The sequence below is a fragment of the Actinoallomurus purpureus genome (assembly GCF_024055795.1).
GTDB lineage: Bacteria > Actinomycetota > Actinomycetes > Streptosporangiales > Streptosporangiaceae > Actinoallomurus > Actinoallomurus purpureus.
Genome location: NZ_JAMXMY010000012.1, coordinates 57,672 through 272,134 on the forward strand (window position 1 = coordinate 57,672; position 214,463 = coordinate 272,134).

The 214,463-nt window shown below is 71.3% G+C and carries 206 protein-coding genes, 1 tRNA gene, 1 rRNA gene and 1 riboswitch (1 of these 209 only partly in view); of the genes, 77 read left to right on the top strand and 131 right to left on the bottom strand.

Going from position 1 to position 214,463, the window contains the following annotated elements; translation table 11 throughout:
• Positions 1 to 748 carry the 3' portion of a DUF3866 family protein gene (locus NE236_RS22555; protein ID WP_252844051.1) on the top strand. Its footprint begins 323 nt before the window's first position, so the window shows 748 of its 1,071 coding nt (coding positions 324–1,071); its start codon lies off the left edge, out of view; the stop codon is at positions 746 to 748.
• A gap of 331 nt (positions 749 to 1,079) precedes the next feature.
• On the opposite strand, the gene NE236_RS22560 is transcribed toward NE236_RS22555, so the two are convergent.
• From NE236_RS22560 to NE236_RS22600, 9 genes are all read right to left on the bottom strand, one after another.
• Positions 1,080 to 1,403 carry a hypothetical protein gene (locus tag NE236_RS22560; protein WP_252844052.1) on the bottom strand — a complete coding sequence of 108 codons (324 nt, stop codon included), beginning with the start codon at positions 1,401 to 1,403 and terminating at the stop codon, positions 1,080 to 1,082.
• A 101-nt stretch (positions 1,404 to 1,504) separates the two neighbouring features.
• On the bottom strand, positions 1,505 to 1,969 hold the full coding sequence (locus NE236_RS22565; protein WP_252844053.1) for a DUF3291 domain-containing protein: 465 nt from the start codon (positions 1,967 to 1,969) through the stop codon (positions 1,505 to 1,507).
• Positions 1,970 to 2,002: 33 nt separating this feature from the next.
• Positions 2,003 to 2,800 carry a helix-turn-helix transcriptional regulator gene (locus tag NE236_RS22570; protein ID WP_252844054.1) on the bottom strand — a complete coding sequence of 266 codons (798 nt, stop codon included), beginning with the start codon at positions 2,798 to 2,800 and terminating at the stop codon, positions 2,003 to 2,005.
• A gap of 28 nt (positions 2,801 to 2,828) precedes the next feature.
• Positions 2,829 to 3,737, bottom strand: a complete 909-nt coding sequence (locus NE236_RS22575) for an FKBP-type peptidyl-prolyl cis-trans isomerase (protein WP_252844055.1) — start codon at positions 3,735 to 3,737, stop codon at positions 2,829 to 2,831.
• A 25-nt stretch (positions 3,738 to 3,762) separates the two neighbouring features.
• The gene (locus NE236_RS22580; protein WP_252844056.1) at positions 3,763 to 5,157 is read right to left on the bottom strand and encodes an FKBP-type peptidyl-prolyl cis-trans isomerase; all 1,395 of its coding nucleotides are present in this window, start codon (positions 5,155 to 5,157) and stop codon (positions 3,763 to 3,765) included.
• 86 nt (positions 5,158 to 5,243) lie between these two features.
• The gene (gene pafA, locus NE236_RS22585; RefSeq protein ID WP_252844057.1) at positions 5,244 to 6,602 is read right to left on the bottom strand and encodes a Pup--protein ligase; all 1,359 of its coding nucleotides are present in this window, start codon (positions 6,600 to 6,602) and stop codon (positions 5,244 to 5,246) included.
• Positions 6,603 to 6,866: 264 nt separating this feature from the next.
• Entirely contained in the window at positions 6,867 to 7,619 is a 753-nt protein-coding gene (gene prcA / locus NE236_RS22590) for a proteasome subunit alpha (protein ID WP_252844262.1), read from the bottom strand.
• A 49-nt stretch (positions 7,620 to 7,668) separates the two neighbouring features.
• Complete coding sequence (prcB, locus tag NE236_RS22595; RefSeq protein WP_252844263.1) at positions 7,669 to 8,472, bottom strand: proteasome subunit beta; 804 nt, start codon at positions 8,470 to 8,472, stop codon at positions 7,669 to 7,671.
• A 168-nt stretch (positions 8,473 to 8,640) separates the two neighbouring features.
• A complete protein-coding gene (locus NE236_RS22600; protein ID WP_252844058.1) occupies positions 8,641 to 9,123 on the bottom strand; it encodes an endonuclease VII domain-containing protein in 483 nt (160 codons plus the stop codon).
• 18 nt (positions 9,124 to 9,141) lie between these two features.
• On the opposite strand from NE236_RS22600, the gene NE236_RS22605 reads away from it, so the two are divergent.
• Positions 9,142 to 9,444: a hypothetical protein gene (locus tag NE236_RS22605; RefSeq protein WP_252844059.1), complete on the top strand. Its 303-nt coding sequence runs from the start codon at positions 9,142 to 9,144 to the stop codon at positions 9,442 to 9,444.
• 51 nt (positions 9,445 to 9,495) lie between these two features.
• Here NE236_RS22605 and NE236_RS22610 read toward each other — a convergent pair whose 3' ends face one another.
• The 5 genes from NE236_RS22610 to NE236_RS22630 all read right to left on the bottom strand — a co-directional run bounded on the left by NE236_RS22610 (position 9,496) and on the right by NE236_RS22630 (position 15,882).
• On the bottom strand, positions 9,496 to 9,705 hold the full coding sequence (locus tag NE236_RS22610; protein WP_252844060.1) for a ubiquitin-like protein Pup: 210 nt from the start codon (positions 9,703 to 9,705) through the stop codon (positions 9,496 to 9,498).
• A gap of 234 nt (positions 9,706 to 9,939) precedes the next feature.
• Positions 9,940 to 11,454, bottom strand: a complete 1,515-nt coding sequence (gene dop / locus NE236_RS22615; protein WP_252844061.1) for a depupylase/deamidase Dop — start codon at positions 11,452 to 11,454, stop codon at positions 9,940 to 9,942.
• Between the two features lie 344 nt (positions 11,455 to 11,798).
• Complete coding sequence (gene arc, locus NE236_RS22620; RefSeq protein ID WP_252844062.1) at positions 11,799 to 13,571, bottom strand: proteasome ATPase; 1,773 nt, start codon at positions 13,569 to 13,571, stop codon at positions 11,799 to 11,801.
• Between the two features lie 238 nt (positions 13,572 to 13,809).
• Positions 13,810 to 14,742: a tRNA (adenine-N1)-methyltransferase gene (locus NE236_RS22625; protein WP_252844063.1), complete on the bottom strand. Its 933-nt coding sequence runs from the start codon at positions 14,740 to 14,742 to the stop codon at positions 13,810 to 13,812.
• A 9-nt stretch (positions 14,743 to 14,751) separates the two neighbouring features.
• A complete protein-coding gene (locus NE236_RS22630) occupies positions 14,752 to 15,882 on the bottom strand; it encodes a site-2 protease family protein (protein WP_308209140.1) in 1,131 nt (376 codons plus the stop codon).
• A 96-nt stretch (positions 15,883 to 15,978) separates the two neighbouring features.
• Here NE236_RS22630 and NE236_RS22635 point away from each other — a divergent pair, with 96 nt between their 5' ends.
• The 5 genes from NE236_RS22635 to NE236_RS22655 all read left to right on the top strand — a co-directional run bounded on the left by NE236_RS22635 (position 15,979) and on the right by NE236_RS22655 (position 22,396).
• Complete coding sequence (locus NE236_RS22635; protein ID WP_252844064.1) at positions 15,979 to 16,878, top strand: RecB family exonuclease; 900 nt, start codon at positions 15,979 to 15,981, stop codon at positions 16,876 to 16,878.
• A gap of 113 nt (positions 16,879 to 16,991) precedes the next feature.
• Positions 16,992 to 18,179: a sensor histidine kinase gene (locus NE236_RS22640; protein WP_252844065.1), complete on the top strand. Its 1,188-nt coding sequence runs from the start codon at positions 16,992 to 16,994 to the stop codon at positions 18,177 to 18,179.
• Positions 18,180 to 18,857 carry a response regulator gene (locus tag NE236_RS22645; protein WP_252844066.1) on the top strand — a complete coding sequence of 226 codons (678 nt, stop codon included), beginning with the start codon at positions 18,180 to 18,182 and terminating at the stop codon, positions 18,855 to 18,857.
• A gap of 222 nt (positions 18,858 to 19,079) precedes the next feature.
• Entirely contained in the window at positions 19,080 to 19,895 is an 816-nt protein-coding gene (locus NE236_RS22650; RefSeq protein ID WP_372494417.1) for an ABC transporter ATP-binding protein, read from the top strand.
• Complete coding sequence (locus NE236_RS22655; RefSeq protein ID WP_252844067.1) at positions 19,895 to 22,396, top strand: ABC transporter permease; 2,502 nt, start codon at positions 19,895 to 19,897, stop codon at positions 22,394 to 22,396. Before NE236_RS22650 ends, NE236_RS22655 begins: the two co-directional genes overlap by 1 nt.
• 76 nt (positions 22,397 to 22,472) lie before the next feature.
• Here NE236_RS22655 and NE236_RS22660 read toward each other — a convergent pair whose 3' ends face one another.
• The 9 genes from NE236_RS22660 to NE236_RS22700 all read right to left on the bottom strand — a co-directional run bounded on the left by NE236_RS22660 (position 22,473) and on the right by NE236_RS22700 (position 32,413).
• Positions 22,473 to 24,176 (bottom strand): ABC transporter substrate-binding protein, encoded by a 1,704-nt coding sequence (locus tag NE236_RS22660; protein WP_252844068.1) that lies wholly within the window; start codon positions 24,174 to 24,176, stop codon positions 22,473 to 22,475.
• A gap of 103 nt (positions 24,177 to 24,279) precedes the next feature.
• On the bottom strand, positions 24,280 to 24,594 hold the full coding sequence (locus tag NE236_RS22665; RefSeq protein WP_252844069.1) for a hypothetical protein: 315 nt from the start codon (positions 24,592 to 24,594) through the stop codon (positions 24,280 to 24,282).
• A 139-nt stretch (positions 24,595 to 24,733) separates the two neighbouring features.
• The gene (locus NE236_RS22670) at positions 24,734 to 25,834 is read right to left on the bottom strand and encodes an ABC transporter ATP-binding protein (protein WP_308209141.1); all 1,101 of its coding nucleotides are present in this window, start codon (positions 25,832 to 25,834) and stop codon (positions 24,734 to 24,736) included.
• Positions 25,835 to 25,919: 85 nt separating this feature from the next.
• Entirely contained in the window at positions 25,920 to 26,981 is a 1,062-nt protein-coding gene (locus tag NE236_RS22675; RefSeq protein ID WP_252844070.1) for an ABC transporter ATP-binding protein, read from the bottom strand.
• Positions 26,978 to 27,991 carry an ABC transporter permease gene (locus NE236_RS22680; protein ID WP_252844071.1) on the bottom strand — a complete coding sequence of 338 codons (1,014 nt, stop codon included), beginning with the start codon at positions 27,989 to 27,991 and terminating at the stop codon, positions 26,978 to 26,980. The genes NE236_RS22675 and NE236_RS22680 overlap by 4 nt, the downstream gene beginning before the upstream one ends.
• Positions 27,992 to 28,070: 79 nt before the next feature.
• On the bottom strand, positions 28,071 to 29,822 hold the full coding sequence (locus NE236_RS22685) for an ABC transporter substrate-binding protein (protein WP_252844072.1): 1,752 nt from the start codon (positions 29,820 to 29,822) through the stop codon (positions 28,071 to 28,073).
• 47 nt (positions 29,823 to 29,869) lie between these two features.
• Entirely contained in the window at positions 29,870 to 30,868 is a 999-nt protein-coding gene (locus NE236_RS22690) for an ABC transporter permease (protein WP_252844073.1), read from the bottom strand.
• A gap of 254 nt (positions 30,869 to 31,122) precedes the next feature.
• Positions 31,123 to 31,575: a hypothetical protein gene (locus NE236_RS22695; RefSeq protein WP_252844074.1), complete on the bottom strand. Its 453-nt coding sequence runs from the start codon at positions 31,573 to 31,575 to the stop codon at positions 31,123 to 31,125.
• A gap of 187 nt (positions 31,576 to 31,762) precedes the next feature.
• The gene (locus NE236_RS22700) at positions 31,763 to 32,413 is read right to left on the bottom strand and encodes an HAD family hydrolase (RefSeq protein WP_252844075.1); all 651 of its coding nucleotides are present in this window, start codon (positions 32,411 to 32,413) and stop codon (positions 31,763 to 31,765) included.
• A 274-nt stretch (positions 32,414 to 32,687) separates the two neighbouring features.
• Between NE236_RS22700 and NE236_RS22705 the strand changes: the two genes are divergently transcribed.
• From NE236_RS22705 to NE236_RS22725, 5 genes are all read left to right on the top strand, one after another.
• Positions 32,688 to 32,852 (top strand): hypothetical protein, encoded by a 165-nt coding sequence (locus NE236_RS22705; RefSeq protein WP_252844076.1) that lies wholly within the window; start codon positions 32,688 to 32,690, stop codon positions 32,850 to 32,852.
• A 61-nt stretch (positions 32,853 to 32,913) separates the two neighbouring features.
• Complete coding sequence (locus NE236_RS22710) at positions 32,914 to 33,420, top strand: MauE/DoxX family redox-associated membrane protein (RefSeq protein WP_252844077.1); 507 nt, start codon at positions 32,914 to 32,916, stop codon at positions 33,418 to 33,420.
• Positions 33,420 to 33,923, top strand: coding sequence for a TlpA disulfide reductase family protein (locus NE236_RS22715; RefSeq protein ID WP_252844078.1), 504 nt, complete (start codon positions 33,420 to 33,422; stop codon positions 33,921 to 33,923). Before NE236_RS22710 ends, NE236_RS22715 begins: the two co-directional genes overlap by 1 nt.
• Before the next feature lie 34 nt (positions 33,924 to 33,957).
• Positions 33,958 to 35,793, top strand: a complete 1,836-nt coding sequence (locus NE236_RS22720) for an ABC transporter ATP-binding protein (RefSeq protein WP_252844079.1) — start codon at positions 33,958 to 33,960, stop codon at positions 35,791 to 35,793.
• Positions 35,790 to 36,293, top strand: coding sequence for a S26 family signal peptidase (locus tag NE236_RS22725; RefSeq protein ID WP_252844080.1), 504 nt, complete (start codon positions 35,790 to 35,792; stop codon positions 36,291 to 36,293). Before NE236_RS22720 ends, NE236_RS22725 begins: the two co-directional genes overlap by 4 nt.
• Before the next feature lie 94 nt (positions 36,294 to 36,387).
• Here NE236_RS22725 and metH read toward each other — a convergent pair whose 3' ends face one another.
• Positions 36,388 to 39,861 (bottom strand): methionine synthase, encoded by a 3,474-nt coding sequence (gene metH / locus NE236_RS22730; RefSeq protein ID WP_252844081.1) that lies wholly within the window; start codon positions 39,859 to 39,861, stop codon positions 36,388 to 36,390.
• A 296-nt stretch (positions 39,862 to 40,157) separates the two neighbouring features.
• Between metH and NE236_RS22735 the strand changes: the two genes are divergently transcribed.
• Positions 40,158 to 40,616: a universal stress protein gene (locus tag NE236_RS22735; protein ID WP_252844082.1), complete on the top strand. Its 459-nt coding sequence runs from the start codon at positions 40,158 to 40,160 to the stop codon at positions 40,614 to 40,616.
• 100 nt (positions 40,617 to 40,716) lie between these two features.
• A complete protein-coding gene (locus NE236_RS22740; protein ID WP_252844083.1) occupies positions 40,717 to 41,565 on the top strand; it encodes a PAC2 family protein in 849 nt (282 codons plus the stop codon).
• Positions 41,566 to 41,626: 61 nt separating this feature from the next.
• Here the strand turns inward: NE236_RS22740 and mshC are convergent, their stop codons facing one another.
• Positions 41,627 to 42,889, bottom strand: coding sequence for a cysteine--1-D-myo-inosityl 2-amino-2-deoxy-alpha-D-glucopyranoside ligase (gene mshC / locus NE236_RS22745; RefSeq protein WP_252844267.1), 1,263 nt, complete (start codon positions 42,887 to 42,889; stop codon positions 41,627 to 41,629).
• Between the two features lie 264 nt (positions 42,890 to 43,153).
• Here mshC and NE236_RS22750 point away from each other — a divergent pair, with 264 nt between their 5' ends.
• Positions 43,154 to 44,056 (top strand): alpha/beta hydrolase, encoded by a 903-nt coding sequence (locus NE236_RS22750; RefSeq protein WP_252844084.1) that lies wholly within the window; start codon positions 43,154 to 43,156, stop codon positions 44,054 to 44,056.
• Between the two features lie 9 nt (positions 44,057 to 44,065).
• On the opposite strand, the gene NE236_RS22755 is transcribed toward NE236_RS22750, so the two are convergent.
• Genes NE236_RS22755 through NE236_RS22765 form a run of 3 tightly spaced genes read right to left on the bottom strand, consistent with a single transcriptional unit; the run spans position 44,066 to position 46,082 of the window.
• Positions 44,066 to 44,830, bottom strand: coding sequence for an SCO1664 family protein (locus tag NE236_RS22755; RefSeq protein ID WP_252844085.1), 765 nt, complete (start codon positions 44,828 to 44,830; stop codon positions 44,066 to 44,068).
• A gap of 27 nt (positions 44,831 to 44,857) precedes the next feature.
• Positions 44,858 to 45,409 (bottom strand): DUF3090 domain-containing protein, encoded by a 552-nt coding sequence (locus NE236_RS22760; protein ID WP_252844086.1) that lies wholly within the window; start codon positions 45,407 to 45,409, stop codon positions 44,858 to 44,860.
• Between the two features lie 10 nt (positions 45,410 to 45,419).
• On the bottom strand, positions 45,420 to 46,082 hold the full coding sequence (locus NE236_RS22765) for a histidine phosphatase family protein (protein WP_252844087.1): 663 nt from the start codon (positions 46,080 to 46,082) through the stop codon (positions 45,420 to 45,422).
• 103 nt (positions 46,083 to 46,185) lie between these two features.
• Between NE236_RS22765 and corA the strand changes: the two genes are divergently transcribed.
• Positions 46,186 to 47,157: a magnesium/cobalt transporter CorA gene (corA, locus tag NE236_RS22770; protein ID WP_252844088.1), complete on the top strand. Its 972-nt coding sequence runs from the start codon at positions 46,186 to 46,188 to the stop codon at positions 47,155 to 47,157.
• A gap of 6 nt (positions 47,158 to 47,163) precedes the next feature.
• Here corA and NE236_RS22775 read toward each other — a convergent pair whose 3' ends face one another.
• Complete coding sequence (locus NE236_RS22775; RefSeq protein ID WP_252844089.1) at positions 47,164 to 47,982, bottom strand: undecaprenyl-diphosphate phosphatase; 819 nt, start codon at positions 47,980 to 47,982, stop codon at positions 47,164 to 47,166.
• Positions 47,983 to 48,262: 280 nt separating this feature from the next.
• Between NE236_RS22775 and NE236_RS22780 the strand changes: the two genes are divergently transcribed.
• Entirely contained in the window at positions 48,263 to 49,201 is a 939-nt protein-coding gene (locus tag NE236_RS22780; protein WP_252844090.1) for an aldo/keto reductase, read from the top strand.
• Positions 49,202 to 49,205: 4 nt separating this feature from the next.
• On the opposite strand, the gene NE236_RS22785 is transcribed toward NE236_RS22780, so the two are convergent.
• On the bottom strand, positions 49,206 to 49,922 hold the full coding sequence (locus tag NE236_RS22785) for a hypothetical protein (RefSeq protein WP_252844091.1): 717 nt from the start codon (positions 49,920 to 49,922) through the stop codon (positions 49,206 to 49,208).
• A gap of 266 nt (positions 49,923 to 50,188) precedes the next feature.
• Between NE236_RS22785 and NE236_RS22790 the strand changes: the two genes are divergently transcribed.
• From NE236_RS22790 to NE236_RS22800, 3 genes are all read left to right on the top strand, one after another.
• Positions 50,189 to 51,793, top strand: coding sequence for a helix-hairpin-helix domain-containing protein (locus NE236_RS22790; protein WP_252844092.1), 1,605 nt, complete (start codon positions 50,189 to 50,191; stop codon positions 51,791 to 51,793).
• An 84-nt stretch (positions 51,794 to 51,877) separates the two neighbouring features.
• The gene (locus NE236_RS22795) at positions 51,878 to 52,531 is read left to right on the top strand and encodes a hypothetical protein (RefSeq protein ID WP_252844093.1); all 654 of its coding nucleotides are present in this window, start codon (positions 51,878 to 51,880) and stop codon (positions 52,529 to 52,531) included.
• A gap of 142 nt (positions 52,532 to 52,673) precedes the next feature.
• Entirely contained in the window at positions 52,674 to 53,972 is a 1,299-nt protein-coding gene (locus NE236_RS22800; RefSeq protein WP_252844094.1) for an MFS transporter, read from the top strand.
• 16 nt (positions 53,973 to 53,988) lie between these two features.
• Here the strand turns inward: NE236_RS22800 and fabI are convergent, their stop codons facing one another.
• A complete protein-coding gene (fabI, locus tag NE236_RS22805; RefSeq protein ID WP_252844095.1) occupies positions 53,989 to 54,753 on the bottom strand; it encodes an enoyl-ACP reductase FabI in 765 nt (254 codons plus the stop codon).
• Positions 54,754 to 54,866: 113 nt separating this feature from the next.
• Positions 54,867 to 55,571: a beta-ketoacyl-ACP reductase gene (locus tag NE236_RS22810; RefSeq protein ID WP_252844096.1), complete on the bottom strand. Its 705-nt coding sequence runs from the start codon at positions 55,569 to 55,571 to the stop codon at positions 54,867 to 54,869.
• Between the two features lie 115 nt (positions 55,572 to 55,686).
• Here NE236_RS22810 and NE236_RS22815 point away from each other — a divergent pair, with 115 nt between their 5' ends.
• On the top strand, positions 55,687 to 57,186 hold the full coding sequence (locus NE236_RS22815; RefSeq protein ID WP_252844097.1) for a TldD/PmbA family protein: 1,500 nt from the start codon (positions 55,687 to 55,689) through the stop codon (positions 57,184 to 57,186).
• Positions 57,183 to 58,574: a metallopeptidase TldD-related protein gene (locus NE236_RS22820; RefSeq protein WP_252844098.1), complete on the top strand. Its 1,392-nt coding sequence runs from the start codon at positions 57,183 to 57,185 to the stop codon at positions 58,572 to 58,574. The genes NE236_RS22815 and NE236_RS22820 overlap by 4 nt, the downstream gene beginning before the upstream one ends.
• 193 nt (positions 58,575 to 58,767) lie before the next feature.
• Here NE236_RS22820 and NE236_RS22825 read toward each other — a convergent pair whose 3' ends face one another.
• Positions 58,768 to 58,980: a dodecin gene (locus NE236_RS22825; RefSeq protein WP_252844099.1), complete on the bottom strand. Its 213-nt coding sequence runs from the start codon at positions 58,978 to 58,980 to the stop codon at positions 58,768 to 58,770.
• Between the two features lie 90 nt (positions 58,981 to 59,070).
• On the opposite strand from NE236_RS22825, the gene NE236_RS22830 reads away from it, so the two are divergent.
• Both NE236_RS22830 and NE236_RS22835 read left to right on the top strand, forming a co-directional pair.
• The gene (locus NE236_RS22830; protein ID WP_252844100.1) at positions 59,071 to 60,153 is read left to right on the top strand and encodes an alpha-hydroxy acid oxidase; all 1,083 of its coding nucleotides are present in this window, start codon (positions 59,071 to 59,073) and stop codon (positions 60,151 to 60,153) included.
• A gap of 7 nt (positions 60,154 to 60,160) precedes the next feature.
• Positions 60,161 to 60,475, top strand: a complete 315-nt coding sequence (locus tag NE236_RS22835; RefSeq protein WP_252844101.1) for a DUF3099 domain-containing protein — start codon at positions 60,161 to 60,163, stop codon at positions 60,473 to 60,475.
• 255 nt (positions 60,476 to 60,730) lie between these two features.
• Here NE236_RS22835 and NE236_RS22840 read toward each other — a convergent pair whose 3' ends face one another.
• Both NE236_RS22840 and NE236_RS22845 read right to left on the bottom strand, forming a co-directional pair.
• Positions 60,731 to 61,567: an ABC transporter permease gene (locus NE236_RS22840; protein WP_252844102.1), complete on the bottom strand. Its 837-nt coding sequence runs from the start codon at positions 61,565 to 61,567 to the stop codon at positions 60,731 to 60,733.
• A complete protein-coding gene (locus NE236_RS22845) occupies positions 61,564 to 62,496 on the bottom strand; it encodes an ABC transporter ATP-binding protein (RefSeq protein ID WP_252844103.1) in 933 nt (310 codons plus the stop codon). Before NE236_RS22845 ends, NE236_RS22840 begins: the two co-directional genes overlap by 4 nt.
• Before the next feature lie 163 nt (positions 62,497 to 62,659).
• Between NE236_RS22845 and NE236_RS22850 the strand changes: the two genes are divergently transcribed.
• The 3 genes from NE236_RS22850 to NE236_RS22860 all read left to right on the top strand — a co-directional run bounded on the left by NE236_RS22850 (position 62,660) and on the right by NE236_RS22860 (position 64,284).
• Entirely contained in the window at positions 62,660 to 63,064 is a 405-nt protein-coding gene (locus tag NE236_RS22850; protein ID WP_252844104.1) for a cation diffusion facilitator family transporter, read from the top strand.
• Between the two features lie 81 nt (positions 63,065 to 63,145).
• On the top strand, positions 63,146 to 63,352 hold the full coding sequence (locus NE236_RS22855; protein ID WP_252844105.1) for a hypothetical protein: 207 nt from the start codon (positions 63,146 to 63,148) through the stop codon (positions 63,350 to 63,352).
• A gap of 278 nt (positions 63,353 to 63,630) precedes the next feature.
• Positions 63,631 to 64,284 carry a DUF1275 family protein gene (locus NE236_RS22860; protein ID WP_252844106.1) on the top strand — a complete coding sequence of 218 codons (654 nt, stop codon included), beginning with the start codon at positions 63,631 to 63,633 and terminating at the stop codon, positions 64,282 to 64,284.
• Positions 64,285 to 64,305: 21 nt separating this feature from the next.
• On the opposite strand, the gene NE236_RS22865 is transcribed toward NE236_RS22860, so the two are convergent.
• Genes NE236_RS22865 through moaA form a run of 4 tightly spaced genes read right to left on the bottom strand, consistent with a single transcriptional unit; the run spans position 64,306 to position 66,408 of the window.
• Positions 64,306 to 64,536 carry a DUF6457 domain-containing protein gene (locus tag NE236_RS22865; protein WP_252844107.1) on the bottom strand — a complete coding sequence of 77 codons (231 nt, stop codon included), beginning with the start codon at positions 64,534 to 64,536 and terminating at the stop codon, positions 64,306 to 64,308.
• Positions 64,529 to 65,113: a molybdenum cofactor guanylyltransferase gene (gene mobA / locus NE236_RS22870; RefSeq protein ID WP_252844108.1), complete on the bottom strand. Its 585-nt coding sequence runs from the start codon at positions 65,111 to 65,113 to the stop codon at positions 64,529 to 64,531. The genes NE236_RS22865 and mobA overlap by 8 nt, the downstream gene beginning before the upstream one ends.
• Positions 65,100 to 65,408 carry a DUF3467 domain-containing protein gene (locus NE236_RS22875; RefSeq protein ID WP_252844109.1) on the bottom strand — a complete coding sequence of 103 codons (309 nt, stop codon included), beginning with the start codon at positions 65,406 to 65,408 and terminating at the stop codon, positions 65,100 to 65,102. Before NE236_RS22875 ends, mobA begins: the two co-directional genes overlap by 14 nt.
• Before the next feature lie 10 nt (positions 65,409 to 65,418).
• Complete coding sequence (gene moaA / locus NE236_RS22880) at positions 65,419 to 66,408, bottom strand: GTP 3',8-cyclase MoaA (RefSeq protein WP_252844110.1); 990 nt, start codon at positions 66,406 to 66,408, stop codon at positions 65,419 to 65,421.
• Between the two features lie 219 nt (positions 66,409 to 66,627).
• Here moaA and NE236_RS22885 point away from each other — a divergent pair, with 219 nt between their 5' ends.
• Entirely contained in the window at positions 66,628 to 67,119 is a 492-nt protein-coding gene (locus NE236_RS22885; RefSeq protein WP_252844111.1) for a hypothetical protein, read from the top strand.
• 239 nt (positions 67,120 to 67,358) lie between these two features.
• Here NE236_RS22885 and NE236_RS22890 read toward each other — a convergent pair whose 3' ends face one another.
• The 4 genes from NE236_RS22890 to NE236_RS22905 all read right to left on the bottom strand — a co-directional run bounded on the left by NE236_RS22890 (position 67,359) and on the right by NE236_RS22905 (position 72,218).
• Entirely contained in the window at positions 67,359 to 68,549 is a 1,191-nt protein-coding gene (locus NE236_RS22890; protein WP_252844112.1) for an RtcB family protein, read from the bottom strand.
• A gap of 100 nt (positions 68,550 to 68,649) precedes the next feature.
• Positions 68,650 to 70,380, bottom strand: coding sequence for a selenocysteine-specific translation elongation factor (selB, locus tag NE236_RS44580; protein ID WP_252844113.1), 1,731 nt, complete (start codon positions 70,378 to 70,380; stop codon positions 68,650 to 68,652).
• Positions 70,371 to 71,675, bottom strand: a complete 1,305-nt coding sequence (selA, locus tag NE236_RS22900) for an L-seryl-tRNA(Sec) selenium transferase (RefSeq protein ID WP_252844114.1) — start codon at positions 71,673 to 71,675, stop codon at positions 70,371 to 70,373. The genes selB and selA overlap by 10 nt, the downstream gene beginning before the upstream one ends.
• A 54-nt stretch (positions 71,676 to 71,729) precedes the next feature.
• Positions 71,730 to 72,218, bottom strand: coding sequence for a MarR family winged helix-turn-helix transcriptional regulator (locus tag NE236_RS22905; RefSeq protein ID WP_252844115.1), 489 nt, complete (start codon positions 72,216 to 72,218; stop codon positions 71,730 to 71,732).
• 77 nt (positions 72,219 to 72,295) lie between these two features.
• On the opposite strand from NE236_RS22905, the gene NE236_RS22910 reads away from it, so the two are divergent.
• Positions 72,296 to 73,744, top strand: a complete 1,449-nt coding sequence (locus NE236_RS22910; protein ID WP_252844116.1) for an MFS transporter — start codon at positions 72,296 to 72,298, stop codon at positions 73,742 to 73,744.
• Positions 73,745 to 73,872: 128 nt separating this feature from the next.
• Here NE236_RS22910 and NE236_RS22915 read toward each other — a convergent pair whose 3' ends face one another.
• The 4 genes from NE236_RS22915 to NE236_RS22930 all read right to left on the bottom strand — a co-directional run bounded on the left by NE236_RS22915 (position 73,873) and on the right by NE236_RS22930 (position 76,814).
• Positions 73,873 to 74,007 carry a DUF397 domain-containing protein gene (locus tag NE236_RS22915; RefSeq protein WP_252844117.1) on the bottom strand — a complete coding sequence of 45 codons (135 nt, stop codon included), beginning with the start codon at positions 74,005 to 74,007 and terminating at the stop codon, positions 73,873 to 73,875.
• An 18-nt stretch (positions 74,008 to 74,025) separates the two neighbouring features.
• On the bottom strand, positions 74,026 to 74,901 hold the full coding sequence (locus NE236_RS22920) for a helix-turn-helix domain-containing protein (RefSeq protein WP_252844118.1): 876 nt from the start codon (positions 74,899 to 74,901) through the stop codon (positions 74,026 to 74,028).
• Between the two features lie 360 nt (positions 74,902 to 75,261).
• Entirely contained in the window at positions 75,262 to 75,861 is a 600-nt protein-coding gene (locus NE236_RS22925; protein WP_252844119.1) for a DJ-1/PfpI family protein, read from the bottom strand.
• Positions 75,858 to 76,814, bottom strand: coding sequence for a GlxA family transcriptional regulator (locus tag NE236_RS22930; RefSeq protein WP_252844120.1), 957 nt, complete (start codon positions 76,812 to 76,814; stop codon positions 75,858 to 75,860). The genes NE236_RS22925 and NE236_RS22930 overlap by 4 nt, the downstream gene beginning before the upstream one ends.
• Positions 76,815 to 76,840: 26 nt before the next feature.
• On the opposite strand from NE236_RS22930, the gene NE236_RS22935 reads away from it, so the two are divergent.
• Positions 76,841 to 77,173, top strand: coding sequence for a mycothiol transferase (locus tag NE236_RS22935; protein WP_252844121.1), 333 nt, complete (start codon positions 76,841 to 76,843; stop codon positions 77,171 to 77,173).
• Here NE236_RS22935 and NE236_RS22940 read toward each other — a convergent pair whose 3' ends face one another.
• Positions 77,174 to 78,157 carry a hypothetical protein gene (locus tag NE236_RS22940; protein ID WP_252844122.1) on the bottom strand — a complete coding sequence of 328 codons (984 nt, stop codon included), beginning with the start codon at positions 78,155 to 78,157 and terminating at the stop codon, positions 77,174 to 77,176.
• Positions 78,158 to 78,253: 96 nt separating this feature from the next.
• Positions 78,254 to 78,649 carry a MarR family winged helix-turn-helix transcriptional regulator gene (locus tag NE236_RS22945; protein ID WP_252844123.1) on the bottom strand — a complete coding sequence of 132 codons (396 nt, stop codon included), beginning with the start codon at positions 78,647 to 78,649 and terminating at the stop codon, positions 78,254 to 78,256.
• A gap of 86 nt (positions 78,650 to 78,735) precedes the next feature.
• On the opposite strand from NE236_RS22945, the gene NE236_RS22950 reads away from it, so the two are divergent.
• Positions 78,736 to 80,196, top strand: coding sequence for an MFS transporter (locus NE236_RS22950; RefSeq protein ID WP_252844124.1), 1,461 nt, complete (start codon positions 78,736 to 78,738; stop codon positions 80,194 to 80,196).
• A 169-nt stretch (positions 80,197 to 80,365) separates the two neighbouring features.
• Here the strand turns inward: NE236_RS22950 and NE236_RS22955 are convergent, their stop codons facing one another.
• The gene (locus NE236_RS22955; protein ID WP_252844125.1) at positions 80,366 to 81,121 is read right to left on the bottom strand and encodes a protein phosphatase 2C domain-containing protein; all 756 of its coding nucleotides are present in this window, start codon (positions 81,119 to 81,121) and stop codon (positions 80,366 to 80,368) included.
• A gap of 309 nt (positions 81,122 to 81,430) precedes the next feature.
• Here NE236_RS22955 and NE236_RS22960 point away from each other — a divergent pair, with 309 nt between their 5' ends.
• Together NE236_RS22960 and NE236_RS22965 are read left to right on the top strand one after the other, a co-directional pair.
• Entirely contained in the window at positions 81,431 to 81,697 is a 267-nt protein-coding gene (locus NE236_RS22960) for a hypothetical protein (protein ID WP_252844126.1), read from the top strand.
• Positions 81,698 to 81,735: 38 nt separating this feature from the next.
• Positions 81,736 to 82,707 (top strand): aldo/keto reductase, encoded by a 972-nt coding sequence (locus tag NE236_RS22965; RefSeq protein ID WP_252844127.1) that lies wholly within the window; start codon positions 81,736 to 81,738, stop codon positions 82,705 to 82,707.
• 61 nt (positions 82,708 to 82,768) lie between these two features.
• Here the strand turns inward: NE236_RS22965 and NE236_RS22970 are convergent.
• The 3 genes from NE236_RS22970 to NE236_RS22980 all read right to left on the bottom strand — a co-directional run bounded on the left by NE236_RS22970 (position 82,769) and on the right by NE236_RS22980 (position 83,907).
• Positions 82,769 to 82,864 (bottom strand) — tRNA-Sec (locus tag NE236_RS22970).
• 14 nt (positions 82,865 to 82,878) lie between these two features.
• Positions 82,879 to 83,583 carry a YidC/Oxa1 family membrane protein insertase gene (locus tag NE236_RS22975; protein ID WP_252844128.1) on the bottom strand — a complete coding sequence of 235 codons (705 nt, stop codon included), beginning with the start codon at positions 83,581 to 83,583 and terminating at the stop codon, positions 82,879 to 82,881.
• A gap of 57 nt (positions 83,584 to 83,640) precedes the next feature.
• Positions 83,641 to 83,907 carry a DUF6412 domain-containing protein gene (locus NE236_RS22980; RefSeq protein WP_252844129.1) on the bottom strand — a complete coding sequence of 89 codons (267 nt, stop codon included), beginning with the start codon at positions 83,905 to 83,907 and terminating at the stop codon, positions 83,641 to 83,643.
• A gap of 72 nt (positions 83,908 to 83,979) precedes the next feature.
• On the opposite strand from NE236_RS22980, the gene selD reads away from it, so the two are divergent.
• The 3 genes from selD to NE236_RS22995 all read left to right on the top strand — a co-directional run bounded on the left by selD (position 83,980) and on the right by NE236_RS22995 (position 86,618).
• Entirely contained in the window at positions 83,980 to 84,987 is a 1,008-nt protein-coding gene (gene selD / locus NE236_RS22985) for a selenide, water dikinase SelD (RefSeq protein ID WP_252844130.1), read from the top strand.
• 71 nt (positions 84,988 to 85,058) lie between these two features.
• Positions 85,059 to 85,700 carry a trimeric intracellular cation channel family protein gene (locus tag NE236_RS22990; RefSeq protein WP_252844131.1) on the top strand — a complete coding sequence of 214 codons (642 nt, stop codon included), beginning with the start codon at positions 85,059 to 85,061 and terminating at the stop codon, positions 85,698 to 85,700.
• Between the two features lie 150 nt (positions 85,701 to 85,850).
• The gene (locus NE236_RS22995) at positions 85,851 to 86,618 is read left to right on the top strand and encodes an LppU/SCO3897 family protein (protein ID WP_252844132.1); all 768 of its coding nucleotides are present in this window, start codon (positions 85,851 to 85,853) and stop codon (positions 86,616 to 86,618) included.
• Positions 86,619 to 86,640: 22 nt separating this feature from the next.
• On the opposite strand, the gene nrfD is transcribed toward NE236_RS22995, so the two are convergent.
• From nrfD to fdnG, 3 genes are read right to left on the bottom strand one after another with little or no spacing between them, the layout of a single operon-like run.
• Positions 86,641 to 87,597 carry an NrfD/PsrC family molybdoenzyme membrane anchor subunit gene (gene nrfD, locus NE236_RS23000; protein WP_252844133.1) on the bottom strand — a complete coding sequence of 319 codons (957 nt, stop codon included), beginning with the start codon at positions 87,595 to 87,597 and terminating at the stop codon, positions 86,641 to 86,643.
• Positions 87,597 to 88,433, bottom strand: coding sequence for a 4Fe-4S dicluster domain-containing protein (locus NE236_RS23005; RefSeq protein ID WP_252844134.1), 837 nt, complete (start codon positions 88,431 to 88,433; stop codon positions 87,597 to 87,599). Before NE236_RS23005 ends, nrfD begins: the two co-directional genes overlap by 1 nt.
• A 2-nt stretch (positions 88,434 to 88,435) precedes the next feature.
• Positions 88,436 to 91,516, bottom strand: coding sequence for a formate dehydrogenase-N subunit alpha (gene fdnG / locus NE236_RS23010; protein ID WP_252844135.1), 3,081 nt, complete (start codon positions 91,514 to 91,516; stop codon positions 88,436 to 88,438).
• 146 nt (positions 91,517 to 91,662) lie between these two features.
• On the opposite strand from fdnG, the gene fdhD reads away from it, so the two are divergent.
• Both fdhD and NE236_RS23020 read left to right on the top strand, forming a co-directional pair.
• Complete coding sequence (gene fdhD / locus NE236_RS23015) at positions 91,663 to 92,472, top strand: formate dehydrogenase accessory sulfurtransferase FdhD (RefSeq protein ID WP_252844136.1); 810 nt, start codon at positions 91,663 to 91,665, stop codon at positions 92,470 to 92,472.
• Between the two features lie 22 nt (positions 92,473 to 92,494).
• The gene (locus NE236_RS23020; RefSeq protein WP_252844137.1) at positions 92,495 to 93,388 is read left to right on the top strand and encodes an alpha/beta fold hydrolase; all 894 of its coding nucleotides are present in this window, start codon (positions 92,495 to 92,497) and stop codon (positions 93,386 to 93,388) included.
• A gap of 240 nt (positions 93,389 to 93,628) precedes the next feature.
• Here NE236_RS23020 and yczR read toward each other — a convergent pair whose 3' ends face one another.
• Positions 93,629 to 95,047 carry a MocR-like transcription factor YczR gene (gene yczR / locus NE236_RS23025; RefSeq protein ID WP_252844138.1) on the bottom strand — a complete coding sequence of 473 codons (1,419 nt, stop codon included), beginning with the start codon at positions 95,045 to 95,047 and terminating at the stop codon, positions 93,629 to 93,631.
• A 142-nt stretch (positions 95,048 to 95,189) separates the two neighbouring features.
• On the opposite strand from yczR, the gene yczE reads away from it, so the two are divergent.
• The 5 genes from yczE to NE236_RS23050 all read left to right on the top strand — a co-directional run bounded on the left by yczE (position 95,190) and on the right by NE236_RS23050 (position 100,831).
• Complete coding sequence (yczE, locus tag NE236_RS23030; protein ID WP_308209142.1) at positions 95,190 to 95,834, top strand: membrane protein YczE; 645 nt, start codon at positions 95,190 to 95,192, stop codon at positions 95,832 to 95,834.
• A 37-nt stretch (positions 95,835 to 95,871) separates the two neighbouring features.
• The gene (locus NE236_RS23035) at positions 95,872 to 96,066 is read left to right on the top strand and encodes a hypothetical protein (RefSeq protein ID WP_252844139.1); all 195 of its coding nucleotides are present in this window, start codon (positions 95,872 to 95,874) and stop codon (positions 96,064 to 96,066) included.
• A 93-nt stretch (positions 96,067 to 96,159) separates the two neighbouring features.
• Positions 96,160 to 97,389, top strand: coding sequence for a DUF3500 domain-containing protein (locus tag NE236_RS23040; protein ID WP_252844140.1), 1,230 nt, complete (start codon positions 96,160 to 96,162; stop codon positions 97,387 to 97,389).
• 116 nt (positions 97,390 to 97,505) lie between these two features.
• Positions 97,506 to 98,858 (top strand): nickel/cobalt transporter, encoded by a 1,353-nt coding sequence (locus NE236_RS44585; protein WP_252844141.1) that lies wholly within the window; start codon positions 97,506 to 97,508, stop codon positions 98,856 to 98,858.
• A 173-nt stretch (positions 98,859 to 99,031) separates the two neighbouring features.
• Positions 99,032 to 100,831 (top strand): glycoside hydrolase family 15 protein, encoded by a 1,800-nt coding sequence (locus NE236_RS23050; protein ID WP_252844142.1) that lies wholly within the window; start codon positions 99,032 to 99,034, stop codon positions 100,829 to 100,831.
• An 84-nt stretch (positions 100,832 to 100,915) separates the two neighbouring features.
• On the opposite strand, the gene NE236_RS23055 is transcribed toward NE236_RS23050, so the two are convergent.
• The 3 genes from NE236_RS23055 to NE236_RS23065 all read right to left on the bottom strand — a co-directional run bounded on the left by NE236_RS23055 (position 100,916) and on the right by NE236_RS23065 (position 103,221).
• The gene (locus NE236_RS23055; protein ID WP_252844143.1) at positions 100,916 to 101,779 is read right to left on the bottom strand and encodes a hypothetical protein; all 864 of its coding nucleotides are present in this window, start codon (positions 101,777 to 101,779) and stop codon (positions 100,916 to 100,918) included.
• Complete coding sequence (locus NE236_RS23060; RefSeq protein WP_252844144.1) at positions 101,776 to 102,732, bottom strand: S66 peptidase family protein; 957 nt, start codon at positions 102,730 to 102,732, stop codon at positions 101,776 to 101,778. Before NE236_RS23060 ends, NE236_RS23055 begins: the two co-directional genes overlap by 4 nt.
• A gap of 222 nt (positions 102,733 to 102,954) precedes the next feature.
• Entirely contained in the window at positions 102,955 to 103,221 is a 267-nt protein-coding gene (locus NE236_RS23065; protein WP_252844145.1) for a winged helix DNA-binding protein, read from the bottom strand.
• 68 nt (positions 103,222 to 103,289) lie between these two features.
• Here NE236_RS23065 and NE236_RS23070 point away from each other — a divergent pair, with 68 nt between their 5' ends.
• The 3 genes from NE236_RS23070 (at position 103,290) to NE236_RS23080 (ending at position 106,417) form a co-directional block, all read left to right on the top strand.
• Positions 103,290 to 104,045 carry an SDR family NAD(P)-dependent oxidoreductase gene (locus NE236_RS23070; protein WP_252844146.1) on the top strand — a complete coding sequence of 252 codons (756 nt, stop codon included), beginning with the start codon at positions 103,290 to 103,292 and terminating at the stop codon, positions 104,043 to 104,045.
• A gap of 169 nt (positions 104,046 to 104,214) precedes the next feature.
• A complete protein-coding gene (locus NE236_RS23075) occupies positions 104,215 to 105,336 on the top strand; it encodes a glycoside hydrolase family 3 N-terminal domain-containing protein (RefSeq protein ID WP_252844148.1) in 1,122 nt (373 codons plus the stop codon).
• A 178-nt stretch (positions 105,337 to 105,514) separates the two neighbouring features.
• Complete coding sequence (locus tag NE236_RS23080) at positions 105,515 to 106,417, top strand: sulfotransferase family protein (RefSeq protein ID WP_252844149.1); 903 nt, start codon at positions 105,515 to 105,517, stop codon at positions 106,415 to 106,417.
• Positions 106,418 to 106,793: 376 nt separating this feature from the next.
• Here the strand turns inward: NE236_RS23080 and NE236_RS23085 are convergent, their stop codons facing one another.
• The 8 genes from NE236_RS23085 to NE236_RS23120 form a co-directional block, all read right to left on the bottom strand.
• Complete coding sequence (locus tag NE236_RS23085; RefSeq protein WP_252844150.1) at positions 106,794 to 107,216, bottom strand: hypothetical protein; 423 nt, start codon at positions 107,214 to 107,216, stop codon at positions 106,794 to 106,796.
• Positions 107,217 to 107,241: 25 nt separating this feature from the next.
• On the bottom strand, positions 107,242 to 107,769 hold the full coding sequence (locus tag NE236_RS23090; RefSeq protein ID WP_252844151.1) for a hypothetical protein: 528 nt from the start codon (positions 107,767 to 107,769) through the stop codon (positions 107,242 to 107,244).
• Between the two features lie 155 nt (positions 107,770 to 107,924).
• Positions 107,925 to 108,104, bottom strand: a complete 180-nt coding sequence (locus tag NE236_RS23095; protein WP_252844152.1) for a hypothetical protein — start codon at positions 108,102 to 108,104, stop codon at positions 107,925 to 107,927.
• 135 nt (positions 108,105 to 108,239) lie between these two features.
• The gene (locus NE236_RS23100) at positions 108,240 to 110,198 is read right to left on the bottom strand and encodes an ABC transporter ATP-binding protein (RefSeq protein WP_252844269.1); all 1,959 of its coding nucleotides are present in this window, start codon (positions 110,196 to 110,198) and stop codon (positions 108,240 to 108,242) included.
• Positions 110,199 to 110,566: 368 nt separating this feature from the next.
• Positions 110,567 to 111,625 (bottom strand): biotin synthase BioB, encoded by a 1,059-nt coding sequence (gene bioB, locus NE236_RS23105; protein ID WP_252844153.1) that lies wholly within the window; start codon positions 111,623 to 111,625, stop codon positions 110,567 to 110,569.
• Positions 111,626 to 111,727: 102 nt separating this feature from the next.
• Positions 111,728 to 112,513, bottom strand: coding sequence for an enoyl-CoA hydratase/isomerase family protein (locus NE236_RS23110; protein ID WP_252844154.1), 786 nt, complete (start codon positions 112,511 to 112,513; stop codon positions 111,728 to 111,730).
• Between the two features lie 120 nt (positions 112,514 to 112,633).
• Complete coding sequence (locus NE236_RS23115) at positions 112,634 to 112,846, bottom strand: helix-turn-helix domain-containing protein (protein WP_141961196.1); 213 nt, start codon at positions 112,844 to 112,846, stop codon at positions 112,634 to 112,636.
• 126 nt (positions 112,847 to 112,972) lie between these two features.
• A complete protein-coding gene (locus tag NE236_RS23120) occupies positions 112,973 to 114,571 on the bottom strand; it encodes an ABC-F family ATP-binding cassette domain-containing protein (RefSeq protein WP_252844155.1) in 1,599 nt (532 codons plus the stop codon).
• Positions 114,572 to 114,850: 279 nt separating this feature from the next.
• Between NE236_RS23120 and NE236_RS23130 the strand changes: the two genes are divergently transcribed.
• The 4 genes from NE236_RS23130 (at position 114,851) to NE236_RS23145 (ending at position 118,310) form a co-directional block, all read left to right on the top strand.
• Entirely contained in the window at positions 114,851 to 115,090 is a 240-nt protein-coding gene (locus NE236_RS23130; protein WP_289850755.1) for a hypothetical protein, read from the top strand.
• Positions 115,091 to 115,475: 385 nt separating this feature from the next.
• Entirely contained in the window at positions 115,476 to 116,525 is a 1,050-nt protein-coding gene (locus tag NE236_RS23135) for a DUF2330 domain-containing protein (RefSeq protein ID WP_252844157.1), read from the top strand.
• 64 nt (positions 116,526 to 116,589) lie between these two features.
• A complete protein-coding gene (locus tag NE236_RS23140) occupies positions 116,590 to 116,985 on the top strand; it encodes an ABC transporter permease (RefSeq protein WP_252844160.1) in 396 nt (131 codons plus the stop codon).
• A gap of 185 nt (positions 116,986 to 117,170) precedes the next feature.
• Positions 117,171 to 118,310, top strand: a complete 1,140-nt coding sequence (locus NE236_RS23145; RefSeq protein WP_252844161.1) for an EAL domain-containing protein — start codon at positions 117,171 to 117,173, stop codon at positions 118,308 to 118,310.
• Here NE236_RS23145 and NE236_RS23150 read toward each other — a convergent pair.
• The 3 genes from NE236_RS23150 to NE236_RS23160 all read right to left on the bottom strand — a co-directional run bounded on the left by NE236_RS23150 (position 118,304) and on the right by NE236_RS23160 (position 120,778).
• A complete protein-coding gene (locus tag NE236_RS23150; RefSeq protein ID WP_252844162.1) occupies positions 118,304 to 119,527 on the bottom strand; it encodes an alpha/beta hydrolase in 1,224 nt (407 codons plus the stop codon). The genes NE236_RS23145 and NE236_RS23150 overlap by 7 nt on opposite strands.
• Before the next feature lie 151 nt (positions 119,528 to 119,678).
• Entirely contained in the window at positions 119,679 to 120,161 is a 483-nt protein-coding gene (locus tag NE236_RS23155) for an SRPBCC family protein (RefSeq protein ID WP_252844163.1), read from the bottom strand.
• Between the two features lie 32 nt (positions 120,162 to 120,193).
• Complete coding sequence (locus NE236_RS23160; RefSeq protein ID WP_252844164.1) at positions 120,194 to 120,778, bottom strand: HD domain-containing protein; 585 nt, start codon at positions 120,776 to 120,778, stop codon at positions 120,194 to 120,196.
• A 98-nt stretch (positions 120,779 to 120,876) separates the two neighbouring features.
• Between NE236_RS23160 and NE236_RS23165 the strand changes: the two genes are divergently transcribed.
• A complete protein-coding gene (locus NE236_RS23165) occupies positions 120,877 to 121,386 on the top strand; it encodes a hypothetical protein (protein WP_252844165.1) in 510 nt (169 codons plus the stop codon).
• A 9-nt stretch (positions 121,387 to 121,395) separates the two neighbouring features.
• Here the strand turns inward: NE236_RS23165 and NE236_RS23170 are convergent, their stop codons facing one another.
• From NE236_RS23170 to argF, 10 genes are all read right to left on the bottom strand, one after another.
• Positions 121,396 to 121,716, bottom strand: a complete 321-nt coding sequence (locus tag NE236_RS23170) for a metal-sulfur cluster assembly factor (protein ID WP_252844166.1) — start codon at positions 121,714 to 121,716, stop codon at positions 121,396 to 121,398.
• Entirely contained in the window at positions 121,713 to 122,159 is a 447-nt protein-coding gene (gene sufU, locus NE236_RS23175) for a Fe-S cluster assembly sulfur transfer protein SufU (protein ID WP_252844167.1), read from the bottom strand. The genes NE236_RS23170 and sufU overlap by 4 nt, the downstream gene beginning before the upstream one ends.
• Before the next feature lie 37 nt (positions 122,160 to 122,196).
• A complete protein-coding gene (locus NE236_RS23180; RefSeq protein WP_252844270.1) occupies positions 122,197 to 123,471 on the bottom strand; it encodes a cysteine desulfurase in 1,275 nt (424 codons plus the stop codon).
• Between the two features lie 2 nt (positions 123,472 to 123,473).
• Positions 123,474 to 124,223, bottom strand: a complete 750-nt coding sequence (gene sufC, locus NE236_RS23185) for a Fe-S cluster assembly ATPase SufC (protein WP_252844168.1) — start codon at positions 124,221 to 124,223, stop codon at positions 123,474 to 123,476.
• Between the two features lie 5 nt (positions 124,224 to 124,228).
• Entirely contained in the window at positions 124,229 to 124,543 is a 315-nt protein-coding gene (locus NE236_RS23190; RefSeq protein WP_252844169.1) for a non-heme iron oxygenase ferredoxin subunit, read from the bottom strand.
• Positions 124,540 to 125,655, bottom strand: coding sequence for a Fe-S cluster assembly protein SufD (sufD, locus tag NE236_RS23195; RefSeq protein WP_252844170.1), 1,116 nt, complete (start codon positions 125,653 to 125,655; stop codon positions 124,540 to 124,542). Before sufD ends, NE236_RS23190 begins: the two co-directional genes overlap by 4 nt.
• Before the next feature lies 1 nt (position 125,656).
• A complete protein-coding gene (sufB, locus tag NE236_RS23200; protein ID WP_252844171.1) occupies positions 125,657 to 127,069 on the bottom strand; it encodes a Fe-S cluster assembly protein SufB in 1,413 nt (470 codons plus the stop codon).
• Positions 127,066 to 127,824 carry a helix-turn-helix transcriptional regulator gene (locus tag NE236_RS23205; RefSeq protein WP_372494420.1) on the bottom strand — a complete coding sequence of 253 codons (759 nt, stop codon included), beginning with the start codon at positions 127,822 to 127,824 and terminating at the stop codon, positions 127,066 to 127,068. The genes sufB and NE236_RS23205 overlap by 4 nt, the downstream gene beginning before the upstream one ends.
• Positions 127,825 to 128,121: 297 nt before the next feature.
• Positions 128,122 to 129,378: an epoxide hydrolase family protein gene (locus NE236_RS23210; protein WP_252844173.1), complete on the bottom strand. Its 1,257-nt coding sequence runs from the start codon at positions 129,376 to 129,378 to the stop codon at positions 128,122 to 128,124.
• Between the two features lie 69 nt (positions 129,379 to 129,447).
• Positions 129,448 to 130,458 carry an ornithine carbamoyltransferase gene (gene argF, locus NE236_RS23215; RefSeq protein WP_443612860.1) on the bottom strand — a complete coding sequence of 337 codons (1,011 nt, stop codon included), beginning with the start codon at positions 130,456 to 130,458 and terminating at the stop codon, positions 129,448 to 129,450.
• 99 nt (positions 130,459 to 130,557) lie between these two features.
• Between argF and NE236_RS23220 the strand changes: the two genes are divergently transcribed.
• From NE236_RS23220 to NE236_RS23235, 4 genes are all read left to right on the top strand, one after another.
• Entirely contained in the window at positions 130,558 to 131,469 is a 912-nt protein-coding gene (locus NE236_RS23220) for an ABC transporter ATP-binding protein (RefSeq protein ID WP_252844175.1), read from the top strand.
• Positions 131,470 to 131,516: 47 nt separating this feature from the next.
• Entirely contained in the window at positions 131,517 to 132,233 is a 717-nt protein-coding gene (locus NE236_RS23225; protein ID WP_252844273.1) for an ABC transporter permease, read from the top strand.
• A gap of 3 nt (positions 132,234 to 132,236) precedes the next feature.
• Positions 132,237 to 133,178, top strand: a complete 942-nt coding sequence (locus NE236_RS23230) for an EamA family transporter (protein WP_252844176.1) — start codon at positions 132,237 to 132,239, stop codon at positions 133,176 to 133,178.
• 111 nt (positions 133,179 to 133,289) lie between these two features.
• Positions 133,290 to 134,288, top strand: coding sequence for a COX15/CtaA family protein (locus NE236_RS23235; protein WP_372494421.1), 999 nt, complete (start codon positions 133,290 to 133,292; stop codon positions 134,286 to 134,288).
• 150 nt (positions 134,289 to 134,438) lie between these two features.
• On the opposite strand, the gene NE236_RS23240 is transcribed toward NE236_RS23235, so the two are convergent.
• The 7 genes from NE236_RS23240 to NE236_RS23270 all read right to left on the bottom strand — a co-directional run bounded on the left by NE236_RS23240 (position 134,439) and on the right by NE236_RS23270 (position 141,572).
• The gene (locus NE236_RS23240) at positions 134,439 to 135,506 is read right to left on the bottom strand and encodes an alpha/beta hydrolase (protein WP_252844184.1); all 1,068 of its coding nucleotides are present in this window, start codon (positions 135,504 to 135,506) and stop codon (positions 134,439 to 134,441) included.
• Between the two features lie 205 nt (positions 135,507 to 135,711).
• The gene (locus NE236_RS23245) at positions 135,712 to 136,071 is read right to left on the bottom strand and encodes a hypothetical protein (RefSeq protein WP_252844186.1); all 360 of its coding nucleotides are present in this window, start codon (positions 136,069 to 136,071) and stop codon (positions 135,712 to 135,714) included.
• A gap of 13 nt (positions 136,072 to 136,084) precedes the next feature.
• The gene (locus NE236_RS44590; protein WP_252844187.1) at positions 136,085 to 137,185 is read right to left on the bottom strand and encodes a GNAT family N-acetyltransferase; all 1,101 of its coding nucleotides are present in this window, start codon (positions 137,183 to 137,185) and stop codon (positions 136,085 to 136,087) included.
• Between the two features lie 191 nt (positions 137,186 to 137,376).
• On the bottom strand, positions 137,377 to 139,089 hold the full coding sequence (gene polX, locus NE236_RS23255; protein WP_252844189.1) for a DNA polymerase/3'-5' exonuclease PolX: 1,713 nt from the start codon (positions 139,087 to 139,089) through the stop codon (positions 137,377 to 137,379).
• Positions 139,090 to 139,147: 58 nt separating this feature from the next.
• Positions 139,148 to 140,350: a globin domain-containing protein gene (locus tag NE236_RS23260; protein ID WP_252844191.1), complete on the bottom strand. Its 1,203-nt coding sequence runs from the start codon at positions 140,348 to 140,350 to the stop codon at positions 139,148 to 139,150.
• A 73-nt stretch (positions 140,351 to 140,423) separates the two neighbouring features.
• Complete coding sequence (locus tag NE236_RS23265; protein WP_252844194.1) at positions 140,424 to 140,867, bottom strand: RrF2 family transcriptional regulator; 444 nt, start codon at positions 140,865 to 140,867, stop codon at positions 140,424 to 140,426.
• Positions 140,868 to 140,954: 87 nt separating this feature from the next.
• Positions 140,955 to 141,572: a GntR family transcriptional regulator gene (locus tag NE236_RS23270; protein WP_252844196.1), complete on the bottom strand. Its 618-nt coding sequence runs from the start codon at positions 141,570 to 141,572 to the stop codon at positions 140,955 to 140,957.
• A gap of 141 nt (positions 141,573 to 141,713) precedes the next feature.
• On the opposite strand from NE236_RS23270, the gene pdhA reads away from it, so the two are divergent.
• From pdhA to NE236_RS23285, 3 genes are read left to right on the top strand one after another with little or no spacing between them, the layout of a single operon-like run.
• Positions 141,714 to 142,772, top strand: coding sequence for a pyruvate dehydrogenase (acetyl-transferring) E1 component subunit alpha (gene pdhA / locus NE236_RS23275; protein WP_252844197.1), 1,059 nt, complete (start codon positions 141,714 to 141,716; stop codon positions 142,770 to 142,772).
• Between the two features lie 10 nt (positions 142,773 to 142,782).
• Positions 142,783 to 143,769 carry an alpha-ketoacid dehydrogenase subunit beta gene (locus tag NE236_RS23280; RefSeq protein WP_252844198.1) on the top strand — a complete coding sequence of 329 codons (987 nt, stop codon included), beginning with the start codon at positions 142,783 to 142,785 and terminating at the stop codon, positions 143,767 to 143,769.
• Between the two features lie 8 nt (positions 143,770 to 143,777).
• Entirely contained in the window at positions 143,778 to 145,073 is a 1,296-nt protein-coding gene (locus NE236_RS23285) for a dihydrolipoamide acetyltransferase family protein (RefSeq protein ID WP_252844200.1), read from the top strand.
• A gap of 133 nt (positions 145,074 to 145,206) precedes the next feature.
• Here NE236_RS23285 and NE236_RS23290 read toward each other — a convergent pair whose 3' ends face one another.
• From NE236_RS23290 to NE236_RS23305, 4 genes are all read right to left on the bottom strand, one after another.
• The gene (locus tag NE236_RS23290; RefSeq protein ID WP_252844201.1) at positions 145,207 to 145,713 is read right to left on the bottom strand and encodes a pyridoxamine 5'-phosphate oxidase family protein; all 507 of its coding nucleotides are present in this window, start codon (positions 145,711 to 145,713) and stop codon (positions 145,207 to 145,209) included.
• 204 nt (positions 145,714 to 145,917) lie between these two features.
• Positions 145,918 to 147,015 (bottom strand): glycosyltransferase family 4 protein, encoded by a 1,098-nt coding sequence (locus NE236_RS23295; protein WP_252844203.1) that lies wholly within the window; start codon positions 147,013 to 147,015, stop codon positions 145,918 to 145,920.
• Positions 147,016 to 147,019: 4 nt separating this feature from the next.
• On the bottom strand, positions 147,020 to 147,871 hold the full coding sequence (locus NE236_RS23300; protein WP_252844204.1) for a hypothetical protein: 852 nt from the start codon (positions 147,869 to 147,871) through the stop codon (positions 147,020 to 147,022).
• Positions 147,868 to 148,779 (bottom strand): ABC transporter ATP-binding protein, encoded by a 912-nt coding sequence (locus tag NE236_RS23305; protein WP_252844205.1) that lies wholly within the window; start codon positions 148,777 to 148,779, stop codon positions 147,868 to 147,870. Before NE236_RS23305 ends, NE236_RS23300 begins: the two co-directional genes overlap by 4 nt.
• Before the next feature lie 134 nt (positions 148,780 to 148,913).
• Between NE236_RS23305 and NE236_RS23310 the strand changes: the two genes are divergently transcribed.
• From NE236_RS23310 to NE236_RS23330, 5 genes are all read left to right on the top strand, one after another.
• Positions 148,914 to 150,107: a sensor histidine kinase gene (locus NE236_RS23310; RefSeq protein ID WP_252844207.1), complete on the top strand. Its 1,194-nt coding sequence runs from the start codon at positions 148,914 to 148,916 to the stop codon at positions 150,105 to 150,107.
• Entirely contained in the window at positions 150,104 to 151,237 is a 1,134-nt protein-coding gene (locus tag NE236_RS23315; RefSeq protein ID WP_252844209.1) for a sensor histidine kinase, read from the top strand. The genes NE236_RS23310 and NE236_RS23315 overlap by 4 nt, the downstream gene beginning before the upstream one ends.
• The gene (locus NE236_RS23320) at positions 151,234 to 151,890 is read left to right on the top strand and encodes a response regulator (protein ID WP_252844211.1); all 657 of its coding nucleotides are present in this window, start codon (positions 151,234 to 151,236) and stop codon (positions 151,888 to 151,890) included. Before NE236_RS23315 ends, NE236_RS23320 begins: the two co-directional genes overlap by 4 nt.
• A gap of 154 nt (positions 151,891 to 152,044) precedes the next feature.
• Positions 152,045 to 153,649, top strand: a complete 1,605-nt coding sequence (locus NE236_RS23325) for an FAD-dependent oxidoreductase (RefSeq protein ID WP_308209147.1) — start codon at positions 152,045 to 152,047, stop codon at positions 153,647 to 153,649.
• A gap of 23 nt (positions 153,650 to 153,672) precedes the next feature.
• Positions 153,673 to 154,899 carry a cytochrome P450 gene (locus tag NE236_RS23330; protein WP_252844212.1) on the top strand — a complete coding sequence of 409 codons (1,227 nt, stop codon included), beginning with the start codon at positions 153,673 to 153,675 and terminating at the stop codon, positions 154,897 to 154,899.
• Between the two features lie 163 nt (positions 154,900 to 155,062).
• Here the strand turns inward: NE236_RS23330 and NE236_RS23335 are convergent, their stop codons facing one another.
• Entirely contained in the window at positions 155,063 to 158,350 is a 3,288-nt protein-coding gene (locus NE236_RS23335) for a GH92 family glycosyl hydrolase (RefSeq protein WP_252844213.1), read from the bottom strand.
• A 369-nt stretch (positions 158,351 to 158,719) separates the two neighbouring features.
• On the opposite strand from NE236_RS23335, the gene NE236_RS23340 reads away from it, so the two are divergent.
• Positions 158,720 to 159,187, top strand: coding sequence for a DUF2871 domain-containing protein (locus tag NE236_RS23340; protein WP_252844215.1), 468 nt, complete (start codon positions 158,720 to 158,722; stop codon positions 159,185 to 159,187).
• Positions 159,188 to 159,212: 25 nt separating this feature from the next.
• Here the strand turns inward: NE236_RS23340 and NE236_RS23345 are convergent, their stop codons facing one another.
• Both NE236_RS23345 and NE236_RS23350 read right to left on the bottom strand, forming a co-directional pair.
• Positions 159,213 to 160,679, bottom strand: coding sequence for a PrsW family intramembrane metalloprotease (locus tag NE236_RS23345; protein WP_252844216.1), 1,467 nt, complete (start codon positions 160,677 to 160,679; stop codon positions 159,213 to 159,215).
• Positions 160,680 to 160,695: 16 nt separating this feature from the next.
• The gene (locus tag NE236_RS23350) at positions 160,696 to 161,640 is read right to left on the bottom strand and encodes a heme o synthase (RefSeq protein ID WP_372494423.1); all 945 of its coding nucleotides are present in this window, start codon (positions 161,638 to 161,640) and stop codon (positions 160,696 to 160,698) included.
• A gap of 442 nt (positions 161,641 to 162,082) precedes the next feature.
• Between NE236_RS23350 and tkt the strand changes: the two genes are divergently transcribed.
• The 6 genes from tkt (at position 162,083) to pgl (ending at position 170,697) form a co-directional block, all read left to right on the top strand.
• The gene (tkt, locus tag NE236_RS23355; protein ID WP_289850792.1) at positions 162,083 to 164,125 is read left to right on the top strand and encodes a transketolase; all 2,043 of its coding nucleotides are present in this window, start codon (positions 162,083 to 162,085) and stop codon (positions 164,123 to 164,125) included.
• Positions 164,126 to 164,133: 8 nt separating this feature from the next.
• Positions 164,134 to 165,231: a transaldolase gene (gene tal / locus NE236_RS23360; protein WP_252844219.1), complete on the top strand. Its 1,098-nt coding sequence runs from the start codon at positions 164,134 to 164,136 to the stop codon at positions 165,229 to 165,231.
• Between the two features lie 155 nt (positions 165,232 to 165,386).
• Positions 165,387 to 167,009, top strand: a complete 1,623-nt coding sequence (locus NE236_RS23365) for a glucose-6-phosphate isomerase (RefSeq protein ID WP_252844220.1) — start codon at positions 165,387 to 165,389, stop codon at positions 167,007 to 167,009.
• 393 nt (positions 167,010 to 167,402) lie between these two features.
• Positions 167,403 to 168,938 carry a glucose-6-phosphate dehydrogenase gene (gene zwf / locus NE236_RS23370; RefSeq protein ID WP_252844221.1) on the top strand — a complete coding sequence of 512 codons (1,536 nt, stop codon included), beginning with the start codon at positions 167,403 to 167,405 and terminating at the stop codon, positions 168,936 to 168,938.
• On the top strand, positions 168,938 to 169,927 hold the full coding sequence (locus NE236_RS23375; protein WP_252844222.1) for a glucose-6-phosphate dehydrogenase assembly protein OpcA: 990 nt from the start codon (positions 168,938 to 168,940) through the stop codon (positions 169,925 to 169,927). Before zwf ends, NE236_RS23375 begins: the two co-directional genes overlap by 1 nt.
• Complete coding sequence (pgl, locus tag NE236_RS23380) at positions 169,924 to 170,697, top strand: 6-phosphogluconolactonase (RefSeq protein WP_252844223.1); 774 nt, start codon at positions 169,924 to 169,926, stop codon at positions 170,695 to 170,697. Before NE236_RS23375 ends, pgl begins: the two co-directional genes overlap by 4 nt.
• A 24-nt stretch (positions 170,698 to 170,721) precedes the next feature.
• On the opposite strand, the gene NE236_RS23385 is transcribed toward pgl, so the two are convergent.
• The gene (locus NE236_RS23385) at positions 170,722 to 171,486 is read right to left on the bottom strand and encodes a class I SAM-dependent methyltransferase (protein ID WP_252844224.1); all 765 of its coding nucleotides are present in this window, start codon (positions 171,484 to 171,486) and stop codon (positions 170,722 to 170,724) included.
• A 126-nt stretch (positions 171,487 to 171,612) separates the two neighbouring features.
• Between NE236_RS23385 and NE236_RS23390 the strand changes: the two genes are divergently transcribed.
• Positions 171,613 to 172,299, top strand: a complete 687-nt coding sequence (locus NE236_RS23390) for a (2Fe-2S)-binding protein (RefSeq protein ID WP_252844225.1) — start codon at positions 171,613 to 171,615, stop codon at positions 172,297 to 172,299.
• Between the two features lie 18 nt (positions 172,300 to 172,317).
• Here NE236_RS23390 and NE236_RS23395 read toward each other — a convergent pair whose 3' ends face one another.
• Positions 172,318 to 172,824, bottom strand: coding sequence for a hypothetical protein (locus tag NE236_RS23395; RefSeq protein WP_252844226.1), 507 nt, complete (start codon positions 172,822 to 172,824; stop codon positions 172,318 to 172,320).
• A 36-nt stretch (positions 172,825 to 172,860) separates the two neighbouring features.
• Here NE236_RS23395 and NE236_RS45130 point away from each other — a divergent pair, with 36 nt between their 5' ends.
• The gene (locus tag NE236_RS45130) at positions 172,861 to 173,001 is read left to right on the top strand and encodes a zinc ribbon domain-containing protein (protein WP_372494426.1); all 141 of its coding nucleotides are present in this window, start codon (positions 172,861 to 172,863) and stop codon (positions 172,999 to 173,001) included.
• Here NE236_RS45130 and NE236_RS23400 read toward each other — a convergent pair.
• From NE236_RS23400 to NE236_RS23485, 18 genes are all read right to left on the bottom strand, one after another.
• On the bottom strand, positions 172,998 to 174,710 hold the full coding sequence (locus NE236_RS23400) for an amidase (protein WP_289850758.1): 1,713 nt from the start codon (positions 174,708 to 174,710) through the stop codon (positions 172,998 to 173,000). The two genes, NE236_RS45130 and NE236_RS23400, sit on opposite strands and share 4 nt — an antisense overlap.
• Before the next feature lie 91 nt (positions 174,711 to 174,801).
• Complete coding sequence (locus NE236_RS23405) at positions 174,802 to 175,089, bottom strand: acyl-CoA dehydrogenase family protein (RefSeq protein ID WP_252844227.1); 288 nt, start codon at positions 175,087 to 175,089, stop codon at positions 174,802 to 174,804.
• Positions 175,090 to 175,682: 593 nt separating this feature from the next.
• On the bottom strand, positions 175,683 to 176,279 hold the full coding sequence (locus tag NE236_RS23410; RefSeq protein ID WP_252844228.1) for a ClpP family protease: 597 nt from the start codon (positions 176,277 to 176,279) through the stop codon (positions 175,683 to 175,685).
• Between the two features lie 50 nt (positions 176,280 to 176,329).
• Positions 176,330 to 177,397, bottom strand: coding sequence for a GNAT family N-acetyltransferase (locus tag NE236_RS23415; protein ID WP_252844229.1), 1,068 nt, complete (start codon positions 177,395 to 177,397; stop codon positions 176,330 to 176,332).
• Positions 177,398 to 177,551: 154 nt separating this feature from the next.
• Positions 177,552 to 178,817: a serine hydroxymethyltransferase gene (gene glyA / locus NE236_RS23420; RefSeq protein WP_252844230.1), complete on the bottom strand. Its 1,266-nt coding sequence runs from the start codon at positions 178,815 to 178,817 to the stop codon at positions 177,552 to 177,554.
• Between the two features lie 23 nt (positions 178,818 to 178,840).
• A riboswitch (ZMP/ZTP riboswitch) is annotated at positions 178,841 to 178,924 on the bottom strand.
• A gap of 118 nt (positions 178,925 to 179,042) precedes the next feature.
• The gene (locus NE236_RS23425) at positions 179,043 to 179,414 is read right to left on the bottom strand and encodes an RNA polymerase-binding protein RbpA (RefSeq protein WP_308209143.1); all 372 of its coding nucleotides are present in this window, start codon (positions 179,412 to 179,414) and stop codon (positions 179,043 to 179,045) included.
• A 73-nt stretch (positions 179,415 to 179,487) separates the two neighbouring features.
• Positions 179,488 to 179,730 carry a preprotein translocase subunit SecG gene (gene secG, locus NE236_RS23430; RefSeq protein ID WP_252844231.1) on the bottom strand — a complete coding sequence of 81 codons (243 nt, stop codon included), beginning with the start codon at positions 179,728 to 179,730 and terminating at the stop codon, positions 179,488 to 179,490.
• A gap of 128 nt (positions 179,731 to 179,858) precedes the next feature.
• The gene (gene tpiA, locus NE236_RS23435) at positions 179,859 to 180,659 is read right to left on the bottom strand and encodes a triose-phosphate isomerase (RefSeq protein WP_308209144.1); all 801 of its coding nucleotides are present in this window, start codon (positions 180,657 to 180,659) and stop codon (positions 179,859 to 179,861) included.
• A gap of 2 nt (positions 180,660 to 180,661) precedes the next feature.
• Positions 180,662 to 181,852: a phosphoglycerate kinase gene (locus NE236_RS23440; RefSeq protein ID WP_289850797.1), complete on the bottom strand. Its 1,191-nt coding sequence runs from the start codon at positions 181,850 to 181,852 to the stop codon at positions 180,662 to 180,664.
• 142 nt (positions 181,853 to 181,994) lie between these two features.
• On the bottom strand, positions 181,995 to 182,999 hold the full coding sequence (gene gap / locus NE236_RS23445) for a type I glyceraldehyde-3-phosphate dehydrogenase (protein ID WP_252844233.1): 1,005 nt from the start codon (positions 182,997 to 182,999) through the stop codon (positions 181,995 to 181,997).
• Positions 183,000 to 183,378: 379 nt separating this feature from the next.
• Positions 183,379 to 184,359, bottom strand: coding sequence for a DNA-binding protein WhiA (gene whiA, locus NE236_RS23450; protein ID WP_252844234.1), 981 nt, complete (start codon positions 184,357 to 184,359; stop codon positions 183,379 to 183,381).
• A gap of 33 nt (positions 184,360 to 184,392) precedes the next feature.
• On the bottom strand, positions 184,393 to 185,370 hold the full coding sequence (locus NE236_RS23455; RefSeq protein ID WP_252844235.1) for a gluconeogenesis factor YvcK family protein: 978 nt from the start codon (positions 185,368 to 185,370) through the stop codon (positions 184,393 to 184,395).
• A gap of 6 nt (positions 185,371 to 185,376) precedes the next feature.
• Complete coding sequence (gene rapZ / locus NE236_RS23460; RefSeq protein ID WP_308209145.1) at positions 185,377 to 186,279, bottom strand: RNase adapter RapZ; 903 nt, start codon at positions 186,277 to 186,279, stop codon at positions 185,377 to 185,379.
• Positions 186,276 to 188,237, bottom strand: coding sequence for an excinuclease ABC subunit UvrC (gene uvrC, locus NE236_RS23465; RefSeq protein ID WP_252844236.1), 1,962 nt, complete (start codon positions 188,235 to 188,237; stop codon positions 186,276 to 186,278). Before uvrC ends, rapZ begins: the two co-directional genes overlap by 4 nt.
• 347 nt (positions 188,238 to 188,584) lie before the next feature.
• Positions 188,585 to 189,043 carry a Rieske (2Fe-2S) protein gene (locus tag NE236_RS23470; protein ID WP_252844237.1) on the bottom strand — a complete coding sequence of 153 codons (459 nt, stop codon included), beginning with the start codon at positions 189,041 to 189,043 and terminating at the stop codon, positions 188,585 to 188,587.
• Between the two features lie 65 nt (positions 189,044 to 189,108).
• On the bottom strand, positions 189,109 to 189,528 hold the full coding sequence (locus NE236_RS23475; protein ID WP_252844238.1) for a Rieske (2Fe-2S) protein: 420 nt from the start codon (positions 189,526 to 189,528) through the stop codon (positions 189,109 to 189,111).
• 176 nt (positions 189,529 to 189,704) lie between these two features.
• On the bottom strand, positions 189,705 to 192,545 hold the full coding sequence (gene uvrA / locus NE236_RS23480) for an excinuclease ABC subunit UvrA (RefSeq protein ID WP_252844239.1): 2,841 nt from the start codon (positions 192,543 to 192,545) through the stop codon (positions 189,705 to 189,707).
• A 180-nt stretch (positions 192,546 to 192,725) separates the two neighbouring features.
• Positions 192,726 to 193,544 (bottom strand): MBL fold metallo-hydrolase, encoded by an 819-nt coding sequence (locus tag NE236_RS23485; RefSeq protein ID WP_252844240.1) that lies wholly within the window; start codon positions 193,542 to 193,544, stop codon positions 192,726 to 192,728.
• A gap of 233 nt (positions 193,545 to 193,777) precedes the next feature.
• Between NE236_RS23485 and NE236_RS23490 the strand changes: the two genes are divergently transcribed.
• Complete coding sequence (locus NE236_RS23490; RefSeq protein ID WP_252844241.1) at positions 193,778 to 194,431, top strand: MBL fold metallo-hydrolase; 654 nt, start codon at positions 193,778 to 193,780, stop codon at positions 194,429 to 194,431.
• Between the two features lie 209 nt (positions 194,432 to 194,640).
• Entirely contained in the window at positions 194,641 to 195,096 is a 456-nt protein-coding gene (locus NE236_RS23495; RefSeq protein ID WP_252844242.1) for a MarR family winged helix-turn-helix transcriptional regulator, read from the top strand.
• A 65-nt stretch (positions 195,097 to 195,161) separates the two neighbouring features.
• On the opposite strand, the gene NE236_RS23500 is transcribed toward NE236_RS23495, so the two are convergent.
• The 11 genes from NE236_RS23500 to NE236_RS23550 form a co-directional block, all read right to left on the bottom strand.
• On the bottom strand, positions 195,162 to 195,656 hold the full coding sequence (locus tag NE236_RS23500) for a hypothetical protein (protein ID WP_252844243.1): 495 nt from the start codon (positions 195,654 to 195,656) through the stop codon (positions 195,162 to 195,164).
• Positions 195,657 to 195,751: 95 nt separating this feature from the next.
• The gene (locus NE236_RS23505; protein WP_308209146.1) at positions 195,752 to 196,945 is read right to left on the bottom strand and encodes a TerC family protein; all 1,194 of its coding nucleotides are present in this window, start codon (positions 196,943 to 196,945) and stop codon (positions 195,752 to 195,754) included.
• A 189-nt stretch (positions 196,946 to 197,134) separates the two neighbouring features.
• The gene (locus NE236_RS23510) at positions 197,135 to 198,268 is read right to left on the bottom strand and encodes a glycosyltransferase family 4 protein (protein WP_252844244.1); all 1,134 of its coding nucleotides are present in this window, start codon (positions 198,266 to 198,268) and stop codon (positions 197,135 to 197,137) included.
• Complete coding sequence (gene murJ, locus NE236_RS23515) at positions 198,268 to 199,917, bottom strand: murein biosynthesis integral membrane protein MurJ (RefSeq protein WP_252844245.1); 1,650 nt, start codon at positions 199,915 to 199,917, stop codon at positions 198,268 to 198,270. The genes NE236_RS23510 and murJ overlap by 1 nt, the downstream gene beginning before the upstream one ends.
• Positions 199,914 to 200,810, bottom strand: coding sequence for a hypothetical protein (locus NE236_RS23520; protein ID WP_252844246.1), 897 nt, complete (start codon positions 200,808 to 200,810; stop codon positions 199,914 to 199,916). Before NE236_RS23520 ends, murJ begins: the two co-directional genes overlap by 4 nt.
• A 6-nt stretch (positions 200,811 to 200,816) precedes the next feature.
• On the bottom strand, positions 200,817 to 201,797 hold the full coding sequence (locus NE236_RS23525; RefSeq protein WP_252844247.1) for a copper transporter: 981 nt from the start codon (positions 201,795 to 201,797) through the stop codon (positions 200,817 to 200,819).
• Positions 201,794 to 203,026 (bottom strand): putative cytokinetic ring protein SteA, encoded by a 1,233-nt coding sequence (gene steA, locus NE236_RS23530; RefSeq protein WP_252844248.1) that lies wholly within the window; start codon positions 203,024 to 203,026, stop codon positions 201,794 to 201,796. Before steA ends, NE236_RS23525 begins: the two co-directional genes overlap by 4 nt.
• 105 nt (positions 203,027 to 203,131) lie before the next feature.
• Positions 203,132 to 204,829 (bottom strand): DNA repair protein RecN, encoded by a 1,698-nt coding sequence (gene recN / locus NE236_RS23535; RefSeq protein WP_252844280.1) that lies wholly within the window; start codon positions 204,827 to 204,829, stop codon positions 203,132 to 203,134.
• 510 nt (positions 204,830 to 205,339) lie between these two features.
• Positions 205,340 to 206,239 (bottom strand): NAD kinase, encoded by a 900-nt coding sequence (locus tag NE236_RS23540; protein ID WP_252844249.1) that lies wholly within the window; start codon positions 206,237 to 206,239, stop codon positions 205,340 to 205,342.
• Positions 206,236 to 207,051 (bottom strand): TlyA family RNA methyltransferase, encoded by an 816-nt coding sequence (locus NE236_RS23545; protein ID WP_252844250.1) that lies wholly within the window; start codon positions 207,049 to 207,051, stop codon positions 206,236 to 206,238. Before NE236_RS23545 ends, NE236_RS23540 begins: the two co-directional genes overlap by 4 nt.
• Before the next feature lie 34 nt (positions 207,052 to 207,085).
• Positions 207,086 to 207,253 carry a hypothetical protein gene (locus NE236_RS23550; RefSeq protein WP_252844251.1) on the bottom strand — a complete coding sequence of 56 codons (168 nt, stop codon included), beginning with the start codon at positions 207,251 to 207,253 and terminating at the stop codon, positions 207,086 to 207,088.
• A gap of 104 nt (positions 207,254 to 207,357) precedes the next feature.
• Here NE236_RS23550 and NE236_RS23555 point away from each other — a divergent pair, with 104 nt between their 5' ends.
• Positions 207,358 to 207,699, top strand: coding sequence for an SCP2 sterol-binding domain-containing protein (locus NE236_RS23555; RefSeq protein WP_252844252.1), 342 nt, complete (start codon positions 207,358 to 207,360; stop codon positions 207,697 to 207,699).
• Between the two features lie 187 nt (positions 207,700 to 207,886).
• Here NE236_RS23555 and NE236_RS23560 read toward each other — a convergent pair whose 3' ends face one another.
• Positions 207,887 to 208,867 carry an HAD-IIA family hydrolase gene (locus tag NE236_RS23560; protein WP_252844253.1) on the bottom strand — a complete coding sequence of 327 codons (981 nt, stop codon included), beginning with the start codon at positions 208,865 to 208,867 and terminating at the stop codon, positions 207,887 to 207,889.
• 1 nt (position 208,868) lies between these two features.
• Positions 208,869 to 209,222, bottom strand: coding sequence for a tetratricopeptide repeat protein (locus NE236_RS23565; protein WP_252844254.1), 354 nt, complete (start codon positions 209,220 to 209,222; stop codon positions 208,869 to 208,871).
• Between the two features lie 109 nt (positions 209,223 to 209,331).
• On the opposite strand from NE236_RS23565, the gene NE236_RS23570 reads away from it, so the two are divergent.
• On the top strand, positions 209,332 to 210,585 hold the full coding sequence (locus tag NE236_RS23570; protein ID WP_252844255.1) for a DUF1015 family protein: 1,254 nt from the start codon (positions 209,332 to 209,334) through the stop codon (positions 210,583 to 210,585).
• A gap of 64 nt (positions 210,586 to 210,649) precedes the next feature.
• Here the strand turns inward: NE236_RS23570 and NE236_RS23575 are convergent, their stop codons facing one another.
• On the bottom strand, positions 210,650 to 211,147 hold the full coding sequence (locus NE236_RS23575) for a single-stranded DNA-binding protein (RefSeq protein WP_252844256.1): 498 nt from the start codon (positions 211,145 to 211,147) through the stop codon (positions 210,650 to 210,652).
• Positions 211,148 to 211,265: 118 nt separating this feature from the next.
• Between NE236_RS23575 and NE236_RS23580 the strand changes: the two genes are divergently transcribed.
• On the top strand, positions 211,266 to 212,192 hold the full coding sequence (locus NE236_RS23580) for an MBL fold metallo-hydrolase (protein ID WP_252844257.1): 927 nt from the start codon (positions 211,266 to 211,268) through the stop codon (positions 212,190 to 212,192).
• Between the two features lie 156 nt (positions 212,193 to 212,348).
• Here the strand turns inward: NE236_RS23580 and NE236_RS23585 are convergent, their stop codons facing one another.
• Together NE236_RS23585 and rrf are read right to left on the bottom strand one after the other, a co-directional pair.
• Complete coding sequence (locus tag NE236_RS23585; protein WP_252844258.1) at positions 212,349 to 213,005, bottom strand: hypothetical protein; 657 nt, start codon at positions 213,003 to 213,005, stop codon at positions 212,349 to 212,351.
• Positions 213,006 to 214,342: 1,337 nt separating this feature from the next.
• A 5S ribosomal RNA gene (gene rrf, locus NE236_RS23590) occupies positions 214,343 to 214,459 on the bottom strand.
• Positions 214,460 to 214,463 lie beyond the last annotated feature (4 nt).

Here is a 214,463-nt window from a genome sequence, read left to right on the forward strand (position 1 = left end):
CCACGAGGTGCTGCGCGCCGCCGAGTCGATCGACGGCATGCCGGTCGTCGTCGCCGACCTGCACTCGGCGCTCCCGGCGATCATCGCCGGGCTGCACCTGGACCGCCCCGGCACCCGCGTCGTCTACGTCATGCCGGACGGCGGAGCGCTTCCCGCGTGGTTCTCCCGTACGATCGCGGCGCTGCGCGAGGCCGGCGCGCTGGCCGCCACGGTGACGGTCGGGCAGGCGTTCGGCGGTGACCTGGAGGCGGTCACCCTGCACACCGGCCTGCTCGCCGCGCGCCTGGTGCTCGACGCCGAGGTCGCGATCGTGGCGCAGGGCCCCGGAAACCTCGGCACGGGCACCCGCTGGGGGTTCTCGGGCGTGTCGGCGGGCGAGGCGGTGAACGCCGCGGCCGTCCTCGAGGGCCGCCCCGTGGCGTCCCTGCGGGTCAGCGAGGCCGACGCCCGCGAGCGCCACCGCGGGATCTCCCACCACAGCCTGACCGCCTACGGCCGCGTCGCCCTGGCGCGGGCGCAGGTGGTGGTGCCGGACCTGCCGGGCGCCTTCGGCGACAGGGTCCGGGCCGAGGCCGAGCCGCTGGGCGAGCGGCATGAGCTCGTCAGCGTGCCCGTGGACGGCCTGGAGGAGGCGGTCCGCGACTCGCCGGTGCGGGTCTCGACGATGGGCCGGGGGCTGGACGAGGATCTCGCGGGCTTCCTGGCGGTCGCGGCCGCCGGCCGTCACGTCGCGAATCTTCTAAGCTGACGCCTTTACGGCATAGATCGATAGTCGAGAATTCACCAAGCCATCCAGAAATGCCCCTCTCGTTACCATTTGCTTGTTTTACCGCGAGCGCGCCCGAGGATCCTGGAAGCGGAAGGCCCACCGAATCGCCGCAAGTAGGACTATTCACGCGGCCTTCCGTCTTTCCGGCCACGAGGAGAACAACGTGCTCAGCAGGACAAGCGCCTCTGTCGGCCTGGCCGCGATCGCCGTCACGGCCGGCACGCTCTTCACCACCCCGCCCGCATCCGCTCAGAGCACCCCGGCGGCGCACGTCAGCGCCGTCTCGGTCCAGGCGAGCGCGAGCGCACCGCTAAGCGACGGCTGGTGGCGACACCACCGCCACTTCCGGCATCATCGCTTCCATCACTTCCGGCACCATCACCACTTCCGGCACCATCACCGCCACTTCCGGCACCACCGCTTCTTCCCGCGCCATCGCTTCTTCCGCGCCGGCGACTTCGACTCCCGGCACTTCGGCGGCTTCCACGAAAGCCACGCGGGCTTCCACAACTTTGACCATTTCGGGGGGAATTTCAACCGGAACGTCAATGTCGTGAGCAGCGGCATCGGGGTCAGCAGCAGGAGTAGCAGCTTTGGGTTCGGTGGCAGGAGCGGCAGCTTCGGGTTCGGACACTGAACGGGAAACGAGACGTGAAGACGCCGGAGCCGTCGCTCCGGCGTCTCGCCATCTCCGGCCCGTTACGGATGGCCGGGCCGCCGCCTTTACGTTGTAGATCAACTGCGGACGAGCTCCCCACCCGCGTCGTACACCTCCCGGAACGTGAACGCCTCCGGCCCCGGACCGTCGCGCCGCACCCGCCCCAGACGCTCCCGCGCCTCCTCCACCGACGGAATCCGCCCCGCCGGCACCCACCACATCACGGTCTCCGGCTCCGCCATGCGCAGGAGCCATTCGCGGCGACGGCGCAGCAGGTCCAGATGGGCCGACCGGTAGACGAAGTCCCACAGCGCCTCGCGCGACTCCCAGACCGACATGTTGATGATCACGTCATCGCCGTACGGGCGGATGCCGGTCGCGTCGTCGGCCGCTCCGTCGGCCAGCCGCCAGACGAAACCGGGCGCGGAGTCGGCCAGGGCGTTGATGGGCTCGAAGAGGGCCAGGAACTCGGCCATCGACGGGGCGTCGAGGGGCTCACGGAGGCGGGCGACGTTGAACTCTGCCAGGTGGTGGTCCGTCATGGCCGCCAGCAGACCATCACCCGAACCTCTATGTCAACTATGATTATTTTTAGAATCCAGCACCACACAGCACTCCCCGGGCCGCGGATCCATGCGCGCCGTCATCCCGGTCGCCTCCAGGCCGTCGAGCAGCCCCTCCAGCAGCGCCAGGTTCATGCCGCAGACCAGGGGCGGGAACTCGACCGCCAGCGCGTGGAAGGGACAGTTGCGCAGCCGCAGCCCGGTGCCCTCGCGGTACGGCTCGTACCCACGGGCCGCCAGCGCCGCCTCCACCCGGCCGCCCACCGCGACGCCGTCCACATTCGGGCCTCCGCCGGGAGCCTCTGCCGGCCCCGCGTCCCCGCCCTCGCCCGGTCCCGCGCCCGGTCCCGCGCCCGGTCCCGCGCCCGGCCCCGCGCCCGTGCCTTCGGCCCCGCGCCGTGGGTCCTCGCCCGGCCCCGCGGCGGCGCCGGCCGACCGGCCGCGAGCCCGTGCCAGCCGCTCCAGGATCTCCTCGCCGCCGACCTCCGCGACGACCTCCGCGAGGAGCTCGGCCAGCGCCCGGTAGTCGCGTGGCGGCACGCTCACCACCCGCTCCGCCGCCGAACGCCGGTAAAGCTTCGCGGGCCGGCCCGCGCCCGGACCGGTGCGCCCCGCGGGCCGCCGGAACACCGTGTCCAGCAGGCCGGCGTCGGTCAGCCGGTCGAGGTGGAAGGCGGCCAGGGTGCGCTGGATCCCGGCGGCCTCCGCGGCCTCCGCCCGGCCCACCTCGTGATCCTGCGCGGCCACGTACTCATAAAGCCGCCGGCGTACCGGGTCCTGCAGGGCCGCGATGGCCTCGACGTCGTCCACGTCCCGAGTCTAGGGACGGCTGGACGGGTCAGTAGGCGGCGAGGACGTCGATGACGAAGGCGAGGGTGTCGCCCTTCTTGATCCCGGAGGCGGCGTGTCCCTTCGCGCCGTAACCGTCCTTCGGCGGGACGATGACGAGCACCCGGCTGCCGACCCGCTGTCCGACCACGGCCCGATCCCAGCCGTTGATCATCTGGCCGGCTCCAGCCACCACCGAGTCCGGAAGTCCCCGGGCTCGCGTCGACTCGAAGACGTTACCCGTCCGCCAGACCTGCCCCAGGTCGTGGAAGACGACCAGCTGGTGCGCCTGGACCGGCGGCCCGCTCCCCTGGATGATCGTCTTGACCCGCAGCCGCCCCGGAGGCGCCGCGGACGGGATCTTCATCGTCGGCGCGGACCCGGCGGTGACCTGCGGGAGTGCCGGGTCGTTCTGCGGCTGCGGCTGTCCCTGCGCGCTCCCGGCGTTGTGATACGTCGCGATCACATCGAGAACGAAGACCATGGAGTCGCCGGCGCCGATCTGCCACGGCGCGTACCCGTTCGCCCCGTAGCCCTGACCCGGCGGGATGACGGCCAGCACGCGGCCCCCCGGACGCTGGCCCTCGAGGGCCCTGTTCAGGCCCGTGACCAGGCGGCCGTAGGGGAACATCGCCGGCCGCCCGGCGTCGAAGCTGCTGGCGACCAGCTTGTGGTCACCACCGTTCCAGCGGTACCCCACGTAGTTGGCGACCACGAGGTCACCGTCCGTCACCTTCGCGCCCCTGCCCTTGTGCAGCGTCTCGACCTTCAGCTTCCCCGAGGGAGCCGACGCCGGGATCGTCACCGTGGGCTGACGGCCCACGACACCCGCGACCTTCAGACCGTCGGGCAGGCCGCCCCCGCCGCACGCCGTGACGGCGACGAGGGGAAGCACGGCCAGCGCGGCGACGCGCCGCATGCGCAGACCTCCGAACACCGGGCGATCAGTAGGAGCCGAGGACGTCGACGACGAACACCAGGGTGTCGGTCCCCTTGATGCCCCCCTGCGAGGAGCCCTTCGAGCCGTACCCGTCCTTCGGCGGCACCACGAGCAGGACCCGGCTGCCGGCCTTCAGGCCGACCAGGCCCGTGTCCCAGCCCGGGATGACCTGCTTGACGCCGATCGGGAACGACGCGGGGGTGCCGCGCTTCCACGAGGAGTCGAAGACCGTCCCGTTTCGCCACAGCACGCCGTGGTACTGCGCGATCAGCGTCTGCCCCTTCGTCACCACCGGGCCGTTGCCCTGGATCAGGGTCTTGACCTGAAGGGTGTCTGGGGCGTCCGTGGACGGGATCTTGACCGTCGGCGCCACACCCGCCGCGCCGGTCACCGCCGGAAGCTTGGGATCGTCGACCTTCTGGGGTGTGCCCTGCGCCGAGGCGGTCTTGCCGTAGGCGTTGATCACATCGACCGTCACGACGAAGTCGTCGGTCTTGGCGAGCTGCAGCGACTGACCGATCTGGTCGCCGACCTCCCCGTACGGCAGGGTCATCACCAGACGCGTGCCCGCCTTACGCCCGACCAGCGCCTTGTCGAGCGCCGGCAGGCCCGTCAGCTGGCCCGCCTGCCCGATGATCGGCTGCTTCTTCGTATAGGTGTTCAGCAGCTCCTTACCGCCGCCCTTGGCGCCCCACTTGTAGGCGACCAGCTGGGCGACGACGAGGTCACCGTTCGCCACGGCGTTGCCGGAACCCTGGACGACCTCCTTGACCTGCCTCTTGACGCTCGGCTTGGACTTGGGCACCGAGATCGACGGCGCCTTGCCGAACGCGCCCTTGACCTTCACCGACGGCGGCGGGAGGGTCTCGTACCAGACCGCCGCGCTGGTCGCCAGCGCGACGACCACCACGGCGGCCGTCGTGAACACGATCCTGCGGCGCTTCGCCTGGGCGCGGGTGCCCGAGCGAGGGGCGCCACGGCCCTTGGCGCCCAGCGCGTGCGGCGTGAAGTCGGTGCGCGTGATCTCCTGCGCCGCGGGGATCTTCAGCTTGATCGGATCCGGATGGGCGAACCGGCTCTTCGGGTCCTCGGACGACGTGTCATCGGACCCGGAGTCGGCGGCGGTCGCGTCGGCGGCCTCGGAGCCGGGGTCGGCGGTGGCCCCGTCGGTGTCCCCGGCCGTCGCCTCCTCAGCCCCGTCCTCGCGCTCGCTCACTCCATCCTTCGGCTCCTCGGTCTCGGCCCGCTCGTCCTCGGCCCGCCGCGCGTCCTCCGTCTCGGGCCGCTCGGCGGCTCCGGGCTCGCCGCCCGCCGGAGCGTCCGACGCCGAGGCGTCCCGCTCCTCGGCGTCCTGCGGCTCGTCCGTCCGCGCCTGCGCGCGGCCTTTGACTTCAGACATCTTCTCCACCGTTCCGCGGGTCGACGACTATCGCGACAAGGCCCCCACCCTGCCAGCGGGCATCTAAAGGTAGCGTGAGATCGCCGCTACATTCCCGCGATCAGCTTGTCGACGCGATCATCGACCGACCGGAACGGGTCCTTACACAGGACGGTCCGCTGTGCCTGATCGTTCAGTTTCAGATGCACCCAGTCGACCGTGAAGTCACGCCGCTTCTCCTGCGCCTTGCGGATGAACTCCCCGCGCAGCCGGGCCCGCGTCGTCTGCGGTGGCACCGACTTGGCCTGGAAGATGTCCAGGTCCCGGGCCACCCGCTCGACGGCACCCTTGCGCTCCAGCAGGTAGTACAGGCCACGCCCCCGGTGCACGTCGTGGTAGGCGAGGTCGAGCTGGGCCACCCGCGGAGAGCTCAGCGGCAGATCGTACTTGCGCCGATACCGCTCGATCAGCTGGTACTTCGTCACCCAGTCGATCTCACGGGCCACCAGGTCCAGATCGCCCGTCTCCACCGCGCGTACGGTCCGCTCCCACAGGTCGAGCACCCGCAGCACCACCGGATCCGCGCCACGCCGGTCGATGAACTCCCGAGCCTTGTCGAGGTACTCCTTCTGGATCTCCAGCGAGCTGGCCTCCCGGCCGTTGGCCAGGCGCACCTTGCGCCGCCCGGTCATGTCGTGGCTGACCTCGCGGATCGCCCGGATGGGGTTCTCCAGGGTCAGGTCCCGCATGACGACGCCGGCCTCGACCATGCGCAGCACCAGGTCGGTCGCACCGACCTTGAGCAGCATCGTCGTCTCACTCATGTTCGAGTCGCCGACGATGACGTGCAGCCGGCGGAACCGCTCGGCGTCCGCGTGCGGCTCGTCCCGGGTGTTGATGATGGGCCGCGAGCGCGTCGTCGCGGACGACACGCCCTCCCAGATGTGCTCGGCGCGCTGACTCACGCAGTACACCGCGCCGCGGGGGGTCTGCAGCACCTTGCCGGCACCGCAGATGATCTGACGGGTGACGAGGAACGGGATCAGCACGTCGGCCAGCCGGCCGAACTCGCCGTGCCGCCCGACGAGGTAGTTCTCGTGGCATCCGTAGGAGTTGCCGGCCGAGTCGGTGTTGTTCTTGAACAGGTAGATGTCACCCGCGATGCCCTCCTCACGGAGGCGCCGCTCGGCGTCGACCAGAAGACCCTCCAGGATCCGCTCCCCCGCCTTGTCGTGCACGACGAGCTCGTCGACGCTGTCACACTCGGGCGTCGCGTACTCAGGATGACTGCCGACATCGAGGTACAGCCGTGCCCCGTTGCGCAGGAACACGTTGCTGCTACGGCCCCACGACACGACCCTGCGGAACAGGTAGCGCGCCACCTCGTCGGGTGACAACCGCCGCTGCCCGCGGAAGGTGCACGTAACGCCGTACTCGTTCTCCAACCCGAAGATGCGCCTATCCACATCCGCAAGGCTATGCGTCCGGAGGCCGCCGATGGTAGAGATCGCGAGCGGGTATGCGGGGATGTGCCGCGCGGCCCCTCCCCGTCGCAGGCTCCGCCGGGCCCGCGACGACGCGCTGTGGGGGTCCGGCAGAGGGCCGACAGGCCGGTGACCAGGTAGATCGGAGGTCGGCGACGCGAGACGGCCGACTGCCTTTACATTGTAGATCACAAAGATGCGTCCGCCCGCCGCGCCCGGCGAGGACGCGACGGGCGGACGCCGAGGTCACTCCGCGGCGGTGTCCTCCACGCCCGACTCGCCCGACTCGCCCGACTCGCCCGACACACCGTCGGAGTCGGCCTCCTCCAGGAGCGCCCGGATGCGCGCCGCCGGCAACCGCCGGAACAACCGGTGCGTCCGGTTACGGTCCAGCACCGCGACCTCCAGCTGCTCGGCCGCCAGATGCCGGTCGGCGTCCTGCCGCTCCAGGGCGGTCACCCCCAGCCGCAGCGCCCGCACCAGCGTGAGCCCCTCCTCGAAGTGCTCCTGCAATGCCGCCGCGACCTGGTCGGCCTGACCGCCCATCGCGACATAACCGTGCTCGTCGGCGACCGACCCGTCGAACGTCAGCCGGTAGATCTGGTCCGAGGCGGCGTCCTCGCCCAGCTCGGCGACGACGATCTCCACCTCGTACGGCTTGTTCATCTCCGTGAACACCGTGCCCAGCGTCGTCGCGTAGGCGTTCGCCAGGCCCCGCGCGGTGACGTCACGGCGGTCGTACATGTACCCGTTGACGTCGGCGTAGCGCACGCCCGCCTGACGGAGATTCTCGAACTCGTTGTACTTGCCGACCGCGGCGAACGCCATCCGGTCGTAAATCTCGCTGATCTTGTGCAGCGCACGGGACGGATTGTCGGCCACGAACAGGATGCCGTCGTCGTACTGCAGCACGACGACGCTGCGGCCGCGCGCGATGCCCTTACGCGCGTAGTCGGCCTTGTCCTTCATCTGCTGTTCGGGCGACACGTAGAACGGCATGGACACCGGTGGCGTTCCTTACTACTCGTTCACTTCTCGATCGCGGACGTTACAGCAGCGGAGCCGACGGCCCGCCGGGCGAGCGCATCCGCCCGTCGACGATGCTCTCCGCCAGACCACCGACCTCATCGTCCGGCAGCCGCCGGTACCCGTCGGCGGTGACCGCGGCGACCACCGGGAAGATACGGCGGGTCAGATCGGGACCGCCGGTCGCCGAGTCGTCGTCCGCCGCGTCGTACAGCGCCTGGAGGGACGCGATCACCGCCTCGCGCTCCTCCAGATCCGACCGGAACAACTTCTTCAGCGCGCCCCTGGCGAACACCGACCCCGAGCCGATGCTGTAGAAGTCGTGCTCCTCATAACGCCCGCCGGCCGGGTCATAGCTGAAGATCCGCCCGCGGTTCTCGTCCTCGTCATAGCCGGCGAACAGCGGGACCACCACCAGGCCCTGCAGGGCCATGCCCAGGTTGCCGCGCACCATCGTGGCAAGCCGGTTGGCCTTGCCCTCCAGGGAGAGGGTGCGGCCCTCCATCTTCTCGTAGTGCTCCAGCTCGACCTGGAACAGGCGCACCACCTCGATGCCGATGCCCGCGGTGCCCGCGATCGCGACGGCGGAGTACTCGTCGGCGCGGAACACCTTCTCGATGTCCCGCTGGGCGATGACGTTGCCCGCGGTGGCCCGCCGGTCGCCCGCCATCACCACGCCGCCCGGGAACGTGATCGCGACGATGGTCGTGCCGTGCGGGATCTGGTCCCCGGCCGACACACCCGCCGGAAGCTCGCGGCTCCCCGGAAGCATCCCGGGCGAGTACGACGACAGGAACTCGGTGAACGACGGGGGGCCCTGGCTCATGAACGCGCCCGGCAGACGCCCCGGCGCGGAACCTTGCGACGTCACACGACTCCTTCCAAAGGCAGCGGATGCGATGCGCCTCCGCAACTCAGACCCTACTGTCACTGCGACGTCAGGCGCATACCGCGTGATCCCTGCCCTCGTCCGCCCACGGCGAACCCGACTCCGTCAGTCAGCGGACGTCAGGGCGTACTCCGGCGGCCCCAGCGGCTCCCGGGGCAACGCGTCCAGATCGGGAAACCCCGGATCGCTCAGATCGAGCACCCGAAACCGCAACTCCGCCGGCTCCGCGCCAGCGACCATCACATCGGTCTCCCAGGGGTCCTCGGAGGCACCTCGGATCTGAGCGTCGAGCACTGCGAAATCCCTATCCGGCCAGTCGTCCCCCACAGGCCAGCGGGATCGCCGGACCTCTGCGACCTCAAGCGTCCCATCGCTCCTAGGCCGGAAGCCCAGGAGCCCTCCCGTGAGGTACTCGATCGCGCGCCTCAGTACCCATGGGTCGTCTTTGAACTGCCCTAGAGCAACATTGCAGTTGAAACAGAGGATTCCGCGCCGCTCACCGGTGACGTGGTCGTGGTCCACATGCTCTGCCGCCGCCTTCATGCAGATCAGACAGACGCCGCCTTGCTCCGAGATCAGGCGCTGCACGTCTTCAGAAGTCAGGCGATGCGTCTTTTTGAGATAGTCACGAGCGCTCCGAGCATTCTTGCACTCACGACAATAAGAGTTATAGCCATCGCGGCTACGCTTGTTCCGCCCCCACTCATCCAGAGGCCTGACCTTCTCGCAGCCGGGACACCACTTGTGGCCCTCCGGTGCCTCGACTCGCTCTCGAACTGTCTTGCCCTGGCGCTCTCGCCGCTTCCGATATGCCTCCTTCTCCCGCCGCGAGACGCAGTCGCGACAGTAAAAGCCGAGACCGTCGGGACGCTTGACATTACGCCGGAACTCCGACGCAGGCTTTTCTAACCCACAGTCCGGGCACACCTTGACGGCGGAGATAAATTCGGACATATCCTATTATTCGCCGCCCTTCTGTACGTACGACCGAACGAACTCTTCTGCGTTCTCTTCTAGCACTTCGTCGATTTCGTCCAGAATTGCGTCGACGTCGTCGGTGAGTTTCTCCTGGCGTTCCTGGACGTCTTCGCTGGGCGCGGCCTGGGTCTCGTCGACCTCTTCCTCGCGCCGGGTCGTCTGCTTCTGCCCGCCGGTGTCCCTCGTTGCCATGGGTGATCCTCCCGTTCGTGCCGAGACCTTGACTCTATCGCCGCCCGCCGACATGGAGTGGATCACTCACCGTGTGCCACGCCGATCGACGGTTGGTCTCTGACGCCGTTATCGCCAGTAGCGATCTCCGCGAAACGGTCATAACCGTCACAACTGTGCAGCGATCACAGCCGCCACCCGCCTTCGCGTCCGCCCGTACGCCGACCGGGAAGGGCGTACGGGCAGGCGCGCGCGTCACTCGCCGGTGAGGACGGCGACCAGGTCGGAGGCGGTGCGGCAGCGGTCCAGGAGCGTGCCGACGTGTGCCTTGGTGCCGCGCAGCGGCTCCAGCGTCGGGACCCGCTGCAGCGACTCGCGACCGGGTACGTCGAAGATGACCGAGTCCCAGGACGCGGCCGCCACGGAGTCGGCGTACTGCCGGAGGCACCGGCCGCGGAAGTACGCGCGGGTGTCCTCCGGGGGGTTCTCGATCGCCGCGTCGACCTCGGCGTCCGTGACGATCCGCTCCATGCGCCCGCGGGCGGCGAGGCGGTTGTACAGGCCGCGTTCGGGGCGGACGTCGGAGTACTGCAGGTCGACGAGCTGCAGCCGCGGGTGGGACCAGTCGAGCCCGTCGCGGGTGCGGTAACCCTCGAGCAGTTCGAGCTTGGCCACCCAGTCGAGCTCGTGCGACAGCTGCATCGGGTCGTCGCCGAGCCGCTGCAGGACGGACTCCCAGCGGTCGAGGATGTCGGTGGTCAGGTCGTCGACGTCGCCGCCGAAGCGGTCCTCGACGTACTTGCGGGACTGCTCGAGGTACTCCATCTGGAGCTGGACGGCGGTCATCTTGCGGCCGTCACGCAGGGTGAGCAGGTGCTTGCAGGCGGGGTCGTGAGAGATCGCCCGCAGGGTGGCGACCGGCATGTCGACCGACAGGTCGACGGTGAGGAAGCCGTCCTCGATCATGGCGAGGACCAGGCCGGTGGTGCCGAGCTTGAGGTAGGTCGAGACCTCGCTCATGTTCGCGTCGCCGATGATCACGTGCAGGCGGCGGTATTTCTCCGGGTCGGCGTGCGGCTCGTCACGGGTGTTGATGATGGGGCGCTTGAGGGTGGTCTCGAGGCCGACCTCGACCTCGAAGAAGTCGGCCCGCTGGCTGATCTGGAAGCCGTCCCCGCGGCCGTCCACGCCGATGCCGACGCGGCCGGCGCCGCAGACCACCTGCCGGGTGACGAAGAACGGCGTGAGGTGCCGGACGATGTCGGAGAACGGGGTCTCCCGGCGCATGAGGTAGTTCTCGTGGCAGCCGTAGGAGGCACCCTTGTTGTCGGTGTTGTTCTTGTAGAGCTGGATGGGGTGGGTGCCCGGCACCCGGGCGGCGCGGGCGGCGGCGTCGGCCATGACGCGCTCTCCGGCCTTGTCCCAGATGACGGCGTCCCGGGGGTTGGTGCACTCGGGCGTGGAGTACTCCGGGTGGGCATGGTCGACGTAGAGGCGGGCCCCGTTGGTCAGGATGACGTTGGCCAGTCCCAGGTCCTCGTCGGTCAGCTGGGTGGGGTCCGCGACCTCGCGTGCCAGGTCGAAGCCACGGGCGTCGCGCAGGGGGTTCTCCTCCTCGAAGTCCCACCGTGCCCGCCTGGCCTTCGCCGCCGATGCCGCGAGGTAGGCGTTGACGACCTGCGAGGAGGTCACCATCGCGTTGGCACCTGGCTGACCGGGCACGGATATGCCGTACTCGGTCTCGATCCCCATCACCCGCCGGACGCTCATAGGTCTGAGCCTAATGCGCGATTGCCGTGGTCCAGTGCGGCGCGGCGGGATCGTGATGCGAAACCGGTCGTGGGAGGAGGGGTCGGACCTGCCCGCTCGCGGCCTTCAGGGGGCCGCCAGGGCGATTTCCGGCCAAGATCAGGGAGTGTCCGTCCTGGTGAGGCGCCGGCGGGTCGTACGGCCGCTCAGAGCCGTGTCCACCGAGACGTCCGGGCCACCGCGGCGACCGCGACCGGGCGGGCCGCTGCGGGCCGCGGGACGATCCGGGGCGGGCCGTAGGGCGTCGGAAAGCCGCGTGGCGGCCGGAACGAGGTGTTCCGGCCGCCACGCGTTCCTGTGCTGGGTCAGAGGTACTGCCCGGTGTTCGCGACGGTGTCGATCGAACGCCCGGCCTCCGTGCCCTGCTTTCCGGAGACGAGGGTGCGGATGTAGACGATCCGCTCGCCCTTCTTTCCGGAGATGCGGGCCCAGTCGTCGGGGTTGGTGGTGTTGGGCAGGTCCTCGTTCTCGCTGAACTCATCGACGCAGGCGGCGAGAAGGTGAGTGACCCTCAGGCCTTTCTGCCCGCTTTCGAGGAAGTCCTTGATGGCCATCTTCTTGGCCCGGTCGACGATGTTCTGGATCATCGCGCCGGAGTTGAAGTCCTTGAAGTACAGGACCTCCTTGTCGCCGTTGGCGTAGGTGACCTCGAGGAAGCGGTTCTCCTCGGTCTCGCTGTACATCCTCTCGACGACGCGCTGGATCATCGCGTCGACGGTGGCGTCGGGTGAGCTGCCGTGCTCCTTCAGGTCGTCGGGATGGAGCGGCAGGCCCGTGAGGATGTACTTGGAGAAGATGTCCTTGGCGGCTTCGGCGTCCGGACGCTCGATCTTGATCTTCACGTCGAGCCGTCCGGGGCGGAGGATCGCCGGGTCGATCATGTCCTCCCGGTTGGAGGCACCGATGACGATGACGTTCTCCAGCCCCTCGACGCCGTCGATCTCCGACAGGAGCTGGGGGACGATGGTGTTCTCGACGTCGGATGAGACACCGGATCCGCGGGTGCGGAAGATGGAGTCCATCTCGTCGAAGAACACGATCACGGGGGTACCCGCGGAGGCCTTCTCGCGGGCCCGCTGGAAGACGAGGCGGATGTGCCGCTCCGTCTCGCCGACGTACTTGTTTAGCAGTTCGGGGCCCTTGATGTTGAGGAAGAAGCTCTTCCCCTCGGCTCCGGTCTTCTCGGCGACCTGTTTGGCGAGGGAGTTGGCGACCGCCTTGGCGATGAGGGTCTTGCCGCAGCCGGGTGGGCCGTACAGCAGGACGCCCTTCGGGGGGCGGAGCTGGTGCTCGCGGAACAGGTCGGCGTGGAGGTAGGGCAGCTCGATGGCGTCGCGGATCTGCTCGATCTGCGGTCCGAGCCCGCCGATCTCATGGTACGAGATGTCGGGGACCTCTTCGAGGACGAGCTCCTCGACCTCCGCCTTGTGGATCTTCTCGTAGGCGTATCCGGATCGGGTGTCGAGCATGAGCGAGTCGCCGGCGCGCAGGGGTACTCCGCGCAGGGGCTCGGCCAGCTTGACGATGCGTTCTTCGTCGGCGTGGGCGATCACGAGGGCGCGTTCGCCGTCTTCGAAGGCCTCCTTCAGCATGACGACCTCGCCCTGGGTCTCGAATTCGAGGGCGGCGACGACATTGAGCGCCTCGTTGAGCATGACCTCCTGGCCACGCTGCAACTCGTCGATCTCAATGCCCGGACTGACGTTCACCCGTAGCTTGCGGCCACCGGTGAAGATGTCGACCGTGCCGTCCTCGCGCGCGGCGAGGAACGTTCCGAAGGCCGACGGCGGCTGCGCGAGCCGGTCGACCTCCTCCTTGAGGGCGATGATCTGCTCTCGGGCTTCCTTGAGGGTCGCCACGAGACGTTCGTTCTGGCCCGTTACCGCGGCCAGACTTGCCTGCGCCTCGTGAAGGCGCTCTTCGAGTACACGAACTTGTCGGGGGGACTCCGCGAGCTTGCGGCGCAGCACGGAGATCTCCTCCTCCAGGAAGGAGACCTGCGTCTGGAGGTCGCGGACCTCCTTTTCGTGCTGCGCCTTACGCGCCCCGGCATCGTCACGAGCGGCCACGCTCGTCACCTCCTCAGGCAGAGACGACGACCTACCTGAAACCCTACCTATCCCGAGCGCCTCCGTAACCTGGCGCGGGGGTACTCGTGTCGTGGCGCGGGAACGATGTTCTAGATGAAGCGGCTGGTCCGTTGGAGGGAGGACCTCCCGCGAAAGCCCCCCGTCTGCGAGAAAAAGATCGCTTCGGGGGCCTGGCGGCGCAAGTCCTCGCGTCCGGACAGGGCCGTTCAGGGTGGAGAGATTCTCGTCACTCTCCGGACAGGTCGGGTTCGGCGGCCGGTTGCCGGGGCGTGGTGTCGGTGTTCTCGCCGTAGGCGCCCTTGGCGGGGCGGCGCCGGCGGGCCGGGGGGCGTACGCCGTCGGCGAGGCGCCGGGCGGTGGCGAGGAAGCCGGTGTGGCCGACCATGCGGTGGTCGGGGCGTACGGCGAGGCCTTCGACGTGCCAGGAGCGGACGAGGGTCTCGAAGGCGTACGGCTCGGCGAAGGAGCCGTGTTCGCGGAGGGCCTCGACGACGCGGGACAGCTGGGTGGTGGTGGCGACGTAGGCGCAGACCATCCCGCCGGGGACGAGGGCCTTGGCGACGGCGTCGAGGCATTCCCAGGGGGCGAGCATGTCGAGGACGACGCGGTCGACGTCGGTGTCGGTGAGGGCGTCCTCGAGGGAGCCGACGGTGAGGCGCCAGGCGGGGTGCGGGCCGCCGAAGTAGCCCTCGACGTTGGCGCGGGCTACTTCGGCGAAGTCCTCGCGGCGTTCGTAAGAGGAGACGATGCCGTGTTCGCCGACGGCGCGCAGGAGCCAGCAGCTGAGGGCGCCGGAGCCGGCGCCGGCCTCGACGACGCGCGCGCCGGGGAAGATGTCGGCGGCGGCGAGGATCTGGGCGGCGTCCTTGGGGTAGACGACGGCGGCGCCGCGCGGCATGCGGAGGGTGTGGTCGGCGAGGAGGGGCCGGAAGGCGAGGTATTCGGTGCCGCCGGACGAGCGGAAGACGCTGCCTTCGGGGCTGCCGATGATCTCGTCGTGCGGGATGGAGCCCTTGTGGCTGTGGTAGAGCTTCCCGGGCTGGAGGGTGATGGTGTTGATGCGGCCCTTGGGGTCGGTGAGCTGAACCCGGTCGCCGGGACGGAACGGCCCGTGAGGGGCCTTGGGCATGCGGGAACCGGCGGTGGAGGGTTCGGTCATGTTCTAAGGCTACGGCCTCGCGACGGTACGGCCGACGTCCTCGACGGCGAGCACGCCGTACATCTCCCCGGAGGGTTCGATGAGGAGGTACTCGGTGGCGGGGGCGCGCTGGATGGCGGCGAGGAGGTCCTCGCCGGCGATGTCGGCGGGCAGGATGAGGCCGGGGTCGAGGGCGCGGGTGAGGGTGGCGGCGTCGACCCAGGGGCGGCGTTGCTCGGGGGTGGCGTTGACGGCGCTTTCGCTGACGATGCCGATGGGGTCGCCCTCGTGTCCGACGACGACGATGGCGCCGGCGCGGGCTTCGCGGGCACGGCGGATCGCCTCGGCGAGGGGCAGGTCCTGGGGGACGCGGACGGCCCGCCGGGCGAGGGCGCGGGCGTTCAGCAGGGGGATGCGCTCGCGCAGGTCGGCCACGCGGATGGCCTCGCTGGCGCCCATCCAGATGAAGGAGGCGACGAGCGCGCCCCACAGCACGGTGAGCCAGTGGTTGCCGCCGGTGACCGACATCGCGGCGCTGAGGGCGAGGACGGCGATGGCGACGGCGCGGCCGATCCAGCCGGCCGTGACGGTGGCGGCGCGCTGGCGTCCGGTGATCTTCCACACGCCGGCGCGGACGATGCGGCCGCCGTCGAGGGGCAGTCCGGGCAGAAGGTTGAAGACGCCGACGATGAGGTTGGCGACGGTGAGCGCCTCGACGAGGAGCTCGGCGACCGGTGGCAGGCCCACGAAGTGGAGGACGGCGTATCCGCCGGCGGCCAGGGCGAGGGACAGGGCGGGACCGGCGGCGGCGACGGCGAACTCGCGGCCGGGCGTGCGCGGCTCGCGTTCGATCTCGGAGACGCCGCCGAGGATGTGCAGGGTGATGGCGCGCACGGGCAGGCCGAATCCGCGGGCGACGACGGAGTGGCTGAGCTCGTGGACGAGGACGGAGGCGTACAGCAGCACGGCGTAGGTGAGGGCGACGAGGTAGCTCTCGGGTCGGCCGACGATGCGGAGGGCGGTGGGTTCGAACATGACCGTGATGATGATCGCGACGATGAACCAGGTCGGCGAGACGTACACCGGAATGCCGAACGGCCGTCCCATGAGGATGCCCGGGCGGCGTGGAGGGCCGCCGTCGCGGGGGGTGCTGTCTGCCACGCCCGGAATGCTACGCGGCCGGTCGTCAAGGGGACCTAAGGGCGCGTGGCGGGTTCTGGCGCGATTCTGTCGCAGGTCTCCCCTAGGGTTGCGGGCATGACGGCCATCGAGACCGGCGCGGCCTCCCCTGGCGGCGCCAGCGTGATCGGCACGTTGTCCCCCTCGCGGGCGGGCGATTTCATGACGTGCCCGTTGCTGTACCGCTTCCGGGTGATCGACCGGATCCCGGAGCGGCCGAGTCCGGCGGCCGTGCGCGGCACTCTGGTCCACGCGGTGCTGGAGCGGTTGTTCGACATTCCGGCGGCGCGGCGCACGCCGGCGGCGGCGCTGGAGCTACTGGCGCCGGAGTGGGATCGGCTGCTGGCCGAGGAGCCGGAGCTGGCGACCCTGTTCGACGGCGAGGACGTCGAGGGGGCCCGCGCGGAGTGGCTGGCCGAGGCGCGCGCGATGGTCGAGCGCTACTTCGCGCTGGAGGATCCGCGGCGGCTGGAGCCGGCGAGTCGTGAGCTGTACGTGGAGACGGTCCTGGATTCGGGGCTGCAGCTGCGCGGTTACATCGACCGGCTGGACGTCGCCCCGACCGGTGACGTGCGGGTCGTCGACTACAAGACGGGCCGGGCGCCGAGCGCGGACTTCGAGGCCCGGGCGTTGTTCCAGATGAAGTTCTACGCGCTGGTGCTGTGGCGGCTGCACGGCACGGTGCCCCGGTTGCTGCAGCTGATGTATCTGGGCAACGGCGAGATCCTGCGGTACGCCCCGGACGAGGCCGACCTGCGGGCCACCGAGCGGAAGGTCGACGCGCTGTGGCAGGCCATCCGGCGCGCGATGGAGACCGGTGAGTGGCGGCCGCGCAAGAGCCGGCTGTGCGACTGGTGCGACCATCAGGCGCGCTGTCCCTCGTTCGGGGGTGAGCCGCCGCCGTTGCCGGTGGTGGCCGCCGGGGCGGGGGCTCCGCGGGACGAGGTGTCTCCGCGGGATCCGCGCGACGACGTGTGAGCGCGGCGTCGCGCCGGGGCGGCTCCCCGGGCCGGTGACCTCATCCCGCAGGAGGAGACGCGATACGCGCGCAGGAGGGGACCACATCCGGTCACACGCCCTAACGTGTGGGTGTGTCCGAGCTCATCCGTGGTCGACGCGCGTGGCTGGAGGCGCATCCGATCGCGGCGGATGCGCTCGCCTCCGCCGTGCTGGCGGCGGCCTATCTGGTCACCGTGCTGGTGCAGGGGGAGGACGGCGCCTCGGGGAGGCGGCCGGAGGCGTTCTGCGTCCTGCTCGGCGCCGTGACCCTGGCGTCGCTCACGGTGCGCCGGCGGCTGCCGGTCGTGGTGCTGGCGTTCTCGGCAGCCGTGTGCGTGACGCTGACGGCGATGGGGTACGAGGTGTCGGCGCCCGCCGTGGCCCTGCTCATCGCCACGTACACGGTCGCGGCGCACCGGGGGCTGGCGACGAGCCTGCCCGTCGGCACGGTGACGCTGGTGGTGTTCATCGGGCTGCTGATCGCGGTGAGAGCCGACTTCTGGCAGGCGGTGAGCAACACGTTCCTGTTCGTGGGCGTGTGGTGGCTGGGGCGGAGCCTCCGGCTGCGCCGGGCGTACCTGAACGAGCTGGAGGCGCGGGCGCGGCGTCTGGAGCGGGCGCGGGCGGCCGACGCGCGGGCGGCGCGCACGGAGGAGCGTTCGCGCATCGCGCGGGAGCTGCACGACGTGGTGGCCCACCATGTCAGCGTGATGACCGTGCAGGCGGGCGCGGCGCGGCGCATCCTCGAACGCGACCCGCAGGCCGTGCGGGACGCGTTGACGACCATCGAGCAGATGGGGCGTACGGCGCTGGGCGAGATGCGGCGGCTGGTGGGGGTCTTGCGGACCGAGGCGGAGCCGGCGCGTGGTGAGCTGTCGCCGCAGCCGGGGGTGAGCGACGTGGGCGAGCTGGTGGATCATCTGCGGGAGACGGGTCTGCAGGTGCAGCTGTGGATCGAGGGTGAGGGCCGGTCGCTGTCGCCGGGCGTCGACCTGGCGGCGTTCCGGCTGATCCAGGAGGCGCTGACCAACACCCTGAAGCACGCGGGTCCGCAGGCGCGGGCGTGGGTGCGGATCCACTACACGGACCGGCAGCTCACGGTGGAGGTCGAGGACGACGGCCGGGGGCTGGCGGCCGGGCTCGGGCAGGCCAACGGAGGCCGTGGGCATGGGCTGGTGGGCATGCGCGAGCGCGTCGCCCTCTATGGTGGCGATCTGCGGATCGGGCCGCGTTCCGGCGGTGGTTTCGAGGTCCGCGCCCGTTTCCCGTTGGAGGTCTAGGTGACGATCAGGGTGCTCCTCGTCGACGATCAGCCGCTGCTGCGCGCGGGCTTCCGGCTCATCCTGGAGGGCGAGCCGGATATCGCGGTGGTGGGCGACGCCGGCGACGGCGCCCAGGCCGTGGAGCTCACGCGGACCCTGTTGCCGGAGGTGGTCCTGATGGACATCCGGATGCCGGGTGTGGACGGGATCGAGGCGACGCGCCGGATCGTCCGGGAGGGTGCGGCGACGCACGATCCGCGGGTGCTGATCCTCACGACGTTCGACCTGGACGAGTACGTCGTCGAGGCGGTGCGGGCGGGGGCGAGCGGCTTCCTGCTGAAGGACGCGCCGCCGGAGGATCTGGTGGCCGCGATCCGGATCGTGGCGGCCGGCGACGCGATCGTCGCGCCGAGCGTGACGCGGCGGCTGCTGGACAAGTTCGCGACGCGGTTGCCGGCCGTGCGGGAGACGGCACCGCCGCGGGGGCTGCGGATGCTCACCGAGCGGGAGCTGGAGGTGCTGCGGCATGTGGCCCGTGGCCTGTCCAACGCGGAGATCGCGGCGGAGCTCGTCGTCAGCGAGACGACGGTGAAGACGCACGTGGGCAACCTCCTGGCCAAGCTCGGGCTGCGTGACCGCGTGCAGGCGGCCGTCTTCGCCTACGAGACCGGCCTCACCCAGCCGGGCCAGGGTTAGGGGCTGTTTCATAAGCCCGCTGTCCGGCTGCTACGAACGGGGCTCATGAAACAGCCCCTGACGAACGCCGAGCCGCCGGGCTCCGAGCGCCGTGGACGGTCGTCCTCCCGCAGGAGGAGACGGTCCGGGCGCTCCGTCCGGAGGTGGAACCCGGCTCCGTCCGCTGGACCGACGAAACCGCTCGCGCCCCGTCCTAATCTCATCGAGAGACAACCCCCCGACATGCGAGCAGGAGCTTCATCCGTGACCGATATCCCCTCCCCCGTGGCCGGCGGTCCGCCCGGTCCCGTCCTCGCCGCGCCGGCCGCGCGTGCCGATCGGATCGTCAAGGAGTACGGCCGGGGAGACACGAAGGTCGTCGCGCTGAACGAGGTGTCGGTGGATCTCCCCGCCGGCCGGTTCACCGCGATCATGGGGCCCTCGGGTTCGGGGAAGTCGACGCTCATGCACTGCATGGCGGCCCTGGACTCGGTGGACTCCGGGCGGGTGTTCATTGGCGACGTGGACCTGACCCGGCTGGACGACAAGCGGCTGACCCGGCTGCGGCGTGACCGGATCGGCTTCGTCTTCCAGGCGTTCAACCTGGTGCCGACGCTGACGGCGCTGGAGAACATCACGCTGCCGCTCGACATCGCCGGTCGCAAGCCGGACCAGGCGTGGCTCGACACGGTCATCGACACGATCGGGCTGCGTGACCGGCTGACGCACCGGCCCGGCGAGCTGTCCGGCGGCCAGCAGCAGCGGGTGGCGTGCGCCCGCGCGCTGGTCGGCCGTCCGGAGATCATCTTCGCGGACGAGCCGACCGGCAACCTCGACTCCCGGTCGGGCACCGAGGTGCTGTCGTTCCTGCGCAACGCGGTGCGGGAGATGGGTCAGACGGTCGTCATGGTGACGCATGACCCGGTGGCCGCGGCCTATTCGGACCTGGTACTCTTCCTCGCCGACGGGCGGCTGGTGGATGAGATGTCGGATCCGACGGCCGAGAAGGTGCTGGAGCGCATGAAGGGCTTCGAGCTGCCGGGGGTCGGCGTCCGGTGATGCTCAAGGTGACCGTGCGCAACCTGGTCGCGCACAAGGTGCGCCTGGCGCTGACGGCGTTCGCGGTCGTGCTCGGGGTGGCGTTCGTCGCCGGCACCCTGGTGTTCACCGACACGATGAGCCGCCAGTTCGACCAGCTGTTCTCCAAGACCGGCAAGGACGTCGCGGTGCAGGTCCGCCCGAAGAAGGTCGTCGAGGCCGAGGAGGGCGCCGCGGCGCCGACGGTTCCCGCGTCCCTGCTCCCGGCCATCGGCAGGGTGCCCGGGGTGGCGCGGGTGCACGGCGGGGTGGGCGGCTTCGCCGCCGTGGTCGGCAAGAACGGCAAGGTGGTCGGGGGATCCGGTGCGCCGCAGCTGGGCGTCGACTGGAACCCGGCCGACAAGGACTTCCCGATGAAGGCCGGGCGCGGTCCGGTCGGCCCGGGCGAGGTCGCCATCGACGACAGGACGGCGGCGAAGAGCGGCCTGAGGGTCGGGGATCGGACGCGGATCGTCGTCCAGGGGCCGCCTCAGACCGTCACGGTCGTCGGGATCGTCGACTCCGGCAACCTCATGGGCGCGACGATCACGGCGTTCGACCAGCGCACCGCGCAGCGGCTGCTGCTGAAGCCGGGCCGGTTCAGCGACATCACGGTCGCGGCGCGGAAGGGCGTCTCCGAGACGGCGCTGCGCGATCGGATCCAGCGGGTGCTGCCGTCGTCGGACTATGAGGCGATCACCGGCACGAAGATGCGCGACGAGAACAAGAGCGAGGTCGGGCGCATCATGTCGTTCATCCGGACGTTCCTGCTCGTGTTCGCGGTGATCTCGATCTTCGTCGGTGCGTTCATCATCTTCAACACGTTCTCGATGCTGGTGGCCCAGCGGTCCCGGGAGCTGGCGCTGCTGCGCGCGGTCGGTGCCTCGCGCAGGCAGGTCACCCGCGCGGTCCTCGGCGAGGCGATCGGCGTGGGCTTCGTCGGCTCGACCGTGGGCCTGGGCGCGGGCGTGGGGCTCGCGCTGCTGCTGCGGCAACTGTTCAACGCGATCGGAGCCGAGTTCGACGGCGGCCTGACCTTCACCTACAAGCCGGTGCTCTGGTCGTACGCCGTCGGCATGGTCGTGACGGTCGTGGCGGCCTACTTCCCCGCCCGCCGGGCGGCGAAGATCCCGCCGGTCGCCGCCATGCGCGACGACGTCGCCATGCCGCAGCGGTCACTGCGGATCCGCGTGGTGATCGGGTCGCTGGTGACGGCGGCTGGGGCGGTGCTGGCCGGGCTGGGGCTCGGCGGGTCGGGGCTCGCGTGGCTGGGCATCGGCCTGGGACTGGTGTTCCTGGGCGTGGCGATGCTCGCGCCGGTGATCGCCCGTCCGGTCGTGAAGGTGCTCGGCGCGGCCTACCCGCGCGTGTTCCGCACGCCGGGTCGCCTGGCGAAGCAGAACGCCCTGCGCAACCCGCGCCGTACGGCGGCCACCGCGTCCGCGTTGATGATCGGGCTGGCCCTGGTGAGCGGGATCAACGTGATGAGCGCGTCGGCGAAGGCGTCGATCTCCCGTCAGGTCGACAAGAGCTTCGCCGCCGACTACATCGTCTCCGCCACGGCGCGGGTGTTCAGCCCGGCCGAGCCGGCCCAGGCGGTGCGGGCCGTGCCCGGGGTCGAGCAGGTCACGGCGCTGTACTCCGGCCGGTTCACGGTGGGGTCGAAGGCGGAGACGTTCGCGGCGACCGAGCGGCCCGACGACCTGAAGCGGGCGGCGCGGCTGTCGCTGGTGTCCGGTTCGGCGGAGCTCGGCGGTGACGGCCTGCTGGTGGACGAGCCGACCGCCGCCTCCGCTCATCTGCAGGTGGGGTCGACGATCGGCGTGCGCTTCCCCGACGGCAAGACCGCGTCGGTGCGGGTCGCGGGTGTCTACGCCAAGAACCCGCTGGTCGGCTCCCGGGTGCTGGCCCTGCCGGCCTACCTGGCGCACACGGACCGCCCGACCGGCAACGGCCTGATGATCAATGTGACGAAGTCGGACGCGGCCACGAAGAGGGGCATCGAGAAGGCGCTGAGCGCCTACCCCGACCTGAAGGTGCAGGACCAGTCGGACGTGAAGAAGAGCGTCCAGCAGGGCGTGGACCAGTTCGTGACGCTGCTGACGGTGCTGCTGGCCCTGTCGATCGTCATCGCCGCGCTGGGGATCATCAACACCCTCGCCCTGTCGGTGATCGAGCGGACTCGGGAGATCGGGCTGCTGCGGGCGATCGGCACGAGCCGCCGGCAGACGCGCCGGATGATCCGCCTGGAGTCGGTGCTGATCGCGCTGTTCGGCGCGGTGCTCGGCATCGGCATCGGCGTGGTCTTCGGGATCGGCGTCCAGCGGGCCGTCAGCGACCAGGGCGTGAACGTCCTGAGCGTGCCGGTTCCCACTCTCGTGGGCTACGTCGTGCTGGCGGCGGTCATCGGGGTCCTCGCGGCGCTCTGGCCCGCCTGGCGGGCCTCCCGCATGGACGTGCTGAAGGCGATCGCCTTCGAGTGACCCGCGCCGGGCGCCTCCCGGTGCCGGCCCCGTACGACGCGGGCCGTTCCCCTGACCGTCGGCGCCGCGCGTCCGGTCAGGGGGACGCCGGCGTCCGGCGGCCGAGCGCGGCGTAGTCGTACATCCCGTAGGCGGGATGGACGTAGGCGCCGGCGAGCGTGTCCGGGCGGTACAGCACGGTCCTCTCCGCCAGGAGGGGCACGAAGGCGCCCGTCTCCATGACGGCCCGGTCGGCCTCGGCCGACAGGTCCGCCCGGCGGCGCGGGTCAGGGGTCCTGGCGCCCTCGGCGAGGAGCCGGTCGACCCGCGGGTCTCTCAGCTCCATCGGGTTCGCGTTGTTCGTCTTGGCGGCGGGACCGGTCAGGGGCCGCAGGAAGGCCGGCCCCGTGGGCCGGTCCGCGGCCCAGTCGCCGATCAGGACGCCCAGGCCGTGACGGTGGACGTAGGCGGGGGAACCGGCCGTGCTCCCCCACTGGAACGCCGACAGGGTGGTGACCTGGGTGCCGATCCCGGCGTCCGCCAGGGCCTGGCGGACGGCCCGGGCGGCGGCGACGTCGTCCGGGCGGTCCCCGCGTACGGCGATGCCCGTGGTGAACCCGCCGGGGCGGCCGCACGCCCGCAGTTCTGCCCGCGCCCGCGCGAGGTCGCGCGGGTACCGGTCGAACGGCCGGTACCCAGTGGCCGTGGGCGGCAGGACGTTCGTGGCCGGGGTACCCGCGGTGGGTCCGCCGTAGGCGCGCTGGATCGCCGTGCGATCGACGGCGTACTGGACGGCGCGGCGGCAGTGGACGTCGTCGAGGGGGGCGACGCCGGTCGACAGCGCGGCGTAGCGCACCAGCCCGGTGGGCGGATCGTCCGCCCGGGCCCTCAGGGCGGGCGCGGCGAGGATCGCGTCGCGGGTGGCGGGCTGGACTCCGGCGCCGGCCAGGTCGGCGTCGAGCGTGCCGGCGCGCAGCCGGGCGTCGATGTCGGCGGCGGCGACCCTCTCGGTCACCTCGATGCGGTCGGGCAGCGCCGCGCGGTTTGGGTCGTCGCGCCAGCGCGGGTTTCGCACGAGGGTGAACCCCGTGCCGACGTCGTGCCGCGCGAAGCGGTACGGCCCGGTCGACAGCGGATGCTTCTCGTAGGCGAGCCGGGTGTCCTTCACCCGGGGCACGGGCGCGGTCTGCGGGCTCGCCGCGAGATGGTCGAAGTCGAAATCTGCTCGCTTCAGGTGGAACACGACCGTACGGTCGTCGGGCGTCGTGACGCCGGTGAAGTGGTCGAGGTCGGGGTCGAGGTACGGGCCCCAGTAGGTGCCGGTGAGGGCGTCCCGCAGGCCGCGGGGCCCGTGGGTGAGCTGGGCGGTGTAGCCGCTGCGCGCGACGGCGTACTTGACGTCGCGGGCCCGGACGGGGGTCCCGTCCTCGTAGGTGATCCCCCGGCGCAGCCGGTACGTCCAGGTCCGGCCGCCGTCGCCCGGCCGGCCGAGCCCCTCGGCCAGGTCCGGGACCAGGCGCAGGCCGGCCGCTCCGGGCGCCGCCGCGTAGGTGACGAGGGAGCGCGCGTACAGGCGGGCGAGGTCGGCCTCGTAGGTCAGGCCGACGTCGCCGGGGTCGAGGGAGACCGGGGCGTCGGTGACGGCCAGGCGCAGGGTGCCGCCGCGGGCCGTGGAGGGGTGCACGACCCGGGACGACGCCTGGTCGAACGACGTGTCGGGGCGCGCGGTGGTCCGCCCACCGCCGCAGGCGGTGACCCCGAGCACGAGGAGGGCGGCGCACGCCGCGAATCTGCCTCTCACGGGTAAATCATTGCAACGAGTGCATGTTTGCACCAAGCGCACGGCATGAGATCTCCGCCACCCGAGGACGGCCCCGCACTCGCCATCGCCTTCCCATGCGCGCTTACCTTTCGAGAACAACCGGCAGAACCACGAAACCGTAGAGCAGGATCGCGGGCAGCAGCCCCGCCAGGACTATGAGGACCACGTCGTACGGGCACCCCTCCGGTTTCGTCGCGCTCTGCGGCGCAGAAGGGCGACAGCGGGCGGTGTCGGCGCGGGTGTGCGCGGCGTCGGTCGTGACCGGCACCCCCGGCGGGTGTCCCCCACCCGGCACGGCGAACCGCTGCCCGACCGGATCCCGGGAGGCGCCCGGCAAGAAGCCGCCGGTTTGGGCGAACGCGAAGCAGCGTCGCCGTGCCGTAGCCACTCGTTCCACCGCTCGGTCGTCGTGACGAGCACGCCGAGGCCCGGTTCGACCCAGAAGGCGCGGTGCCGGCGTAGTACCGCGTCGCGCACGCCCGCCCCTCGCGGTCAGCAGCGCAGGGGACGGGTGTGGGGACGGCCGAGGCGTTCTGTCAGCCGCTCTGTTCGGTCAGGCCGGCCTCCTCGGCCGCCTTGGTGACCTTCGCGCCCGCGCCCTCGGGGGCGTTCTCCGGGAAGTGGCAGGCGACGCGGTGGCCGGGAATGACCTCGACCAGCGGTGGTTCGACCGTGCCGCAGATCTCCTGGGCCTTCCAGCAGCGGGTGTGGAACCGGCAGGCCGGCGGCGGGTTCAGCGGGCTGGGCACGTCGCCCTGCAGCCGGACGCGCTCGCGGCCCTTGCGCTTGGCCGGGTCCGGGATCGGGACCGCCGACAGCAGCGCCACGGTGTAGGGGTGCATCGGGCTGTTGTACAGGCCCTCGCCGTCGGCCAGTTCGACCATCTTGCCGAGGTACATCACACCGACCCGGTCGGCGATGTGGCGCACCACCGACAGGTCGTGGGCGATGACGACGTAGGTGAGGTTGAACTCCTCCTGCAGGTCCTCCAGGAGGTTGACCACCTGGGCCTGGATGGAGACGTCGAGCGCGGAGACCGGCTCGTCCGCGACGATCAGCTTGGGCCGCATCGCCAGGGTACGGGCGATGCCGATGCGCTGACGCTGGCCGCCGGAGAACTCGTGCGGGTAGCGGTTGTAGTGCTCGGGGTTGAGCCCGACGACCTCGAGCAGGTCCTGGACGGCCCGCTTGACGCCGTGCTCGGTCTCGATGCCCTGCAGCCGGAACGGCGCCCCGATGATCGTGCCGACGGTCTTGCGGGGGTTCAGCGAGGAGTACGGATCCTGGAAGATCATCTGAAGGTCGCGCCGCAGCGGCCGCATCTTGGCCTGCGACACGTGGGTGATGTCCTGGCCCTCGAAGATGATCTGGCCGTCCGACGGCTCCAGCAGCCGGGTGATCATCCGGCCGGTGGTGGTCTTGCCGCAGCCGGACTCCCCCACGAGGCCGAGCGTCTCGCCCATGCGCACCGTGAAGTCGACGCCGTCGACCGCCTTGACCGCGCCGACCTGGCGTTTGACGATCGCGCCTCGGGTGACCGGGAAGTGCTTGCGCAGCCCGCGGACCTCCAGCAGCGCGTCGTCGCCGTCACCGGCCGGCCGCTGGTCCGCCACGACCTCGCTGTCGGGTGTAGTCACTGTCTCTCCAGTTCGCTCCGGCCGTCCGGCCGGTGCCGTCCATCGACCGCCGGGGCGGCGTGCCCGTCGCCCACGGTCTCCTCGATCAAAGCCTCGGCCGGATCTCTTCGGTCCAGATACGGTGCCGGTCCTCCCTGCCGAGGTGGCAGGCGACCCGGTGACCCGGCGCGATCTCGCGCAGCTCCGGCCGCTCGGTCTCGCTGCGGCCGTCGTTGAGCTCCGCGTACGCGCAGCGGGGGCTGAACGCGCAGCCGACCGGGACGTTGATGAGGCTGGGCGGGGAGCCCTTGATCGGTATGAGGCGCTCGGACCGGTCGCGGTCCAGGCGCGGCATCGAGCCGAGCAGTCCCCAGGTGTAGGGGTGTTCGGGCCGGTGGAAGACGTCCTCGGCGGAGCCGTACTCCACGCACCGGCCGCCGTACATCACGAGGATGTCGTCGGACAGCTCCGCGACCACGCCCAGGTCGTGCGTGATCATGATGACGGCGGAGTCGAACTCCTCCTGCAGGTCGCGGATCAGGTCGAGGATCTGCGCCTGCACCGTGACGTCGAGCGCCGTGGTGGGCTCGTCGGCGATGAGTAGCTCGGGGTCGCAGGACAGCGCCATGGCGATCATGGCGCGCTGCCGCATGCCGCCGGAGAACTGGTGCGGGTAGTCGTCGACGCGCCGGTCCGGCTGCGGGATGCCGACCCGGCCCAGCATGTCGATCGCGTGCTTGCGCGCGACGTCCTTGCTGACGTTGTTGTGGATCCGGTACGCCTCGATGATCTGGGCGCCGATCGTGTAGAGCGGGTGCATCGACGACAGCGGGTCCTGGAAGATCATCGACATCTTCCGGCCGCGCATCCGGCGCACCTGCTCCGGGGAGGAGCCGACGACCTCCTGGCCGTCCACCCAGATCTCGCCGGAGACCTTGGCGTTCCGGCGGTTGTGCAGGCCGAGCAGGCCGAGACTCGTGACGCTCTTGCCCGAGCCGGACTCACCGACGATGCCGAGCGTGCGCCCGCGTTCGAGCGTGAACGACAGCCCGTCGACGGACTTGACCAGCCCGTCGTCGGTCGGGAAGTGGATGCGCAGATCCCGGACGTCCAGGAAGGCCCTCGGCGCCGGGTCCGCGACCGGTTCCGCCGTCTGGTCCTGGGTCACGACAGCCTCACCCTCGGGTCGATCACCGCGTACAGGATGTCCACGATGAGGTTGGCCAGCACGATGAAGAACGCACCGAGCATCACCACGCCGAGCACGCGCGGAAGGTCGTTGTTGTTGATCGATTCGATGGCGAACTTGCCCAGCCCCGGCAGGGAGAAGGTGCTCTCGGTGAGCACCGCGCCACCGAGCAGCATGCCCAGGTCCAGACCGAAGATGGTCAGCACCGGGGTGAGCGTAGCCCGCAGCGCGTGCCGGACGATCACGGTGCGCTCGGGCAGGCCCTTGGCGCGCGCCGTCCGGATGTAGTCCTCCCCCATGGTCTCCAGCATGCCCGCCCGGGTGAGCCGGGCGTACAGCGCCGCCTGCAGGAACGCGAGGGTGACCCACGGCAGGACCATGGCCGACGCCCACTGGATCGGATTCTGGGTGAAACCGACGTACGTTCCGGCGTCGGGGAACCAGCCGAGCTTGTCGCGGAAGATGGCCAGCGACAGCAGGCCGGTGAAGAAGATCGGCAGCGAGACGCCCGCCAGCGCCAGGCCCATCGAGAGGCGGTCGACGGCCGTGCCCCGCTTCAGCGCGGACACGACGCCCGCCGAGACCCCGAACAGCAGCCAGATGATCGCCGCGCCGGCCGCGAGCCAGAGGGTGACCGGGGCCCGGTCGAGCAGGTCCGGCCAGACCGGCGTCTGGTTGATGAAGGAGTAGCCGAAGCACGGCGGCCCGCAGTAGACCTTCGACGGCCCGAAGTCATAGTGGGAGCCGACGACGATGCCCTTGACGAAGTCCCAGTACTGGATCGCCAGCGGCTTGTTCAGCCCGAGCCGTACCTCGACCTCGTGGATCGCCTGCGGACCGGCGCTCTTGCCGACGTACCGGGATGCGAGGTCCGCGGTGGTGGCCCCGGTCAGCCTCGGCACGAGGAAGAAGATCGCGAACGTCACCATGCTCACGATGACGAGCAGTGCGATGGCGGCGATCAGACGCCGGATGAGGAATGTGACCACAGTGCCCGGCCACGGTGGCCGACGGGCGCGTCGCCCGCCGGCCACCGACGGCCTTCACCTGCCTTCTAGGAATGAGGAGTTACTTCACGCCCATCTGGACGAAGTCGTACTCGCCGTTGAGGCCCTGGTTGATGTATGTGTTCTTCGCGCTCGGCGGCCGGTACATCAGGCCCTTGACGTTGAGGAACGGCACGATGTAGGCGTCGTCCATGACCTTGGCGTCGATCTGGGCCCACAGGTCGTTCCGGGCGGTCTCGTCGGCGGTGACCACGGCCTTGTCGAGCGTCTTGTCGACCTCAGGGTCCTTGACGCCGAGGTTGGTGTTGCCGGCGTCACGGATGACGCGGCTGTCGACGATCTGGGACAGGTAGCCGAAGCCCTCCGGCCAGTCCGCGGCCCACGCCATCATCATCAGGCCGAGGCCGTTCTTCTTCACGTACTCCGGCTTGCCGGCGTACAGCTTGAAGTAGTCGCCCTGGGGGTACTTCTTGATCTCGACCTGAACGCCGATCTTCGCGAGGCTCTGCTGCATCGCGAGCGCGGCGTTGACCTCCTTGGTCCGCTCGGTCCGGGCGCTGATCACCGTCTTGAAGCCGTTGGGCTTGCCGCAGGCCGCGAGCTCCTGCTTGGCCTTGGCGATGTCGCCGTGGTTCCCCGGGCCGGACGGGTAGGGGTTCATGTCCTTGCTGCCCGGGAGCACCGGCATGATCAGGTGGGTGGCGATGTCGCCGCCCGACAGCGGGCCGCCGAAGGCGGTCTGCATGGCCTGCTTGTCGGCGACATACTCGACCGCCCGGCGGCAGTGGACATTGTCGAACGGCGCGACGTCACCGGAGATGGCGACGTACCAGAGGCGGGCCGTCGGAGCGGCGTCGGCGTTCTGCTTCAGCCGCGGCTGCGTCTGGATCCTGCCGGCGGCGGCGGCCTGCACGCCGGTGCTCTGCACGTCGCTCTGCAGGGACCCGTTGATGAGACGGTTGTCGACGTCGTCGGCGTTGATGCCGAGCTGGACCTCGACCCGGTCGGGCAGCTGCTTGCGGTTCGGGTCGGTGCTCGGGTCCCAGTTGGTGTTGCGGACCAGCGCGATCGACTTGCCCGGCGTGTAGCTCTCGAACTTGTACGGGCCGGTCGCGACGACGTGCTGCTTGTAGTTCGCGCCCGTGTCCTTGGCCGGCGGCACCGGCATCGTGGACGGCAGCATCGCGAAGTAGTCGAACGCGCCGAACGGCTTCTTCAGGTGGAAGACGATCGTCGAGTCGTCCGGCGTCTCCACGGCCTTCAGGCCGAGCTTGCCCGGGGTCTTGTCGTTGTAGGGCGAGGTGTAGCCCTGCAGGTCGAGGTAGTCGTTGAAGTAGGTCGGACCGTTCGGGAAGGTCTTCTTGTCCAGCGACCGCTCGATGTCGTACTTGATGTCCTGGGCCTTGACCGGCGTGCCGTCCTCGTACTTGACGCCCGGCTTGAGCTTGTAGGTCCAGGTCTTCAGGTCGGCGCTGTGCTGTCCCGGGCCCTGCGCGAGGTCGGGGGTCAGCTCCAGGCCGGACTTGCCCGGCGAGGGCTTGAACATCATCAGCGTCCGCCCGTAGAACCTGGCGAAGTTCCACGAGAACGCGTAGTAAGTGTCGGCCGGGTCGACGTTGTCCCAGTCACCCGCGTTGGCCAGGTGCAGCGTGCCGCCGGTCTTGGTCGAGGGGTTCACGACCCGCGTCAGGCCGGCGTTGAACGAGCCGTCACCGCCGCTGTTGCCGCTCGAACCACCGCTCCCGCCGCCGCAGGCGGCCAGGGCGAGGGTCGCCGCGAGCCCCGTCGCGACGAGAGGGATTGATCTCCTCATTTGGCTACGTTCCTCCTTGTGGGACGTTTCTTGGGGAAAGCGAGTGGTCAGCGGGTCCGCGGATCCAGAGCGTCGCGGAGGCCGTCGCCGAACAGGTTGAACGCGAGCACCGTCACGAAGATCGCCACACCGGGTACGATCATGAACCAGGGGTCGAGCGAGTAGATCGGGACCGCCTGGGAGAGCATGCCGCCCCAGGTCGGGGTCGGTTCGCTGACTCCCACGCCGAGGTACGACAGCGCCGCCTCGAACAGGATGTTCGTCGGGATCAGCAGCGTGGAGTACACCAGGATCGGGGCGAGGAGGTTCGGCAGCAGCTCGCGGAACAGGATGTACGGGGCGCGTGCTCCCATCGCCCGCGCGGCGTCCACGAACTCCCGCTCGCGCAGCGACAGGGTCTGGCCCCGGATGATCCGGCCGATGTAAGCCCAGTTGAAGAAGCCGATGATGAAGACCAGCAGGCCGATGCGCAGACCGTTGCCGGACAGCCCGAACGCCTTGCCCTGCACGACGCCGCCGAGCGCGATCGCGAACAGCAGGATCGGGAAGGCCAGGAAGACGTCCATCGCCCGGGCGATCAGCGTGTCGACCCAGCCGCCGAAGTAGCCGGCGACCATGCCGAGGACCGTGCCGATCACGACGGAGAGGAGCGTCGCCAGGAACGCGATGAGCAGGGAGATGCGCGCTCCGTAGACGATGCGGCTGAAGATGTCCCGGCCGTTGGTCGGCTCGATGCCGAGCGGGAAGTCGGCGCTGACCCCCGAGTGCCACGGGCCGTGCAGCGGGCGCTGGAGGTTCGGGTCGATCAGGTCCTGGTGGAACTGGCTCGGCGGGTGCCCGAACCAGGCGGTCAGCAGCGGGGCCAGGATCGCCATGAGGATCAGCAGGATCACGACGACGCCGCCGGTCATCGCGAGCTTGTCGCGCCGCAGGCGCATCAGCGCGATCTGGCCGAGGGAACGGCCCTCGATCTTGCGCACGCCGTCGAGGACGGCATCGGGCCTGGCCTCGAGCTCCGACCCGGTGACCTCGATCGGTGCGGTCACGACAGGTACCTCCCACGTTCGGCCGCGTTGTTCATCGAAGGACCGTCCCGGAGCCGTTCTGTGGACTCCGGCCGTTTCGGTCCGTCGGAGAGGGAACTTATCCTCCCCAAGATGACTCTCACGCTCGCGAGCAGCCTGGCGCTAGTACCCGTGTCTCGATTGTGATCTCGTCGTCATCAAGGGCAGACGTGATCTCGTAAGTTGTGAACCGGCGAACGCGGAGCGTCACACTCCGCGCATGTCTTCGCAGGTCATCAGCTGATACCGCGGTTCTTCAGGATCTGCTCGATCTCCGCCAGGTCCGGGTCGGCGGCCGGTCCGCGGCGTTCGAGTTCGCCCTTCGGGGCGGCGCCCTTGGGCGCGCTCTTCGGTGCGCTCTTCGGTGCGCTCTTCGGTGCGCTCTCGGGCTCGCGCTTGCGGCGCGGTCCGCCCTCCACGGCGGTGCCCCGGCGCAGCATGGCGCCCGAGGCGATGTAGAGGAGCGCGCCGAGCCCGAACAGGGCCACGCCGGCCCACTTGACGGGGCTGAACGCCAGGTCTGCCAGGAACTTGGTCAGTCCGGTGAGATAGGCGCCCATCGGCACCATGGACCAGGCGGTGCCCCGCATGCCCGAGGCGAGCCCGCGCCTGCGGTAGGCCGCCCAGCTCCCCAGCAGGCCCAGCACCGTGGCCGCCATGCTGATCGTGAACAGAAGGACATCGCTCATTGACGCACCTCACCCCCGGCCCGGCTGAATCGCCGGCCCTTCCGACGCGGACGGACATCGCCGGATCGGCCGGGTCGTCGCCGGACCCTTGTCGTGACGTTTCCATCCTGACACGTCATGACGCGTCCGGCGCTCCTCCTCCGGGACCGTTCCGGGTACTCCCCGGGCACGACCCCGGGGTTCCCCCTCAGACCAGGGCGCGCAGGCGGTCCAGGTCGACCTCGCGCAGGGACTCCACGACCGTACGGCGCGGGGCCTCGTCGATCGGCACGACGCTGGGGACGGCGACGACGTGACAGCCGGCGGCGGCGCCGCTGGCGGCTCCGTTGAGCGAGTCCTCCAGGGCGACGCAGCGGCGCGGGTCGACGTCCAGCAGGCGGGTCGCCGCGAGGTACGGCTCCGGGTGCGGCTTCGTGCGGTTCACCTCGTCCCCGGCGACGGTCACGGTGAAGCTGTCGCGTCCGATGCCGTCGAGGGCGTGCTCCATCAGCACCCGGTGGGTGGAGGAGACCAGGGCGGACGGCAGGCCGGCGACCCGGACCTCGTCGAGCAGTTCCCGGGCGCCCGGCATCATGGGGACGTCGGCGCGCAGCCGTCCGGCCATCGCGTCGAGGAGCCTGCGGCCGACCTCCTCAGGGGCGACGGGGGCGCCCGTCAGGTCGAGCATGTAGTCGACCGTACGGTCGAGCGAGCCGCCGACCAGGAACTCCTGGTGCTCCGGTCCCCACGCGCCGCCGAGCCAGGCCATCACCTCGGCCTCGGCCTCCAGCCAGAGCCGCTCGGAGTCGAGCAGCAACCCGTCCATGTCGAACAGGACAGCCTGCAGCACCCGCACCATCTCCTCACACCCCCCGAAATGGGACAACGAAGCCTATGTCACGCCCCCGGTGGCCGCCACCGGGCGACGTGGCGCTCGAACGCCCGCCCCGGCGCGCCCCAAGGCGGCTTCCGGGCTATTTCAGGACGGGCCTCGAACCGGCTCTGAACAGGATGACCTGGGAGAGATGATCATTTTCGCAGGTTGCGGGCCCGGCCTTGTGTCATAATCCCGTCGGTCCGATGATCATGCCCACTGCCAGGCACGGCCGTCACGGCCGGGAGAGGAGACACGTATGACCCGTCTCATCGATCGCCTGCTGGCGCGCGTGGCCCCAAAGGCCACCGCGTCCGCCGGCTGCATAACTTCCTACTACTGCTCCGGTGGCTTGAAGTACCGCAAGGTTTGCTGCGACGGCCAATGCCGCCACTACGTCGTCGGCGCCTGCGGATCGCCGTGAGGTCCCCCGCGGGCGGCGCCGCGATGTCGCCGCCCGCGACGGCGTTCTGTGAGGAGTGCGTATGGAACTCGTACGGATCGGGTGCGCCTGCCTGATCGGGCTGGTCTTCGCCGTGTCGGCCACCTCCAAACTCCGCGACTTCGACGGCTTCGCCAGGTCCGTTCCCGCGCTGGTGCCGGCGTGGCCCGGCCGCGCCCGGCTCCTGGCGACCACCACGACCGCACTCGAGGCACTGGTGCCTCCGCTGCTGATCGCACCGCCCACCGCCGCATACGGCTTCGGTCTCGCCGCCGCGCTGCTGGCCGCCTTCACCACGGCCGTCGCGACCTCGATACGGCGCGGACGCCGCGCCACCTGCCGCTGCTTCGGCCCGTCCAGCGTTCCGCTCGGCACACGCCATCTCGTCCGCAACGGAGCACTGCTCACCTGTGCCGCGCTCGGCGGCCTGTCCCCCGGCGGCCTGCCGCCCGCGGGCGGGATCGCGGTGGCCGCCGCGGCCGGGCTGGTCGGAGCGGTGCTGATCGTCGCCCTCGATGACATCGTCGACCTGTTCGTGAGGACCCCCTGATGCCCTACCTTGCCGCCGCCGTCGTCCTCATCGGCCTGCTGTGCGTGCTGAACCTCATCCTCACGCTCGGCCTGATCCGCAGGCTCCGGGGGCACGGTGCGGCGCAGCCGCAGCACGCCGGGCCGCCGACGGTGCTGAAACCCGGCTCCCGGATCGGTGACTTCGCCACCACGACCACCGAAGGTGAGCCGGTCTCGCACGAGGACCTCATCGGGCTGGTCGGCTTCTTCTCCGCCGGCTGCGAGCCGTGCCACGACCTGGCTCCGCGCTTCGCGCGGCTCGCGACGGGGCTCCCCCGGCTCGCGGTGGTGACCGGTGACGACCCTGAGCTGGTCACGGTCCTGTCGCCGGCGGCCCGCGTCGTCGTCGAGGACTACGACGGCGTCGTGAGCTGTGCCTTCCAGAACACCTGGACGCCGGCGCTGTACCTCATCGACGCCGAGCAGCGGGTGGTGGCCACGGGCGGACGCTTGGAGGACCTGCCCGTCGAATCCCCGGCATGAGAACACCGAACGCGGGGCCGGGTGGGCGGCGCCGATGAGACGGCGTGCCCGTGTACGGGAACTGGCCGTCGCCGCAGCCGAGGCGACCGCGCTCACCTGGCGGTCGGCACCCGGCGGCGTGTCCGGTTACCTCCTGATCACCCTGGCCGAGGCCGCCACGCCGATCGCGACCGCCTGGCTGACGAAGACTGTGGTCGACCGGCTGACGACGTCCCAGGGCCCGGTCGCGGGCCCGGCCGCCGCGCTGGTGGCGACCGGACTGGCCGCCGCGGCCCTCCCCGGGATCGGCAGGTACCTGCGCGACCAGACCGGCCGGGTCGCCGGAGTCCGGGCGACCGACCGGCTGTTCGCCGCAACCGAACGCCAGGTCGGTTTGCGGCGGTTCGAAGATCCGGTCTTCCTGGACCGGCTGCGCCTGGCGCAGGAGGCGACCGCCAGTGCCGGGTACCTGGTCGACGCCGTCTGCGGCACCGCGCGCGGCGCGCTGTCCCTCATCGGCTTCCTCACGTCGCTGCTGGTCATCAGCCCGTTGATGACGGCGCTGGTTCTGCTGGCCGCCGCGCCGGCGCTGATCGCCGAACTCCTGCTGTCGCGGAGCCGGGCTGCCATGCAGTGGGCGACCGAGCAGACCCATCGCCGCGAGTTCTTCTACAGCCGCCTGCTGACCGACGTGGAGGCGGCCACCGAGATCCGCCTGTTCGGCATCGGCGCTTTCCTGCGCGCCCGGATGATGGCCGAACGTGAACGCGGCAACGCGGCCGAACGGCGGATGGACCGGCGTGAGCTGGCCGTCCAGGGCGGCCTGACCGCACTGAGCGCGGCGGTGGCGGGCGGCGGCCTGTGGTGGGCGATCACGGCGGCGCGGCACGGCACGCTCGGCGTCGGCGACGTCACCATGTTCCTCGCCGCGGTCGGCGGCGTGCAGACCGCCCTCGATACGCTGACGGCCTCCATCGCCACCGCCCATGGCCGCCTGCTGGTGTTCACCCACTACGTCGCGGTGACCCGGGCGGAACCGGACCTGCCCAGCGTCGCCACGGGGAACGCTCCGGAGCTGCGGCGGGGCGTCGAGTTCCGCGACGTGTGGTTCCGCTACAGCGACGACCACCCCTGGGTCCTGCGCGGCGTCGACCTGACGATCCCGCACGGCCGGGCCGTCGCGCTTGTCGGCCTGAACGGCGCGGGCAAGAGCACGCTGGTCAAGCTGCTGTGCCGGATGTACGACCCGACCCACGGGCGGATCCTGTGGGACGGTGTGGACCTGCGGGACATCCCGCCCCCCGCGCTGCGCGAGCGCATCAGCGCGGTGTTCCAGGACCACATGAACTACGACATGACCGCGCGGGAGAACATCGCGGTCGGCGACATCAGGACGCTCGACCGGCCGGAGGCCATCAGGCGGGCGGCCGCCCGCGCGGGCGTCCATGACAGGCTCGCCGGTCTTCCCCACGGCTATGACACCCTGCTGACCCGGATGTTCTTCTCCGAGGCCGACAAGGAGGACCCCGAGACCGGGGTCGTGCTGTCCGGTGGTCAGTGGCAGCGCCTCGCGCTGGCCCGGGCCTTCGTCCGCGACGGCCGGGATCTGATGATCCTCGACGAGCCCAGCTCCGGCCTCGACCCGGTGGCCGAGCATGAGGTCCATGCCCAGATGCGCCTCTACCGGGCCGGTCGTACCAGCCTGCTGATCTCACATCGGCTCAGCGCCGTACGGGAGGCCGACCTCATCGCGATTCTCGACGGCGGGCGCGTCGTCGAACTCGGCACACACGAGACGCTGATGGCGGCGGGCGGCCACTACGCCCGGTTGTTCCGGCTGCAGGCGGCCGGATACCGGGAGGCCCCTCACCCCTCGGAGCACATCGGATGACGTCGCTCGCGGCAGCCGTGGGCGGCCTGCTGGTGGTGGCCGGCGTCCTGGCCGGATGGGTGCGCCGGCGCTACTTGGTCACCACGGTCGACGGACCCAGCATGGAGCCCACGCTCTACTCCGGCGACCGGCTGCTGGTCCGCCGGACCCGGCGCGTGCATGTGGGCCAGATCGTGGTGGTCCGGATCCGGCCGCCGACACTGGACGCGCCACCGCCGGATGTGGACCGCGCCCCAGCCGACGAGGAGCCGGCGGCACCGGTCGTGCGGGAGCATCCGGACGGGCTCCTGTACATCAAACGGGCGATCGCGGTGGCCGGTGACCCCGTGCCGGTGGACCGGGTGCCGTGCCTTCGGGAGACCCGGGAAACGACCGTGCCGCCGGGTGCCGTGGTCGTGCTGGGCGACAACGCGGCCAAGAGCTGGGACTCCCGCGACTACGGGTTCGTCCGCGCCGAGCAGTTCGTCGGCGTGGCGGTCCGCCGGCTCCCCGCGGGCTGACCCCGCCTCCGGATCGCGCAGTTGGCCGCCGAGGCCGTGCGCCGCCTCCCCACAGGATGACGGCGCCTTCCGCGTCGGCCGGGCGGGCGCCGGGTCAGGTGTTGAAGTACTTCGCCTCCGGGTGGTGCACGACGATCGCGTCGGTGGACTGCTCGGGGACGAGCTGGAACTCCTCCGACAGCGTCACGCCGACGCGGTCCGGGCGCAGCAGTTCGACGATCTTGGCGCGGTCCTCGAGGTTCGGGCAGGCACCGTAGCCGAGGGAGAACCGCGCGCCCCGGTAGCCGAGCTTGAAGAACGCGTCGAGGTCGTCGGGGTCCTCGCCGCCGAACCCCAGCTCCGCGCGGACGCGCGTGTGCCAGTATTCGGCGAGCGCCTCGGCGAGCTGCACCGACAGGCCGTGCAGCTCAAGGTAGTCCCGGTAGGAGTTCTTCTCGAACAGCTCCTGCGTCACCTCACTGATCTTCGAGCCGACCGTCACGAGCTGGAAGCCGATCACGTCGGTCTCGCCGGCCTCGCGGGGCCGGAAGAAGTCGGCGAGGCACAGGTGCCTGTCGCGCCGCTGCCGGGGGAAGGTGAAGCGGGTGCGCTCGGAGCCGTCCTCGTGGAGCACGACGACGTCGTCGCCCTCGCTGACGCACGGGAAGTGGCCGTAGACGATGCCGGCCTCGACGAGCCCGTCGGTCTGGACGCGGTCCAGCCACATCCGCAGCCGCGGCCGTCCCTCGGTCTCGACGAGCTCCTCGTACGAGGGGCCGTCGCCGCCGCGTGCGGCCCGCAGACCCCACTGGCCCATGAAGGTGGCCCGCTCGTCGAGGAAGGCGGCGTAGTCGGCCATCGGCACGCCCTTGACGACCCGGTCGCCCCAGAACGGCGGGTCGGGGATCTTGTTGTCGGTGGCCACGTCGGAACGCTTCGGCATGTCCTCCGGCTCGGTCACCTGGAGCTTCGCGCCGCCCGCGACCCGGCGCCGGCGCAGCGGCGGCAGCGTGGCACCGGCCTCACCCCGCTTGACCGCCATCATCGCGTCCATGAGGCGCAGCCCTTCGAAGGCGTCGCGCGCGTAGCGGACCTCGCCGTCGAACAGCTCGGCGAGGTCCTGCTCGACGTACGCGCGGGTCAGCGCGGCGCCGCCGAGCAGCACGGGCCAGCGCTCGGCCAGCCTGCGGGAGTTCAGCTCCTCGAGGTTCTCCTTCATGATCACGGTGGACTTCACCAGGAGACCGGACATGCCGATCACGTCGGCCCGGTGCTCCTTGGCCGCGTCGAGGATCGCCGACATGGGCTGTTTGATGCCGAGGTTGATCACCTCGTAGCCGTTGTTGGACAGGATGATGTCGACGAGGTTCTTGCCGATGTCGTGGACGTCGCCCCTGACGGTGGCCAGCACGATGCGGCCCTTGCCGCCCTCGTCGGTCTTGTCCATGTGCGGCTCGAGGTAGGCCACCGCGGTCTTCATCACCTCGGCGGACTGCAGCACGAAGGGCAGCTGCATCTCCCCGGAGCCGAACAGCTCGCCGACGGTCTTCATGCCGTCGAGCAGCACGTCGTTGACGATCTCCAGGGCGGGCCGCTGGGCGAGGGCCTCGTCCAGGTCGGCGCTCAGGCCGTCGAGCTCGCCGTCGATGATGCGGCGCTTCAGCCGCTCCCACAGGGGCAGGCCGGCCAGCTCGGCGGCCCGGTCGGCGCGCATCGCGGCGGCGTCGACGCCCTCGAACAGCTCCAGGAACCGCTGGAGCGGGTCGTAGCCGTCCCGGCGCCGGTCGTAGACGAGATCGAGCGCGACCTGGCGCTGGTCGTCGGGGATGCGCGCCATCGGCAGGATCTTGGAGGCGTGCACGATCGCGGAGTCCAGGCCGGCGTTGACGCACTCGTTGAGGAAGACGGAGTTGAGCACGATGCGGGCGGCCGGGTTGAGCCCGAACGAGACGTTGGACAGGCCGAGGGTGGTCTGGACCTTCGGGTGGCGCCGCTTGATCTCGCGGATCGCGTCGATCGTCTCGACGGCGTCGCGCCGCGACTCCTCCTGACCGGTGCCGATCGTGAAGGTCAGGCAGTCGATGATGATGTCCTCGACCCGCATGCCCCAGGTGGTCGTCAGGTCCTCGATCAGCCGGTCGGCGACCCGCGCCTTCCACTCCGCCGTACGGGCCTGGCCGTCCTCGTCGATGGTCAGGGCGATGACCGCCGCGCCGTGCTCCTTGACGACCGGCATGAGCCGGGCCGTACGGGACTGCGGGCCGTCGCCGTCCTCATAGTTGACGGAGTTGATCACGGCTCGGCCGCCGAGCATCTCCAGACCGGCCTGGATCACCGGCGGCTCCGTCGAGTCCAGCACGATCGGCAGGGTGGAGGCCGTGGCGAACCGGAAGGCCAGCTCCTTCATGTCGGCGACGCCGTCGCGGCCGACGTAGTCGACGCACAGGTCGAGCAGGTGGGCGCCGTCGCGGGCCTGGTCACGGGCGATCTTGACGCAGTCGTCCCAGCGGGCCTCCAGCATCGCCTCGCGGAACGCCTTGGACCCGTTGGCGTTGGTGCGCTCGCCGATCGCCAGGTAGGAGGTGTCCTGCCGGAACGGCACGTGCTGGTACAGCGAGGCGGCACCGGCCTCCGGCCGCGGCCTGCGGGCGGCGACCTCGCGTCCCCGGACGCGCTCCACGACGTGGCGCAGGTGCTCGGGGGTGGTGCCGCAGCAGCCGCCGACCAGCGACAGGCCGAACTCCCGGGTGAAGGTGTCGTGCGCGTCGGCGAGCTCGTCCGGCGTCAGCGGGTAGAACGCGCCGTCGGCGGTCAGCTCCGGCAGCCCGGCGTTGGGCATGCAGGACAGCGCGGTCGTGGCGTGCCGGGCCAGATAGCGCAGATGCTCGCTCATCTCCGCCGGGCCCGTCGCGCAGTTGAGGCCGATGACGTCGAGCCCGAGCGGCTCCAGGGCGGTGAGGGCGGCGCCGATCTCCGAACCGAGCAGCATCGCGCCGTTCTGCTCGATGGTGACCTGCGCGATGCGGACCGTGGCGGTGCCGGCCTTGGCGACCGCCCGTTCGGCGCCGATGACGGCCGCCTTCGCCTGCAGCAGGTCCTGGCAGGTCTCGATGATGAGCGCGTGCGCGCCGCCGGCGATGAGGCCGGCGGCGTTGCGCTCGTACGCGTCGCGCAGCTCGGCGAACGGCACGTGGCCGAGCGTGGGCAGCTTCGTGCCCGGCCCCATCGAGCCCAGCACCCAGCGCGGCCGGTCGGGCGTCGACAGCTCCGCGGCGGCCTCGCAGGCGATCCGCGCCCCCGCCTCCGACAGCTCCTCGATCCGCTCGGTGATGTCGTACTCGCCGAGGTTGCCGAGGTTGGCGCCGAAGGTGTTGGTCTCGACGCAGTCGACACCGGCGGCGAGGTACTCCTCGTGCACCCGGCGCACGATGTCCGGGCGGGTCACGTTGAGGATCTCGTTACAGCCCTCGTGACCCTCGAAGTCCTCGAGGCTCGGACCGGCCGCCTGAAGCATCGTCCCCATGCCTCCGTCGGCCACGATGACACGTTCGCGTAGGGCCTGGCGCAGGGTCTCTGGCGTCGCGCTCATGGCCCCATAGCCTATCGGCGGCCATCCGAGCCCCGTTCGTACGCGCCTCAGCTCCGGGGCCCGTCCGTGCCGCTCCGAGCCCCGACGTACCAGGCCCCGGCCGCTGAGCCCCGCCCGCCGGCACCGCTCCCGGCCGGGATCCGGGCCCCTCGGCCGCGAACGTGATCGACGTCTCGGCCCGCGTGCGTTCCGTAACCGTTACGGTCAAGGCGCGTTGTGCCTTAGCGGCATCACATGCCGGTTCTGATCGTCGATCGCCAGCACCTGCCTGGTCTGGTCTCCACCAAGGAGGACCCGTGGGTTCGTACAGCACCGTCCTCGTCGGCACCGACGGCTCCACGTCCTCTTTCCGGGCGGTCGAGGCCGCCGCACGGATCGCGGCCGACGCCGGGGCCACGCTCATCCTCGTCTGCGCCTACCACCCGATGCCCGCCCGCGAGCGTCAGCACGCCGCCGACCGGCTGGGCGACCTCGCCTACAAGATCGAGGGCTCCACGCCCGCCGCCGACGCGCTGCGCGCCGCCCGTGAGCGGGCGGTGGCGGCGGGGGCCCGCGACATCGACGAGGTCCCGGTCGAGGGCGACGCCGTCGACTCCCTGGTCGAGCTCGCCACGGACCGCCGCGCCGACCTCCTCGTCGTCGGCAACCGGGGGCTGAACAGGCTGGCGGGCCGGCTGCTCGGTTCGGTGCCGGCGAACCTGTCCCACCGCTCCCCCTGCGACGTCCTGATCGTCCGCACCACCGACGGCCGGTGACCGCGGCCTCGGTTTCGCTGTGATCTCAAGGGGACGCCCGGGGGCGTACAGGACATAGGCTGGAGATGTCGTTTATGAGACGTCGGTTGGGAGGCAGCGCGTGGTCGAGCTCGACGATGTGCCCGAGCTCGTCGACCCGGTAGTGATCGCCGCCTTCGAGGGGTGGAACGACGCCGGTGAAGCGGCGAGCGGCGTGATACGCCACCTGGAGGAGATCTGGGGTGCCACCCCGCTGGCCGCGCTCGACCCGGACGACTACTACGACTTCCAGGTGACGCGTCCCACCGTCGAGATGGTCGACGGGCAGACCCGGCGCATCAGCTGGCCGACGACCCGTCTGTCGGTGGCCAAGCTTCCCGGCTCCGACCGTGACGTCGTGCTGGTCCACGGCATCGAGCCGAACATGCGATGGCGGGCGTTCTGCCAGGACCTGGTCGGCATCATGCTCGAGCTGGGCACCCGGAACGTCGTGCTCCTCGGGGCGCTGCTGGCCGACGCCCCGCACACCCGTCCGGTGCCGGTGACCGCGGCCTCCTCCGACGCGGACCTGACCGCGCGCATGCAGCTGGAGGCGGCGCGTTACGAGGGGCCGACTGGCATCCTGGGCGTGCTGCAGGACGCCTGCGCGACGGCGGACCTGGAGACGGTCTCCCTGTGGGCCGCGGTGCCGCACTACGTGGCGCAGCCGCCGTCGCCCAAGGCGACCCTGGCGTTGCTGCGCTGGGTGGAGGACATCCTCGACATCTCGGTGTCGCTCGGCGAGCTGCCCGAACAGGCGCGCGCCTGGGAGCACGGGGTCAACGAGCTGGCCGAGCAGGATTCCGAGGTCGCGGAGTACGTCCGCGCCCTGGAGGAACAGAAGGACGCGACGGAGCTTCCGGAGGCCAGCGGCGACGCGATCGCCCGGGAGTTCGAGCGCTACCTGCGCCGCCGCGGCGACTCGGACTGAGCAGGCGTCGGACTGCCAGAGGTAGGACTGTCAGGGGGAGGACCGCGCCTCCCCCTGATCCCTACAGTTCGACGCCGAGCAGCGAGTCGACGGCGACGCGGATGAGGCCGGGGGCGGCGCTGTCGGCCTCCCGGTCCTCGTCGGTCACGCTGAGGGCGTGGTCGGCCCACCGGTCGACGGCCAGGAGCGCGGACGGCGCGTCGAGGTCGTCGGCCAGGTGCCGGCGGATCCGGCCGACGACGTCGGCCGCCGGGGGCGCCGCCGGCAGCAGGACCGCCTCGCGCCAGCGGGCCAGGCGCGCCTGTGCCCGCGTCAGGTCGTCCCCGGTCCACTCCCAGTCGGACCGGTAGTGGTGGTCCAGCAGCGCGAGCCGGATCGCCATCGGATCGGCGTCCTCAGTGCGCAGGCGGGACACGAAGACGAGGTTGCCGCGCGACTTGGACATCTTCTCCCCGTCCAGGGCGACCATGCCCGCGTGGACGTACGCCCTGGCGTGCGGGCGCTCCCCGGTGGCGATCTCGGCGTGCGAGGCGCCCATCTCGTGGTGCGGGAAGACCAGGTCCGAGCCGCCGCCCTCGATGTCGAAGGACATGCCGAGGTTGCGCACGGAGATCGCCGAGCACTCGACGTGCCAGCCGGGACGCCCGCGCCCGAACGGGGAGTCCCAGGACGGCTCGCCGGGGCCCTCGGCCTGCCACAGCAGGGCGTCCAGCGGGTCCTTCTTGCCCTTGCGTCCCGGGTCGCCGCCGCGCTCGGCGAACAGCGGCAGCATCTCCTTCGGCGAAAGGCGGCTCACCGAGCCGAACGACGGGTCCGTGGAGACGGGGAAGTAGAGGTCGCCGTCCAGTTCGTACGTCGCGCCCTTCTCCCGGAGCCGCTCGATGAACTCGATGATCAGCGGGATCGACTCGACGGCGCCGGCGTACTCGCGGGGAGGCAGCACGCGCAGGGCGGTCATGTCGTCGCGGAACAGCGAGATCTCCCGCTCGGCCAGCGCACGCCAGTCCTCTCCCGTCTGGGCGGCGCGCTCGAGCAGCGGATCGTCGACGTCGGTGGCGTTCTGCACGTAGTGGACGTCGTGTCCGGCGTCGCGCCAGACGCGGTTCACCAGGTCGAACGCCAGGTAGGTGGCGGCGTGACCCAGGTGGGTCGCGTCGTAGGGGGTGATGCCGCAGACGTACATCCGCGCGGTCGGGCCGGGGTCGGTGGGACGTATGGCGCCGGCGGCCGAGTCGTGCACGCTCAGGCGGACGTCGTCCGGGGCGGGAAGGCCGTGTTCGGCCAGGCTGGGGACCTTGGGGGCGGACCACGATCGCATACCCAGCAGCCTAACCGGAGTCCTCGGGTCCGCCGTCGGTCAGGTCCGGTTCGCCGGACGGCCATCCGAATACCGATCGGGTTCCAAATGCCGGACCGAGGGTAAAGAACGCGCCATGTCGCGTGGAATAACTACTGGTCCGTCAGCGATGTGGAAGTCTGGTCACGCTTGTCCCCTCCCCTAGCCTGAGCCCTCACCGTGTCGAAACATCGCAGGAAGAAGACCCGACGCCCGCCGCTGGCGGGCCTTTCCGTGTGGGCGGGAACACTCGTGGCCGCGCTGGGGATCGCGTACGTGACCGTCGACGTCGGCCTGCATCACGGCGCGGCCGACACCCGCCGGCCGCGCGACGTCGACACCCCCTCCCCCGCGCGTCCTGGGCTGTCCCAGATCAAGGTCACCGACCCGACCGACCACAAGACGTACGGGGTGTACGTGTGGCGCCCCGACGTGCCGGAGACGCGCACGCTGCCCGTCCTGTACTTCCTGCACGGCGTGCCCAGCGACCCCAAGACACTGATCGACGATGAGGGGCTCGCCAAGCAGGTCTCGGCGTACGTCGCCAAGGGGGGCACGCCGTTCGTGCTGGCGGTCCCCGACGGCAACGGCAGCCATCACGACGACACCGAGTGGGCGAACGCCGCCGACGGATCCGACCGGGTCGAGGATCGGGTGCTCGACGAGGTGATCCCCGCCGTCGAGGGCGGCCACCGCCGGGACGCCGCGCACCGTGCGATCGGCGGCTTCTCCATGGGCGGGTACGGCTCGATGAACCTCGCGCTGCGCCACCCCGACGTCTTCGGCTCGGTGACCTCCATCTCCGGCTACTTCCACGTCGACGACCCGTCGCACATGTTCGGCGACAAGGACGCCGTCGTCGACGCGAACCGGCCGGACCAGAACGTCGCCGCCGCCCGGCGCGTGCGGATCTTCCTGTCCGCCGCCGAGAGCGAGGACAACGACGTCATCAAGGGCGAGCCGCAGAGGTTCAAGAAGCTGCTCGACACGGCGGGGGTGCCGGCCGTGCTCGACGTACGCGCCGGCGGCCACGACTGGGACTACGTGCGCAGCGTCCTCCCGGACGCCTTCGGCTTCCTCGCCCAGGGCTGGGCGAAGGCCGGGGCGCCGGGGCCCGTGAGCGCGTCTCCCCGGCCCACCGGCTCACCTCAGTAGGTCGGCGGCCTACACGGGCGGCCAGGGGATGGCGGGCCAGTCCTCCGGTGGGTACGGGTGGATCCGGTGCTTGAGCATGAGCTCGATCCGGCCGTGGACCGCCTCGACCTCCTCGGCGGTGAGCAGCCCGGACAGCCGCCGCGCGAAGCCGTCTCGGGTGAAGGCGCGACGCAGCCGCTGCAGGGCGTCGACGGCCTCGGAGGTGAGCTGCTTGCCACGCCACTGCCACAGCACGGTGCGGAGCTTGTACTCGGCGGAGAAGCAGACGCCGTGGTCGCAGCCGTACACGTGACCGCTCCGGGTGGGCAGGAGGTGGCCGATCTTCCGGTCGGCGTTGTTGACCACGGCGTCGAAGAGGGCCATGCGGCGCACGGCCGCGTCGTCGCCGCGCGACAGCTCCAGCAGGTCGACCTCGGTGTCGTGCTCGATCCACAGCTGGACCATGCCGGGCCCGAACGGGCCGTCGCGGTGCACCGTCGGGGGCACGACGGACCAGCCCATCTGCTCGGAGACGAGGTAGGCGGCAACCTCGCGGCCCGCCAGGGTGCCGTCGGGGAAGTCCCACAGCGGACGCTCGCCGGACACGGGCTTGTAGACGCAGTTGGCCCGCAGGTCCTCGTGGGTGATCGAGCAGTACAGCGTCGCGTTGCTGGCGGCGACGAGTCGCCCTTCGATGGTGATGTCGCCGTGCTGGAGGAGGCGGAGGGCGGCCTCGGTGTCGGTGGGGGTCAGCGCGCCGTCCCCGCCGATGCCGTACCTGGAGGGCTGACTCATGTGTTCAGTGTCCGTGGGATCGGGGTCTCAGCCAAGATGGCCGTTCTGGCGGGGACACACGTGGCCCTGGGCGTCGAGCGGAAGGCCGCAGAGAGGGCAGGGCGGACGGCCCGCGGCGACGATCTTCAGGGCCCGCTGCGCGAACGCCCGCGCCTGGGCCGCGGTGATCCGCACGCGGAGAACGGCGACCGCGGGGTCCTCGCTGCCGATGTCGGCCTCGTCGTCCTCGCTCTCGGTCATCTCCTGGGCCTCGATGACGATCCGCTCGTCCTCGGGGTCCCAGGCGAGGGCCATGGTGCCGACCCGGAACTCCTCCTCGACGGGCTGCTCGAGGGGTTCGTCATCCTGCAACTCCATGGGCGCGACCGCGGGCACCACCGCGGCGCCCCCGCCCTGGCGCAGCACCTCGTCCAGGAGCTCCTCGAGACGTTCGGCCAGCAGCGTCACCTGGAACTTCTCCAGCCCGACGCTCGTGACGCGGCGCCCGTCCTGTGCCTGAAGAAAGAAGGCGCGGTCGCCCGGCTGGCCGACGGTGCCCGCGACGAACCTGTCGGGCATGTCGTATGCGATGACCGGCATGAGGATGACCCTACGCTCCGCCGCCGACCGCTGCGTCACTGTCCCGCCCCGACTTCGCAAGAAGATCGTCGACTCGGCCGCCGCCGTCGTTGAGGCGGACCAGGAACGGGCGCAGTTCGGTGTAGCGGATCACGGTGAGCGAGGCCGGATCGGCCTGGATGCGCTGGAACTGGTCGAGGTGGAGTCCGAGGGCGTCGGCCACGATCGCCTTGATGATGTCCCCGTGGCTGCAGACGAGGTACGTCGCGTCCGGCCCGAGCCGGTCGTTCCACTCACGGATCGCGGACACGGCCCGGTGCTGCGCCTCGGCCAGCGACTCCCCTCCCGGGAACCGGGCGGCGCTCGGGTGCGCCTGGACGACCTTCCAGAGGTCCTCCTTGGTCAGTTCCTCGAGGGGGCGGCCGGTCCACTCGCCGTACCTGACCTCGCCGAGGCGCTCGTCGGTCCGGACGCCCAGTCCGTCGCGGCCGGCCAGGATCGCCCGCGCCGTCTCCTGACAGCGGTCCAGGGGGCTCGAGACGATGGTCTCCAGCGGAACCGGTGCCAGCCGCGCCGCGAGTTCGGCGGCCTGCCGACGGCCCCGCTCGTCCAGGTGCACCCCCGGAGTCCAGCCCGCGAGCACCGGTCCGGTCATCTCGGTCAGCCCATGGCGTACCAGCAGAAGTGTGGCCACGCGGTGAACTGTAGTCGCAGTCCGGGCCGCGCTTGTCTCCCGTTTCCGTGGGTAGCCACCGTTGGACGATTTGTTAACCCGCGATGCGCGACAATGTCCTGTCATGATCATGGATTGCGCCATCTACCGTAAGGGCGAGCGTGAGAGCGTCGACGGCGACCTCAGCGACGCCCTCGACGTCGCGCGCGAGAACGGCGACGCCTTCATGTGGATCGGGCTGCACGAGCCGACCCGCGAGGAGTTCGACCTGGTCGCCGGCGAGCTGCAGTTGCATCCCCTCGCGATCGAGGACGCGGTCAACGCGCACCAGCGTCCCAAGCTCGAACGCTACGGCGACACGCTGTTCGTCGTCGTCAAAACGCTGCACTACGTCGACGCGACCTCCGACATCGAGGTCGGCGAGATCATGCTGTTCGTCGGCGCGGACTTCGTCATCACGGTCCGGCACGGCCAGGGCAGCCCGCTCAAGGAGGTACGCCGGCGCCTGGAGGCCGACACGGACCTGATCTGCCACGGGCCCGGTGCCGTCCTCTACACGGTCCTCGACGAGGTCGTCGACCGGTACGAGGCGATCGCGCACGAGGTCGAGACCGACATCATCGAGCTGGAGCGCGAGGTCTTCTCCCCCCAGCGCGTCACGGTCACCGAGAAGATCTACGACCTCAAGCGCGAGGTGCTGGAGTTCCGCGGCGCGGAGGATCCCCTCATCCCGGTCCTGCAGGACATCGTCAAGCGCCGGGTCGAGCTCCCGCCCGGCACGCTGGAGTACTTCCGCGACGTCCTCGACCACCTCCTGCGCGTCGACGAGCGGGTCGACTCCCACAGCGAGCTGCTGACGAACGTGCTGAACGCGCACCTCGCCCAGGTCGGCATGCAGCAGAACGAGGACATGCGCAAGATCTCCGCCTGGGCGGCGATCCTGGCGGTGCCCACCATGGTGACCGGCGTGTACGGAATGAACTTCGAGCACATGCCGGAGCTGAAACAGTCGTGGGGCTATCCGGCGGCGCTCCTGCTCATCCTGACGATCTGCGTGGGGCTCTACCGCTGGTTCCGCAAGAGCGGATGGCTGTGACGCCCCTCAGGTCGCGGTGATGGCCCCGGCGGCGAGCAGGCCGATCAGGACGCCGCCGAGGGCCACGCGGTAGTAGGTGAACACCAGCGTCGAGTGGCGGACCAGGAACTTCAGCAGCCACGCGATCGAGGCGTACCCGACGACGAAGGACACCACGGTGGCGACCGCGGTCCCGGTGACCGGCAGGCCTCCCTCCCCCACCTTGCGCAGCTCGAACAGGCCGGACAGCACGACCGCCGGGATGGACAGCAGGAAGGAGTAGCGCGCCGCGGCCTCCCGGGTGTACCCGAGGAAGAGGCCACCGGTGATCGTGGAGCCCGACCGCGAGGACCCGGGGATCAGCGCCAGGCACTGGAAGCCGCCGATGATCAGGCCGTCCCGCATGTTGAGGTCGCCGACTTCGAGCTTCTGCCGTCCGGCCCATTCGGCGACCATCATCACCAGGCCCATGACGATGAGCGACCCCGCGTTGATCCAGAGGTTGCGGGCAGGGCCCTCGATCAGCTTGTTGAACGCCAGCCCGGCGACCGAGACCGGGATGGTTCCCAGCCCGACGTACCACCCCATGCGCGCGTCGAGGTGACCGCGCAGCTCCTTGTCGGTGAGGCTGCGGAACCACGTGCCGATGATGCGGACGATGTCCCGCCAGAAGAACAGGAGCACCGCGAGCATCGTGCCGAGCTGGATGACCGCCGTGAACGCCGCGCCCGGGTCCTTCCAGCCGAGCAGCCGCGGCACGATCAGAAGATGTGCGGAGCTGGAGATCGGCAGGAACTCGGTGAGGCCCTGCACGACGCCCAGAACGGTCGCTTGCACGAAATTCACGGGTCCGGAGTCTCCTTAACACGCCCGCCGACCGGGCGTCGCACTGTTCACCCCGCCCGCCTCACTCGCTCCGTGGTCGGCCTCGCCCCTCGGCCGATCACTCCGCTCGCCAGGTCGGGCGTGCTCGGGTCGCTGAATGACGATGGCAGCCTAGTGCCGCTCACGCCCTCACCCGTCCACGGGTGGGCGTGTCCGCCTACGGGTGAGACCTGGCGGGTCGCCGCACCGCCGGCCGGGTGTGTGCGGACGAATTTCCCGACTCCCGATACGCTCCGCAGGCATGGAACAGCGTCACCTCGGCCGGAGCGGCCTGGCCGTTTCCCGCCTCGGCCTCGGAACGATGACGTGGGGCGGGGACACCGAGGTCGATGACGCCGCCGCCCAGCTCACCGCCTTCGTCGAGGCCGGCGGCACCCTGGTCGACACCGCGGACGTGTACTGCGGCGGCGAGAGCGAGCGGGTGCTGGGCGCCCTCGTCGGCCAGGTCGTCGCCCGCGACGACCTGGTGATCGCCACGAAGGCCGTGCTGACCGCCGACGGCACGCGCGACGCCTCCCGGCGTCACCTGCTGCGCGCCCTGGACGCCTCCCTCGACCGGCTGGGCGTGGACCACGTGGACCTGTGGCAGTTGCACGCCTACGACGCGCGGACCCCTCTCGAGGAGACGCTGTCCGCCCTCGACGACGCGGTGGCCTCCGGCCGGGCGCGCTACACCGGCGTGTCGCACTTCGCCGCGTGGGAGCTGGCCCGCGCCGCGACGTGGCAGAAGGCCTGGCCGGGGCGCACCCCGATCGTCTCCACGCAGGTGGAGTACTCCCTGCTGCGGCGCGACATCGAGGACGACGTGCTGCCCGCGGCCGCCGAGCTGGGCGTCGGAGTGCTCCCGTGCTCCCCGCTCGGCCGCGGGGTACTCACCGGCAAATACCGCACCGGCATCCCCGCCGACTCGCGGGCGGCGACCCCGCACTACGCCGAATTCGTGCAGCCCTACCTGAGCGAGCGCGGCGCCCAGATCGTCGAGTCGGTGTCGACGGCGGCCGAGGGGCTCGGCGTGTCGCCGCTGGCCGTCGCGCTCAGCTGGGTGCGCGACCGGCCCGGCGTGGCCGCCCCCATCGTCGGGGCCCGCACGGCCGGCCAGCTCGCAGCGATCCTCAAGGCGGAGGAGATCACGCTGCCGGCCGAGATCCGCGACGCGCTCGACGACGTCTCGTCCGAGTAGGGCCCTACCGGGGCAGGTGCTGGAGCATCCGGTGAAGGCCGGGCCGGGGGCTGATCCGGGCCTGCTGCGCGCCGAGGACGGTGATGGGCACGTCCTCCATGGCCCCTTGGTACCACCAGTACACGCGATCGCTCAGCATCGCGCCGGTCCGGGCCACGGATCGGCTCGTCTCGTGGATCGACGGCACCGCCGCCAGGTCGGCGTGCGAACGCAGCACCATGAAGATCAGTACGCCGTCGACCGGGACGGTGAGGAGCAGGCCGAAGGACGCGGGCTCGCGCAGCAGTTCACCGATCCGCAGCAACTGCGCGGAGGCGGTGCCGCTCGGGCCCGTGACGATGTGCAGGGCGTTGCCCGCGACCGTCTCGTCGGAGCGTACGTCGAGGTCCTCGCGGCGCAGGTTGTCCAGGCCCCATCCCCAGAGCGTCCGCGGGTCGCTCCCCCAGCGATGGGCGTCCGCGGCGCCGACCGGGCGCACCCCTTCCCGGCCCTCCTCCCGGACGCACAGCAGCCCGAAGATCTCGTCACTGAGCACGATGGAGATCGCGTCGTAGCCGGCGGGGAGGGCGTCGCGCCGCATCAGCCGCAGGCCCAGATGGGGCGCGACGCGCTCCGGTCCCGGCCAGCCCGGCTGCTGGTAGGCCGGCTGGTAGGGGCCCGGGTAGGGCGCCGCCGGAGGCTGGTGGCCCTGGGGGTACCCCGGCGGCGGTCCCGGTCGCATGGGGCCGGGCTGGTACGGAGCGGGCCGAGGCGGCCCGGGCGGGTACGGGCCGGGGCCCCACGGACCTCCCGGCGAGGGCGGGTACGGATAGGACATCGGGGTCGCGGGCCTCTGGATTCACGGCGCGGTCGGGGATGGTGCGCCCATCGTGGCATGATCACGCGCCGTGCACGGCACCGACCTTCAGTCGTGACCATCCGGTGACGCGGCACCGTCCTCGCCAACGCGGCGAACACCGGGCGCGACGGCACTAAAGTGAGCGAGCGATGACTGAGACCTTCTCCGGCCCTCCCTCCGACGTGGCCGAGCTGTTCGCGACCAATGACGTCCCGGCCCGGCTCGCGCCCGAGGCGCTGGCCCGCCTCGGCGAGGCCGCCGCCAAGATCCTGCGTGACGACCCGTGGCGGCTGCTGGAGATCCCCGGCGTGCGGCCCGAGCAGGCCGACTTCTTCGCCCGCAGGCTGCTCGGCGCGCAGGCCGGCCGGCACGATCCGCGCCGCGCGGGCGCCCTGGCCGCGCACCTGCTGCTGCGGGCCGCGGGTGACGGCCACACGATCACGCCCGCCAAGGCGGTCCTGTCCGCCCTGGAGGCCTTCGACCCGGGAGACGCGGTGGAGGCGCTGCGCGCGTCCATCGCCGCCGGGGACATCGCCGCGGTGATGGACGAGGCGTCCGAGAACGAACTCCTCGGCCTCGCCCGCCTCACCGTCGCCGAGGAGACGGTCGCCGAGGGCCTCGCCCGGCTCACCGCCACCGCCGACCCGCTGCCCGAGGCCGACGGCGTCCCGGCGGCCGTGTGCGAGAGCGGCGTCAGCGTGCTCGCGGGCGCCCCGGAGGCCGTGGAGGAGGTGCTCCAGCGGCTGCTCGGTGCTCCCGGCGTGATCGTCACCGCCCCGACCGACCGGGCCGCGCGTGCGCTCGGCGGCGCCCGCTCCCTGCACCTGCTGCTGGAACCCGGACCGGCCGGCTACTCCCGGGGAGAGGACCGCCCGCTGGAAGCCGACCTCGTCGTGGTGGCCGAGGCGGACACCCTCGACGTCGAGCACGCGGCCGCGCTCGTCGAGGCGTGCATGGACGGCACGCATCTGGTCCTCGCCGGCGACCCGGCGGCACCGTCCCCGTCCGGCGCGGGCCGCGTCCTCGCCGACGTCATCGCCTCCGGCACGGTGACGGTCACCGAGCTGCCCGCCGCGCCGCGAGACGTGATCGGCCGGCTGACCGCGGCGGCCCGCGCGGGGACCCTCGCCCCGGTGGAGTCCGCCGACCGAGAGGTCGTCATCGTCCCGGCGGCCGAGGCCCGTGAGGCGGCCCACCGCGCGGTGCAGCTCGTCACGGACTCCATTCCCCGCGCCCTGGGCATCCCCGCCGAGGAGATCCTCGTGGTGACGCCCGTACGACGCGGGGAGGCCGGTGCGGTGGCGCTCAACCAGACGCTGAAGGAAAGGCTCAACCCGGGCCCGGGCCCGTACGACGCCGGCGACCGCGTCGTCGCCGTCACCGACCTGCCGAGCGCCGCCGCGGGCGAGTTCGGCACCGTCACCGCCGCCCATCCGGCCGAGGGCACACTGGACGTCGCGTTCCCGTCCGGCGACGCGACGGTGCCCGGCTCCGCGGTACGCCACGGCTGGGCCGTGACCGTCCTCCGGGCCCAGGGCACACGCTGGCCGGCCGTCGTGGCCGTGCTGCCCGGGGAGGCGGGCGGGGCGCTGTCCCGGGCGCTGGCGGTGGGCGCCTTCAGCCGGGCGCGGCGGCACCTGTCGGTCGTGCACGCCGCCGGCCCGGAACTGGCCCGCGCGGTGCGCGACCGCACCGAGCCGCCCCGCCGTACGCGTCTTTCCGCGTTGCTGCGCGAGAACATGGCAGACCTGTAACCCTGTAGTTCGCGGCGTTTCCGTGTAACGCTCGTCTCGTTGGACCAGTTGTCAGTAACAACGGGAGACGACCCAGGGAGTGACATGGGCTCAAGGCGAGACTGGCGGCGCGTCGGGGCGGCGTCGGCGACGGTGTCCGCCGGCGCGGTGATGTTCTTCGCGGCCGGCGCCGGTCCGGCGTCGGCGGAGTCGCGCGCCACGGTCCGGACGGCGGGCGAGTGCAAGCTCGGCCCCCTGCTCTGCAGTGTCCTGGGCGGCGGGACTGGCAAGCCGGCGAACCCGCCGAAGTCGGGCGGAAGCGGATCCACCAAGCCGAAGCCCAAGCCGTCCGCCGGTCATTCCCACCACTCCGGTTCCGGTTCGGGCGGCGGATCGCACTCCGGCTCGAGTGGTGGATCCCACTCGGGTTCGGGCGGCGGATCGGGATCCGGCTCGGTGAACGTGCCCATCGCTCCCCCGGCGGCGGGCACGGCCGGCGACGCCCCGCAGGTGGCCGCGCCGCAGCCGCAGGGCCCCGCGCTGCCCGACATCACGTCCCAGGGCCCGCTCGTGTACCCGCAGGAGTCGCCCGTCCGGCAGGAGCAGCCGACGGCGGCGCGGCTGATGGCCGCCAGCGACCCGGCGGAGGACTCCGTTCCGCCGTTGCTCGTGGCGACCGCCTCCGGGCTGATCGGCGCGGTCACGGCGCTGAACCTCAGCGTGCTCAACCGCCGTCTGCGCCGCCCGCGCTCCCGCTGACAGGTGAGCCCGGTCCCGGCCGGAGAGCCCGTCGACGCGCCGCCGCCGTCCGGGCCGCCGCCGGAACCCGTCGTCGATCCGCCCGGCTCACGCCACCGGCGAGGGCCGTAAGCGACTGGGCAGAAACGTACGCTAGGCGGTGATGATCAATAGGACGACGTCAGAGACGCCCGGTTCGACCAAGGCGCACGGGGGCGGCGTCCTGATCGGCGCATTGGTCATTGACTCGGTCGGCAACGGGCTCTTCCTCCCCCTGTCCCTGGTGTTCTTCACCCGGCTCACCGATGTCCCGCTGAGTCTTCTCGGCATCCTGCTCAGCGTCGCCGGCGCGATCACGCTGCCGATCCCTGTCTGGACCGGTGCGCTGGCCGACCGGCTGGGTGCGCTGCCCCTGGTCGTCGCGGCCCAGGTCATGCAGGCCCTCGGTTACCTCGCCTACGGCCGGGTCGACGAGCCGGTCGGCATCTTCTTCGCTGTGAGCCTGGTGGCCGTGGGCGTGCGGGTCTTCTGGTCGAGCATCTTCACCGCGGTCGCGGACCATGCCGACGCGAGCACATCCACCATGCGCAGTGACTCATGGTTCGCCTGGGCCAACATGGCTCGCACCGCCGGGCTCGGCCTGGGTGGGCTGATCACCGGCGCCGTCATAGCCGACGGCCGTACCGCCGCCTATCACGCCGTCGCCTACGCCGCGGCGGGCTGCTTCGCCGCAGCCGCCGCCGTGATCACGGTCTTCGTCCGCGTACCGAAGCTCCGCCACGACGCCGGACAGACCCGAACCGGATATGGAACGATCCTCAAAGACCGCCGGTTCCTCGCCCTGACCGGTATCAATACCGTCTTCGCGATGACGGGCATGATGCTCGCGCTGGCCTTGCCCACCTTCGTGCTCACGGGCCTGAGAGGGCCCACTTGGCTCGCATCCGCGCTCCTCGTCGGTAACACCGTCGTGGTGTCGGTGCTCGCCGCACCCGTCATCAAGCGACTCGCCGCCTACCGACGCACCCGGATCATCATGACCGCGGCCGCGTTGTGGTCCGCATGGTGTTTCCTGCTGTCCGGCCTCGTCCCCGGCCGGCTCGTCTGGGTGATCCCCGTGCTGATCGGTGCGACAGCGCTGTTCACCCTGGCCGAGGTGATGCATGCTCCGGTCTCGATCGCGCTGGTGACCGCCATCTCGCCGGCCGAACTGAGGGGCCGCTACATGGCCGCCTTCCAATACTCGTTCACCATCGCCGGGATCATCGCGCCCACGTTCTTCACCACGCTGTTCAACCTCCACCGCTCCCTGCCGTGGATCGCGCTCGGCGCGACGAACTGCCTCGCCATCATCGCCCTACGGCTGCTGGAACCGAACCTGCTGCCCGCCGCACAGCACAACGCCGCTGCGGAGAAAACGCTCGGCGACGACGAAGAGATGTCCGCGGACCATCTGGCCTGAGCGCCGCCGGGCGCGGTCAGCCGCCGACGGCGTGGACGCCGCCGTCGACGTGGACGATCTCGCCCGTCGTCGCCGGGAACCAGTCGGACAGCAGCGCCACGCAGGCCTTGGCGGTCGGCTCCGGGTCGGCGACGTCCCAGCCCAGCGGGGCCTTGTCCGGCCAGACGTTCGTGAACTCCTCGAAGCCCGGGATGCTCTTGGCCGCCATCGTCTTGAGCGGCCCGGCGGCCACGAGGTTGACGCGCACGCCGTCCGGGCCGAGGTACTTGGCGAGGTATCGGGCGGTGGACTCCAGGCCGGCCTTGGCCACGCCCATCCAGTCGTACACCGGCCAGGCCTGGGTGGCGTCGAAGTCCAGGCCCACGACCGAGCCGCCGTTCTTCATCAGCGGCAGGCAGGCGGCCGTGAGGGACTTCAGGGAGTAGGTCGAGACCTGGACGGCGGTGGCGACGTCGTCCCACGGGGTGTTCATGAAGTTGCCGCCCATGGCGGTCTGCGGCGCGAATCCGATGGAGTGCACGACCCCGTCGAGCCCGTCGACGTGCGCGGCGACCTTTCCGGCGAGACCGTCGAGGTCCTCGGCGCTGGTGACGTCCAGCTCGATCACCGGCGCGGCCTCCGGGAGCCGCTTGGCGATGCGCTCGACGAGCGACATGCGGCCGAATCCGGTCAGGACGACGGTGGCGCCCTCCTGCTGGGCGAGCCGCGCGATGTGGAAGCCGATGGAGGCGTCGGTGAGGACGCCGGTGACGAGGATCCGCTTGCCGTCGAGAATGCCCATTCAGTGTCCCATTTCCAGATATCGGCCGCCGCCCGCGGCGGGCCGGTGCTCGTTGTCAGGATGCGCCCGCGGCGACCGTCTACCGGTCGGTGGAGCGGTCGGCACGCCGGCGGTCAGTGCCCCATTCCGAGGCCGCCGTCGACGGGGATGACCGCACCGGTGATGTAGGCGGCGTCCTCACCGGCCAGGAAGCGGACGGCCTTGGCGATCTCGGCCGGCTGGGCGATGCGGCCCAGCGGGATCTGCTTCTTGATCTCGGCCTGGCGGTCCTCCCCCAGCGCCGCGGTCATGTCGGTCTCCACGAAGCCGGGCGCGACGACGTTGACCGTGATGTTGCGCGAGCCGAGCTCGCGGGCGAGCGACCGCGCGAAGCCGACCAGCCCGGCCTTGGAGGCGGCGTAATTGGCCTGGCCACCGGAGCCGAGCAGTCCGACGACGGAGGACACGAGGATGATCCGGCCGCCCCGCTTGCGCATCATGCCGCGGACCGCGCGCTTGGCGACGCGGTAGGCGCCGGTGAGGTTGGTGTCGAGGACGGAGGTGAACTCCTCCTCGCTCATCAGCGCGAGCAGGTTGTCCCTGGTGATGCCGGCGTTGGCGACCAGCACCTCCACCGGCCCCTGCTCCGCCTCGATCTTGCCGAACGCCGCGTCGACGTCCTCGACGCTCGTGATGTCGCAGCGCACGCCGAACAGGCCCTCGGGGGGCTCCCCGGAGCGGTAGGTCACGGCGACGGCGTCCCCGGCGTTCTTCAGCTCGTGGGCGATGGCCAGCCCGATTCCCCGGTTGCCTCCGGTGACGAGGGCGGAGCGACTCATTAGACGAACCTCCAGTTCGATCGTGGCGAGCCTATTGCGCTACCGATAGGTAACACGAGCACGGCACCGCCAAGGAGGACCGGCCGGTCTTTGTAGGACGCGATAGGTTGCATGGGTGCGAGAGATCGATCCAGAGTTCACCGCCCTGCCGTCGCGCGCACTGGCCGACGCGGCGCTGTCCAGAGCGCGGGATCTCGGCGCCGAACACGTCGACTTCCGCCTCGAACGCATCCGGAGCCAGACCCTGCGCCTGTCCGACGGCAGTCTCGAGACGGCCCTCGACGCCGACGACGTCGGGTTCGCCGTCCGAGTGATCCTGAACGGCACGTGGGGATTCGCCGCGGGCATCGACCTGACGACCGACGCGGCCGCCCGGGTGGCCGAGCAGGCGGTCGAGGTGGCCAAGGTGGCCGCGGCCATCAACCGTGAACGCATCGAGCTGGCCACCGAGCCGGCGCACGGCGAGCAGGTCTGGATCTCGGCCTACGAGGTGGACCCGTTCGACGTGGCGGTCCGGGACAAGATCGCGCTGCTGGCCGACTGGAGCGCCCGGCTGCTGCGCGACGACCGGGTCGCGCATGCCGACGCGTCGCTCCTGCAGGTCAAGGAGAACAAGTTCTACGCCGACACGGCGGGGACCGTGACCACGCAGCAGCGGGTGCGCCTCCACCCGGTGCTGAACGCCGTCGGCATCCGGGACGGCGCCTTCGACACGATGCGCACCCTCGCCCCGCCGGTGGGGCGAGGCTACGAATACCTCACGGGCAGCACGTGGGACTGGGACGGCGAGCTGGCCCGCATCCCCGAGCTGCTGGCCGAGAAGCTGTCGGCGCCCTCGGTCGAGGCCGGCACGTACGACCTCGTCATCGACCCGTCGAACCTCTGGCTGACGATCCACGAGTCGATCGGGCACGCCACCGAGCTCGACCGGGCGCTCGGATACGAGGCCGCGTACGCCGGCACGTCCTTCGCGACGCCCGACAAGCTCGGCAGCCTGCAGTACGGCTCGAAGGTCATGAACATCACCGGGGACCGCACCGCCGAGCACGGCCTGTCCACGATCGGCTACGACGACGAGGGCGTCGAGACCCAGCGGTGGGACATCGTCCGCGACGGCCTCTTCGTCGGCTACCAGCTGGACCGGCGGATCGCGCACCTGACCGGGGCGGAGCGGTCCAACGGTTGCGCGTTCGCCGACTCCCCGTCGAGCATGCCGCTGCAGAGGATGGCGAACGTCTCGCTGCGGCCGGCGCCGGACGGCCCGTCGACCGAGGAGCTCATCGCCGGCGTCGACCACGGGATCTACGTGGTCGGCGACAAGAGCTGGTCGATCGACATGCAGCGCTACAACTTCCAGTTCACCGGCCAGCGCTTCTACAAGATCGAGCGGGGGCGGCTCGCGGGCCAGCTGCGGGACGCCGCCTATCAGGCGACGACCACGGACTTCTGGAACTCGATGGAGGCCGTCGGCGGGCCGCAGACCTACGTCCTCGGCGGCGCGTTCAACTGCGGGAAGGGCCAGCCCGGCCAGGTCGCGCCGGTCAGCCACGGCGCGCCGTCCGCGCTGTTCCGCGGCGTCAACATCCTCAACGCGGTGAAGGAGGCGGGCAAGTGACCACCCCGCAGGAGACGGTCGAGCGGGCGCTGGCGCTGTCGCGCACGGACGGCTGCGTCGTCATCGCCGAGGAGTCCAGCGGCACGAACCTGCGCTGGGCGGGCAACACGCTGACCACCAACGGCGTCACCCGGTCCCGGCGGCTGACCGTCATCGCGATCAAGAACAAGGCCGACGGCGTCTCCACCGGGGTCATGTCCCGTACGGGCGTGACCGAGGATCAGCTGGAGGACCTGGTCCGCGCGGCCGAGCGGGCCGCGGCCGACAACGCCCCGGCCGACGACGCCGCGTCCCTGGTCGACGCGTCCGAGGCCGGTCCGGGCGGCCGCTGGGACGACCCGCCGGCCGAGACGTCCATCGGCGTCTTCGAGGGCTTCGCGCCGTCGCTCGGCGAGGCGTTCGCGGCCGCGAAGGGGAACGCCCGCCTGCTGTACGGCTTCGCCGAGCACACCATGAACACCACCTTCCTCGGCACCTCCGCCGGGCTGCGGCTCCGGTCCGACGAGCCGACCGGGAAGGTCGAGCTCAACGCGAAGTCCGACGACCTGTCCCAGTCGGCGTGGAACGGCGTGGGCACGCGCGACTTCCGCGACGTCGACGTCACGGCGCTCGCCGACGACCTCACCCGGCGGCTCGAGTGGGGCCGGCGGCGGATCGACCTGCCCGCGGGCCGCTACGAGACGCTGCTGCCGCCGAGCGCGGTGGCCGACCTGATGGTCTACCTGTACTGGTCGGCCGGCGCCCGCGACGCCCACGACGGCCGTACGGTCTTCAGCAAGCCGGGCGGAGGCACCAAGGTCGGCGAGAGCCTGTCCGACACGCCGGTCCGCCTGTACAGCGACCCGGCGGCGCCCGGCCTGGAGTGCACGCCCTTCGTGGTCGCGCACGCCTCGAGCCGTGAGTCGTCGGTGTTCGACAACGGCATCGCGCTCCGCCCGGTCGACTGGATCTCCGACGGCAGGCTGTCCGCGCTGCTGCAGACCCGCCACTCGGCCCGGCTGACGGGCCTGCCCTTCACCCCCGGCGTCGACAACCTGCTGATGGAGGTTCCGGGCGGCACGGCGACGCTCGACGAGATGATCGCCGGCACCCGCCGCGGGCTGCTCCTCACCTGCCTGTGGTACATCCGCGAGGTCGACCCGCAGTCGCTCCTGCTCACCGGGCTGACCCGCGACGGGGTGTACCTCGTCGAGGACGGGGAGGTCGTCGGCGAGGTCAACAACTTCCGGTTCAACGAGAGCCCGGTCGGCATGCTGGGGCGGGTGGCCGAGGCCGGCGCGACACGGCGGACCCTCGCGCGCGAGTGGTCGGACTACTTCACCCGCACGGCCATGCCGCCGCTGCGGATCGCCGACTTCAACATGTCGACGGTCAGCAAGGCGAGCTGACCGCCCGTCCCGGCCGGCCGCCTCCGCGGAGACGTCCGGCCGGGCTTCGGACGGCCGGGTCCGGACACAAGCGGTACGGACCCGGGGTCGTCCGTCTCAAAGGTCGTACGGCCGCCGGTGCCTGCTCAGGACCGTACGCGCTCCGGGCTCTCGGCTCTCGGCTCTCGGCCGTACGGGCCGCCGGGCGGCGCGCTCAGGAGTCCTCGAGGCGGAAGCCCACCTTCAGGCCCACCTGGTAGTGCGCGACCTCACCGTCGACGATCTGGCCGCGCACCTCGGTCACCTCGAACCAGTCGAGATGCCGCAGCGTCTGCCCGGCCCGCCTGATCGCGTTGCGGATCGCGGCGTCCACGTTGTCCGGTGAGGTGCCCACGATCTCCGTTACCCGGTACGTCCGGTCTGTCATGACGGTTCCTCCCACGCGGCGATGGACGGCTTTTGATCTCTCTTCCCTCCCTCATACGCCCCATGCGGTGGGTGAGGCAGGCTTGCTGCCGTGTTCTCCAATGAAGCGGACCACCGGCGGCTCGTCGAGCGGGCACGGCAGGTCCTGTCCGCCGACGTCTTCGACTTCTACGCCGGCGGAGCCGGCGACGAGACGACGCTCGCCGCCAACGAGACGTCCTGGCGCGGGGTACGGCTGCGGCCGCGCGTCCTGCGCGACGTCTCCCTGATCGACCCGCGCGTCACGGTGCTCGGCCGGGAGCTGACCGTGCCGGTGGGCGTGGCCCCGGTCGGCTATCAGACCCTCGCCCACCCGGAGGGCGAGGTGGCGATGGCGCGGGGCGCGCGACGGGCCGGCGCGCTGCTGACGGTCTCCTCGCGCAGTTCCCGGCGGATCGAGGAGGTGGCCGCCGAGGCGGGGCCGTGGTGGTTCCAGGCGTACGTCATGCGCGACCACGGCCTGACACGGGAGCTCGTACGACGCGCCGCCGCGGCCGGGGCGACGGCGATCGTGCTCACCGGGGACACGCCCTATCTCGGGCGGCGGCGCCGCGACCGGGACGCCGGGCTGATCCCGGACGAGGTCTTCGGCGTGAACCTCGGTGCGGGGTTCGACCGGGCGCTGGCGGAGCAGGCGCCGGACGTGACCTACGCCGACGTCGCCCGGCTGCGAGACGTCTCCGGCCTGCCGGTCGTGGTCAAGGGCGTGCTGCGCGGCGACGACGCGCGCGAATGCGTCGCGGCGGGAGCGTCCGGCGTGTGGGTGTCCAACCACGGAGGGCGGCAGCTGGACGGGGCGATACCGACGGCCGAGGCCCTGCCCGAGGTCGCGGACGCGGTGGGCGACGCGGCCGAGGTCTACGCCGACGGCGGCGTCCGTACGGGCGTGGACGTGCTCCGGGCGCTCGCGCTCGGTGCCCGCATGGTGTTCGTCGGCCGGCCGGCCCTGTGGTGCCTGGCGGTGGGCGGCGCGGAGGCGGTGGCCGCCGGTTTGACGGAGCTCAATGGCGCGCTGTCCCGGGCGATGGGGCTGGCGGGGGCGGCGACGACGGCGGAGATCACCCGGGAGCTTGCCCGGTCGCCCCTGGGGATACCGTGGAGGAGTGAGGGTCAAACCACGGATCCGGCGACGTGAGCAGCCGGTGGTCTACACGGTGACGGATGCACGCCGGCCGCTGTCCGAGGACATCGGGTACCGCGAGCGCCGTTATCTGATCACGATGGGCGTCCGGGCGCTCTGCTTCCTGTTGAGCATCATCTTCGCCGTGACGCTGCCCGGCGGCTGGCGGTGGCTGGCGATCGCGGCGCTGATCGGAGCGGTCATCCTGCCGTACGTTGCCGTGATCTTTGCCAATGGCGGACGTGAACCTGACTCGCGTTCCCGTTTTGCCCCATATGAGGCAAAGTCTGTTGACCGAAACCAGATTTCTGGCCCCCGTGACGAAATCGGCTCGTGACAATCTCTTGACTAACTCAGGGGGGGTTCGGTGTACGATTTGTACCGGCGCTCTGGTCCCCCGTCGGGGCGCCCGTGCCGGTGTTCCGGGCCCCCGTCGGAACACCGATGAGCGCGACGCCGGGAGGATTGCCCCCGTATCCTCCCGGCGTCGCCACATTTCCGCCCCTCTTCCTTAGCGGCGCCGACCTGCGGCGATGCTACCGGCCATGCGGTCTGGGCCGATCCGGCCGCTCCGCCGTCCCGACCGCCGTCGTCAGGCGTCGCGCCGCTTCAGCAGGATCGCGGCGATCACCAGCAGCGCCACCGTCCAGGCGCAGAAGACCCCGAACCCCTGCCACGGTGTCAGAAGATCGTTCTTTCCCTGATGCGCCTGGGCGATCAGGTGACCCGCCTCGGACGGCAGGTAGGCGTGCACATGCTTGCCGAAGCTGCCCGGGAGCAGCTGGGCCAACGGGGCCAGGACGAGGACGAATCCGATCACGCCCGTGATGCCCGCAGCGGTATGCCGGACGATCCCCCCGATCGCCAGGGCGAACAGGCCCAGCAGGGCGAGGTACACACCGCCGCCGACGACGGCGCGCAGGACGCCGGGGTCGCTCAGCGACACCGGCGCCTTGGCATGGAGAATCGGCGCGCCGATGAAGAAGGAGGCGAACGACACCACCGTCCCGAGCACGAGGATCAGCAGGCCGAACACCGCCGACTTGGCGGCGAGCATGGACATCCGCCGGGGCACCGCCAGGAGGCTGGCGCGGATCATGCCGGTGGAGTACTCCGAGGCGATCACCATGACGCCGAGCACGCAGACGGTCAACTGGCTGAGGAAGAACCCGCTGCCGAGGATCGTGCCCGTGGGATCGGCGGCCACGGCCGCGCGGCCCGCCGGATCGGTCTTGTCCCACTGCGCCGCGGTGAGCGCCGTGAACAGGGCGGTGAAGCCCAGGTCGAGGACGACGAGCAGGATGAGCGACCACACCGTGGAACGCACTGACCGGATCTTGGTCCACTCGCTCAGCATCAGGCGGTGGAAGCGCGGCCTGCGGTCGACCGGAGCGGCCGGGCGAGTGGTGGCGCTGGGGACAGTGGTCATCGCGGGTCTCCTTCGCCATGCGGGGCCGGCGCCGCGCCGTACTCGACGCTGTCGCGGGTCAGCTCCATGAACGCCTCTTCCAGGGAGCCGCGCCGCGGGGTGAGCTCGTGCAGCACGAAGCCGCCGGCGGCGGCGAGCTCGCCGATGCGCGGAGCGTCGAGGTTGGAAACGGTCAGTGTTCCGTCACCGTCCAGGGCGGTCTTGCCTCCCTCTTCGCCGATGAGGGCGGCGAGCTGCTCGGCGTCCGGGCTCCGCACCACCACCTGCTGCTCGGTGCTGCGCTCGATGAACTCCTCCGTCGAGCAGTCGGCGATCAGCCGGCCCCGGCCGATGACGATGAGATGCTCCGCGGTGACCGCCATCTCGTTCATCAGGTGGCTCGAGACGAACACGGTGCGCCCCTCGGATGCGAGGCGCTTCATGAGCGTGCGGATCCACATGATGCCCTCGGGGTCGAGGCCGTTGACCGGCTCGTCGAGGATCAGCACGGAGGGGTCGCCGAGGAGGGCCGCAGCGATGCCGAGCCGCTGGCCCATGCCCAGGGAGAAGCCGCCCGCGCGCTTGCGGGCGACGTCGCCGAGCCCGACCAGCTCGATGACCTCGTCGACCCGCCGGCCACCGATGCCCTGGGTCTGGGCCAGGCACAACAGATGGTGGTAAGCACTGCGTCCGGTGTGGACCGCCCGTGCCTCGAGCAGCGCGCCGACCACCGAGAGCGGCCGGGGAAGCTCCCGGTAGTGCCGGCCGTGAATGGTCGCGTCGCCGCCGTCCGGGCGGTCGAGGCCGAGCAGCAGCCGCATCGTCGTCGACTTCCCGGCACCGTTCGGGCCGAGGAATCCGGTCACCCTTCCGGGCTCGACCGTGAAGGACAGATCGTTCACGGCGACTTTGTCGCCGTAGCGTTTCGTGAGGTTCTTCGCCTCGATCATCGACAGATCCTGTGTTCGGGGGAAAGGAAAGTGATCTCGATCACGTTAGACGGTCCAACCGGGGTATCGGATCCCCCTTTGGGCTGATCCCGTACCGCCGTCCGGCCATTTCCGATGGCCGACCGGCCGTATCGACGGGTCGTCGGTGGGTAACGGGACCCCGATGAATCGGTCAACGCGTCGCACGGTCCTCGTGGCCGGGGCCGCCAACCTCGTGGTGGCGGCCACCAAACTGGCCGCGGTCCTGGTACTGATCGTCGTCGCCTATCGGCTCGGCCGGGACAACAGGGACATGCTCATCGGCCACGCCGCCGACCCCGACGAGCGGCGCCTGATCACCGAGGAGATCAACGCCACCGACGGGGCCGACGACGTCCTCGAACTCCTCACGATGCGCCTGGGCCCACGCGTTGGGCGTCCTCGGCGGGCTCCTCCACGGTGTCGCGCGGGCGGCTGCGCTCTGCGTCGATCACCGGGGGTCCGGGCCCGGGCCGTACGCCCCCGCGGACGCGGGTCTCCATCTACCCTGCCGTCCGCGACGCAAACAAATACCCACAAATACGGATAGTGAAGGCATATGCGGGTGGCCACCGCGAAAGGCACCGGCCGGGCGGACCGGCGAGCGTGGGCGGTCGGCCAGACTGGTGGGGTGACCGATTCCGAGCCCCTCCAGTGCTCCGCCAAGGACTGCCGGGCCGACGCCCGCTGGGCCCTGCGCTGGAACAACCCGAAGATCCACGATGCCGACCGGCTCAAGATCTGGCTGGCCTGCGACGACCACAAGGAACATCTGAGCACGTTCCTGGCCCGCCGGGGATTCCTGCGCGACGCCGTCCCGGTCGACGAGATCCGGTAGCTCCTTCTCCGGCGACCGTGCTCCCCGCCAGGGCGGCGCCCATGGAACGGCTCGGAGGCGGGAACACGGACTGCGTGAGGCCGGCGAGAAGACGGGCGTGGACGGCGCGGTCCCGGTGGGTCCCGCGGACGCTTTGGCCGCGGCGGTTCCTGCGGACGGCGGGGTCCGTGTGGGTCCCGCGGACGCCGTGGCGTCGGCGGGACCCCCACTCGGCCGGGTCCCGGCGGTTCGCGGGGCCGCCGCGCCCACCTCGGTCCGGGAGCGTCACACCGGCGATCATGCTGCTGGCGCTGGGCTCCGGAGCGGCCGACGCCTTCAGCTTCGTGGCGCTCGGGGCCGTGTTCACGAGCGTCATGACCGGGAACCTCATCCTGCTCGGCATCGCCGTCGTGCATGCCGATCTCGGCGCCGGCGTACGCGCCGCAGTGTCCATCACGGCCTACGCCTCCGGAGTGCTCGGCGCCGCCACCTGGCTCCGGGGCGCTGGCCCTCCCGGCCCCGGACCGTGGCCGCGACGCGTCGTCGGCGCGCTGGGCGTGGTACCGACGGCGCAGGCCGTCGTGCTGGCCGGGTGGCTCGCCTCGGCCGGCCGTCCCGGCGCGGTCGCGCAGGTCGCGCTGGTCGCGGTGGCCGCCGCGGCGATGGGCGTGCAGGGCACGGCGGTCAACGCCTTGGCGGTGAGCGGGGCCGCGACCACCTACCTCACCGGGACGCTGACCGCGCTGATGACGGAGGTGGCCACCACCGGCTCCCCCGTGACCATGCGGCGGCGCTTCGCCGTGCTGGGCGCCGCCCTGGCCGGGGCCGCGCTGGAGGCGGTGCTGCTGGTCTGGGCACGCCCTGCGGCGCCGGCCCTTCCCCTGGCCGCAGCCCTTACCGTCGTGACGGTCGCTGTGCCGCGCCGCGCCGGTCGTGGCCCTCGGCGCTCGTGAGCGGCGGGCACCGCGTCGCGGTCAGTGGCGCGCCGGCCACTCGGCGGCGAGTGCGGTGACGCGGGCCGCGGCGTCCCGCGCGGGCTCGCCGCGGCCCACGGCCAGCCCGAGGAGGTAGGCCGTGAGGGGGGCGGCGGGCCGCGCCACGCCGTGCGCGACGTCGCGCGCGAGGTCGAGGATCAGGTCACGATCCACCTCGGCGGGGTCGATGCCCAGCTCCGCGCATGCCGTGTCGAGCCACTCTTCAAGCACCGTTCTCCTCGATCAGCCGTGACGCCTGCGCGACGTCGTCCTCCGTGTCACAGTCGTACCACGCGGGCCGGCGTCGCTCCGCGGCCCGCAGGCGGGCCGGGTCGAGCGGGGCCATGAGCCCGCGCAGCGACGCGCGCGGGTACCCGGTGAGGGCGGCGCGCAGGGTCGCGGTCCGCCACACCCCGGTCAGCCACTGCGGTCTGTCCTCGTCGTCGACGAAGACGGCCCCGGACCGGCCGTGGGCCCGGCGGCGCAGCGCCCCGATGTCGTCGGCAGTGAGGAACGGCAGGTCGGCGGCGAGTACGGCGACCCATGGCGCGTGCACCCGCGCCAGCCCGGCGCGCAGGGCGGGCACCGGCCCGGCCCCCGGCGGGTCCTCCCGGACGGTGACAGCGGCGGGCAGCTCCGGACGGTGCGGCCCGACGAGCACGATCCGCCGCGCGTCCGCCACTGCCGCGCCGACGCGTGACACCAGCGGCCGGCCGCCGACGAGCAGGCCGGGCTTGTCGGCCCCGCGCAGCCGCGACGCGGCACCGCCGGCGAGGATCACCGCGTCGTACGGCTCAATCGTCGTCATGCGCGCTCTTGCCGCTCTCCCGCTCGTACGCACTGAGGTTCTGCTCGAGGACCTTCATCAGCTCCCACACCTGGCTCGGCGGAATCCGCACGCGGGACACCACCTGGGCGGGGACATGAATGTAGGGGGTGCCGCCCTCGTCCTCCATCATCTCCGGCGGGCGCACGGCGGTGGAGAAGTCGATGACAAACGAGTCCTGGGTGCGCCACACGGACGCGAAGCCGGCGTACACGCCGACCTCGTGGTCGGGTGGCACGGTGATCTCGACCCGGTGTTCCTGCGGCTGCTCGGTCACGCCGTCCTTTCTACCCGCCGATCGCGGACATCGGACGGGCGGGCTGAAGGAACCCGACGTCGTCGATGCCGTGGCCGGCGCGCTTGCCCGCCACGGCGGCCGTCCAGCGCTCGGCGAGTTCGCGGTCCGAGGCGCCCGAGCGCAGGGCGGCGCGCAGGTCGGACTCCTCGCGGGCGAACAGGCAGTTGCGGATCTGACCGTCCGCGGTGAGCCGCACCCGGTCGCACGCTCCGCAGAACGGCCGGGTGACCGAGCCGATGACGCCGACCCGGGCCGGGCCGCCGTCGACGAGGAACGTCTCGGCCGGAGCGCTGCCACGGGCGGCGGCGTCGTCCGGCAGGAGGGTGAACTCCGCCGTCAGCCGGTCGAGGATCTCGTCGGCGGTGACCATGTTCTCGCGCCGCCAGCCGTGCTGGGCGTCGAGCGGCATCTGCTCGATGAAGCGCAGCTCGTACCCCTTCTCGAGGCAGAAGCGCAGCAGGGGCACCGCCTCGTGGTCGTTGACGTCGCGCATCAGCACCGTGTTCACCTTCACCGGCCGCAGCCCGGCCCGCTCGGCGGCGGCGAGGCCGGCGAGCACGTCCGGCAGCCGGTCCCGGTGCGCGAGCCGTACGAAGGTGTCACGGTCGAGGGTGTCGAGGGAGACGTTCACGCGGTCGAGCCCCGCCTCGCGCAGAGGCTCGGCGAGCCGGGACAGGCCGATGCCGTTCGTGGTGAGCGACACGTGCGGGCGCGGGCGCAGCGCGGTCGTGCGGGTCACGAGGTCGACCAGGCCCCTGCGCAGCAGCGGCTCGCCTCCGGTGTACCGGACCTCGGTGATCCCGAGGCGTTCGACGCCGACGGCGACGAGCCGGATCACCTCGTCGTCGGTGAGCAGCTCGGGCTTGGGCAGCCACTCGAGGCCTTCGGGGGGCATGCAGTAGGTGCAACGCAGGTTGCAGCGGTCGGTGAGGGACACGCGAAGATCGGTCGCCACCCGGCCGAAGCCGTCCACCAGCAAGGACGAACCCCCTCTATCGATGCGGACACTTCAGCCTATGTCGCCGGACCGACGATTCGTGCTACCACCGGGATTCCATAACGTCTGGTGATCTTTAAACATTTCTCCCGAAAACAGAGAACCTTCCGCGACATCAAGTGGTCATAGTGACCGGACGGGGTGCCCGTCCCTCCCGCGCCCAGCGGGAGCCGTCTCAAACGGAGAGTGAGAGTCACCCAGGTGAAGCTCAGCACCACCCTCGCGGTCGCCGGGGTCGCCGGCGCCATCGCCGCCGCCGGTCTCGCGTCCGCGGCGCAGGCCGCCGTCTCCCCGACGACCAAGCCGGGCGCCTGCTCGGTCGTCAAGGACCGACTGGTCCTCGCGTTCGCCCACGGCTACGTCGTGGGCAAGAAGGTCGACCAGCCGCTGTCGATCAGCACGAAGGGCAAGAAGACCTGCCTTCTCAGCGGCCGGCCTGAGGTCGAAGTGCTCGACAAGCATTTCAAGGTCATCGGCGATTTCGTGGGCGCCCCGGGCAAGGCGCTGGTCGGGCCGAAGAACGAGGCGGTGTTCCACCTGACCTACACGACCAGGGGCAAGCACACCGTCCGTCCGGCGTACGTCCTGGTCAAGATCCCGCACCACGGCGGGAAGTTCGCGCCGGTTCGGTGGCATGCCGAGAACCCGAGCTCGAGGCTCAAGGTCGGCGGTTTCAAGCCCTTCCTGGACTGAGACCAGCGGGATGCGAGCGGCGAGCCGCCGAGCGAGCGAGAGGCTCGGAACGGCCTCCCGATAGGGGGCCGGCCGGCGATACGCGGCCGGTGAGTAACGAGCCGACCGCGACGCCGGCGACGAGGCGGACACCGCCGTGAGCACGCCGGAGCCGTCCCCACCTCCACGGCGGGGACGGCTCAACGGCTCCTGGTGAGCCTGAGACGCCCGCCGGGCCATGCGGCCCGGCGGGCGTTCCGTCAGCCCTTCACGCAGATCAGCTGGCGCAGGTGGGCGACGACCTCCACGAGGTCGGACTGCGCCTCGATCACCGACTCGATGTCCTTGTACGCCCCCGGGATCTCGTCGATCACGCCGGGGTCCTTCCGGCACTCGACGCCCCTGGTCTGCTCGATCAGGTCGTCGACGGTGAACGACCGCTTCGCCTGGTTGCGGCTCATCCTCCGGCCCGCGCCGTGCGACGCGGAGTTGAAGGCATTCTCGTTCCCCAGGCCGCGCACGATGTACGTGCCGGTCGCCATCGAACCCGGGATGATCCCGAGGTCACCGTCGCCCGCGCGGATCGCGCCCTTGCGGGTGACGAGCAGCTCGACGCCGTCGTAGACCTCCTCGGCCACGTAGTTGTGGTGGCAGGAGATGACGTCGTCCCAGCGGACCCGCTTCCCGGCGAAGAACCTCGTGACGACGTTCTGCGTCAGGGCCATCATCACGGCACGGTTGCGCCGGGCGTAGTCCTGCGCCCAGAACAGGTCCCGGCGATACTCCTCCATCTTGCGCGTGCCGTTGATGAAGACCGCCAGGTCGCGGTCGGGCAGGTCCTGGTTGTGCGGCAGGCGCATCGCGGCCTCGATGTGGTGCTCCGCCAGCTCCTTGCCGATGTTGCGCGAGCCGGAGTGCAGCACGATCCAGACCGAGCCCTCGTCGTCGGCGCAGACCTCCAGGAAGTGGTTGCCCGAGCCGAGCGTGCCCAGCTGCGAGGTCGCCTTCCCCCGGCGGGACCGCGCGACCGGCGCCAGCTCGTCGTAACGCTTCCAGAACTCGTACCAGCCGCGTTCCTTCAGCCCGGGAACGGCCGACGGGTCGACGGGATCCTTGTGCGCCCCGCGCCCGACCGGCACCGCCTTCTCGATCTTCGCCCGCAGACGGCTGAGGTCGTCCGGCAGGTCCGCCACGGTGAGGCTGGACTTGACCGCGGTCATCCCGCAGCCGATATCCACGCCGACCGCGGCCGGGGCCACGGCGTCCCGCATCGCGATCACCGAGCCGACCGTCGCGCCCTTCCCGTAGTGGACGTCGGGCATGACCGCGACGCCGTGCACCCACGGCAGGCTCGACACGTTGCGCAGCTGGTCGAGCGCGACCGACTCGACGTCCGCGGGGTCGGTCCACATCCGGATCGGAACGTGGCCGCCCTTCATCGTGTACGGCATCACCATCTCCTCTCCAGATCGTCGGTGAGCCGGGTCTATGACGCCAGACAGGGCGTGCCCGGTTCAACCCATTTAATGTTCGGTGACGGGTGTGCGCCGCTCAGCGGACGCGGCGGCGATCCCCGCTGCGTTCGGTGAGGCCACGTCGGTCGAGGTGCTCCAGCAGCGGGATCGCCACGCGCCGGCTGGTGCCCAGCGCGCGGCGCGCCTCGCTCGCGGTGAACGGCTGCGGCAGCCCGGCCAGCACACGGACGGCCTCGTCGTCCGCGCCAGGCAGCAGGACGACGCCGTCGGCGATCTTCAGGAGCAGGCCCGCGCGCACCGCCGCGGCCAGGGCGCGGCCCGTAAGACCCAGCTCCGCGAGCCGGTCCGCCTCCGGGGCGTGGAACCGATCCTTCTTCAGCTCCTCGCGCAGCCGTCGCAGCGCGTCGGCCACCGGTGCCGGCAGGCCGGCCGAGGCCGGTCCCCGGACCCTGCCGGCCTCCAACCGCAGCGTGGGGTGGGCGAGCGCGTCGACCAGCCGCCGGTCGGGCAGCTCCAGCAGGGCCCGCGCCGCCTCCACAGGAAGCCCCGCGTCGAGTGGTTCGGCGGCGTCGTGAGACCGCACCTCCTCGGCCAGCCGGTGGCGCAGCGCCGCCCAGTGCTCCGGGTCAGCGAGCCAGTCCCCGGCGACCGGCTCGGCGTCGGCGGTGATGCCCATGGCGAACAGCTCGCGCGCCCGGATGAGCCCGTACCGGCGGAGCAGCGCCCCGGCATCGGGGGTTCCGGCCGCCAGTTCGCGGGCGCGGTCGGCGGCGGCTCCCCGCCGCCGCAGCGCCGGGGGCCGTACGTCGAGCACGGTGACCCCCGCGACGCGGCGGGCGCCGGGGTCGCGCAGCAGCGCGCGGTCGCCGATGTGCAGGGGCAGTGGCCGGGTGAGCACGAGCCGCGCGGTGTCCTCCCCCAGGGGACGCAGGCGTACGGAAACGGCGGCGGAGCCGATGTGCAGCACCGGCTCCCGTGGCAGCGTCCGGGCCTCCACCCCGTGGACGCGCGCGTCGACGACATCGGTGACCGTCCACTCGTCGCTCGTCAGCGCCATGCCGCGGGCGACCTCGTCTCGGCCGACACCGCGCAGGTTGATCGCGACGCGGGCGACGGCGGACACGGTGTCGGCGGCCTCCTTGAGCGTCTGCAGGGCCCGGACCCGCACCGGGCGGCCGTCGAGACCGAGTTCGGCGCCGACGCGGATCGTCCCGGCGGGCAGGGTGCCGGTGACCACCGTGCCGCTGCCCTTGATCGTGAACGCCCGGTCGACCCAGACCCGCACGGGCGCCGTGGCATCGGGCGGGGGCAGCCGTGCCACCAGCCGATCGAGGGCCTCGCGCAGGGCGGGCAGGCCCGCGCCGGTGGTGCCGCTCACGGTGACCGCCTCGACCCGTCCCAGGCCGGTGCGGGCGATCTCCGCCGCCGCCTGGTCGCGGGCGGCGCCGGGGTCGGCGAGGTCGGCGCGGGTGACGACGAGCAGGCCGTGGCGGACGCCGAGGGCGTCGATCGCCGCGAGATGCTCGGCGGACTGGGGCATCCAGCCCTCGTCGGCGGCGACCACGAACATCACGGCGGGCGCCGGCCCGACGCCGGCGAGCATCGTGGTGACGAACCGCTCGTGGCCGGGCACGTCGACGAACGCGATCCGCTCTCCCGACGGGAGCGTCGTCCAGGCGTAGCCGAGTCCGATGGTCATGCCGCGGCGGCGCTCCTCGGCCCAGCGGTCGGGCTCCATCCCGGTCAGCGCCCGTACGAGCGTCGACTTGCCGTGGTCGACGTGGCCGGCGGTGGCGATCACCTGCACAGGTGCCCCTCCCCCGCCGCGACCGCCCGCTCGATCCGCCGGGCCAGCTCGGCGTCGTCGAGGTCGGACGGAAGGGTGCGCAGGTCGACGAGCAGGCGGCCGGACTCCAGCCGGCCGACGATCCCGGCGCGCCGGAGCGGATCGGCGTACGACGCGGGGAGGCCGACGGCCGCGCTCGGCAGCTCGACACCGGGTGCGCCGCCGCCGCCGACCCGGGCGGTCGATCCGACGGCGAGGGCGTCGTGTTCGGCGAGCCGCTCGGCGAGGCGCTCGGCCCGCTGCCGCAGGAGGCGGGGGTCGGCGTGCAGGGCGTGCGCGGTGGGCGTCCGCGGGCCGCGGACGGTGGCCTCCAGCGCCGCGAGCGTGAGCTTGTCGACGCGCAGGGCGCGGGCCAGAGGATGGCGCCGCAGGCGTTCGATCAGGTCGGCCCGGCCCAGCATCAGGCCGGCCTGCGGACCGCCGAGCAGCTTGTCGCCGCTGGCGGTGACGAGGTCGGCGCCCTCCCTCAGGACCGTGGCGGCGTCGGGTTCCTCGGGCAGGACGGGCTCGGGGGCGAGCAGGCCGGAGCCGATGTCGACGACGACCGGGACGCCGAGCCGGGCGAGCTCGCGGACCGGCGCCTGGGCGGTGAACCCCTCGATGCGGAAGTTGGAGGGATGGACCTTGAGCACGAAACCGGTGTCCGGGCCGAGCGCGGCCTCGTAGTCGGCGGCGGTCGTGCGGTTGGTGGTGCCGACCTCGCGCAGCCGCGCGCCGGTGGAGACGAGCAGGTCGGGGAGGCGGAAGCCGTCCCCGATCTCCACCATCTCGCCGCGGCTGATCACGATCTCCCGGTCGCGTGCGAGGGCGGTGGCGGCCAGCACGAGGGCTGCGGCATTGTTGTTCACGATGTGGACCGCCTCGGCCGCCGGGCACGCCTCCGCCAGGGCGGCGAGGGTGCCGCCGCCGCGCCGGCTCCGGTGCCCGGTGAGCAGGTCGTACTCGACGTCGGTGCAGCCGGCGGCGGCGAGCACCGCCTCCCGGGCGGCCGCCGACAGCGGGGCACGGCCCAGATTCGTGTGCAGGAGGACGCCCGTCGCGTTGATCACGGGTCGCAGCGTCGTGGCGTGCGGCGGCAGCGACGCCACGGCCGCGTCGGCGACACCCTCGGCGGCGATCTCACCGCGACGCGCACGCTCCTGCGCCGCCGCGACGGCGGACTTCACGATGCCGCGCCCCAGCCGGAGGGTCGCCTCCGTGAGGCGCGGGTCGGCGAGCACGGCGTCCGTACGCGGCACCCGGCGTCGAGAGTCCATGTCAGAAACCTACGACCGGGCGTCCCCGGGTGCCATGTCCCCCGTCCTGGTGATTCACACCGGGCGCGCCCTGCCGGACTCCCGGCGTTCGGCCTCGGAGCGCTCGAAGTCGTCGACCATCCGATGGCAGAGCGCGGCCAGGCTGTGACGGTCCTCGTCGGACCACTCGGTGAGCGCCTCGGACATCCAGCGCCGCCCCACCGCGCGGATGCACTCGACCGCGTCGGCGCCCCGGGCGGTGATCCGCACGCGCTGGGCCCGACGGTCGTCCGGATCCGGCACGCGTTCGACGAAGCCGGTGCGCTCCAGCCGCTGGACCTGGCGTGTCACGTGCGGCGCCTCCACCGCGAGGCGTTCGGCCAGCTCCCCCAGCCGCAGCGGCCCGGACGCGTCGGCCAGGGCGCGCAGCAAGGGCGCGCTCGCGCGGTCGACGGCGACACCGGCCTCCTCGACGGTGCGGTCGTGCTGCTTGGCGCGCGTGAGCATGTGGGAGATCCGGGTGAGGGCCCGTTCGAGTTCGGCCATGTCGTCCGGTCGAGGCATGGCATCCAGAATACCGATTGATTGCTTAACTTAAGTAAGTAAGATCCTCCGACGGATACCAACCGAAGGAGAACCCGATGGTCGACGTCGCCGGGCCGCCACGCGACAGTGGGACGAGGACGCACACCGGCTTGACGCTCTTGGCCCTCGCCACCGCCGGCATGGTCGCGTCGGTGCAGCAGACGCTGGTGATCCCCCTACTGCCCGCGCTGATGCGCCACTTTCACGCGTCCGTGACCTCGGTGACCTGGGTATTCACCGCCTCACTGCTGGCCGGCGCGGTGGCCACTCCCCTGCTGTCGCGCCTGGGCGACATGTACGGGAAGAAGAACATGATCTTGATCACGATGGGGCTACTGGTGGTCGGCTCCGCGATCTGCGCGCTGTCGAACTCGCTGGCCGTGCTGGTCGCCGGGCGCGCGCTGCAGGGCACCTCGTCCGCCCTGATCCCGCTGGCCATCGGCATGATCCGGGACACCTTTCCCCGCGAGAAGGTCACCTCGGGCATCGGGATCGTCAGCGCGACCATGGGCGTCGGCGGCAGCATCGGCATGATCGTCACTGGACTGATCGCCGACCGGACCACGAGCTATCGCCCGGAGTTCTGGATCGCCACCGCCCTGGCCGCCGTCGGACTCGTCCTCGTGTCGCTGAGCGCGCGCGACGTCGGGGTACGCACCGGGGGCCGCCCCGACCTCCTCGGCGCGGTGTTCCTGGCCGGTCTGCTCGTCTGCCTGCTCCTGGCGATCAGTGAGGGCAACGACTGGGGCTGGACCTCGACCGGCGTGCTCGGCCTGTTCGGCGCGACGGTGGTGCTGTCGGCGATCTGGGTCCTCATCGAGCTTCGCGTCGCCCAGCCGCTGGTCCGGCTGAACCTCCTGGTCGGCCGTCAGTCGCTGTCGGCGAACACCGCCTCGCTTCTGCTGGGCTTCGCGATGTTCGCGGCGTTCACCCTCATCGCGAACTTCGTGCAGACCCCCAAGGCGATCGGCTACGGCCTCGGCGGCTCCGTACTGGACGTGGGCCTGTACATGCTGCCCAGCACGTTCACCATGTTCGTCTTCTCGGCGCTGTCCGGGCGGATCGCGGCGCGGATCGGCGCGGCGTACGCCCTGGCCGTCGGATCGGCGTTCGCCGGGCTGAGCTACCTCTGGCTGGCCCTCTCGCACGGCCACGTGTTCGACCTCCTGGGCTTCAGCGCCGTTCAGGGGATCGGCTTCGGCGTCGCGTACGCGGCCCTGGGCACCCTCGCGGTGCAGCACGTGCCGATGGACCAGAGCGGCATCGCCAGCGGGATCAACTCGCTCGTCCGGACGGCGGGCGGCAGCATCTCCGGCGCGGTGACCGCCGCCGTGCTGACGGGTCAGACGATCCCGCGATCGCCGGGAGTCCCGACCGAGCACGCGTACGTCCTGTGCTTCGTGATCGTGACGATCGGCGCGGGTCTCGCGGCGGCGGTCGCGGTCCTGCACGGCGTCCGGCACAGGCCGGTCGCGCACTCGATCGAGGCACTGCAGACGTCCTGAGCCGTTACCGAAGAGTCCACTTCCTCCGCGGCATCGCGAAGGAAGTGGACCGCTATTTCACGCACAATCGCCCACAATATCTGCTATTGTGAGCGATTCGACTTATTCATCGTTCTTCAGTTGTGGCATCACTCCGCCGTACGGATCGAGCCGTCTTCCGGCATGGTCGACGGCACCGCCGCGACCTCGACGCACGCGCCATTGGCCATGCTCCGAGATCCTTTGCGCCAGATGACGCCGGGATGCTGGATTACTTCCTCCATCAGTCTCACCTCCTCTCGTCATGAAATCCACGCATCCCGGGCGATCCTGGAGATCAGCTCCATGGATTCCGCAGGCCCGAGCGCCTCTGCACTGAGTCGTTCGAAACTGAGCCTATGCCGGTAGGTTTCGGTCTCTTCTTCGAGATACGAACACCCGTTTAGGTGTTCTATATAGATGACATCGTGGAATTTAATTCCGCCGACTTGCGGAAACTGCAGAAGCGTGAAGGACCCCGTAGCGGTCGGATGGGGACCATCAAGTGGAAGCACTTGGAGGGTGATGTTCGGCAGCTCGGCGAGCTCGAGAAGGCGCTCCAGCTGCGCGCGCATGACGTTCACGTCGCCGTACCGGCGCAGCAGGGTGGACTCGTCGAGGACGATGGACAGCCGCAGCGGCGCTTCGCGGGTGAGCACGGACTGGCGCGTCAGCCGCGTCTCCACGCGCGCGTCGACCCGGCTCGGCGGGGTCATCTCGAACGAACGCGACCACTGCTCGACGGCCGAGGCGTACGCCTCCGTCTGCAGCAGGCCGGGCACGACCTCGGTCTCCCACTGGCGGATCTCCTCCGCCTCCATCTCCAGGCCGATATACGATGCATAGAGCTCGGGAAGTGCGTCGGAGTACGCCTCCCACCACCCTTTGCGGACGGCGTCCCGCGCGAGCTGGAGAAGCTGTTCGCGGTAGGAGCCATCGACACCGTAGAGGTCCAGCAAGCTCCTCACGTCTCCCAGACGGGGGGCTTGACGGGCGTTCTCGATACGGCTGACCTTGGACGCCGACCATCCAAGACGGTCGGCCACGTCATCGCCGGTCAGTTCGGCTCTCTCGCGGAGGCGGCGCAGCTCCGTGGCCAGTCTGCGGTTACGAACCGTGCCACTTACGGGCCCGGGCACCTTGATCCTCCCCAGCCGGGCCGACGAACTTTCCCCGGCCCAGCGCTACTACCTTGGCATAACCGTTATAGAGGTCGGCCGTAATGGTGTCAAGAAATCGTCGTCACACCGTTTAGTGAAACTTGCGACGCAATATACCTTAGCGGACGGACCGCCGGGGCGCCCCGGTTCCTGGTTTCCCCACCTCCCACTTCCGCGCACACCGGACCCTCCGCATACATAGCAGCTGACAATCGGACCGACGGGGAGTCCCGGGCCCTTGTGACACTGACCACATTCTCCGGTAAGGAGGTCCAGATCGAAGGCCGTTCCGCGCGGCGCGGCCCCCGGCTTCCGCGCCGGGGGCCGCGCTCGGGCCGGTCAGGCGCCGGCCGGCTCATCGGCGAGGTACGGCGGGGCGGGTTCGTACTGGATGTACCTGCGAACGGACCGGGCGTGCTCCCTGCCGTGGAGGCGGCCGACGAGCCACAGAGCCATGTCGATGCCGGCCGAGACGCCCTGACTGGTGACGAGGTTCCCGTCGACGACGTAGCGCGCGTCGCGCACGACCGTGACGTCACCGCGCGCCTCCAGCGTGTCCTCGAAGGCGTGATGCGTCGCCACCCTACGGCCACGAGCGTGTCCCGCCTCGTGGAGGAGCAGCGCCCCCGTGCACACGCTCGTGATCCAGGAGGCGTCGGACCGCCTGATCCAGTCGATCAGAATCGGGTTGGACACCTCGCGCCGGGTGCCCTGACCGCCCGGCACCAGCAGGACGTCGAGGGGCGGGTGGTCGCCGAAGGAGTGGTCGGCCAGTACGCGGAGCCCCTTGTTGCAGCGCACCGGCCCGGCCCTCTCGGCGATGGTCACCGCCGTGTCGGCACCCTCACGGAGCATGGAGGAGGCGGTGAAGACCTCCCATGGCCCGACGAAGTCCAGTTCCTCCGCACCGTCGAACACCAGCAGTCCATAGGTGGTCACGCGTACTCCTTCGTTGATCGGAAACGGTCCCGGTAGTCGGACGGCGGAACGCCGACGTGCCGGTGGAAGGCCCGGCGCAGCGTCTCGGCGGTGCCGAAGCCGCACGTCCGGGCGATGGCCTCGACCGGATCGTCGCCCTCGGCCAGCGCGCGACGCGCCGCCTCGACGCGGACCCGTTCGACGTACGCCGCCGGCGGCACACCGAGTTCCGCGGTGAACCGGCGTTGCAGGTGACGGGGGCTCAGACCGGCCCTCGCCGCCAGATCCTCGATGCCGTGGCGTGCGCCGGGGACCGCGTGGACCGCGTCCACGACGATGCGGATCGGATCACTCGACGGCCGCGCCGACCACAGCGGAACGCTGAACTGCGACTGGCTTCCGGGTCTTCGCAGGAACATGACCAGTTCGCGGGCCACCTCGTGGGCGATGTCCCGGCCGAGGTCCTCCTCCACCAGCGCGAGCGCCAGATCCATGCCGGCGGTCACCCCCGCGGACGTCCAGAACCTGCCGTCGCGGATGAAGATCGGATCGCAGTCGACGGTCAGTTCCGGGTGCTCGGCGGCGAGCTGATCGCGGCGTTTCCAGTGCGTCGTCACCCGCCGCCCGCGCAGCAGGCCCGCCGCCGCCAGCAGGAACACGCCGCTGCAGACGGAGGTGACCCGGCGGGCGGCGGCCCCGGCCGCGGCGATCCAGCCGACCAGAGCCTCGTCCCGTCGCGCCTCGTCGACGCCCGCGCCGCCCACCACGACGAGCGTGTCGACGCCGGCGGGATCGACGTCGTCCACGCCGTACTCCGCATGGACGGGAAGGGCGCTCCGCGAGCGTACGAGACCGGCCCGCGGGGCGATGATCCGGGATCGATATCCGGCGTTGCCGAACACCTCATGCGGCCCGACGAGGTCCAACGGCTGGAAGCCGTCGAAGACGACGAAGCCGATCTGGGGGGTGTCCATGTCCCCAGGCTCGCCGGTGCCGCCCGATGGCGTCAACGACATGCATCCCACGGATCACGCCATGCGCGGCCGGGGCGCCTGCTCCGCGCGACGACGGGCCCGACGGCCGGTGGCACGTCGCCGACGGCGAGACCGTCGAGGACGTCACGGCGTTCTTCCTCGATCAGTGCCGGCGGTCGCGGCGGATCGTCGCGGCGGCGCGGCTGACCGATGTGGCGTCCGGCGGCGGCCGGTTCCCGCCACCGGCGGTCCGCCCGGCGCTGAGCCGCATCCTGTTCCACCTCCTGCAGGAGTGCGCGCGGCACGTCGGGCAACTCGACGTCGTCCGCGAGCTGATCGACGGAGCGGTCGGCGAGTGATCAGTCCGCCGTGATCCGTCCGGCCGTGAGCTCCGGCTGGTCCAGCACCCGGCCCTCCTGCCGCCACAGGCGGCGTACGCCGTCGCGCAGGCGGGGGTCGGAGCGGGTACGGGCGACGAACTCCTCCGGGGTACGGGCGCCGATCAGCCGGGCCAGGCCAGGGGACGCCGCGAGCAGGCCGGCCAGCAACTCGCGCTGCCCGGCCGGGCGGACCGGGACGCCGCCGGCGTCGATCAGGCATCCGTGGCGCCCGGCGTACAGGTGACAGCGCAGCGCACCCAGGCCGGGAAGTGAGACGGTCACCGACGCGGGCAGCTCCGCCCGGTGATAGTTCGGCTCCGTTCGGTCCACGGCGGCCAGCTGCTCGCCGTCGAGCCACAGGACCACGAGCTCGGCGCTCGCGCCCGGGTCGAGCACGGGGACCGCCGGGACGTATCCCGGCCCGCTGACGTGCGCGGAGGCACCGGCGGTCACCCCGGTGACGCGGGCGTATGTCATCGGGACGACCGTGCGCACCCGCCCCGCGAGCTTCCTGACGATCTGGGCCGGTGAGGCGTTCGACCCGACGGCCAGCACCGGCCTGCGGTCGGCCATGACCGGGCGTCCGCAGGTTCTCAGTGCCTCGTCGAGCGGGACCGCCGGCCCGCCGAACACGTGGGGTGGCACCGCCGACGCGTCCAGGATCCAGCGCCCCGGGGGCGTGCGCGCGGCCGGCGGAGTCGCGGCTCCGGGGGCGGGGCCGGCGGAGCGGTCCGCAGCGCCGCGCGGCCGAGTCGCCGGCTCGGGAACGGGCGGAGGGGGAACCGCGCGCAGGATCAGGAAGCATCCGTCGACCAGGAGGCCGGACCCGGGTGCCCGGCGCCCGGGGTAGGTCAGCGGCCGGGCGATCGGGTCGTCGGCGAAGCCGAGGGCGTGGAGCTCACGTCCGGGAGCGGTGACGTGTGGCTGCGGGGAAGGCGCGGGGTGGCGGGGTCCGTCGTGCACGGCTCTCCTGCCGTCGCCCCTGTGGTCGCGGGGCGCGGCGCGGGGGTGATGGGAGGATGGTCCTCCCGATGCTACGCCCGCGCGGATCGGGGGGTGTCAGACCCGGGCCGGCTCCGCCGAGAAGTGCTCGCCGAGGACGCTGCGCTGCGTCGTGCGGGCCCGCGCGTGGCGCTCGCGCCCGGCGGCGGTGAGCCTCACGAAGCAGGCGCGCCGATCGTCGGCGCACATGCTGCGCTCGACCAGGCCGTCCCGGTCGAGACGGGCCACCGTGCGCGAGAGCGCGCTCTGGCTGAGGTACATGGTGTCGCCGAGATCGTGCATCCGGATCTGATCGGCCGAGGCGTCGACCAGCCGATCGAGCACCTCGAACTCGCTCATGCCGATGCCGTGGGCCTCCTGCAGAGCGCGATCGAGTGCGCAGGAGACCGTGCTGTAGCAGGCCAGGAGGTCACGCCAGCGTCGTACGAGCTCCGTCTCGCCCGTCTCCGTCATGCCGCGGACCATAACATGCTCGCACAGAAGATGCAACTGCATTTAATGCTTGGACATCTGATGCACGTGCATGTAACTTCTGTCCGGTGACCACGACAGCACTCCCAGACTCACGCACGCTTCCCGGCGCCCCGGCCGATCCGCACCGGTGGTCCGCCCGGCTGTGGGGCATCCTCGCCGTTCTCTCCCTCGTCCTCTTCCTCGACGGGCTCGACGTGTCGATGGTCGGTGTGGCGCTCCCGTCCATCGGCTCGGCCCTGAGCCTGAGCACCTCCAGCCTCCAGTGGATCGTCAGCGGATACGTCCTGGGCTACGGCGGGCTGCTCCTGCTCGGCGGCCGCACCGCCGACCTGCTCGGACGGCGGCGGGTCTTCCTGATCGCCCTCGCCGTGTTCGCCGTCGCCTCGCTGCTCGGCGGCCTGGTCGACTCGGGCCCCCTCCTGATCGCCACCCGTTTCATCAAGGGGGTCAGCGCCGCCTTCACGGCGCCCACCGGGCTGTCGATCATCACGACGACGTTCGCCGAAGGCAGGGCGCGTAACAAGGCGCTGTCCATCTACACCGTCTTCGGCGCCAGCGGCTACTCCTCGGGCCTGATCTTCGGTGGCCTCATGACCGGGATCGGCTGGCGCTGGACCTTCCTGATGCCCGTCCCGGTCGCGATCATCGCGCTCGTCGCCGGCCTCTCCCTGATCCCCCGCGACCGCGCGGCCTCCGAAGGCGGCCACGACATTCTGGGCGCGCTCACGTCCACCTCGGCGATGCTGCTGATGGTGTACGACCTGGTGTCCGCCCCGGCCCGCGGCTGGACCGCCCCGCTGACGCTCGCGCTGTTCGGCGCCGTCGTCGTCCTGCTCGGCGCGTTCGTCCTGGTCGAGCGCCGTGTCGCGCACCCCCTGGTCCGGCTGGGCATCCTGCGCAAGGGCACGCTGGTCCGCGCCAACCTCGCGATCGTCGCGCTGTTCGGCTCCTACACGGCGTTCCAGTTCATCGTCACGCTCTACCTGCAGTCCGTCCTCGGCTGGACGCCGCTGACGATGGCCCTGGCCCTGCTGCCCACCGGGCTCCTGGTGGCACTCAGCGCCCCGTTCGCCGGCACGATGATCGACCGGTTCGGCACGGCCTGGTTCATCGTCGGCGGAATGGCCGCGATGTCGGTCGGCTACCTGCTCTTCCTGCGCGTCGACACGCACCCGGTGTACGTCCTGGCGATCCTGCCGACGGCCCTCCTGCTCGGTGCCGGCTTCGCCCTCGGCTTCCCGTCCATCAACGTTCAGGCCACGGCGGGCGTCGAGAACGACGAGCAGGGGCTGGCGGCCGGGCTCGTACAGACGGCCGGCCAGGTCGGCGCCGCACTGATCCTGGCCGTCACCACCGCCATCATCACCGGCGACGACGCACGGCCCGCCGGCCACTCACCGGCGGCCATGCTCGCGCAGTACCGGCCCGGCCTGACCTTCGTCACGGCCGTGGCGCTCGTCGGGCTGGTCATCACCCTGCTCCCGCTGCTGCGCCGCCGGGCGGCGCGGCAGGGCGCGATGAACTGAGCCACCGCTCTCACCACTCTCACCGATCGCCCGGGGATGCCTCCCCGGGCGATCGGGCGTCTGGCGTGTCCGACAACAGATCCCGTTCGCAGCGGCCAAACAGCGGACATGTCCAGACACGCCCTGGCCGGCTCCGACGCCGGAACGCGCCGGCGATGGACGATCCGGCTCAGGCCGCCCGGGTCGCGAGCAGCGCCGTCGCGTCGTCGTGCGGTTTCGCGCCCGGTATCGGCGAGTCCCGCTCCGCCCGCCGTACGAGGCCGATGACGTGCGCCGGACCACCGGTCCGCAGCGTCTCGAACAGGCGCGGCCAGTCGTATCCGTAGTGCTCGACCAACCGGGTGACCCCGTCGGTGAACATCGCCACCTCGTCCACCTCCCGCTCCGGGAAGGTCGCCGTCACCGCCTGGTGGGCGGCCTCCGGCACGTTGCTCGCGACCCAGAATCCGCCCTGCCGGTTGCGGTGCGTCCGCACCTGTTCCAGCGTGTACGGGCGCCCGCCCGGAAGGTGCGCGACGCGGTCGTCCTCGACCACGTGCAGCGAACCGTCACGGCCGCGCACCACGACCGGCGAGTCGGCCAGGAGGAGACACTCGACCTCGCCGTCGCGCCGGCGCGTCACCGCGACGGTCGACGACGGACTGTCCGGGTTGGCCAGATCGCACGTCCCCGCGTGCGACGCGCAGACCTGTTCGATCGATTCCGCCAGGAGGTCGGTGAGGGGGCCGTCGGCGCCGGCCGCCAGGCGAGCGCCCAGCGCTCCCGCGAGCCGGCGCACCAGCCACGCGACGTCATGGACGCATCCACTGTCGACGCCGGCCGGCGCGGTCGCACCATCCAGCACGATCGCCCAGTCCGGACCGGCGACCACGCAATCCTCGTTGACTCCCCCAGGCGCCGCCTGGGTCGCATAGGTGATCTGCACTGACCGCTCGTCCTCCAGCCGACGACCCTCCGGAAGGCCGCCTTCGCCTCCCGACCACACGGCGATGGTAGTTCCGCGGCGGCCGGACCCGGCCGTCCCCCTCGCGGTCCGCGGCCGGTCGCGCACACATCGGGACCGCGACCTCGCGCCGGTGACATCGGACGGCGGCGCTCCGCGCCACTCAGCTCCAGGATGCGATTCCTCCCGGGCCTGAACTGAAGGCCCGGAGTTCCTCGCAAGAAACGGGCTGAAGATCTCCCCGCCCTCCTCGAGCAATCGAGCGCCGGGGACCGCCGGCAGGCGGCGAATGTGCAGGATCAGCGCGGCCAGCAGGTGCCGCAGCAGTTCGGGATCGGCGTCCGGCGCGGCAGGCTCCTCCGCGAGTTGTTCGATGATGGGCAGCAGGCGGCCCCGCGCGGCTTCGTCCAGCTGGTAGCGCACCGCCGCGAAGGGGTCGCGCGCCGGCCCGTGCCCGCCGAGACCGTGAGGGGCCCTGTCACACCCCGGAACAGCCCGGCCTGTCACCGGGCGGACTCGCAGGGCAATGTGGACATCAGCGGACCGCCGGGCGAGTGATCCCCGCACATCCCTCCGCAGCGAAACGGAGAATGATCATGAAGCATGTCAAGCTGGGCGACCTGGACGTCGCCCGTATCGGGCTGGGCACGATGGGCATGAACTTCGCCTACACCGGCGCGGGCAGCGACGACGCCGAGTCGATCCGCACCATCCACCGGGCCCTCGACCTCGGCGTCACCCTGATCGACACCGCCGAGGTCTACGGCCCCTACACCAACGAGGAGCTCGTGGGACGCGCCCTCAAGGGACGCCGCGACCAGGCCGTGCTCGCCACCAAGTTCGGGATGGTCTCCCACACCGGCCGAACCGGGCTCGACAGCAGCCCGGCCAACGTGCGCACCGCCGTCGAAGGGTCGCTGCGCCGCCTGGGCACCGACTACATCGACCTGTACTACCAGCACCGCGTCGACCCCGAGACTCCCGTCGAGGACACCGTCGGCGCCCTGGCCGACCTGGTGGTCGAAGGCAAGATCCGCCACATCGGGCTCTCGGAGGCCGGCCCGGCGACCATCCGCCGCGCGCACGTCGTCCACCCCATCACCGCGCTCCAGTCGGAGTACTCCCTGTGGACCCGCGACCCCGAATCAGGGGTACTGCCGCTCCTGCGCGAACTCGGCATCGGCTTCGTGGGCTACTCACCGCTGGGACGCGGCTTCCTCACCGGCACGATCAGTTCCACCGACCAGTTCGGCGCCGATGACTTCCGCCGAGACAACCCGCGCTTCACCGGCGAGAACTTCCAGCACAACCTCCGCCTCGCCGACGAGGTCAAGGCCATCGCCGTCCAAGTCGGCGCGACGCCCGCCCAGGTCGCCCTGGCATGGCTGCTCACCCGGGGTGACGATATCGTTCCCATCCCCGGCACCAAGCGCGCCTCCCGGCTGGAGGAGAACGTCGCCGCCGACACGGTCGAACTCACCGCCGAGCAGATCGCCCTCCTGGATGGCCTCGCCCCCGCCGCGGGCGACCACCACAACGAGGCCCAGATGCGCATGATCGGCCGGTGACGGCCTGCGGGGCGCGCGCCCACTGCGGCGTTTTCGCCGGTCAGCGCGGCGTCAGGGGTGATGGCGGAGGCGTACGGGAATCGAACCCGCCGACGGCGCCGAGCGCCGTCCAAAGGTTTTGAAGACCTTGAGGGCCACCAGGCACCCTCCCGCCTCCGCCGCAGAGCCTACTCAGTCCGCGATGGCACCGCGCCCGAGGACGGCGCGTTCGGCGGCGCTCCACGCGGTCGAGGTCAGCAGGTACAGGCCGGCCGCGAGGGGAACGTACGCCGCGACCGCGACGGTGCCGAACGGCAGCAGGCGCAGCACCGTGCCGAGCGGTCCCGCCGGGGGCGTCTGGCCCGCGTACATCCGGCGTGACGTCCACCAGGCCACCAGGGCGAGCAGCGCGAACAGGCCGAGGAAGACCAGGCCGTGCGGGCCGGACGCGCCCGCCGACAGGAGCCAACGCCTCCCCAGCGGCACACCGAACAGGGTGTGGGCGAGCAGCAGGTTGACGTGGCCGCCGACGGCCGGGGACAGGAACAGCCGGTAGACGACGGTGAACACGGGCAGTTGCAGCAGCGCCGGGCCGATGCCGGCGAACATCGAGGTGCCCTCGGCCCGGTAGAGCGCGGTCGTCTCCTGGTGGGCGCGCAACGGGTCGTCGCGATGGCGCTCGCGGAGTTTTTCGACCTGAGGGGCGAGGCGGAGGCGGGCCCGTCCCGCGGCGGCCTGGCGGCGGCTGAGCGGCAGCAGGGCGAGGCGGACCCCGGCGGTGAAGACGACGATCGCGAGGGCGGCACCGAGGCCGCCGGTGAGCGGATGGAGGGCGGACGTGAGGCCGGTGACGAGGTCGTACGCGACGCGGACGGCGCCGTCGAGAACAGCGAACATGTGAGATGAGGACCCTTCGGCAAGTCATCCAGTGGGGACGGGCGAACGGCCCGTCCCTTACGGCGCTCGCACTCGGGGGCGGCCGGGGGCGTCGGGGTCGCGGAGGCGTACGAGCGCGGAGCGGCCCGCGCGGTCGCGGAGGGCCGCGGCGCGGACGGGCCGGCCTGCGGCGACGGCCACCGGGGCACGGCATGCGACGAGGGTGATCAGCCCGGCGACGGCCAGGGTCGCCGCCGCGAGAAGGACGGCGGACGGGGTGATCGCGGCGGCGAGATCCCACCACGCGATCATCGCCGCGATGGCGGCGGTGAGTACCCGGACCATGCCCTACAGACGCGCCCGATCCGCGCCGGGTTCCCCTCCGGTCGCGCGCGATCGGCGCGATAGGTTCGCGGTATGGGCAGCAGCGGAGCGCTTGGGACGACGTACCGCCTGACGCAGTACGCGCACGGCGGCGGGTGCGCCTGCAAGATCCCGCCCGGGGAGCTCGAAGAGGTCGTGGCCGGGCTCATCGACACCGATCGCCCGGACGACCTGCTGATCGGGCTGGACGACGGTGACGACGCCGCGGTCGTGCGGATCGAGGGTGACCGGGCGGTGGTGGCCACCGCCGACTTCTTCACTCCCGTCGTCGACGACCCGTACGACTGGGGGCGGATCGCGGCGGCGAACGCGCTGTCGGACGTCTACGCCGTCGGCGGCGCTCCCGTCGTCGCGGTGAACCTCCTCGGCTGGCCCCGGGACACGCTGCCGATGGACCTCGCACGCGAGGTGCTGCGCGGGGGACTCGACGTGGCGCGCGCGGCCGGGTGTCACGTCGCGGGAGGGCACAGCGTGGACGATCCCGAGCCGAAGTACGGGATGGCCGTCACGGGGCTGGCGCACCCCGAGCGGCTGCTGCGCCTGGACGCCGGGCGGCCCGGCACTCCCCTGTCCCTCACCAAGCCGCTCGGCGTCGGAGTGCTGAACACGCGGCACAAGGCGACGGGCGAGGTCTTCCCGCAGGCCGTCGCGGCGATGACCACACTGAACGCCGCTGCGTCACGGGCCGCGCTGGAGCGCGGCCACCGCTGCGCGACCGATGTCACCGGGTTCGGGCTTCTGGGGCACCTGTACAAGATGGCGCGGGCGAGCGGCGTCACCGCGGTGGTCGACTCCGCGGCCGTTCCCTACCTGGAGGGGGCACGCGACGCGGTGCGGGAGGGGTACGTCTCGGGAGGCACCCGACGCAATCTCGCCTGGGTGGCGCCGCACACGGACCTCGGCCGCGTGCCGGAGGAGGAGCGGCTGCTGCTGGCCGACGCCCAGACGTCCGGCGGCCTGCTCGTCGCCGGTGAGGTGCCGGGTGCGCCGGTGGTCGGCGAGCTCGTCGCCCGGCGTGACCATGCTCTGGTCGTCCGTTAGCACCCCCGTACGTCACGGACCCACCACCCCCCGTGCCCGGCCGAGTGTCCGGGCACGGCATCATGCCGCCTGTGAGCTCCGTGCACGGCACCGACGTGGAGTACGTCGCCGACCTCGCCGGGATCTTCGTGTTCGCGGTCACCGGCGCGCTGGTGGCCGTCCGTAAACGCTTCGACGTCGTCGGGATGGCGGTGCTCGCAGAGATCACCGCGCTGGGCGGCGGGGTGCTGCGCGACCTCGTCATCGGGGCCGTGCCCCCGGCGGCGTTCCGGGATCTGGGCTACACGGCCGTCCCGCTGGTGGCGACGGCGCTGACCGTCGTCTGGCATCCGCACCTGGAGCGCATCCGCCGGACGGTGCTGGTGCTCGACGCCGCCGGACTGGGGCTGTTCAGCGTGGTGGGCGCGATGAAGGCACTGACGTACGGGCTGGGGGCTCCGGCGGCGACGGCGCTGGGCGTGACGACGGCGATCGGCGGCGGCATCCTGCGCGACGTCCTGGCGCGGGAGGTGCCGAGCGTCCTGCACGATCGGCAGCTGTACATCGTCCCCGCCCTCCTGGGCGCGACGACCGCCACGATCGCGTACGGGCTGGGGGCGCGCGGTTATCTCGTGACTCTCGTCACCGCCGCGCTGGCGTTCGGGGTCCGGCTGCTGGCGATCCGGCTGCGGTGGCGCATGCCGCGGGCGCGCGGCCTCGAGGACCGCACGTGATCCGTTCCTGTCCGGCTTCGGTCAGACACGGATTAGTGGGATCCGGGAGCCGAAACCTAACGTCTTAGGTAAAGGCCGGTTTGCACAGCGGGCCGCAGACTAGTTGGCTAGTACATCTTTGTGGGGTTATGCGACGAGGGGCGGTTGTCCGTGCACGAATCACCTGAGGGCTACGGCCAGGGGCCGTACTCCAATCAACCGCCGGGTCAGGGCGGTTACCCTCCCCAGCAGCCGCCGTATCCCGGCCAGGGGTATCCGGGGCAGGGCCAGCAGCCCTATCCGGGTCAGGGGGGCTATCCCGGCGAGAGCCAGTCGCCGTACTACCCGAACGACCCGCAGCAGCCCTACGGCGGTGGCCAGCAGCCCCCGCCCGGCGGCCCGTGGGGTGGGGGCGGCGGCGGTTACGGCCCGTCGGAGCCGCCTGGTCCGGGAGGATGGGGCCCGCCGCCGGGGGCGCCGCGGAAGAACAACGGCCCGATCATCGTGGTGGCGATCGTGGCGGCGCTGGTCGTCCTCGGTGGCGGCATCGCGACCGTTGCGGCGCTGAGCAGCGACGACAAGCCGACGCGGCCGATCGCGAGCAGCACGTCGCCGCTGCCGACCGACTCGCCGACGGGGGGCTATCCCACGATCTCCCCGAGTCCGACCGACAGCAGCCCCTCGATCCCCTCCTCCTCGCCGTCGCTCGACGCGGCGGCGACGGCTCAGCCGGGCGACTGCGTCAGGAACACCGGTACGCAGTCGACTCCGCACCTGGTGGACGCGTCGTGTCACTCGGGCGCCTACAAGGTGCTCAAGCGGTACAGCGGCACGTCCGACTGGGACAAGTGCAAGGGTGTGACGGGCTACACGACGGCGTACCGCCGGCGCAACACGTACACCTTCCTGAGCTTCGTGCTCTGCATGAAGAGGCTCTGAGGCGCATTCGCGGCGGGGCGGCTCACGGCGTGGTGAGGCGTTCGCGCTGGGGCACGACCGTGTACTTCGGGTCCTCCGCCGAGGCGTGCCCGGCGTAGAGGACCGCGAAGCGCGTGCACAGCGCGCCTCCGGTGAGGGCCAGGCCGGCAACGACGCCGGCCACACGGCTCCGGCCCGCCGCGACGGCGCCGGCCGCCCCCGCGACGGTCAGCGCCCGCCCGGACCGCAGGAAGACGCCTGCGCGTCCGGCGCGGTACGGCTCGGAGACGAGGTCCGGCCGTTCCCGCAGGCCGACACCGCGTTCGAGGGCGCCGGCGGCGGCCAGTTCGAGGCCGGCGCCGATCAACGCCATCCGGCGCGCGGGTCCCGCGTCGCCGCGCGGCGTGGCGATCATGCCGATCGCGCCGCCGCTCGCCAGTGAGCTGCCGGTGAACAGCAGCGGCAGGTGACGGTAGGCCTCGTGCCAGGCGGGCACGGCCGTGTCGGCCAGCACGACGCCCGTGTAGGTGGCGACGAAGGGGCCGGTCACCGCGGCGGCCGCGCCCGCCGCACGGCCCAGCCCGGGAGCGATCCCGGTGACGGCGGAGGCCGCCGCCGCCATGGTGAACCCGCCCTGCCCGGCGAGGATCCACGAACCGACGCTCATCGGCGACGTCGGTTTGAACACGCGCAGCATGTTGAGGACGCGCTTTGGGCGGCCGAGCTCCGCGATGAGCAGCCCGGCGCCTCCCGCGACCGCCGCGGCGGCCGTGAGCCTGCCGGTCAGGGCCAGCCGGGGCCGTCCGGTGGCGTCGGCCAGCGCGGCCATCGTCGAACTGGCGCCCGACAGCCCGCCGAGGTAGAGGTAGCCGGGCATGTGCGGGGCCTTCCAGCGCGGCTTCTTCAGCACCGGGCGGCCGTAGTAGGAGCGGAACTCCGCGCGCGGGACCATGCGCTCCTCGCGTCCCGCGCCGCGTCCGCCGTCACGGCCCGGCCGCATCAGCGCCTCCCGAGGAACGACAGGGCCACTCCCCCGGCCAGGGCCAGGGCCGCGCCGCCGGCCCATCGCCACATCGCGGGCAGGTCGCGGGTGGTGACGACCGGGTCCGGCGGCAGACCGTACACCTCCGGCTCGTCGAGGAGCAGGAAGAACGCGCCCGCGCCGCCGACGCCGTCGCTGTCGTCCTCGCCGTACAGGCGCGCCTCCGTCACGCCCTCCTCGTGAAGCGTGTTCAGCCGGGCGGAGGCGCGTTCTCGCAGCTCGTCGAGGGGGCCGTACTGGATGGAGTCGGTCGGGCAGGCCTTGGCGCAGGCGGGTTCGAGTCCGTCGCCGATCCGGTCGTAGCACAGGGTGCACTTCCAGGCCCGGCCGTCGTCCTCGCGGCGGTCGATGACGCCGTACGGGCAGGCGGACACGCAGTAGGCACAGCCGTTACAGATGTCCTCCTGAACGACGACCGTGCCGAACTCGGTCCGGATCAGCGCGCCAGTGGGACAGACGTCGAGGCAGGCGGCGTGGGTGCAGTGCTTGCACACGTCCGAGGCCATGAGCCAGCGCGTGTCGACGCCGTCGCCGACCTGGTGCGGCCGGGTCTGCTCGACGAACGCGACGTGCCGCCAGGTGCTCGCGCCGAGCGCGCCGGTGTTGTCGTACGACATCCCGGTGAGCGCGAACCCGTCGTCGGGGACGGCGTTCCATTCCTTGCAGGCGACCTCGCACGCCTTGCACCCGATGCAGACCGAGGTGTCGGTGAAGAACCCCCGGCGCTCGGGCGGCTCGGTGTAGCCGGCGTCCTCGGCGACGTCCGGGAGCGGTCCGTACAGGCTGTTGCTCATGGTCAGTCCTCCGGGATCCCTGCCATGCGGCGGTAGCGGCGCACGAGGGCGCGCAGGGCCGGGCCCTGCGGGCGGCGTCCGGGCTGGACGTCGCAGGTGGCGACCTTGCTCTCCTGGATGTGGGTGTTGGCGTCCAGGACGATCGGCAGCAGGTCGTTGGCCGAGTCGCCGCGGACGATGCCGGCCGACCCCCAGTGGTACGGCAGCCCGATCTGGTGGATCACGCGACCCTGGATCCGCAGGGGCCTGACACGGTCGGTGACGAGGACGCGGGCCTCGATGGCGCTACGCGCGGAGATGATCGTCGCCCAGTCGCCGTGGACGAGGCCGCGCTCGGCGGCCAGCTCCGGCGACACCTCGCAGAACATCTCCGGTTGCAGCTCGGACAGGTACGGCAGGAAGCGGCTCATGCCGCCCGCCGTGTGCTGCTCGGTCAGCCGGTAGGTCGTGAAGACGTACGGGTAGACGTCGCCGCCGACGGGGTTGTAGCGGTTCCCCGGGCGCGGGTAGACCTGCCGGACGGGGTTGGCCTGCTGCCCGTACAGCAAGTTGGACACCGGCGACTCGTGCGGCTCGTAGTGCGCGGGCAGCGGCCCGTCGACCAGGCCGCGCGGCACGAACAGCCAGCCCTTGCCGTCGGTCTGCATGATGAACGGATCGGCTCCGCCGAGGGCGGCCTCGGCCGTGGCGTCCGGCGGAGGCTCGTACGACGGCGGCTTGGTCTTCTCGAAGTCGGGGACGTCGTGGCCGGTCCACTGCTCGCCGTCCCACCAGATGTAGGCCTTGCGCTCGCTCCACGGGCGGCCCTGCGGGTCGGCGGAGGCGCGGTTGTAGAGGATGCGGCGGTTGGACGGCCAGGCCCAGCCCCACTCGGGCGCCACCCAGGACTGTTCCGCGCCGGGCTTGCGGCGGGCGGTCTGGTTGACGCCGTCGGCGTAGCAGCCGGAGTAGATCCAGCAGCCGCAGGACGTCGAGCCGTCGTCCCTCAGTGCGGTGAACCCGGTCAGGGTCTCGCCGTCGGCGTCGTAGCCGTTGATCTCGCGCAGCACCGCCTCCGCGGACGGGTCGCGGTACGGCCCCTCCTCGGGGTAGTCCCACGTCAGGTCGAGGACGGGCCGGTCGACGGGATCGGTCGAACCGGCCAGCCGCTCGCGGATCCGCAGCCCGAGGTGGTACATGAACCACAGGTCGCTGCGGGCGTCGTCCGGCGGGTCGAGCGCCTTGTGGTGCCACTGCAGCAGCCGCTGGGTGTTGGTGAACGTCCCGTCCTTCTCCACGTGGGAGGCGGCGGGCAGGAAGAACACCTCGGTGCCGATCTCCTCGGCCGTCCGCTCGCCGGACTCGATCTCGGGGGACTCCTTCCAGAACATCGCGCTCTCGATGAGCTGCAGGTCCCGCACGACGAGCCAGTCGAGGGAGGCCAGCCCGAGTCGCTGCAACCGGCCGGCCGCCGAGCCCACGGCGGGGTTCTCCCCGAGGAGGAGGTAGCCCTTGACCTTGCCGTCGATCTGGTCGAGGACCGTCTGGTACGTGCCGTGGTCGCCGGTGAGGCGCGGCAGGTAGTCGAAGCAGAAGTCGTTCTCCGCGTGGGCGGCGTCGCCCCACCACGCCTTCAGAAGGCTGATCATGTAGGCGCGCTTGTGCCCCCAGAAGCCGGTGTCGCCGGCGGCCCGCTCGAGGTAGGAGTCGAGGTCCTCGTGGTGGTGGGCGTACGGCATCGGCAGATAGCCCGGCAGCAGGTTGAAGAGCGTCGGTATGTCGGTGGAGCCCTGGATGCTCGCGTGCCCGCGCAGCACGAGGATGCCGCCGCCGGGGCGCCCGATGTTGCCGAGCAGGAGCTGCAGAATCGCGGCGGTGCGGATGTACTGCACGCCGACGGTGTGCTGGGTCCAGCCCACGCTGTAGACCCAGGCGGTGGTGCGGTCGGGCCCGGAGTTCGCGACGACCGCGTCGGCCAGCTCGGCGAAGTCGTTCGGCGCGATGCCGCACACCTGCTCGACCATCTCCGGGGTGTAGCGCGCGAAGTGCCGCTTCAGCACCTGGTAGACGCAGCGGGGGTGGCTCAGGGTCTCGTCGCGGTGCTCGGCGGCGTACGCCCACGTCTCCGGGTCGTAGGACGAGGTCTCGGCGTCGAACCCGGAGAAGAGCCCGTCGAGGTCCTCGGTGTCCCGGAAGTTCTCGTTGAGGATCACCGACGCGTTGGTGTAGTGCAGGACGTACTCGCGGAAGTCGTGCCCGCCGCTCAGCATGTGGTTGATCAGCGCGCCGAGCAGGACGATGTCGCTGCCCGCGCGGATCGGCAGGTGGCGGTGGGCCATCGCGCTCGTGCGGGTGAACCTCGGGTCGACGTGGAAGATCCGCGCTCCGCGCGCCTTCGCCTCCATCACCCACTGGAACCCGACCGGATGGCACTCGGCCATGTTCGCGCCCTGAATGACGATGCAGTCGGAGTTCGCGAGGTCCTGCTGGAACGTCGTGGCGCCGCCGCGCCCGAAACTGGTCCCCAGACCGGGGACGGTGGCGGAGTGTCAAATACGCGCCTGGTTCTCGATCTGGATCGCCCCCAGCGCGGTCCAGAGCTTCTTGATGAGGTAGTTCTCCTCGTTGTCGAGCGTGGCGCCCCCGAGGCTGGCGAAGCCCATCGTGCGGCGCACCGGCTTGTCCTCGAAGGCGTCCTGCCAGCCGGCGCGGCGGGCCGCGATGACCCGGTCGGCGATCATGTCCATCGCCTCGTCGAGGCCGAGCGGTTCCCACTCGGTGGCGTACGGGCGGCGGTACAGGACCGTGGTCTGCCGAGTCGGCGAGGTGACGAGCTGCTTGCTGGCCGAACCCTTGGGGCAGAGCCGGCCGCGGGAGATCGGGGAGTTCGGGTCACCCTCGATCTGGACGACCTTCTCGTCCTTCACGTAGACCTTCTGCCCGCAGCCGACGGCACAGTAGGGGCAGACGGAGTCGGCGACCCGGTCGGCCGTCCGGGTGCGCGGCACCAGGGCGTCCGTGCGCCCGGAGCGGGCGGCCCGGCCGCGTCCCAGCGGGTCGGTGCCGGTGAGCTGGCGGATCACCGGCCAGGACTCGATGCCCACGTCTGCTGGTCAGCCTTCCCCCATCGAACGGCGTCCCGTGCCCACCCCTTTCCCCTTTCCCGGATTCTGAAGCCTCATGGGCCGCGACTTTCTCGCGGACGCGGACGCCGCCCGTGATCCGGTTCGGCACGCGGTACCGTCGGATCATGGGCCGAGTGACCGTGCGACGGCGGATCGCGCACATCGACGAACGCGGACGGCGGGCCATGCCCGACACGTTGGTCGTGGAGGAACCCCTCGAGATCCGCCTGGGAGGGCGTCCGCTGTCGGTCACCATGCGGACGCCGGGGAACGACTTCGATCTGATCACCGGGTTCCTGTACGCCGAGGGCGTCATCCGCGCGCCGGACGACGTCGCCGCGATGCGTTACTGCGCCGACACCGACACCTTCAACGTCGTCGACGTCACGCTGGCCGCGGAGGTGCGCCCGCCGGAGGTCTCGGTGGAGCGCTCCTTCTACACGACCAGCGCGTGCGGGGTGTGCGGCAAGACGAGCATCGACGCGATCCGGCAGCGGGCGTCGTACGACGTCCGGTCCGACGCGACCGTCCTCGACCCGGAGGTCCTGACCGCCCTGCCGGACACGCTGCGCCGGGCGCAACGGGTGTTCGAACGGACCGGCGGGCTGCACGCCGCCGGACTGTTCGACGCGAACGGGGCGCTCCTCACCCTCCGCGAGGACGTCGGGCGGCACAACGCGGTCGACAAGGTGATCGGCTGGGCGCTGAAGGACGGGCGGCTTCCGCTGACCGGTCATGTCCTCCTGGTCAGCGGCCGCGCGTCGTTCGAGCTGACCCAGAAGGCCCTGCTGGCCGGGATACCGGCGCTGGCGGCCGTGTCGGCGCCGTCCTCGCTCGCCGCCGAGCTGGCCGAGGAGGCCGGCATGACGCTCATCGGGTTCCTTCGCGGACGCTCGATGAACGTCTACGCGGGGGCCGATCGGATCAAGGACTGAGCGCAGGCCTACCGTGGACGCCATGCCCGACGACACGCGAACACGCCGGATCCGCGGCGACGGCGTCGACCTCGCCGTGTACGAACGCGGATCCGGGCCGACGGTGCTGCTCGTGCACGGCTACCCGGACACCCACGCGGTGTGGGACGGGGTCGCCGAGCGGCTGGCGGACCGCTTCCACGTCGTGGCGTACGACGTGCGGGGTGCGGGCGCCTCGTCGCGCCCCTCGCGGCGGGAGGCGTACGGGTTCGAGCACCTCCTCGCCGACATGAGCGCCGTGCTCGACGCCGTCTCCCCCGAGGCGCCGGTGCACCTGGTCGGCCACGACTGGGGTTCGATCCAGTCGTGGGAGGCCGTCCGCGCGATGCCCGGGCGGTTCGCCTCCTTCACCTCCATCTCCGGGCCCTGCCTGGACCACGCGTCGCACTGGTTCCGGACGCGCCTGCGGCGGCCCTCCGGCGTGCCGGCCGCCGTGCGGCAGCTGCTGCGGTCCTGGTACATCGCGGCCTTCCAGGTGCCGGTGGTTCCCGAGCTGGTGTGGAATCACCGGCTGGCCGGCCGCTGGGGCCGGCGCCTGGAGCGGGTGGAGGGTGTGCCGGCCGGCGGTGGTCACCCCGCTCCGACGCTGCGGCGGGACGCCGTCGCCGGGCTGAACCTCTACCGGGCGAACATGCTCGGCCGCGGCGGCACCGCGCGGCGGGCCGGCGTCTCTCCGGCGGTCACCGTGCCGACGCAGGTCATCGTGCCCACCCGGGACGCGTACGCGACCCCGGCGCTGGCGGCGGAGGCGCCTCGCCCGTTCACCGAGCACCTGCGCGTACGGCCGGTCGCCACGTCGCACTGGGGGCTCCTCGCCCGGCCGGACGAGATCGCGCGACTCATCGCCGACCACATCGATCAGACCTCCGCGCCCTGACGCACCCACGTCCGCACGAACGCGGGCGGACTCCCGCGCACGCCGACGCGCCCGCGACCCGCAGGACTTCGGGCCCAAGCCGCGCGTCTCGACGCGTCCCGAACCCGCGCCCAGGCCACCGCGTACGCCGGCGCGTCCCGGCCCACACGCAACGCACGCCCAGGCCACCGCGCACCCGGACGCCTCCCCGGCAGGCCCACACGAACGCATGTCCGGGCCGCCGCGCGTCCGGGCCCGGGCCTACACGAACACGGGCCGAGGCTGGTGGGCGCCGGCCGCCTCCCGGCAGGCCTCGGCGAGCCGGCGGGCGGCGTCCCGGAGCATCTCCGGCGGAAGCACGTAAGGCACGCGCACATGGTCGTCGAGGACGCCGTCGACGCCGAAGGCCGTCCCCGGCACGACGTGCAGGCCGTACCGGGCCGCCGTCGTCGCCAGCGCGGTGCTCGACGTCCCCGGCAGCCGCGCCCACAGCGACAGGCCGCCCGGCGGGACGGTGAACTCCCAGTCGGGACACTCGCGGCGCAGCGCGTCGACGAGGGCCGCGCGGTGCTCCCGCAGCGTGGCGCGCCGCTCGCCGGCCACCGCGTCCATGCGGCCGAGCAGCTCGGTGACGATCAGCTGCTCCAGCACCGGGCTGGCCTGGTCGACGGTCTCGCGCGCCTCTGCCAGTCGGCGGACGAGGGCCTGCGTCGCCCGGATCCACCCGATGCGCAGACCGCCCCACAGCACCTTCGACGCCGACCCGATGCTGATCACCCGCCCGTCGGTGTCGTGGGCGGCGAGCGGGCGCGGCCGGGCGACGTCGTCGACGGCCAGCTCGGTGAAGGTCTCGTCGGTGACGACGTACGCTCCGGTGGCCCGCGCCGCCGCGACCAAGGTGGCGCGGACGTCATCGCTCATGAGCAGGCCGGTGGGGTTCTGGAACTCGGGGATGAGATACGCCAGCCGGGCGGCGGACTGCCGCAGGGCGCTCGTGATGAGTTCGGCGTCCCAGCCGGCGTTGACGCCCGCGGGCACGAGGCGTGCTCCCGCGCGGCGCAGCGCGTTGAGGGCGTGCGGGTAGGCCGGCGACTCGACGAGCACCGGGTCGGCGGGACGGACGAACGCCTGGAACACGAGGCACAGGCCGTGTTGGGCCCCGGTCGTCACCAGGATCTGCTCCGGCAACGTTGGGACGCCCCGCGCGGTGTAGCGCGCGGCGACGGCCTCACGGAGCACTGGCAGCCCGAGCGGCTCGTAGCCGGGCCCGCGGGCGTAGCGCGGGAGCTCCGCCACGGCGGCGGCGACGTCGTCCTCGAAACCCCGCGGGGCGGGCGGCGAGACGCAGGCGAGGTCGATGAGCGTCCGGTCCTCGGCGAGACCGTGGCGCGCCGCCCCCGGGCTGCCGGCGGGCAGCGCCGTCCAGCTGCCCGCTCCCTGGCGGCTCTCGACGTATCCCTCGGCGCGCAGCGCGTCGTACGCGGAGGTCACCGTGGTGCGGCTCAGCCCCAGGGCGGCGGCGAGGTCGCGCTCGGCGGGCAACCGCGTGCGCAGCGGGAGACGACCGTCGAGCACGAGGCCTCGCAGGCTCCGGGCCAGCATCGCGTACAGGGGCCGGCCTTCCGGTGTGCCGCCGAGCAGGCGGGCGAGCCCGGTGGCATTGATCGCCCGAGATGTCATACGGCCACTTTTCCCGATTGGCCATTAATCGGCAAGCCACCTCCATGAGTGAATGGGCGACAGCCCGGGAGCGACGCCCCTGCATGGACGTTCGCCCCTGATCACGACGTTCGACGTCACGTACCTGATTCAGAGGAGACCCGTGATCGCCCGCCGATTGGCCCAGCTGTACGTCGGATTGGCCCTCTACGGTCTCGGGATCGCCCTTCAGGTGGTCTCAGGGCTCGGCAACGACCCCTGGGACGCCCTCCACCAGGGGCTCGCCCGCCAGACCGGCCTGTCGATCGGCACCTGGATCATCATCGCCGGCGTCGTCGTCATGGCCCTGTGGATCCCGCTCCGTCAACGGCCCGGCATCGGCACGATCAGCAACGCCGTCCTCGTCGGTGTGTTCGCCGACTTCTTCATCTGGGCGCTCCCCCACCCCGGCACCCTGGCCCTCCGCTGGGTCTACCTCGTCGCGGCGATCGTCGTCGGCGGCTTCGCCACCGGGTGCTACATCGGGGCGGGACTGGGGGCGGGGCCCCGCGACGGCCTGACCACCGGCCTGGCCGCGCGCGGCCACTCCATCCGCGTCGTGCGCACCGGCATCGAGCTGACGGTGCTCGTCGCCGGCTGGCTGCTGGGCGGCACCGTGGGCATCGGCACGCTCCTGTACGCGGTGACGATCGGCCCGCTCTCGCACGTCTTCATCCCCATGCTGGAGATCAGGCGGTCGCCGGAGCCGACGCCCGCGCCCAGTGCCCCCGCCGTCCCGGTCCCGGCCGAGGGCGGGAACACGCCCTGAGGCCGCCGTCCCGCTCCCCCGGGGACACGTGGTTCCGGTGCTGCCCGAAACAATCTGGCGGCACCGGCCGGCCGACCGCTGGCCAGGCCTCCAGCGGGCCGAAGGCGTACGGCCGGGCGACGGCCATCCCGCCCCCACGCTGCTCCGGGACGCCCACGCGAGCCTGTACCTGTACCGGGCGTACATGCTCGGCCGGGCCGGCCAGGGCACGGCTTTTCGGACGGAAATGTGATTCTTATTTAAGAATAAGCAGCACGACGGCCCGGGTGAGCGGATCGATCGGTATGTTCTCGGCGACCGAGTCGATCGCTCATTAAGGAGTACCGTGTTCTGGTATTCGAGTGACCCGGAGCCCGCCCGTCAACAGCCACGGCCGCCGCACTCTCGCCGTGTAGCCGGCGCGGTCGGAGCCGCTACCGCCCTCCTCGTCGTCACCTCGTGCTCATCGGGTACCGCCGTTTCCACCGGCTCGGACTCGTTCGCCCAGGCCATTTCTGCCAATGCGTCGGCGGTCCACGGCGCGCCGATCAAGAAGACCACCGCCGCGGCGAAAGCGTTCCTGGCGACCCTGGACGCCGAGCAGAAGAACACCGTGCTGTTCGACTGGACGGACCAGGAACAGAAGCAGCGCTGGTCCAACTTCCCCTATGGGGTGTTCCCCCGTGCCGGCCTGAAGTGGGGCGACCTGAGCACGACGCAGCAGAACGCCTGGCTGGCGATCATGAAGGCGTCGCTGAGTCACGAGGGCTACAAGCGCGTCCTCGCCGAGTGGAACGCCGATGACGCGAACGCCACCGAGACGGGCCAGTCGAACCTGTTCGGCAAGAAGTACTACTACATCGCCCTGATCGGGAACCCGTCGACGACCGGCCCGTGGATGTGGCAGTTCGGCGGCCACCACGTGACCGTGAACGCCGCCGTCACCGGCGGCCGGATCTCACTGACCCCGAGCTTCATCGGTGACCAGCCGGCGAGCTACACCGACGCCGGCGGCAAGACGGTGCGCCCCCTCGGGGACATCGAGGACCAGGCCTTCGCACTGGTCGGCTCCCTGGACACTGCCCAGAAGGAGAAGGCGGTCCTCGGCGACACGCCGATCGACCTGGTGCTCGGACCCGGCGAGGACGGCAAGACGATCGCGCCGGAGGGCCTGCGGCTCTCCGAGATGACCGCCCACCAGCGGGCGGCCGCGTTGAAGGTGATCCGCCACTACACCGGGCTGGTGGACGACGCCGACGCGGCGGCCCGGATGCGCGAGGTCAAGTCGGCCCTCCGCCGGACGTACTTCGCCTGGTACGGGCCGACCACCCCGGGCAGCGCGGCCTACTTCCGCTTCACCGGCCCGACGCTCGTGATCGAGTACTCACCGCAGGGCGCCGGTAGGCCCGGTGGCGGTGGGCCCGGTGGTGGTACGCCGAGCCCCACGCCGAGCGGTACCCCGAGTAGTCCCCCGCAGGATCAGGCCGGCACCCCCATCAACAACGCGACCACCGATCACATCCACGGCATCTACCGTGATCCCACCAACGAGTACGGGGACAAGTACGCCTCGTGAGGTTCGGTACGACGAGAGAGTGGCCCGCCCCCGCCGGGGCGGGTCCTCTCGCCCCGGCGTGGACCGGGACCACCGTTCGGTACGGCGATCGGCGCGGAGCGGGCGGAGCTCGTGTCGTGGACACGTGGCGACGGTGGGGCCTGTGGGCCTTCACCGCGCTGCTGGCCGCCATGGTGCCCGTCCTGCTCGCCACCCCGGCGGAGGCACATCCGACCGACGAGGTCGTGCAGCAGATCTATCTGACCCCGGCGCGGTCGGGGCTGACCGTGCAACTCGACCTCACGCCGGGGGTGCTGGTCGCACGGCAGTTCGTCCACGCGTTCGACACCGACGGGGACGGCACGCTGAGCCCAGCCGAGGTCGATGCGCATGTGGCAGCGGTGCGGTCCGCGATGACGGTCCGGGTCGACGGCAGGGACGTCGACCTGTCGATGACCGAACACCGCTACCCGTCCGCCGACGTGCTCGCCGCCGCTGGTGGCACGATCACCCTCGTGTGGACGGCCGACCTGCCCGCGGACGCGCACCAGGTGGCCGTCGGCGACCGCTACGCGCCCGTCGGCCGGGCAGCGGTGCAGATGGCCGTTCTCCTGGCTCGGGAGAAGGCGGTCACGCTCGGCCCTATCCGCCACGCCGATGGCGGTCGCACGATGACCGTCGCTCTGAACCCGGGCACCACCGCCGGGACGCCGGACACCTCTGCCTCCCCCGCCCCCACATCGGCTGGTTCATCGATGCTCGATGCCCTGCGTCGTCCGTTGACCTCGGTCTGGGCGCTGCTCGCACTGATCGGCGTGTGCGCCGCGCTCGGCGGACTCCACGCGTTGACGCCCGGCCACGGCAAGGCGCTGCTCGCCGCCTACCTCGTCGGCGACCGAGGCACACCGAGGCAGGCCGTCGCTCTCGGCACCATGATCACCTTCACCCACACCGCCACGGTCGTCGCCCTGGGGGGCGTGGTCCTCGCCGCCGGGCGGTACATCGTCCCCGGTGTCATCGTGCCGGTGCTGACAAGCGTGGCCGGCGCCGTGGTGCTCGTGCTCGGAATCCGCCTGGTGCGCCGGCGCTGGAGGAGCACCGGCGCCCACGACCACAGCCACGACCATCACCACGATCACGACCATCACCACGGCCCGGTCACGCGGCCGACCGGCCTGCGCGGCCTTGCGGCCATGGCGCTCTCGGCCGGGCTGATCCCGTGTCCCGAGGCGCTGAGCGTCCTGCTTCTCGCGATCGGACTCAACCGGACGGCGCTGGGCATGGTGATGATCGTCGCCTTCAGCGTCGGGCTGGCGACGGTACTTGTCGGACTGGGACTCCTTTTCGTCACCGCGGCGCCGGTCCTGTCACACTTCAGCGGTCGAGCTCCCGGGTGGCTCACCACACGTGTCCCGCTGTTCTCGGCCGTCGTGGTGGCGATCCTCGGCTGCGCGATGACCGCGACCGGACTCAGCGGCCTTCTCGCCTGAGGTGACACGTTCCTCGTCCTTCGTCCGGTCCACGCACCGTTGCGAGGGGCAGAGGAGACGTAGCCGACCTAAGTTAACGGTAAACAACCTTCTAAACGGGCATGTCTTGACGGTTGCGCCGTGACGCTGCCGCGCTACCGTACGACGGGGATCCGAGATACGAGGGGGTCGTGGTGCCCGGACGCATCGAGGACTACGCGCTCATCGGCGACCTGTTCAGCTGTGCCCTGGTGGGAAGGGACGGCTCCATCGACTGGCTGTGTCTGCCCCGGTTCGACTCCCCCGCGTGTTTCGCCGGGCTGCTCGGCACGCCCGACAACGGCCGGTGGCAGATCGCGCCGGTCTCCGGCGGCCGGGCGACGCGGCGACGCTACCGCGGCGACACGCTGATCCTGGAGACCGAGTGGGACACGCCCGACGGCACCGTCCGGGTGGTCGACTTCATGCCGGAACGCGGCGAGGCGGCCGACGTCGTCCGCATCATCGAGGGCGTGTCGGGCCGGGTGCCCATGCGCCTCGAGCTGAAGCTCCGGTTCGACTACGGGCGGGTCATCCCCTGGATGCGCCGCATCGGCGACCACCTCACCGGCACCGCCGGGCCCGACTCGGTGTGGCTGCGCAGTCCGATCGAGCTGGAGGGCCGCGACTTCGCCCACCGCGCGACGTTCGTGGTCTGTGAGGGCGACTCGCTGCCGTTCGTGTGCACCTGGCACCCCTCGCACCTGCCCGCGCCGCGCGACGTCGACCCGTACGAGGCCCTCGACGGCACCGAGCGCTTCTGGACCGGCTGGGCGCGGCAGTGCACCTACGACGGCCGGTACCGCGACGCGGTCGTGCGCTCGCTGGCCACGCTCAAGGCGCTCACCTACGAGCCCACCGGCGGGATGGTCGCGGCGGCGACCACCTCCCTGCCCGAGGACATCGGCGGCGTGCGCAACTGGGACTACCGCTTCTGCTGGCTACGCGACGCGACCATGACCCTCGAGGCCCTGCTGCGCAGCGGCTACCGCGACGAGGCGAAGGCCTGGCGGGCCTGGCTGATGCGCGCAGTGGCGGGCACCCCCGAGGATCTGCAGATCATGTACGGCGTGGCCGGCGAACGCCGGCTGGAGGAGTACGAGCTCGGCTGGCTGCCGGGGTACGAGGACTCCCGGCCGGTCCGCGTCGGCAACTCCGCGTCCAAGCAGCTGCAGCTCGACGTCTTCGGCGAGGTCGCCGACGCGCTGTTCCTGGCGCTGAACAGCGGAATCCAGCCCGAGCGGCACGCCTGGTCCCTGCAGCGCGCGCTGACGGGCTTCCTGGAGGAGCACTGGAGCGACCCGGATGAGGGGCTGTGGGAGGTCCGCGGGCCACGGCGGCAGTTCGTCCACTCGAAGGTCATGACGTGGGTCGCGGTCGACCGCGCCGTACGGATGATCGAGATGTTCGACCGCGAGGGACCGCTGGACAAGTGGCGGGCGCTGCGCGACGACATCCACCGCGAGGTGTGCGCGAAGGGGTTCGACTCCGACCGGGGCACGTTCACCCAGTCCTACGGGTCCAAGGAGCTGGACGCCGCCCTGCTGCTGATCCCCCGCGTCGGCTTCCTGCCCCCCGACGACCCGCGCGTCGTCGGCACGGTCGAGGCGATCCAGCGGGAGCTCACCGTCGACGGCTTCGTCCAGCGGTACCAGACCGGCGACGAGCAGCACGAGGTCGACGGCCTGCCGGGCCGCGAGGGCGCGTTCCTCGCCTGCAGCTTCTGGCTCGCTCACGCGCTGCGGCAGATCGGCCGGGCCGATGAGGCCCGCGAGCTGTTCGAACGCCTGCTGAGCCTGCGCAACGACGTGGGCCTGCTCGCCGAGGAGTACGACCCGCGCCTGCGCCGCCAGGTCGGCAACTTCCCGCAGGCGTTCAGCCACGTGCCCCTCGTCCTCACCGCCTACGACCTCGACGGCCACGACGGCCTCCGCAGCAGGCGCGCGACCTCCTGACCAACGCTCGCGGAGGACGGGATCGCCGAGGGTTCTCGTCGTTCCAGCGACCAACACTCTCGACGATCACGGCAGTGGGCTCTGTTAGGGAAGGCTGTCGAGGAAGCGGAGGAAGTCGGCGGGCAGGGCGAGACGGCCGCCCATGGTGCGGGTCTCCAGCAGGGTCAGGGTGCCGTTCCTACTCCAGAACAACTCGGGCGTGAGCGAGCCGGGCCCCTCGTCGTAGGCGTTGTGCGCGAAGGCGTGCAGTCGCTCCGCGGTGATCAGCGCGGTGTTCTTGCGGATCGCGCAGGCGGCGATCGCGCTCCTGGTGGGGGCGACGGCGAGGGCGCCGTACGGCCCGGGGTCGAGGTAGGCGTCCAGCCAGAGCAGGTGCGTGGCGGCGTAGAACGTCTGCCCCTCCAGCACCCGGATGCCGGTGTCGTCGATGACGTCGCACTCCAGCGGGCCGTCGGCGCGCACGCCCTCCCGCCCGACGGCGAACAGTTCGTCGGCCGTGACCGGCCACGTCATGGCGTCGTCGGTGACGATCGTGCGCACGGTCGTGGGGGTGTCGGCGACGATCGCCTCGATGAGCCCGGGCGCGAACGGCCGGCAGATGAGGCGGCCGGTGCGGGCCTCGGCCGGGTAGACACGAGCCCGCAGCAGCCCCCGCACCAGCGGGAAGTCGCGCAGGTCGAGCGGCTCCTCGATGGCGGTGATGATGGTGCCGACGTGGTCGGCCACCAGCGCGGGCCAGTCGTCGCGGGGCACCTGCCTGGCCAGTTGGCGCAGGTTGCGCATGCCGATGTGGAGGCGCTGCGGGCCGTCCAGGAGCATCGCGTCGTTCTGGACGGGGCGGCAGCCGTAGCCGTGGCTCTCGGCGACCAGCACGACGAGCGAGTCGAGTGCCTGGTCGTCTCCGCCGGCCGGTGCGGGCCGGTGGTCGCGGCGTTCGAAGGTCGTCATGGTGTCCCCCCCGCGAAGGCGCCCGGAGGTCCGGTGCGCCGCCCCCGGGCGTCCGGCGCACCCGGATGAAGTACGAGCGCGTCCGCGTCGAGCAGGACCGGAACGCCCAGCCGGATGGTGAGCTGCCGTGGGCCGTGCCCGACCGGTACGCCCGCGAGGATCGGCACGCCGAGCGGGCCGAGCCGGTCGGCGAACACCGCGTCGAGGTCGCCGCATCCGGTCCAGGTGCCGAGGACGACGCCCGTGACGCCGTCGAACCAGCCGGCCTGGCGGAGCTGAGTGAGCATGCGGTCGACGCGGTAGGGCGCCTCACGGACGTCCTCGAGGAAGGCGATGCGGCCGGCGGCCGGCTCCGGGGCGTACGGCGTGGCGAGCAGGGAGGTCAGCAGGGAGAGGTTCCCGCCGGTCAGGGCGCCGGTGGCGCGGCCGCCGCGCAGCGCGTGCGTGCCGGAGACGGGCGCTCCCCGGTCGAAGAGGCCCGCCCGCAGGTGGGCGACCGCCTCCGGCTCGCCGTCGGCGATCAGTGAGGCGACCATCGGGCCGAACGAGGTGGCCACTCCGAGCCGCCGTCCGAACGCGACGTGCAGGGCCGTGATGTCGCTGGATCCGTGCAGGAGCTTGGGGGTCGCGCGGCCGAGCGCGGTCCAGTCGAGATGGTCGAGGACCCGCGCGGCGCCGTACCCGCCGCGGGCGCACAGGACCGCCGCGATCCGCGGATCGCACCATGCCCGCTGCAGGTCGGCCGCGCGGTCGGCGTCGGCGCCGGCGAGATAGGGCAGGCCCGGAGCACTGTCCAGCGCGTGCTCGCCGAAGGTGACCTCGAGGCCGAGACCCCGCAGCACCTTGGCACCGCGCTCGAGGCGGTCGGGGTCGACCGGACCGCTGGGGGCGACGACGGCGACCCGATCCCCGGCATGAAGGGACGATGGCTGACCGCCCCCGGGGTCGCGCATCCGCCCCTCCTTGTTATGTGCTGCGTCAGAGCATGGCACCAACAACCCCCGCAGCGGAAGAGGTCAGGTGTCGCGCGCCCGAGCCTTCGACGTCGACTCGCTCCTGACACCGTGCGGTCAGAACCTCCCCGATCGGCTCGCGGATCACGCGGTCGGCCAGATGATCATACGGCGTCTCCCGCCTCCGCACGATCGCGAATCCGCCTCACGTCCGGCCGCCGGTCACTCCCCGGCCGCACCTTCCGGAAGGCCGGCGGTCCCGCCCTCGATCAGCCCGTCGAGGAGCTTGCGCAGCAGTTCGGTGAGCTGGTCGCGCTCGGCCGGACTCAGGTGTCCGATCAGGTCGTCCTCGTGCCGGAGCAGCCGTTCGACGCTGCCCTCGATCAGCCCGTGCCCGGCGTCGGTGAGTTCGACGCGGAGCGTACGGCCTCCGGGGCTGCGGACCGCGCGGACGGCCGGGCATGTCACCGGCCAGGTGATCCACGTCAACGGCGGCGCGCTCCTGGGCCGCTGACCGCGCCGTCGGCCGCCGGAGGGCCGTCATGCATGATCGGGGGATGCGATTCTCAGGACGTGTGGTGGTCGTGACCGGCGCGGGAGCGGGGATCGGGCAGGCGATCGCCCTGCGGTTCGGCGCGGAGGGCGCCCAGGTCGTCGTCGCCGACCTGGACGCCGCGAGCGCCGAGCGCACGGCCCGTGACATTCCCGGCGCCCGGGCGGTCGCCGTCGACGTGACCGACCGCGCGAGCGTCCGGGCCGCCCTGGCGGACACCCCCGTGGACGTCCTCGTCAACAACGCCGGAGGCGCGACCGACGCCTCGTTCGAGGAACTCTCCGACGAGTTCTGGGACCGGGACGTCGACCTGTGCCTGAAGGGCACGTTCCTGTGCACGCAGGCCGTCCTGCCGACGATGCTGCGGCGGGGTGGGGGCGCCATCGTCAACGTCGCCTCGGTCAACGGCATCGTCCACGTCGGCAACGAGGCCTACAGCGCGGCGAAGGCGGGCGTCCTCAGCCTCACCCGCAGCGTCGCGGTGCGCTACGGCCCGGCCGGGATCCGCTGCAACGCGGTCGCGCCCGGAACCATCCGCACCGGCAGCTGGGACGAGCGCGAACGGCGCAGCCCGGGCGTCCTCGACCGGGTCGCCGGCTGGTATCCCCTGCGCCGGGTCGGCGCCCCGGACGACGTCGCCGCCGCCGTCCTGTTCCTGGCCTCGGACGAGGCCGCCTGGATCAGCGGGGCGACGCTGCCCGTGGACGGCGGCCTGCTGGCGGGCAACCAGCGCATGACCGACGACATCATGGGCGACTGAGCTCCGGCTGCCACCGGGTTCGTCCGGGAGCGCCGCCGACGCCCCGGCCCGGGACCTGGCAGGGCGCTGTTCCACAATCGGAGGAGGAGCTCGCAGCCGCCCGCCGAGGCGGGCCTCAGCACGGGGAGGAGGCGCGCCCCCGCGCCGCGAGCGGGGCGCGCGGAGGGCCATGAAGCACTCGAGCAGACCGATCACCCGGCGGGACGCGATCCGCGCCGGCCTCACCGTCGCGGCGTTCGGACCGGCGTGCGCCGCCGTCGCCGGGACGCGAACGCCGTCCCCGAACCTGACGCCGGAGCAACAGGCCGGGCAACGCGTGATCTTCTCCTACTCGGGCCTGGCCGTGCCGGCCGCGCTGCTCGAGCAGATCCAGGCCGGCACGGCGGCGGGCGTCATCTTCTTCGCCGACAACGTGTCCGGCCTGGACCAGATCACCTCGGTCACCCGACGACTGCAGGCCGCGCGGCGGGCGGGCCCGGCACCGGCTCCGCTCCTGCTGATGACCGACCAGGAAGGCGGCAGGATACGGCGGTTGCCGGGCGGTCCCGTCGTCTCGCAGAAGGAGGTCGGCCTGGCGTCCGACCCCGCCGCGGCAGCGGCCCGAGCCGGTGAGGACGCCGGTCGGCTGCTCGCGGGCGTCGGCATGAACGTCAATCTCGCTCCGGTCCTGGACGTCCACCGCGCGGAGGGCGACTTCGCCGACCGGCTGGGGCGTTCGTACAGCACGGATCCGGCCGTCTGCGGGCGTCTGGGCGCCGCCTTCGTCACAGCACAGCAGCGGGCCGGGGTCGCGGCCACCGTCAAGCACTTCCCCGGGCTGGGCGCGGCCGGCGCGAGCGAGAACACCGACCTGAGGACCGTCACGCTCGATGTCCCCCAAGCCGTGTTGCGCAGCGTCGACGAACCGCCCTACGCTCCGGCCATCGCGGCGGGCGTCAGGCTCGTCATGCCGTCCTGGGCCGTCTACCCGGCGCTCGACCCGGCCCGGCCCGCCGGCCTGTCCCCGGCCGTCCTTGCCGAGGAGCTCCGTGGCCGGCTCGGATTCCGGGGCGTCACCGTGAGCGACGCCATCAACGCCGGGGCGCTGCGGGCGTTCGGCTCGTATCCGCAGCGGGCGGTCGCCGCGGCGCGGGCCGGCATGGACCTCATCCTCGTCTGTTCCCAGCGGGTCGCGGACGGGCAGGCGGTCGTCTCCGGCCTCGCCGAGGCCCTCCGCGGCGGACGGCTGGACCAGGGTGGGTTCGACGCCGCGCGGACCCGGGTCACGAACCTGCGCAACGGGTCCGGGTGAGTGCGCGCGGCGCGCGGCATTTGGATCATGTGCTTGCAGCAAAATCCATGTTCCTGGCACTACCATCCGATGTGTCCGTCAACCGGTCGTGGGCACGGCCGACGCATCCGGAGAGAGGCCCCATGAGTGGCGATCAGGGCGATGGCGACCTGACCGGGATGGCAGACTTATGGGACCCATGCGCACGACGTCCCCCCACATCCTGGTGGTCAACGGCACGAAGGTCCGTCGCCCGGTCTTCATCCTGGGCGCACCCCACTCGGGCACGGACCTCCTCGCGCGTGCCCTCAGGCGCTCCACCGCCTTCCACCTGACGATGGGACGCCCCGGTGTCGTCCGCACGGTGTACGCCTTCGCCCGGCGCCCCTCGATCGCCAGTGAACAAGGGCAGGGTGCGGCGCGGGTGCTCCGCGACGCGTACGCGCACACCTGGCAGGTCACCCGGGAGGGCTGTGGCGAGTGCCCGGCCGACTGCCGGGAGCTCGGCCGGGTGGGAGCCGACGGCACCTGCGCCGACCTGCGGGGCGTCCAGCGCTTCGCCGACGCCACCCCGGACCTGATCTACAGCACGGACGTGCTCCTGGACGCCTTCCCCGACGCGCAGCTGATCCAGATCATCCGGGACGGCCGGGACGCCGTCGCCGGGATGCTCACCGACGAACGCTGCCTGGCCTGGTTCCGGCCCGGTTTCGCCAACCTCGACGAGGTGTTCCCGAACCCCTTCTTCGGCGTGGAGGACGTCACCGAGCGCGTCCGCTGGCCGCGCGCCGGGGTGGCGGTCAAGTGCGCGCTGCGCTGGCGGGGGTCGATCCGGCTCAGCGCCCGGCTCCGGGCCCAGACTCCCGAGGAGCAGTTGCTCACGGTCCGCTACGAGGAGCTGGTGGCCCGGCCCCGGGAGGTCGTCTCCGCCGTGTCCGACTACCTCGGTCAGCGGATCTCCCGCACCGCGCTGTACGGCATCCACGACGGGGGCGTGGGCCGGTGGCAGGAGGAGCTGACGCCAAAGCAGGTCACCCAGGTGGAGAAGATCGCCGGGGCGGAGCTCAACCGTCTCGGATACCGGCTCAGCGACCGGTCATAGCCGTCGTCGCGCGCCCGCGTTCGGCGTACCGCCAGCCGATCGCCAGTCCGGCCGCGCCGCACCCGACGACGAGAGCGGTCATCCGCCTGACTCCGCGCCTGTTCTTCACCTAGTCCTCCGGAGGATGCCCCGGCCTTCAGGCCGGGGAGGAATCCGGACTCCGTCAGGAGCGGCCCGGCGTAGCCGGGACGGCCTGAGAACAGAGTCCGCCGACAATGACGATTCGCCGCCTGGTCCACACTCTCCCGAACGCGCGAAGGCGGCGTGGCCATGAGGATGCGCTCAGGTGAAGCCCCGCGGACGCACGTCCGCGGCCTCGGGAGGCCGCAGGTCCGGCCTCGGTGCGCCGGCGTCCCGGGCGTGCGGCGTGGGAAGGTCAGTCCCCGTCGGGGATGTCGCGCAGGACGTCGCCGCCCGAGCGTTCGATACCGTCACCGGACCTCAGGACGTTGTCGCCCGACCGGTCGATGTCGTCGCCGGACCGCTGGACACAGCGCACCGAGACGCCGTGGCCGGGCTCGTGGAGGGTGGCGCATCCGCTCTCGGGCCGCGCCGGTGGCCGCCGCGGGAGCGCCGGGACGTCGCGGGCGACCTTGTCCCTGACCCCCGGCGGCCCCGGCCGAGGCTCCCGGCCCGCGCGGCGGCCCGGCCCGGGGCTCACGTGGCGGGCGTCTGCCTGGGCGGTCCGGGGATGGGAGAGGTTCACGTCGTGATCCGCCGGCCCGGTGCCCTGGCGGCATCCGGCAAGCCCCAGCGCGGCTCCCAACACCGCGCCCGCCATGGCGAGCGAACGTCTCATCTCGTCCCCCCGATCCGCGTCCCGCTCAGGGACTGAAGTAGTGCTGCATCCGGGTGATCCGGCCCCGGCCGTCGAACCACAGCTCGAACATGTGCGAGCGGTCCAGGAGCGGGTGGAGCCGCTCCTGCAGCTTCACGAGCAGGGTGTGGAACTCCTCCGGAGTGAGCCGGATGCCGTGTACCCAGTCGGTGACGCCCTCGTTGGCGATCGGGGCCGACGCTCGGATCGCCGCGCCGGGCGCCAGCCGCAGCGCGAGGTAGTGCCCCACGTCCGCCGGATGGACCGTCTCCGGACCTCCGGGCTGCACCTTGCGGGCCAGCGCGAACAGCACGGTGTCCGCCGTCTGGCCCGCCTCGACCAGACCGAAGACGCGGGACCGGCCGGAGTACGCCTCGCCCGGGGCGACGCTCTCCGGAGACGCCGACGGGACGTCCGGTCCGGGCGGGCCGGTCCGCTCGCCGGCCCGCGCGCCGGTCAGCAGCAGGCCCCCGGCGCAGGCGATCGCCGCGATGACCGTCACCCAGTGTGCCCGTCTGGCATACGCAACGCTCACGTCGAGGATCTACCCTCGCCGCCATCGACTCATTCCTCCGCACTGACGGAGGGTCGGCGAATCATCACAATCGGTAAAGGCGGCGTGCCCTCGGCAGAGCATCGACGGTGACGGCGTCCGGAGGAGGAACCGATCACCTGCGGGGCCGCGGTGGGTCAGCGCTCGCGGCGTTCCCGGTCACCGGCGTTCTCGACGTCACGCGACGGAGTCTCGAGGACGGGACGTTCGAGTTCTTCGGCGACGAGCCGGCCGACCTGCCGGACCAGCTCGCTGATCGGCCAGATCTCGCGCGGCGGCGGGATGTGGGTGCGGACGCGCTCACCCGGCGTCGCCATGACCGTTCCCTTCGCTCGTGGACGGCTGCTCGATGAATCCGTCTACCCGGGAACGGCGGTTGTACGCCGGTGCACCCGCTCCCATACCGGTGCGGCCCGCCACTCGCGGGCCTGCCGGCCGTGCCGGAGAGCGTCTCAGTGCACCGCGTCGGGAACGTCCTGCCGGGCGAACTGGGTGTGGTAGAGCTCGCTGTACAGGCCGCCCTCGGCGAGCAGCTCGTCGTGCCGGCCCCGCTCGACGACGCGGCCGTCGTCGATCACGAGGATCTGGTCGGCCTCGCGGATCGTCGACAGCCGGTGCGCGATGACGATCGAGGTGCGTCCCGCCAGAGCGGTGCGCAGGGCACGCTGCACCGCCGCCTCGGACTCGGAGTCCAGATGGGCGGTGGCCTCGTCGAGCACCACGACCGAGGGGGCCTTCAGCAGCAGCCGGGCGAGGGCCAGGCGCTGTTTCTCCCCGCCGGACAGCCGGTAGCCCCGGTCTCCGACGACGGTGTCGAGGCCCTCGGGCATGCTGTCGACGAGATCCCAGATCTGCGCGGCACGCAGAGCCTCGGCGAGTCCCTCGTCGGTGGCCGTGGGCCGGGCGTACGCGAGGTTGGCGCGGATCGTGTCGTGGAACAGGTGCGCGTCCTGGGTGACCACGCCGACGGTGTCCCGCAGCGAATCGAGGGTCGTGTCCCGTACGTCCTGACCGCCGATGCGGACGACGCCGTCCGTCACGTCGTAGAGCCGGGACACGAGCTGGGTGATCGTCGTCTTGCCGGCCCCGGAGGGCCCGACGAGGGCGGTCATCGTCCCGGGCTCGACCCGGAAGTCCACCCCGTGCAGCACCTCGCGGCTCGGCGCGGTGTCGGTCCGGGCGATCGACTCCAGGGAGGCGAGCGAGACCTCCGCCGCGGCCGGGTAGCGGAAGGTCACGTCGTCGAACTCGATCGCCGGCGCGTCTCCGTCGGTCAGCGGATCGAGGTCCATCGGCAGGGAGGAGCCTGAAGGCAGGTCCGGACCGGTCGACGGGGCGGCGGTCGCGGGCAAAGGCCGCGCGCCCGGCCTCTCGTCGATCATGGGCTTGAGGTCGAGCACCTCGAAGACGCGGTCGAAGCTCACCAGCGCGGTCATCACGTCGACGTGCACGTTGGACAGCGCGGTCAGCGGGCCGTACATCCGGGTCAGCAGCGTGGCGAGCGCCACGAGGGTGCCCAGCTGGAAGCTGCCGTCCACGACGAGGGAGCCGCCGACGCCGTACACCATGGCGGTCGCCAGCGAGGCGACCAGCGTCAGGGCGGTGAAGAAGACCCGCCCGTACATGGCGGAGGTGATGCCGATGTCGCGCACCCGCCGCGCCCGGTCGGCGAAGCTCTCCGACTCCTCCTCGGGGCGGCCGTACAGCTTGGCGAGCATGGCACCGGCGACGTTGAACCGCTCGGTCATCAGCGAGCTCATCTCCGCGTCGAGCTGCATCTGCTCCCGGCTGATCTTCTGCAGCCGCCGCCCCACCCACTTGGCCGGGAAGATGAAGATCGGCAGCAGCACCAGGGCGACCAGCGTGACCTGCCACGACAGCACGAACATCGTGACCAGGACGAGGATCAGGCTGATCACGTTGGAGACGACCGAGGACAGGGTGGTGGTCAGGGCGCGCTGGGCGCCGATGACGTCGCTGTTGAGGCGGCTGACCAGTGAGCCGGTCTGGGCGCGCATGAAGAACGCGACCGGCATGCGCTGGACGTGGTCGAAGACCTGGGTGCGCAGGTCGTAGATGAGGCCCTCGCCGATGCGCGCGGAGTACCACCGCTGGCCGAGGCCGATCAGCGCCTCGACCAGGGCCAGCCCCGCGACGGCGGCGGCCAGCGTGACCACGATCCCGCTCCGGTGCGGCACGATCCCCCGGTCGATGATCGTCTTCAGCAGCAGGGGGTTGGCCACGACGATGACGGCGGCGACGGCGTTCAGTGCCAGGAAGAGCACGAGCTCCCGGATGTACGGGCGCGCGTAGCCGGCGATACGGCGAACCGTCCCGGCCGTGAGCCTCTCCTTGACCACCGACCTGTCGCGGCGGAACGACGCCATCATCATCCAGCCGTTGTCCGGCATGCCCACGGCGGCCCTCCCGACGGATTCAGGACGTAATCATGTAAGCGCTTCGGCGACAACGTACCGGACCGGCGGTTGATTCCCGCCATCCGAGAACGCCGACCGCGGCCCTCACGAACAGCCTGCGTCATTCGTGGGGGCCGCGCCATCGGCCCTGCGCCCGAACCCGTCCCCGTCTCGGGACCTACGCCCGGGCACGGGCGCCGGCCTCGGTCCCGCGCCGGGGCGGGTGGGTCCTCCGAAGGCCCGGAGCGATCGTCGGGACGATGGTCACGAAGGAGAGTCCTTCCCTTGTGTCTTCACGGTGAGGACCCCGACCGGAACGCGCCTCCGGCCGGGGCCGGTTCGACCGCCGATGGGGCGGACCATCACGTATTGCCCTCTTTGTCGGTCCCGATGCCTCGGTCCCGGATGACGACGAGATCGTGCCGGGGGTCCGGTCCGGGGCGCTCTCCGGCGCCTTCGACGACGAAGCCCGCGTCGGCGATCATCCGGAGGTCGTCGTCGCCGGCCTGGCCCTCGCTGGTGAGGTAGTCGCCGAGGAAGATCGAGTTGACGACGTGCAGCGCGAGCGGCTGCAGGCTCCGCAGGTGGATCTCCCGCCCGCCGGCCAGCCGCACCTCGACGTCCGGGAAGACCAGCCGGAACAGCGCCAGGATGCGCAGGCAGCGGAGCGGCGTCAGCTCCCACCTCCGGGCCAGCGGCGTGCCCTCGAACGGGATGAGGAAGTTCACCGGCACCGAGTCCGGATTCAGCTCGCGCAGCGCGAACGCGACGTCGATGACGTCGTCGTCACCCTCCCCCATGCCGAAGATCGCCCCCGAGCACGGCGACAACCCGGCGGCCGCCGCCTCGTTGACCGTGTCGACCCGGTCCTGGAAGCCGTGCGTGGTGCAGATGTCGCCGTAGCGTTCGGCGCTCGTGTTGAGGTTGTGGTTGTAGGCGAACGCGCCGGCCTCGCGCAGCTGTTCGGCTTGGCCGGGCTTGAGCAGTCCGAGGCACACGCAGACCTCGACATCGCGGGAGGCGATCTCCCGGACCGCCTCGCCGACCCGGTCGATGTCCCGCTGGGCCGGGCCCCGGCCGCTGGCCACCAGGCACACCCGGCGGGCACCGCGCGCCACGGCCTTGTCCGCCGCGCGGACCATCTCCTCGGTGTCCTGCCAGGAGTACTTGAGGACGTCGGCGTCGGACCCCTTGCGCTGCGAGCAGTAGAAGCAGTCCTCCGGGCACAGGCCGCTCTTCATGTTGACCAGGTAGTTGAGCTTCACCCGGTCGCCGAAGAACGTCCGCCGCACCCGTCCGACGGCCGCGGTCAGTTCGAGCGTGCCCGCGTCGGAGACGGCGAGCACCGTACGGGCCTCATCCCGGGTGAGCGCCTCCCGGCGCATCGCCTTGGCCACGATCGGATCCACGAGAGCGTCCATAGGGCGAGTCTGCCGTGTCCTCGTCCAGGGGCGGAGGAGCCACCGGTACAACAGGGCGGACCGTGGCTTGTAGGCGCGGTCTACTTGACGCGGCGGCGTGCCTCAGGAACCCGTGGACGCGGCGGTGAGCTCGGCGAGCAGGGCCACCTGTTCGCGGCGCTCGGCCGCGGCCTGCTCCTCGAGGGTGTTGTGCGGAGCCTGCCGCAGGAGGCGTTTGGTCGCGGCCGCGGTGGCCGGACGGACCTGGAGGATGGCCGCGACGAGGTCGGCGACCGCGGAGTCGAGCTCGGCGGCGGGCACGACCAGTTCGGCCAGCCCCAGCCGGGCGGCCTCCTCCGCGTAGATGGTGCGCGTCGTCAGGCAGATCTCCAGGGCGCGCGGCACGCCGACGATGTCGACGAGCGGCTTGGTGCCCGTGAGGTCCGGCACGATGCCGAGGGCGGGCTCCTTCATGGCGAACTTCACGTCGTCGGCGACCACGCGCAGGTCGCACGCGAGCGCCAGTTGGAAGCCGCCTCCGATGGCATGCCCGTGGACCGCGGCGACGGAGACGATGTCGGGGCGGCGCAGCCAGAGGTAGCCGGCCTGCAGGCCGGCGATGAACTCCTCGTCACGGGGGCCGGCGGTGTCCTCGCCGGGGACGCCCTCGGGACTGAACAGGCGCAGGTCGATGCCGGCGGAGAAGGACGGGCCGTCGCCGCGTACGACGACGACGCGGACGCCGGCGGGCAGCGTCTCGCCGATGCGGGCGAGCGTGCGCCAGGTGCTGAAGGTCAGGGCGTTGCGCCGCTCGGGCCGGGCGAGGCTGATCGTCGCCACGGCGCCGTCGACGTCGAGGCGCAGGCCGGCTCGTTCGAGCTCGGCCGGGTCGAGCGGTGAGTCCGCCATGACGCTCCTTCCGGCGTGCGTCGTGGCGGTTGGGCCCGCCACCGTGCCCGACCCTAGCGGGTCGGGCACGGTGGCCTCTCATGCGGTCCGGCGCCGAGAGCGGGGGGAGCTAGAAGTCCGTCAGGACTTCTTACCGCGGGTGGCCCCGCCGCGTCCGCGCAGATTCACGCCGGACTCGGTGAGGATGCGGTGGATGAAGCCGTACGACCGTCCGGTTGCTGCAGCCAGGGCACGGATGCTCTCGCCGGAGTCGTAACGCTTCTTCAACTGCTCCGCCAACTTATCTCGCTCGGCACCGGTCACGCGGGTGCCCTTCTTTAGGGTCTCGGCCACGAGTACCTCCCGTAGTGATGCGGTGACCGCTGCGTTATCCCCAGCCATGATCAGACATTCGCGCGCGATCGGCTACCCACTACGCCAGAAAAGATCTGCTTCCTTGGGTCAAGGTTGCGCTGCAGGTCAGGCAAGTGCCACGAGATCGGAAAATTCGTCACTCCAGATGTCCTCCACACCATCCGGAAGCAAGATCACTCTTTCCGGTTGCAGCGCCCGCACCGCACCCTCATCGTGAGTCACCAGAACGATGGCCCCGGCGTAGGTGCGCAGGGCCCCCAGGATCTCCTCGCGGCTCGCGGGATCGAGGTTGTTCGTCGGCTCGTCGAGCAGCAGCACATTGGCGCTGGAGACCACGAGAGTGGCCAGCGCGAGCCGGGTCTTCTCGCCCCCGGACAGCACGCCGGCGGGCTTGTCGACCTCGTCGCCGGTGAACAGGAACGAGCCCAGGATCTTGCGCACCTCCGTCTCCGCGAGGTCCGGGGCGGCCGACCGCATGTTCTCCAGCACGGTACGGTCGACGTCGAGGGTCTCATGCTCCTGCGCGTAGTACCCCAGGCGCAGGCCGTGCCCGTCGACACGCTCGCCGGTGTCGGGCTTTTCGACGCCCGCCAGCAGGCGCAGCAGCGTCGTCTTGCCCGCCCCGTTGAGGCCGAGGATGACGACTCGACTGCCCCGATCAACCGCTAGGTCGACATCGGCGAAGACTTCCAACGAACCGTACGATTTGGACAAAGCTCGTGCCATGAGCGGCGTTTTGCCACACGGGGCCGGCGCGGGGAACCGAATCCGGGCCACTTTGTCGGCCTGGCGCTCGTCCTCGACCCCGGCCAGGAGGCGCTGGGCACGGCGCTCCATCTGCTGCGCGGCCTTCGCCTTGGTCGCCTTGGCGCGCATCTTGTCGGCCTGGGACTGCAGGGTGGTCGCCTGGCGCTCGGCGTTGGCGCGCTCGCGCTTGCGGCGCCGCTCGTCGGTCTCCCGCTGGGTGAGGTAGGTCTTCCAGCCGACGTTGTAGAGATCGATCACGTTGCGGTTCGCGTCGAGGTGGATGACCTTGTTCACGACCGCGTCGAGCAGGCCGACGTCGTGACTGATCATGATCAGGCCGCCCTGGTGCGACTTCAGGAAGTCGCGCAGCCAGGCGATGGAGTCGGCGTCGAGGTGGTTGGTGGGCTCGTCGAGCAGGAGCGTGTCGGCTCCGGAGAACAGGATGCGGGCCAGCTCGACCCGGCGGCGCTGGCCGCCGGACAGCGTGCGCAGCGGCTGGCCGAGCGCGCGGTCCGGCAGGCTGAGGCTCGAGGCGATGGAGGCCGCCTCCGCGTCGGCGGCGTACCCGCCGAGCACGTGGAGCCGGTCCTCCAGGCGGCCGTACCGGCGGACCGCCTTGTCGCGCTCGGCTCCCTCGGCCGTCGCCATCTTCTGCTCGGCCGCGCGCATCCCCCGGATCACCTCGTCCAGGCCCCGCGCGGACAGGATCCGGTCGCGGGCGAGGACCTCCAGGTCGCCGGTGCGCGGATCCTGCGGCAGGTAGCCGACGGTGCCGGAGCGCGTCACCTCACCGGCGGCGGGCAGGCCCTCGCCGGCGAGCACCTTGGTGAGCGTCGTCTTGCCGGCCCCGTTGCGGCCGACCAGGCCGACCCGGTCGCCGGGGTTGACGCGGAAGGAGGCTCCCTCGAGCAGCAGACGGGAACCGGCGCGGAGTTCGATGTCACGGGCGGTGATCACAGTGAGAACGCTCCTGGGGGGCGGGCTGGGCGAGGCGGGGACGACGAAAAGGGCGCCGCCCGGAACCCCGTGTCCCGGCCGCGCCCTTGGAACGCCTGATCAGCTCGCAAGCATGCCTTCAGTGTACGGGACGGCATCCGGGGGCTTGACATCGTCGCCGCCCGGCACGACCGATCCCGGTGACCCTCCAGGTGTGGCGGCCGCGATCAGGGGAAGCGTGTACGGCGAATCGATCCGCCGTCCCGGCGGACGCATCCGACCAGGAGAGGAAGGCCCGGGATGGCCGACGATCGGTCGAAGGAGGACCTGGAGGAGGAGCTCCGGGTGGTGGAGGAGGACATCGCGTCCGTGCGCCCGGCACTGGAGGACCTGCGCGCGCGGATCGGCGACCGGTCGGACGATCCGACCGACGTCGAGGAGCGGGCCGCCATGATCACGACCGCGGAGGAACAGGAGGCGCTCGTCGAACGGCTCGAGGAGAGACGCTTCGAACTCCTGCGGCGGCTGGGCCGGGCGTGACGCGTGACCCCCGCCCGGCCGCCCGGGCGCCGGATCGATTCAGGTACCCATACGGGGAGTCCTCCCGTGGTGGCGCACCGTCCCGGCGACGAGAGTGGATGTCGACCGTTCCGCCCCCTGTCCTCCGAGAGGTCTTCCCGATGCGTCGTATCCGGATCAAGGTCAAGAGCCCGCGCCCGGCCCCGGCCGCCGAACTCGACCTGCGCACCCCCTCCGGCCGCCCGCTTCCGTACTGAACCCTCACCCGGGGGAGGACGGAGGGCACGTCCGCCTGCTGCGACCGACCCGACCTCACGCGCCCGGATCGCGGCGTGGGCGGTTCAGTGAGTCCGGATCGTGATCCGCGGCCCGCAACCGTGGTGCCGCACCCGGCGTCTGAGCCCGCATGCGTGGAAGACCGCTCGCCCGGATCCTGGTTCCGCTCGTCGTGGCGGCTGCCGCACTGGGGGTCGTCCGGCCGTCCTGGGCGTGCGGCTGCGGTGCGCTGATCACCTCGACCGCCTCCGGGGTCGACGTGGCCGAGGAGACCTCCATCGTCCGCTACGACGGATCGGCGGAGGAGATCGTCATGCGGCTGTCCGTGCGTTCGCGGGCCCGTGACGCCGCCTGGCTCATGCCGACCCCGGCCCGCGCCGCGGTGACGCTCGGCGAGCGCGGCTGGTTCGACCAGCTCGACCGCCTCACCGAGCCCAGGGTGGTGCGGCGGAGGCACTGGCTCCCGCGTCTCGGCGACGACCGCAGTGCGGGCGCGCCCGCGCCGGGTAGGGGCGGGCGGGTCGGCGTGCTCGCGCGGCAGCGGCTCGGCCCCTTCGAGGTGACGACGCTGTCTGCGGCCGACCCGCACGCCCTGGCGGCCTGGCTGACGGCGCACGGCTACCACCTGAAGGAACGCCTCGCCCAGGCTCTCGCCCCGTACGTGGCGCGGCGCTGGACGTACACGGCGATCAGGCTCGCCCCCGAGAGCGGCCCGCTCACCGGTGAGCTCGACCCGCTGCGCATCAGGTTCGCCGCGGACGCGCCGGTCTACCCGATACGGCTGTCCCGGCTCGCGAGCACGCCCCAGGCCGTGCACCTGTACGTCCTCGCGCCGCACCGGGTCACCGTCCGCGGCCTCGGCCTGTTCACCGTGTACGCGGGCCGGGTGAGCCCCGCGCAGGTCTCCTCTCCCGGGCTGCGCGGGCTGCTGGGCGGCGGAGCGTTCCTGACCGAACTGGTGCGCCAGGGGATCCCGCCGGCCGACTTCACCGACGACCTGGGCTTCGGCTACACCGCCGACACGCCGTACCGGCAGGTGGAGTACGAGGAAGGCGGGCTGGTGGCGTTCCTGGGCCTGCCGGCCGTCCTGTGGGTCCTCGCGGTGCCCGTGGTGGTGCTCGCGGCCCTGGCGTCGGTCGTGGCGGCCCGGCGGTCCAGGCGCAGGCGCGCAGCCGCCTGACCGTTGATCGGCATTTCCGTAACCCTCGGTTTGGGAAGGGCGACCCGGTGGGAGGATGTCGGGCATGTGGATCGCTCCCGAACGCCGGCGTGCGGGCCGGTGGGTCGCACCGGCGCTCGCCGTCGCCGCGGGCGTGGCGATCGGGGTCACCGAGACGGCGCGCGGGCACATGACGACGGGCCTCGTGGGCTTGGCGGTTCTCCTCGGCTACGGCGCGCTGCTGGCCTATCGCCGGGGCGAGTCGGTCCTCACCACGCATGAGGCGTTCGGGGTCGGCCGGCGCTCCGGGATCCACCTGCGCGCCGCCGCGATGACCGGTGACGTGCTCGTCGGCGTGATCGTGGCGGCCCTGCTGGTCCAGGCCCTGCGCGGTGCCGAGATCGGCCTGCTCGCCGGCCTCGCGGCCGTCGCGGGCGTGACCTACTTCCTGTCGATCCTGATGCTGAACCGCAGCTACTGAGCCCGGCGCGGCACCGGCGGGCCGCGCGCGTCGTCGGCGTGGATCCGGGGGCCGGGCGCATTACGGAAGACCACCGACGGCGACCCGGACCGCCACATATCCCCTCGGCGGCAAGCGATGAAATTCCCGATGAATAGTGATGCCCGCGGCCTCCTGCGCGGGCGAAAAGGTCGCAGAATCGTTCCGTGACCGCTTTCGCCGCAGCACCCGGCGGCCCGGAGTCCGCGTTCGCGGGGCGTTCGGCCGCCCCGCCTCCGGCGCACGTCACGTTCCAGCCCATCGTCGACCTCGACGCGGGAACGGTCGTGGCCGTGGCCCCCTCCGTGCCCGGTCCCCCGATCCTCGATCCGGACCTAGACGTCGACCGCGCGATCCTCGCGGCCCGTACCCTCTCCCGCTGGGAGACGATGCTCCCCGTCCAGCTGGCGCTGCGGATGAGCACCCTCGCCTATGCCCGGCCGATGGAGCGGCTCCACCAGACGCTGGTGAGCCTGGGCCGCCGACCCGGCGGCGTCATCGTCTCGGTGGCGGGCGACCTCGCCGGGATGCCGCTGGACGAGGCCGCAGCACGGCTCGGTGGGCTCCGCTCGGCCGGATACCTCCTCGCCCTGGAGGCGGGGAACCTGCCGACCCGGTTCGTCGCCGAGATCGCCCCGGCGGTGCTGACCCTCGACCCCGAGGTGACCCGGCGGGCCACGGCGGACCCCCGGCGCTCCGCGATCGCCGAGGCGTTCGTCGCGCTCGGCCGCCGGCTCGGGGGCCACGTGCTCGCTCCGGGCGTCATCTCCGACGACCAGCTGACGCACCTGCGAGGACGCGGCGTGCGGCTGGCGCAGGGGCCGCTCCTGGCGTCGCGGGAATGGCAGCCCGGCATGCCGGTGAACGTGCCGGTCGGATCCCGCGACCTCGAGCGCGACCGGCTCGGCCCGCGCGTCACGGAGTTCATGATGCCGGCGACGGTGATGCCCGACACGGCCACCGCCGAAGAGGTGCTCTCGGTGTTCAACGCGGAGCCGGGCACCAGCAGCGTCGTCCTCGTCGACCAGACCGAGCGCCCCCGTCACACGGTCGACCGCACCCGTTTCCTGCTCCGGCTGGCAGGCGCGTACGGTCACGCCCTGCACGCGCACAAGCCGGCCGCCAGGCTGGCGGATCCGCCCCGGCCGGTCCCCCGGACCGTGCCCGCGATCGCGGCCCTGCGCGCGGCGGGCGACGACGCCGAACGCGTCTACGACGACCTGGTGGTGATCGACGAGATCGGGCGCTGTCTCGGCGTCGCACGGGTCGGCGACCTGATCCGCAGCTTGTCCGCGCTCGATCACTGATCCCCTGGCCGGTCGGTCGCCGGGTGCCCGGCCCGGCGTACCGAGGTCAGGACGCGCTCGACGCCCTCGATGACACGGGCGGTGCGGTAGGACGGGAAGACGTCGAAGGCGTGCTGGGCGCCCTTCATCTCGGCGTACAGCACCGGCGCGGCCGACACCTCCCTGAGCCGTGCCGCGAAGGAGCGCGCCTGCGCCACCGGCACCAGCGTGTCCAGACTCCCGTGGACCACGAGGAACGGCGGCGCGTCCGCGTTGATCCAGTGTGCCGGGGACGCCTTGTCGTACGCCTCGGGGTCCTCCACCCGGCTCACGCCCATGACATGGCGTTCGATGGCCGACACGAAGATCTTCGAGCCGCCGTCCAGCAGAGCGCCGAGGTCGTAGACGCCGTAGAACGTCACGGCCGCCCGTACGGTCGTGTCGGCGTCCTCGAAGCCCGGCTGGTACTCCGGCGCGTTCGGTGTGAGCGCGAGGAGAGCGGCGAGATGGCCGCCCGCCGACCCGCCGGTGACGCACAAGAAGTCGGGGTCGGCCCCGTGCTCCTCGGCGTGGTCGCGGTACCACCGGATCGCCCGCTTGAGGTCGATCAGGTGGTCGGGGAACTTCACGCGCGGGCTGAGCCGGTAGTCCACGTTGACGCCCACCCAGCCGTTGGCGGCGAGATGGTTCAGCAGCGGGATCCCCTGCTCCCGCTTGCTGCCGATCATCCACGCCCCGCCGTGCACCTCCATGACCCCCGGCCGCCGCTCGCCCGGCTCCGTCGGCCGGTACACGTCGAGCCGCATCCCCGGCTCGTCCCCGTAGGCGATGTCGCGGGTCCGCGTCACCCCGGCGCGCCGGGTCATGAGGAACGGGAGGACGACGTGGGACCGGGGAAAGGCCGGTGCCCGTTCGCCCGGATCGAGCTCCAGTCCGGCGCTCCACTCCCGCACGGTGACGGTCGTCCGCCGGGCCCGCACCATGACGACCGCGAGTCCGGCCCAGCCCACGGCGGTCGCGACGAGGCCCGCCCATCCGGCCCCACCGTGGAAACCCCCCGCGCCGACGATCGGCGCCGTGACCGCCGCCTCGGTCACGAGGACCCACGGGGCGAGCTCAATGGTGAGCCACGCGGCGAAGAAGCCCGGGATCAGCAGCAGGAGGTCCTTGCGGGGCGCCAGGGCGTTGACCGTCGTCAGCAGCGCGAGGGCCCCCGAGGCGAGGAGAACGTACGACATCGTGCCTCCGAGGCGTGGACCGGCCGGTTTCACGATCCATCACGAAGCAGGCGCCGACAACGTGACCGCGACCACACGTCCGCTTGGTGGAATCCCCGAGGAGCGATGAGTCGAGGGCCGATGCCGGTCGCCTAGAGCTAGCGCCGTTCCGTCAGCGTTCCAGGGCCGCCTTGATTCGGCCGAGGGTGGTGCGCATGCCCTGCCGGTTGACCTCGGCGCGTCCCTCCGCGGGGACGCCGGTGAAGACCCTGCCGAGGAGGGAGACGAACGCCGCTGCCCGGCCGTCCCGCCGCAGGTCCTCCCAGTGCTCCGTCAGGCGTATCGAGCCGTCACCGGCCGGCTCGATCCGGTAGCCCCACACCGCCACCGGCGCCCCGAAGCTCGTCACCCGAAAGGCGAAGGCCTTCCCCGGCACCGCCTGGGTGACCCGGCAGTTGGTGAACCACACGCGCGGGCCGACCCGGTTGAACCCGACGAACGTCAGGCCGGGGACCACGCGGCGGCCGCGGACCCACACCGCGAAGACCTCCGGGCTCCACTCCCCCATCCGGCGCGGATCGGCGACCGCCTCGTACACGCGCTCCGGCGCCGCGTCGATGACGACGCTCTCCTCGACCGTCCACTGGCGTTCCATGCCCGCGATCATCCCGCACGGCGGAGACACGGTCAGCGAAGGTGGGCGTAACGCTCCTGCCAGCCGGCGAACCAGGCGGCGAACCAGGGCTCGCCCGCGGCGAGCGGCATGATGTAGGTCACCGTCTCGGCGTGGTAGCGGCGCTGGAAGTCCGGCGGCATCAGGTCGAGCGTCTGGACGTTGCTGACCCGGTCGGCGAGCTTGACGAGAATCGCCTCACGGGGCGCGTCACGCAGTCGCCGCAGATAGGAGACCTTCGCGGCCCGCTTGGCGGCCTTCCCCTCCACGGGCGGCTTGGTCACCCAGTCCACCAGCTCCCCGACGACCGGGCCGAACCCGGCCTCGACGTCGGCGAGCGTGGCCGTGGTGTCCTCGACCACGTCGTGCAGCAGGGCCGTCACGAGCACGTCGGTCGTGGTGACGCCCGGCCCGCGGACCAGCACCTCCAGCGCCTCGAGAAGGTGCTCACCATAGGGCGCGCCGGTGGGCCGCCGCTGCTCGCCGTGCCAGCGCAGCGCGGCCTCGGCGGCCCGATCGAGCGTGGCCAGATCGAGCGGCCGCGAGGCCAGGGCGGCATGAGCCTGGTCCCACGTGCGCCAGTTCGTGAAGATCTCCACGGTGTGCCATCTCCTCCGGGTCGCCGGGCACCGTCACGAGGTCGTCTCGATCGCCCGAGAGCGTGCGCGCGGCCGCATGGTCGCGGCATCATTGCACAGTGCGAAATCCGCCCGACGATCACGCTGTCGCGGTGTGGATGTGGCCCCGGGCGCTCCCGCTCGCCGAGATCTTCGGACGGGAGTGGGACGGCGCGGAGATCCGCGCCCGTTTCCTCACCCTCACCGGCCAGTGGCACGCCCGCCATCCGGCCCCGTCACCCGCGGGCGGGGAGGGCGGACCACAACCCGGCCAGTGGATGTGGCATCCGCCCGCCCACCGCATCTACGACTGCCACACCTACGAGGCCGGGGACGACTGGCTCGAGGTGGCGATCAGGATGGAGACGGTCGACTTCTATCCCGGCCACTGCCGGCTCGGCGCGAGCCTGACCATCGCCTGCCGGTGCGAGACCGCGCACCGGAGTCACACGATCGTCGAGACCTCGTGGCGCACCGGCGGGCCCGCCGGTGCGCTGGACGCGCTCACCGCGATCCTGCGCTACACCGACCAGTGGATCGCCAACTCCCAGCAGCCGGCGGGCTGGCGCCGGCATGCCGGGCTGGACTGACGAGGCGGCTCAGACGTTGAAGCCGAGGGCGCGCAGCTGCTCGCGCCCGTCCTCGGTGATCTTGTCCGGGCCCCACGGCGGCAGCCACACCCAGTTGATCGTGACCTTCTCGACCAGACCCTCCAGGGCGCTGGCCGTCTGGTCCTCGATCACGTCGGTGAGCGGGCAGGCGGCGCTCGTGAGCGTCATGTCGAGCGTGGCGACGTTGTCGGCGTCGATGGTGACGCCGTACACCAGACCGAGGTCGACCACGTTGATGCCGAGCTCGGGGTCGACGACGTCCCTCATCGCCTCGAGGACGTCATCCTCGGCGACCTTGGTATCGCTCATGAGTTGCTGCCTTCCATGGCTTTCGCGGTCGCGTCCTTCCACGCCATCCAGGCGAGCAGGGCGCACTTGATACGGGCGGGGTACTTCGACACTCCGGTGAAGGCGACGGCGTCCTCGAGCACGTCCTCGTCGGGTTCGAGCTGCCCGCGCGACTGCATCAGCTTGAGGAACTCGTCGCCGGTCACCATCGCATCCTTCACCGGCCTGCCGATGATGAGATCGGTCATCACCGACGCGCTGGCCTGGCTGATCGAACAGCCGAGCGCGTCGTACGACACGTCGGCGACCTCGCCGCCGTCGAGCCGGACGCGCAACGTCACCTCGTCACCGCAGGTCGGGTTCACATGGTGCACCTCGGCGTCGTACGGCTCCCGGAGACCCTTGTGATGAGGGTTCCGGTAGTGGTCCAGGATGATCTCCTGGTACATCGACTCGAGCTGCATCTGCGTCCCTTTCAGACGGCCGGTGGGAGGTGGAACGTCAGGTGGTGCCGAAGAATTTCTGGGTCTCGCGCAGCCCCTCGACGAGCGCGTCGACCTCGTCGGGGGTGTTGTAGAAGTACAGCGACGCGCGGGTGCTCGCGGTCACGCCGAAGCGCTTGTGCAGCGGGCGGGCGCAGTGATGACCGGCGCGGACGGCGATGCCGTGGGCGTCCAGCACCTGGCTCACGTCGTGCGGGTGGATCTCGCGGCCGTCCAGCCCCTCCAGGGTGAAGGAGATGGCGGTGCCGCGCTCCTCGGCGTCGACCGGCCCGATGATCCGCAGGCCGTCGATCGCGGTGAGCGACTTGAGCGCGTACGCGAGCAGCTCCTGCTGTTGCGCCTCGATCTGGTCCAGGCCCACCTCGGTGAGGTAGTCGATCGCCGCGCCGAGCCCGGCGGCCTCGGCGATCGGCATCGTGCCGGCCTCGAACTTGTGCGGCGGCGGGGCGTACGTCGAGCCCTCCATCGCCACGGTCTCGATCATCTCGCCGCCGCCGAGGAACGGCGGGAGCGTCTCGAGGAGTTCGGCGCGGCCCCACAGCACCCCGATGCCGGTCGGGCCGCAGATCTTGTGCGCGGTGAAGCCGTAGAAGTCGACCCCGAGCGCCTGGACGTCCACCCGCATGTGCGGCACGGCCTGGGCACCGTCGGCGAGCACGAGCGCGCCGACCGCGTGGGCCTTGTCCGCGATGAGGCGCAGCGGGTTGATGGTGCCGAGGACGTTCGACTGGTGCGCGACCGCGACGATCTTCGTGCGCTCGTTGATGAGGTCGTCGATGTTCGTCAGGTCCAGGCGGCCGTCGTCGGTCACTCCGAACCAGCGGAGCGTCGCGCCGGTGCGCTGGGCGAGCAGCTGCCACGGCACGATGTTGGAGTGGTGCTCCATCTCCGTGATGACGATCTCGTCGCCGGGGCCGACGCGGAAGCGCTCGGCCTCCGGGCCGGCCGTGGCCGCGTTGCCCATCGCGTACGCGACGAGGTTGATGCCCTCGGAGATGTTCTTGGTGAACACCACCTCGGTTTCGCTGCCCGCGCCGATGAGGTTCGCGGCCTTGATCCGGGCACCTTCGTACGCCTCGGTCGCCTCCTCACCGAGCTGGTGCGTCGCCCGGTGGATGTTGGCGTTGTGCGCGGTGTAGTAGTCGTCGATGGCGTCGATCACCTGGCGGGGCTTCTGCGAGGTGTTCGCGCTGTCGAGGTACACCAGCGGCCGCCCGTCGCGGACGGTGCGGGTGAGGATCGGGAAGTCCGCCCGGATCCGTTCGACGTCGATGCTCACGCGGACGCGCCTGCCTTCGTGAACTTCTCGTAGCCCTCGGTCTCCAGCAGCTCCGCCAGCTCCGGGCCGCCCTGCTCGACGATGCGGCCGGCGGCGAAGACGTGCACGAAGTCGGGCTTCACGTAGCGGAGGATGCGGGTGTAGTGCGTGATCAGCAGCACGCCCGTGTCGCCGGACCGGAACCGGTTGACGCCCTCGGAGACGACCTTCAGCGCGTCGATGTCGAGGCCCGAGTCGGTCTCGTCGAGCACCGCGACCTTCGGCTTGAGCATCTCCATCTGGAGGATCTCGTGGCGCTTCTTCTCTCCACCGGAGAAGCCCTCGTTGAGGTTGCGCTGCGCGAACGCGGGGTCGATCTGCAGCTCGGCCATTGCCGAGCGCATCTCCTTGGCGAAATCCCGCAGCTTCGGCGCCTCGCCGCGCACGGCGGTGACGGCGGTACGCAGGAAGTTCGACACCGAGACGCCGGGCACCTCGACGGGGTACTGCATGGCGAGGAACAGCCCGGCGCGGGCGCGCGCGTCAACGCTCATCTCCAGGACGCTCTCGCCGTCCAGGAGCACCTCGCCGCCGGTGACGGTGTACTTCGGGTGACCGGCGATGGCATAGGCGAGGGTGGACTTGCCAGAGCCGTTCGGCCCCATGATGGCGTGGGTCTCGCCCGCCTTCACGGTCAGGTCGACGCCCCGGAGGATCTCCTTGTCCTCGACGGAGACGTGCAGGTCGCGGATCTCAAGCGTGGCCATGATCTTCAGGACTCCTTGAGCGACACGTACACGTCGTCGCCCTCGATCTTCACTGGGTACGTGGGGACCGGCTGCGTGGCCGGCGGGTTGGTGGGCTTGCCGGTGCGCAGGTCGAAGCACGAGCCGTGCAGCCAGCACTCGATGGTGTGGTTGTAGACCTCGCCCTCGCTGAGCGCGACCTCGGCGTGCGAGCAGACGTCGCGCAGGGCGTAGACGTCGTCCCCGGTGCGGACGACCGCCACCGGGGTGCCGTCGATCTCCACCGCGAGCGCACCCTCGGCGGGCAGCTCGGACAGCGAGCAGGCGCGCGTGAAGCTCATCGGGCGATCTCCTCGTCGATCGCGGCCATGACGCGCTCCTGCAGATCCAGCACGTCGATCTTCTCGACGAGCTGGCCGAGGAAGCCGCGCACGACCATCCGCCTGGCGGTGTCGTACGGGATGCCCCGTGCCTGGAGGTAGAACAGGTGCTGGTCGTCGAGGCGACCGGACGCCGAGGCGTGGCCCGCGCCGGCGACCTCACCGGTCAGGATCTCGAGGTTCGGCACCGAGTCGACGCGCGTGCCGTCGGTGAGCACGAGGTTGCGGTTGAGCTCGTAGGTGTCGGTGCCCTCGGCCTCGGCCCGGATGATCACGTCGCCGATCCAGACGGCGTGGGCGTCCTCGTCCTGCAGCGCGCCGCGGTAGTCGACGCGGCTGCGGCAGTTCGGCTGGGTATGGTCGACGAGCAGCCGGTGCTCCAGGTGCTGGCCGCCGTCGGCGAAGTAGATGCCGTACAGCTCGGCGTCGCCGCCCGGCGCGTCGTAGGCCACCGAGGGGGCGATGCGCACGACGCCGCCGCCCAGGCTCACGGTGAAGCTCTTGAACCGCGCGTCACGGCCGAGCCTCGCGTGCTGGTGGGACAGGTGCACGGCATCGGAGGCCCAGTTCTGCAGGCTGAACACCGTGAGCGAGGCGCCGTCGCCGACCACGAACTCGACGTTGTCGGCGTAGGCGGCCGTGCCGGTGTGCTCCAGCACGACCGTGGCCTGCGCGAACGGCTCGAGGATGACGGTGGTGTGGCCGTAGGCGACGCCGCCCTCACCGCGCATCGTCAGGACGGTCGGCTCGGTCGCGACGACCTCCTTCCGCACGGTGACCACGGTCGCCTGGGCGAACGAGCCGTACGCCTGCGCGCTCACGCGATCGGCGGGGACGTACGCCCTGCCGATCCGCTCGTCGTCACGGGACACCGTCTCGACGGTGACCTCGGGCGCCGCGGCGACGTCGACGATCACCTTGCCGTCGCCGGCCGCGCCCTTGTGCAGGTCGCGCAGGCGGCGCAGCGGGGTGAAGCGCCACTCCTCCTCGCGCCCGGTGGGCACGACGAAGTCGTCGACGTCGTACGACGCGTGCTCGTGGAGGGTGGACAGTGGTTTGGTCTCCAGACCCATGTCAGCCCACCGCTCCTTCCATCTGCAGCTCGATCAGGCGGTTCAGCTCCAGGGCGTACTCCATGGGCAGCTCACGCGCGATCGGCTCGACGAAGCCGCGCACGATCATCGCCATCGCCTCGTCCTCGGTGAGGCCGCGGCTCATGAGGTAGAACAGCTGGTTCTCCGAGACCTTCGAGACGGTCGCCTCGTGGCCCATCTCGACGTCGTCCTCACGGACGTCGACGTACGGGTAGGTGTCGGAGCGGCTGATCTGGTCGACCAGCAGCGCGTCGCACTTGACGGTCGACTTGGAGTGCTCGGCGCCCTCCTGGATCTGGACCAGGCCGCGGTAGCTCGTACGGCCACCGCCGCGCGCCACCGACTTGGAGATGATGGTCGAGGAGGTGTTGGGCGCGGCGTGCACCATCTTCGAGCCGGCGTCCTGGTGCTGGCCCTCGCCGGCGAAGGCGATGGACAGCGTCTCGCCCTTGGCGTGCTCGCCCATGAGGTAGACGGCCGGGTACTTCATCGTGACCTTGGACCCGATGTTGCCGTCGATCCACTCCATCGTCGCGCCCTCGTAGGCGACGGCGCGCTTGGTGACGAGGTTGTAGACGTTGTTCGACCAGTTCTGGATGGTCGTGTAGCGGCAGCGGGCGTTCTTCTTCACGATGATCTCGACGACCGCGGAGTGCAGCGAGTCGGACTTGTAGATCGGCGCGGTGCAGCCCTCGACGTAGTGGACGTACGCGCCCTCGTCGACGATGATCAGCGTCCGCTCGAACTGGCCCATGTTCTCGGTGTTGATCCGGAAGTAGGCCTGCAGCGGGATCTCGACCTGCACACCCGGCGGCACGTAGATGAACGACCCACCCGACCACACGGCGGAGTTCAGCGCGGCGAACTTGTTGTCGCCGACGGGGATCACCGAGCCGAAGTACTCCTGGAAGATCTCCGGGTGCTCCCGGAGACCCGTGTCGGTGTCGAGGAAGATGACGCCCTGCTGCTCCAGGTCCTCACGGATCTGGTGGTAGACGACCTCCGACTCGTACTGAGCGGCCACACCGGCGACCAGGCGCTGCTTCTCCGCCTCGGGGATGCCGAGCTTGTCGTAGGTGTTCTTGATGTCGGCCGGCAACTCCTCCCACGAGGCTGCCTGCTTCTCCGTAGACCGGACGAAGTACTTGATGTTGTCGAAGTCGATGTCGGTAAGGTCGGCGCCCCACGTTGGCAGCGGCTTCTTGCCGAACAGGCGCAGGCCCTTCAGGCGAAGGTCGAGCATCCAGTCGGGCTCGTTCTTCTTCGCCGAGATGTCGCGGACGACCTCATCGGACAGCCCGCGACGGGCCGAGGCGCCGGCAACGTCAGAGTCGGCCCAGCCGAACTTGTAGTTTCCGAGCCCTTCGAGCTCGGGATGGGCTGTCGTAGTCATACGGAGGTGCCTCCGGAGTCCTGCTTGTCGTTCTTGTCGGTTTTTTCGGTCAGTTCACGTGACGTCACGTGAGTCGTGCATATTCCATCGCCATGGGCGATCGTGGCCAGCCGCTGCACCGGGACGCCGAGCAGTCGCCCGAACGCCGCCGTCTCCGCCTCGCACAGCTGCGGGAACCGGGCGGCGACGTGCGCGACCGGGCAGTGGTGCTGGCACAGCTGCTGCCCGCCCGCCGGAGCGGTGCTGGCCGAGGCGGCGTAGCCGTCCGCGGACAGCGCCTCCGCCAGCGCCCGCGCCCGCTGCTGCGGCGGCACGGCCCGGATCGACGCGCCATAACGCGCCTCCAGGTCGCTCACCTGGCGGAGCGCGAACTCCGCGACGGCCTCCTCGCCGAGCTTGTCGGCCAGGAAGCGCAGGGCGTTGGCCGCCAGGTCGTCGTAGGCGTGCACGAAGGCGCTGCGCCCGGCGTCGGTGATGACGAACATCTTGGCCGGACGCCCGCGCCCGCGCCTCGACTGCGGACGGCTCCGCCGCTCCTCGATCATCCCCTCGGCGAGGAGCGTCTCGAGGTGGCGGCGGACGGCCGCGGGCGTGAGCCCGAGCCGCTGTCCGAGCGCCGAGGCACTGATGGGACCATATTCAAGAATCAGCCGGGCCACCCGGGCGCGGGTGGTGCGCTCGGAGTGGTTGGGACCGAGCGCGGGCACGCCGGCGGTCGCCGGGTCGCTGCTCTTCGTCTCGGTCACGTATTCCACAACATCAGTGTGGCCTAATTCCTTCCCCCGGCACAAACGGATCCCGGTAATCTGCCTCACTTAGGCGAGCCTTGCCTCACCTGCGCGAACGACCCCGTACGGCGATCGCCACGACGAGGGCTCCGGTGAGGAACGCCGCGCCCGCGCCGGCCATCGGAGCCGCCAGTCGGCCTCCGGCTCCGAGCGCGCCGAGCAGGCCATGTTCCGATGCTCGCCCGGATTCGTTTCGACGGGCACCGAAGCGTCCTCGGCCCGCCGGTCACGCGGCGGGCGTACCGGCCTCCGTTGAGGTCCGGCCTATCGGCGACCGCGGAACGTACGCCGCAGGTCGTCGACCCACTGGTCGGGGATCTCCCAGGGGATGAAGTGACCGCCGTGGTCGTGGGCGGTGAGGTTGACGTGGTCGTACCAGGCGGCGCGGTCGCTCTCGAGGAAGTGCCGTACCCGCCGGTCCGTGGAGACGCCGGGCGGGTTCTCGTAGCCGACGAAGGTGATGCCGGTGGGCGCCTCGACGGGCGGCTGCCGATCGTGGGAGGGAGTCCACGGGTAGCGGTTGTTGTTGGCGTACGTGCGGATCGAGGTGCCGATCGAGTTGGTCACCCAGAAGATCATGGCGTGGGTGAGCAGGTCGTCCTTGGTGAAGACGGTCTCGATGTCGCCGCCGTTGTCGCTCCAGGTCATCCAGCGTTCGAGGATCCAGGCGAGCATCCCGGCGGGCGAGTCGGACAGCCCGTAGGCGAGCGTGCTCGGGGCGAGCACGTGCGCGGCCAGGTGAACGGCGAAGCGCTTCTCGAAGGCGACGAGCCGGGCGTGGACGTCGGCGGGCAGGCCGTCCGGGATGGGCCGGCCGCCACTGAGGTCCCAGGCCCGGTCGCCGTTGAACAGGGTGAGCTTCAAACCGGAGCCGATGTGGATGCCGTGCAGCTCGTCGGCGTACTTGTGCCCGAGCTGGCCGGTGACCAGGGCTCCGACGTCGCACCCGCCGGCGGCGTACTTCTCGTGGCCGAGGATGCCGGTCATGAGGACGTGCCAGAGGTCGGCGACCTTCCAGAAGTTCATGTCCGGGTGGTCCGGCAACGGGCCGGAGAACCCGAACCCGGGGAAGGAGGGGACGATCACGTCGAACGCCTCGGCCGGGTCACCGCCGTACGCGCCGGGGTCCGCGAGGGGGTCGACGACCTTGGACCAGTGCCAGAACGTCCAGGGCCAGCCGTGGGTGAGGATCAGGGGCGTCGGGTCAGGGCCGACTCCGGGCCTGCGCATGAAGTGCACGGGCACGCCCTCCACCTCGACGCGGTAGTGCTCGTACGCGTTGATCGCGGCTTCGGCCTTACGCCAGTCGTAGTCGGTCCGCCAGTGGTCGACGAGCTCCTGCAGGGTGACGCGGTCGACGCCGTAGTACCGGTCCTCGTTGCCCGCGTCGACCGGCCAGCGCGTCAGCTCGAGGCGGTGCCGGAGGTCGGCCAGCACGTCGTCGGGCACGTGGATCGGCTCCGGCTCCAGCGGGAACGGCCGGACCTCGGAACCGTGCGACGGGGTGGTCTCGTGGCTCATGGCCGCCAAGGTACATCAGTAACTTATTTAAGTGTCCAATCTTTCTGACGCCCCGGTGCGCAGGCCTGTTCAGTCGGCGAGGGTCGCCACGAGGATGGCCTTGATGGTGTGCAGGCGGTTCTCGGCCTGGTCGAAGACGATGGAGGCCTCCGACTCGAAGACCTCGTCGGTGACCTCCAGCCCTTCCAGGCCGAACTGCGCGTAGATCTCCTCGCCGAGGGTCGTCTCCCGGTCGTGGAACGCCGGGAGGCAGTGCATGAACCGCACCGACGGGTTCCCCGTCGCGGCCAGCACCTCCTTGCCGACCTGGTACGGCTTGAGGAGCGCGATGCGCTCGGCCCAGACCTCCTTGGGCTCCCCCATCGAGACCCACACGTCGGTGTGCAGGAAGTCGGCGCCGCGCACGCCCTCCGCGACGTCGTCCGTCAGGGTGATCCGGGCGCCGCTGCGCCCGGCCAGGTCGCGGGCGGCGGCCTGGACTCCGGCGGACGGCAGCAGGCCGTCGGGCGCCACGATGCGCACGTCCATGCCGAGCAGGGCGCCCATGACGAGCAGAGAGTTGCCCATGTTGTTGCGCGCGTCACCGAGGTAGGCGAAGGAGATCTCGTCCAGGGGCCCGGCCGCGTGCTCGGCCATCGTGAACGCGTCGCACAGGCTCTGGGTGGGATGCCACTCGTCGGTGAGGCCGTTCCAGACGGGGACGCCGGCGTGCGCGGCGAGGGCCTCGACGTCCGCCTGGCGGCTGCCGCGGTACTGAATGCCGTCGAACATCCGGCCCAGCACGCGCGCGGTGTCCTTCACCGACTCCTTGTGGCCGATCTGAGAACCCGATGGATCCAGGTACGTGACGTGCGCCCTCTGGTCGTGCGCCGCCACTTCGAACGCGCTGCGCGTGCGCGTGGAGGTCTTCTCGAAGACGAGCGCGATGTTGCGGCCGGTCAGGCGGGGCCGCTCGGCGCCCGCCCGCCGAGCCGCCTTCAGCTCGCCGGACAGGTCGATGAGCGAGCGGAACTCCTCGGCGGTGAAGTCGAGCTCCTTGAGGAAGCTCCGGCCGCGCAGCATGTGACCTCCCAGAGACATGGACAAGACCGTATCGTCATGCGTCCGAATGAATCAATATTCAGAGTAATGTCAGGGGCGGCCGTCCCACCCACGAGCCCCCCTCTTAGACTCGGGTCCATGGAACCCCTCGCCGTCGCAGTGAATGGCCTGGTCAAACGCTATGGCATGACCACCGCGGCCGACGGCCTCTCCTTTGACGCCGCATACGGCGAGGTGACCGCCCTGCTCGGGCCCAACGGAGCGGGAAAGACGACCACCGTCGAGATCTGTGAGGGCTACCGGCGCGCCGACTCGGGCAGCGTGCGCGTCCTCGGCCGTGACCCCCGAGATGCCGAGCTCAAGGCGCGCATCGGCGTGATGCCGCAGTCCGGGGGCGTGCCGACCAACGCCCGCGCCGGGGAGTTCCTCCACCTGATCGCGAGCTTCTACGCCACCCCGCTCGACCCCGCCGCGCTCCTCGAGCGACTCGGGCTCACCGCCGCGGCGCGGACCTCCTACCGCCGCCTTTCCGGCGGCCAGCAGCAGCGGCTGGCGCTGGCGGCCGCGGTGGTCGGCCGCCCCGAGCTGGTCTTCCTCGACGAGCCCACCGCCGGTCTCGACCCGCAGGCCCGCCACGCGACGTGGGAGCTCGTCGGGGACCTGAAGGCCGCGGGCGTCGCGGTGATCCTGACCACCCACCATATGGACGAGGCCGAGCGGCTCGCCGACGAGGTCGTGATCCTCGACCACGGCAGGGTCATCTCCTCGGGCCCGCCGTCCTCGCTGACCGGCGCCGAACGCCAACTCCGCTTCCGGGCCCGTCCCGGGCTGGGCCTGGACGAGCTGCTGTCCGCGCTGCCGCCGGCGACGATGGCGAAGGAGTCCCCCGCGGGGCACTACGTCATCGAGGGCGACCTCGTTCCCGAGCTGCTGGCCACCGTGACCGCCTGGTGCGCCTCCAACGGCGTCATGACCGAGGACCTGCGGATCGAGCGCCGGACCCTGGAAGACGTCTTCCTCGAACTGACCGGACGGGAGCTCCGCTCGTGACGGACCTGACCTTCACCCCCTCGCCCGGCGCGGCGCCGAGGTCCCGCATGGTCCGGGCCCAGACGGCGTACGAGCTGCGCACGCTGCTGCGCAACGGCGAGCAGCTACTGCTCACGCTGATCATCCCCGTCGCGCTGCTCATCCTGTTCAGTGCCGCGCCGCTGCTCGACGTGGGCGGGGGCAAGCGGGTCGACTTCCTCGCGCCCGGCGTGCTGGCGCTCGCGGTGATGTCCACGGCGTTCACCGGGCAGGCGATCGGCACGGGCTTCGAACGACGCTACGGCGTGCTGAAGCGCCTCGGCGCGACACCGCTCCCCCGGTCCGGGCTCGTCACGGCCAAGACGCTCACCGTCCTGACGGTCGAGGTCCTCCAGGCGCTGGTCATCTGCGTGGTGGCCCTCGCTCTCGGGTGGAGCCCCCACGGCGATCCGGCGAGCGCGATCCTGCTGCTGCTCCTGGGCACGGCGGCGTTCAGCGGGTTCGGCCTGCTCATGGCGGGCACCCTGCGCGCCGAGGCGACCCTCGCCGCCGCGAACCTGGTGTACCTGCTGCTGCTCGTGCTCGGCGGCGTCGTATTTCCGTTGACAAAGTTCTCCGGTGGCGTACGGTCGGTGCTCGAACTGCTACCGATCTCCGCGCTCGCCAACGGGCTGCGCCGGGTACTGCAGCACGGTGCCGGGTTCCCCGTCCGCGACCTGGTCATTCTCGCCGTGTGGGCGGTGCTGGGCCTGGCCCTCGCCGCGCGCTTCTTCAAATGGGAGTGACGCATGGCGCTGGCTGACACCCCCGGTTCCTATGAACGGACCGGGTGGTTCCGCGCGCGGCCGACCGGCCTGCGGCTGTCATTCGGCTCGGTTCCGCCGCCGGCCCTGATCCTGCTGGGCATCGTCTCGGTGCAGGTCGGCGCGGGCCTCGCGAAGAACCTCTTCGGCCGGATCTCGCCGGACGCCATCGTGATGCTGCGCCTGCTCACCTCGGCGATCGTGCTCTCGGTGATGGCCCGGTCCGCGCTGCGCGACCTGCGCCGCCTGCACTCCTGGCGCGATCTGGGCGTCGCCGTGCTGTTCGGCCTCACCCTCGCCGGGATGAACTTCAGCTTCTATCAGGCGATGGCACGGATCCCCCTCGGCGTCGCGGTGACGATCGAGTTCCTCGGCCCCCTCACCGTGGCAATCGTCGCGTCGCGTCGCCGCCTCGACCTGCTGTGGGCCGTCATGGCGCTCGGCGGAGTGGCGATGCTCGCCCGCGCCGGCGGAGACATCCCGCTGACGGGCGTGGCGTTCGGGCTCCTCGCGGCGGTCGGCTGGGCCGCGTACATCGTCCTGAGCGGCGCGACGGGCAAGCGGTTCTCCGGATCCACCGGCCTCGCCGTCGCCAGCGTCGTCGGGGCGGCCGCGATGATGCCCGTCGGGATCGCCACCGGCGGTTCGGCGCTGCTCGACCCCGAGATCCTGCTGATCGGGCTCGGGGTCGGCCTCCTGTCGTCGGTCATCCCGTACAGCCTGGAACTGGAGGCGCTGCGGCGCGTGCCGGCCCGGGTGTTCGGCATCCTCATGAGCCTCGAGCCCGCGGTGGCCGCCCTGGTCGGCCTCGTCTTCCTCGGCGAGATCCTGGGATGGCACGAGTGGCTGGCCATCGGCTGCGTCATCGCCGCCTGCGTCGGCGCCACCCGCTTCCAGGAGTCCCCGCCCGAAGCCCCCGAGGCCTGACGGCGCCGTTCCGCTTCACCTTCGACGTCGCCTCGCTCGTCGACTTGAGCGCGGCGTCGTCGGGAGGGACCCGGATCCGGGGCATGGGCGGGCGCTCGTACGATGAGGGACGTGCGATCCGATAACCCGCTGATCCGGCTCCGTGACCTCGTGTGGCGTCCCACGCCCGCCTCGATGCGCGGGCTCGCCCTCGCGAGCGTCGCGGGAAACGCCCTGATCATGGCGACGGGTGCGGCCGTGCGTGTCAGCGGTTCGGGCCTCGGCTGCCCCACGTGGCCGAAGTGCACGGGCACCAGCCTGGTGCCGACGCACACCCCGGAACACTCCGCCGTCAACATGGCGATCGAGTTCGGCAACCGGATGCTGACCTTCCTGGTGCTCGCGCTCGGCGCGCTGGTGTTCGTCGCGGCGCTGCGCCTGCGCCCCCGGCGCAAGAACCTCGTGCGGCTGGCCGCGATCCAGCCGCTCAGCGTGGTGGCGCAGGCGTTCGTCGGCGGGATCGTCGTGCTGACCGACCTGCACCCGGTCTCGGTGACCGTGCACTTCCTGCTGTCGCCGGCGATCCTGGCCGCGGCCGTGGTGCTCTGGGTGCGGGCGGGCGAGGGCGACGAACCGGCCCGGTCCCTCGTCCGGCAGGAGCTGGTCTGGCTGGGTCGCGCCCTGACCGGAGTCGTCTTCCTGCTCCTGGTGGCGGGGACCGTGGTGACCGGCACCGGACCGCACGCCGGTGACCCCAAGGCCCGGCGGTACGACTTCCAGATCGAGCAGGTCGCCCAGCTGCACGTGGACATCGTCTGGGCGACGGTCGGGCTGACCTTCGCGCTGCTGCTCGGTCTACGCCTGACCAGCGCCCCCGGGCACGTCCAGCGGCGCGCCGTCGAGCTTCTGGTCGTCGAGCTGGCGCAGGGCGTCATCGGGTACGTCCAGTACTTCACCAACGTCCCCGGCGCGCTCGTCGTCGCTCACGTGCTCGGCGCGGCCCTGGTGTGGATCGCGACCCTCCGCGTCGTCTTCGCCCTCCGCGACCGCGGCGCCATGCCGGCGCCCCTGGCGCCGGAGCCGTCGACATCGCCCCGCGACACCGCCCCGGCCGCCACCCTCAGCAGCTGACCCGGGCTGCCGCCGCCGGGGTGGGGCGTGCACAATGCTCGGCGATCGCGCGCTTGATGGCTGGTTTGCGGCGAATGGCCCTCCACGGCAGGCTCTTCACCGAGCATTCGGCTCGCCGAGGCTGCACTCCTGCGAGTCCGGGCCGCGCTGTCAGGCGGCGTGGGTGAGTTTGGTGGTGAGCCACTGGAAGCACTTGGGGAGCATGGCGGTCCAGACGCCGGTGTTGTGGCCGCCGCGCGGCACGACGTAGGTGTAGACGATCGACGGCGGGCGGGCCGCCTGGACCATGGTGTTCACCGCCGTCGTCGTGCCCGGGTCCTGCTTGCTGGCGGTCAGGAGCAGGTCGACCGCCGGGCGCCTGGCCTGCAGGAGGGCGGGGATGCTCGCGCCCGGCACCTTGGTCAGAGCCGGGGTCGAGGCCGTGAAGTAGCCGGAGAGGCTCACCCCCGCGCGGAACAGGTGGGGGTACTGCGCGGTGAGCTTGGCGGCGCAGTAGCCGCCCGTCGAGTAGCCCATCGTCCCCCAGGCGTCGCGTTCGGGCAGGGCACGGAAGTTCTCCGTGACGATCCGCCGGACGTCCTCGGCCAGCCAGGTGGCCACCTTCGGGCCGCCCGGCGCGTTCGTGCACTCGGTGTCGTGGCCGGGCACGACGGTCATGGTGGGCGCGACGAGGATGTACGGCTGGGCGGCGCCCTTCTTCATCGCCTCCTGCAGCTTCTTCGGCCCCTGCATGGTGTGGAACCAGGTGATCGGGGTGCCCGGGAAGCCGGGGAACAGTTCGACGACGGGGAACCGCTGCTGCGGATGCCTGCGGTACTGCGGGGGCAGCCACACCCAGACCTTGCTGCGGATCCCCGACCTGGCGCCGACGAGAGTCGCCGAGAGCGCGTCGTCGTTCCGGTCGGGGCGGAAGTCGTTCCGCAGGCGCTTGGACAGGCCGCGCGCCAGGGGCTGCGATCCGCCGTTCTGCTGCTGGATGGGGGCGTCGGCGCCGTTCTGGCCGGTCAGGTCGCTCCAGGACGCGAAGAACTGGAAGTGGTCGTTCAGGCCGACGCCCGCCAGGAGGATCGCCGTCACCTGACAGACCAGGATCAGCGCAAGCCGGGACGGCCACGCGACCGCCCCGCGCACCCGCCCCCACAGGAGCGCACAGCCGACGGGCGCCGCGACCGCCAATGCGATGGACAGTACGAACAGCGGCCAGCCCAACAGACTCACCCGTTGCCTCCCCGAAGGCGTGAACCTGAGCACCGCCGCAATGGAAGCTGGATGGCGGCTCAATGCGCTCTTGTGGCGCGCCGATCGTAGGGGGGTAAGGGTTCACCCCCGCTTGATCCCAGGTGTCGCGGGGGTGTACTCGGCGTTCACCTGGCGTGAAGGTTGGCGCGCGGTGGTCCCGGGAGGCACCGGGCGCCGCTGTCGCTCACGCCGGCGTGGCCGCCGAGGACCGGCCGAGCCGCACCGGGGGATCGCTCAGGATCCGGGCGTCCAGGATGTCGTACCACCGGCCTTGCTCGGTGCGCCGCCCCTCCCATTTCGGATCCCGGCTCCTGGCCGACACGGCCCGGCGGTAGGCGCCCCACGCCGCTTCGTCGGCGAACGCGACGAAGTGTTCGACGCAGTGGACGTCGGGGCCGATGGTGCGAACGAACCAGTCCGTCTTCAGCACCATGTCGAGCCCGTCATAGAACCATTCCTCGCGGTCCCGTACCCATTCCCAGAACTCCGGCAGGTTCTCCTGCGCGTAGGGGGTCGGCCGGAACGTGTATACCAGATAGATCACTTTCTGCCCTTTCTCAGAACCACTGTTCCCATGAGGCGTCGAGCGCGTCGGGCCGGGACCGGAAGCGTTCGCGCCAGGAGCCGGCGACACGGGCGTTGTGCGCCGCGGCATCGGAGTTCGGTACCAGAACAGACCCGCCATCAGCCGAAGCGAGCACCATCGCCAGCGGGTACAGGCGCGCACCCCGGCGGACCTTGGCCTCCCATGCGGATACCGACAGGTGGATCCGGCGAAAACCGTGGGCCGCGGCCCAATCCACCGCCGCGTAATGCGTCAGGACGTAATAGGTGAACGGCGGGGCGTTCTCCTCGGCGCCCCAATAGCGGCCATAAAGCCAATCACGGTGCTGGTAGAAGACCGCGGCGGCGACGACCCGTCCGCCGTACCGGGCGAGGCAGACGACGGCGGTACGTGCCACCCCCGCCGCCTGCTGGGCGGCGAGCACGCGGCGCATCCACTCGACGCCGCCGGCGGCGCCGTACCGGGCTCGCGTCCCCGCGACGAGTTCGGCCACCCGGTCGGTGTCCGTATCGGCCAGCGATCGCCATTCGACCACGCCGCCGTGCGCTTCGAACGCTCTCGACTCCCGCCGCCATTTGGTGCGGTCCTCGCGGCGCGCGGTGTCCGCCAGGCCCTCCATGCCGTCAGGGGGAACGTGCAGCATCGCGTCCGCCGTCTGCAGCAGGGCGCGGGCACCGGGCGCAGATCCGGCCAGCTCGCGCGCCGCCGGGCCCGGCAGGTACGGCCAGACGACCCCGGCAGCGCCTCGGCCCCGGGCTTCCGCGCACGCCTCCGCCACCAGCGCCTGCAGGACGGCGACCCGCCCTGTTCCGGGGACGCACGGCACCGCGTTGGCGGTCGCCCTCCGGCCGCCGATCCACAGGAACGGCCGGTCCCACGGCCCGGCCAGGCCGTCGGTGAGCGCTCCGAGGGAGAACAGCCCGCGGTCGGCCGGATCGCCGCCCCAAGTGGGTGCCACTCCCGCGATGCCGTCTCCGGTCCTCGCCACGATCACCGGGTCCGGGCCGTGCGCGAGTTCCAGCGAACGAATCCACTCGTGGCTGGAGTAGAACCCATCGGATCCGAGCAGGGTGTGCCACTCATCGGCGGACACGGCTTCGGCCGTGGCGACTCTCGTTACTTCCAGGTCGCCGATTCGCCCGTTAAGGTCGATACCTCCACGCAAGAAGATCCGCTCCGTTCTCATCGAACGGAGGCACCATAGCCGATCAAACCACGGGGCGATCATCCAGGTCCTCGGCAATATACACACCACCGCCGCGTCGGCGGCACGCATTCGTGAAGTCAGCCGGCGTTAAGGTAGGCGCGCAGGCGTTCGAGGGGCCAGGTGTTGACGACGTCGTCCGGGGTGAGCCAGCCGCGCTGGGCCGTGCCGACGGCGTAGCGAAGGTTACCGAAGTGGCCGGGGGCGTGGGCGTCGCTGTCGATGGCGAACTTCACGCCGTGCCGCCGGGCGTGCCGGATGAGGTCGGCGGGCAGGTCGAGCCGGTCGGGAAAGGCGTCGATCTCCAGGATCGTCCGGGACCGGGCGCAGGCCGCGAACACGGCGTCCCAGTCGGCGTCGACCGGGGCGCGGCGGCCGATGCTGCGGGCGGTGGGGTGGCCGAGGACGTGAACGTGCGGGTTCTCCACTGCGCGGACGAGCCGCCGGGTCATGGCCTCCCGGTCCTGGGTGAAGTGGGAGTGGACCGACGCGACGCAGACGTCGAAACCTGCCAGGAACTCCGCCGGCCAGTCGACCTCGCCGTCGGGGTCGATGTTCAGCTCGGTGCCGTGCAGCAGCGTCATGTCCGGACAGCGGTCCTGCAGGGCGCGCACGGCCTCGCGCTGGGCGAGCATCTTCTCGTCCGTCATGCGCTGCATGAACAGGTTCGGCGCGTGGTCGGTGATCGCGTAGTACTCGTTGCCGCGCTCGGCCGCGGCGGCGACCATGTCCTCCAGCGAGGCGACGCCGTCGGTCAGGTCGGTGTGGGTGTGCAGGTCACCGCGCAGGTCGGCGAGCTCGACCAGGTGGGGCAACTCCCCGCGCAGCGCCGCCTCGATCTCCCCTTCGTCCTCGCGCAGCGGCGGCGGGATCCACGGGAGCCCGAGCCGGGCGTAGACGTCCTCCTCGGTGGCGGAGACGATCAGCTCGCCGGTCTCGACCGAGAACAGGCCGTACTCCGACAGCTTCAGCCCGGCGCGGACGGCGATCTCGCGGGTGCGGACGTTGTGCGCCTTCGATCCGGTGAAGTATTGCAGGGCCGCGCCCCACGCCTCCGGCGGCACGACGCGCAGGTCGACCTGGAGTCCCTTGACCGTACGCACGGAGGTCTTGGTCTCACCGCTGCCGATCACCTCGGTGACGAACGGCAGGGCGATGAACGCCGCCATCAGCGGTCCGGAGTCGTCGGCCGTGGCGAGGATGTCGATGTCGCCGACCGTTTCCCGGCATCGCCGCAGCGAACCGGCGTACGCGCAGCGCCCGGCGAGCGGGGACAGCGCGGCGACGATCTCCTCGGCGAGGTCGGTGGCGAGGTCGACGAGCGCCCGCTCCCCCGCGTGCCGCATCAGCTCGATGCCGTGGAGGATGTTCTCCTCGGTCTTGGCGCCGAAGCCCTTGAGGCCGTTCAGGCGACCGGCCGGGATCGCCTCGGCGAGCTGCTCGACCGAGGAGATGCCCAGCTCCTCGTACAGCACCATCGCCTTCTTCGGCCCGAGGGTCGGGATGGCGGTCAGTGCCCGCACGCCCGCCGGGATGCGCTCGCGCAACGCCTCCAGCTGCCGGATCGTGCCGGTCTGCTGGTAGTCGAGGATCTTCTTGGCGATCGCCTCACCGACGTTGGGGATCTTCCGCAGGCCCTTGAGGTCGAGCCGCGTGACGTCCTCGGGGTGGCCGCCGATGGCGCGGGCGGCCTTCTCGTAGGCGCGCACCTTGTACGCCGCCTCACCGGTGATCGAGAGCAGGTCGGCGAACTCCTGGAACAGAGCCGCGACGTCGTCATTGGGGCGCCCCATGTACTCGATCCTAGAAGGAGCCTCGGACGGTCTCCGGTCTCCGGTCTCGCCGTCGCCGTCAGGCAGCGGTCACCAGTCCCAGGTCGGGACCGAACGCCTCGTAGTGGATCCGGGGCGCCGGAACGCCACGGTCGAGGAGCTGCGCGCGGACGGAGCGCATGAAGGGCACCGGTCCGCACAGGTAGGCGCGGGTGTCCTCGGTGATCTCGATGACCGACAGGTCGGCCAGGCCCGTACGGTCCGCCGGCCAGGGTCCCTCGGGCCGCTCGTACCAGACGTACGCCTCGGCGCGGGGCAGTTTGCCGACGAGCCGTCCCAGATCGGTGCGGAAGGCGTGGGCGCGCTCGGAGCGATCGGCGTGGACGGTGATCACCCGGCGGGTGGACCCGGTGGCGGCGAGGTGGGCCAGCATGCTGATCATCGGGGTGCTGCCGATGCCCGCCGACGCCAGCACCAGCGGCGAGTCACCGTCGTCCAGGACCGTATCGCCGGCGGGCAGGCTGACGGTCAGCACGTCGCCCTCCCGGACGTCGGTGTGCAGCCAGTTGGAGACCTCGCCGTCGGGCGAGCCGGCGGCGCCGGCGATGCGTTTCACCGAGATCCACCGGTCGGTTCCGTTCGGGGCGCAGGACAGGCTGTACTGGCGGATCTGGCGGGCTCCGTCGGGCAGCAGGGCCCGCACGGAGACGTACTGCCCGGGGCGGAACGGCGGGCTCGGGGCGTTGTCGGCCGGGCGCAGCATGAAGGTCGCCACCTCGGGCGTCTCCTCGATGCGGCCGACGACCTTCCACGGTCGCCAGACGTCGCCGTTGGCGACGCCGGCCTCCGCGTACAGCCGGCCTTCCAGCGCGATCAGAGCGCCCGCCATCAGCCAGTAGACCTCGTCCCAGGCGGCTACGACCTCCGGTGTGACGGCGTCGCCGAGGACGTCGGCGATCGCGGCGAACAGGTGCCGGTGGACGATCGTGTACTGGTCAGCGGTGATGCCGAGCGACACGTGCTTGTTCGCGATCCGGGTGAGCATCGTGTCAGGCCGCTGGTCCGGGTGCGCCAGGAGCGTCCCGGCGAAGGCGGCGATCGCCCCGGCGAGGGCCCTGCTCTGAGTCCCGTTCGCCTGATTGCCCCGGTTGAACAGGTCGGTCAGGAACTCCGGGTGGGCGGAGAACATCCTCCGATAGAAGAGCGGGGTGATCTCGTCGACCGCCCCGCCGACGGCCGGCAGGGTCGCGCGCACAACGGCGGCAGATTTCTCAGACAGCATGACGGACCTTTCAAATACGCATCTGACATTCGTATTATAAGGTCCGACCTCGCGACCTGCCCTGAGACATGGATTACACCGGGCGGGAGGTCAGCAGCCTGACCAGCGTCGACTCCGTGGGGGCGGCGACAAGTTCGCGGATCGTCACCGGATCCAGCGCGGCGTAGAAGGCCTCCTGTGCCCGGCGCAGGGCTCCGCGCAGCCGGCAGGTGGCCCGCAGGGGGCAGGGCGGCGCGTCCTCGCATCCGACGACCTCGCCGGGGCCCTCCAGCTCCCGCACCAGCCATCCGACCGACGCGTCGCGGCCGAAGCCGGTGAGCACGAGCCCGCCGCCCCTGCCGCGCCTGGCCTCCAGCACGCCGAGGTGCTGCAGCCGGCTCACCACCTTGGCCACGTGGCTGTACGGCGCGGCAACGGCGTCGGCGACCTCACGGGCGGTGGGCGTCTCCCCCTCTTTCGCCACGGCCAGCAGCATGGCGACGCGCAGGGCGAGGTCGCTGAACTTCGTCAACCGCATGGCACCAGGATACTTTCATCCTCGATACCGATTTCGTGGCCGACGGCGGCGTGGCCTCGCGCACGCGGCGAGTGGATGAGGCCGACGTCAGGGTGCGTAGCTCATGACGTGGGCGTGGACCATGCGGCCGACGGCGGGGTCGCACCGGCGGAACGCCTCGGTGATGTCGGTGTGCTCGGCGGCCTTGCCGCACAGCTCGGTGCCCCGGCGTCGCAGGGACAGGGTCGTCCAGACCTCGATGCCCAGTGACTGCCACACCGAGCGCAGCAAACGGTTGCCGGACGCCTCGACGATCTCGCGGTGGAACGCGATGCTGTGCCGCATGACCTCGCCCGGGTCGGTGGCGGCCGCGAGGCGCGCGATGTGGGCCTCCAGCGCGTCGACCTGGCCGGCCATCCGGTGGACGGCGAGGTCGGCGGCGGTCTCCTCCAGGCCGGCGCGGACGGGGAAGACCTCGGCGAGATCCTCATCTGTGAAATCGCGCACTCTGGCGCCCCGGTTGGGCAACGTCTCGATCAGCCGCAGGGCCTCGAGATGACGCAGCGCCTCTCGGACGGGCGCCTGGCTGACGCCCAGTTCGGCGGCGATGCGGCGCTCAACGATACGCTCACCCGGGGCCCACCGGCCGGAGGTGATGCCGTCGATGAGCACCTGGCGGATCTGGTCGCCGAGGCCGGTGCGCACCAGCGCGGGAGTGGCCTTCATGTTACTCAATAGTAGCCGCCACTTACGTGCTCGAACCCTATTATGACTGATCTATGATCGATCATAGATCGCCTCCTGATTGTATGGGCGCACGTCGTGGGAACCCCAACGCACGCGCCCGAGCACGAAGGGAAGACCTCGATGGGTGACACCAGGACGAGGACCCCGGCACGCCGGGCTCGGACCCGGAAGGCGCGACCGGAGCCGGAGACGCTCGTCGCGTACTACCGCCAGATGCTGCTGATACGCAGGTTCGAGGAACGCGCCGCGCGGGCCTACACCGAAGCGAAGATCGGTGGCTACTGTCACCTCAACCTCGGTGAGGAGGCGACCGTCACCGGGCTGATGGCGGCGCTGGAGCCCCGTGACTACCTGTTCACGAACTACCGTGAACACGGGTACGCCCTGGCGCGCGGCATCGACGCCCGCCGGGTCATGGCCGAGCTGTACGGCCGCAGCACCGGCGTCTCCAAGGGCTGGGGCGGCTCGATGCACATGTTCGACCTGGAGGCGCGGCTGCTCGGCGGGTACGGCATCGTCGGCGGCCAGCTCCCCCTCGCCACCGGCGCGGCGCTCGCCGTGTCGTACAAGGGCGGCGACGAGGTCGTCATGTGCCAGATGGGCGACGGGACGACCAACATCGGGGCGTTCCACGAGTCGCTGAACATGGCCGCCCTCTGGGACCTGCCCATCGTCTTCGTGGTCGTCAACAACGGCCTGGGCATGGGCACCACGGTCGAGGCGTCCTCGGCCGAGCCGGAGCTGTACCGCCGGGCCTCGGCGTACCGCATGGAGAGCGCCCGCGTCGACGGCACCGACGCCGTCGCCGTACGGGAGGCCGCCCGCGAGGCGGTCGAGCGGGCGCGGAGCGAGAGCAAGCCGTTCCTGCTGGAGACGACCAGCCCCCGCCTGCGCGGCCACTCGGTCGTCGACCCGGCCCGCTACCGCACGGCGGAGGACAAGGAGGCCCTGAAGGCCGCCGACCCGCTCGCGCACTTCGCGCTGGAGCTGGAGGAGGCCGGCGTCCTGGACGCGGAGACCCGTGAGAAGCTGGACGCCGAGGTGAAGGCCGAGGTCGACGACGCGGCCGCGTTCGCCGACGACAGTCCGTACCCGGACGTGTCGACGCTGTTCGACTACACCTACGCCACCCCGGTGCGCGGCGAGTCCCGCCGCCTGCCGGCGGACCCGGTCTTCTGAGGAGATTCACATGGCGACCATGACCTACCGCCAGGCCCTCCGGGACACCCTGCGCGACGAAATGCTGCGCGACGAGAACGTCTTCGTCATGGGCGAGGAGATCGGCGTCTTCGAGGGCTCGTACAAGATCACTGAGGGGCTGCTCACGGAGTTCGGGCCCCGGCGCGTCCGCGACACCCCGATCGCCGAGGAGGGCTTCGTCGGCGCCGCGATCGGCGCCGCCATGCTCGGTCTGCGCCCCGTCGTGGAGATCATGACGATCAACTTCTCGCTGCTGGCGCTGGACCAGATCGTCAACCACGCGGCGAAGATCTACGGCATGTTCGGCGGCCAGTGCAACGTGCCGATGGTGATCCGCACGCCCGGGGGCGGCGGACAGCAGCTCGGCGCCACGCACTCGCAGAACGTCGAGCTGTTCTACTCCTTCATCCCGGGCCTGAAGGTCCTCGCCCCCAGCACGCCCGCCGAGGCCTCGGCGATGCTGCGGGCGGCGATCCGCGACGACGACCCGGTGCTGTTCCTGGAGAACCTCGCGCTGTACAACACCCGCGGCGAGGTGCCCGACGACCTGGAGCCGGCGGAGATCGGCCGGGCCGCCGTCACCCGGCCGGGCACCGACGTGACCATCGTCGCGTACTCGCGGATGGCACACGTCGCTGCCGAGGCCGCGGAGAAGCTGGCCACCGACGGCATCTCCGCCGAGATCGTCGACCTGCGCAGCCTGCGCCCGCTCGACCGGGAGACCGTCGTCGAGTCCGTCCGCCGGACCGGCTGCGCCGTGGTGGCCGAGGACGACTGGCTGACGTACGGCATCGGCGCCGAGATCGCCGCGACGATCCAGGAGGGCGCCTTCGACTGGCTCGACGCGCCGGTCCGCCGGGTCGCCATGGCCGAGGTGCCGCTCCCCTATTCCAAGCCGCTCGAACTGGCCGCCCTGCCGTCGGCCGAATCGCTCGTCACCGCCGTGCGCGACACCGTCCGCGCGACCGGCCGTTAGGAAGATCCATGCCCGAGATACTCATGCCCCGCCTCTCCGACACCATGGAGGAAGGCGTCGTCAGCGCGTGGCACAAGAAGCCCGGCGACAAGGTGACCGCCGGGGACGCCCTCGTCGACATCGAGACCGACAAGGCCCTGATGGAGTACGAGGCGTACGAGGACGGCGTGCTCGGCGAGATCCTGGTCGCCGAGGGCGAGACCGCTTCCATCGGCGCGCCGATCGCGACCCTCGTCGCGGAGGGTGAGACCGTCCCCGCCGCGCGGCCGGCGTCCGCCGCCGAGACCTCCGCCGCGAACGGCCAGGTCGCCGCGCCGCCGGCCACCGTGACGGACGCGCCGGCCCCGGCCGCGAACGGCGCCGCTCCCGCGACCGTGCCCGCGCAGGCCGCCGAGGCCGCCGGCACCGCGACCTCGGACGGCGCCCGCTCCCGCCCGCCGTCCTCCCCGCTCGCCCGCCGGCTCGCGCGGGAGAACGACATCGACCTCACGGCCCTGACCGGCTCCGGCCCTGGCGGCCGGATCGTCCGCGCCGACATCGAGTCCGCGCTCAAGAGCGCCCCGGCCCCGGCGGCCCCGCAGGTCCCCTCCCCTGCGGCGCCCGCGGTGGCCGAGGACCCAGACGTCGAGCGGGTGCCGCTGAGCCGGATCCGGAAGGTCACCGCCCGTCGGCTCACCGAGAGCATGCAGACGACGCCGCACTTCTACCTGACGCGGATCGTCGACGTCGGCGCGCTGCTGGCCTTCCGCAAGACACTGAACGAGGCGCTGTCCCCGGCCAAGGTCAGCGTCAACGACCTCATCGTCAAGGCGTGCGCCACGGCGCTGCGGGCGAACCCGGTGCTGAACGTCTCGTTCACCGAGGACAACCTCCTCGTGCACAAGCGCGTGAACGTCGGCGTGGCCGTCGCGCTGGACGACGGGCTCGTGGTCCCGGTGATCCGCGACGCGGACCGCAAGAGCGTGTCGCAGATCGGCGCGGATACCCGCGAGCTGGCCGGGCGGGCGCGCGAGCAGCGCCTCACCCCCCAGGAGATGTCCGGCGGCACCTTCACGGTGAGCAACCTCGGGATGTTCGGCGTCGACTCCTTCACCGCGGTCATCAACCCGCCGGAGGCCGCGATCCTCGCGGTCGGCGCGACGCGCAAGGACGTCGTGGTCGGCGACGACGGCGAGTTCACGGCCCGCGACCGGCTCACCCTGACACTGTCGGTCGACCATCGCGCCTGCGACGGCGCAACCGGCGCGAAGTTCCTCGGTCAGCTGGCCGAACTGCTGGAGAACCCTTTCCGCATCGTCGCCTGAGCCGTTCACACGAGGGGCGCCCACCCGGCGCCTGCCCCGGTACCCCGATCAGGCCGGGGACCGGGGCAGGCGCCGGGTGGGCCCTGTGCCCTGCCGGCAGGCTCGTCGTGACGACGGCCAGGCGGCGTGATGGTCAGGCGTCGAGCTTGCCGACCGGGACCTCAATGCGGTGGTCTTGTTTGTCCTCGAGCCACCGGTCCAGGTCCATGAGCCACCACTGGTCGATCTCCAGTACGTAGAAGCGGCGGGGGCCGTCGCCCGTGAACTCCGTGATCGGGAGCAGCCATTCCTGGCGGACCGTCTCATCCGGGAAGTTCAGCTCGTAGTAGAGCCGGTGGTGCTCGGGAAGGGCGTCCGGGCCCACCTCGCGGACGATGCCCGTCACCTGGGCCCCGTCCAGGCCCAAGCCGGGCAGACCGGTCAGGTACAGCGACCCCGAGGCGCGTGGGTCGGCGGCGAGATTGAGTGAGTGCCGGGCCTCGCGCAGTGAGTACCACAGGAGGCGCACGGGCGATCCCAGCAGCACATAGTTCACGGTGGAGGCCCACGGGCCCGTCTCGCCTTGGGTCGCGAGGGTGACGAAGCGCGCGTTCTCCAGGAGGAACTTGCTCCGCTCGATCAGCCTTGCCTGGTCGACCATCTGATCACCTTTCACCGTTGCCGCGGCGCCATCAGCCGGCATGGCGCGTACTCCATACGCGGATCTGATCGCCAAAGATAGCGGCCGGCGACAGGATCGTCGGTCCGGGTGGCGATCTCGGCGATCTGCCGCACTTCCGCCGCAGCGCGTCGTGCATCGCGTACCGATGCGGGACCTCGGCACGGCCGCCCTGTGACGTCCCGGTCAGGGGCCGGCAGGGCGCTCCAGCAGATCGCGGAGGCGTTCGTAGGAGCGGTCCCAGCTCCACTCCGACCGCACCCACGCGCGGCCCTTCTCGCCCATCGCCCCCGGAGTGGTCAGCAGCTCGATCAGCCGGTCCGCGATGGCCGGCACCGAGCGCCCGTCCACCACATGCCCGGTCTCCCCGTCGCGAACGGCCTCCGGGGCGCCGCCCGAATCCCCCGCCAGCACCGGCAGGCCGGCCGCCGCCGCCTCCAGGAACACGATTCCCAGCCCTTCGACCTCCAGCCCGCCCAGCCGGCTCCGGCACGGCAGCGCGAACACGTCCGCCGCCGCGTAGAACGGCGGCAGCGCCTCGTGCGGATGCGGCCCCGCGAACACGACCCCCTCCCCCGCGAGCCGGCGCAGCCGGTCCTCGTACGGCCCGGCCCCGGCGATCAGCAGCATCGTGTCCGGCACCGCACGGCGTACCAGCGGGAGCGCCCGGATCAGCCGGTCCTGCCCCTTGCGCGGCACCAGCCGTGACACGCTGAGGATGACGGGCCGGTCGCCGAGGCCGTACCGCTCCCGGATCACCGCGCCGTCGGCGTCCGGGCGGAACACCGACGTGTCCACCCCCGGGACCAGCCGGGTCGTGCGCGGCCGTGGTCCGAACGCCCGGACGATTCGCCGGCGCGTGTACCCGGTCAGATAGGTGACGGTGCCCACCTGGTCGCCGATCCGGCGCAGCACCTGCCGCGGCCCCGGCAACGACGCCCACCAGACCTCATGCCCGTGCGTGGTGGCCACCGACGGCAGGCCGAGCGGCCCGGCGAGCAGTCCCAGGGGCGCGGCGGCGCCGAACCACACCCGGTCGCATCCGTACCCCTTCACCAGCGCGGCCGCCGTCGCGGCCACCGTCCTCGTCGGCAGCAGCGTGCGGGCCCGGTCACGCACCACCGGGAACGGCAGCCGGGCGTCGAACCGGTCCCCGCCCGGTTCACACGACGTGTAGACCACCACCTCGCCGGGCGGGAAGCGGCGCGCGAGTTCGTAGACGAACGTCTCGATTCCGCCCAGACGCGGCGGGAAGTCGTTGGTGACGATGAGAGTGGAGCCCATGGGTTCAGACGTCCCGGCGGTGGACGACGGTGATGGCGGCGGCCGCCGCGCCGAGCGCCCACAGGGCCAGCACGATCCAGGCCTCGGTGGTCGTCGTCGGACGGCGGACGGTGAAGCCGAAGCGTCCGTAGCCGAGGTCGATCAGGCGTTCCCAGGCCATGGCGGGCAGCGCGTGCTTGATGTCGGCCGTCCAGCGGTAGTGGTCGGTGAAGCACATTGGGAGCAGCAGGAGCACCGCCGTGGTGACCACCATGGTCGCCGCGCTGTGCCGGATGATCGCGCCGATGCCCATGCCGACGAGCGCGCACACCGGCGCGAGCACCGCCGACGCCGCGACCGCCTGGAACGCTCCGGGGTAGCCGATCGACATGCCGACGCCGCGGCCCGACAGGATGGCCTGGCTCGCCCAGAAGGAGGCGCCCGCGACGACCGTCCCGTAGCCGAGCATGACCACCGTCACGTCGATCAGCTTCGCCGTCACCAGCGAACGGCGGGCCGGCACGGCCGCGAAGGTCGTACGGATCAGCCCGGTTCCGTACTCGCCGGTGATGGTGATCGCGCCGACGCTGCCGGCGGCGAGCATGAGCATCAGGCCGGCGATCTGCGTGAAGGCGTCGCGCATCGCCCAGATCGGAACGAAGATGGCGCGGATGTCGGCGTCGTAGCGCGGCCAGTTGTGGTGGTCGGCGACGGCGGCGTTCACGTTCAGCCCGATGATGGCGAGCCCGCTGAGGAGCAGGGTCCAGTAGGTCGAGCGGAGGGACCAGAGCTTGGTCCACTCGGCGGCGAGGAGGTCGCGGAACCGGGCGCGGGGCTCGGTAACGGCCGGGCGGGCGGTGATGGTCGGTGCGGTCATCGGGCATCTCCGGCGAGGTATTCGACGCTGTCGGCGGTGAGCTCCATGAACGCCTCCTCCAGCGAGGCGATGCGGGGGGCGAGCTCGTGGAGCATGATCCGGTGCTGGAAGGCGAGCTCGCCGATGCGGGCGGCGCTCAGGCCGGTGACCGTCAGCGCCCGATCGCCGTCCGGCCGGACGGCCGCGCCGTCGGCGGTCAGGACGGCCGTCAGCGAGGCGGCGTCCGGAGTGCGCACGGTCACGCTCTGGGGTGTGCCGCGGGCCGCGAACTCCGCCAGGCTCTCGTCGGCGATCAGCTCTCCCCGGCCGATGACGATGAGGTGGTCGGCGGTGTGCTCCATCTCGCTCATCAGGTGGCTGGAGACGAACACGGTCCGGCCTTCGGCGGCCAGCCGCCGGAACAGGCCGCGGACCCATCGCACCCCTTCGGGGTCAAGGCCGTTGATCGGTTCGTCGAACAGCAGGACGGGCGGGTCGCCGAGCAGGGCGGTGGCGATGCCGAGCCGCTGCCTCATGCCGAGGGAGAAGCCCCCGATGCGGCGGCGCGCGACCTCGGTCAGGCCCACCTCCCGCAGGACCTCGTCCACGCGGGTCCGTGGGATCCGGTTGCCGCGGGCGAGGGCGGACAGGTGTGCGTACGCGGTGCGGCCGCCGTGCACGTCCTGGGCGTCGAGCAGCGCCCCGACGTGCCGCAGCCCGCGCGGGCGGTCGCGGAACGGGCGGCCGGCGACGGTGGCCGTTCCGCTGGTCGGCTCGTTCAGCCCGAGGATCATCCGCAGCGTCGTGCTCTTACCGGCGCCGTTGGGTCCGAGGAACCCGGTGACATGTCCTGGACGCACCGTGAAGGTCAGGCCGTTGACGGCCGTCTTGGGGCCGTAGCGTTTCGTCAGTCCGCTCACTTCGATCACGCGGCCAACGGTGTCGCGGGCCGGGCTCTCCGCACATCGAGCCGTCGTCGGCATTCCCGGGGCCCTGGTACCGACCGTGGTCGTACACCCGTGGTCCGATGCCGCCATGGAGATCACGCCGTTACGATTCGGGCATGTCCGCCGTGCCCTCTTCTCCCCTGCTCAGGCGCGTTCCGCCGGGCGTGTGGACGGCCGCGGCCTGGTGCGCCGGCACGGTGTTCACGTTTCTCATCCGCGAGCGGCTGCCCGGGGAGGGCCTGCCCTCGGTCCAGGCCGGGGTCCTCTTCTACCGGTGGGACGGCCGGGCGATGCTGGTGGTGGCCACCGTGCTCACGCTGATCGGCAGCGGCCTGCTGCGGCGGCGGCCGCTCACGGCACTCGGCCTGTTGCTGGCCGGCTCCGTCCTCGGGACGCTCCCGCTGAGCGTCGGCGCGATCCCGGTGCCGCAGTTCCTCTCCGTCGACGTCGCCCTGTGGTTCATCGCGGCCACCGGGCGACGCCGGACGTCGCGCACCGCGGCCGGTCTGGCGTTCGCCACGCTGGGCGGGTACCTGGCCTTCCGGCTCCTGTGCGGGTGGATCATCGGCACCTCGACGGAGCTGGCCGTGGCGATGACCGCCGCCATCGCCTGGCTCATCGGCAACTCGACGCACCAGGCGCGAGAGCACGCCGAGGACATGCGCGCCCAGGCCGCCACGCAGGCGGTGACCTCCGAGCGGCTCCGCATCGCCCGTGAGCTGCACGACGCGGTGGCCCACAACATCGGCATCGTCGCCCTGCAGGCCGGAGCGGCGCGACGGGTCATCGACACTCAGCCCACCCGGGCCCGCGATGCCCTGAAAGCGGTGGAGGTATCGAGCCGGGAGACGCTGTCCGGGCTGCGCCGGATGCTCGGCGCGCTCCGGCAGGCGGAATCAGAGGCGGCGCCGCTGCACGATCTCCCCGGCCTGGCGGACCTCGATCGGCTGGCGGAGGCCACCACGGCCGCCGGTGTCCGGGTCGACGTGCGGTGGCGGGGAGAACCCCGCCCCCTCCCACCGGAGGTCGACCTGTCGGCCTTCCGGATCATCCAGGAGGCCGTCACCAACGTGGTGCGCCACGCCGACACCAGATCCTGCGTGGTGTCCATCGACTGCCGGGAGGAAGAGCTGACCGTCGAGGTCGTCGACGGTGGGCGCGGCCACGGCGCCGCCCCCGGCACCGGCTACGGCCTGGTCGGCATGCGCGAACGCGTCGCCCTGCTGCACGGGGACTTCACCGCCGGACCACGCCCCGAAGGCGGCTTCCGCGTGACGGCCCGCCTGCCCCTGCCGGCAGGTGTCGCATGAGGATTCGGGGAATCGCAGGCTGGGGCGGAGCCGTCCTGTTCCCGGTCGCGCTCGCCTGGTCACAGGTGGCCGGCTCGGGCAGCGAACCGTACTACAGCCCTTCCCAGGCCATCGCGGCGATGCTGTCGATGAGCCTGCTGATCGGCGTGCTCCGGCGGATCCCGCTGCTCGCGCTGGTCATGATGCTCCTCGGCTGCGTCTTCGTCGTCGCGTTCGCCGGGCCTGGGTACCAGAGCGGCCGATCCCCGTTTCTCCCGTTTCTGGCGGTGGACCTGGCAGTGGCGTTCATCGTCGCCACCCGGACCTCGCGGGTCTCGACCGCCGCCGTCGTGCTGTCACTCGTCGTGCAGGTGCTCGCCATCGGCGTCTTCTCGGCTCGGCAGGACCTCCTGACCAACGTCGAGATCGCCGTCTTGGCCATCGCCACGGCCTTCATGGCCGGGAGGCTGCTCCGCGAGCGCCGCGAGCATGCGGCGGCGCTGCGTTCGCGCGCGGTGGCCGACGCCGTCACCGCCGAGCGGCTCCGGATCGCGCGCGAACTGCACGACATGGTCGCGCACACCATCGGCATCGTCGCCCTGCAGGCCGGCGCGGCCAAGCGGGTCATCGACACGCAGCCCACCCGGGCCCGCGAGGCGCTCGGCGAGGTCGAGACCGCGAGCCGGGACACGCTGTCCGGGCTGCGCCGGATGCTCGGCGCGCTCCGGCAGGCGGAATCGGAGGCGGCGCCGCTGCACGATCTGCCCGGCCTGGCGGACCTCGACCGGCTGGCGGAGGCCACCACGGCCGCCGGCGTCCGGGTCGACGTGCGGTGGCAGGGAGAGCCCCGCCCGCTCCCGCCGGAGGTCGACCTGTCGGCCTTCCGGATCATCCAGGAGGCCGTCACCAACGTGGTGCGCCACGCCGACACCAGATCCTGCATAGTGTCCATCGACTACCAGGACGAGGACCTGGCCATCGACGTCGCCGACGGCGGGCGCGGCCACGGCGCCGCCCCCGGCACCGGCTACGGCCTGGTCGGCATGCGCGAACGCGTCGCCCTGCTCCACGGAGACTTCACCGCCGGACCACGACCCGAAGGCGGCTTCCGCGTGACGGCCCGCCTCCCCCTACCGACAGGAGCGACATGACCGTCCGCGTTGTTCTCGCCGACGACCAGCCGCTGGTGCGCACCGCACTGCAGATGGTCATCACCGACGCCCCCGACCTCGACGTCGTCGGAGAGGCCGGAACCGGTGCCGAGGCGGTGGAGCTGACCCAGAGCCTCGATCCGGATGTCGTCGTGATGGACATCCGCATGCCCGGCATGGACGGGATCGAGGCCACCCGGCAGATCACCGGCGGTCCCGGCTCGACGCACGTCGTCGTCCTCACCACGTTCGACGATGACGACTACGTCTACGGCGCGCTGCGCGCCGGCGCGGCCGGATTCCTCGTCAAGGACATGGCGCTGGACGACATCCTCGCCGCGATCCGCGTCGTCGCCGCCGGGGACGGCCTGATCGCGCCGAGTGTCACCCGCCGCCTGATCGAGGAGTTCGCCGACCGCCCGGGGCCCGCTCCCGGGCGGCGCAAGCTCGACGGCATCACCGAACGGGAGCACGAGGTGCTGACCCTCGTCGGACGCGGCCTGTCCAACACCGAGATCGCGGCCGAACTGATCATCAGCGTCGCCACCGTCAAGACCTACGTGACGCGCCTGCTCACCAAGCTGGACGCCCGCGACCGGGTCCAGCTCGTGATCATCGCCTACGAGACCGGCCTGGTCGCGCCCTCCCGGTGACGGTCCCCCGTCGCCCTGGCTCCGCGCCCGTGGCCTGCCTAAACGCTTGGGACGCGGGGTAGGTCTCGGACGGACAACGGGGAAGGCCGCCGCGCCGGTGTGGAGCCGGGTTCGCCGGGCGGTCGCGCACGACAGGGGGGAGTGCGCCGTGCGGGTGATCGTCGATCTCACACGATGTCAGGGGTACGGCCAGTGCGCGTTTCTCGCGCCGGACGTGTTCACCATGAACGGTGAGGAAGCGCTGCTGTACGACACCGACGCGGACGAGGCGCAGCGCGAGCACGTCCTGCGCGCGGCGGCGGCCTGCCCGGTTCAGGCCATCCACCTCGACCGGATGGCGACCCAGCACCGGGGCATGAGGACGGGTGCGGTCGTCTCCCCTCCGGTCGATGACGGGTTCCGGAAGACCGGCCGGATCGTGATCGTCGGCGCCTCGCTGGCCGGAGCGCGGGCCGCGGGCGTGCTCCGCCGCGACGGCTTCACCGGCTCGCTGACCTTGATCGGGGACGAGCCGTACGAGCCGTACGACCGTCCTCCGCTGTCCAAGCAGGTGCTGGTCGGCCGGGTGCCCGCAGATCACACCCTGCTCCCTCGCCTGCGCGAGGTCGACGCCGAATGGCTGCCCGGCGTCGCCGCCGCCGGACTCGACCTGGCCGCCAGGACGGTGCGGCTCTCCGACGGCCGGGAGGTCGGCTTCGACCGGGTGCTGATCGCGACGGGTGCGCGCGCCCGGCCGTGGCCGAACCCGGAGGAGGCCGCGCTGGACGGGGTCCTCCCGCTGCGCACGATCGAGGAGGCGTCCAGCCTCCGGGAGCGTCTCGCCGCCCGCCCACGCCGGGTGCTGGTGATCGGCGCGGGGTTCACCGGCTCGGAGGTCGCGTCGGTCTGCCGGGATCTGGATCTCCCGGTGACCGTGGTCGAACGCGGTCCGGCGCCGCTCGTCGGCGCGCTGGGCGGCGTGATCGGCGACGTCGCGGCCGACATGCAGCGCGCGCACGGGGTGGACCTGCGGTGCGGCGTCACGGTGGAGGCTCTGGAGGGCGACGCGGACGGCCGGTTCCGCGCCGCGCGGCTCTCCGACGGGAGCACGGTGGAGGCCGACGTCGCGGTCGTCGCGCTCGGAGCGATCCGCAATGTCGAGTGGCTGCGCGACTCGGGGCTGGCCGCCGGCGTGTGGGGGGTGGCCTGCGACGCGGGCTGCCGCGCCGTCGACATCAACGGCCTGGTCACCGACGACGTCTTCGTCGCGGGCGACGTCGCGCGCTTCCCCCACCCGGTCTACAACTTCCAGTTCATGACGCTCGAGCACTGGGGCAACGCGGTCGCCCAGGCCGAGATCGCCGCGCACAACATGCTCAGCGACCAGGCGCACCGCTGGCCGCACCTGTCGCTGCCGGTGTTCTGGTCCAACCAGTTCGGGACCAGCATCAAGTCCGTCGGCGTGCCGACCTTCGCCGACGAGGTGGTCATCGCGCACGGCTCCGTGGAGGAGCGCCGGTTCGTCGCCCTCTACGGCTACCGGGGCCGTCTCACCGCGGCGGTCACGTTCGACCGGGCGATGTGGCTGGAGTTCTACCAGGGCCTGATCGAGCGTGCCGCGCCCTTCCCGCCCGACTTTCGCGCCACCGACCGGCCGGAGACGCTGCGGCCGGTCCCGGCCGAGGTTCCGGAGCGACTCGAGGCGACACAGGTCACCGTCATGGTGACCGGGCACGATCCGGCCGAACGCCGCGCCACGCTGGTGCACGGCGACCGATGAACGAGTCACGAGGAGGCGCCGCCATGGCACCGTCCAGCGTCTTCGAGCAGATCCTCGACTACTCCCACCGCGCCGACCCGTACTCCCTGTACGCCGAGCTGCGCAGGACGCCGGTGGCGCGGCAGGAGGACGGCACCTATGTCGTCAGCGGCTACAAGGAGATCGTCGCGCTGCTGCACGACCCGCGCATCAGCTCCGATCGCCGCAACCTCGCGCGGCCGCCCGGATCCGAGGAGGGGGCGACGGGGCTGCCGGGCTTCATTAGCACCGATCCGCCCGTGCACGACCGGCTCCGGCGTCTGGCGATGCGCCACTTCGGTCCGCCGCATTCGCCGCACCGGATAGAGAACCTGCGGCCCGAGCTGATCCTGATCGTCAGGAACCTGATCGACGGCGTCGCGGACCGGACGCGGATCGACATCGTCGACGACATCGCCTACCCGTTCCCGGTGACCGTGATCTGCCGGCTCCTCGGAGTGCCGCGTGAGGACGAGTCGCGGTTCCACGTGTGGGCCGACGCCATCGCGGAGTCGATCGGCCCCGGGGAGGCGGACCGGGCCGAGCGTGAGCGGCGACGGACGGACGCACAGCGCGAGCTCGGGCAGTACCTCGGCGGGCTCGCCGAGGAGCGCCGGAAGAACCTGGGCGACGACCTGCTCTCCGGTCTGATCAGCTACGAGGGCCCGGACGGGGCGATGTCGCCGGCCGACGTCGCGGTCACCGGCTCGCTGCTGCTGGTCGCCGGGCACGAGACGACGGTCAACCTGATCACGAACGGGACGCTGACCCTGCTCCGCCATCCGGAGCTGATCCAACGGCTGCGCGATGAGCCCGATCTGGTCATTTACACGGTCGAGGAGCTGCTGCGCTACGAGCCGCCGGTGCACTTCATCTCCTCGCGGGTCGCCCTGGAGGACATCGAGATCGCCGGGACCACGATCCCCAAGGGCGCGCCCATCGCCCTGGCGCTGGCGGCGGGAAGCCGCGACCCGGAGCACGTGGCCGAGCCCGACCGCTTCATCCCGGACCGCCGGTACAACGAGCACCTCGGTTTCGGCGCCGGGATCCACTACTGCTTCGGCGCTCCGCTGGCCAGGCTGGAGGCGCAGATCGCACTGAGCGAGCTGGCGAGACGGCTGCAGAACCCCCGCCTCGTCACCGATCCGCCGCCGTACCGGCCCAGCGCGGGCCTGCGAGGACCCCGCCACCTCCTGATCGAGGTCGACGGCGTCACGCAGACCACGCCCTGAGCGGTCCGGCCGAGGATTCTCGGGTCGAACCTGAGACCGTCGGCGGACCCGCTTCTGACACCGGCCGGGAATGGTGATGCCCCGGTGCGCGGAGCACCGGGGCATCACGGTCGTGCCGGGGTCCCGGTGAGCCCGCCGGCGGGCCGGGCTCACCGGGACCGGATCAGGAGAAGGCCCAGGCGAAGACGTGCAGCGACCCGCCGCCGGTCGGGGTGTTCAGCGTGACGCTCTTGACCTGCTTGCTCGCGTCGAGCGCGATCGGCGTGGCACCGAACACGTAGATGTTGATCTTCTGGTTGTTGCCGTCGGAGCCGTTGCGGTAGGGCGTCTTGGCGACGATCTCATTGCCGTACTTCGGCGGGTAGGCGTCGGCGCCGAGCGCCCAGTCGCTGAGCTCCAGCTTGCCCGTCGCCGTCGACCCGTCGGTGTAGGTGATCGTCACCGTCGACGGGGCGTTGCCGTTACCGGCCGACCCGAGGAAGGCCAGCTTGGACGCGCCCTGCGGGGCGGCCGGCAGGTCGATGACCTGGCCGCTCGCCTGGATGTTGTCGAGCTGGCCGGGTTTGCGGTTCGGCCAGATGAAGGTGAAACCGTTCCAGGTCACCGGCTGGCCCGGCTTCATGCCGGCCGCCGCCAGCGCCTGCGCGGAGTAGCTCCAGCCACCGCCGTCGAAGTTGGCGTTCCCGGGCTTGCCGTCGTCGGAGATGCCGGCGTTGTTCTGGTACCACTCAATCGTGCCGCGCTTGGCGACGTTGAGCGTGATTCCGGTGGTGCCCACCGACTGCCCGGAGGCGGTCAGCTCGAACGGCACCGAGTAGTAGTCCAGTTTCTGGTCGGCGGCGACCGACACGGTCACCTTCTGGTCGGCGTGCCCGGCGTCGGGGACCTTCAGCGTGCCGGAGGACGGCGTGACGGTGACGCCCGCCGGCTGCTTGGCGGTCCAGGTGACGGTGTCGCCGGCGCCGACGGCCTGCACGCGCATGGTCGCCTCCACCGAACCGCCCGGCTCGACGGACGCGGTACCCGGGGTGATCGCCGACAGGAACGGGCGGGCGCCGGTGCCGAAGGACGGCGGGGCGTCCTTCGGGTCGCTGCCGAACGTGGTGTTCGGCTGGGCGCCGAGCGTGTAGTCGAGCTTTCCGCCGGAGGCCACGAACGACTCGGGCAGCCAGGCGCGGCTGGTCGCCTTGCCGCCGACCTTCAGCGACTGGACGTACTTGTTGGTGTCGGACGCCCCCGGCGCGTTGATCGTGATCTTCTGACCGCTGGAGCGGGCGACCGTGATCTGCGGGAACTCCGGACTGTTCAGAACCATCTCGGCGCGGCCCGGGATCGCCGGGAACATGCCGAGCCCGGCGAAGACCCGCCACGCCGACATCGTGCCGAGGTCGTCGTTGCCGACCAGGCCGCCCGGCGTGGGCTTGAACAGCTCCGTGCGGGCCCGCGCGACGACGTCCTGGGTCTTGTACGGCTGCCCGGCCCAGGCGTACAGCCACGGGGACTGCAGCGACGGCTCGTTGCCGAGGTAGGCGTACGGCTCGTGCGAGCCGGCGTTGAGCTTGGTGAAGAACGTGTCCAGCCGCTTGGCCGCCTGGTCGCGGCCGCCCATGGCGTTGAACAGGCCGGCGACGTCGTCGTAGACCATCCAGTGGTACTGCGAGCCGTTGCCCTCGACGTACCAGTTGGACTCGGCCGGGTCGAACGGCGTCAGGAATGAGCCGTCCGCGAAGCGCGGCTGGATCCAGTCGTTCAGCGGGTTGTAGATCGTCTCCCAGCCGTGCGCCCGCTTCATGAAGTCCTGGTAGGTGCTCTTGTCCCCCAGGCGCTGGGCGAGCTGGGCGATGCCGAAGTCGGCCATGCCGTACTCCAGCGTGGTCGCCGGGTCGCCCGGCACGTAGCCGAGCTTGAGGTAGTCGGCGTTGCCGGGCCGTTCGGTGTACCCGGTGGCCTTGTCCTCCCCGACCCGGTTCGCGCCCTTGATCATGGCGGCCAGCGCGCCGTTCGCGTCGAACTTGCGGGCCCCGAAGGCGTACATCGTCGCGACGATCGAGTGGTACGGGTCGCCGTTCATGACGCCGGTGATGGTGTTCTGGTGCGACCAGCGGTCCCACACGTCGCCGACCGAGTGCGCGTCGTTGTACATCGACTGGGCGATGTCACCGCCGACGTCCGGGGCGAGGAGCCCGATGAGCTGCGCCTCGCTGCGGTAGATGTCCCACCCGGAGAAGGTCGCGTACTGGTGGTGGCCCTTCTTCACCTTGTGGGTGCGGTAGTCGAACCCGGTGTAGGTGCCGTCGACGTCGTCGAAGACGTACGGCTGGAGCAGGGAGTGGTAGAGCGCCGTGTAGAAGGTCCGCAGCCGGTCGGCCGCACCGCCGCTCACCTTGATCTGCCCGAGGCGCTTGTTCCACGCGGCCCGCGCGGCGGTCCGTACGGAGTCGAAGCCCCGGCCGCCGATCTCCTTCTTGAGGTTCTGCTTCGCGCCGTCGATGCTGACGTACGAGACCGCGGTGCGCATCTGCACCGGCTTGGCCTTGCTGGTGTCGAACTGCAGGTAGACGCCGGAGCCCGGTCCCTTGACGGTGACGTCGCGGGCGAGGGCCTGCGGGGAGCGCTGGGGCATCGGCCTGCCCTTGGGGCCGTTGTTGAGGCGCCCGAAGGTCTTCTGGGTCTGCTGGGGCACCTTCGCCGGGGCGCTGCCGCGCACGGCGTCCTCACCGGGCTCGACCGAGTCGTTCTTCCAGGTGCCGTAGGTCTGGAAGGGCCGGTCGAAGGTGGCGGTGAAGTAGACGTAGTACTTGGTGTCCGCGCCGCAGAACCCGCCCGTCTTGGCCCAGCCCGACACGGTGTTGCCCTTGACGGTGGCCTCGGCGTCGTCCACGCCGTTGACGGACCCCGTCACGTTGAGCAGCAGCGTGCCCACCTTGTCGGTGGGGAAGGTGAACCGCGCGATGCCGGCCCGCTGCGTCGCGGTCAGCTCGGTCTTCACGCCGGTGTCGAGCGTCACGGCGTACGACCCGGGCGACGCCTGCTCGTTCTGGTGCTGGAAGGTCTGGACGTAGTCGGTGCCGTGCGTGGCGGGCGAGGTGGTGATCGGCCCGGAGAACGGGATGACGGGGAAGTCCTGCGCGCCCGCGCAGCCCGGCCCGGAGATGTGGGTCATGCTGAAACCGCGCAGGCGGTTGTCCTCGTACTTGTATCCGCCGCCGGAGCTGCGGACGGTGTCGGGGCTCCACTGCATCATCCCGAACGGAGCGACGGCGCCCGGGAAGTCCATCCCGGCGCCGCCGCCGTGTCCGAAGTCGGGGCCGCCGTCCTGGGTGCCGACGAACGGATTGACATAGGAGGCGAGATCGGGGGCTGCCGCGTGGGCCGGTACGGCCGGGAGGGCCAGGGAGGTCAGGGCGAGGCCGACAAGGCCTGCCAGTCGGGCGCGCGAGCGTCTGAACACAGCTGCTCCTCTGGGGGGAGGTCACAGGTTGCGCTGGCGGAGGACCATCGCAGAGGCCATGACAACGTTGTCAGGGTTACCGGCATTGTTGAACCGTGTCACTGTGGAGTCAATGGGCAATCGCGGCCACACCAATCTCACCAGGCCACAGGGTCGTCAGGACAGGGGCCGCCGGGCGCGCCGTCCCGGACGAAGGGTCGACGGCGTCTCACGGACGGCGTCGTGCCGGTGGCGCCGGCCCGGTCCGGCCGCACCGGCTCATTAGCGATGGTTGATGCGCCGTTATCGATTCCGTCGTTGATGGAAGAAGGAGCGGCACGCCAGAGTGAAGGTCACTAGAGAACGATCACACTCGCGAGGACATGCTCCATGAGGAAGCTCTATAACGCCGCCCACCTGTACATGATCATTGGTCTGGTGAGCGGCCTCGCGTACCGCGAGATCACCAAGATCAAGCACTTCACCGGGGAGACACAGCTCGGTCTCGTGCACACCCACGTGCTCGCGCTCGGGATGCTGTTCTTCCTCATCGTCCTCATGCTGGAGAAGCAGTTCGCCCTGAGCGCCGTCGGGCTCTTCGACTGGTTCTTCTGGATCTACAACGCCGGGCTCGCGGTGACCGTCGTGATGATGACGCTCCACGGGACCCTGACCGTCCTGGGGCACGAGAGCGGCGACGCCATCGCCATGGTCGCCGGCCTGGGGCACATCCTGCTGACCGTCGGCCTGATCCTGTTCTTCGTCACCCTCGGCAAGCGCATCCCCGCCCGGCGGGAGGTCGCGGACCAGAGCACGCCGGCCGGCAGGCCCGCGGCCGAACCGCTCGCCGGCGGCTGAGCCTCAGGACGCGTCGCGCCGTCGCCTACAGCGGCCCGTGCGGACCCGGACCGTACGGGCCCGGCGGGGTGTCTTGGCCGCCGTACGGCGGAGTGTCCTGCGGACCGCGGCCGCCGTACGGCCCTGGCGTCCCCCGCCCGCCGTACGGCCCCGGCGTCCCCGGTCCGCCGTACGGCCCCGGCGTCCCCGGTCCGCCGTACGGCCCTGGCGTGCCCGGGCCGTACGGAGGCGCGCCCTGCGGCCCCTGCGGCCCGTAGGGTCCCGGCGCGTACGGGCCCGGCGGGGAGAACGGGCCGGGCGGTGGCGGGCCGTAGGACGGGCCCGGGTGGAGGAAGCCCGACTGGCCCTGTCCCGCCCACGGCGGCACCAGAGGTCGCGTCCGCCGGTCCTGGAACGCCTGGCGCGCCAGGTGCATGAGGTTCAGCAGGTCCTGGCGGCGGCGGTAGAACCACGCCGGTTCGGCGACCTGCCGCTCGGCCCGCTGGTGCAGCAGCGCCAGCTCCGTGGCGGCGAGCTGGTAGTCGGCCATCGCCCGTCCGGCCCGCGCCCCGCCGACCATGCGCGCCCACTGGCGCGCGCGGCGGCGCAGCTTGAGGTTGCCGAGCATGTGGACGTCCTGCGGCGTGACGAGCCCCGTGCCGGCGTACATCGGCAGGTGCCGCTGGATGAGGTGCACGGTCTGGCGGCGCTCCCACCGGACGGTGACGATCAGCCCGATGAGGATGAGGAAGTCGATGCCGTAGGCGATCATCAGGCCCTTGAGGCCGAAGGCGGTGGAGAAGTTCCACGCGCCGTGGAGCAGCATCGCCATGCACAGCCCGACGACGGGCGCCACGACCCTGGCGGCGCCGCGATGCAGGGCGGCGTAGGCGACGCCCAGCCCGGTCATCGAGGTGAACAGCGGATGCCCGAACGGCGAGATCACCCCGCGCATGATGAACACGGCCTCGAGGTTGTGCTGGTGGAACGCCCGGATGTAGTAGCCGACGTTCTCCATCATCGCGAAGCCGAGGGCGACCATGGCGGCGTAGATGATGCCGTCGGTGAGGCCGTCCAGCTCGTTGCGGCGGAACCACAGGAAGCCGAAGAGCACCGCGCCCTTCAGCGACTCCTCGACCAGCGGCGCGCCGACGGAGGCGGTGACGAGCTCCCCCCGCTCGCCGAACACCGGCTTGGTCAGCAGTTCGTATCCGGCGGTGTTGAGGATGAGCGCCCCGAGCACCGCGACGCCGGCGCCCCACATGAAGGCGAACAGCAGGGCCCGCCACGGCTCGGGCTCGAGCCGGTCGAGGGTCAGGACGAGCGCGATCAGCAGGGGCACCGGGAGGATCGCCAGGACGAGCCCGACGATGAACGGCGCGCCGTTCATCGCGTCGAGGCCCAGGACGACGATCGCACAGGCCGACGAGACGACCAGTCCGATGATCAGGCCTACGGGTGCCCGGCCGGGCATCCGTCCTTCGAGGATCGCCTTGGGATCGACACGCGTCATGCCGCGAGGTTAACCGTCAGTGCAGCAGCGGGTCGATCGCCACGGCCAGGAAGAGCAGGGCCAGGTAGGCGTTGGACAGGTGGAAGTAGCGCATGGGCTTGAGCACCGGGCCGGTGATGCCCGCACGGACCCGGCCGAGCAGGCGGTACGCCTCGACGAGGCAGACGACACCGAGGACCGCGGCGGCGATCGGATAGAAGATCGTCGTGTGCGCGATCGGCCACAGCGCCAGCGAGCACGCCACGGTCGCCCAGGTGTAGACGATCACCTCGATCGCCACGCGCCGCTCGGTGGCCACGACGGGGAGCATCGGCACCTCGGCGGCCGCGTAGTCCTCGCGGTAGCGCATGGCCAGGGTCCAGGTGTGCGGCGGCGTCCAGAAGAACACGACGAGGAACAGCACGACCGGGGTCCAGGACATGCCGTTGGTCAGCGCGGACCATCCGATCAGGACGGGCATGCACCCGGCGATCCCGCCCCAGACGACGTTCTGCTTCGTGCGCCGCTTGAGCAGCATCGAATAGACGAAGACGTAGAACAGGATGGCGAAGACCGACATCCCGGCCGCGAACGGGTTGACCGCCAGGGCCAGGAAGACGGTGGACGCGACGGCGAGGGTGGTCCCGAAGACCAGGGTCTCCTTCGGCGTGACCTGCACCATCGGCAGGGGCCGGCGCCGGGTGCGGCGCATCTTCGCGTCGATGTCGCGGTCGATGTAGCAGTTGAGCGCGTTGGCGCTGCCCGCCGAGAGCATGCCGCCGACGAGGGTGGCGATGACGGGCCACAGCGGCGGCAGGCCGTCGGCCGCGAGGAACATCACCGGCAGCGTCGTGATCAGCAGGAGTTCGATGATGCGCGGCTTGGTCAGCGCCACGTAGGCGCGGACGAGCGCGCCGACCGGACGACGACCGGGCGTGGGCGGCGCTGGAGTCCTCGCCGGACGGTTGATGACCACCGTCACCGGATGTTCACCTGCGCGCTCACGACGTTAAGGGACACTGTGTCTGATCCTCGGATTTCCTTGCCGCCAGTCGGCTGTGATCGGGCCGCCGCCCTATGGGCTGGACCGCGCAATCACTGTAATGCCGGTCCCCGCCCACCCCGTCACCGGGGTGGGTGCGGCACAACGGGTTAAGCCCGGCATCTTAGGGAAATGCCGTACGAGGGTCGCGGCGTTGACGATGGAGGAACACCTGTCAAGCCGGTGGCGACGTGAGCGATAGGCTCACTACGGGCCCCGGCAGTGGCCTGGTCACGGGCTCTTTTCGGCTGGGGACGGGTCGCGGGGACACTGACACGTAGTCGAGAGGAGCCTGGAGCGTCTCGTGAGTACGCATTCTGATAACTCATTCGAATGGACCGACCTGGACCGGCGGGCCGTGGACGTCATCCGCGCGCTGGCCATGGACGCCGTCGAGGAGGCCGGCTCGGGCCACCCTGGCACGGCCATGAGCCTCGCTCCGGCCGCCTACCTGCTGTTCCAGCGGTTCCTGCGCCACGACCCGACCGACCCGAAGTGGCCGGGTCGGGACCGGTTCGTCCTCTCCGCCGGCCATTCCAGCCTGACGCTCTACATTCAGCTTTTCCTGTCGGGGTACGGGTTGTCGCTGGACGACCTGAAGGCGCTTCGCAAGTGGGGCAGCCAGACTCCCGGACACCCGGAGCACGGCCACACCCCGGGCGTCGAGACGACGACGGGGCCGCTGGGCCAGGGCCTGGGCAACGCCGTCGGCATGGCGATGGCCGCGCGCCGGGAGCGGGGGCTCTTCGACCCTGACACCGCGCCCCGGAAGAGCCCGTTCGACCACTACATCTGGGCCATCGCCTCCGACGGCGACATCGAGGAGGGCATCAGCCACGAGGCCAGCGCCCTCGCCGCACACCAGCGCCTCGGCAATCTCACCGTCATCTACGACGACAACCACATCTCGATCGAGGACGACACCGCGATCGCGCTGTCAGAGGACGTGGACGCGCGGTACCGGGCCTACGGCTGGCACGTGCAGCGGGTCGACTGGACCACCGACGGCGATTACCACGAGAACGTCGAGGCTCTGGCCCAGGCCTTGGAGGCCGCGAAGGCCGAGACCGACCGCCCGTCGTTCATCGCGCTCCGCACGATCATCGGCTGGCCGGCGCCGAACAAGAAGAACACCGGCAAGGCCCACGGCGCGGCGCTCGGTGAGGAGGAGGTCGCGGCGACCAAACGGATCCTCGGCCTGGACCCGGACGTGTCCTTCGACGTGCCCAAGGAGGTGCTCGCCCACTCGCGTGAGGTCATCACGCGGGGCCGGGCGCTGCACGCCGAATGGGACCAGAAGTTCGCGGCCTGGCGCTCCGCCGATCCCGAGCGGGCCGCCGAGTTCGACCGGATCTCCGCCCGGCGGCTGCCGGACGGCTGGACGGCCAAGCTGCCGGAGTTCGAGAACGGCAAGCAGCTCGCCACCCGCGCGGCCTCCGGCGAGATCCTGTCCGCGATCGGCCCGGTCCTCCCCGAGCTGTGGGGAGGCTCCGCCGACCTGGCGGAGAGTAACCTCACCACAATGAAGGGCGAGCCGTCCTTCATCCCCGAGGAGTTCCAGACCAAGGACTGGCCCGGCAACCGCTACGGCCGCACGTTGCACTTCGGCATCCGCGAGCACGCCATGGGCTCCATCCTCAACGGCATCGCCCTGCACGGCGGCACCCGGCCCTACGGCGGCACGTTCCTGGTCTTCAGCGACTACATGCGCCCCGCCGTGCGCCTCGCGGCGCTGATGAAGCTGCCGGTGACGTACGTCTGGACGCACGACTCGATCGGCCTTGGCGAGGACGGCCCGACGCACCAGCCGGTCGAGCACCTGTGGGCACTGCGCGCCATCCCCGGGCTTGACGTCGTCCGGCCGGCCGACGCGAACGAGACCGTCGTCGCCTGGCGCACGATCCTCGAGCACACGGACCGGCCCGCCGGCCTCTGCCTGAGCCGGCAGAAGCTGCCGGTGTTCGACCGCGGCGAGCTGGCGAGCGCCGAGGGCGTCGCCAAGGGCGGCTACATCCTCACGGAGGCGTCCGACTGCCAGCCGCACGTCATCCTGATCGCGACCGGCAGCGAGGTCGAGATCGCTGTGGAGGCACGCGAGATCCTGGAGGCCAAGGGCACGCCGACCCGGGTGGTCTCGATGCCCTGCGTCGAGTGGTTCCTGAGCCAGGATGAGGCCTACCGCAACCACGTCCTGCCGACTTCCGTCCGGGCCCGCGTCTCGGTCGAGGCGGGGATCGGCCTCGGCTGGCGGGCGTTCGTCGGCGACTACGGCGAATCGGTCAGCCTGGAGCACTTCGGCGCCTCCTCCGACTACAAGACCCTTTTCCAGCAGTTCGGCTTCACCGCCGACCGCGTCGTCGCCGCGGCCGGGTCCAGCCTGATCAAGGCGGGCATCGGCGGGCGTGGTGAAACGACCGGTAACTGAGGAGAGACATGAGTGACATCCTGAAGAAGCTCTCGGACGAGGGCGTGTCCATCTGGCTGGACGACATCAGCCGGGAGCGCCTGAGCACGGGCAACCTCGAGGCCCTGATCCGCGAGAAGCACGTCGTGGGCGTGACTTCGAACCCGACGATCTTCTCCAAGGCGCTGAGCCAGGGCTCGGCGTACGACGAGCAGGTCCGTGACCTCGCCGTCCGCGGTGTCGACGTCGAGGAGGCCTCCCGGGCCATCACGACGTACGACATCCGCTGGGCCGCCGACGTGCTGCGCCCGGTCTACGACCGCACCGAGGGTCTCGACGGCCGGGTGTCGATCGAGGTCGACCCGCGGCTGGCACACGAGTCCGAGAGGACCGCGGCCGAGGCCAGGGCGCTGTGGTGGCTGGTCGACCGGCCGAACGTCTACATCAAGATCCCGGCGACGCTCGCGGGCCTGCCCGCGATCACCGAGACGCTGGCGCAGGGGATCAGCGTGAACGTCACCCTGATCTTCTCGCTGGAGCGGTACGGCCAGGTCATCGACGCCTTCTTCGAGGGACTGGAGAAGGCGCGCGCCAACGGGCACGACCTGTCGAAGATCGCGTCGGTCGCGTCGTTCTTCGTCAGCCGCGTCGACACCGAGATCGACAAGCGTCTCGACAAGCTGGGCCGTTCGAACCTGGCCGGTAAGGCGGGCATCGCCAACGCCCGGCTCGCGTACGCGCTGTACGAGGAGAAGTTCGGCACCGACCAGTGGAAGGCGCTCAAGGACGCGGGCGCCCGCGTCCAGCGTCCGCTGTGGGCGTCGACCGGCGTGAAGAACCCGGACTACTCCGACACGATGTACGTCGACCAGCTGGTGGCTCCCGACACGGTCAACACCATGCCGGAGGCGACCCTCGACGCGGTCGCCGACCACGGCGACATCCGCGGCGACACGGTCCGGCCCTTCTACGAGGACGCCCGTACCCACATGGCCGCCCTCAAGGAGGCCGGCGTCGACTACGACGACGTGGTGCGGGTCCTCGAGGAGGAGGGCGTCGAGAAGTTCGAGGCGTCCTGGACCGAGCTGCTCGACACGATCAAGGGCGAGCTGCGGGACAAGGCCTGATCGACGGCGCGTGCCCGTCCGGTCCACCTTCACAGGGCGGAATCGGGCGGGCACTATCCGTTATAGCACCTGTACTGTGAGTGACACGCGCCGAACCGGGTATCCCCCGGCCGGATGCGAGAAACGAACCAGGACACGCCACTGCAGGAGACGCCGTGACCTTGCGAGTGACCGCCGGACGCGTGTCCGTGACCGTCCAGGGCGACGCCGTCGAGCGCACCGACAGGGCCCTGGAGCGCCTGACGTACGACGGCGTGCCGGTGGCGCTCATGGCCAAGAACGCCAGCCTGTGGGGGCCGGACGCGGCGGACCGGGCGGCCGGGCGGCTCGGCTGGATCGACGCGCCGGAGACGTCCCGCCGCCTGCTTCCCGAGCTGTCCGAGGTTGCGGGTCGCCTCGCGGGCCTGGACCGCGTCGTGCTCGCCGGGATGGGCGGTTCCGTGCGGGCCGCCGAGATGTTCGCCCGGGCGCACGGCGCGGACCTGACGGTGCTCGACACCGCCGACCCGCACGAGGTGCGCCGCGCGCTCGACGACCGGCTGGACCGCACGGTCCTGGTCGTGTCGAGCAAGAGCGGCCGCACCGTCGAGACCGACGGCCTGCGCCGGATCTTCGAGCGCGCGTTCCAGGCACGGGGCGCCGACCCGGCGGAGCGGATCGTCGTCGTCACCGACCCGGGCTCGCCGCTGGAGACCCGGGCCAAGGAGGCCGGCCACCGGGTGGTCCTGTCCGACCCGGACGTGAACGGCCGGTTCGGGGCGCTGTCGGCGTCGGGGCTCCTTCCAGCGGCGCTGTGCGGAGTGGACCTGGAGCGGCTGCTCGACGAGGCCGCCGCGATCCTGCCCGCCCTGCGCCTGCCGTACGACAATCCGGGCCTGGCGCTCGGCGCTGCGCTGGGCGCCGCCGCCTCCCATGGCCGGGACAAGCTGATCATCGCCGACAACGGATCGGGCGCCCCCGACCTCGCCGGCTGGGTGGAGCAGCTGGTCGCCACGGTGACGGGCAAGGACGGCAGGGGCGTCCTGCCGGTCGTCGTCGAGGACGTGACCGCCCCGGGGTTCGGCGGGGGCGGCGACCGGTGGTCCCTGGCGCTGGGCGACCGGGCCGGCGACGCCGGACTCGTGGTGTCCGGCCCGCTCGGCGCGCAGGTTCCGCTGTGGGAGTACGCCATGGCCGTGGCCGCCCGGGTCATCGGCGTCGATCCGTTCGACGAGCCCGCGCTGCGCGAGTCACGGGGCGCGGTCGCGGCCCTGCTGCGCGGTTCGGAGGACGGCGACGCCCCCACGCTCATCTCCGGCCGGCCGGTGCTGGTGGACGGCCACGTCGAGGTGCACGGCGCCTCGGACCTGTTCCACGGCGTCAAGGACCTGCGCGGCGCCCTCGAGGCGGTGATCCGCGCGGTCCGCGACCGCGGGTATCTCACGGTGGCCGCCCACCTGGACCGGGTCGGAGACGCCGCCGCCGCGCGCGTGCGGCCGCTGCTCGCCCGGCGTCTCCGCGAGGCCCCGGTCGGCTTCGGATGGGGCTCGCGGGTCCTGCACTCCACCGGCCAGGCCCACAAGGACGGTCCCCCGACCGGCGTGGTCCTCCAGATCACCGGCGCGGTCGAGGAGGACCTCGAGGTGCCCGGCCGGCCGTACGGACTGAAGGCGCTGCAGCTCGCGCAGGCGTTCGGCGACCTGCGGGCGCTGCGTGCCCGGGGCCGCCCGGCCGTGCGCCTGCACCTACGGGACCGCGCGGCGGGCATCGCCCAGCTGGAGAGCGCCCTCGGCGACTGAGGGGAGGCCGGACATGCCATCCTGGGACCTGACCGGGTTTTCGCCTTTACGGCACGTTCCACCCCGGCGGGCGACATCTCCTGGAACGATCGAAGTATCACGGCATTTCGATTGGCCGGGCATGCCGCGGAGAAGGAAGCATTCGAGGGGCGGGAAACCGGACCGTGTGGATCCTCCGATGTCGGGAAGATCGCGCAGGCCACGACGGTTACCGAAGGTGGTCATCGGCTCATCGGAGCGCGGATGGCCGGCCTGAGAACGAGAGTACGACCGCTGAGGCGGACAGCTAGGAAGGACAGGGAAGTTGGGCATGAGATGGCCCACCGGGACGATCGGGGCGCCGCCACGAACTCCCTGTGAAGAACACGAAGCCGACGGGAACGGAGACATGCGATGAAGAGGGCTCAGCAGCCACTCAACCCGCTCCGCGATCCCCGGGACAAACGGCTGCCGCGGGTGGCCGGGCCGTGTGTGCTCGTGCTGTTCGGCGTCACCGGTGATCTGTCCCGGAAGAAGTTGCTGCCCGCCATCTACGACCTGGCCAACCGCGGCCTGCTGCCACCGGGCTTCTCGCTCGTCGGCTTCGCCCGCCGCGACTGGGCGCACCAGGACTTCCGGCAGCTCGCGCACGACGCGGTGAAGGAGCACGCCCGCACGCCGTTCCGCGAGGACGTCTGGAACCAGCTCGCCGAGGGCATCCACTTCGTTCCGGGCACGTTCGACGACCCGGGGGCGTTCGAGGCTCTCGCCATGGCGGTCAAAGAGCTCGACGAGCAGCGCGGTACCGGCGGGAACTACGCGTTCTACCTGTCGATCCCGCCGAAGTTCTTCCAGGACGTCGTCAAACAGCTGCAGGCCAGCGGGCTGTCGCAGCCCTCGGAGGGCTCCTGGCGCCGCGTCGTGATCGAGAAGCCCTTCGGTCACGACCTGGCCAGTGCGCAGGAACTCAACTCGATCCTGCACGAGGTCTTCCCCGAGGAGTCGATCTTCCGGATCGACCACTACCTCGGCAAGGAGACGGTGCAGAACATCCTGGCGCTGCGGTTCGCCAATAACCTGTTCGAGCCGCTCTGGAACCGCTCCTATGTCGACCACGTGCAGATCACGATGGCCGAGGACATCGGCATCGGCGGGCGCGCCGGCTACTTCGACGGCGTCGGCGCCGCGCGGGACGTCATCCAGAACCACCTGCTGCAGCTGCTCGCGCTGACCGCGATGGAAGAGCCCGTATCGTTCGCGGCGGAGTCCGTACGCGCGGAGAAGGCGAAGGTCCTGTCGGCCGTCCGCCTACCGGATGACCTGGGCACCTACACCGTGCGAGGGCAGTACGCCGCCGGCTGGCAGGGCGGTGTCAAGGTGCGCGGCTACCACGAGGAGGAGGGCATCCCGCCGAACTCCCGTACCGACACCTACGCCGCGATCCGCCTGGACGTCGACACACGCCGCTGGGCGGGCGTGCCGTTCTACCTGCGGACCGGCAAGCGGCTGACCCGCCGCGCCACCGAGGTCGCGCTCATCTTCCAGCGCGCCCCGCACCTGCCGTTCGCCGCCACGGACACCGAGGAGCTCGGCCAGAACGCCCTGGTCATCCGCGTGCAGCCGGACGAGGGCGTGACGATGCGGTTCGGCTCGAAGGTGCCCGGGACCTCGATGGAGGTCCGGGACGTCAACATGGACTTCGACTACGGCGAGTCGTTCACCGAGTCCTCCCCCGAGGCGTACGAGCGCCTGCTGCTCGACGTGCTCATCGGCGACCCGCCACTGTTCCCCCGCCAGGAGGAGGTCGAGCTGTCCTGGGAGATCCTCGACCCGATCGAGGAGTACTGGGACAGGCACGGCAAGCCCGAGCTGTACAAGTCGGGCGGCTGGGGGCCGAAGGCCGCGGACGAGATGATGGCCCGCGACGGCCGGGCGTGGAGGCGACTCTGATGAACATCGATCTCACCAACACCACCACCCGGAAGATCCAGGACGCGCTCAGCGCGGCCCGGCACCGGATGGGCGGTCCCGCCACCGGGAAGGTCCTGACCCTCGTCATCTTCACCGACGAGGGAGCGCAGTACGACGCCGTGCGCGCCTCCACGGAGGCCGCCCGCGAGCACCCCTGCCGCATCATCGCGGTCATCGCCCGCAGCCCGCATGGCGAGTCACGGCTCGACGCCGAGGTGCGCGTCGGCGAGACGGGGCCCGGCGAGACCGTGATCCTGCGGCTGTACGGCCAGCTCATCGAGCACGCCGACTCGGTGGTGCTGCCGCTGCTGGTCCCCGACACGCCGGTCGTGACGTGGTGGCCCGGCGCGGCCCCGCGCAAGCCCGCCGACGAGCCGCTCGGCGCGCTCGCTCAGCGCCGCGTCACCGACGCCAGGGGCGGCACCGATCCGATCGGAACGCTGACCCGGCTGGCCCAGGGGCACGAGCCCGGCGACACCGACCTCGCCTGGACGCGGATCACCCCGTGGCGCACGCTGCTGGCCGCGATCCTCGACCAGCCTCGCGAGGACATCACCGGTGTGATCGTCGAGGCCGAGCCGCAGAATCCCAGCGCCGCGCTGCTCGCCGCATGGCTGTCGGTACGTCTCGCCATCCCGTCCACCCTGACCGAGTCGCACGGGCCGGGCATCACCGCCGTACGCCTCACCACGACCGACGGCGACGTCGCGATCACCCGCCCCGACGGCCGCCTGGCGACGCTGTCCCGGCCCGACCAGCCGGACCGTCAGGTGGCGCTGCACCGGCGGCCGACGTCCGAGCTGCTGGCCGAGGAACTGCGCCGTCTGGACCCGGACGAGGTCTACCGCGACGCGGTGCTGCGGTGCGCCAAGGGAATCGACGGGCCCTCCGCGGCACCCGCCGTGACGGCCGCCGCGCCGGCTCCGGCGAAGGCCACGCGCGGGGCGGCCAGGGGCGAGAAGTCGTGACCGCCCCGTCCGTCCTGGTCCATCGCGACCAGTCCCTGCTGGCCAAGGCCGTCGCGGCCCGCCTGGTGACCGGTCTGGTCGACGTCCAGGCCGCCCGCGGCGGGGCGCACCTCATCCTGACCGGCGGCGGCGTCGGCACCGCCGTGCTCGAGGAGATCGCGGCCAACCCGGCCCGGGACGCCGTCGACTGGGGTCACCTGGACATCTGGTGGGGCGACGAGCGCTACCTGCCGGAGGGCGACGACGAGCGCAACGAGACCGGCGCCCGCAAGGCACTGCTCGACCACGTCGACGTCGACCCGAAGCGGGTGCACGCGATGCCGTCCTCCGACTCGGGCCTGACCCCGGAGGAGGCGGCGGAGCGGTACGCCGCCGAGCTGCGGACGGCGACGCGTCCTGAGGACCACGGCGTCGTCCCGTCGTTCGACGTGCTGATGCTCGGCCTGGGGCCGGACTCCCACGTGGCGTCGCTGTTCCCCGGGATGCCCGCGCTGTACGAGGAGCGCCCGGTGGTGGCCGTACACGGGGCGCCCAAGCCGCCTCCCACCCGCATCAGCCTGACCCTGCCCGCGATCCGGACGGCGCGCGAGGTCTGGATCATCGCGGCGGGCGAGTCCAAGGCCGGGGCGGTGCGCCTCGCGCTGTCCGACGCCGGCCCGGTGCAGGTCCCCGGCGCCGGCGCTCGCGGCCGCCAACGCACGCTGTTCCTGCTCGACCGGGCGGCCGCCGGCCAGCTGCCACCCGAGATGGGCCGCATCGCCTCGCCCTGAGGCCCGCGGGGCTCTCGTCCGGCCTCAGCCGGATGAGTGCCCCGTCCCGGCCGACCTGCGCAGAAGTGTGATCATGCGCCAGGCCTCGGGAGAGTCCAGCGGCACACCGGGGTCGAAGTCGCCGTACTGCGCCTCCACCGTGAGACCTCCGGCCAGTCGGAGCGCCGCGTCCAGCTCGGTCGCCGTCCAGAACCGATAGGGCACCACGCCCTGGATGGTGTCCCCGCCGTCGATCGCGATCGTCACGTGGTCGCGGACGATCTGGGTGATCGGGTCCATCTCGTCCGACGGCTCCCCCCACCGTACGCGCGCGCTCACGCCGTCCTTCTCCACCGTCCAGGCCGCCGAGACCCGCGGCGTCTCGCTGAGCCGGTCCGCCGGATGGCTCATCTCGATCACCGCGAGCCCGTCATCGGCGAGGTGCCCGGCGACGCACGCCAGGTACGCCACGAAGGCATCCAGCGTCATCAGGTGCGCCGTCGAGTCGAGCATCGTGATGACGAGGTCGAAACGGCGCCCCAGCCGGAAGTCGGTCATGTCTGCCTCTACGACCTCGAGGGGCAGCCCGCTCCCCCGCTCCTGTGCGTACGCGCACATCTCCGGGCTGAGGTCCAGGGCGGTCGCCGCCACGCCCCGCCGGGCGAACTCCCGGGCGTGCTCGGCGGGACCCGCCGCGAGTTCGAGCACGTTCCGCGCGTCCCCGGACCAGCGCCGCAGCACCTCCACCTCGGCGCCCACGTCGCGGAACGAACAGGCCAGCTCGTACGCCCATGGATGTTCGTAGATCACGGCCCCCATGCTTCCAGACCTGCGGCGTGACCCACGCGTCGTGGCCCGACTCGACCGGCCGCCGCGCGGCCCGCCCGTCGTCGCCGGTTTGACCGGGTGCCGTACGGCCGGGCAGGCTCGGCGGCGATGGGACACCGTGCGCACGTGGCGATGGACGAGGCTCTGGCCGACGTGGCCCGGGTGGGGCCGTACTTCTCCGTCGACATCGATCCCGACATCGCCGACCATCCGTTGTGGCGGCCGCTGACGACGCTGTACGGCCCGGCGCTGCCGGACCAGATCGCGGCCGTGCGGGTGCGCCTGGGCACGACCGAGGAACGGGTCGCGGCCTCGCTCCTGTTCCAGGGCGTCGCGGGCCGCCTCTGGTCTCCGGTGCTGGCGACGGCCGTCATCCACGGCCGGGTGCCGGGCCTGGATCCGGCCGGGACCTACTGGCGAGCCGCCTCCCCCGGCCCGATCCTCCTCGCGACACCGGGCGCGCCGACCCTTCCCGCCGGCCCGGCAGTCCTTCGCCGCGTCGTCGTCGACGGCCACCTGGCCCCCCTGGTCACAGCGGTCCGTGCGGTGACGCCGGTCGCGGAAGGGCTGCTCTGGGGCAACGCCGCATCCGCCCTCGTGGGCGCGATGACGGTCGTCTCCAGGGCCCGTCCTGCCGTTTCCGGGACGGCGCTGCGGTTCGTCGAGGAGCTCCTGGCCGAGCCTCCGCTGGCGGGAACAGGCGACTTCGGCCGCTACGGCTTCCGCCGCCGGAGCTGCTGCCTCTACTACCGGGTGCCCGGCGGCGGAAAATGCGGCGACTGCGCCCTCCTCTGACCGCTCCGGAGCTCACGCTCATTCGAAGAGGTCGCCGGCCTCGCGCCCCGAGGGATCCAAGCTCAGCACATCCTCGTAGAGGGCGTCGAGCTGTCGCCCCGTCAGTTCGCCTTCGGGCGTGGTCTCCATCAGGGACCAACCCGGGCTTCCCTCGGCCGCTTCGTCGTCGCACCCCAGGCAGATCAGGTAGAGCAGGCCGAACACCGTGTCATAGGCCACGGACCGCGCCACCTTGACCAGGTCGTCGTGGTCCGTTCCTGTCGCGAGCAACCGCGCGCCTGCCGGGAGGCGTTCCAACGCGCCCGGAGTCGCCCAGGCGTCTATCAGGCGCGGCCAGATGTGACGCAGCGCCAGGAAGCGCGCCAACTGCGGGATGTCCTCGATGATCTCGGAGAGGGCGGCGTTCTCGGGTTCAAGCTCACCCGACTCGGCGAACCGGTCACGGAGACGCTCGGCTGCGGCGCGGTCCTCTTCGTTCATCCCGGCCAGCGCTTCAGCCCATGTGGGCCATGACGATATGGACATCCGCGCAGCCTGCCACGCCTCCGTGCCACTGCGAGAATCACGTCAAAGGCCGAACAAGCCGGGATCCGCGTGGTGCTGGTCGATGAGCGCGGCACGTCCTCGACCTGCCCGGCCTGCGACCGGCGGGTCCCCAAACCCGCCGGCCTGAGAAACAGAATCCCGGACCCAAAGCTCTAGAACTCTTTCAGGTACCGGTCGTGCCAAGGCCGGTGGTTCTCCACCGCCTTGGCGGCGTTCAGTACCTCGACGTCCGCGAATCGGCGACCGACGATCTGCATCCCGACGGGCATCTTGCCGGCGAACCCAGCGGGCACGCTGGCCACCGGGTGGCCGGTGAAGTTGAACGGGTAGGTCATGCACCATCCGATGGTGCGCTCGGTCGGCACCCCGTTGACCGAGGCGGGGCCCAGCGTGTTGCCGTCGGCGGTGTTGCTCACCGACACGGTCGTCAGCGTGGGGCACACGATGTAGTCATACCCCTGGGCGAACACGGCCTCGACCGCGTCGTTGACGGCGATTTCCAGGAACTCCCCGTGTTTGTACTGCATCACGCTCGTTCTTGCGGCGCGCTCCAGCATCCCACGGAACTCCGGGTTCAGCTTGCTGACGTACGGCTCCCGCATCAGGTCCACCGGGATGCCATAGTGCAGGAACAAGTCTCGGGCGAAGCCGTACAGAGCGCTCTGCATCATCACCCAGAGGTCGCTGAGCATCTCCTGGGTGACCGGCCTCTGCGTCCCCGACAGCAGATCCGTGGTGGTCATCTTGTCGAACCCGAGGGGAATCTCGTCCACTCGGGCCCCCGCCGCAGCCAGCGCGGCCACCCCACCCCGGACGGCCTGCACCACCTGTCTTTCGACCGGGAAGATGTCCAGGTTCGGGCTGAACGCCACTCGCTTGCCCTTGAGTCCGCCACCGAGCTTGTGAAGGCTCCGCAGGTACGCCGGCCGATCCTGGATGCTGAACTTGTCCTGAGGGTGGAACCCGCCCATCACCTCCATGCTGAGGGCCGTGTCCTCGACCGTGCGGCAGATAGGGCCGGGGTGCAGCATGGGGTTGTACGGCAGGGGCGGGGCGTCCTGGGGGATGCGCCCGAAGGTTGCCTTGAACCCGACCGTGTTGGTGAACGCCGCCGGGATGCGAACGCTGCCTCCGGCGTCCGAGCCCTGGCTGAGCGCTGTCAGGAACCCTGCCACTGCGGCGGCGCTGCCTCCGCTGCTGCCGCCGGCATTCTTGGTGAGGTCGAACGGGGTGCTGGTGGGGCCGAAGGCGTAGTTGTCGGTGATGCCCTCGTGCCCGAACTCCGGGGTGTTGGTCTTGCCCATCGGATTGATCCCGGCGTCGAGCACCCGCTGGATGTAGATGGCGTTGGACGGGGGCCGGAAGCCCATCTCCTTGAACACCACCGAGCCGAAGGTGTTGGGGGCGTCCTTCCAGAAGTCGAACAGGTCCTTGATGAGGTAGGGCAGCCCCTCCATCGGGCGGGCGGTGCCGTTCACGTACCGCCGCTCCGCGTCCCGTGCCCGAGCCAGTACCAGTTCCTCGGGGTGCCGGTAGACGATGGCGTTCACCTTGTGGTTCAGCCGGTCGATCCGCGCCAGGTATGCCTGGGCCACCTCGACAGGGGAGATGCGTCTGGCCCGCATCCCACGGAGTAGGTCGCCGGCGGAGAGGAAGCACAACTCCTCGCCGCGCGGGGTGTCGTGGTGCTTGTCCCACCTGCCGATCGCATTGGTGATTTCCTCAGGCGACGGGCCGGAGGAGGCCGCGTCCGCTGTGGCTGCCGTGGCCTGGGCCGGGGAGCCGGCGAGGAGTACGGGCGCGGCCGCCGCTGCTGCTGCGACGGTCGCCCCTCCTGTTACTACCTGACGTCTGGACATTTTCATGCTGAGGGTTCTCCTACTCGCCGGTACTCATTCATGCCTCAGAAAGGTGCTGGAGCGGACCCAGAGGGTCAACCCCTCCACGCTGTTCACGTCACCTTCGAGCTGCCCTCTGCGCCGGCTCAGCCCATCGTCGATCTGATAGTCGCCGCGCGGGACCAGCATCGTCCGCCGCGATGGCCCGAACAACCTCGAAGAACTCCACCGGCGACGACTCATCGCCTCCGAAACGGCGGGGCTGCAACATACGGAAGACGCCCGCCTCGGTCAGTTCGCGAATCGTCTGCTCCAGCACACGCCGCTGCCGCTCGGCATTCTCCGCCCGCTGCCTGATGTTCGGGACGAGATCCCGCACCCGATCGAGCGTCTTGCGATTGGTCATAGCCGTCCTGCATGGTATCGAATCGGCCTTACGGCTGACCGTAATGAGGGTGGCCTGGACAGTACCACGGCAGTTGTCGGCGTGCTCGCCGAGTATGACTATTCACGGGCGACATCCAGGGGTTGCCGAGGGGGGTCGCGGAGCGTGTTGGCGGCACGCAGTCCGTTCTTACGGATGGTGGAGATACGGCCACGGATGGTCAGAAAGGTCCGGGCGCCGGCCAGGGTGTGGAACCCTCCGCTGACCTTGGTCTTGCTCTAGCTCATACGGATGCTTTGCTCCGCGCAATTGTTGGAGAACGCGACATCGAAGTCGGCGGTGAAATACAGGAACTCCTCCTGGCGATCCCGCAGCCGCAATGCCAGGTTCGCCAGATGGAGACCCTTCGATTTGCCAAGGTGGTGTAGCCACGAGCATCTTCCCCGTGGACCACCGCCGAGAATCGGCAGGCAATCCATAATCTGCGTTCAGGAAGATCAAATTTTCGTCGCCGCACGGACAATCAACATGAGAGTCCCGCGAAAGCACCCGGCGCGCCGATATTCGCTAAGCAGAATATGCCGGATATCACGAGTGCGCCCTGGGGCGCGCGACTACGGCCGGGTCACGACGGCGTCGATCAGGCCGTACACGATCGCATCATCGGCGGTGAGGAGGCGGTTCTGCCGGGCGTCCTCGCGGATCTCGTCGACCTCACGGCCGGTCGTCTCGGCGAGGCGGATGTAGAACGCGTCGACCTGACGGCGGTGTTCCTTCTCGCGGACCGCGACGTCCGTGGCATCGCCATGGAACGTCGCCCGGGGTTCGGTCAGCCACAATGTCGCATGGGGCATCATCTCCCGTCGCCGTCCGCCGACGAGCACCAGGAGCGGCGGGCCGCCCGTCTGGCCGGCGACGAGGACCTGCACCGGGCAGGCGAGAACGCCGATCGTGTCCGCGACGGCGAACGCCGCCTCGATCTCCCCGTCCGGCGACCGCAGATGCAGCGTGACCGGGTCCTCCCCCGCCCCGTCGAGGTGACCGTTGACGAGGATGATCCGGTGGTCGAGCAGACGGTCCGAGAGCGGGTCCTTCTCACCCGGCCAGGGCCCCGCGCCCGGCCGGGGCCGCTCCCCCGGCGGCTCTCCGTGCCACGACGGCCGCGACGGCCGGGCCGGGTCGCCGGGAAACTCCGGTGGAAAAGACGGCATCGGCATCGGGCTGCCCCCTCCGCAGACTCCCTACGACGATAGCCCGCCCGTCACCGTGCCGATCCCGCCCGGGCCGGCCGAACGTCCTCCGCACGGTCAGGACCGAGCGCGATCCGTGCTTCGACCACCCTGGGGTCATCGGACCGCCGGAACCGCCCGCCGAGGCCACCGAGCAGGGCCCGCATGCGGGAGTTCTCCGCGAGCATCGTGGCGCGGACCTCGGCCAGGCACTCCTCGTGCGCGACGGCGAGCAGGCGACGGGCCAGCGCCGCCCCGATGCCTCTGCCCTGCCAGCCGTCCTCCACCAGGAGCGCCAGTTCGCCGACGCCCGGGTCGAGCGTGTACATCAGGTGGGCGAGCGCGAGGATCGAACCGTCCGGCCCCTCGGCGGCCATGGTCAGTCCGTGTGCGCGGTCACAGAAGACCCGCAGGAGCCGCTCCGGGATGGTGTGCCGCGCGCTGAAGTAGCGGCGCCGGCGGCTCTCGAGCGAACAGCGGGCGTGCATGTCCCGTACCGCGTCGGCGTCGAGGAGCGTCAGCGGCCGCACGATGACCTCGGTGCCGTCGCCGAGCACCATCCGCTGCCGGGTGGGGGCGGGATCATACGACGGGAGCAGCGAGCGGACCAGGGCGTTGGCGCGGGCGACCTCCGTCAGCGTGAACGGCAGCTCGTTCCGGTGCAGCAGGACGCCGCGCAGGTGCCCCGCGGAGACGGTGAGCGTCGTCGGGTCCGCGTGCTCGTCGAGCGCGGCCGGGCCGGCCACCCATTCGGCACTGTCGGCGCGCAGCAGCTCCGCGAGGATCTCCGGCAGGGCACGCGGGTTGGATCGCAGGCGTACGGCGAGGGAGAGCGCGCGGCTCGGCTCGTCGATCAGTTCGTGCGGGGTCGCCGGAACGACGCTGGTCCGGCGGCCCGCGGCGACCGCGACGGCGGCGGTGAGCGCCTCCGCGGTGATCCCGGTGGGCACGTCCACGACGAACTCGTCAACCACTCCGTCCGTGTCGACCTGGACGGACAGATCGAGGATGTTCGCCCCCTGCGCGGCCAGCGCGGCGGTCAGGACGGCGAGCCGGCCCGGCCGATCGTCGATCTCGGTACGTACGCGGAGCAGCGGCATATGGTCCCTTTCGGCGTCTGAACGGGGACCAGCGTTCCGCATCACTGTTACCGGTTCGCTACATGGCCGTTTCCGCCGGATCAGCGCTTTCCGGGAGCGAAGACGGTGAGGAGGGTCCGGCGCCATCGGAGGCGCCGGACCCTCACCGGTCGCGTCAGGGCGTCGCGGACCAGCCGGGCATGGGGAAGCCGGCGAGAAGCCCGCGGATCTCCGCGGCGATCTTGTCGAGGGCCGCCTCGTCGCCGGCGGCCGCGATGGCCTGGTCGATCGACGCCGCGATGAACGGCATGTCCTCCTCGGTGAGACCGCGCGTCGTGATCGCGGCGGTCCCGATCCGGATGCCCGACGGGTTCCACGGCTTGCGCGGGTCGAAGGGCACCGAGTTGAAGTTCAGCTCGATGCCGGCGCGGTCGAGCGCCTTGGCCGCCGGCTTGCCGCCGATGTCCCTCGTGGTCAGGTCGATGAGAATCAGGTGGTTGTCGGTGCCCCCGGAGACCAGGTCGAAGCCGCGCTCGGTCAGCGCGGTCGCGAGCGCCCGGGCGTTCGCGACGATCTGGCGGGCGTACGCCGTGAAGTCCTCCTGGGCGGCCTCCCTCAGCGCGACCGCGATCGCGGCGGTGGTGTGATTGTGCGGGCCGCCCTGCAGGCCGGGGAAGATCGCCTTGTCGATCGCGGTGGCGTGCTCCTCCGTCGTCATGATCATGGCGCCGCGCGGGCCCCGCAGGGTCTTGTGCGTCGTCGTGGTGATGACGTCGGCGTGCCCGACCGGGGACGGGTGCGCGCCGCCGGCGACGAGCCCGGCGATGTGCGCGATGTCCGCGACGAGGACGGCGCCCACCTCGCGGGCGATCTCGGCGAACGCCGGGAAGTCGATCGTCCGCGGGATCGCGGTGCCGCCGCAGAAGATCACCTTGGGGCGCCCCGTACGGGCGAGGTCGCGCACCTGGTCCATGTCGACCCGGCCGGTCTCGCGGCCCACGCCGTAGTGCACCGGCCGCAGCCACTTTCCGGAGATCGACACGGGCGAGCCGTGGGTGAGGTGACCGCCGTGGGCGAGCTCCAGCGACAGGAACGTGTCGCCCGGGTTCAGGAACGCCAGGTGGACGGCCAGGTTGGCGGGCGAGCCGGAGTACGGCTGGACGTTGGCGTGGGCGACGCCGAACAGCTCACGGGCGCGCGCCTGGGCCAGCTCCTCGACGGGATCGACGACCTGCTGGCCCTCGTAGTAACGCTTGCCCGGATAGCCCTCGGAGTACTTGTTGGTGAGGACGGAGCCGGTCGCCTCCAGCACAGCGGGCGACACGTAGTTCTCCGACGCGATGAGGCGGACCTTGTCGTGCTGCCGGCGAGCCTCGGCCTCGATGAGCCCGGCCAGGTCCGGGTCGGCGGCGGTGAGGTGCGGCAGGGGCGGCTGGTGCATGGGGCCTCCAGAACAGGATCGGCTCCCAGCACCCAGGCGCGCGGTGCCAGACGTCTTTCGCTCCCCGGTGGTGAACTCCACCTCATGCGCCAGTCGCGAGCCAACATCGTAACCGACGGCGACGCCGCCGGTCGGTCCGACCGACCGTACGCGAGCCGACCGCATGCGACCGGCCCGGGGCCCGCCGCGGCGGGCACCGGGCCGGTCGTGCTGCGATGTGCGGAGCTAGTTGCGGACGCGCTGCATCGCCGCCTGGATGGCGGCGCGCTCGGCGCGAAGCTTGGCGAGGGCCTCCTCGAGGATGGCCTCGCCGTCGGCGTCGCTGCGCCGCTCCTTCACGTAGGCGAGATGTGTCTTGTAGGGCTCGTTGCGCGGCGGCGCCGGCGGGTTCTCCGGGTCCTTACCGGCGGGGAACCCGCACCGGGGGCAGTCCCACGTGTCGGGAACCGCGACGTCGGTCGCGAAACTCGGCCGGGACTCATGCCGGTTCGCGCAGTAGAAGGTCACCCACACGCGCGGGGCCGCTTCACCACGCTCGGCCTCTCCCATCGGGCCGGCACCGACTCGGCTGCCTCGAATAGCGTTGCCACTACCCACGGACTACTCCTCGCTTCCTTTGCCGCCGCGGCGAGGGGCGGCGGCCGTCAACACACTGCGGGTCTTGCCGCACTCAGCCGTGGTGGCCGTGCTTGAGCAGCAGACCCAGCGCGATGATCGACACGAACCAGATCACGCCCGTGCCGATCGTGAGTCGGTCGAGATTCCGCTCGACCACGGACGACCCGCCGAGCGACGAGCTGATGCCGCCGCCGAACAGATCCGACAGTCCACCGCCCTTGCCCTTGTGCAGGAGGACGAGCAGTACCATCAGCGCGCTCGTGATGATGAGCACGATGGAAGTTCCGATGATCACAGCAGTCAGCGCTTTCGTGATTCACCCCGCTGCTCGCGGGGCATGTTCGCGTATTCAGGTCATCCGCTACCGAGGGTACGACGTTCTACCGCGTGGTTCAGCAGAAACGCGCAGTCCGATGCCCAAGATCACACCGGTAGCTCGCGATACCTGCAGATCTTGACGAACTCCCCCGCGTCCAGGCTCGCTCCTCCGACGAGTGCTCCGTCGATGTCCGACTTCGCCATGATGCCAGCGATGTTGTCACCTTTGACGGAGCCCCCGTAGAGCACGCGGACCTGATCGGCGAGATCTCCACTGTACAGCTCGGCCAGGCGCGTGCGGATCGCGCCGCACACCTCCTGCGCGTCTTCCGGCGTCGCGACCTCGCCGGTGCCGATGGCCCACACCGGCTCGTAGGCGATCACGATCCGCTGTGCCTGCTCGGCCGGAACCTTCCGCAGGCCGCCCTCGACCTGGGAGAGCGTGTGGGACAGGTGCTCGCCCGCCTTGCGGACCTCCAGGCCCTCGCCCACGCACAGGATCGGCGTCAGGTCGTGCTTGAAGGCCTGCTTCACCTTGGCATTGACGAGCGCGTCGTCCTCCTGGTGGTACTGACGGCGCTCGGAATGCCCGGCCAGGACGTACGTGCAGCCGAGCTTGGCGAGCATCGGCGCGGAGATCTCGCCGGTGTAGGCGCCCTTCTCGTGGGCGGAGACGTCCTGTGCGCCGTACGTCAGCTGGAGCTTGTCGGCGTCGACCAGCATCTGCATGCTGCGGAGGAAGGTGAACGGCGGCAGGAGCGCGGCGTCCACCGCCTCGTAGTCGGCCTCCCTGAGGCCGAAGGCGATCTTCTGGACGTGCGCGATGCCCTCGAAGTGCGTGAGGTTCATCTTCCAGTTGCCGGCGATCAGCGGCTTCCGGACCAGGGGTGCGGACTTCGGGGCCACGATCAGTCCTCCAGGACGGCAAGGCCGGGCAGCGTCTTACCCTCGAGGTACTCGAGGCTCGCGCCGCCACCGGTCGAGATATGGGAGAAGCCGCCCTCGGGGAGGCCCAGCTTGCGCACGGCCGCGGCCGAGTCGCCGCCGCCGACGACGGTGAACGCCTCCGACGCGATCAGCGCCTCGGCCACCGCGCGGGTGCCACCGGCGAAGGCGTCGAACTCGAACACGCCCATCGGGCCGTTCCAGAAGACGGTGGCCGCGTCGGCGAGCTTGCTCGCGAACAGCTCGCGCGTGCGCGGGCCGATGTCCAGGCCCTCGCGGTCGGCGGGGATGGCGGTCGCGTCGACGACGTCGTGGGGCGCGTCGGGGGCGAACTCGGTCGCCGCCAGGATGTCGACCGGCAGAACCAGGTCGACGTCGCGCTTGCGCGCCTCCTCGATGAAGCCGCGGACCTGGTCGAGCTGGTCCTCCTGGAGCAGCGACCGGCCGACCTCGTGACCCTGGGCCTTGAGGAAGGTGTAGGCCATGCCGCCGCCGATGATCAGCCGGTCGACCTTGCCGAGGAGGTTGGCGATGACGCCGAGCTTGTCGGAGACCTTCGCGCCGCCCAGCACGACGACGTACGGACGGGCGGGGTCGCCGGTGAGCCGGCGCAGGACCTCGACCTCGGCGACGATGAGGCCGCCGGCCGCGTGCGGGAGCCGCTGCGGCACGTCGTACACGCTGGCGTGCTTGCGGTGCACGGCGCCGAACCCGTCGCCGACGTAGAGCTCGGCGAATGCGGCGAGGCGGTCGGCGAAGTCACCGCGCTCGGCGTCGTCCTTGCTCGTCTCGCCCGGCTCGAAGCGGAGGTTCTCCAGGAGGGCGACCTCGCCGTCCTGGAGCGCGTCGACGGTCGCCTGCGCGGAGTTGCCGACGGTGTCGGTGGCGAAGCGGACCTCGCGGCCCAGCAGCTCGCCCAGCCGCTTCGCGACGGGCGCGAGGGAGAACTCCGGCTTCGCCTGCCCCTTGGGGCGGCCAAGGTGGGCGCAGACGATGACGCGCGCGCCCTTGCCGGCGAGTTCGGTGATGGTCGGGACGCTGGCCCGGATCCGGCCGTCGTCCCCGATCACGCCGTCCTGCAGGGGGACGTTGAGGTCCGAGCGGACCAGCACCCGCCTGCCGTGTACGTCGCCGAGATCGTCGATCGCGGACATGCTCATTGATCGCGCTCCTGGTCGTGTCGGAACGAGCGCAGCAGGCCGGCTGCCTGCTGCGCTCGTTCGTGGGCTCGCCGTTCGGCGGCTCCGGGCCCGGCCGCCCACCGCGTCGGCGGGCGGCCGCGGGCCCATGGCTCCGTCAGAGCCGCGAGCCCACCAGCTTCGTGATGTCGACGAGGCGGTTGGAGTAGCCCCACTCGTTGTCGTACCAGCCGACGACCTTGACCTGGTCACCGATCACCTTGGTGAGCCCGGAGTCGAAGATGCACGACGCCGGGTCGGTGACGATGTCGGAGGAGACGATCGGGTCCTCGGTGTAGGTGAGGATGCCGCGCATCGGGCCCTCGGCGGCCTCGCGCAGCGCCGCGTTGACTTCCTCGACGCTGGTCTCGCGGCCGACCGTGACGGTGAGGTCGGTCGCCGAGCCGGTCGGCACCGGGACGCGCAGCGCGTAGCCGTCGAGCTTGCCCTTCAGCGCCGGCAGGACGAGGCCGATGGCCTTGGCGGCCCCGGTGCTGGTCGGGACGATGTTGATGGCGGCGGCGCGGGCGCGGCGGAGGTCCTTGTGCGGGCCGTCCTGGAGGTTCTGGTCCTGGGTGTAGGCGTGGATCGTGGTCATCAGACCACGCTCGATGCCGAAGGTGTCGTTGATGACCTTCGCCATCGGGCCCAGGCAGTTGGTGGTGCAGGACGCGTTGGAGATGACGGTGTGCAGCTCCGGGTCGTAGGCGTCGTCGTTCACGCCCATGACGATCGTGACGTCCTCGTTCTTGGCCGGCGCGGAGATGATGACCTTCTTCGCGCCGTTCTCAACGTGCACCTTCGCCTTGTTGGCGTCGGTGAACAGGCCGGTCGACTCGATGACGACGTCGACGCCCAGGTCACCCCACGGCAGGTTGGCCGGGTCGCGCTCGGCGAAGGCCTTGATGGACTTGCCGCCCACGGTGATCTCGTCCGCGCCGGCCTTCACCTCCTCGGGAAGCCGGCCGAGGATGCTGTCGTACTTGAGCAGGTGAGCGAGCGTGGCGTTGTCGGTGAGGTCGTTGACCGCCACGATCTCGACATCGCCACCGGCGGCGTTCAGCGCTCGCCAGAAGTTGCGGCCGATGCGGCCGAAGCCGTTAACGCCAACCCGGATGGTCACGGCACCGATCTCCTCATGCTTCGTCCCCGGAGGTGCCGGGGGCCTGTGAACCTGATGTGTGCTCTCATGGTCGACCCTACCGAACCCGGTGTGATGCGACTGTAACCACCGGGCGGAAGCGACCGGTCCGCCGCCCTGCCGGGAGCCAACATCCGAATGGCGGGCGGCGGACCAGGGCCAGCGTAATTGGTCTAGACCTAATGGTCTAGACCAAATCGATACAGAACCGGGCTTTTGTACCCCTCGGCCTCGTCATGGACGGCGGCGATCACCGCCTGGAGCCGGTACGGCCCGAGCCCCCGGGTGCGCGGCAGCGTCGCGGTGATCAGCGCGACGCCCTCGGCGATGAGGTCCCGGTCCCGGCCGTTCGGCGAACGGATCAGGGGGCGAGCATGTCGGCGGTGACGTTCGCCTCGGTCCCGGCGATGCCCTGGTCCATCGCGCGCTTGTCGGCCATGGCCAGCAGACGCCGGATCCGGCCCGCGATGGCGTCCTTGGTCAGCGCGGGTTCGGCGAGCTGGCCGAGCTCCTCCAGCGACGCCTGCTTGTGCTCCAGCCGCAGCCGCCCGGCGGCGACGAGGTGCTCGGGCGCGTCGTCGGCGAGGATCTCCAGGGCGCGTGCGACCCGGGCGCCGGCCGCGACCGCGGCCCGTGCGGAGCGCCGGAGGTTCGCGTCGTCGAAGTTGGCCAGGCGGTTCGCGGTCGCGCGTACCTCACGGCGCATGCGGCGCTCCTCCCACGCGAGCACCGAGTCGTGCGCGCCGAGCCGGGTCAGCAGCGCCGAGATCGCGTCACCGTCGCGGACGACCACGCGGTCCACGCCCCGCACCTCGCGTGCCTTGGCGTGGATCCTCAGCCGCCGGGCCGCGCCGACCAGGGCCAGGGCCGCCTCCGGCCCGGGGCAGGTCACCTCGAGGGACATCGACCGGCCGGGCTCCGTCAGCGATCCGTGCGCCAGGAACGCCCCGCGCCACGCCGACTCGGCGTCGCAGGCCGCACCCGCGACGACGTGCCGCGGCAGGCCCCGGACCGGGCGGCCGTTGTTGTCGATCAGACCGGTCTGGCGGGCCAGGGACTCACCGTCGCGGAACACCCGCACGACGTACCGGTTGCCCTTGCGCAGGCCGCTCGGTGCCAGCACCACCACGTCGGAGCTGTGACCGAAGACCTCTGCGAGGTCCTTGCGCAGGCGTCGCGCTGCGGCTCCGGTGTCGAGCTCCGCCTCGATCACGATGCGCCCGCTGACAATGTGCAGGCCTCCGGCGAAGCGCAGCAGCGTCGACACCTCGGACTTGCGGCAGCACGGCTTCATGACGGACAGCCTGCTCAGCTCGTCCTTCACCACGCCGGTCATCGCCATGGATGTGATCCTCCCCCTGTAGCCATCATCCCGTCAGGGCAGTCTCGCCGAATCTTGCCGGGGGCAGTGGCCGCTGACAAAGATCTGTGCGAACGCTTGGGCCAACCGTGCCGGATCATGCCGTGGAGATCCATCTCCGGCCGCGACGTCGGCTAGCGCGAGCGTTCCACCGAGGGTACGAGCCGCTTTTTCAAGAACATCGCGCTCTTCGACGACATTCCGGTCTGCGAGGACGACGTCGACCCGCAGATCGGGGGCGTGCGCCCGCAGCACCTCCAGGTGCCGCTGCGGCGAGAAGTCGTCGGTCTCGCCGGGCTGGGGTTCGAGGTTGAGCGCGACGACCCGCCGGGCTGGCGTGCGCAGCAGCGCGCCGGCCAGCTCCGGCACCTTCAGGTGAGGCAGCACACTGGTGAACCAGGAGCCGGGCCCGAAGACGACCCAGTCGGCCTCCTCGATCGCGCGCAGCGCGTCCGGAGACGCGGGCGGGTCCGGCGGGACCAGCGAGACGCTGAGCACCTGCCCCGGCGTCTTGGCGCAGGCCACCTGTCCCTGCACGTGGGTGATGTCCTGCGGCCGCTCCGGGTCGGCCCCCCGGACCTCCGCGACGATGTCCAGGGGGACGGACGCCATGGGCAGCACCCGGCCCTCCGCGCCCAGCAGCCGCCCCATCCAGTCAAGGCCGGCGACCGGATCGTCGAGCAGCTCCCACAGCGCCACCATCAGCAGGTTGCCGACGGCGTGCCCGTGCAGTTCGCCCTGACTGCGGAAGCGGTGCTGGACGACCTCGCTCCACGTGCGTCCCCAGTCGTCGTCGCGGCAGAGCGCGGCCAGGGCCATGCGCAAGTCGCCGGGTGGCAGGACGCCGAGCTCCCGGCGCAATCGGCCGCTCGATCCGCCGTCGTCGGCGACGGTGACGACGGCCGTCAGCCGATCGGTGACCTGACGCAGCGCGGACAGCGAGGCGAACAATCCGTGCCCTCCGCCGAGGGCGACGACCTTGGGGGAAGTCACGTGCGGTTATTCCCGTCCCAGATCCCGGTGGACGACCCTTACCTCGAGCCCCTCGTCGCCCAGCCGGGCGCCGAACTGCTCGGCCATCGCGACGCTGCGGTGTTTCCCGCCGGTACAGCCGACGGCGAGGGTCACGTAGTGCTTGCCCTCGCGTTCGTACCCCTCCGCCAGCAGCCGCAGCACCTCGGTGTAGGCGTCGAGGAACTCCTTGGCCCCCGGCCGGGACAGCACGTAGTCGCGTACCGCCGCGTCCCGTCCGTTCTGCGGGCGCAGCTCGGGGATCCAGTGCGGGTTCGGCAGGAACCGGCAGTCGACGACCAGATCCGCGTCGACGGGCAGACCGTACTTGTAGCCGAACGAGACGACGGTCGCGCGCAGGCTCGACTCCCCCGCCTCGCCGCCGAAGAACTCGACGATCTTGGCGCGCAGCTCATGGACGTTCAGCGCGCTGCTGTCGAGGACGAGATCGGCCTCGGCGCGGACGTCGCGCAGCAGTTCGCGCTCCCGGGCGATGCCGTCGACGATCCGGCCGTCCCCCTGCAGCGGGTGCGGCCGGCGTACGCTCTCGAAGCGGCGGACGAGGACGTCGTCGGACGCCTCGAGGAAGACCACCCGCGGGTGCGCGCCGCGCGCCTCCAGGTCGTCGAAGGCCGACTGCAGGTCGGTGGTGAAGGCACGGCTGCGCACGTCGACGACGACCGCGATGCGCGGCACCGCCCCCTGACCCCGCTCGGCCAGGTCGGCCATCGTGGCCAGCAGGCCGGGCGGCAGGTTGTCGACCACGAACCAGTCCAGGTCCTCCAGCGACTTGGCGGCCGTGCTGCGCCCGGCACCCGACATGCCGGTGATGATCACTATGTCGGGCACCTGTGGAGTGCCCGTGAGGTTCGCCCCTGTCGTGTGATTCACGTCCTGTCTCCCCCGTCCTGGGCGCCTGACGCCGCCCCGTCCTGGGCGTGCAGCGCCGCGATGATGTTCTCAGCCGTGCGGCGTCCGATGCCAGGAACCTCGGCGATCTGGTCGGGGCCGGCCTCCTTGAGCAGCTTCACCGACCCGAAGTGCTTGATCAGGGCCTTGCGGCGGCCGGGCCCCAGGCCCGGGACGTCGTCGAGCTCACTGACGAGCATGCCCTTGCTGCGCTTGGTCCGGTGGTACCGGATGGCGAAGTCGTGCGCCTGGTCGCGCAGCCGCTGCGCGAGGTACATCGCCTCGCTGTTGCGCGGCAGGATGACCGGGTCCTCCTCGCCGGGCAGCCAGATCTCCTCCAGGCGCTTGGCGATGCCGCACACGTCGACGTCGTCGATGCCGAGCTCGTCGAGGGCCCGCTGGGCGGCCGCGACCTGCGGCTGGCCGCCGTCGACGACGACGAGGTTGGGCGGATAGGCGAACTTGCGGGGCCGGCCGGTCTCCGGATCGATCGGCCCGGCGGCCTCCGGCTCGCCCAGGACGTCCAGCTCGCCGGTCTTCTCGGTCTCCTCGAGGTAGCGCTTGAAGCGGCGGCGGATCACCTCGTGGATCGAGCGGACGTCGTCCTGGCCCTCGACCGTCTTGATGGAGAACCGCCGGTATTCGCCCTTCCGGGGCAGGCCGTCCTCGAAGACGACCATGGACGCGACGACGTGGGTGCCCTGGAGGTTGGAGACGTCGTAGCACTCCATGCGCAACGGCGCCTGGTCGAGGTCCAGGGCGTCCTGGATCTCCTGCAGGCCCTTGCTGCGGGTCGTCAGGTCGGTCGCCCGGCGCGTCTTGTGCTGCTTGAAGGTCTCGACGGCGTTGCGCTCGACCGTCTCCATCAGCGTCTTCTTGTCGCCACGCTGGGGCACGCGCAGGTCCACCCGGCCGCCGCGGTGCTCGGCGAGCAGCTCCACGACCGCGTCGGTGTCGGGCGGCAGCGCGGGCACCAGGATCTCCCGGGGCACCGCCTCGGCGGCGGTCTCGCCGTACATCTGCAGCAGGAACTGCTCGACGAGCTCGCCCGTCGTGACGTCCTCGACCTTGTCGACCACCCAGCCGCGCTGACCGCGGATGCGGCCGCCGCGGACGTAGAAGACCTGCGCGGCGGCCTCGAGCTCGTCGTCGGCGAAGGCGATCACGTCGCAGTCGGTCGTGTCGCCCAGCACCACCGACTGCTTCTCCAGCGCGCGCTGGAGGGCACGGATGTCGTCGCGCAGCCGGGCCGCCCGCTCGTACTCCTGGTCGGCCGCGGCTGCCTTCATGTCCTTCTCGAGCGCCTTGATGAACCGCGCGGTGTCGCCCGCCATGAAGGCGCAGAAGTCCTCGGCGAGCTCCCGGTGTCCCTGCTCGGTGACCCGGCCGACGCAGGGCGCCGAGCACTTGCCGATGTCGCCGAGCAGGCACGGGCGGCCCATCCGGCGCTGCCGCTGGAAGACCCCGGCCGAGCAGGTGCGCACGGGGAACACCCGCAGCAGCTGGTCGACGGTCTCGCGGATCGCCCACGCGTGGGAGTAGGGCCCGAAGTAGCGGACGCCCTTCTTCTTCGCGCCGCGCATGACCTGTACGCGCGGGACGTCCTCGTGCATCGTGACCGCGAGGTAGGGATAGGACTTGTCGTCGCGGTACTTCACGTTGAACCGCGGGTCGAACTCCTTGATCCAGGAGTACTCCAGCTGCAGCGCCTCGACCTCGGTGCCCACCACCGTCCAGTCGACGCCCGTGGCGGTCTGCAGCATCGTCTGGGTGCGCGGATGCAGCCCCGCGAAGTCGGCGAAGTAGGAGCTCAGCCGGGAGCGCAGGTTCTTCGCCTTGCCCACGTAGATGACCCGGCCGGTCCCGTCGCGGAATCGGTAGACCCCGGGCGATTCAGGTATGGAGCCGGGCGCGGGCCGGTAGGTCGCCGGATCTGCCACGCCGTAAGCCTAGTGCCGCCGCGCGGCGGGTCGCTTCAGTGGTGATATGGGGTGATACGAGTCACCTGTGGATTCTGCCGATTTGCGGAAAGAACGGCGGTGGACGCTCACGTACGTCGTGATGCGGCTGTGGAACGAACGCCGCTTCGTGCTCCCCGTGTCGTACTTCGCGCAAAACTCCTTCGAGAACTGGACCCGGCACACCTCCCGGGTCATCGGCACGGTCCTGTTGCACGTCCGGCCGTCCCGCGCGGCGGGCGGGTGGTCCCGCCCGCCGCGAGCGGAAGGTACGCGGAGCCCGATCCCGACCAAGCCTCCAGGGTCGTCGCTCCGCCCGTGCTCGGCCGTCAGGCGAGTTTGATCTCGCCGTTCTCCACCTTCACGGACTTGCGCGACAGCGGCTGCGACGCCGGGCCGTTGGCGACGGAGCCGTCGCCGATCTTGAACTTGCTGCCGTGGCACGGGCAGTTGATGGTGCCGCCGGACACCGAGCCGACCGTGCAGCCACGGTGAGTGCAGACCGCGCTGAACGCCGTGAACTCGCCCTGCTTCGGCTGGGTGACGACGACCTTCTGATCCTTGAAGATCTTTCCGCCGCCCACCGGGATGTCGGCGGCCTTGCCCAGACCGACGCCGTCGGTGACGGAGCCTCCGGAGTCGTCGCCGGATTTGCCACAGGCGGCCAGTGTTCCGGCGACACCGACCAGGCCGACGCCGAGTAGCATTCCGCGGCGCGTCGGCGGCGCCTCGGGGCCGGTCTCGGGGTCCGTGGCGTCGGCCGGGCCGGCCGGGGGATCGAACGACATGGGGTCCTCCTCGTGTTCGGGCCTACATCCGGGTTTCACGGAGGAGCGATCCGTTCGGTTCAACGCTACGCGACAGTGATGCCGTCTCCCTGCAGCCGTACGGTGAACTCCTGCAGCGGCGCCCCGGCCGGTCCCTGCTTGACCGATCCGTCGGTCGCGTCGAACTCGCTGCCGTGACAGGGGCAGGTGATGACGCCGTCCTCGGGGCTTCCCACGGTGCATCCCTGATGGGTGCACGTGGCGCTGAACGCCTTGAACGTCCCCTGCGACGGCTGCGCCACGACGATCTTCCACTTGTCGAGGACCTTGCCGCCGCCGACGGGGATCTCCCCGGTCCGCGCGATCACCTTGCCCTTGATCGCCGGAGGCACGATGGCCTTCGCCGACCGCGTCCCGCACGCGCCGAGGCCGAGCACCCCCGCGCCCGCCAGCGTCGCCGTTCCCAGCAGCCGCCGCCGGGAGCAGCCCACCGCTTCCTCTGTCATCAGGCTCCCCGAGATCATCTACTACACGCTGTAGTACATCTGCGAGTCATGTTATCGCCCGGTTCGCGGCACGGTGACCCGCGCCCACGCGGAGGCGAGATCCGCCTGTGACAACGACGTCCCACAGGGCGGATCGACCGTCCCCAGGGACTCCGGCGCCGCGCCGCGCGGGCCCGTCAGCCGCCGAGGATCTTGGTGAGGAACTGGCCCGTGTGGCTCGCCTGGATCTTCGCGATGTCCTCCGGGGTGCCGGAGGCGACGACGGTGCCGCCGCGCGAGCCGCCCTCCGGGCCCATGTCGATGATCCAGTCGGCGGTCTTGACGACGTCGAGGTTGTGCTCGATCACGATGACCGTGTTGCCCTTCTCGACGAGGCCGTTCAGCACGCCGAGGAGCTTGCGGATGTCCTCGAAGTGCAGGCCGGTCGTGGGCTCGTCGAGCACGTAGATCGTGCGCCCGGTGGAGCGCCGCTGCAGTTCGGAGGCGAGCTTGACCCGCTGCGCCTCGCCACCGGACAGCGTCGGCGCGGGCTGGCCGAGCCGGACGTAGCCGAGACCGACGTCGTTGAGCGTCTGGAGATGGCGGCGGATCGCCGGGATGGCCTCGAAGAACTCCAGGCCCTCCTCGATCGGCATGTCGAGGACCTCGGAGATCGTCTTGCCCTTGTAATGGACCTCCAGGGTCTCCCGGTTGTAGCGGGCGCCGTGACAGACCTCACAGGGGACGTACACGTCGGGCAGGAACTGCATCTCGATCTTGAGGGTGCCGTCACCGGAGCACGCCTCGCAGCGGCCGCCCTTGACGTTGAAGGAGAACCGGCCGGGTTGGTAGCCGCGCACCTTCGCCTCGGCGGTCGCCGCGAACAGCTTACGGACGTGGTCGAACACGCCCGTGTAGGTGGCCGGGTTCGACCGCGGGGTGCGGCCGATCGGCGACTGGTCGACGTGGACGACCTTGTCGAGCTGGTCGACCCCGTTGATTCGCTTGTGCCGGCCGGGCACGGTGCGGGCGCCGTGGAGCTGCTTGGCCAGCGAGGTGTAGAGGATGTCGTTGACCAGCGTCGACTTGCCGGACCCCGACACGCCCGTGACGGCGGTGAAGACGCCGAGCGGGAACGCGACGTCGATGTCGCGCAGGTTGTGCTCGCGGGCCCCCTTGACGACCAGCTCACGCCCGCGCTGGCGCTTGCGGCGGCTCGCCGGGACCGGGATCTCCCTCCGGCCGGAGATGTACGCCCCGGTCATCGAGGCCTCGTGGGCCAGGAGCTCCTCGACCGGGCCGCTGACGACGACCTGACCGCCGTGCTCGCCCGCGCCCGGGCCGATGTCGACGACCCAGTCGGCGGCCCGGATGGTGTCCTCGTCGTGCTCGACGACGATGAGGGTGTTGCCGATGTCGCGCAGCCGGATCAGCGTCTCCAGCAGGCGGTGGTTGTCGCGCTGGTGCAGGCCGATCGACGGCTCGTCCAGGACGTACAGCACGCCCACCAGCCCGGAGCCGATCTGGGTGGCCAGGCGGATGCGCTGCGCCTCGCCGCCGGCGAGGGTCGCCGATGCGCGGTCGAGGCTGAGGTAGTCGAGGCCGACGTCGAGCAGGAAGCCGAGCCGGGCGTTGATCTCCTTGAGCACCGCCTCGGCGATGTGCTTCTCCCGCTCGCTCAGCTCCATGTTGAGCAGGAACTTCGCGCACTCCCCGATCGGCATCGCGGCCACGTCGGCGATCGACCGGTCGTTGACCGTGACGGCGAGCACGACCGGCTTGAGCCGTTTGCCCTCACACGATGGGCACGGGATCTCCCGCATGTAGCCCTCGAACCGCTCCCGGCTCGAGTCGCTCTCCGCCTCGGAGTGCCGCCGCTGAATGTACGGGATCACGCCCTCGTACGTCGTGTAGTAGGACCGCAGCCGGCCGTACCGGTTGCGGTAGCTCACGTGCACCTGCGTGTCGTGGCCCTGCAGGATCGCCTTGCGCGCCTTGGCCGGGAGCTTCTCCCAGGGCGTGTCGAGGTCGAAGCCCATCGCGTCGCCGAGCGCGCCGAGCAGTCGCAGGAAGTAGTCGCTGATGTGGCCGTTCGACCAGGGCGAGATCGCCCCCTCGCCGAGGGTCTTCTCCGGGTCGGGCACGAGCAGCTCCGGGTCGACCTCCATGCGGGTGCCGAGGCCGGTGCAGTCGGGGCAGGCGCCGTACGGGGAGTTGAACGAGAAGGATCGCGGCTCGAGCTCATCGAACGACAGGTCGTCGTAGGGGCAGTAGAGGTGCTCGGAGAACATCCGCTCGCGCTGCTCGTCGTCCTCGGGAAGGTCGACGAAGTCCAGGATGACCGTGCCCCCGGTGAGCCCGAGCGCCGTCTCGATCGAGTCGGCGAGCCGGCGACGGGCGCCCTCCTTGACGCTCAGCCGGTCGACGACGACCTCGATGTCGTGCTTCTCGTACTTCTTGAGTTTGGGGGCCTCGTCGAGGCGTACGAGGTTGCCGTCGACGCGGGCGCGGGAGAAGCCCTTCGTCTGCATCTCGCGGAACAGCTCGGCGTATTCGCCCTTGCGGCCGCGGATCACCGGGGCGAGCACCTGGAACCGGGTGCCCTCGTCGAACTCCAGCACCCGGTCGACGATCTGCTGGGGCGTCTGCTTGGAGATCGGCCGGCCGCAGATCGGGCAGTGCGGATGGCCGATGCGGGCCCAGAGCAGACGGAGGTAGTCGTAGACCTCGGTGATGGTGCCGACCGTCGAACGCGGATTCTTCGAGGTCGACTTCTGGTCGATCGAGACCGCCGGGGACAGGCCCTCGATGAAGTCGACGTCGGGCTTGTCCATCTGGCCGAGGAACTGACGCGCGTACGCCGACAGGGACTCGACGTAGCGGCGCTGGCCTTCCGCGAAGATCGTGTCGAACGCCAGGCTCGACTTCCCGGAACCGGACATGCCGGTGAACACGATCAGCGCGTCGCGCGGAAGGTCGAGTGAGACGTCTTTGAGGTTGTGTTCACGCGCTCCGCGCACGATGAGACGGTCAGCCACGGCGTATCCGGTATCCCCTAGAGCCTGGTTGAGACAGGTCAGCTTCAGGCTAACGAGGAGACGGGCCGGTTTCTTCCGGAAACCCCTCACGGCGGGCCCCTCGTCGCATCGAAACCGTACACGTGTTCGAAGAGAGATCGCCACCGAAACGCGCGAGGCCGGTGAGGTCGATGAGGAGCCCTACTCCGGCCCGTCGTCGAGGGCGTGGTCGAGGTAGCGCTCGGCCGACCGGCGTACGGCGGCGACACCGTCTGCGGCGACGATCCGCCTCCACCAGCCGCCGTACACCCGCTCGAAGGAGAACGGTTCGATGCGGCGCAGTGCGCGGCGGATGATCCGGGAGCGCTCGGGGATGAGATTGGGGTAGCTGTACATAAAACTCACGTACCGGCGGTCGGGGACGACGGTGAAGATGTCGCCGGTCAGCAGCGCCCCCCGGCCGTCCTCGCCGTCGCGCCAGTGCAGCACCTGGCCGCCCGCGAAGTGCACGCCCGCGTTGACCAGGGTGAGCCCGTCGCCGATCTCGCGGGTCTCGCCCTCCCAGAAGACGATCGCGTCGTCGGGCCGGGCCACCCACTCCCGGTCGGCGGCGTGGACGTAGACGGGCGCGTCGAACGCGTGCGCCCACTCGATCATGGAGCCGTAGAAGTGGGGATGGCTGATCGCGATCGCGTCGACGCCGCCGAGCACGGCGACCCGGGCGAGAAGGTCGTCGTCCAGATAGGTGATCATGTCCCAGAGGACGTTCCCCGACGGCGTCCGTACGAGCAGCGCCCGCTGCCCGATGGCGGTCGGCGGCTCGGTCCCGATCCCGACGACCCCCGGCCCCTCTTCGGCGACCTTGCCGCGGTGCCCGGCGGCCCGCAGCTCGGCGAGCGTCGTCCACCGCTGGCCGTCCCACCCGACGTACTGGCGTTCGTCCTCGCAGATCGGGCAGTCCGGCCGGGGCGCGGTGTACTGCACCCCGCAGGTGCGGCAGATCGGCAGATCGTCTCCCATGGCCGGACCCTATGTCCGGGCACGCCCCTGCCCGAGGACCGCCACGGCACCTCCTCCGCCCCCGAGCGCCGCGACGACGCGTCCTCCGTACAGCCGAGGACCGTCGCCTCTCCGCACCCTGACCACGGACCACTGCCACGGCACCTCCGCCGGGCCGGGCGGCGAGCGCCACGGGAGTGAAAGGATGGACGCGTCCAGCGGGACGTCCGGTGATGACCGATTGAGGAGAGTGCGTGTCCTACACAGGCAACGTCGAGGTCGGTGGCCCGCCCGACGTCCGTGAACTGCCCGGTCTGACGATCAGTAAGCTGACGGTCGGGCCGTACGACAACAACGCCTACCTCCTGCGTTGCACCGCCACGGGCGAGCAGGTCCTGATCGACGCCGCCAGTGAGCCGGACCGCCTGCTCGAACTTCTCGGCGACGCCCCTCTCTCCCGGGTCGTCACGACGCATCGTCACCAGGACCACTGGGGGGCGCTCGGCGCCGTCGTCGACGCGACCCACCCGTCGGTCGTGGCCCACCCCGACGACGCCGAGGCCCTGCCGCTGCCGGTCACCGAGCCGGTGCGCCACGGCGGCACCGTCCGCGTCGGACAGAACACCCTGTCCGTGATCCACCTGCGCGGTCACACGCCCGGGTCCATCGCGCTGCTGTACGACGACGGCGACACGCCGCACCTGTTCACGGGCGACAGCCTGTTCCCCGGCGGGCCGGGCAACACCTGGGGCGACGCGACCCTGTTCAGCCGGCTCATGGACGACCTCGAAGAGCGCGTCTTCGGCACGCTCCCGGACGAGACGTGGGTCTATCCGGGCCATGGCAAGGACACCACCGTCGGCCGCGAACGCCCCCATATTCAGGAATGGCGCGCCCGGGGCTGGTGATCCCGGCCACAGTGCGCCACGATCGTCGTCCATCGGACGTTCATCGGGTGCACCGCGCGATCCTCCGGGCGCGGTCGGCGTGACCGGCGGTCGCGTCGGCGGTTTCCTCGCCGTACGCGCATGCCGGCCACCGCGATGAGGGGAAGATGAGAGCAGGCGCGCGTGACGAGCGTGTCGGAGAAGCGAGCCGGGTAAGGGGCATGACGGGCGTGACCAGGCAGGTGGCCGAGACCGAGGGTCTGACGGACGTGGAGCTCGCGGCGCGGCTGCGCATGATGCTGGGCCGGCTGAACCGGCGCGTCCGCCAGCACGGGCCGCAGACGCTGACCTCGAGCCAGGCGTCGACGCTCGCGAGCGTCGAGGCGCTCGGCCCGGTTCGGCTCGGCGACCTGGCCGCTCACGAGGGCGTCAGCGCGCCGACGCAAAGCCGGCTGGTGGCCTCCCTGGAGGCTCAGGCCCTGATCCGCCGCACCCCCGACGTGGACGACCGGCGGGCCACTCTTCTGGAGATCACGTCGGAGGGCCGCCACCAGCTCGAACAGCTCCGCACCGAGCGGTCGGCGTTCCTGGTCGAGCAGCTGGGCGCCCTGTCGTCCGCGCAGCGCGCGGCGCTGGTCTCGGCCCTCGACGCGCTCGAGGCCCTGGCCGCCAGCCCCGGTGACTGACGCAAGGGGCTGTTTCATAAGCCCGCTGTCCGGCTGCGCTACGAACGGGGCTTACGAAACAGCCCCTAGCTCTTTCGGTAGGTCTTCTGGGTGCCGGCGAAGAACAGTTCCTTCCCGCCGCTCACCAGCTTGACCTGCCAGTAGGAGGCGCCCTGCCCGCTCCGGTCGGACAGGTCGAACGTCGTGGCGTCACGCGGGGTGGCCTTGCCGCTCCACAGTTTCTGGCCGAACGCCACCCACTGGCCGGTCCCGTCGGGCTGGAACTGGAAGTAGTTCTTCTCCGCGTCCTGGGCCCATTTACCGGCGAGCGCCCGGAGCCAGCTCTTGGCGTCGGCGGGACGCACCCGTGGTGTCGAGGGCGCGCTGGTGGGCGGCAGATCGATGCTTCCGGGCATCGTGGACTCGGCGATCGGCGAGGCGGGCCGGGACGGCGTCGCGGCCGGTTCGCGGCCGGCGTGCCGGTCGGCGAGGGCGGTGACCGCCAGGACGCCGACGGCCGCGACCGCCAGCACGATCGCGATCGTCCGCGTCACCGCGGGCGCCACCGAGGGCAAGCGCATGCGAACCTTCCCAGACGTCATCCGCTGTGATCACGGTACAGGGGGCAGGGGCGTCCCCGCCGGGAAAGCCGGCCGGGGCGGACGGCATTCGGTGGTCAGCGCCGGGCCCTCGCCTCGACGTCGGTCGGGTCGGTGGGCGTCTCGTCGTCCTCCGGGCCGGCGCCGTCCTCCGGCCGGTCGGTGCCGGCGCCGACAGGGTCGGCCTTCCCGCCGGTGCGATCCGCGGTCCCGCCCGTGGGGGGCGCGGATCCGGCATCGTCGGGGGCCGCCGGGTCCGGAACGGCGGGACCCGGCCCGGTACGTACGGCGGCCTCCCCCGGCTCCTCTCCGGACTCCGGGCCGGACGTCCCGCGGCGCCCGGCCCTGATGAGGCTGGCGACCGTCGTCACGAACATCGTCACCCCGATGACGGCGAGGGAGACGGTGGTCGATATCTCCGGCACGTGTTCGAACCAGGTCGTGTGCATGGCCTCCATGACGAGCTTGACGCCGATGAAGGCCAGGATGACCGCGAGGCCCTTGGTGAGGTATACGAGGCGGTCCAGCAGCCCTCGCAGGAGGAAGTACAACTGGCGCAGACCCATCAGCGCGAAGGCGTTGGCGGTGAAGACGAGGTACGACTCCTTGGTGAGCCCGAAGATGGCGGGGATGGAGTCCAGGGCGAACAAAAGGTCGGTCGATCCGATCGCCACCATCACGATCAGCATCGGCGTGATGAGGCGCTTGCCGTCGATGCGGACGGTCAGCCGGTGCTCGTGGTAGTCGTCCGTCGTCGGGACGACCCGGCAGATCCAGCGGACCAGGAGATTCTCTTTGTACTCGTCCTCGTCGGGCTCACCGCGCACGAGGCCGGCGGCCGTCCAGATGAGGAAGGCCCCGAAGATGTAGAACAGCCACTCGAACCGGGCCAGGGCGGCGGCGCCGACCGCGATGAAGATCCCCCGCATCACCAGGGCGATCATGATGCCGATCAGGAGCACCTTGTGCTGGTTGGCGCGGGGCACGGCGAACCGCGCCATGATCACGTAGAAGATGAAGAGGTTGTCGACACTGAGGCTGTACTCGGTCAGATAACCGGCGAAGAACTGCGCGGAGTAGTCGGCCCCGGCGACGAACAACAGGCCGACGCCGAAGACGACCGCCAGGAAAACGTAGAACGTCACCCACGCGCTCGCCTGCCGGAGGGAGAACTCGCGCGGCTTGCCACGGTCGACCACCCACAGGTCGAACAGGATGAACGCGAGGAGACCCAGCAGGGTGAGGCCCCAGGCCCAAAGGGTGACGTTCACGGGAATACTTCCTCCGGTGGCGGGCAACGGCCCCGGAGGTCTCTTCCGCCCTCACTCATCGGTGCGGGCCGACAGCACCGGGCCTCATGTGGCTCCTGGGACCGTGGTGACGACACTGCCGCGAAGGAATACTCCCCTCCTGTGGACCGACTATATACAAAGGCTTACCTTCCTCGTACCTAGACGTCGTCAGAGGGTCGCCCGGGTGACGCGCGTGTAGACCGCGAGCAACTGGTCCGTCGCGTCGTCGTCGGCCGGCAGTCGAGACGCCCGCTCGACGGCGGCGGACGCGAGCCGATCGGCGAGCGCGGGATCGTCCAGCACGCGCCGCACCGCGCCTTCGAGCTCGTCGGCGTCCCCCGACGGCACGAGAAGCGCCGCCTCGCCCACCATGCCGGGCACTCCGCCGACCCTGGTGGCGACCAGGGGCCGCCCGGCGCGCAGCACCTCCTGGACGATCAGCGGCTGGCCCTCCCAAACGCTGGGTACGACGGCGACGTCGGCCGCGGCGAGGAGGTCGGCGACGTCCGTACGCCGGCCGAGCAGCCGGACCGGAAGGTGTTCCGCCGCGATCCGGTCGCGGAGCTCCGCTTCCAGCGGCCCGTCCCCGGCGATGACCACCAGTGGCCGCGGGTCCAGCCGGGCCCAGCCCGCAGCGGCGTCGAGCAGGGTCGGCAGTCCCTTCTGCTCGGCCAGCCGCGCCACCGTGAGGATCAGGGGGCGATCCCCGGCGGCCAGCTCGGCACGGATCCGCTTCGACGCGGCCGGGTCGTCGGACGGCGGGAGGGGCGGCGCCGGCACCAGCGCCAGGCCTACCGAACGCGCGCCGAGCGAGCGCATCCGCTCCTCCAGATCCGGGGAGACGGCCAGGACCTCCGCCGCGCCGCGCGCGACCACGCGTTCGAGCGTGGCGTACGCCGCGCCGGTCAGGCCCCCTGCGATGGAGGCGTTGTGCAGGGTGACGACGAGCGGCGGGCCTGCCGTGCCGAGGCGCAGCGGTCCTGGCACGGTACGGACGCGGGCCAGAGCCGCCAGCCCTCCGGCCCGCAGACCGTGCGCGTGGACGACGTCGGCGTCCTGGGTGAGGCGCCGGATCCGGGCCACCGCCCGCACGTCGCCCACAGGGTGCGGGCGATCGGCGATCTCCACCGGCGCGAACCCCGCGCCGGACTCGGTGAACCCGAACAACGCGTCGGACGAGGCGGGGCCCAGGACGACCACCTTCGCGCCGCGCGCCCGCAGGCCGTCGGCCAGCGACCGGACGTGCCGGCCCACCCCGCCGGCGCTCGTCGCCAGCACCAGCGCGACCCTCGGTCCGTCCATCACAGCCTCCGCCCGATCAGGCTTCGTAGATCATCCCGGTCGCCCACGTACGCGATGGCCGCGAACGCCGCGGCGGCGGCCAGAGCGGCCAGCACGCCCACCCCGACGCTGGCGGCCAGGCCGGTCGCGCCGAACGCCGCGGCCACACCGGCTCCCGCCGCGTATGCGGCCGCCGCGCCGCCCAGCCCCGTCGCCGCCGCCCGTCCCACCCCGCGCAGGGCGGTGCCGCCCCGGGTCCGCGCCAGCGTGAACAGCAGGAGGGCGCCGGCGACCGTCATGCCGATCGAGTTGCCCAGCCCGAGCGCGGCGACGGCGTCGCGCCGCCCCGCCGCCAGGACCAGCGCAAGCTCCGCCGCGATCACCGCGACCCACCCGGTGACCTGCGCGGCCGCCGAGGCCCGTCCCTTTCCGGCGGCGTACAGGGCGCGGCCGATGTGCGCCATCAGCCCGTAGCCGATCAGTCCGGGCGCGAACGCGACGATCGCGCGGGCAAGGTCGATGGGCGGCACCTGCCCCTTGGTGCCGAGCAGGAACACCCGGGCGACGGGAAGTGCGGTCGCCGCCAGGACGGCCGCGCCCGCGAACGACAACAGGACGATCGCCCGTGTCGTGCGCGCGGCCGTGCGGTCGAACGCCTCGTCGTCCCCGTCGCTCGCGCGGGCCGACAGGAGCGGGAAGGCACTCGTCGCCAGCGGCACGGCGAGGACGGCGTACGGCAACTGGAACAGCGCCCAGGCGTACTGGTAGACCGCCAGCGCGCCCGATCCGCCTCTGCGGTTGGCGAGCACGATCACGATGCCCCAGGCCGCCTGCTGCGCGAGGAGGGTGGCCAGCCCCGCCAGCGCCAGCCTCCGGATGCGCACGGCCACGCCGGGCGGGAAGGTCAGGGTGGGCCGCAACCGGAGCCGCAGCCGCGCGGCGGGCCCGGCCACCGTCGCGACGAGGGCCAGCACGCCCAACGTCGTACCGACCGACAGGGTCAGCTCGGCCGTCCGGGTGACGGTCGACAGGTCGTGCTGGTTCGCGGCCTGCCGGTAGGCCGCGCCCGTGGACAGGAACATCAGGTACGCGCCGATGACGACGAGGCTCGACAGTAGCGGTGCCAGCGCCGGTCCGAGGAAGCGGCGGTGTGCCTGCAGGATGCCGTACATCACCACGGCCAGCCCGTAGAACAGGATCTGCGGGGCGAACACCACGAGCATCCGGGTGCCCGCGTCGATCACCTGGGTCCGTGAGCAGCCCGGCACCTGGCTGCCGACCAGCATCGTGATCACGGGGCGGGCCGCCAAGGCGGCGACAAGGCTGAGCGGCACGAGGATCAGCACGGTCCACGTCATCAGCGCGGAGGCGATCCGGCGGGCCTCGGGCGCGCGGCCGGCGGCGGGCCCCGCGAGAACGGGGACGACGAGGCTCGCCAGCGCTCCCCCGGCCACGACCTCGAACAGGATGTTCGTCACCTGGTTGCCGGTGAAGTACGCCGTGGCCAGGCAGTCGTTGCCGACGGTGTGGGACAGGACGAGGCTGCGGGAGAAGCCGACGATCCGGGCGAAGATGGTGATCACGCCGATGAGCACGGCGGCCCGGGCGAGTCCTGTCCCCCGGCCGGCGGTCGTCTCCTCGGCCTCCTCGGTCACGTCGGGTGTGGTCACGAGGTGTCCGACGGACGCGCCTCCGGCACGACGGGACGGCGGCCCAGTTGGTCGAGCCGGTTCAGCGGCGGAGTCGCCTGGATCACCTTGGTGAAGCTGACGACCTCGCTCGCGGCGTTCAGCGCTGTCACGCCCGCGAGGACGGCCAGGCGCGACCGCCGGCTCAGACCCGTCGCGGACAGGCCGATCAGCGCGCCGAGGGAGTTCGCGCCGGCGTCGCCGAGCATCGCCCGCTCACCCAGGTCCTCCGGCAGCAGCGCGAGCGCCGCGCCCAGCGGCGCGGCGGCGACCGCCGACCCGCTGAGCAGGCCGGCGAACCGGCCGCGCGGCGCCGACGGGGACGGCGGGGCGAACACCAGGGGGGTCGCCAGCAGCCCGGCCTTGATGGCCCTGCCGGGCCGCAGGTCGAACAGGTTGAGCAGGTTGGCGGTGCCGGCGATGAGCGCACCATTGATCAGGATGTCGAGCGCGGCGCCCCGGCGGGTGGGCGCGCCGGTGCCCGCGACCACGGCGGCCGCCAGGCCGGCGGCGCCGATGCCCAGGATCTTCACCGCGCCCGTGGTGACCTCGCCGCGGGCGAGGGCCGACAGGTGCCCCTTGAACCCGCGCGAGTCGCCTGATCCGGCGAAGTCGTCGTAGCCGCCGAGCGCCCCGGTGACGCCGCCCGCGACGATCGCGGCGGCCCTCATCCGCGTCGGCACGCCCGGAGCGACGGCGATCGCCGTGACCGCGCCGACCGCGAACGCCGGTCCCTCCAGCAGCGTCACCGGCTCACCGCGGTGGTTGGTCCGCAGCCAGAGCTTCTCCCCGCGGGGCGGGCGGCGGGTCAGCGCGGTGTACGCCGCCCGTGCCGCCGCCGCGCCCAGCACGGCCCCCGCCACTGCCTTACGCATGCCGCCTCACTTCTTCCTGGTCATCGTCGGCGTCGGCGTCGGCGTCGGCACCGGGGTCGGGAGCGGCCCGTCGTCCGCCTTCGAGCCGATGCCGTAGTCACCGGCCTTGCCCTGCTTCGTGGCGGCCAGCGTGAACACGGTCGTCAACCGGCCGGCCGGCACATCCGCCGTGTCGACGGTGGAGACGTGCCCCTTGGCGTCGTCGTCGTCGCGAAGCGCCTTGATCATGCCGCCCTCGGCCGCCGAGTCGGGATCGCCCACCGCGACGACACCGCCGCCGTACGTGGAGAGGGCGACCGGCAGCGCACAGAGCGCCTTGTTCTCGGCGTCGGCGTTCTTGTCGTTGCTCGCGGCGGCGGGCGCGATCACGATGGCGAGTGTCGCACGGGTCGCGGGCTGCCCGCTGTAAGTCAGGAAACCCGCCGCCTTGAAGCCCGACAGGACCTGCCCGGCGGCCGGGTCCTCCTGGCCGTTGCGCGACGCCTGCTTGGTCACCAGCACCGAGGCCAGCTCGGCGGCCGTCCGGTCGTACGACGTCGCGTCCGCGGGGAAGGTCAGGGCGGCCGGCTTCAGCTGGTCGGTCAGCTCGTTCAGCGTGGCCTGCTGGTTCGGGTCGAGGTACTTGCTCTGGAGCGTGACGTAACCGCTGATCCGCGCGCCGGCCTTGCTCACCATGTCGGCGGTCTGCGCCCGCATCTGGTCGTCCGCACCGGGGGCCTCGACGAACACCACGCTCTGGTCCTTGAGCCGGCCGGCGACGACCTGCGGCGCGACCGCGTCGGTGACCTGGTTGCCGTAGCCGTTCACCTGGTCGGCCGCGGTCTTCTGCCTCCGGAGCACCTCGTTGCTGTTCTTCAGGCGATTCGAGTTGTCCTTCAGCTGGTCGACGAGCGGGCCGCGCAGCGCGGAGGCACCGACCACGAGGCCGAGCGCCAGCGCGAGGAAGACCGCGATGATGGAGACGAGGTGGTAACGGAAATCGATCACGTGAAGAGTCCGTTTAGCCAGTAGACGAATTGGTGCCACCAGTCGGCGACGATGGGTTCGAAGGCATCGCCGGCGGGTGAGGAGACGATCGCGGCGACCATGGCGACGAGCGTGGCGGCGATCAGCATGAGCAATGAGGAGGCCTTGATGCGGCTGCGGTAGAGCCGGCTCACGCCCTTGGCGTCGACGAGCTTGCTGCCGACCCGCAACCGCGTCAGGAACGTGCTGGACATGCCTGCCCGCCCCTTGTCGAGGAACTCCACGAGCGTCGCGTGGGTGCCGACCGCGACGATCAGGGTGGCGCCCTTGTCGTCGGCGAGCAGCATCGCGATGTCCTCGCTGGTGCCGGTGGCGGGGAAGACGACGCCCTCCCGTCCCAGATCATGGACACGGTCGAGACCGGGTGCCCGGCCGTCGCGGTAGGCGTGCACGACCAGCTCGGCCCCTGACGTGAGCGCCTCGTCCGACACGGAGTCCATGTCGCCGACGATCATGTCCGGGCGGTAGCCGGCCTCGATCAGCGCGTCGGCCCCGCCGTCCACGCCGATCAGCACCGGGCGGTACTCCCGGATGTACGGCCGCAGGGTCGCGATGTCCTCGCGGTAGTGGTAGCCACGCACGACGATGAGGACGTGGCGGCCATCGAGATCGGTCGTTATGTCGGGCACGCCGACGCCGTCGAGCAGGAGGTCCCGCTCCCGCTTGAGGAACTCCATCGTGTTGGCGGCGAACGCCTCGAGCTGGGCGGGCAGCTCCGCCCTGGCCTCGGTCATCGCCGCCTCGACCGATTCCTCGGTCTGCCGGATGCCCTTGGCCGCGACCTGCTCGCCCAGGTAAACGGCCTCGCCGTCGACGCGGACGACGTCGCCCTCGTGGAGCTTGGTGAACACGTCGGGCCCCACGTCGTCGATCAGCGGGATGCCCGCCTCGACGAGGATCTGCGGCCCGAGGTTCGGATAGCGCCCGGAGATGCTGCGCGCCACGTTGACCACCGCGGCGACCTGACAGGCGGCCAGCGCCTCCGCGCTGACCCGGTCGAGGTCGACGTGATCGATGATCGCGATGTCACCCGGGTCGAGACGCTTGGTCAGTTTCTTGGTCTTGCCGTCGAGGCGGGCGACGCCGGTGATGCCCGTCTCCCCCTCGCTCCGGTCGCGGCGCAGCCCGCGCCGCCGCAGCGGCGCCCGCAGGCGGGCGCCGCTCTTGATTCTTGGGGAGACGTCGTTCATCGCTGCCAATCCTGCCAGAGCCCGGACAGTGCCATCGGTAACGACGACCGTTATGGCGTGTTCGTTCGCTCACCCACGGTGCCGTATCCAATGGCGGACCGCGTCTCAGCGCTCGGCGGCCGCGATGGCCAGGAGCTCTTCGGCGTGCGCCCGCCCCAGCTCGGAGTCCTCCAGACCCGCCAGCATGCGGGACAGCTCGCGGACCCGTCCGTCGGCGTCCAGCGCGGTCACGCCGCTGCGGGTGACGCGCCCGTCGTTGGACTTCTCCACCACCAGATGCTGGTCGGCGAACGCCGCGACCTGCGGAAGGTGGGTGACCACGATCACCTGGGCCGACTTGGCCAGCCGGGCCAGCCTGCGGCCGACCTCCACGGCCGCCTTGCCGCCCACGCCCGCGTCGACCTCGTCGAACACGAACGTCGGCACCGGGTCGGCACCGGCGAAGACCACCTCGATCGCCAGCATGACGCGGGAGAGCTCACCGCCGGACGCTCCCTTGTGCAGCGACAGGGCGGGGGCGCCCGGGTGGGAGGCCAGCCGCAGCTCGACCTCGTCCACGCCGTACGGGCCGAACTCCTCCTGCGGCGTCACGGCCACGACCACGCGGGCGTGCGGCATGGCCAGGGCGGCCAGCTCCGCGGTGACGGCCTCGGACAGGCGCTCGGCGGCGGCCGTGCGGCGGGCGGTCAACTCGGCGGACAGCTCGGTCAGCTGCCGGGCGAGGTCGTCGTGCTCGGCGCGCAGCTCGTCGATGCTGTCGTCGTCGGAGTCCAGCTCGGCCACGCGCACGGCAGACCGCTCCGCCCACTCGAGGACCTCGGCGATCGTCGCGCCGTACTTGCGGGTCAGCCCCGCCAGGGCCGCCCGCCGCTCCTGCACGCTCGCCAGCAGGGCCGGATCGGCCTCGATCGACTCGGCGTAGCCGGCGAGCTCGGCGGCGACGTCCGAGACGAGGTAGACCGCCTCGGACAGCCGGTCGGCCTGTCCGGCGAGCGCCTCGTCGTGGGAGCGTACGGCCTCCAGTGCCTGGCGGGCCGTGCTGAGCAGCCCGATGGCGTCGACGACGCCCGTCGTGGCCGTCGGGTCGCCCTGCAGCGCCTCGTGCGCGGTGGTGGCCGCCGTACGGAGCGCGTCGGCGTGCGCCAGCCGCTCCTCCTCCGCCGCCAGGAGCTCGTCCTCCCCCGGCTTGGGATCGACCTTCTCGATCTCCTCCAGGCCGAACCGGAGCAGATCGGCCTCCTGCGCCCGCTCCCGGGACCGGGTGGTGAGCTCCTCCAGGAGCCCGGAGACCTCCCGGTGCCGCCGGTAGGCGGCGGTGTAGGCGCGCAGCGGCTTGGCCAGGACGTCGCCGGCGAAGCGGTCCAGGGCCGCCCGCTGGCGTCCGGGCTGCAGCAGCCGCTGCTGGTCGGACTGGCCGTGCACGGCGACGAGGTCGTCGGCCAGGTTGATCAGGACGGAGACCGGCGCCTGGCGGCCGCCGACGTGCGCCCGCGACCGGCCCTCGGCCGAGACCGACCTGGTCACGATCAGCGCGCCGTCGTCGAGCTCGCCGCCGGCCTCCTCGACCCGCGCGGCGACCCTGCCGTCCTCGGAGAGCAGGATGCGGCCCTCCACGGTCGCCCGGTCGGCGCCGGGCCGGACCCGCTGGGGGTCGGCACGGCCGCCGAACAGCAGACCAAGGCTCGTGACGACCATCGTCTTACCGGCACCGGTCTCGCCGGTGACCACGTTGAAGCCCGGAGACAGCTCGAGGGCGGCCTCCTCGATCACTCCGAGGTTCTGAATCCGTACTTCCTCGACCATGGGCCGTACCCGGCTCACCGGACCTCCCCGCACGGCGGCTCGGCCCTCCGCGAGCCGAGCCGTCCTGTTGAATCGCCTGCCGCACTGCTGCCCGACGGTCGCACGCGGCTTCTCGCTCGCCGCCTCGTGCTTCTGCTCGAGGGTCGCGCTCGGCTCCTCGCCTGGCGGCTCGTCACGTCGGTCACGAAGGCCCTCCTGTCCGCGGACACCCGGCGCGCCCGAGGCTACTCGGTCATGATGACCCCTCGGCCACGATGTACGGGACCGGGACCGGATCCCCCCAGGCGAACATGTGTTCGGCTCAGCGTAGAGGGCGCTCCGGCACGAAGGGAACCTCCGGGCGTGTCGCCTTCCCCGACGCGACACTCCTCGCCGGTATGAAGCCCCAGGTGACGAGGGGTTTCACGCCGCGTCGCCCGGCGCCGACGGCAAGGCCCCGGACGACGGCGAACCCGTCTCCCGCCTCACCGTCGCCGACGGCTCAGGGCGCGGCAGGCGTTCCGCGCCGCGTCACTCGTCGCGGACGCGACCGCGCCAGCCGGCGACCGGCAGGCCGAACTTGGTGACGAGCCGGTCCGTGAACGGGGTCTGGTGCAGCCGCGCCAGCCGGACCGGCCGCTCGCCGCGACGGACCTCCACCCGCGCGCCGGGAGGCAGATCGATCGGGCGGCGGCCGTCGCACCAGAGCACACCGCCGGAGGAGTTCGGGATCAGCTCGACCGCGACGACGGACCGCGGGGAGACCACCATGGGGCGGGAGAAGAGCGCGTGCGCGCTGATCGGCACGACCAGCATCGCCTCGACCTCGGGCCACACGACGGGACCGCCCGCGGAGAAGGCGTACGCCGTCGATCCGGTCGGGGTGGCGCAGACCACGCCGTCACACCCCCACCGCGACAGCGGTCGCCCGTCGATCTCGGCGACGACCTCCAGCATCCGCTGCCGGGAGGCCTTCTCGACGGCCGCCTCGTTGAGCGCCCAGCTGGCGTTGGTGACGGCGCCGTTCTGCCGGACCAGGACGTCGATCGTCATGCGCTCCTCGACGTCGTAGCGGCGCGCGGCGACCTTGTCGACCGTGGCGGCCAGATCCTCTCGCTCGGCCTCGGCGAGGAAGCCGACGTGGCCGAGGTTCACGCCGAGCAATGGGCTGCCGGACCGCCTGGCCAGGTCCGCGGCCCGCAGGATCGTGCCGTCGCCGCCCAGGACGATGACCATCTCGGCGCCCTCGGCGGCCGCCGCGGAGACCGGCATGACATCGGCGCCGGCGCATTCGAGCTCCTCGGCCTCACTGTCCAGCACCCGCACGCAGATGCCGGCCTCGCTCAGCCGGCTGATCACCAGCTGCGCGCTTCGCACCGCCGCGCTCCGACCCGTGTGGGTCACGACCAGGACGGATCTCTTCTCTGTCATGCGGGCCCTTCTGCGACGGCCTTTTCCAGCCGAGCATCGTCGAGGGGCGGGGCGCCCGCCCGTAGCCACAGAAAGTATTCGACGTTTCCGGACGGACCGGGCAGCGGGCTCGCCGTCACGCCGCGCACGCCCAGACCGAGCGTCTCGGCGTGCCGGGCGACGTCGCGCACCGCCTCGGCCCGAAGGGCGGGATCGCGTACGACACCGCCCGCGCCCACACGCTCCCTGCCCACCTCGAACTGCGGTTTGACCATCATCACGTAGTCGGCGTCGGGGGCTGCGCACCGCTGGACGGGAGCGAGCACGAGACGCAGCGAGATGAACGACAGGTCGCCCACGACCAGGTCGGGCGGCTCCCCTCCGCCGTCCGATACGACCTGTTCCGGCTCAAGGTCGCGGATGTTGACCCGTTCCAGAACCGTCACGCGGTCGTCCGTGCGCAGGGACCACGCGATCTGTCCGTATCCGACATCGACCGCGACCACGTGCGCCGCACCCGCACGCAGCAGCACGTCGGTGAAGCCGCCGGTGGACGCGCCGGCGTCGAGACAGCGGCGGCCCTCGACGCGCAGGTCGGTGAACGCCTTCAGCGCACCGGCCAGCTTGTGCCCCCCGCGTGAGACGTAGTCCGGCCCGGAGTCCACCGGCCGTACGACGATGGCGGCGGAGGTCTCGACCTGGGTGGCGGGCTTGGACGCGGTACGTCCGGCGACGGTGACGCGCCCCTCGGTGACCAGGTCCACGGCGTGCTCCCGCGACCGGGCCAGGCCCCGCCGGACGAGCTCGCTGTCCAACCGCCGACGGGCGCTCACAGGCCGACCGCCGGCGGCGCCGCGGACGGGCAGGTCATGACGCCCCCTCGTCGAGGCCCGTCAGGGCCTCCTGAAGTCGCCGGTGGACGTCCGCGAAGACCGCCGGGTGCTCGGTCAGGGGCGCCTGCTCGAGTTCGGTGAGACGGGCCAGCGCGGCATCCACCCGCTCGTCTCCCGTGGTGTCCCCCTCGGTGCCGTTCACCTGTACCCTTCCCTTCGCCGCCGGTCGCGTCCGGCTCAAGAAGAACGCTACCGTCCGTTGACGACAGCGGTGTCGAGGACCACCACGGGGGAACGGACCTGACGATGGCCACCGTCCAGGAAGCGCGCTCGGCGCTCGAGCGCATCGCCGCCCGGATCACCGAGGTGGACGCCGACGAACTCGCCAAGCACGTCGTCGAGCGGACGATCAGCTGCCGCGTGCCCGATCTCGGCATGGTGTTCCTCACCCGCATCCACGAAGGCGGCCTCGACGACTTCCAGGCCGTCGACGACGCCGACGCGGCTCAGGTTCGACTCACGGTGAACAGCGACGACCTGGTGGCGCTGGCCGCCGACGAGCTCCACGTCGCCAAGGCGTGGGCGACGGGCCGGCTCAAGATCGAGGCGAGCCTGGGCGACCTGTTGCGGCTCCGGAAGATCCTCTGAGCCACCGCCGGCGCCATGCGGGTCGCGTCATTTGCGGACGGCCCCGGCGATCTTCCGCGGGTCCGCCCGACCCCGTGACCCACGGCCCGCTCGAGGGCCCCCATCGCATCACCGCAGACGATCCAGCGCCTCCTCCACAGGCCCGCCCGGCTCCCGTGACCTCGGCCCGTGCGAGGGTCACGCCGCGTCACGGCAGGCGGTCCAAGGCCTCCTCCGCCTTCGCCGACTCGCCCGACTCCCAGGCCGCGACGCACAGCGCGCGCAGGGCGTCGATGCGGTCGCCCGAGCCGCTGACCGCGAAGCCGGGCCCGACCACCCAGCCACCGCAGCTGTAGGAGCCGTCGGCGTGCCGCACCTCGGGGTGCGACACGAGCAGGCCGGTCAGATCGGCGGCGAGGTACGTCGGCCGCTGAGCCGCAGGCGCGGCCAGCAGCGCGCGGGCGTCGGTCACCCCGGTCAGCACGAGCAGGCTGTCGGCACCGCCGTTGTTCGCGCCCTCGATATCGGTGTCGAGGCGATCTCCGACGATCAACGGCCGCTCCGCACCCGTGCGCAGGATCGTCTCGCGGTGCAACGGCAGTTCGGGTTTGCCGGTGACGATCGGGTCGACATCCGTCGCGGTACGGATGACCTGGATCAGCGCTCCGTTTCCCGGTTTCGGGGGGCCGCCGGGGCTCGGAATCGTGCGGTCGGCGTTGGACGCGACGAAGAGGGCGCCGGCGGCCACCGCCCGGCCCCCCTCGGCGATCAGCTCGTACGAGAGGCCCGGCGCGAACCCCTGGACGACGGCCGCGGGCCGCTCGGCGGCGGTCGAGACCGGACGCAGTCCTGCGGCCCGCAGCGCGTGCCGGAGACCGGTGCCGCCGACCACGAGGACCTTGGATCCGGCCGGCAGCCGCTCCGCGAGGAGCCTGGCGGCGGCCTGGGCGGACGTCACGACGTCCTCGGCCGCGGCGGGTACCCCGACCTCGGTGATGAGCGCGGCGGTCGCGCTCGGCGTCCGTGAGGCGTTGTTCGTCGCGAACGCCAGGCGCATGCCGCCCGCCCGCACCTTGGCCAGCGCGTCGGACGCGCCTGGCACGGGGTCATGGCCGATGTAGATCACACCGTCCAGATCCAGGACCGCGACGTCGTAGATCTCCGCGAGCGGCCGGTCGCTGCCTCGCATCTCATCCCTTCCGGGCTCGCGCGTGCCGCAACGCGGTCGCGTAGTGCTTGTTCTCCGGGCACATCGCGCAGGCGAGCGCCAGGTGCTCGACCGCCTCCGCGAGGTCGCCGGTGCGGGTCAAGGCCATGCCCAGGCCGAACAGCGCGTAGTCCTCCGCCGGATCGGCCTCGACGATCATACGGAAGTTGGCGGCGGCCTCGGCGTAGCGCTTCGCTCCGTACTGGGCGCGCGCCAGCGCCTCCCGTACACTCCTGGACGACGGCTCTGCGGCGGCCGCGTGCTCAAGGATCTGGATCGCGGCGGCCGGGCTGCCGCCGTTGAGCAGCTCAAGACCGCGCTGGTACCACTCGTACACGCCGCCCGCCGGGACACCTCGGGAATCCTGACCGTGATCCGCACCTTGAACCATGTGTGCCTCCGTTCGTCGACTCCACTTGTGTCCCAACAACGCCGCGGTATCTAACATGCCCGATGTGACCACTGATCCCGGACTTGCGCTGCGACCGTTCCGAGCCGTGCGGTACGACACGTCGCAGGTGAGCTCGCTCGCCTCGGTGACGTCCCCGCCGTACGACCTCATCGACGAGGAGTCGCTGGCGCGGTTCATGGCCGAAGAACCGCACAACGTGGTCCGGCTGATCCTCCCGCAGGAGGACTACCGCGAGGCCGCCCAGACGCTGCGGTCCTGGCTGGCGTCCGGCATCCTCACCGTGGACGACGAACCCGCGCTGTACGTCTACGAGGAGATCTCCGGCGCGGTCGTCCAGCGCGGCCTGATCGGGGCGGTCGGCGTGCACGAGGAGGGGTCCGGTGTGATCCTCCCGCACGAGCACGTGTACCCCGGCCCGGTCCGGGACCGGCTGGCCCTGATGTCGGCGACCGAGGCGAACCTCGAGCCGATCTTCCTGCTGTACGAGGGCGGTGCCGGCTCGGCCGCAGGCCGCCTGGTGGACGAGATCGCGTCGTCCCTCCCCCCGATGCTGGAGGCGAGCACGGGCGACGATGTACGGCACCGGCTGTGGGCGATCCGGGACCCCGCCGAACAGGCGAAGATCGCCGAAGATCTGCGCGGGCGCCAGGCGCTCATCGCCGACGGCCACCACCGCTACGCCACCTACCAGGCGCTGCGCCGACGGTACGCCGGGCCGGGGCCCTGGGACTACGGGCTGGCGCTGCTGGTCGACTCCGTCGCCTATCCGCCACGGCTGGGCGCCATCCACCGGGTGCTGCCGGGCCTGCCCCTCTCCGAGGCCGTACGGAACGCGAAGGCGGCGTTCCGCGTCGAGCCGGTCGGCCCGGACCTTCCGGCCGGGCTCGACCGGCTGGCCGCCCATACCGAGACGGCGTTCCTGCTCGGCGGCGAGGATGGGTTCTTCCTGCTCACCGAGCCGGATCCGCTCCAGGTGGAACGCTCTATGCCGGAGGAGTCCTCGGACCGGTGGCGGCGCCTGGACACCGCCGTACTGCACCGGCTGCTCATCCCCCGGCTGTGGGGCATCGAGGACAACGAGAGCACCGTGCGCATCGTGCACCACGACGCCGCCCGTGCGGTCGCCAAGGCTCGGCGGGCGGGTGGCACCGCCGTGATCCTCAACCCCCTCAAGGTCCCGGACGTGCTGGCGGTCGCCACCAACGGCGAGAAGGTGCCCCGCAAGTCCACTTCCTTCGGCCCCAAGCCCCGTACGGGCCTGGTCATGCGGACCTTCGCGACCGGTTGAGGACCTCGCCCGCCGCACGCTCACTCGCGCGCGGCGGGCTCCACCGGCGACACGTCACCGCCGATCACTTCCGGTCGCCACCTCCCCGTTCCGCATGGTGACGCCGGATCGCGACCGTGGCCTCCACCTCGTACAGCCCTCTCGGGCCCGCCGGGCCACGCCAGAAACGGTGGCGCAGGGCTCCGCGGACCTCGATGACGTCGCCGTGCCGCCAGTCACGGACGCCCGGCTGCAGCGAGGGATCGTAGGTGATGCAGCGAATGGTGTCGATGGCGTCCTGCGGCGACCGGGCGTCCTGATGCTCCACGATGAGCCGCCAGACCGCGACCTGCCCGCCTCCGGGTAACGCCTTCCACTCCGGCACTCCGGAGAGCCGCCCGATGAGGACGATCTCGTTGACATGGGCCACGGCACCGGTGGCGCCGGACATGGCGGAGGTCTCAGAGACGGCGCCGGACGTGCTCAGGCCGCGTTGGTCGTCGGGCCGGCGGCCGCCCTGCGTCTCACCGGTCTCGTCGACGACCCGTGTGCCCCGCCGCACGGTCTCCTCGATGTGGTCCACGGTCTGCTCCCCTCGTGACCGCCACTCTCGACGCCGGTGGCGTTGTCTCTACGATGGGGCGGTCGATGTGAACCGCGTAACCCCGCCCGCCGCATCTGTGGAAAACCGGAGGCGCCATATGGACTCGATCACCGATCTGGGCAACGACGTCTTCGAGATCGACACCCGCATGGCCGGGCACCCGCGGATCACCGCCGGCTATCTCATCCGCTCCGACCGGCCCTGCCTGGTGGAGACCGGCGCGGGGAACTCCGCGCCGGTCGTTCGCGACGCGCTGGCCGCCGCGGGCATCGGCCCGGCGGACCTGGCGACCGTCGTGGTCACGCACATTCACCTCGATCACGCGGGCGGGGTCGGCGACATCGCGAAGATGTTCCCCAACGCCGAGGTCGTCGTCCATGAGAAGGGCGCCCGGCATCTCGCCGACCCGAGCCGGTTGATGCGCAGCGCCCGCATGGTGTGGGGAGACGCGCTGGACACACTGTTCGGCGACCTCAAGCCCACGGACGCCGTACGCATCCGGGCGGTGGAGGACGTCGGCGAAGTGGACCTCGGCGGCGGGAGGCGTCTGGAAAGCCACTACTCGCCCGGCCACGCCAAGCATCACGTCGGCCTGCTCGACTCGCTGACCGGCGATCTGTACGTCGGCGACGCAGCCGGCGTCTACATCCCGGAGACGGCCGACCTGCGTCCCGCCACGCCGCCACCGGACTTCGACCTGGACACCGCGCTGACGTCTCTGGAGCGCTTCCGCGCGCTACGGCCGTCGCGCCTGCTCTTCAGCCACTACGGGCCGGTCGGGCTGGTGGACGAGACACTCGACCGGTCCGTGGAAGAGCTGCGGCTGTGGGTCGAGCTCGTCACCGAGGCCCACGACCAGCGCCTCGATCTGGACCACGCGGTGGCCATGGTCCGCGAGCGCACGGACGGCCGGTACCGGGCGCTCGACCCGGACGCAGATCCGGAGATCGCGGAGAAGGTCGAAATGATCAGCGCGGCGCGCAACAACGTCGCCGGCATCATGCACGCGCTGGACGCGCGCTGAGGCCTGCCAAGCCGTCCGCGGCGCCCGCCCGTCATCGATCCGGCCGTCGCTTCGTTCGGCGGGGATCCGTTCGAGACGCCGCATCCGCAGGCGGCCTGGCGGGCCCTCGCGACCGTGGCCGATCACTGGGACCTGGACGCGGAGCCGCGCCGCGCCTTACTCGCCCTCCGTGTCCCCCTGGACGTCTTCGGTCTCGTCGGTGCCCGCGTCAGACTCCGCGTCGGCGAGCTCGGTGTCGATGATCTCCAGACCCTCGAGTTCCGCGTACCGCTCGGCGGCGTCCGTCTCAGCGTCGCGGTCGGCCGCCGCCGCCCGCGCGAACCAGTCGGCGGCCTCTTCCTCACGGCCCGCGTCGACCAGCGCGTCGGCGTACGCGTAGAACAGCCGCGCCGACCACGGCCGCCACCGCTCGTCCTTCAGCTCCGGAACCTGCAGCGCCAGGGCGGCCGCGCCCGGCTGACCGAGATCGCGACGGGCGCCCGACTCGACGATGCGCATCTCGATCGCCTCGGCCTGCGGCAGGCGGCGCGCCTCCTCCGACTTCGCCAGGTCGAGGGCGCGCTCCGGACGGCCGAGCCCTCGCTCGGAGTCGGCCAGGATGGCGAGGTACGCCTCCTGACCGGACAGCCGCCGTGCGGCGCGGAGCTCCGACAGAGCGACCGACCACAGGCCGGCGTGATAGGCCGCCAGCCCGCACGCCTCGCGGACGATGCCGACCCGCGCCGCGCGGCCACGGGCCGCCAGCGCGTGCTGGTAGGCCGCCTCCGGATCGTCATCGACCAACCGGCCGGCCATCACCAGGTGACGGGCCACTTCGGTCGCGAGATCCTTCGGCAGGGTCTTGAGCTCGCCCCGCGCCGCGGAGTCGAGCTCGAAACCCGTGACATCCTCGGGTACCGGCGGACCGGGATCCCGGCGCGGTCGCGGTGCATCCGACGGCCGGTCGTCCCGGCCGGGCCGGCGCGCGCCACGCTCGGCGGGCCGACGGCCGCCCTGGGCGTCGTCACGCCGCCGGAAACCGCCTCTCTCGCCTTCGCCGCGGCCTCGGGGACCGCCCCCCTGGGCGTCACGGAAGTCGCGACGGCCTCCGTCACGACGCTGGGCGCCACCGGCGCCCTCCTCGCGAGGACGGAAACGCTCTGTGCCGCCCTCCTCGCGGGGACGGAACCGCTCCTTGCCGCCCTCACGGGGCCTGGATCCCTCCTGGCCCTTGTCACGAGGACGGAAGCCTTCACTCTCCCGGCGACGGAACCCGCCCGTTCCACCGCTGGGACGGTCGTTACGGCGGGGAGCACCCCCAGCGCCCGTACGGGGCCGCGTGGTGTCGTCGCGCGCGAAGCCCGCTCGCCCGCCGGATCGGCTTTCGTCTCGGCCCGAGGGTTTACGCGGGCTGCCAGGCCGACTGTCGCGCGCACGGAACTCACGGTCGTCGCGGCGCTCGTTACCCTCGGCGTCACGCCTGGAGAAACGCTCTCCAGGGCGCTGCGGGGAGCGCCCCTCCTGGTCACGCCGGTCCGCCGGACGCCCGCCTGGACGGGGGCCGCCGCGTTCGCTCCGCCATTTACCGGAGGAAGCGGGGCGCCCGCCTCCGGTAGGAGAACCTCCCCGTCCACGAGAGTCGTCTCGCCGCGGGGAAAAGCTCTTTCCACTCGCCCCCTCGGCGTCACTGCTGCGGAAGGGCTTCGGCCGACGAGCCTGAGAACGGCCTGTGCCGTCGTCGTCGCGGGCGCTGCCGAAGTCACGCGGTCGCTGAGAACCCCTCGGCTTCTGGGTGTCGGCCGGCTTCTGGAACCTGCCGGGCCGCCCTGTGCCGGAGCGGTTGCCCGCGGGCCCGGAGCGCTCCCCGCCAGATCCACCCGTGGAGTCATCGCGCCGCGGCCGAGTTCCCCCGCGGTTGATGGAGCCACCGGACGCCCGCTGGGAACCGCCCTGCCGGCCACGAGATCCGCCAGAGGCACCACCCGGGTGGTCCTGGCGTCCCGGCCGTGGGCGCCGATCGCGCCCGTCGCCGTCGCGTTGATCTCGTTCCGCGCTCATCACATCAAACCGTTCGCTGGGGGAGCACTGTTGACTCCATTGTGCCCTGGACATATGTGTGCCCTGGACATACAAAAAGGGCCGCCTCGAAAGGCGGCCCTTTTCACGTATGTGTCCGGCGGTGTCCTACTCTCCCACACCGTCTCCAGTGCAGTACCATCGGCGCTGAAAGGCTTAACTTCCGGGTTCGGAATGGGACCGGGTGTTTCCCTCTCGCCATAACCACCGAAACGA

Excerpts from the sequence above, each read along its gene's own strand:
- nrfD (WP_252844133.1), bottom strand. The coding sequence starts at position 87,597 with ATGCGGCCGGGCCGTGACGGCGGACGCGGCGCGGGACGCGAGGAGCGC.
- recN (WP_252844280.1), bottom strand. The coding sequence starts at position 204,829 with ATGGTCGAGGAAGTACGGATTCAGAACCTCGGAGTGATCGAGGAGGCC.
- fdhD (WP_252844136.1), top strand. The coding sequence starts at position 91,663 with ATGGGCCGAGTGACCGTGCGACGGCGGATCGCGCACATCGACGAACGC.
- NE236_RS22610 (WP_252844060.1), bottom strand. The coding sequence starts at position 9,705 with ATGGCAACGAGGGACACCGGCGGGCAGAAGCAGACGACCCGGCGCGAG.
- NE236_RS22785 (WP_252844091.1), bottom strand. The coding sequence starts at position 49,922 with ATGCGACCGGGACCGCCGCCGGGGTACCCCCAGGGCCACCAGCCTCCG.
- NE236_RS22575 (WP_252844055.1), bottom strand. The coding sequence starts at position 3,737 with ATGCGGCGCGTCGCCGCGCTGGCCGTGCTTCCCCTCGTCGCCGTCACG.
- NE236_RS22715 (WP_252844078.1), top strand. The coding sequence starts at position 33,420 with ATGCCCTACCTTGCCGCCGCCGTCGTCCTCATCGGCCTGCTGTGCGTG.
- NE236_RS23295 (WP_252844203.1), bottom strand. The coding sequence starts at position 147,015 with ATGGGCTCCACTCTCATCGTCACCAACGACTTCCCGCCGCGTCTGGGC.
- fabI (WP_252844095.1), bottom strand. The coding sequence starts at position 54,753 with ATGGGCATTCTCGACGGCAAGCGGATCCTCGTCACCGGCGTCCTCACC.
- NE236_RS23395 (WP_252844226.1), bottom strand. The coding sequence starts at position 172,824 with ATGTCCATATCGTCATGGCCCACATGGGCTGAAGCGCTGGCCGGGATG.
- NE236_RS23070 (WP_252844146.1), top strand. The coding sequence starts at position 103,290 with ATGCGATTCTCAGGACGTGTGGTGGTCGTGACCGGCGCGGGAGCGGGG.
- NE236_RS23280 (WP_252844198.1), top strand. The coding sequence starts at position 142,783 with ATGGCGACCATGACCTACCGCCAGGCCCTCCGGGACACCCTGCGCGAC.
- zwf (WP_252844221.1), top strand. The coding sequence starts at position 167,403 with ATGAAGAGGGCTCAGCAGCCACTCAACCCGCTCCGCGATCCCCGGGAC.
- NE236_RS22935 (WP_252844121.1), top strand. The coding sequence starts at position 76,841 with ATGGCGTCAACGACATGCATCCCACGGATCACGCCATGCGCGGCCGGG.
- NE236_RS22980 (WP_252844129.1), bottom strand. The coding sequence starts at position 83,907 with ATGGTCCGGGTACTCACCGCCGCCATCGCGGCGATGATCGCGTGGTGG.
- NE236_RS23225 (WP_252844273.1), top strand. The coding sequence starts at position 131,517 with ATGGTCCGGGCCCAGACGGCGTACGAGCTGCGCACGCTGCTGCGCAAC.
- pdhA (WP_252844197.1), top strand. The coding sequence starts at position 141,714 with ATGGGTGACACCAGGACGAGGACCCCGGCACGCCGGGCTCGGACCCGG.
- argF (WP_443612860.1), bottom strand. The coding sequence starts at position 130,458 with ATGTCTCTGGGAGGTCACATGCTGCGCGGCCGGAGCTTCCTCAAGGAG.
- NE236_RS23020 (WP_252844137.1), top strand. The coding sequence starts at position 92,495 with ATGCCCGACGACACGCGAACACGCCGGATCCGCGGCGACGGCGTCGAC.
- NE236_RS23085 (WP_252844150.1), bottom strand. The coding sequence starts at position 107,216 with ATGAGACGTTCGCTCGCCATGGCGGGCGCGGTGTTGGGAGCCGCGCTG.
- NE236_RS22755 (WP_252844085.1), bottom strand. The coding sequence starts at position 44,830 with ATGAGTCAGCCCTCCAGGTACGGCATCGGCGGGGACGGCGCGCTGACC.
- NE236_RS23095 (WP_252844152.1), bottom strand. The coding sequence starts at position 108,104 with ATGGCGACGCCGGGTGAGCGCGTCCGCACCCACATCCCGCCGCCGCGC.
- bioB (WP_252844153.1), bottom strand. The coding sequence starts at position 111,625 with ATGGACGCTCTCGTGGATCCGATCGTGGCCAAGGCGATGCGCCGGGAG.
- NE236_RS23285 (WP_252844200.1), top strand. The coding sequence starts at position 143,778 with ATGCCCGAGATACTCATGCCCCGCCTCTCCGACACCATGGAGGAAGGC.
- NE236_RS23260 (WP_252844191.1), bottom strand. The coding sequence starts at position 140,350 with ATGCTGTCTGAGAAATCTGCCGCCGTTGTGCGCGCGACCCTGCCGGCC.
- NE236_RS22795 (WP_252844093.1), top strand. The coding sequence starts at position 51,878 with ATGGGCTCAAGGCGAGACTGGCGGCGCGTCGGGGCGGCGTCGGCGACG.
- NE236_RS23405 (WP_252844227.1), bottom strand. The coding sequence starts at position 175,089 with ATGACCAATCGCAAGACGCTCGATCGGGTGCGGGATCTCGTCCCGAAC.
- NE236_RS22905 (WP_252844115.1), bottom strand. The coding sequence starts at position 72,218 with ATGCCTCGACCGGACGACATGGCCGAACTCGAACGGGCCCTCACCCGG.
- NE236_RS23310 (WP_252844207.1), top strand. The coding sequence starts at position 148,914 with ATGTCCGCCGTGCCCTCTTCTCCCCTGCTCAGGCGCGTTCCGCCGGGC.
- NE236_RS22975 (WP_252844128.1), bottom strand. The coding sequence starts at position 83,583 with ATGTTCGCTGTTCTCGACGGCGCCGTCCGCGTCGCGTACGACCTCGTC.
- NE236_RS23555 (WP_252844252.1), top strand. The coding sequence starts at position 207,358 with ATGGCCACCGTCCAGGAAGCGCGCTCGGCGCTCGAGCGCATCGCCGCC.
- yczR (WP_252844138.1), bottom strand. The coding sequence starts at position 95,047 with ATGACATCTCGGGCGATCAATGCCACCGGGCTCGCCCGCCTGCTCGGC.
- NE236_RS22930 (WP_252844120.1), bottom strand. The coding sequence starts at position 76,814 with ATGGACACCCCCCAGATCGGCTTCGTCGTCTTCGACGGCTTCCAGCCG.
- NE236_RS23155 (WP_252844163.1), bottom strand. The coding sequence starts at position 120,161 with ATGGAACGCCAGTGGACGGTCGAGGAGAGCGTCGTCATCGACGCGGCG.
- NE236_RS22655 (WP_252844067.1), top strand. The coding sequence starts at position 19,895 with ATGCTCAAGGTGACCGTGCGCAACCTGGTCGCGCACAAGGTGCGCCTG.
- NE236_RS22700 (WP_252844075.1), bottom strand. The coding sequence starts at position 32,413 with ATGGTGCGGGTGCTGCAGGCTGTCCTGTTCGACATGGACGGGTTGCTG.
- NE236_RS23340 (WP_252844215.1), top strand. The coding sequence starts at position 158,720 with ATGAGGAAGCTCTATAACGCCGCCCACCTGTACATGATCATTGGTCTG.
- NE236_RS23190 (WP_252844169.1), bottom strand. The coding sequence starts at position 124,543 with ATGAGCTTCACGCGCGCCTGCTCGCTGTCCGAGCTGCCCGCCGAGGGT.
- NE236_RS22915 (WP_252844117.1), bottom strand. The coding sequence starts at position 74,007 with ATGGAGGAAGTAATCCAGCATCCCGGCGTCATCTGGCGCAAAGGATCT.
- NE236_RS22800 (WP_252844094.1), top strand. The coding sequence starts at position 52,674 with ATGATCAATAGGACGACGTCAGAGACGCCCGGTTCGACCAAGGCGCAC.
- glyA (WP_252844230.1), bottom strand. The coding sequence starts at position 178,817 with ATGCACCAGCCGCCCCTGCCGCACCTCACCGCCGCCGACCCGGACCTG.
- NE236_RS23075 (WP_252844148.1), top strand. The coding sequence starts at position 104,215 with ATGAAGCACTCGAGCAGACCGATCACCCGGCGGGACGCGATCCGCGCC.
- NE236_RS23375 (WP_252844222.1), top strand. The coding sequence starts at position 168,938 with ATGAACATCGATCTCACCAACACCACCACCCGGAAGATCCAGGACGCG.
- tal (WP_252844219.1), top strand. The coding sequence starts at position 164,134 with ATGAGTGACATCCTGAAGAAGCTCTCGGACGAGGGCGTGTCCATCTGG.
- NE236_RS23135 (WP_252844157.1), top strand. The coding sequence starts at position 115,476 with ATGCGTGGAAGACCGCTCGCCCGGATCCTGGTTCCGCTCGTCGTGGCG.
- tkt (WP_289850792.1), top strand. The coding sequence starts at position 162,083 with ATGGACGCCGTCGAGGAGGCCGGCTCGGGCCACCCTGGCACGGCCATG.
- NE236_RS23270 (WP_252844196.1), bottom strand. The coding sequence starts at position 141,572 with ATGAAGGCCACTCCCGCGCTGGTGCGCACCGGCCTCGGCGACCAGATC.
- NE236_RS23410 (WP_252844228.1), bottom strand. The coding sequence starts at position 176,279 with ATGCCGTCTTTTCCACCGGAGTTTCCCGGCGACCCGGCCCGGCCGTCG.
- NE236_RS22945 (WP_252844123.1), bottom strand. The coding sequence starts at position 78,649 with ATGACGGAGACGGGCGAGACGGAGCTCGTACGACGCTGGCGTGACCTC.
- NE236_RS22965 (WP_252844127.1), top strand. The coding sequence starts at position 81,736 with ATGAAGCATGTCAAGCTGGGCGACCTGGACGTCGCCCGTATCGGGCTG.
- NE236_RS23320 (WP_252844211.1), top strand. The coding sequence starts at position 151,234 with ATGACCGTCCGCGTTGTTCTCGCCGACGACCAGCCGCTGGTGCGCACC.
- NE236_RS23100 (WP_252844269.1), bottom strand. The coding sequence starts at position 110,198 with ATGCCGGACAACGGCTGGATGATGATGGCGTCGTTCCGCCGCGACAGG.
- NE236_RS22850 (WP_252844104.1), top strand. The coding sequence starts at position 62,660 with ATGAATCGGTCAACGCGTCGCACGGTCCTCGTGGCCGGGGCCGCCAAC.
- whiA (WP_252844234.1), bottom strand. The coding sequence starts at position 184,359 with ATGGCGATGACCGGCGTGGTGAAGGACGAGCTGAGCAGGCTGTCCGTC.
- NE236_RS22580 (WP_252844056.1), bottom strand. The coding sequence starts at position 5,157 with ATGTCTGAAGTCAAAGGCCGCGCGCAGGCGCGGACGGACGAGCCGCAG.
- NE236_RS23330 (WP_252844212.1), top strand. The coding sequence starts at position 153,673 with ATGGCACCGTCCAGCGTCTTCGAGCAGATCCTCGACTACTCCCACCGC.
- NE236_RS23415 (WP_252844229.1), bottom strand. The coding sequence starts at position 177,397 with ATGCCGCTGCTCCGCGTACGTACCGAGATCGACGATCGGCCGGGCCGG.
- prcB (WP_252844263.1), bottom strand. The coding sequence starts at position 8,472 with ATGAGCCAGGGCCCCCCGTCGTTCACCGAGTTCCTGTCGTCGTACTCG.
- NE236_RS22695 (WP_252844074.1), bottom strand. The coding sequence starts at position 31,575 with ATGAGCGATGTCCTTCTGTTCACGATCAGCATGGCGGCCACGGTGCTG.
- selA (WP_252844114.1), bottom strand. The coding sequence starts at position 71,675 with ATGGACTCTCGACGCCGGGTGCCGCGTACGGACGCCGTGCTCGCCGAC.
- NE236_RS22910 (WP_252844116.1), top strand. The coding sequence starts at position 72,296 with ATGGTCGACGTCGCCGGGCCGCCACGCGACAGTGGGACGAGGACGCAC.
- NE236_RS22710 (WP_252844077.1), top strand. The coding sequence starts at position 32,914 with ATGGAACTCGTACGGATCGGGTGCGCCTGCCTGATCGGGCTGGTCTTC.
- sufC (WP_252844168.1), bottom strand. The coding sequence starts at position 124,223 with ATGGCCACGCTTGAGATCCGCGACCTGCACGTCTCCGTCGAGGACAAG.
- sufD (WP_252844170.1), bottom strand. The coding sequence starts at position 125,655 with ATGGGTCTGGAGACCAAACCACTGTCCACCCTCCACGAGCACGCGTCG.
- NE236_RS23170 (WP_252844166.1), bottom strand. The coding sequence starts at position 121,716 with ATGAGCGATACCAAGGTCGCCGAGGATGACGTCCTCGAGGCGATGAGG.
- NE236_RS22780 (WP_252844090.1), top strand. The coding sequence starts at position 48,263 with ATGGAACAGCGTCACCTCGGCCGGAGCGGCCTGGCCGTTTCCCGCCTC.
- NE236_RS23510 (WP_252844244.1), bottom strand. The coding sequence starts at position 198,268 with ATGGACGGACCGAGGGTCGCGCTGGTGCTGGCGACGAGCGCCGGCGGG.
- NE236_RS22685 (WP_252844072.1), bottom strand. The coding sequence starts at position 29,822 with ATGAGGAGATCAATCCCTCTCGTCGCGACGGGGCTCGCGGCGACCCTC.
- selD (WP_252844130.1), top strand. The coding sequence starts at position 83,980 with ATGGGCAGCAGCGGAGCGCTTGGGACGACGTACCGCCTGACGCAGTAC.
- NE236_RS22720 (WP_252844079.1), top strand. The coding sequence starts at position 33,958 with ATGAGACGGCGTGCCCGTGTACGGGAACTGGCCGTCGCCGCAGCCGAG.
- NE236_RS22635 (WP_252844064.1), top strand. The coding sequence starts at position 15,979 with ATGACGGCCATCGAGACCGGCGCGGCCTCCCCTGGCGGCGCCAGCGTG.
- sufU (WP_252844167.1), bottom strand. The coding sequence starts at position 122,159 with ATGCAGCTCGAGTCGATGTACCAGGAGATCATCCTGGACCACTACCGG.
- NE236_RS23060 (WP_252844144.1), bottom strand. The coding sequence starts at position 102,732 with ATGCGCGACCCCGGGGGCGGTCAGCCATCGTCCCTTCATGCCGGGGAT.
- NE236_RS22650 (WP_372494417.1), top strand. The coding sequence starts at position 19,080 with ATGCGAGCAGGAGCTTCATCCGTGACCGATATCCCCTCCCCCGTGGCC.
- NE236_RS22810 (WP_252844096.1), bottom strand. The coding sequence starts at position 55,571 with ATGAGTCGCTCCGCCCTCGTCACCGGAGGCAACCGGGGAATCGGGCTG.
- NE236_RS23005 (WP_252844134.1), bottom strand. The coding sequence starts at position 88,433 with ATGAGCAACAGCCTGTACGGACCGCTCCCGGACGTCGCCGAGGACGCC.
- NE236_RS23110 (WP_252844154.1), bottom strand. The coding sequence starts at position 112,513 with ATGGCGGACTCACCGCTCGACCCGGCCGAGCTCGAACGAGCCGGCCTG.
- NE236_RS22625 (WP_252844063.1), bottom strand. The coding sequence starts at position 14,742 with ATGACCGAACCCTCCACCGCCGGTTCCCGCATGCCCAAGGCCCCTCAC.
- NE236_RS23470 (WP_252844237.1), bottom strand. The coding sequence starts at position 189,043 with ATGTCGTTCGATCCCCCGGCCGGCCCGGCCGACGCCACGGACCCCGAG.
- NE236_RS23540 (WP_252844249.1), bottom strand. The coding sequence starts at position 206,239 with ATGACAGAGAAGAGATCCGTCCTGGTCGTGACCCACACGGGTCGGAGC.
- NE236_RS23300 (WP_252844204.1), bottom strand. The coding sequence starts at position 147,871 with ATGACCGCACCGACCATCACCGCCCGCCCGGCCGTTACCGAGCCCCGC.
- NE236_RS22725 (WP_252844080.1), top strand. The coding sequence starts at position 35,790 with ATGACGTCGCTCGCGGCAGCCGTGGGCGGCCTGCTGGTGGTGGCCGGC.
- sufB (WP_252844171.1), bottom strand. The coding sequence starts at position 127,069 with ATGACTACGACAGCCCATCCCGAGCTCGAAGGGCTCGGAAACTACAAG.
- NE236_RS22845 (WP_252844103.1), bottom strand. The coding sequence starts at position 62,496 with ATGATCGAGGCGAAGAACCTCACGAAACGCTACGGCGACAAAGTCGCC.
- prcA (WP_252844262.1), bottom strand. The coding sequence starts at position 7,619 with ATGCCGTTCTACGTGTCGCCCGAACAGCAGATGAAGGACAAGGCCGAC.
- mobA (WP_252844108.1), bottom strand. The coding sequence starts at position 65,113 with ATGACGACGATTGAGCCGTACGACGCGGTGATCCTCGCCGGCGGTGCC.
- NE236_RS23130 (WP_289850755.1), top strand. The coding sequence starts at position 114,851 with ATGGCCGACGATCGGTCGAAGGAGGACCTGGAGGAGGAGCTCCGGGTG.
- NE236_RS23500 (WP_252844243.1), bottom strand. The coding sequence starts at position 195,656 with ATGCGCTTGCCCTCGGTGGCGCCCGCGGTGACGCGGACGATCGCGATC.
- NE236_RS23055 (WP_252844143.1), bottom strand. The coding sequence starts at position 101,779 with ATGACGACCTTCGAACGCCGCGACCACCGGCCCGCACCGGCCGGCGGA.
- NE236_RS23140 (WP_252844160.1), top strand. The coding sequence starts at position 116,590 with ATGTGGATCGCTCCCGAACGCCGGCGTGCGGGCCGGTGGGTCGCACCG.
- metH (WP_252844081.1), bottom strand. The coding sequence starts at position 39,861 with ATGAGCGCGACGCCAGAGACCCTGCGCCAGGCCCTACGCGAACGTGTC.
- NE236_RS23390 (WP_252844225.1), top strand. The coding sequence starts at position 171,613 with ATGGGACACCGTGCGCACGTGGCGATGGACGAGGCTCTGGCCGACGTG.
- NE236_RS23475 (WP_252844238.1), bottom strand. The coding sequence starts at position 189,528 with ATGACAGAGGAAGCGGTGGGCTGCTCCCGGCGGCGGCTGCTGGGAACG.
- NE236_RS23265 (WP_252844194.1), bottom strand. The coding sequence starts at position 140,867 with ATGCGGTTGACGAAGTTCAGCGACCTCGCCCTGCGCGTCGCCATGCTG.
- NE236_RS23580 (WP_252844257.1), top strand. The coding sequence starts at position 211,266 with ATGGACTCGATCACCGATCTGGGCAACGACGTCTTCGAGATCGACACC.
- NE236_RS22890 (WP_252844112.1), bottom strand. The coding sequence starts at position 68,549 with ATGCCGTACACGATGAAGGGCGGCCACGTTCCGATCCGGATGTGGACC.
- NE236_RS22790 (WP_252844092.1), top strand. The coding sequence starts at position 50,189 with ATGACTGAGACCTTCTCCGGCCCTCCCTCCGACGTGGCCGAGCTGTTC.
- NE236_RS23220 (WP_252844175.1), top strand. The coding sequence starts at position 130,558 with ATGGAACCCCTCGCCGTCGCAGTGAATGGCCTGGTCAAACGCTATGGC.
- NE236_RS23210 (WP_252844173.1), bottom strand. The coding sequence starts at position 129,378 with ATGAGCCACGAGACCACCCCGTCGCACGGTTCCGAGGTCCGGCCGTTC.
- NE236_RS23080 (WP_252844149.1), top strand. The coding sequence starts at position 105,515 with ATGCGCACGACGTCCCCCCACATCCTGGTGGTCAACGGCACGAAGGTC.
- NE236_RS23570 (WP_252844255.1), top strand. The coding sequence starts at position 209,332 with ATGCCCGATGTGACCACTGATCCCGGACTTGCGCTGCGACCGTTCCGA.
- NE236_RS23315 (WP_252844209.1), top strand. The coding sequence starts at position 150,104 with ATGAGGATTCGGGGAATCGCAGGCTGGGGCGGAGCCGTCCTGTTCCCG.
- NE236_RS23400 (WP_289850758.1), bottom strand. The coding sequence starts at position 174,710 with ATGAAAATGTCCAGACGTCAGGTAGTAACAGGAGGGGCGACCGTCGCA.
- NE236_RS22605 (WP_252844059.1), top strand. The coding sequence starts at position 9,142 with ATGCGTCTTTTTGAGATAGTCACGAGCGCTCCGAGCATTCTTGCACTC.
- NE236_RS23560 (WP_252844253.1), bottom strand. The coding sequence starts at position 208,867 with ATGCGAGGCAGCGACCGGCCGCTCGCGGAGATCTACGACGTCGCGGTC.
- NE236_RS23150 (WP_252844162.1), bottom strand. The coding sequence starts at position 119,527 with ATGTCGTACGTTCTCCTCGCCTCGGGGGCCCTCGCGCTGCTGACGACG.
- NE236_RS22860 (WP_252844106.1), top strand. The coding sequence starts at position 63,631 with ATGCTGCTGGCGCTGGGCTCCGGAGCGGCCGACGCCTTCAGCTTCGTG.
- NE236_RS23520 (WP_252844246.1), bottom strand. The coding sequence starts at position 200,810 with ATGCGTAAGGCAGTGGCGGGGGCCGTGCTGGGCGCGGCGGCGGCACGG.
- NE236_RS23485 (WP_252844240.1), bottom strand. The coding sequence starts at position 193,544 with ATGGGAGACGATCTGCCGATCTGCCGCACCTGCGGGGTGCAGTACACC.
- NE236_RS22825 (WP_252844099.1), bottom strand. The coding sequence starts at position 58,980 with ATGACAGACCGGACGTACCGGGTAACGGAGATCGTGGGCACCTCACCG.
- polX (WP_252844189.1), bottom strand. The coding sequence starts at position 139,089 with ATGGGGCGCCCCAATGACGACGTCGCGGCTCTGTTCCAGGAGTTCGCC.
- NE236_RS22705 (WP_252844076.1), top strand. The coding sequence starts at position 32,688 with ATGACCCGTCTCATCGATCGCCTGCTGGCGCGCGTGGCCCCAAAGGCC.
- steA (WP_252844248.1), bottom strand. The coding sequence starts at position 203,026 with ATGAACGACGTCTCCCCAAGAATCAAGAGCGGCGCCCGCCTGCGGGCG.
- NE236_RS22565 (WP_252844053.1), bottom strand. The coding sequence starts at position 1,969 with ATGACGGACCACCACCTGGCAGAGTTCAACGTCGCCCGCCTCCGTGAG.
- NE236_RS22760 (WP_252844086.1), bottom strand. The coding sequence starts at position 45,409 with ATGCCGGTCATCGCATACGACATGCCCGACAGGTTCGTCGCGGGCACC.
- NE236_RS23290 (WP_252844201.1), bottom strand. The coding sequence starts at position 145,713 with ATGGTCGACCAGGCAAGGCTGATCGAGCGGAGCAAGTTCCTCCTGGAG.
- NE236_RS22840 (WP_252844102.1), bottom strand. The coding sequence starts at position 61,567 with ATGACCACTGTCCCCAGCGCCACCACTCGCCCGGCCGCTCCGGTCGAC.
- dop (WP_252844061.1), bottom strand. The coding sequence starts at position 11,454 with ATGAGCGTCCGGCGGGTGATGGGGATCGAGACCGAGTACGGCATATCC.
- NE236_RS23230 (WP_252844176.1), top strand. The coding sequence starts at position 132,237 with ATGGCGCTGGCTGACACCCCCGGTTCCTATGAACGGACCGGGTGGTTC.
- NE236_RS23440 (WP_289850797.1), bottom strand. The coding sequence starts at position 181,852 with ATGTCCGCGATCGACGATCTCGGCGACGTACACGGCAGGCGGGTGCTG.
- NE236_RS23345 (WP_252844216.1), bottom strand. The coding sequence starts at position 160,679 with ATGACGCGTGTCGATCCCAAGGCGATCCTCGAAGGACGGATGCCCGGC.
- corA (WP_252844088.1), top strand. The coding sequence starts at position 46,186 with ATGATCATGGATTGCGCCATCTACCGTAAGGGCGAGCGTGAGAGCGTC.